The sequence below is a fragment of the Rathayibacter sp. AY1B4 genome (assembly GCF_002932815.1).
GTDB lineage: Bacteria > Actinomycetota > Actinomycetes > Actinomycetales > Microbacteriaceae > Rathayibacter.
This window is the reverse complement of the sequence record NZ_PSWN01000006.1, coordinates 1-185,629: the sequence shown is the minus strand read 5'-3', so window position 1 is coordinate 185,629 and position 185,629 is coordinate 1. Positions and strand designations below refer to the sequence as shown.

Here is a 185,629-nt window from a genome sequence, read left to right as displayed (position 1 = left end):
AGCGAGTTCGAGTTCCGGCTGCGGCTCTGGCAGCAGGTCTGGCGCTTCACGGACCTCGCTCCGATCGTCGGCTGGGGCTGGGTGGGCTACTGGCGGCCCGACCTCTACCCCTTCACCGCCATCGACTACCTCTCGGGCCGCCCGCACTCGTCGAGCCTCAACGCGCTCTTCGACGTGGCCCTGCAGGTCGGCGCGGTCGGGGTGGTCCTCTTCGTCGTGCTGATCGGCCTCGCGCTCTGGCGCTCCTGGCTGATCGCCTCCGAGCGCAAGGCGGTCGTGCACGTCTGGCCGGTGCTGGTGCTGACCGTGCTGATGGTCACCGCGCTGGCCGAGAGCTCGATCCTGCTCGACGCCGGCTGGCTGCTCGTGGTGCTCTGCGCGATGCGCGCGGCTCAGGGACTGAGCTGGCGCCGGCTCCTGCACCCGCGGGACTGACCGGACTCCTCAGCGCCCGCGCCGCCGCGCCACCTGGCGGAGCACGGCGAGGTGCTCCTCCCGGCAGCGCTCCCAGCTGAAGGACCGGGCGCGCTCGACGCCGAGCGGGCCGAGCTCGCCGGTCCGCTCGATCGCCTCGAGGATCCCGTCCGCGATCGAGCGCGGCTCGAGCGGATCGACGTAGACCGCGGCGTCCCCGCAGATCTCCGGGAGCGAGCCCGCGTCGGAGGCGGCCACCGGGCATCCGGACGCCATCGCCTCGATCGGCGGGAGGCCGAAGCCCTCGTAGAGGCTCGGGAACGCCAGCACCGCGGCTCGGCGGTAGAGGTCGGCGAGCTCCTCCGGAGTGACGTGGCCGCGCCACTCGACGAAGTCCGGCAGCGGGCCGAGGCGGTCCAGATCCCCTCCCGTCAGCACGAGGCGGAGGGCGTGCCCCTCCTCCCGCAGGAGGCGCACCGCCTCGAACAGGCGGGCGTGGTTCTTGTGCGGCCAGGCGCGCGCCGGGTAGAAGACGAAGTCCTCGCGTGTCCCCAGATTCGCGACGAAGCGCCGGGTGTCCACGCCGAGATGCGACACGTGGATCCGCTCCTCCGGGATGCCCAGCAGCTCGACGATCCGCCCCTTGGTGAAGGCGCTGATGGTGATGACCGCGTCGGCGCGGCGAGCGGTCGCCTCGTAGGCGAGCCGGCGGAAGACGCGCTCGACGCGGGGGAAGAGGTGCGGGAGGTCGCGGTGCTGCAGGTCGAACAGCATCTGCACGTGCCCCTGCCGCCGCGACGGCCACGGGAGCGGGACCGTGAACGGGAAGTAGAGCACCGCGTCCCGGCCGAGGCGCCGGCGCAGGCGCGGCGTGCGCAGGAGCGCCTGGAGCATCCCCACGGCCCGGCGGCGGTGGCCCGCCCCGCTGACGACCCCTTCGGCCACGACCTCGGGCACGCCCTCGCTGAAGCCGCGGGCGTTCTCGGGGACGAGCACCTGCACGGCGGGTCCCTCCTCCCCCGGCCGCGGCGCCAGGAGGCGCGTGAGCGCGCGCGCGTAGGTCTCGCCGCCGCCCATCCCGCCCGGGTCGACGGTGAGCACGGCGAGCGTGACGGGGCGGAGTTCCGGCATGGCGTCCAATCGGTCCGAAGCCCGGCCAGGATACCGGCGGGCCGCACCGCTCCCGGCGCCCGGCCGTGCCCGTGGGTAGTATGTGTCCCGCTGTCATCGACCCCGACGAATTGGACCACCACGTGCCCCGCGCTTTGATCACCGGAATCACCGGCCAGGACGGCCTCTACCTCGCCGAGCTCCTCCTCTCGAAGGGCTACGAGGTCTTCGGGCTCGTCCGCGGGCAGAACAACCCCAAGTACGAGCTGGTCCGCCGCACCGTGCCCGAGGTGACCCTGCTCACCGGCGACCTGACCGACGTGTCGAGCCTCGTGCGCGTGCTCGCCGCCGCCCAGCCCGATGAGGTCTACAACCTCGGTGCGATCTCGTTCGTCGCCTACTCGTGGGAGAACGCGTCGCTCACCACCGATGTGACCGGCAAGGGCGTGCTCAACATCCTCGAGGCGACCCGCCTCTACGCCGGCTCCGACATGTCGCGCGTGAAGTTCTACCAGGCCTCCTCCTCCGAGATGTTCGGCAAGGTCCAGCAGGTCCCGCAGAGCGAGGAGACGCTGCTCTGGCCGCGCTCGCCCTACGGCGTTGCCAAGGTCTTCGGCCACTACATGACCATCAACTACCGCGAGTCGTACGGCATGCACGCCTCCTCCGGCATCCTCTTCAACCACGAGTCGCCCCGCCGCGGCCCGGAGTTCGTCACCCGCAAGATCAGCCTCGCGGTCGCCCGCATCAAGCTCGGCCTCCAGGAGACGCTGGAGCTCGGCAACCTCGACGCGAAGCGCGACTGGGGCTTCGCCGGCGACTACGTCGACGCGATGTGGCGCATGCTGCAGCAGCCCGAGGGCGACGACTACGTGGTCGCGACCGGCGAGACCCACGAGATCCGCGAGTACCTCGACATCGCCTTCAACCACGTCGGCATCGAGGACTGGACCCCGTACGTCACTCAGAACCCCGCGTTCATGCGTCCCGCCGAGGTGGACCTGCTGATCGGCGACCCGGCGAAGGCGCGCGACGTCCTCGGCTGGGAGCCGAAGGTCTCGTTCCCCGAGCTCGTGGCGATGATGGTCGAGAACGACCTCGCCGAGCAGTCCGCGCTGATCAAGTAGTCATGCCTGCCGCTCTCGTCACCGGAGCGAGCGGTCAGGACGGGGGCTACCTCGTCGAGCGCCTGCTCGCCGACGGCTGGGAGGTCTCCGCGCTCGTGCGCGGGACCGACGACGCCGCTCTTCCCGCCGCCGTCCGCCCCTTCGAGGGCGATCTCCGCGACGCCTCCGGCCTCGGCCGCATCGTCGCGGAGGCGCGGCCGGACACGGTCTTCCACCTCGCCGGCCTCTCCTCCGTCGCGCTCTCGTGGAAGGAGCCCGTGCTCACGGCCGAGGTGACCGGCACCGCGGTCGCCGCGCTCCTGGAGGCCTCGCTGGCGCTCCAGGAGTCGGCGGGCCGGGAGGTCCGCTTCGTCCAGGCCTCCTCCTCCGAGATCTTCGGGGCCGCGACCGAGAACCCGCAGACCGAGCGGACCCCGATCCGCCCCGTCTCCCCTTACGGGGCCGCGAAGGCGTTCGCGCACCACCTCGTCGCGGTCTACCGCGGCCGAGGGCTCCACGCCTCGTCCGGCATCCTCTACAACCACGAGTCGCCGCGTCGGCCGCTCGGCTTTGTCACCCGCAAGATCACCGCCGGAGTCGCGGCGATCGCGACGGGCGCCGAGTCGGAGCTCTCGCTCGGCAATCTCGACGCGCGCCGCGACTGGGGCTGGGCTCCCGACTACGTGGACGCCCTCGTGCGCGCCTCGCGCGCCGAGGAGGCGGGCGACTACGTCGTGGCGACCGGAGTCGCGCACTCGGTCCGCGACTTCGTCCGTGCCGCCTTCACCGCGGCCGGCATCGACGACTGGGAGCAGCGGGTCACGATCGACCCGCGGTTCGCGCGCCCCGTGGACACCCCCGAGATGCGCGGGGACGCCTCCCGGGCCCGCGAGGTGCTCGGCTGGGCGCCGACCGTCGGCTTCGAGGAGATCGTCGCCCGCATGGTCGAGAACGACCTCGAGCTGGCGCGCCGCTCCGACTGAGCCGCGCCCACCGCGTGCAGAAGGCCCCCGCTCCTGGAGCGGGGGCCTTCTGCACGCGGTGGGTCGAGGACGCCTAGGCGGTCGCGTCCGACTGCTCGGCCCGGACCCGCTCGTCGACGCCCTCGCCCTCGACGAGGTACGACCAGACGCGGGCGGCGTACTCGTCCCAGGTGCCGCCGTCGATCGCGAGCGCCTCCGCCGAGAGCCGCGCGTGCAGCTCGTCGTCGGTCAGCAGCCGCTCGAGGGCCGCGGCGATGTCGTGGTCGTCGTGCGGATCGACGAACAGCGCGCCGCCCGAGGCGGAGACCTCGTGCATGCTGCCGAAGCCGGAGGTCACGACCGGGGTGCCGACCGAGATCGACTCCACGATCGGGAGACCGTAGCCCTCGTTGATCGAGGGGAACACCGTGCACCGGGCCAGGCGGTAGGCGCTCCAGAGCAGCGCGTCGGTGATCTTGGAGAGCGAGCGGACCGGACGGCCCTGGCCCTCGAGGACCTCGAGTCGGTACTCGAACTCGGCGCTGCTCCAGGCGTTGCCGCCGATGAAGACCAGGCTGAAGCGCACGCCCCGGCGCCAGAGCAGCTCGGCGGCCTGGAGCACCGCCAGGTGGTTCTTCCGCGGCTCGTGGCTGCCGACGCAGACGACGAGCGGGAGGTCACCGGTCACCAGCGAGCGCGCGGCGGTGGCCAGCTCCTCGTCCGAGACGCTCTCCGGCTGCGAGGGCAGCAGGATCGGCCGGATGTCCGGCCCCTGCATCCCGACGCTGCCGAGCATGTGGCGCCAGCCGGAGTACTCGGTCGCGGCCGCCTCGGAGATGGTCGCGATGCGGTCCATGTGCGACACGGCGACGAGCGTGCGCGAGAAGGCGGCGCTGATGCCGGTGCTCGCCGTCTCGGCGGTGGTGACCGGCACGCAGTCGAAGCCGATGGTGCCCGTGCGGTTGCCGCTGAACTCGGCCAGGGCGGAGACGCGCGACGTCCGCTCGTCCTCCACGGCGAGCTCGGGCAGGAGGTAGGTGCCCTGCCACGGGACGATCACGCGGGAGCGGTCCTCGGCGGCGTCGGGCACGTCGCCCGAGACGGCGTTCCGGCTCTGCTCCGGGGTGAGCATGACGAGCGACTCGTGGGTCGAGTCCCAGCCGGCGAGCAGGATCTCGTGGTCGCGCGTCCAGCGGACGAGGCTCTGGCGCACCACGCGCTGGATGCCCGTGGCCAGTCCCGTGCGCGCGGTGTGGTGCACGTCGACGACGACCGCGCCGACGACCACCTCGACCTCGGGGTGGTGGAAGCGGGCGAAGACCCGGTTCGAGGCGATGGTGGACGCGGCGTGGGTGAGCAGACCGGCGGTGCCGTCCAGCCGGGCCCGGCGGCGGCCGTCGACGACGTCCTCCCGGCGCGGGAGCGTGCCGCGGAGGACGGCGAGCACCAGCCAGACCTCGCGGTCGGTGGGGGCGGGCAGCAGAACGCTCAGCTGTCCCGTGAGGGCGTCGACGCTGCCCAGCGGCTCCACGGTGGGGGCCAGGGTGCGCACCAGGGTGGCGAGACGGTCGACCAGGTACTGCTTAGAGCGCACGGGGCGCCTCCTCGTGCTCGATGAGGGCCGAGGGGCCGATCAGGGCGGCCCACAGCTCCCGGGCGTAGTCGTCCCAGGTGCGCTCGGGCCGCTCGGCCGCCTCGAGGCGGAGCTCGTCGACGAGCTCCGGCGACGTCAGCAGGCGGCGCATGCCGTCGGTGATCTCCTCGTCGGACTCCGGGTCGATCAGGACGCATCCGCCGTGCTCGGCGATCTGCGCCGTGCTGCCGTAGCGCGAGGTCAGCACGGGGAGCCCGATCGACAGCGCCTCGGCGACCGGCAGGCCGTACCCCTCGTGCAGCGACGGGAACGCCAGGAACAGCGCCTCCCGGTAGCTCGCGATCAGGACGTCGTCGTCGGCTCCGCGGAGCACCTCGACCGGGCGTCCGGCGGCGACCAGCTCGCGCACGCGGGGATCGAAGACCTGGTGCGCCCACGGGTTGGCCCCGCCGATGAAGCGGACGCGGAAGCGCAGGCCCTCGCGCCAGAGGACCTCGGCGGCGTGCAGCACCGCGAGGTGGTTCTTGCGGGGCTCCTGGCTGCCGACGCAGAGCACGAGCGGCAGGCCGGACGCGCTCCGGCCCTCGGAGCGCAGGCCGTCCGGGAGCTCCACGGGCAGCGGGACCGGGACGACGGTCGGGCCGGTGAGGCCCTGAGCGGGGAGCGCTCGCACGAAGCCCTCGAACTCCAGCGCGGCCGCGGCGCTCACCGTGGCGACGCGCTCGGCGTGCTTGACCACGGAGAGGAAGTTGACGAAGCGCACCGTCTCCTCCGGCGGCACCGTGTCGGCGCTGACGACGGGGATGGCGTCGTGGCCGAGGACGACGACCTCGTTGCCGGAGTACTCGGCGAGGGCCGCGAGGGGCCCGCACTGGTTGTAATCGGGCACCGAGGGGATGACGACGACGCTGCGGTAGGGCACGACGAACTCGATGCGCTCCGGATCGCCGTGCTCCCAGTCGCGCCGCCCGGCGGAGGACCAGTCGACGACGCGCTCGTGCTCGATCGCGCTCAGGCGCCGGAAGGACATCGATCCGTGGACCCAGGCGACCGGCACGATCTCGTGCTCGGCGTCCCAGCGGGACACGGTCTGGCGCACGACCCGCTGGACGCCGGTGTTGTGCCCGTGGCGGGCGGGGAAGTCGACGTCGATCAGGACGGCCCCGGTGACGACCTCGACGCGGGCGTCCAGATCGGCGAACCCGGTCGCGGTGCGGGAGCCCGCCTCGAGGAAGATGCGCAGCGCCGCCTCCTCGGGGGCGAGCTCGAGGGCGCGGCGGAACCAGTCGAACAGCTCGCTCGTCGGGTACGCGGCCGTGAACGACACCAGCGCGACCCAGGTCAGCTCGTCGTCCTGGCGCGAGCGGATCTCGCGGGCCACCTCGTCGAGGTACGGGCCGGGCCCGCGGGTGCGCAGCGAGGCGCGGCGCTCCTCGTCGAAGAGGAGCGCGCCGATCTGCTCCAGGCGCTGCAGCATCGCCTCCGTGCGGTGGGCGCGCGCGGCGGCCGCGACGGCGGCCGAGACCTGCGACCGGTCGCTCATCGCGCCCGACCGGACAGGCGGCGCTTCACGAAGCGCGCGCTGTGGCCGACGGCGCCCGACAGCCCGAGCTGCTCGACGCGGATCTGGAAGGTGCGCACCAGGCGGAGCGGCTTCGTCACCCGCCAGGAGAGGGTGCGCTCGAAGCCGGAGGCGGTCACTCCGCCCACCTGGATCCGCTCGACCCACTCGTCGAAGGGGTCGTTGAGGAGGGAGTCGACCTGCGCGCGCAGGCGGGCGAGCTCCTCGTCCGGGGACTCGGGCTCGGCGAGACGGGGCTCCACCGGAACCCCGGACGTGCGCGCGGGCTCCGCCGGGACGGCTGCGGGAGCGGCGTCGCCGACGGCCGACTCGAGGCTCGGGTCGGGCGCGGGAGGAGCGTCCTCGCCCGTGCCGCCGAGGACGGGGGCGGGGTCCCCAGCGCTCTGCGGCGCCGGGTCCAGGGGGACGTCGGAAGGCTGCGTGGGCATGGCGAACACCTCGTTCGTGTCGTTCAGTCGGCGAGCGGGAGCAAGACTACCCGCCATGCGCCGCGCACCGGCACGCCAGCCAGGGGGCTCCAGGGTGGGCCGCACGTATAATGATGCGGTCCGTCGCCCGGCGGAGGCCGAGAGCTTGGAGTTCCATGCCCAGCAAAGCTGTGGATCGCGCGCGCGCGATCGCCGACGAGCCGTTCCAGATCGCCGGCACCACGTCGGCCGTCGGCGGCGGCTCGGGCGGCTTCGTCGCCTCCCTCGCCGAGATCCTGCGGCACCGCGAGCTGCTCCGCCTGCTCGTGGGGCGCGAGCTGAAGTCGCGCTACAAGGACAGCAGCCTGGGCTTCGTCTGGAGCCTCGTCCGGCCGCTGATCATGCTCCTCATCTACTACGTGGCGATCGGCCAGATCCTCGGGGCCTCTCGCGGCGTCCCGAACTTCGCGATCTTCGTCTTCTCGGGGCTCACCCTCTGGGGCCTGTTCAGCGAGATCGTGACCGCGGGCACCACGTCGATCCTCGGCAACGGCGGACTGATCAAGAAGGTGTACCTGCCGCGGGAGATCTTCCCGGTGGCGGCCATCGGCTCGGCCCTGTTCAACTTCGGCGTGCAGTTCGTCGTCCTGATCGCGGGAGCCGTCCTCACGGGCTCGCTGATCTTCGGCGTCCAGCTCCTCTACATCGTGCCCGCGCTGGCGATCGTGCTCGTGTACGGCCTCGCGCTGGCCCTAGCCCTCTCGGCCCTCAACGTCTACCTCCGCGACGTCCAGTTCCTCGTCGAGGTCGGGCTGCAGATCTTCTTCTGGCTCTCCCCCATCGTCTACGCGTGGAACTTCGTCGTCGCCGCCTCCACCGGAGCGGGCCACGGCTGGGCCGAGCAGCTCTACCTGATCAACCCGATCTCGAACGCGATCCTCGCCTTCCAGCGCGCGATCTGGGGAGACGGCTCGCGCGTCAGCATCATCGACGGCAACGAGATCGCCCCCCAGGTGTGGCCGCCGGACATGGAGCTGCGCCTTCTCATCGTCCTCGTCGTCGGGCTGGTGTTCGTGTGGATCGGCCACCGGATCTTCCGCCGCCTCGAGGGCAACTTCGCCCAGGAGATCTGATCGTGACCCTCACCAGCAAGCAGGAGTCCGTGGCCGCCTCCTCCGGCACCCCGACCGTCGTCCGGGTGCGCAACGCCTCCAAGCGCTTCGTCATCCGCAAGGACAAGTCGTTCAAGGAGCGGATCGTCAACTTCGGCCGCGGGCGCAAGCACCGCGACGAGTTCTGGGCACTCCGCGACGTCGACCTCGAGATCCCCCTGGGCTCGACCGTCGGCCTCATCGGCGCGAACGGATCGGGCAAGAGCACGCTCCTCAAGCTCATCGGCGGCATCGTGCAGCCGACGACCGGCACCGTGGAGCGCCGCGGGCGCCTCGCCGCGCTCCTCGAGCTCGGAGCGGGCTTCCACCCCGACCTCACCGGGCGCGAGAACGTCTACCTCAACGGCGCGATCCTCGGACTCTCGCGCAGCGAGCTGGACAGCAAGTTCGACTCGATCGTCGACTTCTCCGAGATCGCCGAGTTCATCGACACCCAGGTCAAGTTCTACTCGTCGGGCATGTACGTGCGGCTCGCCTTCGCGATCGCGATCCACACCGATCCCGACCTGCTGCTGGTCGACGAGGTGCTCGCCGTCGGCGACGAGCCGTTCCAGCGCAAGTGCATGGACCGCATCCGCGCCTTCCAGCGCGCGGGCAAGACCATCGTGCTGGTCACCCACTCGCTCGAGCAGGTCGGCGAGCTCTGCGACCGCACCATCGTCCTCGAGAAGGGCACCGTCGTCTTCGACGGCGAGACCTCCGAGGGACTCCAGGTCCTCCGCGAGAGCTTCGAGGACCGTCGGGCCGCCCGCCAGGAGCGCGAGGCCGAGGCCGCCGAGGCCGCGGACGAGCCCGCCCCCCAGCTCATCGAGATCCTGGGCTGCCGACTGCGCGGCGGATCGATCGAGCACGGCGGCACGGTCGTCCGCAGCGGCGAGACCCTCGAGTTCGACGTCACGGTGCGCACCAGCCGCCCGGTCGACGACTGGAACATCGGCATGGGCATCGACACCCCCCTCGGCCAGCGCGTCTTCGGGACGAACACCGAGCGCATCGGCACGCCGCTGAGCGCGGTCGACGGAGAGATGACGGTCACGTTCACCCTCCCCGACCTGCACCTCGGCGCCGGCAACTACGCCGTGCACGCCTCCTCGGCCACCTTCTCGCAGGGCGAGACCATGCGGATCCCGGTCGCCGCGACCTTCACGGTCGAGCGGGCCTCCGTGCACGACGGCGTCGTCGACATCGACTCCACCGTCCGCCTCAGCAGGCCGTGACCGCGCGGCGCCGCCGCCTCCTGGTCGACGCGACCGCCCTCGCGGCGCCTCGCCTGACCGGGGTCGGCCGCGTCCTGCTCGGCCTGCTGCACGCCCTGGACACCGATGCGACCGCCGCAGACGTCGAGGTGCTCCTCGTCGTGCCGGCGAGCGAGGCGGGCTCGCTCGAGCGCTTCGGCTTCCGTACGCTGCGCGTCCGACCGGTGCCGCTGCCCCGGCCGGTGTGGAGCGCACTGACCCGAGTGCCCGCGCCGGGGATCGACCTCCTGCTCGGCCGCGGCGCCTACTTCTTCCCGAACTTCCGGAGCTGGCCGCTCGCCCGCTCCCGCTCGATCACCTTCGTGCACGACGTCTGCTTCGCGGTGATGCCCGAGCTCGTTCCGCGCGAGCGCCGAGAGCTGCTGTCGCGGTCCGTGCCCCGGTGGATCCGGCGCAGCGACCTGGTCCTGACCGGCACCCCGTCCTCCGCGGCCGAGGTCGAGAGCGCTCTGGGCGTCGATCCGGCGCGCGTCCGCGTGCTGCCGACCACGATCGACGCCGACCTCTTCCATGCCCGCGGCGAGGAGGAGGTGGCGCGGGTCCGCACGCAGCACGGGCTCGGATCCTACCTGCTCTTCGTCGGATCGATCGAGCGCCGCAAGAACCTCGTCACCCTGGTGGACGCGTACCGGCAGGCCGAGCGGCCGGAGGACCACACCCTGCTCCTGGTCGGCGGGGACGGCTGGGACAACGAGGACGTCCACTCCGCCGTCGCCCGCGCGGTCGCCGCAGGAGCCGACGTGCGCTTCGCCTCCTCCTACGTCGCCGACGAGGATCTGCCGGCCCTGCTCACGGGCGCCGACGCCGTCGCCATGCCCTCCTGGCACGAGGGCTTCGGCCTGCCCGCCCTCGAGGCCGTCGCCTGTGGCACCCCGGTGCTCGCGGCAGACATCCCCGGCCTCCGCGACGCGCTCGCCGGGCGGGAGTCCGCCGCTGTCTTCATCGACCCGGCGGACCGCACCGGGTGGTCGGCCGCGATCGGAGAGGCGCTGCGCCGTCCCCGGCGACTCGCACCGGAGCCGATCCCGGGGTGGGACCGCACCGCCCGGCGCCTGCTCGAGCTGGCCTTCGACGAGCGCTGATCAGCGCCGGGTCGTGAACAGCAGCCAGCGCCCGGAGGCGGAGGCGACCTCGGGCTCGACGTCCCCCGTCGCCGCCTCGACGTAGGCCCGCCAGCCGTCGGGGTCGTCGGTGTAGCCGGCTGTGTCCACGTAGACGGCGCAGGCGCCGCTGCCCGCCACGGCGTCGGCGAACTCCGCGGGGTCGTCGACGTCGCCCCAGACGTCCCAGCCGTAGGTGCCCTCCACCGCCCCGTAGCTCCAGCGGAGGCGTCCCTCCTCGGTCGCGAGGTAGGGCAGCGCCTCGTCGTAGTCGGAGAGCGCTCCGATCCGCCCGCTGTCGGGGAAGCTCTTCAGGGGGAGCTCCACCACTCCGCAGCCGTCGTCCAGCTGCGCATCGGCCTCCGACACGAACGAGCGCATCTCGGAGTCGTCGGTCGGAGCGATCGGCACCGCGGCCGATACTCCGGCCAGCTGATCGACCACGGCGACGGCGGCGAGCAGCGCCGCCACGAGGATCCGGACACCGCCACGGGCCGTGATCCGATCGAGCAGGAGCGCGAGCACGCCGAGGACGAGGACCGCGGTGACGATCGACATCCGCGCCCACGCACGGATCGTCGGCCCCGCCACCAGCGAGACCACGACGCCCAGGCCCGTCACCGTGTAGAAGAGGAGCGCGGCCAGTGTCGCCACGGCGAGGACGCGCACGCGGGCGTCCGAGAAGAACCGGCCGACCGCCGTCGCACGGAGCGCCCGTCCGCCGCCGAGCGCGGTGATCGGGAGCGCCACGAGCGTGATCAGGAGCGCGACGCTGGCGAGGATCGAGAACCCGGGCGGCTCCGTCGTCGGCGCCACGCCGGACTGGCCCGCGTAGGTGTTCAGCAGGCCGTACCCCTGCGGCAGCCCGGTCCCCGACCAGGGCAGGCCCAGCAGCACGAGCTTGCCGGCGTAGGCCTCCGACTCCCCCACGGTCCGCGACGTGAAGTACGGGCTGTAGCGCTCCCCGAAGTCGAGCGAGAGCAGCAGCAGCGAGAGCCCGACGAACACGCCGAGCGCGAGGATCGGCACCGACGAGACCGCGAGCACGCGCAGCCGCTCGCGGGAGAGGAGCCCGGCGGCCGTGCTCACCGCCCAGGTCGCTCCGAGGACCAGGACCGCGAAGACGTAGTAGTAGCCGCCCGTGCTCGCCACCAGGAGCCCGAGCACGACTCCCGGGACGACGGAGCGCAGCACGCGGCTCCTCCGCGTCGCGCCCCGCTCGGACCAGGCTCGGAGAGGATCGGTGCGCGGTCCGCCGACCATCAGCACCATCACGCCCAGGAGCGGGATCGCCCAGTAGTTGGCGAGGAACGCGTGGCCGAATCCGATCCGGAGGAAGTGGTACGGCAGCAGCGACAGCAGGACCGCGGAGAACGCCGCGACCCAGGGCCGCGTGCGGAGGGCGCGGAAGAACACGTAGCCGGTGACGGCGACCGTCGCGAACGTGCCCAGGTAGAAGACGTTCAGGAGCGTCGTCCCGTCGCGCACCACGAGGGCCAGGACCGACACGGCGAGGGCGGAGGCGACGTCGAACTGCGCGCTGAAGAAGGCGTTGAAGCCGTCGGGGAAGCCGAGCGCCGCGTTGCCGTCGAACGGGAACGCCTGCGTGGCGCTGGTGAAGAGCGTGTAGTGCAGGATCTGGTCGTCGCCGCCCACGGTCCAGCGGGCCGTCAGGTCCTGCGGCCCGATCCCGAGCGCGAGCACGGCGGCGACGACCGAGACGAGGGCGGCGACGAGGGCCCATCCGAGCTCGACGAGCGTCCGGCGCCGCCGACTCGCCGTCCGCGAGCCGCGCACGTCAGTAGCCGCGCTCACGGCGCTGCTCCTCCACGCTGGTCTGGACGATCCGGTTCAGCTCGGTCTCGCCGTCGGTGCCCGCGTAGTCGTAGATGTCGAACCCCCCGCAGGCGACAATATCGGAGGGAGCGCCGAGCGTCCCGCGCGCGAGCCCCGCCCAGTCGGGCGAGCGGTCGGCCAGCACGAAGCTGTACTGCCGGTCGCGGTAGTCGCTCAGGTTGTTCATCCACAACTGCACCGTGAAGTCGAAGTTGACCTGCTGGACGTGCAGCGAGGCCGGCCCGTAGAGGTCCAGGGGCCGCGTGGACCAGAACGAGCCGACGCCCGCGAGCTCGCGGCCGTCGATCCAGCGCTCCAGGCAGTCGGCGTCCGGGTCCGATCGCGCCTCGGCCGCCGCGGAGGCGACCGCCGCCGTGGCCGGCACGGCGGCGACGACGAGGCCTGCGGCGGCCAGCGGGGCGACGACGCGGACGACCGGCGCCAGCCGCGCGCCCGCAGCACGCCGGTGCGCCGCCGCGGCGCCGATCAGGGCGATCACGACCACGGTCGCGGTCACCGGGATCGGCATCAGGTAGCGGCTGACCGAGCTGCCGGTGAAGACCTGCACCACCAGGAGCACCGCCGTCTGCGCCGGCAGGAACGCGCACACCGCGAAGCGCGCACGGGCCGCCTCGTCGAGGGCGGCTCCCCGCGCCAGTCGCGCGGCACCGGCCACGACGACGGCGAGGGCCGCCAGCAGCAGCAGACCCAGCAGCGCCACCTCGAGCTTGCCGATCAGCGGCGCCTTCAGCACCAGGAACTGCACGATCAGGTCGTCCAGTGCCGTCCCGGCGAGCGGCAGCCGGAGGTACCCGCCGGCGTCGGTCCCGATCAGGAAGCCGAGCGGGACCCGCAGCGCGGCTCCGAGCGCGGCGGCCCCGAGGACCGTGCCCGCGACGATCAGGACCGCTCGGGGAGCAGCGAGAGCGAGCACCAGCAGCACGACGAGGACCACCAGCAGGGGGCCGACGAACTGCACCAGGAGGAGCGGATCGGAGAGGGTCGTCGCGGCGACGGCCGCCCCGACCAGGAGCAGCGGACGCGCGGCCGGACGGCGCTCGCGCAGCGCGCCCAGGGCGACGGCGAGCCCGGCGAGGCCTGTGAGCACCGCGCCGTAGTAGTAGGTCGTGAGGAGGAAGGTGGTCGCCAGGGCCCCCTCGTTGTTGAGCGCGCGGCCCTCCGTCAAGCAGAGCACCAGCAGCACGGCGATGCCGGCGAGCGCGGCGGCGGGCCGCAGCCGGCGGTGCCGGTCCGCGACGAGCCGTCGCGCGAGCATCCGGAGCACGCCGTAGAGGAGGACGAGGTTGAGCACGGCGTTGACCGCGAGCGCCGCCGCGGGATCGCCACCGGTCAGCAGCCACGCGACGCCGAAGACGGGGAGCTCGGGGAAGAGGAAGAGCTGGCTCGTCATCACCCACGCCGCGGGGCGGCCCTCGGCGAAGGACTGCAGGATCAGCGGCAGCGCCAGCGAGTCGCCGTCACGGAAGAGCAGCGGCCGCCACGGCGTACCGACCATGAATCCGAGCACGAGCAGGGTCCCGCTGACGACGACGGCGAGGGCGGCGAGCTCGAGGAGGGCCCTCCGGGTCCGAGGGGATCCCGTCGGACCCGCCGTCACCGGTGCTTCCCGCCGAACCGGATGGCCAGGACGAGCAGGAGGTTCTTCAGGAGGGTGTCGCTCGGGATCTTGGAGTTGCCGACCGTGCGGTCGAGGAAGACGATCGGGATCTCCTTCACTCCGCGGGCCCGGCGCAGCGCCCGGTACTTGAGCACGATCTGGAAGCCGTAGCCGGCTGCGCGGATCGTCTCGAGGTGGAGGGTGCGCAGGAGGTCCGCGCTGAAGAGGTTGAAGCCGCCGGTCCAGTCGGTGATCTTCGAGCCGAGGAAGAGGCGCGTGTAGAGGTTGCCGCCACCGCTCAGCAGCTTGCGGTCGAGCGTCCAGTCGGGAGTGCCCCCGCCCGCGATGTAGCGGGAGGCGACCACGAAGTCGGCGCCCGCGCGCACCTCGCGGAGGAAGGCGTCGATGTAGTCCGGGTCGTGCGAGAGGTCGGCGTCCATCTGCAGCAGGTAGTCGTAGCGGCGCTCGGCCGCGAGGAGGTGCTGGAAGGCCCAGATGTACGCCGCGCCGAGCCCCTCCTTCTTCTCGCGCGAGAGCACGAGGACCTCGAAGGTGTCCGATCCGAGCTCGGCCGCGAGCTCGCGCGCGCGGTCCGCGGTGCCGTCGGGGGAGCTGTCGTCGATGACGGCGACGGTCACGTGGAAGTCGGGGTTGCGGGACGCCGCGAGCGCGACCCGCGGCAGCGCCGTCGCGATGTTCGCGACTTCGTTGTAGGTGGGGACGACGACGGCGAGGGAGCGCATGAGGCGGGGAGGATCCGTTCTTCCGGTGCACCGGCTGACCGGTGAGAGCCCTGCGAGTATAACGAGGCGGTGCTCGCGAGCCTCCGAGCGCGCCCCGCGGCCCGCCGCCCCGTCCGCGCACTCTCTCAGGAACATGGCACCGGCCGTTCGACCGCCCGGCAGGGGTCCGCGGTTACGATGGACGACAGTGCACGGCGGTTCACCCCTTGTTCGCCTGCCCCGATGGACGCCCGTCGGAGCCCGACGGTCGGGCATCGACGCCAGAGGGGGACGGGAAAGAGCACCGCAGATGAAGAGACTCCTCGAATCGCAGAAGGTCCGCTTCCTCATCGCGGGCTGCACCAACACGGCGATCGACTTCCTCATCCTCAACACGCTCGTGCTCCTGCTCGGTCTGCCGACCCTCGTCGCCAACGTCTTCTCCGTCCTGGTCGGCATCACGATCTCGTACGCGCTGAACCACTTCTTCGTCTTCCGCCACCCGGGCAGGGTCTCGGTCGCCACGTTCGCGAAGTTCTTCCTCGTCACCGGGTTCAGCTCGCTGGTCCTGCAGTCGGCGATCATCTACGGCTTCGAGGTCTTCTTCGACACCCGCTTCGGCAACTCGCTGCTCTTCCTCCCCAGCTCCGGCGAGAACGCCTTCCTCGCGATCAACATCGCCAAGGCCGTCGCCGTACTCGTGGGACTGGTGTGGAACTTCTGCATGTACAAGTTCGTCGTCTTCCGCCGTCCGGCGCACGATGCTCTGCCCGCGATCGAGACGGTCTCCCCCGCCGCCGTGGCCGTCAGCACCGAGCCCGTCGACATCGTCCGCTGAGGGCCGCAGGCTCCCGGGCACCGCTCGAGCCGCGTGCTAGCCTCGTCGAGTTCTTCCGACGGGGCACTCCTCCCGTCGACGCCGCACCACCCGGAGGCTCCCATCGCCCGCTCGACGTTGCCCATCGCGGTCGTCGTCGTCACCCACTTCTCGGGTGAGGTCCTCCGCGCGTGCCTCGAGTCCGTGCCGGAGGCGACGGAGCACGACGTGCGCATCGTGGTGGTCGACAACCTGACCACGGACGACTCCGTCCGCAGCGTCGTCGAGCGCCTGCCCCACGTCGAGTTCCACGAGACCGGGCAGAACCTCGGCTACGGCCGGGCCGTCAACTACGCGGTCGACCGCCTCGGGCCCGAAGTGGAGTGGATCCTGGTGACCAACCCGGACACGGTCTTCCTCCCCGGCTCGATCGACGCCCTCTACGCCGCCGCGACGGCGGACGACCGGATCGGCTCGATCGGGCCCCGGATCCTCGACTCCGACGGCACGATCTACCCCTCCGCCCGCGCTCTGCCCTCGCTCGGCACGGGCGTCGGGCACGCCGTCTTCGCCCACGTCTGGCCCGGCAACCCGTGGTCGGCGACCTACCGGCGCTCGCGCGCGGTCGAGACCCTCCGCCACGGCCGGATGGAGGCGGGCTGGCTCTCCGGCGCCTGCGTGATGGTGCGCCGCACGGCCTTCGAGGAGATCGGCGGGTTCGACGACCGCTACTTCATGTACTTCGAGGACGTCCAGCTGGGCGACTCGCTCGGACAGCGCGGGTGGACCAACGTCTACCTCGCCGACGCGGTCGTCTCCCACCTCGGCGGGCACTCCACCCGCCTGGCCTCGGCGCGGATGCTCGCGGTCCACCACCGCAGCGCCTACCTCTACCTCGCGCAGAAGTACGGGGCCTGGTACCAGGCGCCGATCCGTGCGGCGGTGCGCGCCGGGCTGGGCGCCCGGGTCGCGCTGATGCGCCTGCGCTCGAAGAGCTGATCCGGTCCGGTCGGGCGTGCCGCCTGGCCGGCGCCGGGCGGCCCGTCCGCCGGATCGGCGGTCAGGACGCGGAGTCGAGCTCCGTGTAGAAGGCCCGCGCCTCGTCCCAGGTCGGCAGCAGGCCCTGCGCCTCGGCCTCGGCCAGCGTCGGTGCGTCGGTGTCCTTCGGTGAGAGGAGCAGCTCGCCGGCCTCCTCCGGGAAGCGCAGGCCGATCTGCTCGTCGAGCGGGTCGATCCCCTTCTCCCGCACCGGGTCGAAGGTGGCGTTCACGAGGTACGAGACCACGGCGCCCTCGGTCAGCGCCACGAAGGCGTGCGCGACGCCCTCGGCGATGTAGACGGAGCGGCGGTCGACGTCGTCGAGCAGGATCGACTCCCAGCGCCCGAAGGTCGGCGACCCGACGCGCACGTCGATCACGTAGTCGAGGACCGCGCCGGAGAAGCACGAGACGTACTTGGCCTGCGACGGCGGGATCTGCGCGAAGTGGATGCCGCGGACGGTGCCGCGCCGCGAGACGGAGGTGTTGCCCTGCCGCAGCGAGAGCGGGTGCCCGACCTTCTCGGCCAGGCGGTCGAAGCGGTAGAACTCGTAGAAGACCCCGCGATCGTCGGGGAACTGGCGCGGAGTCACTTCGTAGACGTCGGGGATGTCGAGCTCTCGGATCTGCACGGTCGCCAGTGTAACGACGGCGTGTCACGGGCCCGCGACGCCCCTCTGCGCCACCCGGCGGCGTACCGGAGCGCCGACCGTCGGCCGACGGACCGCTCGGGCATGATGAGGAGGTGACCTTCCTCCTCACGGGCGCCTCCGGCATGCTCGGCACCGACCTGCGCGCGGCCCTCGGCTCCCGCCCCAGCACCGCCCTCGGCCGCTCCGACCTCGACGTGACCGACCTCGACGCCGTGCGCGCCGCCGTCGCGGGACACGACGCCGTGGTGAACTGCGCCGCGTACACCCGCGTCGACGACGCCGAGACCGACGAGGAGGAGGCGCACCGCGTCAACGCCGTCGGAGCGCGCAACCTCGCCCTCGCCACCGCCGAGACGGGAGCCGCGCTCGTGCAGGTCTCCACCGACTACGTCTTCGACGGCTCCGCGACGACCCCCTACTCCGAGGACCACCCCCGGAACCCGATCTCGGCCTACGGCCGCACGAAGGCCGAGGGCGAGCGCCTGGTGCTCGAGGCCAACCCGGAGCGCGGCTACGTCGTCCGCACGGCCTGGCTCTACGGCGAGCACGGCGGCAACTTCGCGAAGACGATGGTGCGACTGGCGGGCGCGCACGAGACGCTGACCGTGGTCGACGACCAGCACGGCCAGCCCACCTGGACCGCCGACCTCGCCGCGCGCCTGATCGAGCTGGTCGACGCGGAGGCCCCGGCCGGCGTCTACCACGGCACCAGCTCCGGCGAGACGACCTGGCTCGGCTTCGCCCGTGCCGTCTTCGCCAAGGCGGGCCTGGATCCCGAGCGCCTGCGCCCGACCGACAGCGGCTCGTTCGTCCGCCCCGCTCCGCGTCCGGCCTACTCGGTCCTCGGACACGACGGCTGGAGCCGGGCGGGCCTGCCGCCGCTGCGCTCCTGGCAGGACGCGCTCGCCGCCGCACCCCTCGAGGCGGTGACCCCGTGACCACCACTCTCCGCGTCGTCGTCGACCAGATGCTCGCCCGCGTGCCCGGCGGCATCGGCCGCTACACCGAGGAGCTCACCCGCGAGCTGATCGCGACGGCTCCCCGCGACTGCGAGGTGGAGGCCGTCGTCTCCGCCCACCCGCCCGAGAAGGAGGAGGAGCTGCGCCTGCGCCTGCCCGGCCTCGCGCGCATCCACCGGCTGCCGCTCGGGCGCCGCGAGCTCTCGCGCGCCTGGCAGTACGGGATCGCCATCCCGGCCGGTGGCGGCATGATCCACGCCCCGAGCCTCTTCGCACCGCTGCGCAGCCACGACGGGAGCGAGGGCGAGCAGATCGCCGTCACGATCCACGACACGGTGCCGTGGACGCATCCCGAGACCCTCACCCCCCACGGCGCGAAGTGGCACCGGGCGATGGCCAAGCGCGCCCGCAAGCACGCGGACGCCGTCGTCGTCCCCACCCACGCGGTCGCCCACCAGCTCTCCCAGCTGATGGACTTCGGCGATCGACTGCGCGTGATCGGCGGAGCCGTCGGCTCCGGCCTGGTCGCCCCGGAGGACGCCGACGAGCGCGCCACGGCGCTGGGCCTCCCCCCGGAGTACGTGCTGAGCGTCGGAACGCTGGAGCCGCGCAAGGGCCTGGTCTCGCTGATCGCGGCTTTCGGAGGAGCGTCCGCGCCGGCGATCCCGCTGCTCCTGGTCGGGCCGACCGGCTGGGGCGACCTCGACGTGGCCTCCGTCGCCGACGAGCAGGGCCTCGACGAGACGCGCGTGCGCGCCCTGGGAGTCCTCAGCGACGCCGACCTCGCCGTCGTCCTCTCCCGTGCCACGCTCTTCGTCTACCCGAGCATCGCCGAGGGCTTCGGCCTGCCCGTACTCGAGGCGATGCACTTCGGAGTGCCGGTGGTGCACTCCGACGACCCCGCGCTGATGGAGGTCGCCGCGGACGCCGGCGTCGCCGTCGAGCGCGGCGACGCGAAGGACTACCCGGACCGCCTCGCCCTCGCCATGAGCAGCGTTCTCGCCGACACCGGTCTGCGCGAGCGGATGTCGGTGGCCGGCCGCGACCGCTCCCGAGCCTTCAGCTGGCGCGACTCCGCCGAGCGCGTCTGGGCGCTGCACGCCGACCTCTGAGGCGTGCGGCACCCGGCCGTCTACGGCGCGGAGTCGCCCGACAGTCCGGCACTCACCAGCGAGTGCACGACGTCGTAGTCCGGGTCCTCCGGGTCGACGGCCGGCGGGACCAGCTCGATCGGATCCACCGGCTGCGACTTCGTCTTGAGCCCCAGCTGCACGAAGTAGCCGAGCATCCCCTGCGGGACGTCCGTCTTGATGACCTGGGACCCGGCGGACGCGACGTCCTGGAACTTGGCGAGGACGTTGCCCGGCTCGAACTGGGCGAGCAGCGCCTCCTGCACCTGCCGCTGGCGCGCCATCCGGTCGTAGTCGCTCGTGGTGTAGCGAGACCGGGCGTAGGCGAGGGCCTGCTCGCCGTTGAAGTGCCAGTGCCCGGGATCGATCCACTGATTGACGCCCTGCATCACGCCGTCGGAGTCGGGCAGTCCGCCCAGGGGCAGCGGCTCGTCGGCCACGTAGTCGATGTCGATGCCGCCGAGCGCATCGATCAGCTGGGCGAAGCCCTCCATGTCGATCAGCGCGTAGTACTGGATCCTCAGATCGAGGATGCCCTCGACCGCGTCGCGCATCGCCTCGATGCCGGGCTCGCTGCCGTGGTCGACGGCGTCGGGGTAGAGCTCCGGGTGCTTCAGCTCGACCTCGGTGTAGACCGAGTTGAGCTTGCAGACGTCGACGGCGCAGTTGTCGGTGTCGTAGCCGTCGGGGTAGAGCTCGTGCATCGGGCTGGTCTCGGGGAACGGGAAGTCGACGAACTCGCGCGAGACGCCGATGATCGAGGCCTTGCCGCTCGACGCGTCGATGCTGACCACCGAGATGCTGTCGGGGCGCAGACCGTCGCGGTCCTCTCCCGCGTCGCCGCCGAGGAGCATCACGTTGTAGCGGCCGTCGATCGGCTGCTCGATCGCTCCGCCGCCGAAGATCGACGACAGCGTCCCCCGTGTCACGCCGAGCAGGTAGGTGCCGTAGGCGGTGGTGCCGACCGAGATCGCCATCAGCGCGATCGTCGCGAACGCGAGCACGCCGCGCATCCGCGGGCGCACCCGGACGACGCGGATCAGGCGGAGGGTGTCGAGCGTCAGCACGGCCCAGACCACCCCGTAGACGACGAGCGCGGCCTGGAGCGCGAGCATCGAGAGGTCGAAGGTCGCGAGCGTGTAGAGGCCGGTCGGGAAGACGAAGTAGAGGAGCACCGCGACCAGGAGGGCGACCCAGAGCCCGAGGGTGAAGCCGAGCCCCAGGCGCCCGAGCCGGCGGTTGCCCGCGAGGACCTGAGCGGACCCGGGCACCAGCAGGTTGACGATCAGCAGCCACCACGCCCGCCGCGTCATGAAGGCGCGGGAGGCGACGTCCGGGTGCCGCAGCGGCAGGGCGACGGCCGTCACAGGCCCGCCACCAGGGCGTCGTTCTTCGCGGCGACCTGCACCTCGAGGTCGGCGGCGAAGGCGTCGAGCGCTGCGGAGAGGGCGTCGTCCGCGGTCGCGAGGATCTTCACCGCGAGCAGTCCGGCGTTCCGCGCTCCGCCGATGGAGACGGTGGCGACGGGGACGCCCGCCGGCATCTGCACGATCGAGAGGAGGGAGTCGAGCCCGTCGAGTCGGGCGAGCGGGACCGGCACTCCGACGACGGGGAGCGAGGTCACGGCGGCGAGCATGCCGGGGAGGTGGGCGGCTCCGCCCGCTCCGGCGATGACGACCTTCAGGCCGCGGCCGCGGGCCTCGCGGCCGTACGCGATCATCGCCTCCGGGGTGCGGTGCGCGGAGACGACCCGGACCTCGTGCGCCACGCCGAACTCGGCGAGGACGGTGGACGCCGCCTCCATGACGGACCAGTCCGAGTCCGAGCCCATCACGACGCCGACGAGCGGCGCGGGCCCGTTCACGAGCGCGTCCGCGCTCACGAGAGGGCTCCGGCAGGGGTCGGGGAGGTCGGCAGGCTCGTCACGGCGACCATCGTACGGGTCAGTCCGTGAGAACGGCCGCCGCCGCGCGAGCCTCGTAGACCACGAGGTCGAGGTCGTCGCCGGTGGCGTTCACGTGCCCGACCTTGCGGCCCGGTCGCGGCTCCTTGCCGTAGTTGTGCACCTTCACTCCCGGGTGATCGGCGAGCACCCGCGGATAGCGGTCGGTCAGCGACTCCCCCACCGGGCCGCCGAGCACGTTGACCATCACGGTCCACGGATCGCGGCAGCCCGTCGCGCCGAGCGGCAGGTCGAGGACCGCGCGCAGGTGCTGCTCGAACTGCGACGTGGTCGATCCGTCCATCGTCCAGTGGCCGCTGTTGTGCGGGCGCATGGCCAGCTCGTTGACCAGGATCCGGTCGTCCGTCGTCTCGAACAGCTCGACGGCCAGGACGCCGGTGACCCCGAGGCTGTCGGCGATCGTCTGCGCGATCTCGGCCGCGGCTGATGCGAGCCGGCCGGCGGACGCGGGGGCCGGAGCGATCACCTCGGCGCAGACGCCGTCGCGCTGCACCGACTCCACCACCGGCCAGAGGATGCTCTCGCCGGAGGGACGCCGGGCGACGAGCTGCGCGAGCTCGCGGCGGAAGCCCACCAGCTCCTCGACCAGGAGCGAGCCGCCCCGGCCGTCCTCGGCGAGGGCGGTGAACCAGTCGTCCGCCTCGTGGGCGCCGCGCACCACGCGCACGCCCTTGCCGTCGTAGCCGCCGCGCGCGGTCTTCACCACGGCGCTGCCGCCGTGCTCGGCCAGAAACTCCCCCAGCTCCTCGGCGGAGGAGACCTCGGCCCACTCGGGCACGGGCACGCCGAGCTCGGTCAGGCGGCGCCGCATCATCAGCTTGTCCTGGGCGAACAGCAGGGCGTCGGGGCCGGGGTGCACGGCGACGCCGCGGGCGACGAGCTCGCGGAGGATCGGCTGGGGAACGTGCTCGTGGTCGAACGTCACCACGTCCACGGTCTCGGCGAAGGCGAGCACGGTCGCCTCGTCGCGGTGGTCGCCGACCCGTGTCGCGGCGAGCCCCGCCGGGGCGCCCTCGCTCTCGGCGAGCACGGCGATCTCGATGCCGAGCTCCACCGCCGCGGGGATCATCATCCGGGCGAGCTGGCCGCCCCCGATCACGCCGACGCGCATGGCGCTCCTCCGTCTCCGCCCGCTGGCGCGGGGCGGCTCCATGCTACCGAGGCCCCGACGCTCTCACGCGGGCGGCGGCCACTCCGGCTCGAGAGCGGGAGCCGCGCCGATCGCCCCCCGCAGCAGGTCGGCCGTGAGCTCCGGATCCGGCAGGTCCCGCAGCACGAACACCTCGGCTCCCGCCTGCAGGATCCGGACGTCCCCGCACCGGGCGAGGCGCTGGCCGAGGGAGCGCTCGACCACGACCTCCATCCTCCGATCGAAGACCACCGCGGCCCGCCGGATCGACGCCACGCCCCGGCGCGCGCTGAGGCCGGAAGCGGTGACGCGGTAGCGCACGCTCGCCCAGCCCGCGATCCCGGGAGCGCAGAGGAGCAGCACCAGAAGTGCGGTGCCGAGCCCGATGATCCAGCGCTGCAGGGCGAGCTCGAACTGCGCGGCGAAGTAGAAGCCCGTCCAGGTGAGCAGGAGGAGGCCGACGACCGGTGCGACCGCCCGGCGGGCGCGCGGAGTCAGCCGCGCCAGCTCGCGGTCGGCGGGGTCGGTCCTGGCCATCAGGAGCGCAGATGCGTGACGTCGCCGGCCGTGAACGAGCGCAGCGCGCCGCCCTGCTCGAGCAGGAGCGAGCCGTCCGGGGCGAGTGCGGCGGCGGTCCCCTCCTCCTGCGTGCCGTCGGGCAGCTCGAGCCGGACGCGCGTGCCGAGGGTGCCGCAGGAGGCGCTGACGGCGGCGGCCGCTCCGGAGGCCTCGGGGTCGCCCTGGGCGAGCAGCGGAGCCAGCAGACCCTGGAATCCGGTCAGGAACGCGGCGAGCACCTCGTCGGCGCTCGTCGTCCGTGCTCCGGCGAGGGCGAGCGAGGTGGCGGTCGGGACCGGCAGCTCCGCCTCCGTCAGCAGCAGGTTCACGCCGGTGCCGACGACGACCCGCCCGTCCGGCAGGCGCTCGGCGAGGATCCCCGCGACCTTCCGGCCGTCGATCAGAACGTCGTTGGGCCACTTGACGGCGACGTCCCCGTCGACGAGGGGTGCGAGGGCCCGGGCGAGAGCGGCGCCGGCCACGAGCGGCAGCCAGCCGGAGGCCTCGGCGCCGAGGGCGGAGGCGTCGACCAGCGTCGAGGCCGCGAGCGTGCGGCCCGCGGGCGCCTGCCAGACGCGCCCCAGCCGGCCGCGCCCGGCGCGCTGGTCGCCGGTGGCGACGACGGAGAGGTGCGGCCACGCGGCGGGGTCGGCGGCCGCCCGCTCGCGGAGCTCGTCGTTCGTCGACCCCGCCGACTCGAGCGCGAGGACGCGGGGGGAGACGGCGGAGGAGAGCGGGAGGAGCATGCCGCCACGGTAGCGGCGGCTCCCGCGAGGCCGCTCCGAGCGCCGCTCGCGACGTCCCGCCCTTGTCCGGATCCTCCCGTTCGGAGCGGCCCTCCCTGTGCGAGTGCGACAAGAGGAGGCGTCCGCCCCGCCGGTAGGGTGAGCGGGTGACCGCGAACACCGAACGTCCCGCGCCCGATCTGTACACGACCGCGGGGAAGATCGCGGACCTCAGGAACCGCTACCACGAGGCCGTCACGGCCAGTGGCGAGGCGGCGATCGAGAAGCAGCACGCCAAGGGCAAGATGACCGCACGGGAGCGGATCGACACCCTCCTCGACCCGGGCTCGTTCGTCGAGCTGGACGAGTTCGTGCGCCACCGCACCCACGCCTTCGGCATGGAGAAGAAGCGCCCCTACGGCGACGCCGTCGTCACCGGGACCGGCACCATCCACGGCCGCCAGGTCGCCGTGTACTCGCAGGACTTCACGATCTTCGGCGGCTCGCTCGGCGAGGTGGCCGGCGAGAAGATCATCAAGGTGATGGACCTCGCCCTGAAGACCGGCGTCCCGATCATCGGCATCCTCGACTCCGGCGGAGCACGGATCCAGGAGGGCGTGGTCGCCCTCGGCAAGTACGGCGAGATCTTCCGCCGCAACACCGCGGCGAGCGGCGTGATCCCCCAGATCTCGATCATCTGCGGCCCGGCCGCGGGAGGCGCGGTCTACTCCCCCGCCCTGACCGACTTCGTGATCATGGTCGACAAGACCAGCCAGATGTTCGTCACCGGGCCCGACGTGATCAAGACCGTCACCGGCGAGGACGTCGGCATGGAGGAGCTCGGCGGTGCGCTGACCCACAACACGATCTCGGGCGTCTCGCACTACCTCGCGAGCGACGAGAACGACGCGCTCGACTACGCGCGGACGCTCCTCTCCTTCCTCCCGGACAACAACCTGTCGCCGGTACCCGTCTTCGAGACCGAGGTCGATCTCGAGACGACCGACGCGGACCGCTTCCTCGACACGGTCATCCCGGACAGCCCGAACCAGCCGTACGACATGCGCGCCGTCATCGAGCACATCGTCGACGAGGGCGACTTCCTCGAGGTGCAGCCGCTGTTCGCGCCGAACATCGTGATCGGCTTCGGCCGCGTCGAGGGCCGCTCCGTCGGCATCATCGCGAACCAGCCGAGCGCCATGGCGGGCACGCTGAACATCGAGGCGGGCGAGAAGGCGTCCCGCTTCGTCCGCTTCTGCGACGCGTTCTCGCTGCCGATCCTGACCCTGGTCGACGTCCCGGGCTATCTGCCCGGCACCGACCAGGAGTGGACCGGCGTCATCCGCCGCGGCGCGAAGCTGCTCTACGCCTACGCCGAGGCGACCGTGCCGCTGGTCACGGTCATCCTGCGCAAGGCCTACGGCGGCGCGTACATCGTGATGGGGTCCAAGCAGCTGGGAGCCGACATCAACCTCGCGTGGCCGACCGCCGAGATCGCCGTCATGGGCGGCCAGGGCGCGGTGAACATCCTCTACCGCAACGAGATCCGCAAGGCGGAGGAGGCCGGCGAGGACGTCGCAGCCGTCCGGACGCGCCTGGCGAACGAGTACACCTACAACGTCGCGAGCCCGTTCCTCGCGGCCGAGCGCGGCGAGCTCGACGGCGTGATCGAGCCCTCGGCGACGCGTGTCTCCGTCATCAAGGCGCTGCGGGCGCTGCGCACCAAGCGCGCCAACCTGCCCGCGAAGAAGCACGGCAACATCCCGCTCTGACCCGGCTCGCTCGGACGCCGCGGCAGGAGACGGGAGACCGTCCGTGCCGCGGCGTTCCGCTGCGACCGCCTCCTCACGGGGCGGAGGGGCGGAACGATCAGTCGGAGGAGCCGCGCCCGGTCCGTCGGGCAGCGGACTCCGCGGGAGCATCGGGCCGCACGACGGGAGCGTCCGGCTCCGCGGCCGGAGCACCCGGCTCCCCTGTCGCGGAATCGGGCTCCGCTTCCCGGGCATCCGCCTTCGCCGCCGGAGCACCCGCCTTCACCGCAGGACCGTCCGGCTCGGCTGCCGGAGCACCCGCCTTCACCGCCGGAGCGCCTGCCTTCGCGGCCGGAGGATCCGGCTTCGCCGCGGGCGCCTCGGACGGCTTCTCCTCCGGCTTCGCCCCGACCACCCGCGCGAACGCCAGCGCCTGCGCGGCGGAGAGGTCCGGCAGGTAGGCGCGACCCAGCGCGGCTCCGATCCGAGGCAGCTGCAGCGCGTCGGGGTAGGTCATCCAGAGGCCCGCGTAGCGCGGGTGGAACTTGGCCTTGAAGCGGAACAGCGACGTGAAGCCGTAGGCCGGCTCGAGCGTCCGCGAGAGGAACTCGAGCAGGCGCGAGAGGACCGTCGGCTCCGGAGGCACCTCCCCCTCCTCGACCGGTGCGGTGGCGAGCGGTGCGCCCGAGAGCGAGAGGAACTCGGCACCCTCCTCCTTGACGCGCAGCGCCGCGGAGGCGATGAGGAACTCCATGATGCCGGGCATCGAGTCGTCGGAGCGGCGCATGAAGTCGAGGGTCCAGCCGACCACGCGACCCTCCCTGTGCACGGGCAGCCAGCTCGTCACTCCCTGCAGCACGCCGTCCGGTCCGACCGCGAGCAGGAGGGCGACGTCGGGATCGCGGACCTCGTCGATGCCACCGAGGGTGAAGCCCATCTCGGGCAGCGCCTTCTCGGCGACCCAGCGCTCCGACAGGTCGACGATCTGGTTGGCCATGCCGAGGGAGAGCTCGGGCCAGCTGGTCCACTGCGCCTCGATGCCCAGCTTGATGCCGCGCGTGAGCGGGTAGCGCACCTTCTGCCACCGCTTGCCGGTGAGCTCGAAGGAGGAGAGCTCGATGATCGTCTCCTCGCCGACCGAGAGGCGCGACCAGCCGAGCCGGTCGAAGACGGGGAGCAGCTCGTCGTGGATGCTGTAGAACACGGGCGTCCAGCTGCGCTCGTCGCAGAACCGCACGAACTCGGCCACGACGTCCTCCCGCCGCTCGGGAGCGCAGGCGGGGTCGGAGAGGGTGATCGCCACGCCGCCGATCACCCGGTAGGCGACCCCGCCGGTCCCGTCGGCCGAGATCCAGTGCGCGTTGCCCTCCCAGGTCCCCTGGTGGCCGAGGCTGCCGGCGCCGTGCAGGGACAGGAGCGCGCGGTACCGCGCCTCGTCGCCGCGGTTCCGCTGCACGTCGGTGGCCCGGAGCAGAGCGACCACCGCCACGACGACCACGAGCCAGAACACCGGGCCGACCCACTCGAAGACGATCCGCGCCACCGGCTCCCGCGGCACGGCGAGCAGTCCGGCGCCGCCGAGGAAGCTCACCGGGACGAAGCGCAGCAGCCCGTCCAGGAGGAGCCTCCCGAGGCCCAGGAGCGGCTCGAAGCTCGTGCGCACGCCGGCCGAGAGCGCCAGATAGCCGCCGAGGGACACGACGAAGGCGATGGCGACGACCCGCGTCCAGAGCCTCGCAGCGGCACGGGGCGCGCGGATGCGGAAGTGCCTCCTCCCGATCACGAGCATCGCCACGACGGCCAGCGGCACCAGCACCGTCGTCGCCACCCAGAGCAGGTACTCGGCGTAGTACAGGAACTCGGGGTGACGGGCGGCGCGCTGGAGGGAGAAGACCTCCAGGATCGCGATCGCGATGTTCACCCCGACCGCCAGCAGCAGGCCCAGGCGGCGCCCGGAGCGCAGGCCGTAGGCGGCGACGAGCAGGAGGAGGAGCGGGACGAACGTCAGCAGGATCGGCCCGGGGGCGACCAGGCTCAGCTTCACGTGGTGCGCGCAGTGCCGGAGGGCGCGGCTGCACGGGTCCTCGAGGTCCGTCGTCCCCGTGAAGGCGCTCTGCAGCAGTCGGCCGAGGAACGAGAACGGACCGTAGCCCGAGTCCGAGAGGACGGCGACGAGCGGACCGATCGCGGTGACGACGACGACCGCCGCCAGCAGCCCCCGGGACTCGCGGTGCGAGCTCGGCGCCGGACGCTGCGGACGCAGCCCCGCCGCTCCCCGCGCGAGCACCGCGCCGAGCACGAGCCCCGCGCCGCCCGCGAGGAGCCGGTACGCGTCGGCGGAGTCGCCCGCGTAGAGAACGAACATCAGCACGACGGCGAAGACGGTCACCCGGAGCCGGCGACGCCACAGAGCGCCCATGAAGGCGGTCGAGGCGATGAGGGCGCCGACCGCGCCGATCAGCGGGTCGAAGGTGTGGTCGCCGACGGTGTCGCCCGCCCACCACTCCCCGACGAGAGCGCCGATCGACTGCACGGAGGACCCGACGACGATCCCGACGGCGCCGGTCACGAGGAAGGCGAGGAGGGTGCGGGCCGAGCCGAGGCGGCGCTCCGCGGCGAGGAGCATCGGGAGCACCAGCACGACGTCCAGGAGCAGCTGCAGCGGGTCCGCCGCGATCAGGAGGGCGGTCACCGCCGTCCACGGACGGCCGTCGAGGGTCGTCATCGGGCCCGCCGCCCACCAGGCCGTCGTCTCGGCTCCCGCGGGGGCGACGAGCGTCCCCGTGATCGCGCTCGCGGCCAGGAGTACCAGGACGACCGAGACGGCCGCGGGCGACCTCCGGACCAGCAGACGCAGGGGGCGCAGCGCCGCGGCACCGCTCCTCGGGAACCACGTCGGCATGCGGGGACGCTCCTGTTCGCAACGGACGGACGACGCTCCGGCGGCATCCGGCGTCAGCATAGCCATGCCCCGCCGACCGGCGCCGTGAACGGCATGCGATAGCGTCACGGGATGACCGCCTCCGACTCCGCACCCGCCGTCGTCATCTCCACCTCCGGCCTCGACGCCGCCGAGATCGCCGCCGTCACGGCCGTCGTCACCGCATTGACCTCGCGCACCGAGGCCGAGCCGGAGACCCCGCAGGAGCTCAGCGGGGGCTGGAACGACCGCGCCGCGGCGGTCCGCGGGCCGCTGCGGCCGGCACCGGGAGCGTGGCGCTCCTTCTCCGGCTGAGCGGACTCGCAGACGCAGCCCGTCGGGGAACGAGCGATCCGCGACGCGGAACGTGAAATTTGTCCCCCGATTAGTCCCCTAAAGTGCTGACTATGCGCCTCCTGGCGGAGAGAGCACACTAGTGGACGTACGGTGCTTCTCCTTCGGAAGGGGCACCGCCAATCACTCGCCGACCAGGGTAAGCAGGCGGGTGTGTTGGGGGCGAGTGAGGGTAATATTCGGGTTGTTACCCTCACTCGGGGTTTGACGGCGGGCCGGGCCCCCTCTTCGGAGGAGTGGACGGCCCGCCGCACTCCGTTAACGGGCTTTCGTCCTGACGCGCTCTGCGCTCAACGGGCTCTGCCCATGACGGCTCTGCTCACGCTCGTGCCGCGCCGACGATCGGTCCGCGCCGAGAGACCGGGTGCGCCAGGACCTGAGCCGTGCTGAGAGCCGGAGCGTCCCGACCGCGGCACCGATCCGACATCCGCACGCCCTTCGGGCCGGGTCGCCACCGGTCGCTGCGCATGGGGACGGCCGCGCCGTCCCGAGCGCGCTCCGCCGCTCAGACGTCCCGTCCGCCGACGCCGTCGCGCCGGATCTCGACCCAGGCGTCGACCTCGTCCCCCGCGTCGTCGGAGCCGAGGGCGCCCGCGCTGCCGTCGCCGGCCGTCCGCAGGCCCACCACTGTGACCGCCGAGGCCGAGTCGGCCGACGCGGTGCGCACCACCACGCGGTCGACCTCCTCGCGGATCCCGCTCAGAGCCCGGGCGAGCTCCCCCAGCACCCGTCGGCTCTCGCCCTCGGAGGTGCGGTCGAGGCCGCCGTCGTCGAGCACCGACACGGTCACGCCCCGCCGCCGCGCGTCGAGCACGAGACGCCGCACCTCGTCGTCCAGCAGCCGCCGGCCGCGGATCTCGTCGCGCACGGCCGCTTCGAGCAGCCGGCACTCGCGCCGCTCCTCGTCGGTGAGGCCCGGTCCCGGCTCGGCGATGCGCAGCAGCATGTCGGCGGCGAGGGCGCGGGTCTGCTCCAGCCGGACCTCGCGCTCCGTGAGGTGCGCCTCCTCCGCGGCCCGCCACGACGCGGCCGCGCGCTCGGCCGCCTCGAGCACGCGCGCCTCGGAGCCCGCGCGCCCGAGCTCGACGATGAGCAGCTGCGCGATCGCGACCCAGGCGATCCCCCCGACGACGCCGAGAGTGGCCAGCGCGGCCGGGCCGGCCCAGAACACGGTGTGCACGATCAGGAAGCCGACGCCGACCCAGGCGCAGGCCGCGCGCCGGCGGGCGCACACGATCGTCATGAGGGTGCCGACCGCGGCGATGTACCAGGTGGAGTAGCCGTTGGAGGCACCCGGATCGAGCGAGGGCGCGACCAGCAGCGGCAGAGCGACGGCGACCGCGGTCATCCCGACCGCGACGGGCAGGGCGAGCCGGGTCGTCGCTCCGGGCCAGAGGGCGACGACGGTCGCCGCGACGTACAGCGCGACCGCGACGAGGTCGGCCGGCGTGGCCGGGGAGATGCGGAAGGAGAAGAAGGCGAGCACCACGTGGTACAGCGAGAAGCCGGCGCCGAGCGCCTGGAGCAGGGGGCGCGGGTAGGCGATCACGGCCCTCCTCCCGCGTCCGCCCGCCAGGAGAGGACGACACGGGTGCCCTCGCCCGGAGTCGAGTCGACCCGCGCCGATCCCCGCGCGTTGTGCACCCGCTCGAGGATGGAGAGCCGGATGCCCAGCCGCTCGCGCGGGACGTCGGCGAGCCGGAAGCCGCGGCCGTCGTCCTCCACCACGACCTCCACCGCGCCGTCGCCCAGCAGCCCGTGCACGGCGCGGTGGACGCTGCCGCTCGGACCCGCGTGCTGAACGCTGTTGGCGAGCGCCTGCCAGACCGCGCCGAGCAGCGCCTCGGCCACCGGGCGCGGCAGCGTCGTCGCGCGCGGATCCACTCCGTCGGCCGTCGCGACTGCGATCTCGGTCCCGAAGGTGGACGCCGCGTGGGCGAGCTGGCGCTGCAGGAGCTCGAGCGGGACCAGCCCCTCGGGCGGCTCCGGCTCGTGGTCGGGCAGCAGCACGGCGAGGGTGCGCTGCGCCATTGAGGAGACCAGCGCACGCTCGGCCGGCGACTCGGCGGAGGCCGCGGAGAGCAGCGTCGCGAGCACGTTGTCGTGCACTAGGGCGTCGACCTCGACCCGCTCCACCTCGCCGGCGTGCTGGCGCATCGCCGCCTCGTACTGCTCCATGGCCGTCGTCTGCGCGCGATCGATCTGGTCGGCCGACTGCCGGAGCACGGTGATCAGCACCAGCATCACGAAGCCGACGATGCCCACGTAGGCGGCGTCGAGGATCGCGCGGGTCGGCTCCGCCCCGCCGCCGGAGGGGAGGACGCGCAGCAGCCCGAACAGCACGGTCGTCACCGACACGTACGCGATCGCGATCCGGAGGGGAGCCGCGATCGTGCAGAAGGCGGTGCCGATGGTCAGCAGGTACCAGATCCACGGGGTCTCGCGGTCCGCGCCCCCGGTGGCGACGGCGGCCGGCCAGGTCAGGAGGGCCACGAGGACACCGACCGCGACCAGGACCGCCGTGATCCGCGTGCCCCGCCGCAGCACGGCGGTGGCCACGGCGGCGGTGAGCGATCCGAAGACCAGCGCCAGCACCGGCCAGGCCACCTCGGGGCGCAGCAGGGGCAGCTGGGCGAGGATCGGCGGGACGGTCTGCACGCCGAAGCCGAAGCCGAAGAACGACACGACCGTGCTGATGATCCGGTCGATCCGCTCGCGCCCGGCGTTGCGGCGGGCGATCGGCGCCTCAGCGCCCGCCATCGCCGTCGTCCGGGTCGATGCCCGGCAGGATGCCGTCCTCCACCGCGCGCCGCAGCAGATCGACCTTCGTCGGGGCGGGACGGCCGATCTCGACGTACTTGTCGCGGATCCGGTCGAGGTACTCCTTCGCCGTCGACACCGAGATCTGCAGCCGCTCGGCCACCAGCTTCAGCGGCAGCCCCGAGGCGTAGAGGTGCAGGACGTCGCGCTCGCGACGACCGAGCACGGCCCGCGCGAAGTCGTCGTCGGCGTCGATGGCCGAGGCCCACTCCAGATTGTTGAGGACCTCGCCGCGGGCGACCGTGCGGATGGCGGCGACGACCGTCGACATGGGCGAGGACTTCGGGATGACGCCGGCCGCTCCCGCGGCGAGCGCCTCCCGCACGGCCACGACGCGGTCGGCGATGCTGTGGACGAGGACGGCGGAGCCGCGCACCTGCCCCCACTTGACGTTGCTGGTGATGCTGGAGCCGTCGTTCAGGGACAGGTCGAGGACGAGCACCTCGATCTCGGCGCCGCCGATCGTGCTCTCGAGGGCCTGGACGGTCTCGGCGGCGGCGACCACCTGCATCCCCGCGCTCTCGACGGCGGCGGCCACGCCCAGGCGCACCGACTCGTGGTCGTCCACGATCGCCACGCGCACGCGCGGGGCCTCGGCTGCGTCGACGTGGGGCTCCATCCCGCCCATGGTACGCAGGCGCGGGCCCGCGGTCAGTCCTCTCGGCGGACCAGTCGCGCAACGGCCTCCACGTGGGAGGTGTGCGGGAAGAGGTCGAAGCCCTCGAGGCGCTCCAGCTCGTAGCCGGCCCCGGTCAGGGCGCCCACGTCGCGGGCGAGCGCGACCGGGTCGCAGGCGACGTAGACGAGCTGCGCCGGCCGCAGCTCCGCCAGAGCGTCGGTGACCGCTCGGCCGGCGCCCGAGCGCGGCGGGTCGAGGACCACGGTCGCCGCGCGCCACCGCGCCCGCTCGCGCGCATCGGCCTGGGCGACGACGTCGCGGAGGTAGCGGTCGACGCGGGCGGTCACCGCGCGGGCGCCGACCTGGTCGGCCAGGTTCTCGAGCGCGTGCTCGGTGGCGCGGGAGTCGCTCTCGACGCTGGTCACGCGCACTCCGGCGCCGAGGCGGTCGGCCAGCGCCGCGGCGAGCAGGCCCACCCCGCCGTAGAGGTCGTGGTTGGCGGCCGACGGGTCCGCCGCATCCGCGTCGACGGCGGCCTGCACGGCCTCGAAGAGCGCGGCGGCGGCTCCGCGGTGCACCTGCCAGAAGCCGGTGCGGTCGACCCGGAAGGTGCGGTCGGCGACGAACTCGCTCTGCACCGTGCGGTCGCGGCGGGCGCGCTTGTCGGAGGGGTCGTGCACGAGCACCGCGGCCCCCTCGGACCCGGCCGCGTCGACGAGGTCGACCACCGAGCCGGGAGCGAGGCGCTCGCCGAGCGGTGCGGCCAGGGAGGAGTCGGCGGTCGCGAGGGGCAGCGACTCCACGGTGACGACGTGGTGGCTGCGTGCCGCGTAGGGGCCGACCCGTCCGTCGTCGTCGACGTGGAGGCGGTTCCGCGTGCGCCAGCCGAGGCCGCCGGACGCGTCGTCCCCGCCGATCGGCGAGACCTCCACCTCGACCTCGCGACGGGCGAAGCGGGAGAAGGAGTCGACGAGCACGAGGCGCTTCAGCTCGCGCTGGTAGGCCAGGTCGGCGTGGCCGAGCTCGGCGCCGCCGACGCGCTCCTCCGGGCGGCGGTCGAGGGCGGCCTCGGGCCAGACGTGCTCCACCCGGTGCTCGGACGCCTCGAGCACCTCGAGCGCCTCGGCACGCCAGAAGCTGTCGTGCCGGACCTCGCTGATCCGCGCCCGCACGCGCTCGCCGGGGAGGACGTCCGGGACGAAGACGACGCGGCCCTCGTGCCGGGCGACGAACACGCCGCCGTGGGCGACGTTGCTAATGTCGAGCTCGATCTCGGTCCCGAGTGCGTCGTCGGCCCCGTCGGGGCGGGCGGATGCTCGGGACGGGGTCTGTGCCATCCGTCGAGCATCCCACAGCGTGGGCCCGGCCGCAGGGAGCCCTCGTGCGCCTCTACCTCGCCTCCACCTCCCCCGCGCGCCTCGCGCTGCTGCGGGCCTCCGGGATCGAGCCCGTCGTCGTCCCCTCCGAGGTGGACGAGCCCGCGGCCGTCGCCCGGGCCGAGCAGGAGCGGGGCGCGGCACTGGACGCGGACGCCACCGTCTCGCTGCTCGCCCGCGCCAAGGCGCACGCCGTCCTGCGCCCGGACATCGACGGTCTGGTGCTCGGCGGCGACTCCGCGTTCGTCCTCGACGGGGTCGTCCACGGCAAGCCGCACGAGCCGGAGCGGGCCCGGGAGCGCTGGCGCGCCCAGCGCGGTCGCACCGGCCGCCTCTACTCCGGCCACTGGCTCGTCGACCACCGCGGCGGGAGGATCGTCGCCGAGGCCGGAGCGGTCACCTCCGCCGCCGTCACGTTCGCCGACGACATCGACGACGCCGAGATCGACGCCTACGTCGCCACCGGCGAGCCCCTCGAGGTGGCCGGCGCCTTCACCATCGACGGCCGCGGCGCCGGCTTCATCACCGCGATCGAGGGCGACCCCTCGACGGTGATCGGGATGTCGGTGCCGACCCTCCGCACTCTGGTGCGGAGCCTCGGCGTCGACTGGACCGCGCTCTGGAACCGCTGAGGCCCGTCCCGCCCTTGTGAGGAACCGACGAAGGCCCTCCGCTTCTTTGTGGTGAGCCGCGCCGGGCCGGGCGGAGCCGCCCCCTAGGGTTGGGGACCATGCCGAAGATTACGAAGGTGCTCGTCGCCAACCGGGGCGAGATCGCCGTCCGAGTCATCCGCGCCGCCCGCGACAGCGGGATCGCCTCCGTGGCCGTCTACGCCGACCAGGACCGCGACGCCGTGCACAGCCGCCTCGCCGACGAGGCCTACGCCCTCGGCGGGACGACCAGCGCCGAGACCTACCTCGTCATCGACAAGCTGCTCTCGGTGGCCCGCCGCTCCGGTGCCGACGCCGTGCACCCCGGCTACGGCTTCCTCGCCGAGAACGCCGACTTCGCCCGCGCCGTCATCGACGCCGGCCTGATCTGGATCGGCCCCGGCCCCGAGGCCATCGAGCGCCTCGGCGACAAGGTCTCGGCCCGCCATGTCGCCGAGAAGGTCGGCGCGCCGCTCGCCCCGGGAACCCTCAACCCCGTCTCCGGCGCCGCCGAGGTGCTCGAGTTCGTGGACCAGTACGGCCTCCCCGTCGCGATCAAGGCGGCCTTCGGCGGCGGCGGTCGCGGCCTCAAGGTCGCCCGCGAGCGCGACGAGGTCGAGGAGCTGTTCGCCTCCGCCACGCGCGAGGCCGTCGCCGCCTTCGGCCGCGGCGAGTGCTTCGTCGAGAAGTACCTCGACCAGCCGCGCCACGTCGAGACCCAGTGCCTGGCCGACGCGCACGGCAACGTCGTCGTGGTCTCCACCCGCGACTGCTCCCTCCAGCGCCGCCACCAGAAGCTCGTCGAGGAGGCGCCCGCGCCGTTCCTGACGGACGCGCAGAACACCGAGCTCTACCGCGCCTCGAAGGCGATCCTGCAGGAGGTCGGCTACCTCGGCGCCGGGACCTGCGAGTTCCTGATCGGCAAGGACGGCACGGTGTCCTTCCTCGAGGTGAACACCCGCCTCCAGGTCGAGCACCCCGTGTCGGAGGAGATCACCGGCATCGACCTCGTGCGCGAGCAGTTCCGCCTCGCCGAGGGCGGCGTGCTCGACTACGACGACCCGGCGCCCCGCGGCCACTCCTTCGAGTTCCGCATCAACGGCGAGGACGCGGGCCGCGGCTTCCTCCCCGCTCCGGGCCCGGTGCACGTCTTCAAGGCCCCCGGCGGACCCGGCGTCCGCGTCGACTCCGGCGTCGTCGCCGGGGACGTGATCTCCGGCTCCTTCGACTCGCTCCTCGCGAAGCTGATCGTCACCGGCGACAGCCGCGAGCAGGCGCTGGAGCGCTCGCGCCGCGCCCTCGCCGAGTTCGAGGTCACCGGGCTGCCGACCGTCCTCCCCTTCCACCGCGCGATCGTCGAGGACCCGGCCTTCGCCCCCGAGGGCGGCGCGCCCTTCACGATTTACACCCGCTGGATCGAGACCGAGTTCGAGAACACCATCCCGGCCTGGAGCGGCGAGCCCGGAGCGACCGACGAGCCGGCGGCCCGCCGGAACGTGGTCGTCGAGGTCGACGGGCGCCGCGTCGAGGTCACGCTCCCCGGCGACCTGGTCGGCTCGGGACCCGCCCGCGGGGCCGCTGCCGCCTCCCCGAAGCGCCGCGGCTCCTCCTCCGTCAGCACCGTCACGGGCGACTCCGTCGCCTCGCCCATGCAGGCCACCATCGTCAAGGTCGCCGTCGCCGAGGGCGACACGGTCGTCACCGGCGACCTGGTCGTCGTCCTCGAGGCGATGAAGATGGAGCAGCCGCTCACCGCCCACAAGGACGGCGTCGTGAAGGGCCTCGACGCGACGGCCGGAGCGACCGTCCCCGCGGGACACGTGCTCCTTCAGATCGTCTGAGCCCGTTCCGGGCCGCTCCCCGCGCGGTCCGGCGCGGTCGGCTCCTCGACGTGAGGGGTACCGCCGAGCGGGTCGCATCGCGCTGCCGTCAATCGCTTCGCACGCGATTCCCGGTCGCGCGCTCTGCCGATGAAAGGCCGCTCCCCGCGCGGCCCGGCGCGGTCGGCTCCTCGACGTGAGGGGCACCGCAGAGCGGGTCGCGTCGCGCTGCCGTGAATCGCTTCGCACGCGATTCCCGGTCACGCGCTCTGCCGATGAAGGGCCGCACCCCGCGCGGCCCGGCGGAGGGGCGCGTCAGGTGACGATGTGCATGGCGCGCGCGGCGTCCGAGATCGAGCCGGTGAGGCTCGGGTAGACGGTGAAGGCCCGCGCGACCTGGTCGACGGTCAGGCGGTGCTCCACGGCGAGGGCGAGCGGGAAGATCAGCTCGCTCGCCTTCGGAGCGACGATGACGCCTCCGATGACGGTGCCGGAGCCGGTGCGCGCGAACAGCTTCACGAAGCCGTCGCGGATGCCCATCATCTTCGCCCGCGGGTTCGCGGCGAGCGGGAGCTTGTAGATCTCGCCCTGCGCGATGCCCTCCTCGATCTCGCGCTGGCTCCACCCGACGGTCGCGATCTCGGGCTGCGTGAAGATGTTCGCCGCGACGTTGCGCACCTCGGTCGGGTTCACGGCGTCGCCCATGGCGTGGAACACTCCGGTGCGGCCCTGCATGGCGGCGACGGAGGCGAGCGGGAGGAACGTGGTGCAGTCCCCGGCCGCGTAGATCGAGGGGACGCTGGTGCGGGCGACGCGGTTGACGCGGATGTGCCCCGACTCCGTCAGCTGCACCCCCGCGTCCTCGAGGCCGATGCCCGCCGTGTTCGGCACGGAGCCGACGGCCATCAGGCAGTGCGAGCCCTCGACGACGCGTCCGTCCGAGAGCACGGCCTGCACGCCCTTCTCGGTCCGCTCGACGCGGTCGGCGCGCGACTTCGAGAGCACGACCATGCCGTTGCGCTTGAAGACGTTCTCGATCACCGCGGCCGCGTCGGCGTCCTCGCCGGGCAGCACCTGGTCGCGGGAGGAGATGAGGGTCACGCGGGCGCCGAGCGCACGGTAGGCGGAGGCGAACTCCGCGCCGGTCACGCCGGAGCCCACCACGATCAGGTGCTCGGGGACGGACTTGAGGTTGTAGAGCTGGGTCCAGCTGAGGATGCGCTCGCCGTCGGGAGCCGCGGTCGGGAGCACGCGCGGGCTGGCGCCCACCGAGACCACGATCGTGTCCGCCTCGATGCGGTCGAAGTCCATGCCCTCGCCGCCGGCAGCCGTCGAGACGATCAGGGCGTTCGAGCCGTCCAGGCGCCCGTCCCCCTGGACGATGCGCACGCCGTGGTGCACCAGGTTCGCGCGCATGTCCTCGGACTGCTGGCGCGCGAGGCCGAGCAGGCGCTTGTTCACCGTCGCCAGGTTGACCGCCACGTCCGGGCGCACCGGCTTGTTCTGCTCCGAGCGGGTGAAGAACTGCACGCCCAGGTCGGCGGCCTCGCCGATGGCGTTGGTGGCCTCCGCCGTCGCGATGAGCGACTTCGACGGGACGACGTCGGTGATGACGGCCGAGCCGCCCACTCCGACCCGCTCGACCAGGGTGACCTCGGCGCCGAGCTGCGCTCCCGCGATGGCGGCTTCGTAGCCGCCCGGCCCCCCTCCGAGTACAGCGATCCTCTGCGCGCGCTCGAACTCGTAAGCCATGCTTCCCATTGTCCTCTCTCACTGAGTGTTCGCCCAATCGCGGGGTGTCGGATCGGCCGCGGGAGTCGCCCTCCGCCGCCGTGCAGCCCGTCGGTAGGGTGGGAGGATGTCCGACCAGACCCTGCACCCCCTCGACGCCCCCGACGCCGATCCCTTCGAGATCGCGGCCCGCGCGGCCGCTCAGATCGCCGAGGCGACAGGGGTCGAGAAGCACGACATCGCCCTCACCCTCGGCAGCGGCTGGGGCAAGGCCGCCGACGCGATCGGCGAGACGACCGCGACGGTGGAGGCCACCGAGATCCTCGGCTTCTCCAAGCCGGCCGTGCACGGGCACGGCGGCACCCTGCGCTCCGTCCTGCTCCCCACCGGCAGGCGCGCGCTGATCATCGGCGCCCGCACCCACTACTACGAGGGCTACGGCGTGCGCCGCGTCGCGCACAGCGTCCGCACCGCCGCCGCGACGGGCGCGACGGTGATGATCCTCACCAACGGCGCGGGCGGCATCAAGGAGCACTGGACGCCCGGGACCCCCGTGCTGATCAGCGACCACATCAACCTCACCGCCGACTCGCCGCTCGAGGGCGCGACCTTCGTCGACCTCACCGACCTCTACTCCTCGCGCCTGCGCGACCTCGCCCGGGGGACGCGTCCTGAGCTGGACGAGGGCGTGTACGTGCAGTTCCGCGGGCCGCACTACGAGAGCCCGGCCGAGGTGCAGATGGCGAGGATCATCGGCGGCCACATCGTCGGCATGTCGACCGCCCTCGAGGCCATCGCCGCGCGCGAGGCGGGCATGGAGGTGCTGGGCATGTCGCTCATCACGAACCTCGCCGCCGGCATCCAGAAGACCCCCCTCAGCCACGAGGAGGTGCTCGAGGCCGGCCGCGACGCCGAGGACGACCTCGCCCGCCTGCTCGCCGGGATCACGGGCGCCCTGTGAGCGCCGACGTCCGGGAGCTCGCCGAGGCCTGGCTCGCCCAGGACCCCGACCCGGAGACGCGGGAGGAGCTGGTCGGCCTGCTGACCGCCTCCGACTCGGGCGACGCCTCCGCCCGCGCCGAGCTCGAGGACCGCTTCGGCGCCCGCCTGGCGTTCGGCACCGCGGGCCTGCGCGGCGCCATCGCGGCGGGATCCAACCGGATGAACCGCGTGCTGGTCTCGCAGGCCGCCGTCGGCCTGGCCGACTTCCTGCTGGCGCAGGGCGTCCAGCGGCCCGTGGTCGTGATCGGCTACGACGGCCGGAAGAACTCGCGCGTCTTCGCCGAGGACTCCGCCGCGCTGATGGCGGGCGTCGGCGTGGACGCGGTGCTGCTGCCCCGGCTCCTGCCCACCCCCGTGCTGGCCTTCGCCGTACGCCACCTCGGCGCCGACGCCGGAGTGATGGTCACGGCGAGCCACAACCCGCCGCAGGACAACGGCTACAAGGTGTACCTCGGCGGCGCCGACGAGGGCTCGCAGATCGTCCCGCCGGTCGACTCCGAGATCGCCGAGCGGATCCTCGCGGTCGCGCGAGACCGGCGCGTTCCGGAGCTGCCGCGCGGCGAGTACCGGCTCGCGGACGAGTCCGTGGTCGCCGCCTACATCGAGGCGACGGCCTCCGTCGGCCGCCAGTCCGCTCCGCTGCGCATCGTCTACACGGCGATGCACGGGGTCGGCTGGGAGACGGCGCACCGGGTGCTCTCCGCGGCGGGATTCGACGAGCCGGCCGTCGTGGTCGAGCAGATCGAGCCCGACGCGGCGTTCCCCACCGTCGCGTTCCCCAACCCGGAGGAGGCGGGCGCCCTCGACCTCGCTTTCTCGACCGCGCGCTCCGGTCGCGCGCAGCTGATCGTGGCCAACGACCCGGACGCCGACCGCTTCGCCGCCGCCGTGCCCGACGCCTCCGCCCCGGAGGGCTTCCGGCGCCTCACCGGCAACGAGGTCGGAGCGCTGCTCGGCTGGCGCGCCGCCGAGCAGGCCCGCCGCGAGGGCCGCACCGGAGGAGCGCTCGCCTGCTCGATCGTGTCCTCCCCCGCCCTCGGTGCCGTGGCGGCCGACTACGGCCTCGACTTCGCCGAGACGCTCACGGGCTTCAAGTGGATCTCGCGCGTCCCCGACCTCGTCTTCGGCTACGAGGAGGCGCTCGGCTACCTGGTGAACCCCGGGACGGTCCGCGACAAGGACGGCGTCTCGGCCGCGCTCGCCTTCCTCTCCCTCGCGAGCGCGCTCGCCGCCGAGGAGCGCACGATCGACGACGAGCTGGAGTCGTTCGCCGAGCGGTTCGGGCTCTTCGGATCGGAGCAGATCTCGCTCCGCGTCACCGACCTCTCCGAGATCGGCCGGATCATGGCCGGACTGCGCGCGACGCCTCCGACCGCGATCGGCGGGCTCGCCGTCGAGCGGAGCGAGGACCTGCTCGCCGAGGGCGGCGCGCTGCCCCCGACCGACGCGCTCCGCTTCTCCCTGGACGGTGCCCGTCTCATCGCGCGCCCGAGCGGCACGGAGCCGAAGGTCAAGCTCTACCTCGACGCCTGGTCGCACGACTCCGACGCCGACGCCCGCCGGTCGGCCGTCTCGTCCCGCCTCGCCGCCCTGCGCACCGGCGCCGCGGAGCTCCTCGCCTAGGTCCCCCTCCGGTCAGCGGGGCGCGCGGACACCGATCCGCTCGCCCCGCTTCCAGAGCCACTCCACCGGACCGAGCTCGAACCGGCGCAGCCACAGGTGCGCCGCGAGCACGACGACCGCCGCGATGAGCAGGAACGCTCCGACGGTCGCCGGGACGCGCCACTGTGCGGCGGTCACCGCCAGCCCGAGTCCCCAGCCGTAGAAGAGGGCGCCGCCGAGCAGGTTCTGCAGGAGGTAGGCGCTCAGGGCGACCCGGCCGACCTCCCGCGCCCGGCGTGCCGCCCAGCCCTCGGCGCCCCGGCGGAGGCAGGCCTCGGCGAGGGCCGCGAGCAGGCCGAGCCCGACCAGGGGCGCGACGAGGTAGCGCTCGGCGAGCAGACCGGCGGCGCTCCCCCCGACGCCCAGCGCGAGGTCGACGGGGAGGGCGAGGGCGCCGAGGACCATCAGGCGGCGGCGGAGTGGCGCGCCCTCGGCGGCGAGGACCCCCGCCCGATGGAGGCGCGCGCCGAGGAGGAACATCGCGAGGCTGAGGAGCCCGATGAGCACCGGCTCCGCACGGAAGACGCCCGCGTTCTGCAGCCGGAAGAGGGCGAGGCCGAGGAACGACGCGTCCGCGTAGGGGCTCCGGCCGGTCGGCCCCTGTCCGGCACCGTCCGGGCTCGCCGCCACGAGCGCCACGAGCGCCGAGATCAGGACGACGTGCAGAGCGCCGCAGACGAGGATCACGCGGCGCTGCGTCGTCGGCCGGGTGAGCAGCAGCCAGGCGACGACCGCTCCGGTGACGGCGTATCCCATGAGGACGTCGAACTCCGCGATCAGCACGTAGTTGACCGCGCCGTCCAGGAGGAGGAGCGTCGCGCGCCAGAGGTAGCGGCCCGGCCAGCGCGTCCCGCGCCGGACCGCGGACGCATGCTGGATCGCGAGGCCCACCCCGAAGGCGAGGGAGAGGAGGGCGAGGAACTTGCCCTGCGCCAGCGCCATCAGCAGGAGCTGCGCAGTCCCGGCGGAGGAGGAGGTCTCCGGCGTCACCGGGACGGAGAGCAGTCCGAGCATCCCCCAGGGGTGGGAGAAGATCCAGATGTTCGTGCCGAGGGTCCCGATGATCGCGACACCGCGGACGACGTCCAGGGTCGCGATGCGGCGGCCGGCTCCGGCACGGGGCGGCAATACGGTCGTATTGGTCATGTCCGAGAGCGTAGCCTGCTCGAGCAGTCGAACGAGAGGGACGCCATGCCGGATCGGCGCGAGAGCAGGAGCGACATCCTCTCGGCGGTCGTCGCCGTCCTCTCGACCCGCGGGGCGGAGCACCTCAGCATGCGCACCGTCGCGGCCGAGGCCGGCGTCTCAGTGGGGGCCGTCCAGCACCACTTCCCGACGAAGCAGGCGCTGCTGGCCGGCGCGATGGCCCGGGTCGAGGAGCGCTTCCGCGAGCGGATGCGGAGCCGCCTGGAGGCCGAATCCTCGGCCGAGGTGCGGCTGCGCGTCTTCTGCGACGAGATCGCGTGCGTCGCGGACGAGGACGTCCCCGACGCGATCGTGTGGACCGCCTTCGCCTCCCGCGCCGGCACCGATCCGGAGATCCGCGCGATCCACACCGCCGGCTGGTCGCGCACGGAGGACGTCGTCCTGGAGCTGCTGCGCGCCGCGCATCCCGCGGCGTCGTTCGGCGCCGACGACGCGGCGCTTCTCCTCGCAGTCCTCGACGGCATCGCGGTCTCCCGCGCGGCCGAGCGGCCCGCCCGCCTCGCCCCCGCCCGCGCCCGCCGCCTGATCGGCACCGTCCTCGAGCAGCTCGCCGCCCGCTGACCCCCCGAGGTCCGAGCAGCCGTCCGCGCGGGAACCCGGCTCCCGGCACGCCGCTCCGCGGCCACTCGACCAGCAGGGGCAGGGGCGCCCCCTCCCCGCAAGGTGGAGGGCGCGTCCGAGAATCGCGTGCCAGCGATTCGAGGCAGCCCGACGCGACCCGCTCTTGAGAACGCGCCCCGTCGGGAGGCCGACCGCGCTGAGCCGCGCAGGGAGCGGCTCAGAGTCGAGCACCGCGCGTGGCAGCGATTCGAGGCAGCCCGACGGAATACGCTCTGCGGAACGCACCCCGTCGGGAGGCCGACCGCGCTGAGCCGCGCAGGGAGGGGCTCAGAGTCGAGCTCAGCCCAGCGCCCGCTCGATCTTCTCCGTGATCTCGTTCTGGTCGAGGTAGTTGTCGATGACGACGACCTCGGCGAAGGTGCGGCCGATGCGGTCGACGAGCTCGCCGGAGGTGAGGATGACCTGCGCGTCGGCGGCGAGCGCGTCGACGGAGGCCAGGTCGGAGGCGATCACCTCGGCCTCGAGGTCGAGGGTCTCGAGGGCGCGCTCGGCGCCGAGCTTGAGGATGGCGGAGGTGCCGATTCCGGCGCCGCAGAGGGTGACGATCTTCATGCGCTTCTTCCGTGGTGCGGGTGGTGCGGGGTGCTGTCGGTGAGGACGGCGTTGATGCTGCGGACCGTGCGGGCGGCGGCGAGGGCGCCGACCGCGTCCGGACGGCTGAGCACGTCGGCGAGCCCGGAGACGAAGCCGACGTGTCCGTGCGCCTGGGTGGCGGCGATCCCGATGACGACCGAGACCGGGTCGTTGGTGCTGTGCCCGAAGGCGACGGGCTCGGCCAGCGTGACGACGGAGAGGCCGTCCGCGAGGACGTCGTTGCCGGGCCGGGCGTGCGCGAGGGCGAGCCCGGGCACGATGACGATGTACGGCCCGAGCACGTCGACCTGCTCGACCATGCGCCGGGAGTAGGCTGCGTCCACCGCACCGGTCCGCTCGAGCGCACGGCCCGCCTCGAGGACGGCCTCCCGCCAGGATCCGGCGGAGTGGCGGAGGGCCACCGCCTCCTCGGGGAGCGCGTCGAGCGGCACCGTCAGGCCGCCTCGAAGCCGGCGCTGATCGTCTCGACGAGCTCGCGGCGCTCGTCGAGCGGCAGGAAGGCGGCGTGAGCCGCGTTCAGCTGGAAGGCCTCGAAGTCGTCGAGGTCGTACCCGAACGCGTCGGACAGGAGGGCGAGCTCGCGGCTGAGGGTCGTCGCGCTCATCAGGCGGTTGTCGGTGTTCACCGTGACGCGGAAGCCCAGCTGGTAGAGCAGGTCGAAGGGGTGGTCGGCGAGCTCGGCACCCCACGCCGCGACGGCGCCGGTCTGCAGGTTGGAGGAGGGGCTGAGCTCGAGGGCGATCTCGCGGTCCTTCACCCACTCCGAGAGCTCGCCGAGGGTCACGTAGCTCGCGTCGTCGTCCTGGCGCTCGATGCGGATGTCCTCCGCGATCCGGACGCCGTGGCCCAGGCGCAGCGCGCGGCCGTCGAGCAGGGCCGAGCGGATGCTGTCGAGGCCGTCCGCCTCCCCCGCGTGGACCGTGGTCGGGAAGTGAGCCGCCGCGAGCAGCTCGAAGGCGTGACGGTGCCGCGAGGCGGGGAAGCCCGCCTCGGCTCCGGCGATGTCGAAGCCGATCGCACCGCGCTCGCGGTGGCGCAGCGCCAGCTCGGCGACCTCGAGCGAGCGGTCGGCGTGCCGCATCGCGGTGATCAGCTGGCCGACGCGGATTCTGTGTCCCTGCGCCGCCGCCTCCTGCACGCCCTGCTGCAGCCCCTCCTGGACCGCTTCGACAGCCGCGTCGAGCGAGAGCCCGGCGCGCTGGTGCTGCTCCGGCGCCCAGCGCACCTCGCCGTGCACGACTCCGTCGGCGGCGAGGTCGAGCACGAACTCGCGGGCCACGCGCTCGAGCGCCGGCGCGGTCTGCATCACGGCGACCGTCGTCTCGAAGGTGGCGATGTAGTCGGTGAGGGAGCCGGAGTCGGCCGTGGCACGGAACCACTCGGCGAGCGCGTCCGGCTCCTCGGCCGGGAGCGGTACGCCCGTCTCGCGGGCGATCTCGAGGACCGTCCCGGGCCGCAGTCCTCCGTCGAGGTGGTCGTGCAGCGACACCTTGGGGAGCTCGTCGATGAGGACGCCCTCGCCCGGGAGGAGGTACTCCTCGGTCTGATCGGTCACGGTGCTCCTCGCAGGTCGGCGGTGGTTCGCCGACCACCCTAGAGGGTCGGCGGAAGCGGCTCGCCGGGCGGCGCCTCCTCCGTGCCGGGCGGCGCGGGGCTAGGAGACGCGCTCCGCCACGAGGGGGCCGCCGTCGAGCACCTCGTCGCCCTCGTCGCCGATCCGGTAGGCACCGTCGAGCGCCTCGAGCGCCCGGGCGAAGCGCTCCGGCTCGTCGGCCGACAGCGTGAGCAGGGGCCGGCCCGCGCGGACGCGGTCGCCCGGCTTCGCGTGCAGGTCGATCCCCGCCGCGTGCTGCACCGCGTCGGACTGGCGGGCGCGTCCGGCGCCCAGGCGCCAGGCGGCGATGCCGAACGGCAGCGCCTGCTGCTCCACCAGGACGCCGTCGCGCTCGGCGACCACGACGTGGGTCTCGCGGGCCTCGGGGAGCGCCGCATCCGGATCCCCTCCCTGAGCGCGGATGACCGCGCGCCAGGTGTCCATCGCCGCGCCGCCGTCGAGGGCGCGCTCGACGTCCGCGTCCGGCTGCCCGGCGAGGGCCAGCATCTCGCGGGCCAGGGCCAGCGTCAGCTCCCGGACGTCCGAGGGGCCGCCGCCGGCGAGCACCTCGACCGACTCCCGCACCTCGTTCGCGTTGCCGATGGCCAGACCGAGCGGCACGTTCATGTTGGTCAGCAGCGCGGTGGTCCGCACCCCCGCGTCGTTGCCGAGGTCGACCATCGCCCGCGCCAGCTCCCGCGAGCGCTCGATGTCGACCATGAACGCGCCGGAGCCGAACTTCACGTCGAGCACCAGGGCGTCGGTCCCCTCGGCGATCTTCTTCGACATGATCGAGGACGCGATCAGCGGGATCGCCTCGACGGTCCCGGTGATGTCCCGGAGCGCGTAGAGCTTCTTGTCGGCGGGGGCCAGACCCGAGCCCGCGGCGCAGATCACGCCGCCGACCGTCCGCAGCTGCTCCAGCATCTCCTCGTTGCCGAGGTCGGCCCGCCAGCCCGGGATCGACTCCAGCTTGTCGAGCGTTCCGCCCGTGTGGCCGAGCCCGCGTCCCGAGAGCTGGGGCACCGCCACGCCGAAGGAGGCGACCAGCGGCATCAGCGGCAGCGTGATCTTGTCGCCGACCCCGCCCGTGGAGTGCTTGTCGACCGTGCGCTTGCCGAGTCCGTCGAAGCGCATGCGCTCGCCGCTGGCGATCATGGCCAGGGTGAGGTCGCGGATCTCGTCGCGCTCCATCCCGTTCAGCAGGACCGCCATCGCGAAGGCCGCCATCTGCTCGTCAGCGACGTAGCCGCGGGTGTAGGCGTCGATCAGCCAGTCGATCTGCGCGGTCGAGAGCGTGCCGCGGTCGCGCTTGGTGCGGATGATGTCGACGGCGTCGAAGTCCTCGACGGGGGTGGTGCGGGTCATGCGGAGTCCTCGGTTCGGGAGTGGGAGCGGTGACGGCGGCGCTAGGAGGCGGCGTAGGCCTCGAGGGTGCGCGGGCCGAAGGCGTCGGGGATGACCTCGTCGATCGTCTTCACGCCCGACACGGTCTGGAGGAGCATGCCCTCGGCCGAGTGCTCGAAGAGCAGCTGGCGGCAGCGCCCGCAGGGCATCAGGACGCCGCCCTTCCCGTCGACGCAGGTGAAGGCGACGAGCCGGCCGCCGCCCGTCATGTGCAGAGAGGACACCAGCGCGCACTCGGCGCAGAGCGTGAGCCCGTAGGAGGCGTTCTCGACGTTGCAGCCCGAGATCGTCCGGCCGTCGTCCACGAGCGCGGCGACCCCGACGGGGAACTTCGAGTACGGGACGTAGGCGTGGCTCATGGCCTCGAGGGCGGCCTCGCGCAGCGCCTCCCAGTCGATGTCGGTCACGACGGCTCCTCTCAGGACTTCAGGTACGGCTTGCCGGCGGCGGCCGGTCCGCGGGACTGGCCGACGAGACCGGCCACCGCGAAGATCGTCACGACGTACGGCAGCATCAGCATGAACTCGCTGGGCACGGGCGAGCCGATGACGCCGAGCACGTTCTGCAGGTTGGTCGCGAAGCCGAACAGCAGCGACGCGAGCGTCGCCTTGATCGGGTCCCAGCGGCCGAAGATGACGGCGGCCAGGGCGATGAAGCCCGCACCCGCGGTCATCTCCTTGCCGAACGCGCCGACCGCGTCGAGCGTGTAGTACGCGCCGCCGACTCCGGCGATCGCCCCGGCGAGGGAGACGTTCCAGAAGCGCGTGCGGGCGACATCGATGCCCACGGTGTCCGCGGCCTGAGGGTGCTCGCCGACGGCGCGCAGGCGGAGGCCCCACTTGGTCTTGAACAGGCCCCACCACACCGCGAAGATCGCGAAGTACATCAGGTAGACGATCACCGTCTGGTTGAACAGGACGGCGCCCACGATCGGCACCTGGCTGAGCACCGGGATCGGGAGGCGGTCGAACTTCACCGGCGAGTTGAACGTCGACGCGTCGGCGGAGAGGACCTGGGAGTAGAGGAAGCTCGTCAGGCCGGTCACCAGCACGTTCAGCACGACTCCGACGATCACCTGGTCGACCAGGTACTTGATCGCGAAGGCGGCCAGCACGAACGACACCAGGACGCTCGCGACCATCGCCGCGAGCAGGCCGAGCACCGGCTGGCGGGTGAGGGAGCCGACCATCGCCGCGGTGAAGGCGCCGGCGAGCAGCTGCCCCTCGATCGCGACATTGACGACTCCGACCCGCTCCGAGATGACGCCGCCGAGCGAGCCGAAGATCAGCGGAGTGGCCAGCCCGACGGTCCCGAGCAGCAGTCCCGAGACGGGCAGCGCGGCACCGGCCGACGCCCAGACGAGGAACCCGATCAGGAAGACCAGAGCGAAGACCGCCGAGAGCCAGAGCGGGATCCGGCGGCCGGCGCGGGTGAGCGCGGCCGAGGCGACGGCCAGGCCGACCAGGAGGATCGCGACGACCACTCCCGTCCCCCGCGTCGGGAACGGGATGTCCGGCAGCGCGAAGAAGTCGGTCCCCGCGGCGAGGCGGAACGAGCTCGTCCCGTCGCGGCCGAGTGCCACGAAGAGGACGACGGCGAGCAGCGCGAAGACGCCGAACGCGATCGGCGCCTTCCAGCTGCGGATCACGACGCGGTCGGGGGCGGTGGCGACGGCGGTGCTCATGCGGACACCTCCGAGGTGCGGCGGGTGCGGCGCTTCGGGGCGGCCCCGGGCGTCGGGAGGCGGAAGATCGCGCGCACCAGCGGCGGTGCGGCGATGAAGAGGACGATCAGCGACTGGACGACGAGGACCACGTCGATCGGCACGCCCTCGGCGGCCTGCATCGAGTAGCCGCCCGCCTTGAAGGCGCCGAAGAGGATGCCGGCGAAGAACACGCCCCAGGGTCGGGAGCGGCCCAGCAGCGCGACCGTGATCGCGTCGAAGCCGATCCCCGCGTCGATCCCGGAGGTGAAGCCGGTCGTGACCGTCCCCATCACCTGGGCGCTGCCGGCGAGGCCGAGCAGGCCGCCGGAGAGCAGCATCGCGTACACGTAGCTGTTCTTCACGTCGATGCCCGCGACCCGTGCCGCGTGCGGGTTCTCCCCCACCGCGCGGAACTTGAAGCCGATCGTCGAGCGGTTCAGGAGCCACCAGACGAACACGGTCGCGAGGACCGCGAAGACGAAGCCGAGCGTGAGCGAGTAGCCGGGGCTGAGGAGCGCCGGGAAGACCGCGCTCTCCTTCATCCCGGGCGACTTCGGGTTGTTCGACCCGGGCGCCTGCAGCGCGCCGGGCGTCCGCAGGAGGTAGGAGATCAGGTAGAACGCGACGTAGTTGAGCATGATCGTGAGGATCACCTCGTGCGCGCCGGTGCGGGCCTTGAGCAGTCCCACGAGTCCGCCCCAGAGCGCGCCGCCCAGGATGCCGGCGGCGAGCGCGACGATCAGGTGCACGCCCCACGGGAGGTCGAAGGAGAAGCCGACCCAGCCCGCGCAGGCGGCGGCGATCAGCATCTGGCCGCGGCCGCCGATGTTGAACAGGCCGACGCGGAAGGCCAGCGCCACTCCGAGCCCGCCGGCGATCAGCGGAGTTGCGAAGGCCAGGGTGTCCGTCAGCGGCTTGATGCCGTTGGCGAAGCCCTCGCGGCGGAAGTTGTAGACCGAGCCCTGGAAGAGCGAGGAGTAGGCACCGGAGACGGACTGCCAGATCGCCTGCAGGGTGTCGAGCGGCCGGGCGAAGAAGTAGCCCGACGCCGCCTGGACGTCCTTGTCGGTCGCGGCGATCAGCACGCCGCCCGCGATGAGGGAGAGCAGCACGGCGAGCACCGACATCAGCGCGGTGCCGGAGAGGATCTCGCGCAGGACGCGGGAGGCGCCGCTCTCGAGCGGGCCGGTGCGCACCTCCTGATCCGGCTTCTGGCCGGGCTCGAGCCCGGACGCCTTCTCGGTCTCCGCGTCGGGATCGACCGCGGGCAGTTGCGCGTCGCTCACGCCGCCGCTCCCTTCTCGGCGGGCGTCTGCCCGGCCATCATGAGCCCCAGGACCTCGCGGGGCGTGTCGGCGGGGACGATGCCGATGATCCCGCCCTTGTACATGACCGCGATGCGGTCGGCGAGCGCCGCGACCTCGTCGAGCTCGGTCGACACCACGATCACGGGGACCCCGGTGTCGCGCGTCTCGACGATGCGCTTGTGGACGAACTCGATGGAGCCGACGTCGATGCCGCGGGTGGGCTGCGCCGCGATGAACAGCCGCAGCTCCCGGCTGAGCTCGCGCGCGAGCACCACCTTCTGCTGGTTGCCTCCGGAGAGGCGGCCGACGTGGGTGCCGATCCCCTGGGCGCGCACGTCGAACTCGCGCACCCGCTCCTCGGCGAAGCGCTCGAGCTCCTTGAGCCGCAGGCCCAGTCCCTTCACGAACGGACCGCGGTCGCTGCGGTCGAGCATGAGGTTCTCGGCGATCGTGAACTCGGCGACCAGACCGTCCTCGGTGCGGTCCTCGGGGACGAAGCCGACCCCCGACTCGAGGACGCGGCGCACGGACAGCCCGTCGAGGCGGCGCCCGTCCAGGGTCACCGAGCCCTCGACCCGCTCCTGCAGGCCCATGATCGCCTCGGTGAGCTCGGTCTGGCCGTTGCCCTGCACGCCCGCGATCGCGAGGATCTCGCCGCGGCGGACCTCGAAGGAGACGTCGTCGACGACGGCCTGGCCGTTGGCGTCGCGCACGGTGAGGTTCGAGACGACGAGGGCCTCGTCGCCCGGCACCGCCTGCTCCTTCTGCACCGTCAGCTCGACGGCGCGTCCCACCATCAGCGAGGCGAGCTCGGCGTTGCTCGCCGTCGGCGACGCCTCCCCCACGACTCTGCCGAGGCGGATGACCGTGATGCGGTCCCCGACCTCGCGCACCTCGCGGAGCTTGTGCGTGATGAAGACGATGGCGGTCCCGGCCGCGCGCAGCTGGCGCATGATCGCGATCAGCTCGTCGGTCTCCTGCGGGGTCAGCACCGCGGTCGGCTCGTCGAACACGAGCACCCGGGCGTCGCGCGAGAGGGCCTTGATGATCTCGACCCGCTGCTGCACGCCGACGGGGAGGTCCTCGACCAGGGCGTCGGGATCCACGTCGAAGCCGAAGCGGTCCGAGATCTCGCGCACCCGGGTGCGCGCGGCGGCGAGGTCCAGGCGCCCGCCGGCCTTCGTCTCCTCGTGGCCCAGCATGACGTTCTCGGCGACGGTGAACACGGGGACGAGCATGAAGTGCTGGTGGACCATCCCGATGCCCGCCTTCATGGCGTCACCCGGACCGGAGAAGTGCTGGACCGCGTCGTCCAGCAGGATCTCTCCCTCCTCGGCCTGGTACAGGCCGTAGAGCACGTTCATGAGCGTCGACTTGCCCGCGCCGTTCTCGCCGAGGAGGCAGTGGATCTCGCCGGGTTCGACGGTGAGATCGATGTGGTCGTTGGCCACGAGCGCGCCGAAGCGCTTCGTGATGCCACGCAGTTCGAGCTTCATGGGACCAATCTAACTTTCGGTTCGCGCCACGATGCGCCGTCGGCCGGGATCGAGGGACGCAGCGGAGCCGATCCGCCCGCCGGACCGACGAAGAGGCCGGCGGGCCCGAGGTGTGCTCGGGCCCGCCGGCCTCTTCGAGGAGACGGCTAGGACGCCGCGGGAGCGGACGGGGAGGTGACGGTGATGGAGCCGTCGATGATGCCCGCCTTGATGGTGTCGAGCTCGCCCTGCAGGTCGCCCGAGACCTTCGACTCGAAGTCGTGGAACGGCGCGATGCCGACTCCGTCGTTCTCGAGGGTGCCCACGAAGGGAGTGGGGTCGAAGTCGTCGGCTCCGGCGGAGCTGGTGACGTCGGTCGTGCCGGCCTCGATGCCCTTGAGGATCGAGGTCAGGTACAGGTCGGCGCCGTCGGGGTAGGTCTCGTACAGGTCCGCGTCCACGCCGACCATCGCGATGTCCTTGCCGGAGTCGCGGATCGCCTCGATCGCCGACTGGAAGATCGGACCGCCGACGGGGAGGATGACGTCCGCGTTCTGGTCGATCAGCGACTGCGCGGCCGACTTGGCCTCGACGCCCGCCGCGAAGCCGCCGGTGAAGGAGCCGGTCTGCGCGTCGACGTCCCAGCCGACGACCTTGACGTCCTTCCCCTTCTGCTCGTTGTAGTACTTCACGCCGTCGGCGTAGCCGTCCATGAAGATCGTGACGGTCGGGAACTGCTGGCCGCCGTAGGTGCCGACGACGCCGGTCTTGGAGTACGACGCGGCCGTGTAGCCGGCGAGGAACGCCGCCTGCGAGGTGTCGAAGGTGATCGGCTTGACGTTCGGCAGGTCGATCGACGCGTCGTCGATGATCGCGAAGTCGATGTCCGTGTTCGCCTCGGCCGCGGCCGACGTGGCCTCGGCCAGCGCGAAGCCGACGGTGATGATCAGGTTGCAGCCCTGGTCGACGAGGCTGGTCAGGTTCGGGGCGTAGTCCGTCTCGGACTCCGAGGTGACGGTCTTCGGCGTGACGCCGAGGTCCTCCGAGGCCTTCACGAGGCCGTTGTAGCCGAGCTCGTTGAACGACTTGTCGTCGAACCCGCCCGCGTCGGAGACCATGCAGGGCAGGAAGTCGCCACCGGCGGCGGCGCTGGAGCCGCTCTCCTCGGGGGCGGAGGCGCAACCGGCGAGAAGCGCGGTGACGCCGAGGGCGGCGAGACCGCCGAACGCGGCCTTACGCGAGGTGATAGTCAAGATGTCGTCCTCCAGGAATGCGGCCCCGCGCGACGAGCGCAGCAGGGCGTCGATTCCCACACGTTACCCAATGTGACAAGCCGCTCAGCCGCCCGGACGGTAGACCTCAGGAAGCGTTACACAGTGTTGATCTTCGCGACACGCGGAGCGTGTCGCGGGGTGCGGGCGGCTGTGCTCGATTCCGAGCCGCGGAGCGGCTCGGCGCGGTCGGCTGGGCTCGATTCCGAGCCGCGGAGCGGCTCGGCGCGGTCGGCTTCGCGACGGGTGCGTTCCGCAGAGCGGGTCGCGTCGGGCTGGCCTGAATCGCTGGCACGCGATTCCGGCTCGCGGCCCTCTCCCCTGCTGCCGGATGTCGAAGGCGTTCGGAGGAACTCCGCGCTGCGCGCGATCGGGCTCGACGCGATGCTCCTCCATGGTGGTCGAGTTGCCGCGGAAGCGGCATATCGAGACCCAGCCACCAGCACCCAGGGCGACCGCCGAGGCCCTCATCGAGGGTGGTCGAGTGGCCGCGCGAACGGCGGATCGGGACCTCCGCACGCGCAAGAGGCGAGGGGCGGAACGGCGAAGCGCGGCGCCTCCGAGGGGAGGGCCGCGCTTCGCCGGGTGTGACGGAGGGCTAGAGGACGTCGGTGCGGCCGGAGAGGCGCAGGGCGTCGACGACGCCCTTGACCTTCTGGGCGTTCTCGGTCGTGGTCACCAGGAGCGCATCGGGGGTGTCCACGACGACGATGTCCTTCACTCCGATGAGGGCGATGGTGCGGTTGCCGCCGCTGACGACGATGCCCGTCGCGGAGTCGGCGAGCACACGCGCGTCCTCGCCGAGGATGGCGAGGTCCGAGCGGAGTCCGCTCGAGTGCAGCTTCGCGATCGAGGCGAAGTCGCCCACGTCGTCCCAGGAGAAGTGGCCGGGCACGACGGCCAGCTTGCCCGCGGCCGCGGCCGGCTCGGCGACGGAGTAGTCGATCGCGATCTTCTCCAGGCCCGGCCAGATGCGGTCGACGACCGCGCCGCGCTCCGGGGTGTCCCACGCGGCGGCGAGCTCGAGCAGTCCGGCGAGCAGCTTCGGCTTGGCGCGGCCGAGCTCCTCGAGGAGGCGGTCGGCGCGGGCGATGAACATGCCCGCGTTCCAGAGGTACTGACCACTGGAGAGATAGGCGCGCGCGGTGTCGGCGTCGGGCTTCTCGACGAAGGAGTCGACGGCGAGCGTGTGCGTCGCCCCGTCGATCCCGAGGTGCTTCCCCGTGCGGATGTAGCCGAAGCCCACGGCAGGCTCGGTCGGCGTGATGCCGATGGTCGCGATGTAGCCCGCGTCCGCCGCGACGACGGCCTCGGCGACCGCGTCGTGGAACAGCTGCTGACCGCTGATGACGTGGTCGGCGGCGAACGAGCCGATGATCACGCCCGGCTGGCGGCGCTCGAGGATGGCGGCGGCCAGGCCGATCGCGGCGGACGAGTCGCGCGGCTCGCTCTCGAGGACGACGTTGAGGTCCTCGAGGCTCTCGAGCTGCTCCTCGACGGCGGCGCGGTGCGCGCGCCCGGTCACGACCATGATCCGGTCGGCGCCCGAGATGGGCGCGAGGCGGTCCCAGGTGTCGCGGAGGAGGGTCTGTCCCGATCCCGTCAGATCGTGCAGGAACTTCGGGGCGTCGGCCCGGGAGAGCGGCCACAGCCTCGAGCCGATCCCGCCGGCGGGGATCACGCTGTAGAAGCGGTCGAGCGGGGCGCGGCCATCGGTCTCAGGTGATGTCATGTCCGCAGGATACAAGGGAGCCCGAGCGCGACCGTCCGTTCACCCGAGCGCGCGCCGCCGTTCATCCCGCCGCCGTAGCGTCCGGGGCGTGAGAGTCGCGGTCGTCACCGAGAGCTTCCTGCCGTCCTTGAACGGCGTGACCACGAGCGTCCTGCGGGTGCTCGACGAGTTCGCGGAGCGCGGGATCGAGGCGCTCGTCGTCTGCCCGGCCGCGGGGGCGCCGGGCCACTACGCGGGCCACCGCGTCGTGGAGCACCCGGCGATCGCCTACCGCGACTTCCCGGTCGGGATCCCCACGCTCGCCCTCACCCGGGAGCTGGCCGACTTCGAGCCCGACGTGGTGCACGTCGCCTCGCCCTTCCTCCTCGGCGCCCGCGCCATCGCCTCGGCCGGCCGGCTCGGGGTGCCGAGTGTCGCGATCTATCAGACGGACGTCGCGCGATTCGCGGCCCGCTACGGCATCCGCGGCGCCCGCGCCCTCGCCTGGCGGGTGATCCGCCAGATCCACGCCGGGGCGGACCTGACCCTCGCCCCCTCCACGAGCGCCCTCGACGACCTCGCCGCCGCCGGCATCGAGCGCACCGCGCTGTGGGGCCGCGGCGTGCAGAGCGAGCGCTTCCACCCGCGCCGCCGCTCTTCCCCCTACGCGCAGGCCGTCCGGGCCGGACTCGGGGCCGACGACGCGCTCGTCGGCTACATCGGGCGCCTCTCCCCCGAGAAGAGGGTGGAGCGGATGGCGGCGCTCGCCTCCCTCCCGCATGCGGAGCTGGTCGTGGGCGGCTACGGCCCCTCCTCCGCCCGGGTCGCCGCCGCCCTCGGCCCGGCGGCGCGGATGCTCGGCCGGCTCGACGGCGACCGGCTGCCGGCGGTCTTCGCCGCGCTCGACGTCTTCGTGCACACCGGCACGGAGGAGACGTTCGGCCAGACGGTCCAGGAGGCGCAGGCGTCCGGCACCGCGGTGGTCGCGCCGCACGCGGGCGGCCCCACCGACCTCATCGAGCACGGCGTGGACGGCCTGCTCTACGCGCCCGAGAGCGACTCCGACCTCCGCCGGCAGGTGGAGCGCCTGGTCCGAGATCCCGCACTGCGCGCCCGGCTCGGCGAGGCGGGCCGCCGCCGCGTGCTCCACCGCACCTGGAGCGCGCTCACCGACGAGCTCCTCGCGCACTACGCGACCGCGGGGGCGCCCGCCCTCGCCCTGCCCCGCAGCTAAGGCTCGCCTAAGCCGCGCCCGCCTGCGAGCGCGCTTAGAATCGGAGGGCGAGTTTCTCGTCGCTCCCCGCCCCGTCCCCGTCCACGCGACGTGGGAACAGGTCAGGCCGTCGGAGCACAACCAGGGAGGGTTGTTCGTGTCAGTTCAAGCTGCTCAAACCCTCGCACCCCGGAAGCAGGGGAAGATCCGGCGTCCGGCCGGCACCCTGTACCGCGGTCGCGAAGGCATGTGGTCGTGGGTGCTCCACCGGATCACCGGTGTCGCCATCTTCTTCTTCCTCCTCGTCCACGTCCTCGACTCCGCTCTCATCGCCGTGAGCCCCGAGGCGTACAACGCGGTCATCGGCACGTACAAGAACCCGATCATGGGACTCGGCGAGACCGGGCTCGTGGGCGCCATCGCGTTCCACGCGCTGAACGGCCTGCGGATCATCCTGGTCGACTTCTGGAGCTGGGCGACCCGCAACCAGCGCGTCCTCTTCTGGGTCGTCATGGGCCTCTGGGTCGTGCTGATGCTCGGCTTCGCGCCGCGCCACCTGATCAACGTCTTCAGCGAGGGGGGTGCGCATTGAGCACCGTCGCCGCACCGCGGACCCCGCACACCCCGACCCGCTCCTCCGGCACCAACTGGGAGAAGTGGGGCTGGATCTACATGCGCGCCTCCGGCGTCGTGCTGATCGTCCTGATCTTCGGGCACCTCATCTACAACCTGCTGCTGGGCGACGGCATCAAGGCCATCGACTTCGGCTTCGTCGGCGGCAAGCTGGCGAACCCGTTCTGGCAGTGGTGGGACGTCCTCATGCTGTGGCTCGCGCTGATCCACGGCGGCAACGGCATGCGCACGCTGGTCAACGACTACGCGACCTCGCCCCTGCTGGCCAAGGCCTTCAAGGGCGGCATCCTCGTCGCCGTCGTCGCGCTGATCGCGCTCGGCACCTGGGTCGTCTTCGCGTTCGACCCGTGCCCCGCCGGCACCGCCGCGGACCTGCTGCCCTCCTTCTGCGCAGCGTGACCACGGTGCCGCGGATCGGAGAGGGGCCCGCGCCCCTCCCGGTCCGCGGCACCGCGTCCCGGCACCTCCCCCTCCCATCCCCGTACGACGGAGCACCCACCCCGTGAGCACACCAGGCCACTCCCACACCGGCGCCGACCAGAGCGCCTTCGCGCAGACCGTCGGACCCGACGGCGTCCACTACCACCAGTTCGACGTCGTCATCGTCGGCGCCGGCGGTGCCGGGATGCGCGCGGCCATCGAGGCCGGCCCCAAGGCGAGGACGGCCGTGATCTCGAAGCTGTACCCGACCCGCTCCCACACCGGAGCGGCGCAGGGCGGCATGGCCGCCGCCCTCGCGAACGTCGAGGAGGACAGCTGGGAGTGGCACACCTTCGACACCGTCAAGGGCGGCGACTACCTCGTCGACCAGGACGCGGCCGAGATCCTCGCGAAGGAGGCCATCGACGCGGTCATCGACCTCGAGAACATGGGCCTGCCCTTCAACCGCACCGAGGAGGGCAAGATCGACCAGCGCCGCTTCGGCGGCCACACCCGCGACCACGGCAAGGCGCCCGTCCGCCGCGCCTGCTACGCGGCCGACCGCACCGGCCACATGATCCTGCAGACGCTGTTCCAGAACTGCGTCCGGCTCGGCATCAACTTCTACAACGAGTTCTACGTCCTCGACCTGGTGATGACCGAGGTCGACGGAGTGGCCAAGCCCTCCGGCGTCGTCGCCTACGAGCTGGCCACGGGCGAGCTGCACGTCTTCCAGGCGAAGGCGATCATCTTCGCGACCGGCGGCTTCGGCAAGATCTACAAGACCACCTCCAATGCGCACACCCTCACCGGCGACGGCGTCGGCATCATCTGGCGCAAGGGCCTCCCCCTGGAGGACATGGAGTTCTTCCAGTTCCACCCGACCGGCCTCGCCGGCCTCGGCATCCTCCTCACCGAGGGAGCGCGAGGAGAGGGTGCGATCCTCCGCAACGCCTCGGGCGAGCGCTTCATGGAGCGCTACGCCCCCACCATCAAGGACCTCGCGCCGCGCGACATCGTCGCCCGCTGCATGGTCCAGGAGGTGGCGGAGGGTCGCGGCGCCGGACCGCACAAGGACTACGTGCTGCTGGACTGCACCCACCTGGGCGCCGAGGTCCTCGAGACCAAGCTCCCCGACATCACCGAGTTCGCCCGCACCTACCTGGGCGTCGACCCCGTCGTCGAGCCGGTCCCCGTCATGCCGACCGCGCACTACGCGATGGGCGGCATCCCGACCAACGTCAAGGCCGAGGTGCTCTCGGACAACACGACCGTCGTCCCGGGCCTCTACGCCGCCGGCGAGTGCGCGTGCGTCTCGGTGCACGGCTCCAACCGCCTCGGCACCAACTCCCTCCTCGACATCAACGTCTTCGGCAAGCGCAGCGGCAACAACGCCGCCGACTACGCCAAGACGGTCGACTTCACCCCCCTGCCCGCCGACCCGGCCGGCGCGATCCGCGACATGCTCGCCTCGCTCCGCTCCGCCACCGGCACCGAGCGGATCGCCTCGATCCGCAAGGAGCTGCAGGACGAGATGGACAAGAACGCCCAGGTGTTCCGCACCGACGAGTCCCTCGAGGCCGTCACCGGGACCATCCAGCGCCTGCGCGACCGGTTCCGCAACATCTCGGTGCAGGACAAGGGCAAGCGCTTCAACACCGACCTCCTCGAGGCCGTCGAGCTGGGCTTCCTGCTCGACCTCGCCGAGGTCGTCGTCTACTCGGCGCGCAACCGCAAGGAGAGCCGCGGCGGCCACATGCGCGACGACTTCCCGAAGCGCGACGACGAGAACTACATGCAGCACACGATGGCGTACCTCTCCGGTGACGCCCACTCCTCCGACGCCGGTGACCACATCCGGCTCGACTGGAAGCCCGTCGTGATCACCCGGTACCAGCCGATGGAGAGGAAGTACTAGCCATGTCGACCGCTACCCTCGAGCAGCCGCCCGCCGCCCCCGCGGCCCCGGAGGCGTTCACCGTCACGTTCATCATCCGCCGCTTCGACCCCGAGGTGGACGCCGAGCCGCGCTGGCAGGACTTCGACGTCGAGATGTACTCGACCGACCGCGTCCTCGACGCCCTGCACCGCATCAAGTGGGACCAGGACGGATCGCTGACCTTCCGCCGCTCGTGCGCGCACGGCATCTGCGGATCCGATGCGATGCGGATCAACGGCCGCAACCGCCTGGCCTGCAAGACGCTGATCAAGGATCTCGACATCTCGCAGCCGATCTACATCGAGGCGATCAAGGGCCTGCCCCTCGAGAAGGACCTCGTCGTCGACATGGAGCCGTTCTTCGCCTCCTACCGCGAGGTGCAGCCGTTCCTGGTCGCCAACACCCCGGCGCCCAAGGGCAAGGAGCGCGTGCAGTCGGTCGCGGACCGCGCCCGCTTCGACGACACCACGAAGTGCATCCTCTGCGCCGCGTGCACGTCGTCCTGCCCCGTGTTCTGGACCGACGGGCAGTACTTCGGCCCTGCGGCGATCGTGAACGCCCACCGCTTCATCTTCGACTCGCGCGACGACGCCGGTGGAGCGCGCCTGGACATCCTCAACGACAAGGAGGGGGTGTGGCGCTGCCGCACGACCTTCAACTGCACGGAGGCGTGCCCGCGCGGCATCCAGATCACGCAGGCGATCGCCGAGGTGAAGCAGGCCGTCATCCGCGGCCGCGCCTGATCCTCCCCCTCGCGAACGCGTCCGGCCCGCCGGGATCCTCGGATCCCGCGGGCCGGACGCGTTCCTGCGTGCAGGCGGGCGCGTGCACGGGAGCGCCGCGAGGCCTCAGTACGCTGGAGGAATGACCGAGGCGGCCGACACTCCCCGCGGGATCCCGGGCCTGTTCGAGCGGGTCATGCGGACGCGGCCGGTGCGGGTGATGCTCCACTACTCCGAGACCGGCGGGCCCCTCTTCGCCTCCGGACTCGCCTTCCAGGCCCTGTTCGCGGTCTTCGCGGCGCTCTTCGTCTTCTTCGCCGTCTTCGGCTTCTGGGTGCGCGACGACTCGGTGCTGCGCGACTCCCTCCTCGACCTGGTGACCCGCTCCGTCCCCGGCCTGATCGGCGGGAAGAACGCCCTCGTGTCGGTCGACGACCTGCTCGACTCGTCGATCCTCGGCTGGACGGGTGCGATCGCGGCCGCCGGCCTGCTCTGGACGGCGCTGAACTTCCTGGGGAGCCTGCGCCAGGCGGTCCGGCTGCTCTTCTCGCTCCCCGGACCCACGACCCTCTTCGTCCTGCTCAAGCTCAAGGACGCGGGGCTCGCCCTGGTCTTCGGGGCGGTGCTGCTGGTCTCGGCGGGTCTCTCCGTGTTCTCGACCTCGCTGGTGGACGTGGCGTTCGGCTTCCTCGGGATCGGCAGCGAGTCGATGCCGGCCCGTCTCGCCGGCAGCGCGGTCGGCCTGCTGATCATGCTCGCCCTGGACACGGGCACGCTCGCCGGCTCCTTCCGCATCCTCTCGGGAATCTCGATCCCCTGGAAGAACCTCTGGGCGGGGTCGCTGCTCGGCGGGATCGCTCTCGGCGCTCTCAAGGTCCTCGGGACGCAGCTGCTGGGCGGTGCCTCCCGCAATCCGCTGCTCGCCTCGTTCGCGGTCCTCATCGGTCTGCTGATCTGGTTCAACCTCGTCTGCCAGGTGATCCTGATCGCTGCGTCGTGGATCTCCGTCGGGATGAGCGACGCCGGGATCTCGGCGCGCAAGCTCACGCCGGAGGAGCGCGAGAAGGAGCGGGAGGAGCAGCTGCGCACCGCCCGCCGCACCCTCGCCGAGGCCGAGCGCGAGCGGCTTCGCGCCGCGCTGCCGGAGGCGTCCCTCCTGAAACGACGGCGCCTGGAGCGCCAGCTCGCGCAGCTCGAGGAGGAGCTCGAGCAGCTCGCCGCCTGACCCGGCGGTCCGCTTCCCGGTCTTCCCGGCGTCGCCGCGCCCGATTCCGCCTGCCGATTCTGTCCGTTTCTGTTGACTTCCCTCCTGAACGGGTCTAAAAAGAGGTAAACGCAGATCCGAGGTCGGCAACGACACCGCGGATCCGGCGCACCACCCACGGCGAGACGACGGAGTCCACATGTACGCACCGGAGCGGCACCAGGCGATCCTGGACCGCGCCCGCACCGACGGGCGTGTCGAGGTCCGCGACCTCGCCCTCTCCCTCGCCGTGACGCCGGAGACGATCCGCCGCGATCTCACCAGCCTCGAGAAGCGGGGCCTGCTGCGCCGTGCGCACGGCGGAGCCATCCCCGTCGAGCGGCTGGGCATCGAGCCCGAGGTCGCCGCCCGCGAGGGACACCTCGCCGGCGAGAAGGACCGCATCGCCACCGCGGCCCTCGCCGAGGTGCCCGACGGCGGCTCGATCGCCATCGACGCCGGCACCACCACGGTGCGGCTGGCGGAGCTGCTCCCCCTGGACCGCCGGCTGACGGTCGTCACCCACTCCCTCCCCGTCGCGATGGCGCTCGTCGGCCGGCCCAACATCGACCTCCACCTCATCGGCGGGCACCTGCGCGGAGTCACGCAGGCCGCCGTCGGACCGTGGGCCGCCCAGGCCCTCTCCACGGTCTCGGTGGACGTCGCCTTCATCGGCACGAACGGCCTCAGCCTCGAGCGCGGGCTCACCACCCCCGATCTCGACGAGGCCGTCGTCAAGTCCGCGATCATCGCCTCCGCGCGCCGGGTCGTGGTCCTCGCCGACCACTCGAAGTTCGGCCGGCAGGACTTCGGGCACGTCGCTCCGCTGTCCGCGGTCGACACCGTCATCACCGACGCCGATGTCGACGACGAGCTCGCCGACGACATCGAGTCGGCCGGCCCGGAGGTCGTCCGCGCATGATCGTCACCGTCACCGCCAACCCGAGCATCGACGTCACCCTCTCCACGAGCGGCTTCGCCGTCGGCGAGGTCAACCGCGCGCACGACGTGCGGCGCGACCCGGCCGGCAAGGGCGTCAACGTCGCCCGTGCCCTCGCGCGCAACGGCGTCGAGGCGACCGCGGTCTACCCGGCCGACGCCTCCACCGGCGTCGACCTGTCCACGATGCTCCGGGCCGCCGGAGTCCGCTCGGCCAGTGCGGCGATCGCCCACCCGATCCGCACCAACATCACCGTGGTCGACGACCGGACGGGCCGCACCACCAAGATCAACGAGCCCGGCCCCGCCGTCACGGAGGAGGAGGCTCACGCCCTCTCCGAGCTGATCGGCGAGCACGTCTCGGCCTCGCCCCGCTGGCTCGTCGCCTGCGGCAGCGTCCCCCCGGGACTGGGAGCGGACTTCTACCCCGCCCTCGGCCGCCTCGCCCTGCACTTCGGCGTCCCCCTCGCCGTCGACACCTCGGGAGCCCCCCTGACCGCGATCATCGCGGCCGGCACCGCCACCCTGGTGAAGCCCAACCTCGAGGAGCTCGAGGAGCTCCTCGGCCGCTCCCTGACGACGGTCGGAGACGTCGTCGCCGGAGCCCGTGAACTCCTGCAGCTGCCCGACGCGCGAGCGCTCGTCAGCCTCGGAGAGCACGGCGCCCTCCTCGTCACGGCGCACGCGTCGTGGTGGGCGGGCGCCCCCGCCGTCGTGCCCCTCAGCACCGTCGGCGCCGGCGACAGCACGCTCGCCGGCTACCTCTCGGCCGTCGACGCCACGGAGGCGGAGCGCCTCGCGACAGCAGTCGCGTGGGGTACCGCCGCCGTCCAGCTCCCGGGCAGCGAAGCCCCGGGTCCCGACTCCCTCCGCCTCGACGACGTCTCCGTCGTCGAGAACCCCGACCCCACCCTCCCGATTGGAGAACTGAGCGCATGACTGCTCTCACCGAGGCGTCGACGGTCATCGTCGACCTCACCGCCGCCACGAAGGACGAGGCCACCGCGCAGCTCGCGAAGACGCTCGCCGACGCCGGCCGCGTCACCGACCTCGACGGCTTCCTCGCCGACGTCCGCGACCGCGAGTCGCAGATGGCGACCGGCATGCCCGGCGGCATCGGGATCCCCCACGCCCGCTCCTCCCACGTCGTCTCGCCCAGCGTGGCGGTCGGCATCGCGAAGCAGGGTGTCGACTTCGGCGCCCCCGACGGCCCGGCCGACCTGATCTTCCTGATCGCGGCTCCGGACGGCGCCGACCAGGCGCACCTCAAGATCCTCGCCCAGCTCGCCCGCAAGCTGATCCACGAGTCCTTCACCGGTTCCCTCCGCGCCGCCGCCAGCGGCCAGGAGGTCGCGGACATCATCGCCCGAGAGGTCGTCGTCTCATGAGGATCGTCGCCGTCACCAGCTGCATCGCCGGCATCGCGCACACCTACATGGCGGCCGAGGCCCTCGAGCAGGCCGCGAAGAAGAAGGGGTACGAGATCCAGGTCGAGACCCAGGGCGCCGCGGGCTCCGATCCCATGTCGGACCGGACCATCGCCGACGCCGACGTCGTGATCCTCGCCGCCGACCTCGAGGTCCGCGGCAAGGAGCGCTTCGCCGGGAAGCCCACCCTCGAGGTGGGCACGTCGGAGGCGCTTGCGAAGGCGGCCGACGTCATCGACCGCGCCGTCGCGAAGGTGCAGGACGCGCCCGCCGCGAGCCCCGCCTCCGGCCCGCGCTTCGTCGCCGTGACCAGCTGCATCGCGGGCATCGCCCACACGTACATGGCCGCGGAGGCGCTCGAGCAGGCCGCGAAGAAGCGCGGCTACCCGATCCACGTCGAGACCCAGGGCGCGGCCGGCTCGGACGAGATGACCGCGGCCGACATCGCCGCCGCGGACGTCGTCATCCTCGCCGCCGACCTCGAGGTCCGCGGCAAGGACCGCTTCGCCGGCAAGCCGATCCTCCAGGTGGGCGTCGCCGAGGCCCTGTCCAAGCCGGACGAGGTCCTCGACCGCGCTCTGGCCCTCCGCGGCTCCGCCGCGTCCGCCCCCGCCCGCTCGACTCCGGCCGCGGCCCCCGCCGCGCCGAAGAAGGTCGGCGTCGGCACACGCATCCGCCAGAACCTGATGACCGGCGTCTCCTACATGATCCCGTTCGTCGCGGCGGGCGGTCTGCTGATCGCCCTGTCGTTCCTGTTCGGCGGCTACCGGATCGTCGACTTCACGGCCCAGCAGATCATCGACGACGGCTTCAACGTCGCGAACATCACGGACTGGGCCGGAGTGATGTTCCTCATCGGAAGCGCGACCTTCGCCTTCCTGGTGCCGGTGCTCTCGGGCTTCATCGCCTTCGGCATCGCCGACCGTCCCGGCATCGCGCCGGGCTTCCTCGGCGGCGCGGTCGCGGTCACCGTCGGCGCGGGCTTCCTGGGCGGCCTCGCCTCCGGCTTCATCGCCGGCTACGCGGCCCTCTACATCTCGCGGATCAAGCTCCCCGCGGCGTTCAAGTCGCTGATGCCCGTCGTGATCATCCCCCTGATCGCCACCTTCATCACCGGCTTCCTGATGTTCGTGGTGCTCGGAGCGCCGCTCCGCGCACTGAGCGAGGGCCTGTCGTCCTGGCTCTCGGGCCTCTCGGGCGGCAACCTGATCATCCTGGGGATCATCCTCGGCCTGATGATGGCGTTCGACATGGGCGGTCCGGTCAACAAGGTGGCCTACGCCTTCGCGACCACCGGCCTCGCCTCCGTCCCCGCCGACGGCGACCCGAACTCCGTGCAGTTCAAGGTGATGGCGATCGTCATGGCCGCCGGCATGACCCCGCCGCTGGGTCTGGCCCTGGCCACGACGCTCCGCAAGCGCCTGTTCACCGACGCCGAGCGCCAGAACGGCAAGGCCGCCTACCTGCTGGGCGCGTCCTTCATCTCGGAGGGGGCCATCCCGTTCGCCGCGGTCGACCCGCTGCGCGTGATCCCGTCCGCCATGGTCGGCTCGGCCGTCACGGGTGCGCTCGTCGCGCTCTTCGGCTCCACCCTCCGCGCCCCGCACGGCGGCGTCTGGGTCACCGGGCTCGTCGGGCAGCCGATCCTCTACCTGGTCGCCATCCTGGTGGGCATGGTCGTCACGGCCGTCTGCGTGATCATCGCGAAGAGCATCAAGCGCGCCCCGGTGGTCGCCGAGGTGCCCGAGCCCGCCACCGCGCAGGCCGTCCCCGCCTGATCCCCTCCGACCGACCGTCCTGAGCGGTCCCGCCGGCGGTCGCCTCCGCGCTCCTCCCCCTCTCCGAGGGAGTCGCGCGAGGCGGCCGCCGGCTTCCGCGTTCCGGGGTGCGAGCGCTGCCGGGCGGCCCGCTCCGCGGCTCCGAATAGACTGCTCCGGTGACTCGCAGCACCCTCCGCATCGCCTCCGTCAACGTGAACGGCGTCCGCGCCGCATACCGCAAGGGGATGGGCGACTGGCTCGCCGCCCGCGACGTCGACGTCCTGGCCCTGCAGGAGGTCCGCGCCTCCACGGACGACCTCACGGGGCTCCTCGGGGAGGAGTGGGACGTGCTGCACGACGAGGCGACCGCCAAGGGGCGCGCCGGAGTCGCTCTCGCCTCGCGCAGGCGCGCCACGATCCACCGCGTGACGTTCGGCGCCGACGACTTCGACTCGGCCGGACGCTGGCTCGAGGCCGACTACGAGGTCGGCGGCCGCTCGCTCACCGTCGTCTCCACCTACGTCCACTCCGGCGAGGTCGGCACCCCCAAGCAGGTCGAGAAGTACCGCTTCCTCGACGCGATGGAGGCGCGCCTGCCCGAGATCCGGGCGCACAGCGAGCTCGCCGCGGTGATGGGCGACCTCAACGTCGGCCACCGCACGCTCGACATCAAGAACTGGAAGGGCAACGTCAAGAAGGCCGGCTTCCTCCCGGAGGAGCGCGCCTACGTCGACCGCTTCGTCGGCGCCGAGGGCGACCCGGACTACAACGCCGGTGCCGGACTGGGCTGGGTCGACCTCGGCCGCCGGTTCGCGGGCGAGGTGCCCGGACCGTACACGTGGTGGTCTCAGCGCGGCCAGGCCTTCGACACCGACACCGGCTGGCGCCTCGACTACCAGCTCGCCACGCCCGCGCTCGCCGACCTCGCCCGCAGCTACGAGGTCGACCGCGCCGCCTCCTACGACACCCGCTGGTCCGACCACTCCCCCGTGGTCGTCGACTACGAGCTCTGACCCTCTCCCCCGCGAACCGACCCCTCGAGGCCACCCATGACTCCCAGCACCCCGGGCGCCAAGCCCGTCATCTTCTCCGGCATGCAGCCCTCCTCCGGGTCGCTGCACCTCGGCAACTACATCGGCGCGCTGACCCAGTGGGTCGCGATGCAGGAGGACTTCGACGCCTACTTCTGCGTCGTCGACCTGCACGCGATCACGGTCCCGCAGGATCCGCAGCAGCTCCGCGAGCGCACCCGCGCGACCGCCGCGCAGTACATCGCCGCGGGCATCGACCCCGCGCGCTCGACCCTCTTCATCCAGTCCCACGTGCCCGCTCACGCCGAGCTCGCCTGGGTCCTCAACACCCTGACCGGCTTCGGCGAGGCCAGCCGGATGACGCAGTTCAAGGACAAGTCGGCGAAGCAGGGCGCCGAGGCCGCCTCGGTGGGCCTGTTCACCTACCCGATCCTGATGGCGGCCGACATCCTGCTGTACCAGACGGACGCGGTGCCGGTCGGCGAGGACCAGCGCCAGCACCTGGAGCTCACCCGCGATCTCGCCGCGCGCTTCAACTCGCGCTTCGGCGAGACCTTCGCCGTGCCGGAGCCCCACATCGTGCGCGAGACCGCGAAGATCTTCGACCTGCAGAACCCGGGCGCCAAGATGTCGAAGTCGGCGGAGTCGGATGCGGGCCTGCTCAGCGTGCTCGACGAGCCGAAGGCGACCGCGAAGAAGATCATGCGCGCCGTGACGGACACCGAGTCGGAGGTGCGCTTCGACCGGGCGGCGAAGCCCGGCGTCTCGAACCTGCTGACGATCTACTCGGTCCTCGCCGACCGCTCCGTCGAGTCGCTGGAGCAGGAGTACGCGGGCCGCGGCTACGGGGACCTCAAGAAGGGCCTCGTCGAGGTGGTCGCCGCCACCTTCGACCCGATCCGAGCGCGGACCGCGGAGCTGCTCGCCGACCCGGCCGAGCTCGACCGGGTCCTCTCCCTCGCCGCCGACCGCGCGTCCGAGACCGCGGAGCGCACGCTCGCCGCCGTCTACGACTCCGTCGGCCTCCTCCGCCGCGTCCGCTGAGGCGGCCGTGCTGCGGCTCGCGCTCTTCGACCTCGACGACACCCTCTTCGCCCATGCCCGCGCTGTGCGGGAGGGGATCGTCGCGTACGCCGCCTCGCTCGGCGCCGCCTACGCCGGCGAGCCGGCCGACGTGCAGCGCCGCTGGCACCTGCTCGAGGAGGAGCACTACCACCGCTACCTCGCGGGCGAGCTCGACTACGAGGGCCAGCGCCGGGCGCGCGCCACGGACTTCGCCGCGGAGGCCGGAGTCGGGCTGACTCCCGAGGAGGCGAGCTCCTGGTTCCGCGGGTACCTCGAGCACTACGTCGCCGCCTGGACCCTCCACGACGACGCGCTGCCCGTCCTCGACCGGCTCGACGCCGCCGGAGTCCGCCTCGGCGTCATCACCAACGGCGTGCTCGACTTCCAGCGGGGGAAGATCGAGGGCACGGGCCTCTCCGGTCGCTTCGAGCACGTGATCGCCTCCGGCGACGTCGGCGTCGCCAAGCCGGACGCGCGGATCTTCGCGATCGCCTGCGAGCGGTTCGGGGTCTCTCCGGAGGAGGCCCTCTACGTCGGCGACCGGCTCGGCACCGACGCCGTCGGAGCGGCCGCTGCGGGCCTGCGCGGCGTCTGGCTCGACCGCGTCGGCGGTCCCGAGCACGGCCGCGTGCTGCCGCCCGAGGCGGTCGAGCTGGGCGTGCACCGGATCGCTTCCCTGGACGAGCTGGACGCGCAGCTCGGGCTGTCGGCGGACTGAGGCCTCACCCGGTTCGGGTCTCGATATGCCGCCTGCAGCGACTACCCGACAAGCATGCAGGTCCGAATTGCCGGGTCTCGATGAGCCGTCTGCGGCGACCACTCGACCAGCATGGGTGTCCCCGAACCACCCCGTTGCGATACTCGTTGCGCCGTCGTCGGAACGACGAAGCGCCCCACCCGACCCGAGGGTCGGACAGGGCGCTTCACCGTGAACGGACGCACGTCATCCGCTCGCCGCACGAGGCGAACGGGGAGAACGCGTGTCAGCGTTGTCCCCTAACCGGACGGAACCCGCTCCCCGAGACGCGACCACCTCGATGAGCCGACCGCGCCGCGGCAGGCAGGGACTGCCGCGGAAGGAACTACTGCACGTCCTCGTCGATCCAGTCGAAGGTCTTGGTGACGGCCTTCTTCCAGAGGCGGTACTGGCGGGCGGCCTCGTCCTGGTCCATCTGCGGGGTCCAGCGCGAGTCCTCCTGCCAGTTCTGGCGCAGGTCGTCGAGGTTCTCCCAGAAGCCGACCGCGAGACCGGCCGCGTAGGCCGCTCCGAGCGCGGTGGTCTCCGCGACGACCGGTCGGACGACCGGGACGCCGAGGATGTCGGCCTGGAACTGCATGAGCAGGTTGTTGGCGATCATGCCGCCGTCGACCTTGAGCTCCTGCAGGGGGACGCCGGAGTCGGCGTTGACCGCGTCCAGGACCTCGCGGGTCTGGAAGGCGGTCGCCTCGAGCGCGGCGCGGGCGATGTGGCCCTTGTTGACGTAGCGGGTGAGGCCGACGAGGGCTCCGCGGGCGTCGGAGCGCCAGTAGGGGGCGAACAGACCCGAGAAGGCGGGGACGAAGTACGCGCCTCCGTTGTCCTCGACCGTGGCGGCCAGCGCCTCGACCTCGGGGGCCGAGCCGATGAGGCCCAGGTTGTCGCGCAGCCACTGGATCAGCGAGCCGGAGACCGCGATCGAGCCCTCGAGCGCGTAGTGCACCTCGCCGTCGCCGAGCTTGTAGCCGATGGTGGTGAGCAGACCGTTCTTCGAGTGGACGATCTCGGTGCCCGTGTTGAAGATCAGGAAGTTGCCGGTGCCGTAGGTGTTCTTCGCCTCGCCCGGGTCGAACGCCGCCTGACCGAAGGTCGCGGCCTGCTGGTCGCCGAGGATGCCGGCGATCGGGACCTCGCGCAGCAGCGACGACGACTCGACGTGGCCGTAGACCTCGGAGGAGGAGCAGACCTCGGGGAGCATCGACTTCGGGACCCCGAAGGCCTCGAGGATGTCGTCGCGCCACTCGAGGGTCTCGAGGTCGAGGAACAGGGTGCGGGAGGCGTTGGTGACGTCGGTCTTGTGGACGCCGCCGTCGATGCCGCCGGTCAGGTTCCAGAGGACCCAGGTGTCCGTCGTGCCGAAGATCAGGTCGCCCGCCTCGGCCTTCTCGCGCGCGCCCTCGACGTTCTCGAGGATCCAGACGATCTTGGTGCCGGAGAAGTAGGTCGCGAGCGGGAGGCCCACGATCGACTTGAAGCGGTCAGCGCCCTCGTCGCCGGCGAGGCGGTCGACGATCGACTGGGTGCGGGTGTCCTGCCAGACGATGGCGTTGTAGACGGGCTTGCCGGTCGTCCTGTCCCAGACGACAGCGGTCTCGCGCTGGTTGGTGATGCCGACGGAGGCGATGTCGTGGCGGGTCAGGTCGGCGCGGGAGAGAGCCTGGCCGATCACCTCGCGGACGTTGTTCCAGATCTCGATCGGGTCGTGCTCGACCCAGCCGGCGCGCGGGAAGATCTGCTCGTGCTCCTTCTGGCCGGTGGAGACGATCGATCCCTTCTTGTCGAAGATGATCGCGCGGGACGACGTGGTCCCCTGGTCGATAGCGATGACGTAGTCAGCCATGAATGATTACTCCTTCGTAACGGGGGTGAAAGGAAGCGCGGCGGTCTAGAGGACCGGGAGCAGCACGAGCGAGGCGAGGCCCGCGAGCACTCCACCGACGATCGGGCCGGCGACGGGCACCCAGGCGTAGCTCCAGTCGCTCGAGCCCTTGCCCTTGATCGGCAGCAGCGCGTGCGCGATGCGGGGGCCGAGGTCGCGGGCGGGGTTGATGGCGTAGCCGGTCGGGCCGCCGAGGGAGGCGCCGATCGCGATCACCAGGATGGCGACGGGCAGCGCGCCGAGCGCGGCCAGACCGCCGTCGCCCTGACGTCCGCCGCCGAAGCCGATGACGACGAAGACGAGGACGAAGGTGCCGATGACCTCGGTGACGAAGTTCCAGCCGTACGAGCGGATCGCCGGGCCGGTCGAGAAGACGCCGAGCTTGTTGGCCGCGTCGGGCTCCTCGTCGAAGTGCTGCTTGTAGGCGAGCCAGCAGAAGACGGCACCGAGGATCGCACCGATCATCTGGGCGAGGATGTAGACGAGGATCGAGACGATGTTGACGGGCACGCCGGAACCGAACTCGGTCGCTCCGCTCGCGACGAGGCCCAGGGTGACCGCGGGGTTGAGGTGCGCCCCCGAGTTGTACGAGACGATCACACCGGCGAAGACCGCGAAGCCCCAGCCGATGTTGACCATGAGGGTTCCGCCGTTGAGACCCTTGCTCTTCACGAGCGCGACGTTGGCGACGACACCGCAGCCGAGGAGCACGAGCATGGCCGTTCCCACGACTTCGGCGAGGAAGACCACTCCGAGATTGTCCACGTTGACCTTTTCCTTTTCGTAAGACGGACGCGCACAGGCATCCGCGGCGGGCTTCGATGCCCGACGGTGTGAAGTTATCGGCGCCCTGTCCTAGCGACAAGGAACGGCGCGTGCACGTTTGTGCGTTGTCACGACGGAAGCCCCGGTCGAGGTGATCCTCGGTCCGGGGCTTCCGTCGATCCGCGCCTGATCGCCGATCAGGAGGCGGGCACGGCCGTCGGGGTCTGCACCGAGGTGCCCCCGACGTCGACGCCGTTGTACTCCTTGAGGTGCGCGATGGTCGCGTCGACCTCCGACGCGCGGGCGGCGTCGTCCCAGCCCAGCACGGCGCCCGTGTGCTCGGCGAGCTCCTCGAGGAGCTCGCGGCTCAGGCCGCCCGTGAAGGCGTGGTTGGTGCGGCGCATCACCAGGTCGATGAGGTGCACCACGCTCTCGCGCTGGGCGAGGTAGCGGATCTCACCGGTGGTGAAGTCCTTGTCGAAGTCGAGCGCCTCGTCGTGTCCGTCGGCCAGGGCCTCGATGACCTCCTGCGCGCGGGTGCCGTAGCGCTCGAGCAGCTGGCCCGTGCGGGCCGAGGAGAGCCCGGAGCGGTGCTGGCTGATCCACTGCGCGCGGGACGCGTCGGTGCGCGGGAAGCCCTTGCCGCCTCCGATGGGGGTCTTCACGGTGGAGACGCGACGGGTCACGCCGATCCGCTTGAAGACCTCGTTCGAGAGGTGCTCCGACAGGGCGCGGAACGTCGTCCACTTGCCGCCGACCAGGCTGAGCACGGGCGAGCCGTTGCCGGGGAGCGTCGAGGGCTCGATGCGGTAGTCGCGGGAGACGAAGCCCGGGGCCTCGTCGTCGTGGCGGGGCAGCGGGCGGATGCCGGAGAACTTGAAGACGATCTGCGAACGGTCCACGCGGATGGCCGGGAAGACGTGGTTGACGAGCTCGAAGAAGTAGTCGATCTCCTCCTCCGTGCACACCGCCGGCTTCGTGGGGTCGGCGTCGATGTCGGTCGTGCCGACCATCACGCGGCCCTTGAGCGGGTAGATGAGGACGATGCGTCCGTCGCTGTGCTCGAAGAACATCTCGCGACCCTCGCAGGCCTCGACCAGCTCGGGGTTGTCGAGCACGATGTGCGAGCCCTTGGTGCCGCCCATGAATTTCGTGGACGTGCCGAGGGCCGTGTTGGTGAAGTCGGTCCACGGTCCGGAGACGTTGACGACGACGTCCGCCGCGAAGGTGAACTCCTCGCCGGACTCGCGGTCGCGGAGGACGACGCCCTTCTCGTCGGCGCCGACGGCCTCGACGTAGTTGGCCGCGCGGGCCTTCCTGCCGCCGATCAGCGCGTCGTGGAGCACGTCGAGCGCGAGGCGCTCGGGCTCGTGCACGGAGGCGTCGAAGTAGGTGGCGGTGTACTTGATCTTCGGGTCGAGCTTGGGGAGCTCGTTCAGCGAGCGCTTGCGCCCGTGGAACTGGTGGCGCGGGACCGTGCCGCCGTCGCGGGAGAAGAAGTCGTACATCGTGAGGCCGACCTTGATCAGCAGCGCACCGCGCTCCTGCGGCTTGCCCGACTTGTGGGTCAGGAAGCGCAGCGGAGCCGCGAGGATGCCCGAGAACGTCGAGTAGATCGGGATCGTCGTCTGCAGCGGCTTCACGTAATGGGGAGCGATCTTCAGCAGGCCGTTGCGCTCGTGCACGCCCTCGTTGACGAGTCGGAACTCGCCGTTCTCGAGGTAGCGGATGCCGCCGTGGATCATGTGGCTCGAGGCGCTCGAGGCACCGGAGACGTAGTCGCCGCGCTCGACGAGGGCGACGTCGACGCCGTTGAGCGCGAGCTCGCGGAAGGTCCCGATGCCGTTGATGCCACCGCCGATGACCAGGACCGTGGCGCGGGGGTTGTCGCGGAGAGCAGCGACGCTCTCGCGCAGAGCGGAGTTTCCGGGAGTTCCGTCGGACTGTGCCACTTCGTACTCGCCTTCGTGTCGTAGGGGTGTCGTCGAGGCCTCCGCACCAGCGTGCACCGGGGAGATGACCGATTGATTTCGCGGAGGAATACAGCCATCCTTGACCCGACAACACATCCGGTCAAGACGGGTGGAAATCCGTGCAGGGAGCGCTATGACCCCGGTGAGACCGGTCGTCGAACTCGACGAGACGACCCACGCGACCCATCCCGACAAGACGCGGGACGCGCTGCGTGCGGCCCAGCTGTACTACATGCAGGATCTGACGATGGACGCGATCGCGCACGAGCTGCACACGTCGCGCTCCTCCGTCTCGCGCCTGCTCTCGCACGCCCGCGCGACCGGCCTGGTCGACATCCAGATCCGCTCCCCCCTCGACCGGGCGAGCGCCCTCTCGGCCGAGGTGCGGTCCCACTTCGACATCACGGCGCACATCGTGCCGGTGCCGGACCACACCAGCGAGATCGACCGGCTCGAGCGGGTCGCCCTGTCCGCAGCGAGGATCCTCGGGCAGTTCATCGATTCGAACATGATCGTCGGCATCGCCTGGGGCTCCACGATGAGCGCGATCAGCCGCCACCTGATCGCCAAGGAGACGCACAACACGCAGATCGTGCAGCTGAACGGCGCCGGCAACACCGAGACCACGGGCATCAACTACTCGAGCGAGATCCTCCGCCGCTTCGGTGACGCCTACGCGGCGAAGGTCCAGCAGTTCCCGGTGCCGGCGTTCTTCGACGACCCGACCACCAAGCAGGCGGTGTGGCGCGAGCGCTCCACCCGACGGGTCCTGGAGCTGCAGCAGCGGATGGACGTGGCGCTGTTCGGGCTCGGGTCGCCGTTCGCGGCGGTCCCCTCGAAGGTCTACATCGGCGGCTACCTGGAGCCGAGCGACTTCACCTCGCTCAGCGGCTCCGGGGTCGTCGGCGATGTCGCGACGGTGTTCTACCGGTCCGACGGCAGCTGGGACGACATCCCCATGAACGAACGTGCAAGCGGTCCGGACCTCTCCACCGTGCGCCGCGCGTCGCGCCGGATCTGCGTCGTCTCGGGCGCCTCGAAGCTGCCGGGCCTGCGCGGCGCCCTGGCGGCCGGCCTCATCACCGACCTCATCCTCGATGAGGGAACGGCCCGCGCCCTCATCTCGGACTGACGACTCCCGCCCCCTCCGCGGGGACGCCGGTCGGGTACGCGGCACGCCGACGCGAGCGCACCGGAGCGGCGTCTCGCGGGAGCGGTCAGGACTCGCGGGCGTGCGCGTCGAGGAACTCGTAGACCTCGGCGTCGTCGATGCCGGGGAAGGTCCCCGACGGCAGCGGCGCGAGCACGTGCGCGTGCAGGCGCGCGCTCGGCCAGGCGTTGCCGTCCCAGCGCGCGGCGAGCTCCGACGGGGCGCGCCGGCAGCAGGACTCGTCGGGGCAGCGGGAGAGCTCGCGGCGGTCGGTGTCGCGGCCGCGGAAGAAGCGGGCCTCGGCGAACGGGACGCCCACGGTGATCGAGAACTCCTCGGTGGCGGTCGTGCCGGTCTGCGACGCCGACCAGAAGGTCCCCGCCGGGGTGTCGACGTACTGGTAGTACTCCGTCGTCCGGTTGGTCCGGGTGAACGCGGAGCGCGCCGACCAGTAGCGGCAGACCACCTGGCCCTCGACGGCCCCGGTGACGTCGGTCGGCAGCGGCAGCCCGTCGTTCTCGTAGGCCTTCTGGATCGAGCCGTCTCCCAGCACCCGCAGGAAGTGCATCCGGATGTCGAGGTGCGAGGTGAGCAGGTTCGTGAAGCGCAGGGCGGCGGCCTCGTGGGTGACGCCGAAGCCGTCGCGGAAGTCCTCCACCGAGATGTCCCGCTCGCGCTTCGCCTCCTGGAGGAACGCGACCGCCGGCTCCAGCGGCATCAGGCACGCTGCGGCGAAGTAGTTGATCTCGAGGCGCTGGCGGAGGAAGTCGGCGTAGGTCACCGGCCGCTCGTGCCCGAGGAGGCGGTGCGCCATCGCCTGCAGCGCCAGCGCCCGCAGGCCGTGGCCCCCGGGGATCGAGGCGGGCGGGAGGTAGATCCTGCCGTTCGCGAGGTCGATCACCGAGCGGGCGGAGTGCGGCAGGTCGCCGACGTGGATGATCTCGAAGCCGAGGTGCCGGGCCATCTTCGAGACGGAGCTGTGGGTCAGTGCTCCTCCGCGGTGCCCGACGGTCCGGAGCATCTCGCCCGCCACCTCCTCGATCTCGGGCAGGTAGGAGCTGCGCTCGCGCAGCTGGAGCCGCTGGGCGGTGTTGGCCCGGCGCGCCTCCTCCGGTGTGGCACTCGCCTCGCTCCGGCGACGGGCGAGCTCGCGGTAGACGCCGAGGAACGCCTCCAGCACGGGCGTGCTCAGCCCCTTGTTGACCTTGAACTCGGGCAGGCCGAGCGAGCGGTACAGCGACCCCTTCTGCACGCGCGCCAGCTCGATCTCCAGCGCGGCCCGCTCGCTCGGCGGCTCGTCCGAGAGCAGCGCCGCCAGCTCGACGCCGAGCGCGGCCGCGAGGCGCTGCAGGAGGGAGAGGCGCGGCTCGCGGCGGCCCGTCTCGATCAGCGAGAGCTGGCTCCCCGACACGTCGACGCGCTCGGCGAGCTGCCCGAGGGTCATACCGCGCCGGGTACGGAAGTGGCGCAGGCGCTGCCCGAGCAGCACGGCGTCGGAGCCCGGGGCGGGTGTCGAGGGATCGGTCACGGCGAGCTCCAGCGGTCGGTTGTGACGAAAGCGCAAAAAGACGGTTTCTTGACCGCCGGAGCGCCGGGAATACCTCCTGATCCTCCTCCATCCTGGCTTCAGGCGCCACTGAGCGCCCCTCCCGGCCCGGCCGGCCTCTTCCCGGCTGCGGCCGGCGACTCCCCACCCCCGTCGACGACGACCACCGAAAGCGGAGCCAGCATGAGCATCTACAGCAACACCGTCCGACTCGAGCCGAGCACCATGACCGCGCCGACGTCCGTCCCCGCGCCCGTCGTGCCGCCGGCGCCCCTCGCCCTCCGCCGCTGGGTGCGCGAGACCGCCGCGATCCTCCAGCCCGACGCGATCGAGTGGAGCGACGGCTCCCCCGCGGAGTGGTACCGCCTGACCGAGCGGCTCGTCGCCTCCGGCACGCTCCTCCCGCTCAATCCGGAGTGGCGGCCCGGCTCGTTCCTGGCCCGCACCGACCCGGACGACGTCGCCCGGGTCGAGGACCGCACCTTCATCTGCACGACCGACGAGGCCGACGCGGGACCGACCAACAACTGGCGCGAGCCCGCCGCGATGAGGGCCGAGCTCGCTCCCCTCCTCGACGGAGCGATGCGCGGACGGACGATGTACGTCGTCCCGTTCTCGATGGGGCCCGTCGGCGGTCCGCTCTCGCAGCTGGGCGTCCAGGTCACCGACTCGGCCTACGCGGTGCTGAACCTGCGGATCATGGCGCGCGTGGGCTCCGAGCCGCTCGCCGCCTTCACCGAGGAGACCCCGTTCGTCCGCGGCGTGCACACCGTGGGGCTGCCCCTCCGCGACGCGGACGGCGTCACCCGCGAGGACGTCGCCTGGCCGTGCAGCCCCGTGAAGTACATCACCCAGTTCCCGGAGACGCGCGAGATCGTCTCGTACGGCTCCGGCTACGGCGGCAACGCCCTGCTGGCGAAGAAGTGCTTCGCCCTGCGCATCGCCTCGGCGATGGGGCGCGAGGAGGGCTGGCTCGCCGAGCACATGCTGCTGATCCGCATCGTCTCGCCCGAGGGACGGCGCTACCACGTCGCCGCCGCCTTCCCGAGCGCGTGCGGCAAGACCAACCTCGCGATGATGCAGCCCGCGATCCCCGGCTGGCGGGTCGAGACGCTGGGCGACGACATCACCTGGATGCGTCGCGGCGAGGACGGACGCCTCTGGGCGATGAACCCCGAGACGGGCTTCTTCGGCGTCGCTCCCGGCACCGGGGAGACCTCGAACCCGAACGCCGTGCAGACGCTCTGGGGCAACACGATCTTCACCAACGTCGCGCTCCGCGAGGACGGCGACGTGTGGTGGGAGGGCCTGACCGACGAGGTCCCGGAGCGGCTGACCGACTGGCGCGGGCAGCCGTGGACGCCGTCGTCCGGCACGCCCGCCGCGCACCCCAACTCCCGCTTCACCGCGCCGGCCGCGCAGTGCCCGTCGCTCTCCGCCGACTGGGACGCCCACGAGGGCGTGCCGCTGGACGCGATCGTCTTCGGTGGCCGACGGGCGAGCAACGTCCCGCTGGTCACGCAGGCCACCTCGTGGCAGCACGGCGTCTTCCTGGGTGCGACCGTCGCCTCCGAGAAGACCGCGGCCGCGGAGGGCACGGTCGGGGAGCTGCGCCGCGATCCGTTCGCGATGCTCCCCTTCTGCGGCTACAACATGGCCGACTACTTCGCGCACTGGCTCGCGATCGGCGCCGAGCTCGGCGATGCGGCGCCGGCCGTGTTCCAGGTCAACTGGTTCCGGAAGGACGCGGACGGCGAGTTCCTCTGGCCCGGCTTCGGCGAGAACGCGCGGGTGCTGCAGTGGCTCGTCCGCCGCCTGGAGGGGCTGGCGGAGGCGCGGCGGAGCCCCCTCGGCGACCTGCCGCTCGCGATCGACACGCACGGGCTCCGGCTCTCCGCGGCCCAGAAGGAGGAGCTGTTCTCCGTCCCGGTCGAGGCGTGGCTGGAGGAGTGCGCGCTCACGGAGGAGTTCTTCACGCGGTTCGGCGACCGGCTGCCGCCCGAGCTGACCGCCGAGCTCCAGGCCCTGCGGCTCCGGCTCCTCGCCGAGAAGCTGCCGCTGGCGGCCTGATCCCCCTGACCGAGCCGGCTCCGGCCGGACACCCCTGTGGCCCGCGGGCGGATCATCCCCCTTTCCTCGCACCCCCGCGGGTCCACTCCCCCCTTCCGCTCCCACGACGACGGGCACCATGACCGACCGCATCACGCTCCGCTTCCTCGCCGCCCCGCAGGACGCCACCGCCGACGGCCGCAGCGCCCAGGCCGGGCGCGTCCTCGAGTGGATCGACAAGGCCGGCTACGCCTGCGCCGTGGGCTGGAGCGGCGGCTACTGCGTGACGGCGTACGTCGGCAACGTCCACTTCACCCGGCCCATCTCGGTCGGCAACCTGATCGAGGCGACCGCCCGCGTCATCCACACCGGGCGCACGAGCATGCACGTGCTGGTGCAGGTCGCGCAGGCGGATCCGCGGACCGGCCTCTACGAGGACGCCACGCACTGCCTCCTCGTGTTCGTGGCCGTCGACGACGAGAAGAGGCCGCGGTCGGTCCCGGAGTGGCGGCCCCGCTCGATCGAGGACCTGTCCCTCGCCGAGGGGGCCGCCGCGCGCATCGAGGGCCGCCGACGGCTGCACGACGTGATGCGCGCCCAGGAGTACACCGAGGAGGGCACCGGTCCGCGGATCGTGTTCCGCTTCCTCGCGGCACCGGGAGACGTCAACTGGGGCGGCAACGCCCACGGCGGGATCGTGATGCGCTGGATCGACGAGGCGGCCGACGCGGTCGCGCAGCGCTGGACCGGCCGCGACTCTGTGGCCGTCTACTCCGGGGGGATCCACTTCTACCGTCCGGTGCGCATCGGGCATCTCGTCGAGGTGGAGGCGCGCCTCATCCACACGAGCGCCCGGAGCATGCACCTGGCGGTGCATGTGCGCTCCGGGGACCCGCGGACCGGCGAGCTGGAGCTGACCACGCAGTGCCGGAGCGTCTTCGTGGTGCGGGGCGCCGACGGGGCGGCCGAGCCGGTCCCGCCTCTCGAGCCGCGGACCGAGGAGGACCGGCGTCTGGACGCCCATGCGCGCGAGCTGATCCTCCTGCGCGCGGCGCTGCCGCCGCTCCCGCTCGCGGGGACGGCCGGCGCTAGGGTCGGAGCGTGAAGCTGCCGATCCTCGTCCTCAACGGCCCGAACCTGAACCTGCTCGGCACCCGCGAGCCCGAGCTCTACGGCTCGGACACCCTCGCCGACGCCGAGGCGCTGGCGGCGGAGGCTGCCGAGCGGCACGGCTTCACGGTCGAGACCTTCCAGAGCAGCTCGGAGGGCGCGATCGTCGACCGGCTGCACGCGGCTCGCGGCTCCGTCTCGGGAGTGGTGCTCAACGCCGGGGCGTACACGCACACGTCGATCGCGATCCGCGACGCCGTCCTCGCGACCGAGCTGCCGATGGTCGAGGTGCACGTGAGCAACGTGCACCGGCGTGAGCCGTTCCGGCAGCACTCCTACCTCTCGGACGTCGCGATCGCCGTGATCGTCGGCGCGGGCATCGCCGGCTACGGCTACGCGGTGGACGTGCTCGCGCGAGCGGCGGAGAAGCGATGAGCGGGCTCGGACGCTCCTTCGGCAGCGCGGTCGACGCCTACGACCGCGGGCGGCCCGGCTACCCCGACGACGCCGTCGACTGGATCGTGGGGCACGCCCCCGCGCGGGTGGCGGGCGCCTTCGTCCCGGAGCGGGCCCGCGCGGCGGGAGCCGACGCCTCCGATCGGCTGCGCGCCGTGGACCTCGGCGCGGGAACGGGCAAGTTCACCGCGTCGCTCGCGTCCCGCGGCCTCGACGTGACCGCGGTCGAGCCCGACGCGGAGATGCTCGCGCGGCTCGCCTCGAATCTGCCGGCGGTCCGCCCCGAGGAGGGGACGGCCGAGGCGATCCCCGCCGCGGACGCCTCCGCGGAGCTCGTCACCGCCGCGCAGTCGTGGCACTGGGTCGACGCCGAGCGCGCGGGAGCCGAAGTCGCCCGCGTCCTGGTGCCGGAGGGCGTGCTCGCGCTGGTGTGGAACATCCGCGACGAGTCGGTCCCCTGGGTGCGCCGGCTCGGCGAGGTCGCCGGAGCCTCCACCGCCGAGCGCTTCGAGACGCTCCGGCCGCCGCTCGGCTCCGCTCTCGAGCGGGTGGCGTTCGCGGCCTTCGAGTGGTCCTTCGAGCTGGACCGAGCCGGGGTGCGGGACATGTTCGCGTCCCGCAGCTACATCATCGCGATGCCCGACGAGAAGCGCGCCGCGGTCCTCGCGGCGGTCGACGCCGTGGTGGACGAGGAGTCGGGCGGGAGCGGGACCGTCGCGATGCCGTACTCGACGCGCGTGACGATCGCGCGCCGCTCCTCCTCCGCCTGACTCCGCGCCGCGCGCCGCGGACCGCCCCGCCCGCCGACTACCCTCGGAGGGCGCCGCACCGGCGCGAGCACCGAGAGCACGAGGAGAGACGCACGTGAGCATCATCGCCGCCGCAGACGGGTCCGCACTGGGCAACCCCGGCCCCGCCGGCTGGGCCTGGTACGTCGACGACGAGCGCTGGGCCGCGGGCGGCTGGTCGCACGGCACGAACAACATCGGCGAGCTCACCGCGGTGCTCGAGCTGCTGCGCGCGACCGCGCAGGAGGAGGAGCCGCTGCACATCCTCTGCGACAGCCAGTACGCCATCAAGGCCTGCACCGAGTGGCTGCCGGGCTGGAAGCGGAAGGGCTGGCGCAAGGCCGACGGCAAGCCGGTGATGAACGTCGAGATCATCAAGGCGCTCGACGAGGAGCTGCAGGGCCGGGCGGTCACCTTCGAGTGGGTGAAGGGGCACGCCAACCACCGGATGAACGAGGCCGCCGATGTCCGTGCCCGGAGCGCCGCGACCGCCTACCAGCGCCGGCAGCCCGTCGACGCCGGACCCGGATGGCCGACGGCCGCCGCCGCGCCCGCCGCGGCCGCCGCGCCCCCCGTCGAGGACTCCGCCACCCTCTTCTAGCCGCGTTCCCCCTGGGGCAGCCGCAGCAGCCCCGTCGCCACCAGCTCGCGCACCCGCGGCAGCACCGAGTCGGACACCGCCTCCTCCTCGACCTGGAGGAGCGAGGCGACCGCCGCCGCGATCGCCGCCACCGAGAGCTCGCCGTCGCAGGCGCCGACCACGGCGGCGAGCGCCGTGTCGACCTCCTCGACCCGGGCGAAGCCGCCGCCCTGGCGCAGCCGCAGCACCGTCGGATCGTCGTTGCCCGGCCAGTAGTGCCGCTCCTCCGTGACGTCTCCGGCGACGACCAGGGCGAGACCCGCCAGAGCGCGGTCGTCGATCGACGCGAGGGCCTCGGCCGCGTCGAGGCAGGCGGCGAGGTGGCCGCCCAGGCCCGCGGTCGCGACCGGCGTGGTGATCCGCTCGAGGCGGCGGATCGGCGGGCGAGGATGCTCGGGCAGGCGGAGCGTGACGTAGCCGAAGCCGACGCCGGTCACCCCGCGCCGCTCGAAGTCGGTCAGCCAGGCGTCGACCAGCGCGTCGAACGCGGGGCCGCGAGTCGTGCCGCCGTCCCGGATCCAGGTCTCGGCGTAGACCGCCGGATCCTGACGCTCGCGCTCCACGACCCAGACGTCCAGCGGAGAGGCGGTCCCGCCCATCCAGGCGTCGAGCCCCTCGGGCCCCGCCTCGAGCGCCTGCTCCAGCGGGCTGCGGGCGTCGGCGAGCCAGTCCGCGATCCGGTCGAAGGCGTCCGCGCCCTCCCGGTACTCCCAGTTCCCCAGGAGCTGCGCGACACCGCCGGGCACCAGGTGCTCGGCTGCTCCGAGGATGACGCGGCGCACGATCTCGTCGCCCTCCAGCCCGCCGTCGCGGTACTCGTAGGAGGGGACGCCCTCGGCTCGCGGCGTGATGACGAACGGCGGGTTCGTGACGATGTGGTCGAAGCGCTCCCCCGCGACCGGCTCGTAGAGGCTGCCGAGGCGGAACTCGATGTTCTCGATCCCGTTGAGCGCCGCGGTGAAGGAGGCGAGCGCGAGCGCGCGCTCGGAGATGTCGGTGGCGACCACCTGCTCGGCGTGGCGGGAGGCGTGCAGCGCCTGGATCCCGCAGCCGGTCCCCAGGTCGAGCACGCGGCCGACGGGTCGCTGGATCATCAGGCCGGTCAGCGTGAGGCTCGCGCCGCCGACGCCGAGCACGTGGTCCTCGTCGAGCGCGCGGCCGAGGGCGAGCTCCCCGAGGTCGGAGGCGATCCACCAGGAGGCAGCGCCGCGCTGGTCGACCACGTCGTAGGGGCGCAGGTCGAGGGCCGCGGTGACGACGGCTCCGGCCTCGACGCGCACCAGGCCGAGCTCCACCGCCCCCTCCAGCGCGAGAGCGCCGAACGCCTCGTCCGCGTCGTCGGCCGAGACGGGATCGGCCAGGAGGAACAGGCGGGCGAGGGTGGCCAGCGCGTCGTGGTCGCCGCTGCGCTCGAGGGCGCGGCGGGCGGGGACCCGGTCGCCGCGGTGCAGCGCCTCGGCCGCTTCGTCGCCCCAGAGCCCCCGCACGGCGTCCACGCCGTAGCGGGCGCGGATCAGGTCGTCGCGCAGGAGGGCGATACGGGCTCGGTCGAACGGGTCTGCGGAGAACACCGCTCCATCCTCCTGCACACGGGTCGGCCACCGGGGCCGCCGCGGCCGTACGATCGGAGGCATGCCGCTGACCGGAGAGTACGAACCCAGCACGTCCGAGTGGGCCCGCGAGCAGGCGGAGCTCTACGAGCGGACCGGCGGAGCCGAGGGCAACCTCCTCCGCGGCCGCCCCATCATCGTCCTGACCACCGTCGGCTCGAAGAGCGGGAAGCTCCGGAAGACCGCGCTGATGCGCGTCGAGCACGAGGGCGAGTACGTGGTCGTCGCGTCCAAGGGCGGCGCGCCCGAGCACCCCGTCTGGTACGGCAACATGCTCAAGGAGCCGCACGTCGAGCTGCAGGACGGGCCCGTGAAGAAGGACTACGCCGCGAGCGTGCTCGAGGGCGATCTGCGCGCGGCCTGGTGGGAGCGCGCGGTCGCCGCGTGGCCGGACTACGCCGAGTACCAGACGAAGACCGAGCGGCAGATCCCGCTCGTGCTGCTCACTCCCTGGTCCTGAGCGCGGCGGGCGGCTCGGCTCGTCGCTGAGGCGGCCGTCCTCCGGTCGAGGACGCGCCGCACGGCAGGCGCCTCACGCGGGCGGCGAGCCCAGCGGATCCGGTCCGGCCTCAGACCCGGGCCGCGATGAGGTCGAGCACCTTCGGGCTCGAGAGCAGCGCGAAGTGGCCGACCACCGAGACCGCGATGTTCTCGCGCGCCCCGGCGAGGCGGCTCCCTCCGGGGATGTACTGGTCGCGCATCCCGTAGATCGACGTGATGCGCGCGTCGGCCTCGCGCTCGGCCAGCAGGGTGCGGATCAGCGGGCGGTGGGGCGCGAACTCCCGGAGCGCCCGCGCCGGGGCGATCCGTGCGAGCGACGAGCCGTTGAACGGGGTCGAGACGGCGATCATGCGCTCGATCCGCCCGTCCTCGCGGTCGTCGACGACCATCATGTGCTTGCCGATCAGGCCGCCCTTGCTGTGCGCGACGACGACGACTCCGCGCAGATCGTGCTCGCGCAGGTAGTCCTGGCCGAGTCCGGCCGACGCGACGATCGGCCGCGTGTTGTAGCCGAGCGCGGGCAGCACGTGGATCGGATGGCCCGCCGCGTGCAGCCTCTCGGCGATGGGCCGGAGGAACTGCCACGTCTCGTAGATCCCGGGGATGAGCAGCACCGGAGCGCCGTCGCCGGACGCGTACCGCGACACGTCCCAGCCCTCCCGCAGGTGCACGAAGCGCGAGCCGTAGGCGTAGCGGTAGTCGCGGAGGTACGCGCGCCGCAGCGAGGTCGAGCGGCGTGGGCGGGCGGAGTCACGCGCCGGCATGGGCCCGCTCCAGCTCCGCGATGTCGAGGCGGCTCATCGCGAGCATCGCCTGCAGAGCGCGCGCGGACGCCTCGGGGTCGGCGCCTCCGAGCAGACGCGGGAGGACCTCCGGCACGATCTGCCAGGACAGCCCCCAGCGGTCGCGGAGCCAGCCGCACCGGCTCTCCTCGCCGCCGTCCGCGATCAGGGCGTCCCACAGCCGGTCGAGCTCGGACTGGCCGCCGACGGTCACGACGATCGAGACGGCCTCGGTGAACGGGAACCGCGGCCCGGCGTTGATCGCCTGGAACCGCTGCCCGTCGAGCTCGAACGTCACCGACAGCACCTCGCCGGGCGACGGGGAGCCCTCCGGCAGCACCTGGCTTCCGGTGATCCGCGAGTTCGGCACCAGCTCCGTGTAGAAGCGCGCCGCCTCCCCCGCGCCGTCGTCGAACCAGAGGAAGGTGCTGACCGCGCCCATCGGAGTCTCCGTCCTGCGCGGGAGGGTCTCCGCGGCTCCCTCAGTGTGCCGCGGAGGCGCCCTCCCCGCGACGGATCACAGCGGGTTGACGCCGAACGCCGTGGCCAGCTTGTCGATCTTCTTGGCGCGGCCCAGCCGGGGCAGGTCGCTGCCGTCGCGGATGACGCGGCCGCGGGCCTCGAAGTCGTCGAGGAAGTCGCGGGCCCAGGCGACGTCGGACGGCGTCGGGCTGATGACCTCGTTGATCACGGCGAGCTGCTCGGTGTCGAGGCAGAGCTTCCCGGTGAGGCCGAGCGAGACCGTGAGCGCGGACTGCTCGCGCAGCACGGGGTGGCTGTTCGAGACGGTCGGTCCGTCGATCGGGCCGGGCAGGTCGCCGATGCGCGAGGCGACGACCAGGCGCGAGCGCGGGTAGGCCATCGCGAGGTCGTCGGCGCTGGTGCCCGTGTCGCGGCGGTAGTCGCCGCTGCCGAACGCGAGGCGGAAGGTGCCGCGGGCGCGGGCGATCGAGACCGCCTCCTCGATGCCGAGGGCGGACTCGACCAGGGCGAGCACCGGGGTGGAGCCGCCGAGGCGGTCGAAGGTCTCGGTGACGTGCTCAGCGGCCTCGGTCTTGGCGAGCATGACGCCGGCGAGGCCGGGCAGGCCCTTCAGCGCGTCGACGTCGTCGGACCAGAACGGGGTGGAGTGGTCGTTGATGCGGACCCAGGCGCGCTTCTCGCCGGTCAGCCACTCCGCGACGTCGGTCCGCGCGTCGGGCTTCGCCTTGGGGTCGACCGCGTCCTCGATGTCGAGGACGATCTGGTCGGCGCGGGACGCGTGCGCGGCGTCGAACGTCTCGGTGCGGGTGGCGTTCACCAGCAGCCAGGAGCGCGCGATCTCGGGGGCGACGTCGCGCCCCTTCCGCTTCGCGATGGCGGTGGTGGTGGTCTCGGGCAACGTCACGTTCGGGTCCTCTCGGTGGCGCGGTCCTCGCTCCGCGGACGCCACCGCTCTGCGACGGCGCCGGGGACAAGGGTAGCGGCTCCCCGTAGGCGGGGCTCCGGGCACTCCGGCGTCTCTCCACTCCGGGGCTGCGACGCCCCGAGCGCTCCGGATCAGCGGCCCTCCGGGCGCTCCCACAGCGTCAGCACCGTCGTCGGCACCCGGATCCGCTCGCGCGCGACGAACCCCGCCTCAGCGAGCACCGTGTCCGCCTCGCCCTCCGGCAGCGCCTGCCAGACCCGGTCCTCCCCGGCGAGCGCGGCGAGCAGGTCCTCGCCCTCCAGGAGCACGTCGGAGTACGTCCCCGTCGTCCCGTACGGAGCGGCGAGGGCGACGTCGTCCACGCCCGCGAACGCCTCCGGGTAGGCGGCGAGCGCCAGGCGGGGCCGGAGCGAGACCGTCCCGGAGGAGCCGAGGAGGACGGCGTCGCCCGGACGGGCCCGCTCCTCGACGGCGGCCGCCAGACCGCGGAGGTCCTGCCCGGCCGGCTTCCCGGTGACCGTGCGCATCTGCACCAGGACCGGCAGGGCGGCCACCGCGGTCAGGGCGAGGAGGGCGACGCCCGTCCGGGCCCTGAACGAGTCGAGCGCGAGGCCGAGGAGGACCGCGAGGGCGGGCGTGCTCGACGCGAGGTAGCGGGGGGTGAACATCGGCTCGACGAGGAGGGTCCCGAGCACCAGCACCGCCGTCGGCAGCACGATCCAGAGGACGAGGGCCGGCAGGAGCGGCCCGCGCAGGCCGCCCCGCACCGCGGCGACCGCGAGGAGCGCGACGGCGATCCCGGCCAGCCACCACGCGGATCCGAAGAACGGCTCGACCAGGACGGTGAACGCGGTCACCGGCTGCGAGCGGAGCCAGCCGACCTGGCCGCTCTGCCCGGCGGCGAGGAGCAGCACCGGCACGGCGCCCAGTGCAGAGAGGGCGCTCGCCGGGAGAGCCCGCACGGCACCCCGGGGCGCCGCGGCCGCGGCGAGCGCGACGAGAGCCGGCAGCACCAGCACGGAGTAGAGGAACACCGCGTCCGCCAGACCCGCGACGGCCGCGAACGCGATCCAGCGCAGGGCTCCTCCGGAGCGGGCCGCCCGCACGACGAGGACCGCCGCTCCCACCACGAGCGCGGTGGCCAGAGCGGAGGATCGCGCCTCGGTCCCCGAGAACGAGGACCGCGGGAGCAGCACGAGCACCGCGGCGGCGAGGAGTGCTGCCCGGGGCCGGTCGAACGATCGCAGCAGGACGACGACGCCCGCCGCCGCCGCTCCCGTGGCGAGAGCGGACGGCGCCCGCACCGCGAGCTCCGACTCCCCGGCGATCGCGATCCAGCCGTGCATCAGCAGGCCGTAGACCAGGTGCACCGCGTCCTTCTCCTGCACGAAGGCGAGGAGCTCCCCCACCGGGAGCCGCGCCAGGCGGAGGGTCGCGGCCTCGTCGTTCCAGTAGGAGGGGATCCAGGAGCCGACGAGGGTCAGCGCGGTGGCGAGGGCGAGGACCGCGCTCGCGGGCAGGGTCCGGAGCGCGCGCATCCCGCCAGCGTAGAGGCCGGGCTCAGCGCGCCGAGCGCTCGGCGAGACCCTTCGCGTACGCGGCCTGGCCGACGTGCTGCGTGTCGTCGTCGATCACCGAGACCAGCCGAACCCCGAGGGTCACCGGCGGATCCCACTGCTCGTCGACGACGCGCTCGAGGTCCTCGTCGCCGAGCGTGTCGAGGAGGGCGAGCGTCTGCCGGTGCACGGCGTCGGCGTATTCCGCGAGCAGCGCGGCCGGCACCGCGGCGAGCGCCGCCACCTCGGCCGGCTCCTGCCCGTAGCCGGTCTCGTCGGGCTCGAAGGGCAGGCCGGACCGGCCGTGGAAGCCGTCGGCCGTCCACACCTGCTCGTGGCCGGCGAGCGGGGCGAGGTGGTCGTCCTGCACCCGGACGAGATGCCAGACGAGCCAGGCGGGCGAGTTCGAGCGGGCGTCCGCGCGGAACGCGAGCTGATCGGGGGTGCTGTCGTCGAGGACGGCGTGCACGTTCTCGTGCACCCGGCCGAAGGCGTCGCGGAGGAGGTCGATGGCTGCGCTCATGCCGCCAGCCTGCCGCTCCCGCGCCCGGTGCGGCACCCCCTCCGCGCGCCTCGGAGGAAGTGCGGAGGCGGGTGCCCGATACTCGGCCCGTGACCTCCGGATCCTCGAACCTGGCGACGAAGCCGTGGCTGACCTCCTACGCGGAGGGCGTGCCCGCCGAGATCGACCCTCCCACCCAGACCCTCGTCGACCTGCTCGAGGACTCGGTCGCGCGGTACCGCCGCGGCACCGCGCTCGAGTTCTTCGGCGCCGAGACCAGCTACGCCGAGCTCGGCGAGCAGGTCGCGCGCGCGGCGGAGGGCCTGCGGCGCCTGGGCGTGCGCGCCGGCGACCGCGTCGCGTTGGTGCTCCCGAACTGCCCCGAGCACGTCGTCGCGTTCTACGCGGCTCTCCGCCTCGGAGCGATCGTGGTCGAGCACAACCCGCTCTACACGCCGCGCGAGCTGCGGCGGCAGTTCGAGGACCACGGCGCCCGGTTCGCGGTCGTCTGGGACAAGATCGCCGACGTCGTCGCGACCATGCCCGCCGACCTGGGCATCGAGCGCGTCGTCTCCGTCGACCTCACCCGCTCCTTCCCGCTCGGCAAGCGCCTGGCGCTGCGGCTCCCCCTGCCGTCGGTGCGCCGGTCGCGCGAGAAGCTGACCGCGACCCCCCGCAGCCGCTCCCTGGTGCCCTTCGCGTCGCTGCTGAAGAACCGCCGCATCGCGCGCTCGCACCCCCGCCCGGTCCTCGGCGACACGGCCCTGCTGCAGTACACGAGCGGCACCACCGGCACGCCCAAGGGCGCGATCCTCTCGCACGCGAACCTCCGCGCGAACGCCCTGCAGGGCCGCGCCTGGGTGCCGGGCCTGCGCGAGGGCGACGAGACGTTCTACGCGGTGCTCCCTCTGTTCCACGCCTACGGGCTGACGCTGTGCCTGACCTTCGCGATCAGCATCGGCGCGAAGGTCGTGCTGTTCCCGACCTTCGACGTCGGCCTCGTGAAGGCGGCCGCGAAGTCGTCGCCGCCCACCTTCCTCCCCGCGGTGCCGCCCGTGTACGACGCGCTGGCCCGCGCCTCCGAGCGCCACGAGCTCGACTTGCGCGGCATCCGCTTCGCGATCTCGGGAGCGATGAGCCTGCCGGTCGCGACGGTCGACCGCTGGGAGCGCGCGAGCCGGGGACTCCTGGTCGAGGGCTACGGAATGACCGAGAGCTCGCCGGTCGCCCTCGGCAACCCGGTCGGCCCGACCCGCCGGCCCGGCACGGTGGGCGTGCCGTTCCCCAGCACGACGATCCGCCTCGTCGACCCCGCCGATCCGTCGGTCGACCGCGGCCCGGGCGAGTCCGGCGAGCTCCTGCTCCGGGGGCCGCAGGTGTTCCAGGGGTACTGGAAGCGGCCGGAGGAGACGGCCGAGGCCCTCCTCCCCGGCGGCTGGCTGCGCACGGGCGACATCGCGACCGTCTCGGCCGACGGCTTCGTGACGATCGTCGACCGGGCCAAGGAGCTCATCATCACCGGCGGCTTCAACGTCTCCCCCTCCGAGGTCGAGGGAGTGCTGGAGTCGCACCCGGACGTGACGCGCGCGGCCGTCGTCGGGCTCCCCCGCGAGGACGGCGGCGAGAGCGTCGCGGCGGCCGTGGTCCTGCGGGCCGGGACGGCCGTGGATCCGGAGGCGTTGCGCGACTTCTGCCGGCTGCACCTGACGCCCTACAAGGTGCCCAGGCGGATCGTCCCGGTGGACGAGCTGCCGACCTCGCTGATCGGCAAGGTGCTGCGCCGCCAGGTGCGCGAGAGTCTGCTGGACTGAGGCGACCGGAGCGGGCGGTGGCCCGCGAGGAGGAGGACGACATGGCGAGGATCGTGCAGTACGAGCGGATCGGCGGGCCCGAGGTGCTCGAGACCGTCGAGGCGCCGGAGCCCGAGGCGGGGCCCGGAATCGTGGTGGTCGCCGTCCGCGCGGCCGGTGTGAACCCGATCGAGTGGAAGGTGCGCTCCGGCCTGCGCCCGAGCCCGCCGTTCGACGGTCCGCGGAGGCTCGGGTCGGACGGCTCCGGCGTGGTCTCCGCCGTCGGTCCGGGAGTGACCGGTTGGAGCGTCGGCGACCGGGTCATCGTCAGCGGCGCCACCGGCACCTACGCGACCGCCGTCGCGGTCTCCCCCGACTCCCTCGATCCGCTCCCCGACGGACTCGGCTTCGAGGAGGCGGCCGCGCTCGGCATCCCGGTCTCCACCGCCTACCAGGCGGTGGTCTCGCTCGGCGTCGCGGAGGGATCGACGTTCGTCGTCCACGCGGGCGCCGGCGCGGTAGGACGGGCGGCGATCCAGTTCGCCGTCGACCGCGGAGCCCGGGTGATCGCCACGGCGAGCCCGGCGAATCACGAGGCGCTGCGCGCGCTCGGAGCGGTGCCGGTCGCCTACGGGCCCGGACTGCTCGAGCGGCTGCGTGCCGCGGCGCCCGAGGGCGTCGACCGCGTGCTCGACGCGGCCGGGACGGACGAGGCGCTCGCCGCCTCGCTCGCGCTGGTGGAGGATCCGCAGCACGTCGGAACGGTGGTCGCCGGTCCTCGGGCGGCCGAGCTGGGCATCCGGGCCTGGAGCGGCGGCAGTCCCGTGCCGCTGACCGAGGAGGAGCAGCGCCTCCGCCGCGAGGGGGTGCCGCTGGCCGCCCGGCTGGCGAGCGAGGGGCGCTTCGCGGTCGCGACGGGTCCGCGCCTCCCGCTCGAGCGGGCCGCAGAGGCGCACCGGCTCAGCGAGGACGGCCACGTCCGCGGGAAGATCCTTCTCGTTCCCTGAGCCGGGCCGGCTCCCGGCATCCGTCTCCCCACCGCTTCCCCCGCTCTCACCGTCGAGAAGGAGTCCCCGTGTCCACTGACGACACCACCCCCGTGATCCTGGGGGGCGCCCGCACCCCGTTCGCCCGCTTCTCCGGAGCCTTCGCGCCGCTCTCGGGCGTCGAGCTCGGCGCCGCTGCCATCCGAGGGGCTCTCGAGCGCTCGGGCGCCTCCGCGGCCGACGTCGACGCGGTCGTGCTCGGCCAGGTGATCCAGGCCGGAGCCGGTCAGGGCCCCGCCCGGCAGGCCGCGGTCCTCGCGGGCCTGGGCTGGGACGTCCCGGCGGTCACGATCAACAAGCTCTGCCTGTCGGGTCTCACCGCGGTGATCGACGCGGCGCGGATGATCCGGCTCGGCGAGGCGCAGGTGGTCGTCGCCGGAGGGCAGGAGTCGATGACCAACGCGCCGCACCTCCTGCTCGGATCCCGCTCGGGCCTGGGTGTCGGTCCGCGTCCGCTCGAGGACGCACTCCTCCACGACGGCCTGCTCGATCCGTTCGACCGCCGCCTGATGGGGAGGGTGACCGACGACGGCAACGCCGCACGGGGCATCCGCCGCGAGCGCCAGGACGCCTTCGCCGCGCTCTCGCACCAGCGGGCCGCCGCGGCACGGTCCACCGGCGTGCTCGCCGAGGAGATCGTGCCGGTCGCGGTTCCGCAGCGGCGCGGACCGGACCTCGTCGTGTCCGCCGACGACGGGATCCGGGAGGACAGCACGGTCGAGACGCTCGCCCGGCTGGCCCCCGCGTTCTCGCCCGAGGGCACGATCACGGCGGGCAGCTCGTCCCCGATCACGGACGGCGCCGCCGCGCTGGTCGTCGTGTCCCGCGGCTGGGCCCGCGAGCGCGGACTGCCCTGGCTCGCGACCGTCGCCGAGCACGGGCAGGTCGCCGGACCGGACAACTCCCTGCATTCACAGCCGTCGGCGGCGATCCTCCGGGCGCTCGGCCGCCGCGGTGCAGCGGTGTCCGACCTGGACCTGATCGAGATCAACGAGGCGTTCGCCTCCGTCGTCCTCCAGTCGGCGGACGATCTCGGCGTCGAGCCCGAGGCGGTCAACCCCGACGGCGGGGCGATCGCGCTCGGCCACCCTGTGGGCGCCTCCGGAGCACGGCTGGCCCTGCACCTGGCGCTGGCCCTCCGGCGCCGGGGCGGCGGTCTGGGCGTCGCCGCGCTCTGCGGCGGAGGCGGCCAGGGCGAGGCGCTGATCCTCGAGGGCTGACCGGCGGTCCGCCCCCAGGAGCGCGTCGGCGCCTCCGGCTACGCTCGCGGGATGAGCATCCTGAGCGCCGACGGCCTCGCCTTCGTCACCGAGCGCCACCTGGCCACCCTCTCCACCCCCGGCCGCCAGGGCCGCCTGCACGTGGTCGCCGTGGGCTTCACCTACGAGGACGGCGTCGTCCGCGTCATCACCTCCCGCGAGAGCCAGAAGGTGCTCAACGTCCGGCGGGGCGGCACCGCGACGGTCGGGCAGGTCGACGGCATCCGGTGGCTGAGCCTGGGCGGTCCGGCGACGATCGAGGAGGAGCCGGACGCCGTGCAGCACGCCGTCGAGCTCTACTCCCAGCGCTACCGCACCCCGCGCCCGAACCCCCTCCGCGTCGCGATCCGCATCGACGTCGACTTCGCCCTCGCCTCCTCCGGCCTGCGCGCGGAGTAGCCGGGTGGCCCGCGGCGACGCGCTGGGCGGGGGCGGCGCCGTGTCCTCCCTCCGCACCTACCGCTACGTCCGCCTCTCCCTGGTGGCGGCCGTGGCGCTCCTCACGGCCGGCCTCGTCCACCAGCTCGTCGGCGGAGGCCCGCTGCGCTCGATCAGCGCCTCGTACTACACCCCGGTCCGCTCCCTCTTCACCGGGGCGCTCTTCGCGGTCGGCGTCGCGCTGGTCGTCCTCGCCGGCAGGAGCGTGCGGCGCTTCCTCCTGCTGCTGGCGGGCATGACGGCGCCGGTCATCGCGATCGTGCCGGTGCCCCTCGCCTCGGAGGAGCTGCAGCGCCTCCAGGGAGCGGTGTGCCCGGCGGGAGGGGCGTCGTGCCTTCCCGCGACGGCCGCGGGTGAGGTCGCCGCCTCCCTGCCCGCCTACCTGGTCACGGCCGCGGCCGTCCTCGTCGCCTCCGTGATCCTGCTCGCCCTCGACCGGGTCCTCGACCGCTGGGCGCTCGTCCGCACCGCGATCGCCGCCGCCCTCCTGATCGCTCTGGCGGCCTGGAGCACGCTCCCGTCGTTCCTGCGGCTCGGCCACTACGCCGCCGCCGGCGTCTTCTTCCTCCTCATCGCCGTCACCGCCGGTCTGCACGCCGTCGCGGTGCGCGAGGAGGGAGCGAGCGGGCCGGGGACGCCGCGCTTCTACTCCCGCTGCTACGCCGTTCTCGCGGTGCTGATCGCCGCGGTCGATGCGGCGCTGGTGCTCCTGCTTCTCACGGGGCGGGGAGCGGAACTTCTCGGCGAGCAGTGGCTCCTGCTCGGCGAGGCCGTCGCGCTCGCCCTCTTCGGGATCTTCTGGGTGCTGCAGACCGTCGAGAACTGGGATCGTCCCGACGTGCTGCTCGTCGCGCGGGGCTGAGGGGGCCGGTGACGGACGGCCCCCTCAGCCGCTCAGCGCTTGAGGGTGATCGAAGAGCTCCGCCCGAGGTTCCCTGCGGCGTCGTAGGCGTGCGCGACGATCGCGTACCGCCCGGCCGGGTAGGAGGAGGCCGAGACGGTCAGGCGCCACGTGCCGTCCGACGCCCTCGTCGCGTCGCCCAGCCGCGTGGCTCCGCTCCAGAAGCTCAGCTTCGTCGTGCCGACGTCGTCCTTGGCGGTGGCGACCAGGGTGACAGAGCCACGCACCGTCGATCCGCTCGTCGGCGCGGTGATGACGGTCTTCGGAGCCGTCGTGTCGCGCGACGGCGCGGGCGAGCCCGTGGGTGCCGGAGCAGGAGCCGCGGTGGGCGCCGACGTGGGAGTCGGGGTCGGAGCCGGAGCCGGTTCGTCGCCGAGGCCCCAGGCCGTCCACAGCTCGTCCGCGATCATCGCCTGGCCGGCGACGTTCGGGTGGAAGTAGTCGACGTCCGTCGAGAGCTGGTCGAGCGAGATCGGAGCCGCCGTGAGGGCACCGCCGTCCCAGACGCAGTCGTTCGCGGCGGACGCGCAGGCCGATTCCAGTGCCTCGTTGAAGGCGGCCTCCCGGTCCTCCGCCGCCGCGAGCGAGGCGGTGTAGGCCGAGCCGGTCAGCGGGGCTCCGGTCGTCGCGTCGACTCCGCGCTGGGTCCGGCAGACCCCGCCCCAGGCCCAGATCGCGGCGCCCGGCGTCGACTTCACGGCCTCCCACTCCGACTCGATGTCCGGGACCGAGCCGACGAGCACCGTCGCCTCCGGCCACTCCTCGCCGATGGAGCGCAGTATCCGGGTCGCCGACGCCGCGAAGGAGGCCGCGGGCGTCATCGCGTAGCCGTCGCGGGAGTCGGGCGAGAGGCTCAGCGAGCAGAGGTCGTTGCCGCCGATCAGCAGCGTGACCACGTCCGGCTCCTCCCCGGCCGCGACCGCGGCGTCGATCCGCGACTCGACTCCGCTGATGACCGCGCCCGACTTCGCGTAGTTCACCGCGCGGACCGCCGTCCGCGGATCCGCCGCCGCCAAACGGCTCGCGATCGAGTCGACCGCGGGCGCCGATCCCGTCGCCCAGGAGTTCTCGACGCAGTCGCGGTTCACCCCGCAGGTCGTCGCCGCGCGCGTGATCGAGTCGCCGAGCGCGAGCAGCGTCTGCGTCCCGGACGCCTGCGCCGGCGGTGCCGCCAGGAGCCCCGCCAGGAGCGCGATCGCCCCCGCGCCGACCCCTGCTGCTCTCCGCCGTGCCCTGTGTGCTGTGGTCCCCATGTCGTCCCGTCCCCTGGTCGTCCATCGTTCGAGTGCCTCGCGTGCTGCGAGAGCACGAGGGGCGAGCGTACGTCGCCGCGGATCCCCCGACGGACCGGAGGAGGGCGGCTCCCGTCCGGCGCGGCCCGGATGGGGGACACGGAGGACGCACGGACGCGGGCGGCCCACAGCTTGGGGCGCCCGATCGTCAGGACCTGCACGACCGGCCCGCGCGCTCTCCCGCCCGGAGAGCACGTGGACCGACGGCTCCTCCTCGATACTCTGAGGCGATGATCGGCCGTCGCCGTGGAGGGAAGAGGGATCAGCATGGACTACTCGAACGAGGACGATCTCAAGCAGAGGATCGGTATCGACTCCTGGAGGAATCTGTCGAAAGAGAAGTTCATCGCGTTCGCATCCGAGCTGCCGAACATGAGCGAGGAGCTCGCCCTGAAGGTCGTCGAGCAGTTCCCGGATTTCAAGAATCTCGTCCTCGACTCGTTCAGTGAAGTGGGAGATCAGGCGAGTTCAGCCGTTCGAGCCAACTGGAAGAGTCAGAAGAAGGTTCACAGGGCCTTCGCCGAGTACCGCGCCGTCCTGAACCGCGAACTGGATCGTGACACCCTGAGCGCGGCGGACCGCTACTCGGTCCTTCGGCTGTTCAAAGAAGCGATCGACGACGAAGCGCTGAAGGATTCGGAGCACAAGGCGTTCGTGCTCCGGGCACTGGGCATCGTCGCGATGGTCGCAGTCGCCGGAGTCTCGACGGGAGTCGCCGTCCTCGGCGGTCGAGCCAGGATCGGCGGAGACGCCTAGTACCGAGTGCCGATCGAACGGACCACTCCTCCGCCGACGAGCGCGTCGAGGCCGCGAGGCGGTCGACCCGCCGAACAGGCGAGGTTCCCGATCCGGCCGCCGGCACAAACCAGAAGGCCCGCTCTCTCGAGCGGGCCTTCCGTGGTGGTGGATCCGAGGGGATTCGAACCCCTGACCTCTTCATTGCGAACGAAGCGCGCTACCAACTGCGCCACGGACCCGTGCCTTCCGAGCCGTCACCGGCCCGAACAACTCGTCCACACTAGCACGGACGAGCAGGCGCCTCGCACTCGGGTCAGGCCCCGCGGCGGCGCTGCAGCGCCTGGTCGAGGTCGATCGCGTCGACGCCGTCCACGACGCCCATCGCGGCGAAGCGGGAGGAGGGACGCGGAGCCTCGGGAGCGGGAGCGGCGGCACGCGGGACGCGCAGCGGCGCCACCTCGGGAGCGGTCGCGGCGGCGCGCTGGGCGAGCTCCGCCTCCGCCGCGGCGGTGCGCAGGCGCTCCACGGCGTCGATCGACGCCATCGCGGAGGCGGCGACCGTGCCCCGGGAGAGGTACAGCGGCTTGGGGAGCGGCTGCGGCGTCCAGCTCGCACGGTCCTCGGCGAGCTCCTCGGAGGCGTCGTCCCCCGCCTCCTCGGCGAGCTCGGCCTCGAAGACCTCGGCGCGCCGGCGCTCGATCGCGGCGGCCGTCGTCGCTGTTGCGGCCGGAGCGGCGGCGCGGCGGCGACCCGGCGCCAGCAGGATCAGCGTGCCGAGCCCCGCGACGGCGAGGAGCAGGCCGACGAGCGGCACCGCGCCCGTGCCGCCGAAGGGCAGCATCACGAGCCCGACCAGCGCGGCGACCGCGCCGACCAGCACGGCCAGCGCGGCGCCCTGGCGCCAGCGCAGGACCGAGGGCCCTGACCGCGTGCTCCGCCGTGCGCTCGCGGTCGCCCGTCGCAGCGCGTCGCGCGCCGCCTTCTCCGCCTGTGCCAGCTCCATCGCCTGTGCCTTCTCTTCGGCTCGTCGTCGTGTCTCGGTCACCCGGAGCCGGCGCTGCTGCAGCGCCACCTCGCGGGCCGTCGCCTCCGCACGCACGTGCTCGGGCACTTCCGCGGTCTCGGCGAGGATCCGCAGCGTCTGCTGCAGCCTCACCGCGTTGCGCTCGGTCGCGTTGTACGACCGCCTGCGCATCCACGTGGGGATCAGGTAGGCGACCCACAGAACGGCGGCGAGCGCCCAGACGACGCCCCCGCCCAGCCAGTCGCTACTCATGCGGACAACGCTAGGAGCACCGGGCACTCCCGTCCGTCATTACGGGTAGGTGTGTCCGTGCGGATCGCGGATCAGCCGGGGCCCCGTCGGAGGGACACCGGCGCCGTCGGAGGGTCCGGAGAGACCCGAGCGGCGCGAGGCGCGGAGGTCCGCGTCGGTCGGCACGCCGACCTCCGACGGGACCTGCCCGTCGAGGTAGCGGCGGAGCACGCCGCGGGGCACCTCCTCCGCCACGAGGGCGAAGCAGAAGTGGTCCCGCCAGTCGCCGTTGATGTGGATGAAGCGCCGCCGCAGGCCCTCGTAGCGGAAGCCGAGCTTCTCGACCACGCGCAGGCTCGGCCGGTTCTCCGGGCGGATGCAGATCTCGATCCGGTGCAGCCCCAGGTCGAGGAAGGCGTGGTCGGCAGCTAGTGCCACGGCGATCGGAGTGATCCCCCGCCCGGCGTAGCGCTCGGACACCCAGTAGCCGATCGACCCGGAGGAGAGCGAGCCGTACCCGATGTTCGAGATGTTGAGCTGCCCGGCGAGCTCGCCGTCCCAGTCGATGAGGAACGGCACTCCCCCGCCGGCCCGCGCGTTCTGCTGCAGCGAGCGGATGCTGGCGCGCACGTCGAACGCGGCGCCTCCCCGGGGGTCGGACGCCTCCCACTGGCGCAGCCACGACCGGTTCGCGATCAGCTCCCGCTCGAGAGGGCGGGCGTCGCGCACGCGGATGGGGCGGACGGTGACACGACCCTCGGTGAGCGTCGGGATCGGGAGCGGCATGATGCGACCCTACTGCTCCGCCGCACTGCGGGAGGGGGACTGGACTCCGCGGCGTTCCGTGCTCTCGGGGAACGGACGAACGGACGGGATCCCGTGCCGCAGCAGGGGGTCCCGTCCGTTCCGGAGGAGCGCTCGCCGGGGCTCAGAGGCCGGCGACGAAGTCCTTCAGCCAGGGCTTGAGGTCCTTGCCGAGGTCGTCGCGGTCGGAGGCGAGCTGCACGATGGCCTTGATGTAGTCGAGCTTGTCGCCGGTGTCGTAGCGGCGGCCGCGGAACACGACGCCGTAGACGCCGCCGAACTCGGCCGGGTCCTGCGCCATGCGCTCCAGTGCGTCGGTCAGCTGGATCTCGCCGCCCTTGCCCGGAGCGGTGTGCTCGAGCACGCCGAACACGTCGGGCTTCAGCACGTAGCGGCCGATGATCGCGAGGTTCGAGGGGGCGTCCTCCTTGGAGGGCTTCTCGACCAGCCCGGTGATCCGCACCACGTCGTCCTCGTCGGTCGCCTCGACCGCCGCGCAGCCGTAGAGGTGGATCTGGTCGGGGTCGACCTCGAGCAGGGCGACCACCGTGGTGTCGCGCTGCTCGGCGACGTCGATCATGCGCGAGAGCAGCGGGTCGCGGGCGTCGATCAGGTCGTCGCCGAGGAGCACGGCGAAGGGCTCGTCGCCGACGTGGCGCTGCGCACGGGAGACCGCGTGGCCGAGGCCCTTCGGCTCGCCCTGACGGACGAAGTGCACGTCGGCGAGGTCGCTGGCGTACTTGACGTGCTCGAGCTTCTTGTCGTCCTTCTTCTGGGACAGGTTCTGCTCGAGCTCGGGCACCGAGTCGAAGTGGTTGGCGAGCGCGTTCTTGTTGCGCCCGATGATCACGAGCACGTCCTGGAGGCCGGCGTCCGCCGCCTCCTCGACCACGTACTGGATCGCCGGCTTGTCGACGACCGGCAGCATCTCCTTGGGGATGGCCTTCGTCGCCGGCAGGAAGCGGGTGCCGAGACCTGCGGCGGGGATGACTGCTTTGCGGATTCGAGTGCCCATGGGGCGCCATCCTAGCGGCGGGGGAAGTCGCGGGAGTTTCGCGCCAGGAGCGGCGACGGAAGGCGCCGGACCCCGTTCCGGGGCGGTCCGGGACGAGCGTCCCTCAGGGTCGTCCGCGCGGAGGCCGGCGCGGGGCCCGGTTCTAGACTGAGCGCATGCCAGCCGACATCACGCACGAGAAGCGGGCGCTGCGCGCCGAGCTGCGCGAGCGCCGCCGCACGCAGACCTCGACCGCTCGCGACCAGGCCGCGGAGCAGATCACCGCCCACCTGATCGAGCTCGCCACCCGCGTGGGGGCCCGCTCCCTCGCGTGCTACCTCTCCGCTCCGGAGGAGCCGAGCACCCGGCCGTTCCTGGGCTGGGCCGAGAGCCACGGCATCCGCGTCCTCTTCCCCGTCTCGCGCCAGGACGGCCTGCTCGACTGGGCGGTCGGCGACGGCCACACCGAGACCCAGGGCCTGTTCGGCATGCCCGAGCCCGTCGGGCAGCTGCTCGGCCCCATCGCGATCAACGACGTCGACCTCATCGTCGTCCCGGCCGCCACCGTCGACCGGCAGGGGATGCGGATGGGCTGGGGGCGCGGCTACTTCGACAAGACCCTCGGCTCGATGGAGAAGTGCCCGCCGGTCTACGCCGTCGTCTTCGACAGCGAGCTCGTCGACCGGGTGCCCAGCGAGGTCCACGACCAGGCCGTCGACGGAGTCGTCACTCCCTCCGGCATCGTCGACCTGCGCCACTGACCCCGTCCTCCTTCTCCCCCACCCGCCTCCGAGGAGCCCCCTGTGCCCACCTACTCCTACCGCTGCACGCAGTGCGGCAACGCCTTCGACATCCAGCAGAAGTTCACCGACGACACGCTCACCGAGTGCCCGAGCTGCCAGGGGGCGCTGCGCAAGGTGTTCAGCGCGGTCGGCGTGACCTTCAACGGCTCGGGCTTCTACCGCACCGACTCCCGCTCCGGCGGGAAGTCGAGCGAGGGCGGCTCCTCCTCCTCGGGTGCCGGCTCGTCCGGCTCGGGCGCATCCGGCTCCGGCTCATCCGACTCGTCGTCGGGCTCCTCGGGATCGGGCGGCTCCTCCTCCGGATCCTCGGGTTCATCGGGCTCGGGCGGCTCCTCGTCCGGCTCGGGGTCCTCGGGCTCCGGATCGTCCTCCTCCTCGTCGTCCTCGGGCTCCTCCGGGTCCTCCTCCTCGGGCTCCTCCTCCGGGAGCTGACCCGCCACCCACCGCTCACGGCAGAAACGGAACGATCATGATCAACGGCTTCAAGGAGTTCATCCTCCGCGGCAACGTCATCGACCTGGCTGTCGCCGTGGTCATCGGCGCCGCCTTCACGACCATCGTCAACGCGATCGTGACGGGGATCTTCAACCCGCTCATCGGCGTGATCTTCGACGCCTCCTCCCTCGAGGCCCTGGTCTGGCCCATCCGACCGGGAGAGAACGGCGAGGACCCGACCGTCATCGCCTACGGCTCGGTCGTCTCGGCCCTGATCCAGTTCGTGATCGTCGCCTTCGTCCTCTACTTCGCGTTCGTCCTGCCGATCAACCACCTCAAGAACGCTGCCTTCGCCAAGAAGGCCGCCGACGCCCCCGCCGCGGAGGACAAGGCCCCCACCGAGCTCGAGCTCCTCGCCGACATCCGCGACCTGCTCGCCAACAACGGCACCGCAACCACCGCGAACTCCGGCAAGCACGTCGACTGAGTTGTCCTGTCTTCTTCCGCCGGAGGCGGAAGAAGACCGCGGTCGGCTTCCCGATGGAGAGCGTTCCGTGGAGCGGTGTGCGAACAGTGCGTTCGAAACGCTGGCACGCGTTTCGGACGACACCTGCACCCTCGGCAGGTCGCCTATCGGGGCCTTCAGCGTCTCCGGCGGGGACTGATCGTTCCTGTGTCCACGCCTTCATCGGACATCGCTGGGCATGAGGCGGAAAGCGGTCGATCAGCTAGGCACCGGACGGACGCGATCGTCCGCAGGCACCGGACGGGAAGCAGCCGGTCACCGTCGCCGGGTCCGACGTGAGCGGTCGCCGGACAGCGGCGTGACGCGTTCGCTCGTCGAGGCGGGGCGCGGCGGGGTGAGGTCCGAGGTCGTCGACGGGTCGAGCGCCGACTCGCGGATCACCGACCGGTCCGGCTGACCTCAGTAGTGCGGGGGGACGTCCTGGCGCAGGCGCGCGTCGTTCGGGCCGGTGTCGGGGCGCGCGGGCGGCGCGGAGGGGTCGGCGATCGGAGCGTCGTGCGGGGACGGATCGGTGCCGGGCTTCGCGGGGAGCGTCGCCCGCCGACCGCCGCGGGTGCGCCGCAACGGGCGGTCGGCACCCGCGGGGGCGTCGGGATCCGGCGCCACGATCAGTCGCGCGGCAGCGGCTCGACGGGCTGCGTCTCCCCCGACGCCGGAGCGGCGGCGGCGGCAGGAGCGGCAGGAGCAGCAGGAGCCTCGCCGGCGGCGGGAGCAGCGGTCTGCTCCTCCCCCGCGGTCGCACCGATCAGCCCGGCCACCCGCGCGGCCACGGCCTCGGGGTCGGCGAACAGCTCGAAGTTGTGCACCCGCAGGTAGTGCCAGCCCAGCCGGCGCAGCAGCTCCGGACGCAGGCGCAGCGACACGCGCAGGCTCTGCGTGCTCACGTCGCGGTCGGTCTCGACCACCACGGCACGGGTCCCGTGCGCGGCGACGAGGGCCAGCTTGCCCTTGTGCCCGATGTTGACCCGGAGTCCGCGGCGCTCGAGGCGCGCGGCGAGATCCACCAGCATCGGCTCCGAGTAGTCGTCGCGGTCGCTCGGCTGGACGCGGTCCTCCGCCTCCTGCAGCACCTGCGCGAGCGCGACCATGCCGTAGCGCATGCGCGACTCGTCGATGTCGCCCGGGCGGAAGCACGAGACGATGTCCATCGAGCGGCGGGCACGGGTCATCCCGACCGCCAGCAGGCGCTCTCCGCCCGGCTCCGCGAGAGCGCCGAAGTTCGACAGCAGGCGGCCGTGGGGCGTCCGGCCGTAGCCGATCGAGAAGATGACGCGGTCGCGGCTCTGCGCGACCGACTGCTCCAGCGTCACGACGGCGAAGGGCTCGGGACGGTCGCCGAGGATGAAGTCGCTCAGATCGGTGCGCTTGGCGAAGGCCGTCAGCACCGCCTGCTGCACCCGCACGGCGTGGCGAGGACTCGCGGTGATGACCATCAGCGACTCGCGCGGACGGATAACCGCGTGCTCGAGCACCAGCTCGACCACCTTCGCGACCTCGGCGTCGACGGACTCGACGGCTCCGGAGTCGTTCTCGGGCATGCCGTGCCCGCTCGCGATGTAGTGGAAGCGGAGCGAGTCGTGTCCGAGGAACGAGCCGGCCCAGGGCAGCGAGTCGATGCGGCCGCCGTAGAAGCGGCGGTTGACCAGCTCGGCCAGGTCCTCGCCGCCCGCGCGGTAGCTGCGGGTGAGCGTGACGGTGTTGAGCAGCTCGCCGAGTCGGGCGAGCGCCGACTGGGCGTGCAGCGCCTCGACGTCGGTCCGCGAGGCGGTGGAGCCGAACTCCGGCGTCTCGTCGACGCGCAGGCCGAAGGGAGTGGGGGTCTGCGTGACCGGGTCGCCGAACGCGACGACCTGCTTGGCCCGGCGGATCGCTCCGACGTTCTCGGCCAGCGTGGTCGCCCCGGCGTCGACGAGGAACACCGCGTCGAAGGTCGTCTCGGTGCCGATGCGGTGCACCTCGTACGGCGAGGCGAGCCAGGCCGGAGCGAGCACGCGCGAGAGGTGCGGAGCGGCCTTCTGCAGCTCCTGAGGGGTCGTCGCCGCCTCGGTCCGCAGCAGCGCGCGCAGCGCGTCGCGCTCCTGCGGCCAGTCGACGAGCCCGATCTTCCAGGTCTCGGAGAGCTTCCAGGCCAGCAGCTCGGCGCTCGAGGCGGCGTGCGCCTCGTCGACGAGCTTGAAGTCGGCCTCGAGCCGGTCGAGCACGCTCGTGTTGCCGCCGAGCAGCGCACGCTCGTCGGTCAGCATGATCTCGAGCGCCGAGCGCCACCAGGCCAGGTCCAGCTCGCCCGCGACCAGCTCGGCCGGCACGTGGCGGCGCGAGAGATCGGTGAGCAGCGGGTCCAGGCCCCAGTCGCGGAGGGTGGCGAGGAGGGTCGTCCGCTCCTGGAGGTTGGCGAGCACCTCGCTGTCCTCGGCGAGGCCGGACACCATCGAGGCCAGCTCCGCGAGAGGGAGCGAGGCGAGCTGCAGGTTCGTCCCGCGGCGGCCGAGCGGCTCGTCGAGACGGCTCAGCTGGTCGGTCACCTGCTGGTAGGCAACCTGCACGTCGGCGACGCCGACCGGGACCTCGGGGATCGTGCCGGCGACCGCGTAGCGCTGCCACAGCGTCCGCTGCTGCTGCACCCGGCGGAGCGCCGCGTTCAAGTCGGTGACGTGCGCGCCGGGACGCAGGTACTCGCGGGCGAGCTTCTTCAGGCGCCGGCGGTTGGTGGACGACATCTCGGCGGCCTCGCGGCGCGGCGAGGTGGCGACGATGAGGTCCTGGATCGAGCGGTCGAAGACGGCCGGCTGGAACTTGTCCAGCGTCTCGCGGACGTCCTGCAGCAGACGCAGGTAGATGCCGAGCTCGGCGACCGACTCGAACGGGCGCATCCGCGTCTGGCCGATGACGTCCTGGGCGCGGTCGAGCAGGCGCGGCAGGTCGCGCAGGTGCAGGCGCTTGGCCAGCTCGTGGGCGATCTCGGCGTCGGCGGTGGAGTCGAACTGGGCCCCGTACCAGGGCGAGTCGCCCGGGCCGTAGCGGAATTCGCCCAGGCGCGCCGACTCGATCAGCATCCGGGTCGCCTCGGGGCGGCTGTGCGCGAGAGCGGTGACGGAGCGGCGGTCGAGGCGGGCGGCGGTCGACGGGGGCGTCCGCAGCTGCGAGAGGCGGGCGAGCTCCTCGAGCGCCTGCAGCGCCGAGACGCCGAAGCTCTCGTCGCGCCGGGAGAGCGCGCCGCGGTAGTCGAGCAGCACCTTCCGCAGCCGGAGCAGGGCGTCGTCGATCTCGCTGACGGAGGGGCGCGCGGCCTTCTCGTTGCGGCCGATCGACTGGATGAGGTCGCGGCGGAGCGTGCGGGGCCCGACCGCGATGCCGCCCAGGCCCGCCGAGAGCAGGCGCTGGTGGATGCTGTCGAGGCTCGACCGGCGAGCGCTGACGACCAGCACGCGCTTGTGCTGGGCGGCCAGGGCGCCGATCGCGTTGACGATGGTCTGGGTGCCGCCCGTGCCGGGGAGGGTCTTCACGACGAGCGAGTTGCCGGCCGCGATGTTCGCGATCACCTGCTCCTGCTCGGCGTCCGCGTCGAGGAGGAGGTTGTCGGTCGCCGGAGGACGCTCGTCCTGCGGGATGATCGACGCCACCTTCTGCGACTGCTGCAGCGCCCGCTTGGCGGCCGGGTTCCCGGCGACGGCGTCGAGGACCGGGTGCTCGAGCATCCGGGCGTCGCGGAGCATGTCGCCCGCCACGTCGGCGAAGCTCGAGACCACGAGGCGCGGGTGCACGGCGAACCACGGCAGGTGCGAGGTCAGGCCGCGCAGCTGGTCGATGACCGGCTGCGGCTTGAAGACGCCGTTCTGCACGGCCAGCTCGACGAACTGCTCGGGGTCGATCGTGATGCCGAACTGCTGCTTGAGGGCGCGCGCGAGCTGCGGGTTGAAGTAGGGCTGGCCCTTGAGCTTGAGCTCGAAGTCGCGGCCGTAGCGGCGGATGGCGAGCGGGCGCAGGAGCACGGGAGCGGTGAACTCCGTGTCGCCGGCGCGCCACTGGGCGAGGCCGATGGCGAGGTGGACGCCCTCGATGCCGCGGACCGAGCGCAGCTCGATCCCCTTGTCGGTGATCGCGCCCGCGGCGTTCTTCGCGGTGCGCAGGGCGAGCTCGTCGCGGATGAGCGAGGAGAGGAGCGTCGTCTTGCCCGAGATGAACGGGGGCAGCCCGCCGGGGTGCGTGGTCGAGAGCTCGATGCGCGTCCGGGGCGAGTCCACGAAGTGGAGCAGGGGCGACGGACCGCCGACCTTGGCGAGCTCGTCGCGCCACGACTGCCACACCGGATCGGCCACGTTGCCGCCCTGGTAGCCGGCCTCGCCGCTCGTCACCTGCACGGGAGAGGTCGCCGTCGGGGAGAGCCGATGCGCGGACGCCTCCCCCTGGTCACCGGATTCGGGTGAGGTCGCCACCGGTCCGGCTCCTGGGAAATCGTCGACTCGTTGCACACGGACACCCTAAACCGGGCACCTCCGAAAGGCCGTAGCGACGCGGGTCGGCGGCACGGCACCTCCGAACGGCTCACCGGGCCGGAGCATCGGAGGCACGCGGAGCGCCGGGTCGGATCGGCGAGCGCGCCCGCCCGATCGGGGCGGGCGGGGCTCAGGAGGGCCAGACGGCCAGGGGCGGCGCCGTCTCGACCCGGCGCTCGTCACCGACCACGCGGATCCGGCTGCTCACGCGGTCGTGCCCGGCGGCCGCGGCGACCGCGGTCATGACGAGCCGGGCGTGGTCGCGCGTGAGATGCCCGAAGGCGCTCCGCAGATCGACGGGGCGGCCGGTGGCGAGCGACACGGCGATGCGCGCGACCGCCTCCTCCGAGAGGTCGAGGAGGCACGCCTGCTCGGCGAGGACGGCGAAGTCGATCCGCGGCGCGGCCTCCGTGGCGGCACCGGCCGCCCACGAGTGCTCGGGGCGGAGGCATCCGGCGCGGACGAGGAGCTGCTCCGCGGCCTCGAGGCCGGGCCCGGCGAGGACGGGGATCATGCCGCGGTCCGCTCGGCGCGGCGCCCGGAGGCGCGGACCCCGACGGACACGACGGCCGACAGCAGGCAGGCGACGCCGGCGATCAGCGGCGCGAGCCAGCCGAGGACGCTCACCTCGTCGACGTCCGCGCCGAAGTACTGCCAGTGCGCGATGGCGTAGACGAAGAGGGAGAAGAAGCAGAGCGCGACGCCCGTGAGCGCCGACACCAGGTCCGCCGGACGGACGAGGGGCTCGTGCTCCGCCGAGGCGGCCTGCTCAATAGCGGGCTCGGTGAGGGCGGCGGGCGGGACCTGCGGGAGGGTCGCGGTGGCGGGGTGCTGCGTCATGTCTCCGAGGCAACCAGCCGCGCAGTGTCACGGTCGTCACTCGCTGGCATGACGTCCTGAGCCGAGCGGATGGTGGCGCGGTCGGCCGGTCAGGGAGCGACGGGGACGTCCGCTCGGGCCGGTCGGCGTCCGAGCGACGACTGGAACCGCAGCAGGTACCCGTCGGGATCGGCCACCACCAGCTGACGGACGCCCGCCTCCTCCGCTCCGACCCGGTACCAGCGGGTCTCGAGCGGCGAGAACAGCGGCGTCCCGGCCTCGGCGAGCGCCGCTGCCGTCCGGTCGGCGTCGTCGACGTGCAGCTGCAGGTTCATCCCCCGGCCGAACGGGCGCTCCAGCGGTGCCGCGATCCAGTTGCGGCCCCGCCCCGCCTCTTCGAGCATCACGTGCGCGGAGCCGAGGACCGGGTACGCGAAGCCCTCCTCGGGCCGGGCGTAGTGGATCCGGAACCCGCAGGGACCGCACCAGAACCCCAGGCTCCGGTCGAGGTCGGCGACGAGCAGCTCGGGGACGAGATCGGGATCGGCCATCCGCGCGGTCTACGCCTCGGCGCCCTCGGGGCGCTTCGTGCGGCCCGGGAGCAGGAGCAGGCCCGAGACGCCCACGACGATCAGCAGGATGGCCGCGACCGTGACGAAGGAGGCCAGCGCCAGCACGGGCATGATGATCGTCAGGACGCCCGCGATGACCGAGGCGATCCCTGCCGCGATCGGCAGCCACGCGGGGCCGGCGACGGTGCGGCCGCTGGTGATGCTCGAGACGCCGTCGAGGATCCAGCCCGCGCCGATCACGAGGCCCAGGACGCTCAGCGACTCGAACGGGTTCGACAGGCACAGGATGCCTGCGACCAGGATCAGGGCGCCGAGCAGGCCCGCGAGCCAGCGCACCCGGGCATCGAGCCGCGAGGCGGTGAAGGCCAGCAGAAGGCGGAAGACGCCCGCGGCGATCAGGTGGATGCCGAAGACGATGGCGACGGTCAGCAGCGTCGGACCGGGGATCAGGACGGCGATGACGCCGAGCACGATCGCGATCAGCGAGACGGCGATGATCCACCAGCGCTCGACGGAGGTGCGGGACATCGTGGGCGCGGCGGTCTCGGACATGGCGTTCCTTCGCGTCGGGGAGTGCGGACCCCTCGAACGTTAGGGCACCGGGGCGGGGTGGCGCGGGGCCTTGCGCCCGCCCGCCCGTGGACGCAGGTCAGTGGCGCGATCCGGTGCGCGCCGCGGCACGGTGCCGCCGCACGCGGCGCACCACGAGCGCGAGCAGCAGCACGCCGAACGCGCTGTAGATGATCGCGTCGAGCACGCCCGCATACTGGTCGACGAGCTCGTACTGCGTACCCAGGGCTGCGCCGAGGCCGATCAGCAGGCCGTTCCAGACGCCGGAGCCGAGGATCGTCAGTCCCGAGAACAGCAGCAGGTTCATCCGCTCGGCCCCCGCGGGGAGCGAGATGAGGCTGCGCACGCCCGGGATGAGGCGACCGAAGAGGACCGCCCAGGTGCCGTGCCGGCGGAACCAGCCGACCGCCTTCTCGAAGTCCTCGCGGTCGACCAGCGGGAGCTTGGAGAGCAGGCGGATCGAGCGCTCCGTGCCGATGCGGTGGCCGAGCGCGTAGAGGATCAGGCCGCCGAGGTAGGCGCCGAGGGTCGCCGTGATCACGACCAGCACCAGGTTCATCCGGCCCTGCTGGGCGAGGAAGCCGGCCAGCGGCAGCACGAGCTCGCTCGGGATCGGCGGGAACACCGTCTCGATCAGCGTCAGCAGGCCGACGCCCGCCTCTCCGAGCGCGGCGATCACCCGCGCGGCGACGCCGACGAGTCCGGAGAGCTCGTCGATGCTGTCGGAGGAGGAGGCGGTCGCCACGGAGGCGGGGGCGAGGGCGAGGGTCGCGATCGTCATGACTGAGAAGCTACTCAGTCCGCGGAGCGCGCACCTGGGAATCCGGCGGCCCGCTCAGGGGCGGCCGGTGAGCACGACGGTGTCCGATCCCTGCAGCCGCACCTCGACCGAGGCGATCTCGGAGAGCGGGAGCCCGGTGGCGAGGCTGGGCTCCATCGTCGTCCCCGGCGCGCTCGTCCACGATCCGACGGCCTCGGTGCCGCCCGAGGTGTCCGTGACGTAGAGGACGTATCCGGCCGAGCCCGCGTACTGCTCGGCCGTGTCGGCCCAGCTGCAGTCCATGTCGATCCGCGTGCCCCACTGCTGCGGCACGAATCGCACGGAGGCCTCGACGGGGACGCCCGGAGCCGCGGCGAGCGAGACGGTCGAGCCGACGGTCTCGACAGGGGCGAGGGACGGACCGATCGCGAGCGGCAGGGCGACGGCGGCGGCGGCCGAGACGCCCGCGGCGGCGAGCACCAGGCCCGCGATGCGCAGCCGGGTGCGGCGGCGGACGGAGTCGGTGGCCGCGGCGAGGCGGGTCAGCAGTGCCGCCGGAGCCGGATCGCCGGCCGCCTCCGGCTCCTCGACCAGGCGCATCGCCTCGTCCTGGGGCAGGTGGGCCAGCAGGCCCGGCAGCGGGACGAACTCGGCGAGGGACTCGCGGCAGCCGGGGCAGGCGCGCAGGTGCAGCTCGTACTCGCGGCGGTCGGCAGCGGTCAGGGATCCGAGGAGGTACGCGGCGTCCCAGTCGCGGAAGGGGTCGTCATGCCGGTCGTCGGAGGAGGGGTCGCGGCTCACAGCTCCGTCACCCCCCGCTCCTGCAGTGCGAGCTTGAGGGCCCGCATCCCGTAGTGCATCCGCGACTTGACGGTGCCCGGGGCGATCCCCAGCAGCGCGGCGATCTCGGTGACCGTGCGGCCGCCGTAGTAGGCGTGCACGATGACCGCGCGGTGGTCGTGGCTCAGTCCGCTGAGCGCGTCCGAGAGCAGCCAGGCGTCGAGCACCTGGTCGGTGCGGTCGGCGGTCGGGCGCTCGGGGACCTCGTCCGTGCCCAGCTCCCGGGCGTAGCGGGCGCTGCGGCGGTCGTCGATGACGAGGTTCCGGGCCACGGTGTAGAGCCAGGAGCGGGCGGCGGCCTCGCCCTGGGCGAGGATCTCGGGGTGCTTCCAGGCGCGCAGCAGCGCCTCCTGCACGACGTCCTCCGCCATCTGGCGGTCGCCGGTCAGGCGCAGCACGAACCGCCAGAGCGCGCTGGCGTGCTCGTCGTGCAGCGCACGCAGCATCTGGGCCTGATCCTCGGACATCTCCACCTCTTCCTGCACCAACGTAACGGGGGCCCGAACGGTTCAGCCGGTTCGCGCGAGCGGCCGCACTCTGGTACTCCGGAGTCGATGACCTTCCCCGATGCCGACGACGCCGCCCGCGTGCGCTCCTTCCTCCGCGACAACCGCTCGCGGATGCTCGACGACGTCCGGCACCTCGTGATGATCGAGAGCCCCAGCGACTCCCTCGAGGCGCTCGGCGAGCTGCACGCCTTCCTGGTGCACTGGGTGGGAGAGCGGCTCGGGCACGACGCCGACGTGCAGCACCAGCGTGCGCAGGACGCGCCGACCGCGACCAGCTGGACCGTCCCGGCGAGCGGCGGCGCGAGACCGCACCGCGGCACGCGTCCGTTCGTGGCGCTGCTCGGCCACTACGACACGGTGTGGCCCCTGGGCACGACCCGCTCCTGGCCCTTCGCCGTCGACGGCGACCGCCTGAGCGGACCGGGCAGCTACGACATGAAGGCCGGGCTGGTGCAGATGGTGTGGCTGGTGGCCGCGCTCCGCCACGCCGGCGTCCCGCATCCGGCCGTCCGCCTGGTGATGAGCGGGGACGAGGAGATCGGCAGCGCCGCCTCCCGCCCGTTCCTGGAGCGGCAGTGCGCGGGCGCCGACGCGGTCCTGGTGTTCGAGGGCGCGATCGGCGACGCGGTCAAGACGGCGCGCAAGGGCATCGGGCGCTTCGTGATCGACGTGGTCGGGGTCGAGGCGCACGCCGGGGTCGAGCCGGAGAAGGGGGCGAGCGCGATCCACGAGCTCGGCTCGCTGATCCCGCGGGTGCTGGCGATCGCGCGGGAGGAGGAGGGCACCTCGGTCAACATCGGAGTGGTCTCCGGCGGCTCGCGGGTCAACGTGACGACGGCCCGCGTGCGCCTGGAGCTGGAGGCGCGGATCCGCGGATCCGCCGAGGCCGCGCGCGTCGAGGCCGAGCTCGACGCGCTCGCCGCCGCCGACCCGCGCATCCGGCTGGAGGTGCGCGGCTCCTGGGAGCGGCCCGTCTTCGAGCGGACCGCCTCCGTCGCCGCGCTCTACCGCAGGGCCGAGCGGGTCGCGAAGCGGATCGACGTCCCCCTCCGCGAGATCGCGGTCGGCGGGGCGAGCGACGGCAACCTCGTCGCCGCGCTGGGCCTGCCGGTCCTCGACGGGCTCGGCGCCCCGGGCGAGGGGGCGCACGCGCGCAGCGAGGCGATCGGCATCGAGGGCATGCTGGAGCGGACGGCGCTCGCCGCGCTGCTGGTCGCCAGCTTCGGCGACGAGCACTGACCGGCTGCAGAGGAAGGACGAGCGGATGACCCTGTACGAATCGCGCCCCGTGGGCGTCGTGATCGAGGCTCCGGCCGCGGAGGTGTACGCCTTCGTCTCCGACCCGGCGAACCTCCCGCGGTGGGCCGCGGGCCTCGCCTCCTCCGCGCTCGAGCAGGTCGACGGACGCTGGTTCGCCGACTCGCCGATGGGCCGGGTCGAGGTGCGCTTCGCCCCGCAGAACCCGTTCGGCGTCGCGGACCACGAGGTCACGCTCCCCGACGGGACGGTGGTGGACAATCCGCTCCGGGTGCTCGTGAACGGGAACGGCGCCGAGGTGGCCTTCACCGTGCGGCGGCGCCCCGGGATGAGCCTCGACGACTGGGACGAGGACTGCGCGCGGGTCGCGGACGACCTCGAATCGCTCCGGCTGCTGTTCGAGCGCGGGGCGCTGTAGGTTCGTCACAGCTCCGGCGCAGGGCCGGCACCCGTGAGAACGAGGACGCGATGACCTCCCCCGATCGTCCGAGCACCCGCCCCGCAAGCGGCATCGAGCTCAACGGCCTCGACACGATCCAGGAGTCGGAGCGGCACGGCCGCCCTCGCGACCTGTTCTGGCCGTGGTTCGCCGCGAACGTGTCCGTGCTCGGGCTGAGCTACGGCTCCTTCCTCCTCGGCTTCGGCCTCTCCTTCGGGCAGGCGACGCTCGTCAGCGTGATCGGGATCGTCGTCTCGTTCCTCTTCTGCGGTCTGGTCGCCGTCGCCGGCAAGCGCGGCTCCGCCCCGACGATGGTGCTCAGCCGGGCGGCCTTCGGGGTCGACGGCAACCGCCTCGTCTCGGTGATCTCCTGGCTGCTCACGGTGGGCTGGGAGACGGTGCTGGCCTCCCTCGCGGTGCTCGCGACGGCGACGGTGTTCGAGGAGTTCGGCTGGGACGGGGGCGTGCTCACCAAGGTGGTCGCGCTGATCGTGGTCGCCGCGCTCATCGTGATCGCCGGGATCGCGGGCTTCCGCCTGATCATGCGGCTCCAGCTCGCGATCACCGTCGCGACCGCCGTGCTGACCGTGGTCTACGTCGTGCTCGTCCTCGACCGGATCGACCTCGCCGCCGTCGGCGCCCTGCCCGCGGGCTCGGCCGCCGCGGTCATCGGCGGGCTCGTGTTCATGATGACCGGCTTCGGGCTGGGCTGGGTGAACGCCGCGGCCGACTACTCCCGCTACCTCCCCCGCGGTGCCCGCACGAGCGGAGTGATCGCGTGGACGACGATCGGCGGAGCGGTCGCGCCCGTCGTGCTGGTGGTCGTCGGCCTGCTGCTGGCCGGCTCCTCGCAGGAGCTCTCGGACGCGATCGCCGCGGACCCGATCGGAGCGCTCGCCGGGATCCTGCCGACCTGGTTCCTGCTCCCCTTCATCGTCGTCGCGCTGCTCGGCCTGATCGGCGGGGCCGTGATGGACATCTACTCCTCGGGCCTGGCGCTGCTCAGCACGGGGCTCAAGGTCTCGCGGCCGGTGGCCGCCGGGATCGACGGCGTGCTGATGGTCCTCGGAGCGGTCTACGTCGTGTTCGTCGCGGGCGACTTCCTCGGCCCGTTCCAGGGCTTCCTGATCACCCTCGGCGTGCCGATCGCGGCCTGGCTCGGCGTCTTCCTCGCGGACCTCCTCCTCCGTCGGCGCGACTACGACCAGGAGGCTCTGTACGACTCCCGCGGCCGCTACGGCAGCGTCTCGGCGGTCCCCGTGGCCCTCGTGCTGATCGGCGCGGTCGTCGGCTGGGGCCTGGTGGTCAACTACTCCCCCGGGTTCGAGTGGGAGGGCTACCTCCTCGGCCCGCTCGGCGGCCGAGGAGGCGACTGGGCCGGCGCCAATCTCGGCGTCCTCGTGGCGCTCGTGATCGGCTTCGCAGGGACGCTCGCGCTCTCGCGCGGGGCCGTCCGCCGCCAGGAGGCCTCGGCGTGAGCCTGCTCGTCGCGATCGACCTGCAGCACGTCTTCGCCGACGCCGAGTCGCCGTGGGGATCCGGCGGATTCGAGCGCGCGGCCGAGGGGACCCGCCGGCTCCTCCCGGCGTTCGGCGAGCGGGTCGTGACCACCCGCTTCGTCGCCCCGGAGCGGCCCGCCGGCGCGTGGATCCCCTACTACCGCGAATGGCCGTTCGCGCTCGTCCCCGAGAGCGACCGGCTCTACGAGCTCGTGGCCGGGTTCGAGGGCCATCGCACGATCACCGCCACGACCTTCGGCAAGTGGGGGCCCGAGCTCGAGGCCGAGCTCGACGACTCCCGCGAGCTCGTGCTCACCGGCGTCTCGACCGACTGCTGCGTGCTCTCGACGGCGCTGGCGGCCGCGGACGCCGGAGTGCGGGTCAGGGTCGCCGCGGACGCCTGCGCGGGCGCCTCCGAGGCCGACCACCAGCGCGCGCTCGACGCCATGTCCCTGTACGCGCCGCTGATCGAGATCACGACCGTGGACGCGGTGCTGGCGGACCTGCGCGACCGGGGCTGAGACCGCGGGCGGGACGCGAGCCGCTTCCGCCGGTCGGCCCCGCGCGTCGCGGGGAGACCCCGTCACCCGGCATGATGTCGGCATGTCCTCCACCGACGAGCGCGTCAGCCCGGCTTCCCGCACCCTGGTCATCGGCGAGGCGCTGATCGACATCGTCGAGCGCGACGGCAGCGCCACGGAGCACGTCGGCGGCTCCCCGGCCAACGTCGCCCTCACGCTCGCCCGACTCGGGCGACCCGCGACCCTCGTCACCGACATCGCCGACGACGAGCGCGGCCGCCGCATCAGCGCCCACCTCGAGGCCTCCGGAGTGGAGGTCCGGCACGGCGACTCGGAGCGCACCAGCACCGCTCGGGCGGTCCTCGCCGCGGACGGGTCGGCCCGCTACGTCTTCGACCTCTCCTGGAACCCGCCGGCGGCGGACCCGGAGGGCGCCTCCCACGTCCACACCGGCTCCATCGCGATCTTCCTCGAGCCGGGCGGATCCGCCGTGCTCGGGCTCCTCGAGGCTCTGCCCGCCGGAGTGACGGCGAGCGTCGACGCGAACATCCGTCCGGCTCTGGTCGGCGCGCACGCCGAGGCGCTCGCGCGCTTCGAGCGGATCGCCGCCGCGTGCGAGGTCGTGAAGCTCAGCGACGAGGACGCGGAGTGGCTCTACCCGACGATGCAGCTCGACGAGGTCCTCAGCAGGCTGCTCTCCCTCGGGTCGCAGCTCGCGGTCGTCACCCGCGGCGCGGAGGGACTGCTGCTGGCCTCGGCCGTCACGCGGGTGACCGTGCCCGCCGCCCGGATCGTGGTGGCGGACACGATCGGCGCCGGCGACTCCGCGATGGGCGCGATCCTCGACGAGGCGTTCCGCCAGGGCCTCGGCGCCGCGAACGGGATGCTGCTCGACGGCCCCGCCCTGCACGCGATCGGCCGCCACGCCGCGCACGTCGCCGGCATCACGACCTCCCGCTCCGGCGCGAACCCGCCCACCCGCGACGAGCTCTGAGGACCGGGGGCGGACCTTCTGCAGGACGCCCCTGGTGCTCGCGTCGGGACGCGGAGATACTGGGCGCACCTCGACGGAAAGGCGTGCCGTGCCCACTTCACTGAGCCCCTACATCGGCTTCGACGGCTCCGCGCAGGAGGCGATGGAGTTCTACCGGGACGTCCTCGGCGGCGAGCTCAGCTCCAGCCGTTTCGGCGACTTCGGGATGAGCGCGGATCCGGCCGACCAGGACCGGATCATGCACGCCCAGCTCGTCACGCCGAGCGGGATGATCCTGATGGGCTCCGACTCCCCCTCCTCGAGCCCGGCCGAGAGCGGCGCCCGCATCACGATCGCGCTCTTCGGCGACGACGACGCCGAGCTGAGCGGCTACTGGGACGGCCTGGCCGAGGGCGGCACGGTCGTCGAGCCGCTGGTCGCCTCGCCCTGGGGCGACCGCTTCGGGATGCTGGTCGACCGCTACGGCGTCGGCTGGATGGTGAACATCGCCGCTCCGCCGGCCTGACGCTCCTCCCCAGCGCGGGATCGGGGCACGCCTCCCCCGGGTGCGTCCACCCGTCCCGCCGGGCGCCGCGGCAGGCGCAGAATGGAGGGGCCGCTCCCGCTCCGGGAGCCGTCCCACCTCTCACGAAGGCTGCAGATGACGATCACGCTCGGGTACAAGGCATCGGCGGAGCAGTTCGGCGCCCGGGAGCTCGTCGAGCTCGCGGTCGGCGCCGAGCGGCACGGCTTCGAGACCGCGGTCGTCTCGGACCACTTCCAGCCGTGGCGGCACACGGGCGGGCACGCGCCGTTCTCCCTCGCCTGGCTCGCCGCGGCCGGTGAGCGCACCGCCACCATCACCCTCGGCACCTCCGTGATGACCCCGCACTACCGCTACAACCCCGCCGTCATCGCCCAGGCGTTCGGCACGCTCGGCGTGCTCTACCCCGAGCGGATCATGCTCGGCGTCGGCACCGGCGAGGCGCTGAACGAGGTCGCCACCGGCTATCAGGGCGCGGGCGAGCAGACCTGGCCCGACTTCAAGGAGCGCTTCGCCCGCCTGCGCGAGGCCGTGCGGCTGATGCGCGCGCTGTGGGCGGGCGACCGCGTCACCTTCGACGGCGAGTACTACTCCACGCACGAGGCGTCGATCTACGACAAGCCCGAGAGCGGCGTGCCGGTCTACATCGCGGCGGGCGGCCCCGTCGTCGCCAAGTACGCCGGCCGGGCGGGCGACGGCTTCATCTGCACGTCGGGCAAGGGCATGGAGCTCTACACCGAGAAGCTGCTCCCCGCCGTCGAGGAGGGCGCCGCGGCGGCCGATCGCGACTCCTCGACCATCGACCGCATGATCGAGATCAAGCTCTCCTACGATCCCGATCCGGCGCTCGCGCTCGAGAACACGCGCTTCTGGGCGCCGCTCTCGCTGTCGCCGGAGCAGAAGCACTCGCTGACCGATCCGGTCGACATGGAGCGCGCCGCCGACGAGCTGCCGATCGAGCAGGTCGCGAAGCGCTGGATCGTCGGCTCCGACCCCGAGGAGACGGTCGCGCAGATCAAGCCCTACGTCGACGCGGGCTTCACCCACCTGGTCTTCCACGCCCCGGGCGACGACCAGCAGCGCTTCTTCGACGCCTTCGAGCGCGACCTCGCGCCGCGGCTGCGCGCGCTCTGACCTCCCGCCTCCGCCACGACCCCCTTCGGAAGGGCCGCTCCCGCATGACCACGGCCACCCTGCTCGCCCGGCTCGACCGCGGCGAGGCGCTGACGCGCGAGACCGCCGAGGAGCTCCTCGGCGCGCGCGGCGACGACCTCGACCTGCTGCTGGAGGCCGCCGGCCGCCTGCGCGACGACGGACTCGCCCGCCGCGGACGGCCCGGCGTCGTCACCTACTCGCGGAAGGTCTTCGTCCCGCTGACCAAGCTCTGCCGCGACCGGTGCCACTACTGCGTCTTCGTGGAGACACCGGGCGGGCTCGCGGCCAAGCGCGAGTCGACCTTCATGGAGCCGGAGGAGATCCTCGAGGTCGCCCGCGCCGGTGCCGCGCTCGGCTGCAAGGAGGCCCTGTTCACGCTCGGCGACCGCCCGGAGGACCGGTGGCCGATCGCCCGCGCCTGGCTCGCCGAGCACGGCTACGCCTCGACGCTCGAGTACGTGCGCGCGATGGCCGTCCTGGTGATGAGCGAGACGGGCATTGTCACGCACCTGAACCCCGGCGTGATGTCGTGGGCCGAGCTGCAGCGGCTCCGCCCGGTCGCGCCCTCGATGGGCATGATGCTCGAGACGACCGCCGAGCGCCTCTGGTCCGAGAAGGGCGGTGTGCACTACGGCTCCCCGGACAAGGACCCGGCGCTGCGCCTGCGCGTGCTCGAGGACGCGGGACGCAGCCGCATCCCCTTCACCACCGGCGTGCTGCTGGGCATCGGCGAGAACGCGGCGGAGCGGGCGGACGCCCTCTTCGCGATCCGCGAGTCCCACGAGCGGTGGGGCCACGTGCAGGAGTGCATCGTTCAGAACTTCCGCGCGAAGCCGCGGACGGCCATGCAGAACGAGGTCGACCTCGAGCTGCAGGAGTACGTGGCCAACGTCGCGGTCGCGCGCCTCGTGCTGGGCGCCGAGGCGACGATCCAAGCGCCGCCGAACCTCACCGACGAGCAGGAGCTCGGGCTGCTGCTGCGCGCCGGGGTCGACGACTGGGGCGGTGTCAGCCCGCTCACGGCGGATCACGTGAATCCGGAGCGCCCCTGGCCGAACATCGACGACCTCGCGCGGCTCACCGCGGCGGCCGGCTACCGGCTGCACGAGCGGCTGACCGCCCACCCGCAGTACCTCCGCGACTCGGCCACCTGGATCGATCCGCGTGTCGCTCCCTACGTCGAGGCGCTCGCCGACCGCGGGACCTGGCTCGCCGACGAGGCGGCAGCGGTCCTCCCCCGGCCCTACCGCGACTCGCTCGACGCCCTGCCCCGACCGGTCGCGCCCGCCCTCGGCGCCGTGCTCGCCCGGGCGGAGACCGACCCCGCCGGTCTCGAGGACGCCGACTACCTCGCCCTGCTCGCAGCCGACGGCGACGACCTCGACGCCCTCTCCGCTCTGGCGGACGACCTGCGGCACGACGCCGCCGGCGACGAGGTCTCGGTTGTCGTCAACCGCAACATCGACACCTCCCTCTGGGGAGCCGGCGGGCTGACCGTCGAGCGGCTGGAGGAGCTCGCCGACGAGGCGGTCGCGCTCGGCGCCACCGAGCTCTGCCTCCAGGGCGCGATCGGACCGGAGCACCCGGGCGACGATCTGCTGCTGATCGTCCGCACGCTGAAGCAGCGGCAGCCCTCGCTGCACCTGCACGCCTACCGGCCCGGCGAGATCCTCGAGGTCGCCCGGCGCACGGCCCGAACCCTGCCCGAGATGCTCGACGCTCTGCGCGAGGCCGGCGTGGACTCCGTCCCGGGGACCGCCGCCCGCATCCTCGACGACGACGTCCGCGCCGTCCTGAGCGAGGGGACGGACCCGACCGTGGCCGAGTGGCGGGAGGCGATCACGGCCGCGCACCGCAGCGGCCTCCGCTCCACCTCGACCATGGTCTACGGACACGTCGAGACCCCCGAGCAGCAGCTCGCGCACCTGCGCACGCTCGCGGCGATCCAGGACGAGACGGGCGGCTTCACCGAGTTCATCGCGATGCCCTTCGTCCCGGCGGAGGCGCCTCCCGCCGTGGTGCGCGCGAGCCGGGGCGGGCCGACCCTCCGCGAGACCCGCGCCGTGCACGCCGTCGCACGGCTCGTCCTCCACGGCCGGATCGCCCACGTGCAGACCGCCTGGACCAAGCTCGGACTGCACGCGGCGCAGGTCCTCCTCCGCGGCGGGGCGGACGACCTCGGCGGCCTGCTGCTCGACGGCGCCCTGCGGCCCGAGGCCGGAGCGGAGGCCTACCGCTCGCTCGACATCGCGACCGTCGCCCGGCTGAGCGGCGAGATCGGCCGCGGCTGGCGCCAGCGCACCACGACGTACGGCGTGGTCGCGCCGGAGAGGGCGCTGCGGGCGGAGCCCGTCGCAGCGGCGGGTCCGCAGCGGATGCGCCTCCCGGTCCACGGGACCCGCCGGGCGTCATGACCCGCTCCGAGTACCTGCGGCGCCAGGCCGATCTGGTCCGGGAGGAGCGGATCGAGTCGGACAGCGCCACCGTGCGGCTCCTGACCGCGGGCGCCGAGAGCCCGCGCGCGGTCCTGCTGCTGACCGGCGTCGGCCGGGGCGCGCGGAGCGACACCGGGCTGCTGCTGCCGATGCTGGCGCGGCGCCACCGCGTCGCCGCGCTCGAGCTCGCCGATCTCGGCGACCCCTGGCGCGACGGACCCGCCGCGGTCCGCGCCTCCCTGGACGCGCTCGGCGCCGAGGAGGCCGTCCTGATCGGCCACTCGCTCGGAGCCGCCGTGGCCCTCGCCGCGGGCGATCGGCGGGTGCGCGCCCTCGCCCTCGTGGCCGGATGGCTGCGCCCGACGGAGCGCCTCCTCCGCACGGCGCGCCTCTGGCCGATGCTGCCGCCCGACGCGCAGGAGGAGGCCGCTCGGCTCCTCGCCGTCCGCTCGGCCACCGCCTCCTCCCCGTGGGGCGCCGACGCCGCCAGGATGCTCGCCGCCTCCGCACGGGCCGACGTCGCTGCGGCCGCTATGGACTGCCGGGTTCCCGCCCTCGTGGTCGGCTGCTCCGCCGATGCCGTCGCAGGAGTCGAGGGCGCCGAGGCCCTGCTCGGCGCGATCGACGACGCCCGCTACGCCGTCCTCGACTCCGGTCACGCGGTGCTCGCCGAGCGGCCCGCCGAGCTCCTCGCCGTCCTCGAGCACTTCCTCGCCGATCCGCACCGCGACCCGGCGGGCAGCGTCCTGGCGAGGACGACGGTCTGATGGACGTCGACGTCGTCGTGATCGGCGCCGGGTTCGCCGGCCTCGGAGCCGCGGTCCGCCTGGAGCGCCGCGGCGGGACCTCGTTCGTCGTGCTGGAGCGCGCCGAGCGGATCGGCGGGACCTGGCGGGACAACGTCTACCCCGGGGTCTCCTGCGACATCCCCTCGCACCTCTACTCCTACTCCTTCGCCCCGGAGGCCGACTGGTCGGCGTTCTACGCCCCCGGGGCCGAGATCCAGGCCTACCTCGAGCGCGTCGTCGAGAAGGAGGGCCTGGCGCCGCGGCTCCGGCTGGGGACCGAGGTGCTCGAGGCGGTCTTCGACGAGGAGGCGCACCGCTGGCGGGTGCGCACCTCCCGGGGCGACTACTCCGCCGCGGTCCTCCTCGTCTGCGCGGGGCGCCTCTCCGAGCCCCGCCTCCCGGCCGTCCCGGGCCTGGATTCGTTCGCGGGTCCCGCCTTCCACTCCGCACGCTGGCGGGACGACGTCGATCTCGACGGGAAGCGCATCGGCATCGTCGGCTCGGGAGCCTCCGCCGTGCAGATCGTGCCGCACCTCGCCGAGCGCGCCGCCGAGGTGGTGCTCTTCCAGCGCTCGGCCCCGTACGTCGTCCCCCGCCGGAACCGCCCGTACCCGCCGGAGGAGCGCCGAGCCCTCTCCCGCGCGCCCGGGGCCCTAGCGAGGCTCCGCGAGGAGCTGTTCTGGCGCGCCGAGCTCGGCTTCGCCGGCCGCGTCGCCGTGCCCGAGGCCATCGACCGGCTGCGGGCGGAGGCGCTCGGCCACCTCGAGGCGCAGATCATCGATCCCGCGCTCCGCGCCGTGCTGACTCCGGACTACGAGATCGGCTGCAAGCGCGTGCTCCTCTCGGACGACTACTACCCCGCTCTCGCGCAGCCGCACGTCCGCGTCGTCCCCGGTCCGCTCCGGCGCCTCGAGGAGGGCGCCGCGCTCGGCGACGACGGCGTCCCGCACAGGGTCGACGTGCTCGTCTTCGCGACCGGCTTCCACTCCACGCGGCCGCCCTTCGCCCGGCGCATCCGCGGCCGCGGCGGCGTCCTCCTCGCCGACCGCTGGGCCGACGGCATGGTCGCGTACGAGTCGACCGCGGTCCACGGCTTCCCGAGCCTCTTCGTCGTCAACGGCCCCAACGCGAGCCTCGGCCACAACTCCGCGGTGCACATGATCGAGACGCAGATCGCCTACGTGCTCGCCGCGCTCGACCACCTCGCGGTCTCCGGCGCCGACCGGCTCGAGGTCACCGCCGAGGCCGAGGCCGCCTCCGTCGCCCGCCTCGACGCCCTCAGCGCCGACACCGTCTGGACCAACGGCGGCTGCGAGAGCTGGTACCTGGACGACAACCGGCGACTCACGCTGCTCTGGCCCGACTTCGCCTTCGCCTTCCGCGAGGAGCTCGGCCGGTTCGACCCCTCGGCCTACACGACCTGACCGCGGCTCGCTATCGTGACCGCATGACCGACCGCGTGCTCGCTCCCGAACCGCCCGCCGACGGCGCGAAGCCGAAGGGACCGGCCTCGTACTTCCCGAGCATCGAGAAGACCTACGGCCGTCCCGTCCAGGACTGGCTCGACCTCGCCGACGAGCGTCTGCGCTCCGAGCCGCACATGCAGGTCGTCACCTGGCTGAAGACCGAGCACGGCCTGGGCCACGGCCACGCCAACGCGATCGTCGCCTACGTCCGGGCCGCCCGCGCCTGACCGGCTCGCCCGTCGTCCGCACAGGCTAGGCCCGCCCGCCTCCCCGGACCACCCGTCGTCGGCGCCCGCGCCGTGCGGGGATAATCGGGGCATGCGCGAAGACGACGATGTCGATCTGGTGATCGACGCGTGGGCCGGGGCACTGCCCGACCTCGATTTCGCGCCTCTGGACGTCGTCTCCCGCCTCCGCCGGCTCAGCCCGCGCGTGCAGGAGGTGCGGCGGCAGTCCTTCGCCGTCAGCGATCTCGCCCCGTGGGAGTTCGAGCTCCTCTCGCTGCTGCGGCAGCGCGGGGAGGGCGGGATGACGCCCTCTGCCCTGGCCACGCACCTCGCGTTGTCCAGCGGCAACCTCGCCAGCCGCGTCGACCGCCTCGGGGCCCGCGGGCTCGTGGTCCGCGAGCAGAACGCCGCCGACTCGCGCAGCAAGATCGTCTCGCTCACCCCCCGGGGCACGAAGCGGGTCGACGAGGCGATGCGGAATCTCGTCGCCGCTGAGGGCGAGGTGCTCGCCGACCTGGACTCCGCGCAGGTGTCGGTCCTCATCGAGTGCCTGCGGCGGATCAGCGACACCCTCGACCGACTGCAGTGACCCGCTACGCCCGACGAGCCTGAGAGGTCAAGCCCGTTCGGAGAGACGGGCACCGGACGTAGCGTGAAGCGTGCACGGTCGAGGCGTCAGCCACCCGTGCGGATGATCGCGAAAGCGGAGAGCACCATGACACAGATTTCTTCTATCCAACCCGCGCGATGGAGCCGGAACGGAGTCAGGATCGTCGTCGTTCCCGGGGCGGAGCTGCCCCGGTTCCGACTCGAGATCGACGCCCGACTGACCACCGCGCCCTCCCTCGTCCCCACCGGACCCTTCTCGACCGTCGAGGAGGCCGAGCGGGCCGCCGAGGTCGCCGCCGGCCTGCTGGGGGCCAAGATCCCGGCCTGAGCGAACACCCGTCGGAACGGTTCGGATCAGCCCGCGAGCTCCGCGAGCGATCCGGTCGGGACCGCGATCCACCCCTCGGCCTCCGCCGCTTCCTGCAGTTCGGGAGGCACCGGCAGGGTCGCGCCCAGGGCGTGGGCGCGGGCGTTGAGAGCGGCGACGACGGCGTCGAACGCGTCGTCGGAGCGGCTCATCAGCGCGAGCGCGGGCGCCGGCACATCGAGCCAGGGTGCGGCCCGTCGCAACGACTCCGCGGCGAGCGCCACGGCCTCCGGTCGCGTCTTGTACCCCGTGGTGTCCACTCCCCAGAGCCGCAGCGCCGCCGCCGGGTACGCCTCGACGAGCCGTCCGCGCCCGGAGCGGTCGACGTCCTCCCCGCTCGCGGCGAAGGCGTCGAGCAGCTCCGCGCAGCGCATCGCGGTCATCCCGAGCCGGTCGGTCGAGACGCTGAGCGGCCAGCGGCCGGTGACCTCGCGCGCCACCCGGTCCGTCTCGCGGTACGCGAGGCGGCGGCGCCAGTCGCGTCCCGCGAGCGTCCGCGGCGAGACCTCCCGTCGCGTGTGCGCGGAGACGAACGCCGCGAACTCCACCGGCCAGCCGAACGCGCAGTCGATCCCGATGACCGCCGCGTCCCGTGACGCCTCGACGATCGTCGCGTCCTCGGCGCCGAGTACGAGCGAGCGGACGACGGCCCGGCCGCCGGAGAACTCGAGGGCGGCGAGAGCGGTGCGCACCGGCTCCGCAGCGAGGTCGACACCGATCGTGAGCACGGGGACAGGGTAGGCGCTCCGGCGCTACGCTCGAGCGATGACGCCGCCCGCTCCCTCCTCCCGGGCGGAGTCGGCCCGCGTGCCGGTCGCGCTCCTCCGCCTCCTCGTGGCCGCCGCCGTTCTGGTGGCCGTGATCGCGACGGCCGTCGACACCGCCTCTCGGACGCCGCTGAACCCGTTCAACTTCTTCGGCTTCTTCACCATCCAGAGCAACATCGTGCTGGCCGTCGTGCTCGGAGCCACCGCCGTGCTCGCGCTCCGCCGCCGTCCCGCGCCCGGCGGGCTCCTACTGGTGCGGGGTGCCTTCACCGGGTACATCATCGTCGTCGGCCTCGTCTACAACACCCTCCTCACCGATGTGGCGGGCGGAGTGGCGCTGCCGTGGGCCAACACCGTCATGCATGTGCTGTTCCCCGTCTACGGACTGCTCGACTGGCTGCTGCTCGCGGATCGCCCTCCGCTGCCGTGGCGCAGGCTCTGGCTGGTCGTGGTCTACCCGATCGTCTGGCTCGTCGTGGTGCTGATCCGCGGAGCGACGGACGGCTGGGTGCCCTATCCGTTCCTGGATCCCGCGACCGGGTACGGGCAGGTGTCGGTGTTCGTCGTCGTGATCGCGGTCGCGTTCCTCGCGTCGGGGGCGCTGGTCTGGGCGATGAGCCGGCTGCGGATCGTGCCGGTGGCAGGCGGCTGAGAGGACGCTCGCCTTCCAGACGGTTCCGCCCGCCGGACGACCGGATCCGCTGCCGTCGCGCACATCCGGCCCGTTCTGGGGTCACCCGTTCGGGGTCATCCGGGGCGCCGCTCCCCTAGCGTCAGCACCGACGGTTCCCCCACCGTCCTCCCCCTCGAGAACGGTCCCCCATGAGCCTCTCCCTCTCCCGCCCGCCGACCCCGAGCCGCCGCGTCCGCGCCCTCGCCGTCGGAGCCGCGCTCGCCCTCGCCGCCGCGCTGCTCCCGGCGCAGGCCGCCGCCGCCGCCACTCCCGCCACCCTCTCGGTGCTGAGCCTCGGCGACTCCATCACCCAGGCCTACGGGACCTGCGGCTCCTTCGCGGACTGCCCCCGCAACAACTGGTCCACCGGCACCAGCTCCTCGGTGAACTCCTTCGCCTCCCGCTTGCGGACCGCGCTCCCCGGCACCACCGTCACGACCGCGAACTTCGCCACCACCGGCGACGTCGTCGCGCAGGTCCCCTCGCGGATCGACGCCGCGGTCGCCGCCGGCGTGCGGCCGGACGTCGTCACCCTGCTCATCGGCGGCAACGACCTCTGCTCGCCCGACAACCGCGTCGCCTCCGACGGCTACACGATGACCCCGGCGAGCACGTTCCGCACCGGAGCCTCCGCCGCGATCACGAAGATCCGCACCACGTGGCCCTCCGCCCGCATCGTCCTCTCGTCGATGCCGAACGTGGCCTCCGAGTGGTCGGTCGTGAAGACCGGAGTCGGCGCGCTCGTCTGGGCGGGCGGCGACCTCTGCCGGACCACGCGCGGCGTCAGCTCCACCGGCCGCAGGCTCAGCAGCACCGCCGCGGCGGCCTCCGCCGCTGCCGCGAAGACGCGGACGACGCAGTACAACACCGCGCTGCAGACGGCGTGCAGCGCCGCCGGTCAGCTCTGCGACTGGGACGGAGGAGCGCTCACCGCGACCCCCGTCACCAAGGGCCTGATCGGGACCACCGACTACTTCCACCCGAGCGTCGCGGGCCAGGCGAAGATCGCCTCGATCCAGTGGACGGCGTCGACCTTCTCGAAGTAGCGGCCTCCGGAGCGGCCGCTCACGCGTCGAGCGGCCGCTCCCCCTCGCGGCGGCGACGCTGCTCCTCCGCGAGCCGCGCGTAGTGCGCCTCCTCGCGCTCGAGGTCGGCGAGCTGCTCCTCGGTGCTCTTCGGAGCGGGCCGCACCACCACCGTCGGCGGCGCCTGCTTCCGGCGGCGGGGCACTCGGCCGCCCGGCACGAAGGATCCGCCGTCGCCGCGCTTCCAGTCGTGCCCGAGCAGGAACCACAGCGAGACGCCGATGAGCGGGAGGAAGAAGATCAGCAGGATCCACACGATCTTGGGCAGGTTCTTGATGACGTTGTCCGGCTGCCGTACGACGTCGACCAGCGCGAGCACGGTCAGGACGATGATCACCAGCGAGAAGACGAACCCCATGCAGTCGAGGGTACGACGCCGAGGGCTCCCCGTCGCCGCTGTGTCGGCCGACGTCCGTGGCGCCTGCGGTCGAGGAGCGGCTCCGACGCATCCGCCCCGTGCCTCCGCGCTGTTCGGCGCCGATCCCGGGCACACGCCTGCTCCCCACGAACGCGTGCCACCATCGGACGATGACCGAGACGCCGCCCGCCCCCGCCTCGACGCCGGCGAGGAAGCGCCTGACCGCCGCGCGTCTCGCCCTGCTCGCCGGCCTCGTCCTCGCCGTCGCCGGACTCGCGGCCCTCGCGCTCGTGCCGCTGCAGTACGCGAACATCGACCGTCAGGGCTTCGACTACGTGTGCAGCGTCAGCCTGGGTGGCGTCCCGCCCGAGGCAGGCGACCTGGTCCGCGGCTTCTGGTCGTGGTGGCCGCTGGGCGCGGCCTGCGAATGGACGCTGCTCGACGGCACGACGGTGGTCGACCTCCCCGACTGGTCGACGACCGCCGTCGCGATCGTGGGGGCCGTGCTGCTCGTCGTCGGCGCGGCACTCGCGATCGCGTCGCCGCTCCTCCGCAGGCGCGCTCCGGTCCCGTCCGTCTAGCGGTCGAAGAGGTTCCCGAGGTCGCCGAGCCCCGGCAGCTGGAAGTCGGAGCCGAACTCCGACACCTGCTCCCCCAGCCCGGACACGTGCTCACCCGCACCGGAGACGAACTCTCCCGCGCCGCCCGTGATGTCGCCGAAGTCGCCCAGATCGCCGAACCCGCCGGCCAGGTTCTCGAAGTCCACGCCGAGGCCGGACGCCTGCGCGAGCAGCGGACCGGCGACGCTGCTGATCACGGCGCCGCCCGCGACCGCCGCGAGCAATCCGCCCGCCGCGCCGAGCCCGATGCCCGCCGCCGCTCCGACGCCAGCACCCGCGAGGGCGCCGCGGGTCCCCGGCTTCGAGAACATCTTCTTGAGGAACCCCGGGTCGTTCGCCTCGCCGCGCGTCGCCGCGCGCGCCAGGTCGTCCGGTGCGGAGGACCGAGGCTGCTCGTTCGCGGGCAGCTCGTCGCGGAGCCGCGCCTCGACCTGGGCGCGCTGCGCCGGCGACAGCTTCGCGAACGCGTCGCGGTGCACCTGCTCGAGCTGCTCCGGGTCGGCGGTGCGGAGGAGGTAGTCGTAGCGCGCGATCGCTGCGCGGTCCTCCTGCGTGACCACCGGCTGCTGCCCGGGCCGGGCGTCCTGGGGTCGCGCGGAGGGTCGCTGCGGCGACCCGTACTGCTGGGGCGGCTGGGCCTGCCCGCTCCGCGAGTCGCCCGTCACCTTGTCGGCGGCGGAGCGCACCATGTCGCGCCAATCGGTCGTCCCGCTCGAGGACGACCCCGAGCCGCTCTTCGAATCGAGCGCCTTCGACGCCATGCCGAGAACGCGCTTGAACATGCTCACAGAGAACCTTCCGTCGAGTACCAGCCTCGATCATGGCGGCGCCGCCTGAGCGAAGGCCCGCGAGACGCCCTCAGAAGGCCGTGAGCGGTCGGGCGGTGGGCGTCGCTCCAAGATGTTCTCTCCGCCCTCGCCTGATCGAGGAGCTCGCGCACGCACCGCGGGCGGAGGACGGCCCGCCACATCCAGCCGAGGAAGGGGTTCTCGAATTCCGACAGCGACCGCCTGCGGACGGCCGCCATGCGACCGGCTATCGCGAGCAGCGCGCTGAATCCCGCGAGTCGGCTTTTCGCGAACGCGTTCCGCTGAACGGAGAGACTCAGGACGAGGACGGCCGCGAACCCGCGAAGGAGCTCCTCGGTCGTGCCTCCCTGCCGCCGAGGAGTCCCCACCCGGGCAGGACCATCGAGGACTCGAACCGTCGGCGCCTCGACCAGCACAGCTCGGAGTGCTGAGCGGGCGGCAGACCGTGGCGTCAGACGGAGCGAAAGCGGCGGTCGTCCGATGGACTGATCCCGATTGCGGATCGTGGTGCCCCTGGAGGGACTCGAACCCCCAACCTGCTCCTTAGGACGGAGTCGCTCTTCCATTGAGCTACAGAGGCTGGCCGAGCCAGTGTACCCGCCGGGCCCCGCCGCCCGCGAAGCGCCGACCGGCCCCCATCACAGCGCCCGCGAAGCGCGCCTCGGCCCTCCCCGCGCCGACCGAGCGGCACCCGCCTCTTGACACAGCCTCGTCGAGGCTCCATGGTTAGTTACAACACCAACTAACCACCCAACCCAGCACCGAAGGAGCCCGCGTGGACGACTCCCGCCCGCTCTTCCTGCAGATCGCCGAGCAGATCGAGAACGACATCATCGACGGCGCACTGCCGGAGGAGTCGCAGGTCCCGTCGACCAACGAGTTCGCCGCGTTCCACCGCATCAACCCGGCCACCGCCGGCAAGGGCGTGAACCTGCTCGTCGACGACGGGGTGCTCTACAAGAAGAGGGGGATCGGCATGTTCGTCGCCGAGGGGGCGCGCGACCGGCTGGTCGAGAAGCGCCGCACGCAGTTCCGCGACCAGTTCGTCGCTCCGCTGCTCGCCGAGGCCGCCAAGCTCGGCCTCAGCACCGAGCAGCTCGCCGACATGATCACAGAAGGGGGATCGCGATGAGCGCGGTCATCGAGGTCCACGACCTCACCAAGAACTACGGACGCATGCGCGCCGTCGACGCCATCGGCTTCGCGCTGGAGGAGAACCGCATCCACGGCCTCCTCGGCCGCAACGGCGCGGGCAAGACGACGCTGATGTCGCTGCTCACCGGCCAGGAGTTCGCCAGCTCGGGCGAGATCCGCGTCTTCGGGCAGTCGCCGGTGGAGAACGCCGCCGTCCTCTCCCGCACCTGCTTCATCAAGGAGAGCCAGAAGTACCCCGACGACTTCAAGGTGAAGCACGTCCTGCGCAGCGCTCCCTGGTTCTTCGACGGCTGGGACGAGGCGTTCGCCCGCGAGCTCGTCGAGGACTTCCGCCTCCCGGTCGACCGCAAGATCAAGAAGCTCTCCCGCGGACAGCTCTCGGCGATCGGAGTGATCGTCGGTCTCGCCTCCCGCGCCCCGCTCACGTTCTTCGACGAGCCGTACCTGGGGCTGGACGCCGTCGCCCGGCAGCTGTTCTACGACCGCCTCCTCCAGGACTTCGCCGAGCACCCGCGCACGGTCGTCCTCTCCACCCACCTCATCGACGAGGTCAGCAGCCTGCTCGAGCACGTCCTCGTCATCGACCAGGGCCGCCTCGTCGTGGACAGCGACGCGGAGGAGCTGCGGGGTGCCGCGGCGACGGTCATCGGACCCCGGCAGGCCGTCGAGTCGTTCACCGCCGGCCGCGAGGTCATCGCCCGCTCCGCTCTCGGCAGCCGCGCCTCGGCCACGCTCCCCCGGCTCGACGACGCCGGCCGCGCCTCCGCCGCCCGCCACGGGCTCGAACTCGAGTCCGTCCCCCTCCAGCAGCTCGTCGTCCAGCTCACCACCGGGAAGGCCTCGGAATGACCGCCCTCACCGGCGCCCCCGCGCGCCACGACACCGCCGCCGGCCGCCTCGGCAGCATCGTCCGCCTGCACTTCGCGAACCCCGCCACCATCCTCTACACGCCGCTGATCATCACGGCCGTCATCCTGTCGGGCAACCTGGTCGTCTGGTGGCTGATCCTCCGCGGGCTCGACTCCGGCGAGCGCCTCGAGGCGCAGGAGGGGATGACCTACTCCGGCGCGTCCTTCTTCCTCTTCGTCTACATGATGGTCGTGGCCGTCCAGTCGGTGAACGTCACCTTCGGCCTCGCCCTCGGCTACGGCGCCACCCGCCGCGACTTCTCCCTCGGCACGGCCCTCACCTTCGTCGCCCTCTCGGTCTTCTACACCGGCGTCTTCGTGGTCCTGGGGATCGTGGAGCGGGCGACCGACGGCTGGGGCTTCGGCGGCAGCTTCTTCCGCTCGATCTACTTCGGCGGGGACTCCGTGGGCGAGCAGGCCGTCGCGGTGCTCTGCGCCCTGCTCTTCTTCTTCTTCATCGGAGCGGCGACGGCGGCGGTCTACGTGCGCTGGCGCCAGCGCGGGATGCTGCTCTTCTTCGGGATCCTCGGCGCCCTCCTGCTGGCCGTGATCACCCTCCTCACGCTCACCGAGAACTGGCCCGCCGTCGGCTCCTTCTTCGGCAGCGTCGGATACGCGGGCGGCTACTCCCTCTCGCTCATCCCGACCGCGATCGCCGGAGTCGCGGGCTGGGCGATCCTCCGCCGCGCCACCCCGCGCAGCAGCTGACACCACCGCCCCCGATCCGGAAGGACCGACCATGACCGCCGCCGCCCGCCGCTTTGCCTCCCCGCGGAGGATCCTCTCCGTTCTGAGGCTCCACCTCGCCCACCCCGGGACGGTCCTCGGCTGGCCGCTGCTCGTCCTGCTCGCCGTCCTCGCCGGCAACCTCGTGATCTGGTGGCTCGTCCTCCGCGGGATCGGGGCCGAGCGGGGCGGCGGCGACTCGGGCATCCTCCTCGTGGGGCCGGGGATGCTGATCGTCGTCTTCCTCTTCATCGGCTCCATCCAGGCCACGACAGCCACCTTCGGGCTGGCGCTGAGCTACGGAGCGACCCGACGCGACCACGTCCTCGGCAGCGCCCTCGCCTTCGCGGCACTGTCCGTGCTCTGGTCGGCGATCGTCGTGGTCCTCGGGGCGATCGAGGAGGCCACCGGGGGCTGGTGGCTGGGCGGCGCTCTCTTCCTCGCCTCCCCCCTCGACGGTCCGTGGCACGAGCGCTTCGTCGTCCTGCTCTGCTCGCTCCTCGCCGCCTTCGCCCTCGGGGGAGCAGCGGGAGCGGTCTTCCTCCGCTGGCGGGAGCGCGGAGTGACGGCCTTCCTCCTCGCCCTCGGAGCGGTGGCACTCGCGGTGGTCGTCGTCGTCGCTCTCGCCGGGGGCCGGCCGGTCGTGGCGGACGTCCTCGAGAGCGCGGGCACCGCCGGAGCCGCCGCTCTGCTCCTCGTCCCCGCCGCGCTCCTGACGGCGGTCGGGTCGCTGGTCCTCCGCCGGGCGACGCCGCGCGCCTGACCCCCTCCGGAGCCGGGCCTGCAAGGCCCTTCCGCCCCGGGCGTCCGGATGCCAGCGTGGGCACATGGCCGACTCCCCCGCTCCGTCCCTCCTGCCCGTCCCCGAGCACAGCTGGATCGCCCGACCCGCCGACGCCGAGCTGACCCAGGACACTCTCGACACCGTCGACGCCTGGTGGCGCGCCGCGAACTACCTCGCGGTCGGGCAGATCTACCTGCTCGCGAACCCGCTCCTGAAGACCCCGCTGAGCCGCGAGGACATCAAGCCCCGCCTGCTCGGCCACTGGGGCACCACCCCCGGCCTCAACCTGATCTACGCGCACCTGAACCGCGCGATCCGCGAGCGCCGCCAGCCGACCCTCTACATCACCGGCCCCGGCCACGGCGGACCGGGCATGGTCGCCAACGCCTACCTCGACGGCACCTACAGCGAGATCTACTCGCACATCGACGAGTCGGAGGAGGGGCTGCGCCGCCTCTTCCGCCAGTTCAGCTTCCCCGGGGGCATCCCCAGCCACGCCGCCCCCGAGACCCCGGGCAGCATCCACGAGGGCGGAGAGCTCGGGTACGCGCTGAGCCACGCGTACGGAGCGGCCTTCGACAACCCGGACCTCCTGGTCGCGGCGGTCGTCGGCGACGGCGAGGCCGAGACCGGCCCGCTCGCCACCAGCTGGCACTCCAACAAGTTCGTGAACCCGCTCACCGACGGCGTCGTCCTGCCGATCCTGCACCTCAACGGCTGGAAGATCGCGAACCCGACCGTCCTCGCCCGCATCCCGCAGGAGGAGCTCGACAGCCTCCTCCGCGGGTACGGCCACGAGCCGTTCCTCGTCGAGGGCGGCTTCGACGGCGAGGACCCGATGCGCGTGCACGAGCGGTTCGCCGACGTCCTGGACACGGTGCTCGACCGCATCGCGGCGATCAAGGAGCGCGCCGCAGCCGGCGACCTCTCACGCCCGGCCTGGCCGATGATCGTGCTGAAGACCCCGAAGGGCTGGACCTGCCCGACCGAGATCGACGGCGTCCAGGTGGAGGGCACCTACCGCTCGCACCAGGTCCCGCTGCCCAACGCCCGCGACACCGAGGCGCACACTCGGCTCCTCGAGGACTGGCTCCGCTCCTACCGGCCCGAGGAGCTCTTCACCGAGGAGGGCGGCGTGGTCGACCGAGTCCGCTCGCTGGCCCCCGAGGGCGAGCTGCGGATGAGCGCGACCCCGCACGCGAACGGCGGGCTGCTGCGGCAGACCCTCGACCTGCCCGACTTCCGCCGCTACGAGGTCGTCGTCGAGCAGCCGGGTGGCACCGTCGCGGAGGCGACGAAGGTGCTCGGCGAATGGCTCGCCGACGTCATCCGCGCCAACCCGACCAACTTCCGCCTCTTCGGGCCGGACGAGGTCGCGAGCAACCGGCTGCAGTCCGTCTACGCCGCCACCGACAAGCAGTGGGACGCCGAGCTCAGCCCCCTCGACGACCACCTGGCCCGCGCCGGGCGGGTCATGGAGGTGCTCTCGGAGCACCAGTGCCAGGGCTGGCTGGAGGGCTACCTGCTCACCGGCCGCCACGGGCTCTTCACCTGCTACGAGGCGTTCATCCACATCATCGACTCGATGTTCAACCAGCACGCGAAGTGGCTGGACGGCACCCGCGACATCGAGTGGCGCCGCCCGATCGCGAGCCTCAACTACCTGCTCTCGAGCCACGTCTGGCGCCAGGACCACAACGGCTTCAGCCACCAGGACCCGGGCTTCATCGACCACGTCGTCAACAAGAAGCCCGAGGTCGTGCGCGTCTACCTGCCCTTCGACGCGAACACGCTCCTCTCGACCTACGACCACTGCCTCCGCAGCGTCGACTACGTCAACGTGGTCGTCGCCGGAAAGCAGCCCTCGCCCCAGTGGCTCACGATGGCGGAGGCGGTCGCCCACTGCACGCGCGGACTCGGCATCCTGGAGTGGGCGAGCAGCGAGCGGCAGGGCGAGTCCCCGGACGTCGTGCTCGCCTGCGCGGGCGACGTGCCGACCCTCGAGACCCTCGCGGCGGTGAGCATCCTCCGCGAGACGCTGCCGGACCTCGCGATCCGCACGGTCAACGTGGTCGATCTGATGCGCCTGATGTCGGAGTCGGAGCACCCGCACGGCCTCTCCGACCGCGAGTTCGATGCGGTCTTCACCCCCGACCGCCCGATCGTGTTCGCCTACCACGGCTATCCGTGGCTCATCCACCGCCTGACCTACAAGCGGACCGGCCACGGCAACCTGCACGTGCGCGGGTACAAGGAGAACGGCACCACCACCACTCCGTTCGACATGGTGATGCTCAACGACCTCGACCGCTACTCGCTGGTGATCGACGTCATCGACCGGACCCCCGGCCTCGGCGCCCGCGCCGCCGGTCTCCGCCAGGAGATGCAGGACGCCCGCATCCGCGCCCGCGCCTACACCCGCGAGCACGGCGAGGACATCCCCGAGGTCGCGAACTGGACCTGGGCCGGCGAGCGCTCCGGCAACGCCAGCCAGAGCACCGGCAACGACAACGAATAGCGCCGGGTCGCGCACCACGCCCTCCACTGACGGGTCGCGGTCGTGTCGCTGGCAAGGCGGAGGAGGAAGCGATACCGGCGGTATCGCGCCCGACGACAACGCCGCCAGCGGCGCGACCGCGGCCCGTCAGGCGGCGGGAGCCAGGTAGTCGTCCCAGTCGGGCTGCGTCCGCTCCGCGCCGCGCACGAGCCAGGAGCCGGCGCGCGGCATCCGGGGGACGGTGCGCAGACGCCATCCCATCTCGTGCGGGGTGCGGTCGCTCTTGACGTTGTTGCAGCGCTGGCAGCAGGCGACGAGGTTCTCCCACGTGTCCCGGCCCCCGCGCGACTTGGGCTGGATGTGGTCGATCGTCGCCGCGTGCTGACCGCAGTAGCCGCAGCGGTGGTTGTCCCGGCGGAGCACGCCCCGGCGCGACACCGGCACGCTCCGGCCGCTCGGGATGCGCACGTAGCGGGTCAGCACGATCACCGAGGGCCGCACGTGGTCGCCGTGCGCGCTGTGCACCGGATTGCCCTCGTCCGCGGCGATCACGGTCGCCTTCTCCGTCATCAGCAGGACCAGGGCCCGCTTGAACGACACCACCGCGAGCGGCTCGTAGCCGGCGTTGAGAACCAGAGTGCGCATCAGTGACCTCCGTGCTGTCGCACGCCGTCGCGCGGAGGCGCCGTGACCACGAGCAAGGGCGCCGTCGTGATGACGGCGCCCTGCGAGGCCGCGGCGGGGTGCCGCGCGATGACGTGGAGTCGTATCCGCGTGTCGGAGGAGTGCACCGCCGCGGTGAGGACCCGCGCGCGTATCGAATCGGCCGGCCGCACGCGCGAGCGCAGCCCCACGCTGTGGCGCCCGCTCCGCTCGGCCATCCCGGCACTCCGTCCCTCGACGAATCGATCCGCTCGCCACGCGAGCGGACTGGGGTTCAGGTTAACCCTTCACGCCCGGAACACCAGGGGTCGGTCCGGATTCGTCACGCGGCGTTCACACGGCGGGACGACGAGAGCCCGCCCCCTCCAGGAGGGGACGGGCTCTCGAGCGGATCGACCGGGTCAGCCGTTGATGCGCACGATCCGGTAGTCGGAGGTCCACAGCGGCTGCACGCGGACGCTCGCGCCCTCGTACGGCGCGTGCAGGATGTTGCCGTTGCCCGCGTAGAAGCCGTCGTGGCCGTCCATGATGACGAGGTCGCCGGGCTGCGCGTCGGCGAGCGAGACGGGGGTGCCCATGGCGCCCTGGCCCGCGGCCGAGTGGGGCATCGAGATGCCGTACTGGGCGAAGACGTACATCACGAAGCCGGAGCAGTCGAAGCCGCTCGGGTCGGCTCCGCCGAAGACGTAGGGCACGCCCTGGTACTGCATCGCCGTGTCGAACACCGCCGAGAGGCTGTAGCTGGTGGTCGGGGCGGCGGCCGCGATCTCGCTGGCCGAGGCGCCGGAGTAGGAGTTGAACTCCTCGGCGGTCTCGGCGCGCGCCTCGGCGACGTCGCTCGTGTCGACGACGGGCTCGGCCACCACGACGGGCTCGGGCTCCGGTGCGGGCGGCGGGGGCGCCGCCTCGGCCGAGAAGCCGTCGCGGGCGATCGCGGCCTGCACCACTCCGCCGTCGACGGCGACGGTCTGCGCGGAGCCCTGGCGGAGGAGGTCGGCTCGCGACGCCGCGAACAGGCCGTCGTCCTGGCTGCCCGGAGTGAAGGCGTAGGCGGGGAGCGCCATCGTCGCGACCAGCGCGCCGGCGAAGCCGACCATCGCGACCTTGCCGACGACACGGCCCCGGCGCTTGCGCGGGGTCCCGGCCGGCGACGGCACGAAGTCGGTGATGTCCGCGCGGCGGGCAGGAGCTGCGGGAACGGCGCGACGGGAGACGGGTGCGTCCCCGTGGATCCGGGCGCGGATGACCGGGGGCCGGTTCTCGAAGGTCGCGTCGCCGGAGCGGTCGGGGTGGTTGGAGCGGAACCGGTCGGGTGAGCCGGCGTCCTCGTTCGGGGTGAGGGGGTTCTGGGGCAAGGGGGAGATCCTCCGACGTCCCCTCAGCCCAGGCAGCTGTCCCGTCTCATGCACGAAGCATCGGTGTGCACAGGATCCGAGACGGGTGTGGGGGCGTCGGATCCCGCGCCCTGGGACCGAGGCTCGGCCGCAGGGCTCCACAGAGCGTAAGCGACCGTTACCGATTTGTCACCTTCTCGGCGGGAAGAGACCGCTCTCCCGATCGCCTCCGGTCACCGGATGCGGTAGGGGCCCGTACGGGCCGCTCCCAGGGAGACGCGGGTCAGACGACGAGGAAGATGTGCGCCGCGACCTCGTTCGGCAGCTCGATGCCCGCCTCGGCGCCGTCTATGCGAGCGAGCACGTAGCCGTTGAGGGCCGAGAACTCGCCCTCGGCACCGGCGACGACCCCGGCCTGCTTGAGCTGGAGGAGGAGCTCCGGATCGACCTGCGCCGGCTCGCCGAGGCGCCGGACGACGCCGCGGCGGGGCTCGCTCGACCCTGCGACGAAGCGCGGCAGGCTGATGACGCCGTCGGCGAAGCGGGAGGCGGGGGTGTCGCCGAGCTCGTCCAGGCCCGGGATCGGGTTGCCGTAGGGCGACTCGGTCGGGTGGTCGAGCATCTCGAGGAGGCGGCGCTCGACCTGCTCGCTCATCACGTGCTCCCAGCGGCAGGCCTCCTCGTGCACGAACTCCCAGTCGAGCTTGATGACGTCGTGGAGGAGCCGCTCGGCGAGGCGGTGCTTGCGCATGACGTGGATCGCCTTGCGGCGGCCGTCGGAGGTGAGCTCGAGGTGGCGGTCGCCCGAGACCACGACGAGGCCGTCGCGCTCCATGCGACCGACGGTCTGCGACACGGTCGGCCCGGAGTGGCTGAGCCGCTCCGAGATGCGCGCGCGCAGCGGGATGATGTTCTCCTCCTCGAGCTCGAGGATGGTGCGCAGGTACATCTCGGTGGTGTCGATCAGATCCGTCATCTCAGCCTTCCCGTCTCGGCGCGCTCCACCCTAGTGGTCGCCACGACGCAGCATCGGCGCTGCGGCGCGACGCAGGCCTCCGTCGCTCGGAGGAGGGGTGCGGGCCGGGAACCCTAGTATTAACGCATGCCGGACCTCACCATTCCTCGCGAGCTGCTCCCCCACGACGGACGGTTCGGCTGCGGCCCGTCCAAGGTGCGGCACGACCAGCTCGCCCACCTCGCGACGCAGGGCGCGCACCTCCTCGGGACCTCGCACCGCCAGGCGCCCGTCAAGGACCTCGTCGGGCGCGTGCGCGAGCACCTCGCCACGCTGTTCCGCATCCCCGACGGCTACGAGGTCCTGCTGGGCAACGGCGGCTCGACCGCCTTCTGGGACGCCGCCGCCTTCTCCCTCATCGAGCGCCGCGCCGAGAACCTCACGTTCGGCGAGTTCGGCCAGAAGTTCGCGGCCGCCGCCTCCGCGCCGTTCCTCGAGCCGGCCCACGTCGTCTCCGCCCCCGCGGGGTCCCGGAGCGAGGTCGAGATCGTCGAGGGGATCGACGTGTACGCGTGGCCCCACAACGAGACGAGCACCGGAGTGATGGCCCCGGTCCGCCGGGTCCGCGGCGACGAGGGCGCGCTCACCGTCATCGACGCCACCAGCGCGGCGGGCGGCATCGACGTCGACATCGCCGAGGCCGACGTCTACTACTTCGCCCCGCAGAAGAACTTCGCCTCCGACGGCGGACTCTGGTTCGGCCTCTTCTCCCCCGCCGCGATCGAGCGGATCGAGCGCATCGCGGCGAGCGGCCGCTACATCCCCGAGTTCCTCAGCCTCAAGAACGCCGTCGACAACTCGCGCCTGAACCAGACGCTGAACACTCCGGCGCTCTCGACCCTCCTGCTGATGGAGTCGCAGCTCGAGTGGATGAACGCCTCGGGCGGCCTGGCCTGGGCGTCGGCGCGCACGGCCGAGTCCTCCTCCGCGATCTACGACTGGGCCGAGGCCTCGAGCCTCGCCACCCCGTTCGTCGAGGTGCCCGAGCACCGCTCCCAGGTCGTCGCGACCGTCGACTTCGACGCCTCCGTCGATGCCGCTCTCGTCGCGAAGATCCTCCGCGCGAACGGGATCGTCGACACGGAGCCGTACCGCAAGCTCGGCCGCAACCAGCTGCGCGTGGCGACGTTCGTCGCGATCGAGCCGGACGACGTCCGCTCGCTGCTCGGCTGCATCGACCACGTCCTCGAGCGCCTGGCGGTCTGAGGCACGCCATGCGGCTGTGGCTGCGCGAGGAGGAGCGGCGGCCCGCGCCGCCGCCCTACGCGAGCGACGACGCGACGGCTCTGCTGGTCGGGTGCGTCGTCTGGGCGGTCGCGCTCGTGGCCGTGCTCGTGGCGACGGCCGTCGGAGCCGTCATCGAGCCGGTCGTCCTGTCGACCGTCGTGATCGGACTGGTCCTCGGCACGATCGGGCTGTTCTACAGCCGCAACCGCCGCTAGACCGCGTCGGTCTCCATCCGGAGTCCGGTGCCGTCGGCCTCGGGCTCGAGACGGACGCGCAGGCCGGTGAACTCGCCGAGGCGCTCGACGTGGGTGCCGCCGCACGCGATCGCGGCGTCCCCCGCGGGGAGGGTGCAGCGCCAGGTCCGCCGCGTGCTGAGGAGGTCGTCGTCGCGCTCGATGCGCACCTCCGCGTCCGAGGCGATCCACTCGGCGAGGAGGGCGTTCACCCGCTCCTGCACCTCGAGGATCTCCGCCAGCAGGCGGGCGGTGTCCATCCCGCTGCGTCGGAGGGACTTGCCGAGGCGGTAGACGTCGGTGGAGCCGGACTCGCGGATCCGCGAGGTCTGGATCGCCGCCTGGTCGAAGTCCGGGTTCCCGAGAGCGTCGGTGCGCGCCGGCTTCGACCAGAACGAGGCCAGAGCGGCGTTCAGGGCGAGGGAGGCGAGGTGGCAGGCGGTGTGCCCACGGGAGAGCTCGTGCCGGTGCTCCGCGTCGACCTCGACGTCGACCTCGTCGTCCACGTGGAGTGAGGAGGCGTCGTCGACGATGTGGACGACGACGAAGCTCCACTCCGGAGTGCCGAGCCGCGCCGGGAGCCGCTCGCCGACGTGCAGCTCGCCGCCCTGCCACGCCCCGATGCGGCAGTCGATGAGGGGATGCCGCTCCCCCGCCACGACCAGCGCGCCGCGGTCGGGCCCCTGGTCGGGCCAGGTCGGGTCGACGGGGTGAGCGGAGGTCGCATCGAGGACGACCGCCCAGCGGCCGTCCTCCAGCCGGCCCACGTGCTGCACGCGCCCGGAGGAGCGCATGGCGCCGTCGGGATAAGCGACGCGGGTGTCGGAGTCGATGCTCATCGGGCGGCGCCGGACCGGATCAGCGGCGACGTCGACGGCGACGGGTCGTCGGGGCGGGGGCGGGCTCGGGCTCGACGTCGTCGGAGTCCTCGTCGTCGGAGTCGTCGTCCGGGTCGTCGTCGTCGTCGGAGTCGTCCTCGTCCGAGTCCTCGTCGTCCGAGTCTTCGTCGTCATCCGAGTCGTCGCCCGCGTCCTCGTCCTCGTCGGAGTCGTCGTCCGACTCGTCGTCGAGGTCGTCTTCCTCGGCGTCCTCGAGCTCGTCGTCGTCCGCGTCCTCGACCTCCTCGCCGAGCGCGTCCTGCGCGGTCTGGTAGTCGGCGAGACGCACGGACCACGGCACCCAGTCCGGAGCGAGGACCGCGCCCTCACCCGGCAGCAGCTCGACCTCCAGGACGTTCACGTCCTCGGTCTCGTCGATCCGGGACAGCGTCGCCGTCCACAGCCAACCCGGGTACCCGCGCATGAGGTTCGCGAACTGCAGCGACACGACGTGCTCGCCCTGCGCCAGAGTCGTGACCAGCTCGCCGATCGTCCCCTCGGGGGCGATCTCGGCGAGCGCGGCGCGCGCGACATCGAGAGACCCGGCAAGCACGGCGTCCGCCTCGTAGACGGGCTCGGGAGCCTCGTCCGCGGCGGCCTCGTCCGCCTCCCCCGGGGAAAAGTCGTCGTCGGCCTCGGAAGGTTCGTCGATGCCGGGACCGGAATCCTCTGCAGAAGTCGCATCCTCAGCAGAAGTCGCATCCTCAGCAGGAGCCGAGTCGTCAGCAGGAGCCATGTCCTGAGCAGGAGCCGAGTCCTCAGGTGTTCCCGCGTCGTCAGCAGGAACCGCATCGTCAGCAAGGGCCGCGTCCTCAGCAGGAGCCGGCACTGCAGCAGAAGCCGTGTCCGCGCCGGGAGCCCCCGCCTCAGCGGCGACATCGTCGGCCGGAGGAGTCTCCTCCGCAGAGGCGGAGTCCTCGCCAGGAGCCTCGGTCACCGGGAGGGCGGCGTCGCTCTCACCCTCGCCGGAGGGAGCCTCGTCGACAGGAGCCGCCTCGTCAGCGGCGATCTCCTCGTCGGCTCCGCTCGCGTCCTCGGCGGAGGAGTCCTCCTCGGCAGGAGCCGTGTCCGGCTCGCCGGAGTCGCCCTCTCCCGAGGACTGCTCCACGCGAGCGTCCTCCGGGGTCGGAGCGGCGACGGTCTCCTCGACCGGGCCCTGCTCGTCGGTCGTGCCGTCGGCGTCAGGCATCCAGCTCGTCCGCAACCCGGCGCAGGAGCGCCGCGATCGTGCGCCCGTGCGCCTTGTCGGGGTAGCGGCCGCGCTTGAGCCCGGCGCCGATCCCGTCGAGCAGCTTGACCGTGTCCTCCACGATCACGGACATGTCGTCCGCGGACTTCCGGTTGAGCTTCACCAGGCTCGGCGGAGCGTCGAGGACGCGCGCCGAGAGCGCCTGCGCCCCGCGCTTGCCGTCGGCGATGCCGAACTCGAGGCGGGTGCCGGCCTTGACCGCGGTCCCGGAGGGCAGCGCGGAAGCGTGCAGGAAGACCTCCTGGCCGTCATCAGTGCTGATGAAGCCGAAGCCCTTCTCCTCGTCGTAGAACTTGACCTTGCCGGTAGGCATGCAGACCCCTCCTGGAAATGAAGCAGCCATCAGTTTAGTCGACCGGGGCCGCCCTATCCTTGACGGGTGAAGCCACAGGAGCCGGCGGGCGTCGGACGCGCGGAGCGCACGCTCGCCTACATGTTCATCGCGATCATCGTCGTGACGGTCCTCGCGTTCCTCGCGATCCTGGTCGCCCCCGCGCTCGGGATCCGCGAGTACGCCGGCCCGTTCTGGCAGTTCGTCTTCGCTGTGCCGCTGGTGGGCCTGCCCATCGCGTTCCTCATGATGATCGCGATGCTCATCGTGGGTGTCCGGCGCCGCCGCGCGCAGCCCTGATCGGACGCGCTCTCCTCCTGCCGCACCGCCTCCGATCCGGCGTTCCCCGCCGCCGAGCCTGCACCGAGCGCCCGGACAACCGACTCCCAGACTCCGTACAGCCGACGGCCAGATACTGTCCTGCATGGACGGACCCCGCATTCTCATCGTCGACGACGAGCCCAACATCAGAGACCTGCTCACCACGAGCCTCCGCTTCGCCGGCTTCGCCGTGCGTGCGGTCGGCAACGGGGCCCAGGCGATCTCGGCGGTCCTCGAGGAGGAGCCGGACCTGATCATCCTCGACGTGATGCTCCCGGACATGAACGGATTCGGCGTGACCAAGCGCCTCCGCTCGGCCGGATACACCTCCCCCATCCTCTTCCTCACGGCGAAGGACGACACCGAGGACAAGATCACGGGCCTCACCGTCGGCGGTGACGACTACGTCACGAAGCCGTTCAGCCTCGACGAGATCGTCGCGCGCATCAAGGCGATCCTCCGCCGCACCATGCACGCCGAGGAGGACGCGGTCATCCGGGCCGGCGAGCTGACCATGGACCAGGACACGCACGAGGTCCTCGTCGGCGACGAGCCGGTGGAGCTCAGCCCCACCGAGTTCAAGCTGCTCCGCTACCTGATGCTCAACCCGAACCGGGTGCTCAGCAAGGCGCAGATCCTCGACCACGTCTGGGAGTACGACTTCAACGGCGATGCGGGCATCGTCGAGTCCTACATCTCGTACCTGCGACGTAAGCTCGACACGCATTCGGAGGAATCGCTCATCCAGACCAAGCGAGGATTCGGATACATGCTGAAGGTCGCGAAGGCCTAGCCTCCGCCACCTCGGCGCCACCTCCCGCCGGAGGCGCGGCGCCCGCCGATCCCGAGGGAGTTCCACCGCCATGCACCAGGGTCTGGCCGAGCGGTGGAACTCCATCTCGTTGCGCACCAAGATCACCGCGGTCACGGTCCTCCTGCTCACGCTGGGACTCCTCGTCTCCGGGATCGGGACGATGACGATGCTGAAGCCGCAGCTCGTCGCCCAGCTCGACGCGCAGCTGGCCGACCAGGTCCAGCGGACGGCGAGCGACCTCTCCGTCAACGACCTCGCCGCGATCGACGAGTCCAAGGCCGACTTCGGCGCCGTCTACGACCAGTACGGCACGCTCGACAACACCAACGCGTCCGGCGCCGCCGACCCCGCCTTCCCGCAGACCTTCACCCTCGAGCAGGCGCTGCAGGGCGGCGACAAGCCGATGGAGATCTGGAGCTCCAACGGCAAGGTCGAGTACCACGTCATGTCGACGGTGTTCACGAGGGGCACCGAGTACCAGACGCTCCTGCTCGCGGTGTCGACCCGCAGCGTCGACGTCATCATGACGACGTACCTCACGATCTTCCTCGGCTTCGGAGTCGCGATCGTCGTGATCGGCGCACTCCTCACCCGCCTGCTGGTCACCACCACCTTCGCCCCGCTGCGCGAGGTCGAGCAGACCGCCGCCGCCATCGCCGACGGCGACTTCAGCCAGCGCCTGGACGGTACGACGCCCAATACCGAGGTCGGACGCCTCAACCGCTCCCTGAACGCGATGCTCGGGCGGATCGACTCCGCCTTCCGCGACCGCGCCCGCACGATCGACCAGATGCGCCGCTTCGTCGGCGACGCCAGCCACGAGCTGCGCACGCCGCTGGTCTCGGTCCGCGGCTACGCCGAGCTGTACCGGATGGGCGCTCTGCAGACGCCCGAGGCCGTCGGCCAGGCGATGGAGCGCATCGAGAAGGAGGCGATCCGGATGGGCGGCCTGGTCGAGGACCTCCTCGAGCTCGCCCGCCTCGACGAGACGAAGCCTCTCGCACTCGCGCCCGTCGATCTGATGCCGCTCGCCCGCGACGCCGCGATGGACGCGATGGCCTCCTGGCCCGACCGCGACTTCGGCGTCGAGACCCGCGACGACACCCCCGTGGAGACGCCCGCGCTCGAGCCCGACGAGGCCGGCGCCTCCGCCACTCAGACCATGGAGCTGACGAACCCCGGGCTCACCGGCCCGATCGCCGCGGCAGGAGCGAGGCTCGCCCGATTCCGCCGGCGTCCGCGCCGGGTCAACGCCGAGGAGATCGCCGCCGGCACCGCCACCGCCCCCGAGGAGCCGGGCGTGCCCGCGATGGTGATGGCGGAGGAGAACAAGATCCGCCAGGTCCTGACGAACCTGATCGGCAACGCCGTCCGCTACACGCCCGAGGACACTCCGATCGAGATCGGCGTCGCCGTCGACCGCTCCCGCCGCCTCGCCCTGCTGGAGGTCATCGACCACGGCGAGGGCATCCCGCCGCAGATCCGCGAGAAGATCTTCCAGCGCTTCTGGCGCGCGGACACGTCGCGGACCCGCGAGACCGGCGGCAGCGGCCTCGGACTGGCGATCGTGTCCTCGATCGTCGCCGCGCACAAGGGCCGCGTGGACGTCGTCGAGACGCCGGGCGGAGGCGCGACCTTCCGCGTCGCGCTGCCGCTGCTCACGGTCGGCCAGAACGGCGAGACCTCCCCCGCCTCGGTCTGATCCGCACCGCGGTCCGTCCCTCCTCGGGGGCCCCTTCGGTCCGGGCTCTCCCGTCGACGTCCGCGAGCGGCACGGATCGATCCGCCCGGGGCGACCGTGACCTGGCGCACCCGGCGCTCACGGCCGCGCGCGGCTCACTCTCTCCTCTTGGGGACCACCGGGCGGCGACCCCGCCCGGACCGCTGGAGATGAGACCCGACGCTCGACGGATGCCGCGTCACCGGATCCTGCGGGATCGCCGTCCGCATCCGTTCGGCCGAAGACATCTCCGCCCTGACCCGGACGTCGCGACCCGCACCGGCGCCTTCCACGCGCTTCCGGTGCCGGTGTCCGCTGAGGAGACCGAGGCGGCGCGGAGGGCGGTGCCACCGCAGGAGGACCGCCGTTGTGGTCGCGGAGCGGATTCAGAACCACCTGCCGGTTCGGTCGCCTGCTGCTCGCTCAGATGCCTCCGGAAACGCCGAAGGCGGCTCCCCCCGGAGGGGAACCGCCTTCTGCGTGGTGGGGGGACGGACTAGAAGTCCATGCCTCCGGTGGGGTCGCCGCCCGCGGCGACCGGGTTCTTCTCGGGCTTGTCGGCGACGACGGCCTCCGTGGTGAGGAAGAGACCGGCGATCGACGCCGCGTTCTGCAGAGCGGAGCGCGTGACCTTGACCGGGTCGATGATGCCCGCGGCGATGAGGTCGACGTACTCGCCGGTCGCGGCGTTGAGGCCGTGTCCGGTGGGCAGCTCGCGGACCTTCGCAGCGACGACGCCGGGCTCCATGCCCGCGTTGAGGGCGATCTGCTTGAGCGGGGCGTCGATGGCGACCTTGACGATGTTCGCGCCGGTCGCCTCGTCTCCGACGAGCTCGAGCTTCTCGAAGGCGAGCTTGCCGGCCTGGATGAGGGCGACGCCACCACCGGCGACGATGCCCTCCTCGACGGCGGCCTTCGCGTTGCGGACGGCGTCCTCGATGCGATGCTTGCGCTCCTTGAGCTCGACCTCGGTCGCCGCTCCGGCCTTGATGACCGCGACGCCGCCGGCGAGCTTCGCGAGGCGCTCCTGGAGCTTCTCGCGGTCGTAGTCGCTGTCGGTGTTCTCGATCTCGCCGCGGATCTGCGCGACGCGACCGGCGATGGCCTCGGCGTCGCCGGCACCCTCGACGATCGTGGTCTCGTCCTTGGTGATGACGACCTTGCGGGCCGAGCCGAGCAGGTCGAGGGTGACGTTCTCGAGCTTGAGGCCGACCTCCTCGGAGATGACCTGGCCGCCGGTGAGGATCGCGATGTCCTGGAGCTGCGCCTTGCGACGGTCGCCGAAGCCGGGGGCCTTGACGGCGACCGACTTGAAGATGCCGCGGATCTTGTTGACGACCAGGGTCGCCAGCGCCTCGCCGTCGACGTCCTCGGCGATGATCAGCAGCTGCTTGCCCGCCTGGATCACCTTGTCGACGACCGGGAGCAGGTCCTTGATGTTCGAGACCTTGGAGTTGACGATGAGGATGTAGGGGTCCTCGAACACCGCCTCCTGGCGGTCGGGGTCGGTCACGAAGTACTGCGACAGGTAGCCCTTGTCGAAGCGCATGCCCTCGGTGAGCTCGAGCTCGGTGCCGAAGGTGTTCGACTCCTCGACGGTGACGACGCCCTCCTTGCCGACCTTGTCGATCGCCTCGGCGATGATCGCGCCGATCTCGGGGTCCGCGGCGGAGATGGAGGCGGTCGCCGCGATCTCCTCCTTGGTCTCGATCGCCTTCGCGCCGGCGATGAGCTCGGCGGTGACGGCCTTGACGGCCTTCTCGATGCCCTTCTTGAGGCTGATCGGGTCGGCGCCGGCCGCGACGTTGCGCAGGCCCTCGCGGACGAGCGCCTGAGCGAGGACGGTCGCTGTGGTGGTTCCGTCGCCGGCGACGTCGTCGGTCTTCTTGGCGACCTCCTTGACGAGCTCGGCGCCGATCTTCTCGTACGGCTCGTCGAGCTCGATCTCCTTGGCGATGGAGACGCCGTCGTTCGTGATGGTGGGAGCGCCCCACTTCTTCTCGAGGACGACGTTGCGGCCGCGCGGGCCGAGGGTCACCTTGACCGCGTCGGCCAGAGTGTTGAGTCCACGCTCGAGGCCGCGGCGGGCTTCTTCGTCAAAAGCAATGATCTTGGCCATGTGTGTTTCTCGTCCCTCCCGGACGTCGTGAAATGTCTGTGCTGGCACTCGACCGGAGCGAGTGCCAAGGTCGATTCTGGCACTCGCGGTGGACGAGTGCAAGCGATCGGCACGCGCTCCGACACGAAGGAGCCGCCGCCCGCACGAGGCGGACGACGGCTCCCGGGAGGCTCGGCGGTCAGGCCGGGCGGACCGATTCGGCCTGGGGGCCCTTCGACCCCGTGCCGACCTCGAACGCGACCTGCTGCCCCTCCTCGAGGACCTTGTACCCCGACATGTCGATCGCGGAGTAGTGGACGAAGACGTCCTGTCCGCCGCCGTCGACCGTGATGAAGCCGTAGCCCTTCTCAGCGTTGAACCACTTGACGGTTCCGTTCGCCATCTCTGTACTCCCCAGTGCTGTGATGCCCGCGGCACGAGCGATATGCTGGTGCCTGGTCAGGAATACTAATCCGGCTATCGGCCCCGGGAGGGGCTGGAAAGGGCGTCGCGGGGAAGAGTTGCCCGGGATTCAACACGGAGGAAACGTGCCCGTAACAGAGGGCCCCGATCAGCCCTGCTCGGAGGCGTAATCGGCCCCCAGGACCACGACGACGGAGCCCGTCTCGACGAAGTCCTGCGAGAGCAGGACGGTCCCCGTTCCGATCGAGTCGACGAGACCGAGGGCTGCTCCCTCGAGCGCCGGGTCGGTGTAGTAGACGGTCGTGGCGGCGATGTCCTCGGTGTTCGCGTTCGCGACGGTCGGGACGCTCCATCCGGCCGTCGTCAGGGCGTCGCCGGCGCTGGCGGCGAGTCCGACGGTGGCGGTGCCGTTGAGGACGGCGACGGCGAGATCGGGATCGAGCGTCGCGGCGGCGATCGGGGTCGCCTCCGCGGTCGCGGTGGGCGGAGTGAACACGTCCGTGAACTGCACCCGGTCGTCGATGACCAGCAGCCCGATGAAGCCGAGCAGGACGATGACTCCGGTGGCGAGCGCGGCCCAGGCGAGGGCGACCGCGCGGGCGTGAGGGGCCGGCGGCCGGCGGTGGGCGCCGACGCGCGCCTCCGTCGCCGGGACCTCGTCGAAGCGGTCTCTCGGGTGCGTGTTCGACATCGGGGGTACGGCCGGCCTTCCGTTGGTGGACTCGAGCAGCTCGTCTACTCGAGGCGCCCGAGGCGTCGCGAGGCGCGGGCGCCGGCGCGCTGGTCGCGGATGCGCTGCAGCCGCGTGACGAGCATCGGGTCGTGCGCGAGGGCGGCCGGAGAGGCGAGCACCGCGCTGAGCACCTGATAGTAGCGGGCGGCCGACAGTCCGAACTGGGAGCGGATCGCGTCGTCCTTGTCCCCGGAGCGGGCCGTCCACTCGCGCTCGAAGGCGAGCACCCGCAGCTCGCGCTCGGACAGACCGGTGCCCGGTCTCGGGTCCGTCGTCCTGCTCATCCCCCCAGGGTAGGCAGGCGCGACGCCACCGCAGGGGAGGCGCTCCGAACGGCTCGTGACCGCGTCGCGGCGTGCCGGCGGGGAGTCTCCTCCAGAGCCCGCGGAGGCGGAATGGAGCCGTCGTCCCGGGGGTTGGACCAGGTGGAGGGGCGCGACCGCCCCCGTACACTGACGAGGATTCCGAGGGAGACCCATGTCGTCGTATTCCGTGAACAAGTCCGACGCCGAGTGGCGCGAGGAGCTCGACCGCGACCAGTACGCGGTCCTGCGCGAAGCGGCCACCGAGCGCCCGTGGACCGGCGAGCTGCTCGACGAGCACCGCTCCGGCCTCTACACCTGTGCCGCCTGCAACGCTGAGCTCTTCAAGAGCGGCACCAAGTTCGACTCCGGCTGCGGCTGGCCGAGCTTCTACGAGTCCGTGAACCCGGACGCGGTCCAGCTGATCGAGGACAGCACCCTCGGCGTGGTCCGCACCGAGGTCCGCTGCGCGAACTGCGGATCCCACCTGGGACACGTCTTCCCCGACGGCTTCGGCACGCCCACCGGCGACCGCTACTGCATGAACTCGATCGCCCTGAACTTCCAGGCCGAGGGCGAGTGACCGTGTCCTCCTCCCCCGTGCTCGAGGCCGTCCTCGCGCGCCGATCGCGCTCGAAGGTGACGCCGGAGGCTCCGGGGCACGACGAGATCGCGGCGTTCGTCTCGGCGGCGTCGCGTCTCGCCGATCACAGCTCGCTGCGCCCGTGGCGGGTCATCGAGATCCGCGGCGCCGCCCGCGACCGGGTCGGCCGCAGCTTCGCGGTCGCCTCGGGGGCGAAGAAGGACCCGCGGAAGTACATCGAGAAGACGCACCGCGCCTCCCTGCTGCTGGCCGTCGTGGTCAGCGTCAAGAAGTCGAAGGTGCCGGCCTGGGAGCAGGAGGCCGTCGCCTCGGGCGTCGCCCACCTCCTGAGCCTGCTGCTCGACGAGGCGGGCTGGGGCGTCTTCTGGCGCACCGGCTCCTACACGCGCGACAAGGCCGTGCGGAAGGCGCATCGCCTCGAGAAGGGCGAGGAGCTGCTCGGCTGGCTCTACGTCGGCCGTCCCGACGGGAAGATCGGCGGCCCCAAGCGGCCCGCTCCCGCCGAGCGGCACCTCAGCATCCTCGAGCCGTGAGACGCGGCGGGCCCGGATCCGGCCGGATCCGGGCCCGCGATAGGGTGGCCGGGCGCGCGAGCGCACCTGCCGACGTGGCGCAATTGGTAGCGCACCCGACTTGTAATCGGGCGGTTACGGGTTCAAGTCCCGTCGTCGGCTCAGGAGAGAAGAAGGCCCCGACCGCTGCGTGCGGTCGGGGCCTTCTGCATGAGCGGGGCTCCTGCGCGTCCGCGGCTCAGCCCGCGGCGGCCGGAGTCGGCTCGGAGGAGGCCGGAGCCTCGGTGGAGACCGGGGAGTCGCCGGGAGCGGGGGTCTCGGTCGACGCGGGCGTCTCGGTCGAGGCGGGCGTGTCACTCGGCGCCGGGGTCTCGGAGGAGGTGGGCGCGGGAGTCGCCGACGAGTAGGAGTCGGCGGCGGCCGAGAGCACGAAGGAGCTGAAGGCGTCCGGGTCGGTCAGCGAGCCCGAGTACGCCTCGCCGTTGACCAGGACGGTCGGGGTGCCCGTGACAGCGGGCACGTCCGTGCCGGGCAGCGGACCCGAGGTGGCGCGCTCGGTCGCGGCGCGGACCCAGCTCACGAAGCTCTGGTCGTCGATGCAGGTGTTCACGGCCGCCGTGTCCTCGACGCCGGCCTGCGAGGCGTAGTCCTTCAACTGGTCGTCCGAGAGTCCGTCGGTCCCCTCCGCCGGCTGGTTGGCGAACAGCAGGGAGTTGAAGTCGAAGAACGAGTCGGGCGAGCGGTCCGCGACGCACGCGGCGGCGTTGGCCGAGCGCTCCGAGTACTTGGTTCCGTTGGAGCGGGTCGTGAGGATGGCGATCGGGTGGATCTCGACCGTCGCGGCACCGCTGGTCACCCACTCCTTGATCTGGTCGCCGTTGGTCTTCTCGAACTGGCCGCAGTAGGGGCAGAGGTAGTCGAGGTAGACCCGGATGTCGACCGTGCCGGCCGAGGTGTCGAGCGCGCTGGGGGTGGGCGTCCCGTCGGCGGCGACGGCGCCGCTCGTCTGCGCGACCATGTTCTCGCCGATGACGACACCGTCGCTCGCCATGTTCGCCGGGCCCGGGCCCGCGGGGCGGATGCTCGAGGTGACGGCGAAGACCACGATCACGACGACCGCGATCACGACGGCGGCGAGCCCGCCCTGCAGGGCGAAGCGGCTCACGCGGTCGCGGCGCTTCTGCTGCTCGCGCAGGCGGCGCGCCTTCTCTCGGGCGGCCTCTCGTCGCTGGTTCTTCGAGAGACGGTCGTTGGCTCCGCCGGTGGTCATGACAAGAACGCTCCGAATGAGAGAGGGGGAAGAAGGGGTCGCCGGGCGCGACTCGCCGGTATCCTACGCGCGAGCCCTGGGAAACCTCCAAACGGCGGATACGCGGTGCCCGACCGACGACTGTCGGCCCCGTGGCATACTGTGACGGTTGGTCGGAGTCGCCCACGCGATGATGACCATCACTTCCATTCACTCGGATCGTCCGGCACGTACCTGCCGGTGAAGGAGCAAGAACAATGGCGTCCGTAACTTTCGACCACGCGTCCCGCGTCTACCCCGGGGCCACTCGCGCCTCCGTCGACAAGCTCAACCTCGAGGTGGGCGACGGCGAGTTCCTCGTCCTCGTCGGCCCCTCCGGCTGCGGCAAGTCCACCTCCCTGCGCATGCTCGCCGGCCTCGAAGAGGTCAACGAGGGCCGCATCCTCATCGGCGACCGCAACGTCACGGACGTTCCGCCGAAGGACCGCGACATCGCGATGGTCTTCCAGAACTACGCGCTGTACCCGCACATGTCGGTCGCCGAGAACATGGGCTTCGCGCTCAAGATCGCCGGCGTCAACAAGGACGAGCGCGCCGCGCGGGTCCTCGAGGCCGCGAAGATGCTCGACCTCGAGCCCTACCTGAACCGCAAGCCGAAGGCGCTCTCCGGTGGCCAGCGCCAGCGCGTCGCGATGGGCCGCGCCATCGTCCGCAAGCCCCAGGTCTTCCTCATGGACGAGCCGCTGTCGAACCTCGACGCCAAGCTCCGCGTGTCCACCCGCACCCAGATCGGCACGCTGCAGCGCCGCCTGGGCATCACCACGGTCTACGTCACCCACGACCAGACCGAGGCGCTCACCATGGGCGACCGCATCGCGGTCCTCAAGGACGGCCTCCTCCAGCAGGTCGGCTCGCCCCGCGACCTGTACGAGAACCCGAACAACGTCTTCGTGGCCGGCTTCATCGGCTCGCCCGCGATGAACCTGTTCCACGCGGACGTCACCGACGGCGGCGTCAAGTTCGGCGACACCGTCCTCCCGATCGCCCGCGAGGCGCTCGCGAAGACGAGCCAGAAGGTCGTCACGCTCGGCGTGCGCCCCGAGGACGTCACCGTCTCGACCCAGCCCGGCGGACTGCCGATCGAGGTCGACCTCATCGAGGAGCTCGGCTCGGACGGCTACCTCTACGGCCACACCGAGGTCGAGGGCCGCCGCACCGACATCGTCGCGCGCGTCGACGGCCGCGTGCACCCGACCGCGGGCGACCGCGTGTACGTGACCGCGAACCACCGCGTGCACATCTTCGACGCGGAGTCGGGCGAGCGCCTCTCCTGAGCCTCCTCCTGCACCGCACGCTGCCGCCGTCCCCTCCAGGGCGGCGGCAGCGTCGTCTGCGGCTCCCCCACCGTCCGACACGCGACACGAACGGCGCACCATGTCCGGCTCCCTGAACATCACCTCGGCCACCGTCGACCCGGCCCTGCTCGACCTGCCGTGGAACCTGCGGCTCGACGACTGGCCCGACGAGTACATCGCCGCCCTGCCGAAGGGCATCTCGCGGCACACGGTCCGCTTCGCCCACCTCTCCGGACACGTCGTCGCCGTCAAGGAGACGACCGCCGAGATGTCGCGGCGCGAGTACGAGATGCTGAAGACGCTGCAGCGCCTCGACGTGCCGTGCGTGGTTCCGGGCGCGGTGATCACGAACCGCACCGACGACGAGGGCGAGGCCCTGCCCGCCGTGCTGGTCACCCGTCACCTCAAGTTCTCGCTCCCCTACCGGGCGCTCTTCTCGCAGACGCTGCGGCCGGACACGGCGACCCGCCTGGTCGACGCGCTGGCGCTCCTCCTGGTCCGCCTGCACGTGATCGGCTTCTTCTGGGGCGACGTCTCGCTCTCGAACACTCTCTTCCGGCGCGATGCCGGCGCCTTCGCCGCCTACCTGGTCGATGCGGAGACCGGGCAGCTCTACTCGGGCGGCCTCTCGAACGGCCAGCGCGAGAACGATCTGGAGATCGCCCGCGTCAACATCGCCGGCGAGCTGCTCGACCTCGAGGCCGGCGGTCGCGTCGACGACGACCTCGATCCGATCACGGTCTCCGACGGCATCGTCGCGGCGTACCGCAGCCTCTGGAAGGAGCTGACCGGTGCCGAGTCGTTCGCGACCTCGGAGCGCTGGCGGATCAACGACCGCGTGAACCGGCTGAACGAGCTGGGCTTCGACATCGAGGAGCTCGCGATCAAGACCGACGAGGCCGGGTCCACGGTGCGGATCCAGCCGAAGGTGGTCGACGCCGGCCACCACCAGCGGCGGCTGCTCCGTCTCACCGGGCTCGACGCGCAGGAGAACCAGGCGCGGCGCCTGCTCAACGACCTCGACTCGTACACGGCGACCTACGACAAGCAGGGCCTGGACGAGGAGATGGTGGCGCACGAGTGGCTGGCGCAGGTGTTCGAGCCGGTCATCCGCTCGATCCCCCGTGATCTCAAGGGCCGCCTGGAGCCGGCCGAGATGTTCCACCAGCTGCTCGAGCACCGCTGGTTCATGTCGCAGCAGCAGGCGCGCGACGTCCCCCTGGCGGAGGCGGTCACCGCCTACGTGAACGACATCCTGCGTCACCGCCGCGACGAGGCGACGGTCATCGCTCCTCCCACCGAGGCGCTGACCCTCCCGAACCTCGTCCTCGACGAGTCCGGCGACGCCGAGCTCACCGACGAGGACGCCGACGTCGACTGGACGAAGAACGTCTGACCCCACCACCGCAAGAGGGCCCGTGCTGTCAGCACGGGCCCTCTTCGCACCCCCCCGGCTCGCTCGCCGCAGGCGGCGCACTCGGTCCGCTCGCCGCAGGCGGCGCCCCTGTCCGCTCGCCGAAGGCGGCGCCCCTGACATCCAGACCTGGAGCGCGGGTGCCGGCGCGGTGAGCTGCAAGGCGGAGGAGGAAGCGATACCGGCGGTATCGCGCCCGACGACAACGCCGCAGATCGCCGTGCCGGCGCCCGCGCTACTCGGAGGCGGAGCGGAGTTTGGAGATCTCGTAGAGCGCGACCGACGCCGCGATCCCGGCGTTGAGGGATTCGGTGGCGGAGCTGATCGGGATGGAGACGACGGCGTCGCACTGCTCGGTGACGAGGCGGGAGAGGCCCTTGCCCTCGCTGCCGACGACGACGAGGAGCGGCCGGTCGGCGAGTTCGAGGCCGGGCAGCATCACGTCGCCGTCGCCGTCGAGTCCGATGACGAAGACGCCGGCGCGCTTGAAGTCCTTGATCATGGCGGTGAGGTTGGACGCCATCGCGACGGGGATGCGTGCGGCGGCTCCGGCGGAGGTCTTCCAGGCGGCGGAGTTGAGGCCCACGGAGCGGCGCTGCGGGACGATGACGCCCTGGCCGCCGAACGCGGCGACGGAGCGGATGATCGCTCCGAGGTTGCGCGGGTCGGTGATGCCGTCGAGGGCGACGAGGAGGGGGACCGCTCCGCGGGAGACGCTGCGCTCGAGCAGGTCGCTCGGGTGGGCGTACTCGTAGGGCGGCACCTTCAGCACGAGGCCCTGGTGCACGGAGTCGGGGCCGGCGAGGCGGTCGAGCTCCGGGCGCATGACCTCGAGCACGGGAAGGCCGCGGGCGGTGGCGATCTTGAGCGCCTCCTTGACCCGGTCGTCCATCTCGATGCGGGTCGCGAGGTAGAGGGTGGTGGCCGGGATGCTGGCGCGCAGCGCCTCGAGGACCGAGTTCCGGCCCGTCACCATCTCGAAGTCGTCGCCGCTCTTGGGCTTGCGCGACGGAGCGGGGCGCCCCTGTCCGCGGGCGGCCGCGGAGAGGGCTCCGCCGGGACGGCCCTTGCCGCCTGCGGCGACGAAGCGCTCGCGCGCGAGCTTCGCCTTGCCTGCGGGGTGGTAGGGCCGGTCCTCGGCCTTGGGCGTGGGCTTCTTGCCCTCGAGGGCCTGACGGCCCTGACCGCCGGAACCGACGGCCTTGCCCTTGCTCTTCTTTCGGACCGCTCCGGGGCGGCCGGGCTTATTCGCCATCGAGACTCCAATGCGCACCCGTCTGGGTGTCTTCGATCGTGATTCCCGCCGCGGCGAGATCGGTTCGGATGCGGTCGGCGCTCGCCCAGTCGCGCTGCTCGCGCGCGGTCTGGCGTTCGGCGACCAGGCGGTCGACCAGCACGCTGAGCGCGCGGTACGAGGGTTCGTCGTCGGAGCGCGCCCACTCGGGCGCCTCCGGGTCGATGCCGAGCACGGCCGCCATCGCGAGCACCTGGGTGCGCAGGGCCGAGACGGAGCCGAGGTCCTCGGCGTCGAGGGCGGCGTTGCCGGCGCGCACGGTCTCGTGCAGGACGCCGATGGCCTGCGGGACGGACAGGTCGTCGTCCATCGCCTCGGCGAACTCCTCCGGGACCACCGGCTCGCCGAGCGCGGCGAACCGCGTGCCGTCGAGGCGGCGGCGGGAGCGCTCGAGGAAGCCCTCGATCCGCTCCAGCGCCGCTTCGGCCTCCTCGAGGGCCCCGTCGTGGAACTCGAGGGTGGAGCGGTAGTGGGCCGAGCCGAGGTAGTAGCGGACGACGAGCGGGCGGGCCGCCTCGAGCAGCTCGGAGGCGAACACCGAGTTGCCGAGCGACTTGCTCATCTTCTGGCCGATGACGGACACGAGGCCGTTGTGCAGCCAGTAGCTGGCGAAGGCGTGGCCGGCGGCGCTGGACTGGGCGAGCTCGTTCTCGTGGTGGGGGAAGCGCAGGTCGAGCCCGCCGCCGTGGATGTCGAACTGGGTGCCGAGGTACTTCGTCGACATCGCGGAGCACTCGATGTGCCAGCCGGGGCGCCCGGCGCCCCACGGCGAGGCCCAGGCGGCCGACTCCGGCTCCTCCGGCTTGGCGCCCTTCCAGAGAGCGAAGTCGTGCGGGTCGCGCTTGCCGCGCGGGTCGGCGTCGGTCGCCGCCTCCATGCTCTCGAGGCGCTGGTGGGTGAGCGAGCCGTAGTCCGGCCAGGACCGCGTGTCGAAGTAGACGTCGCCGGAGTCGTCGGGCGCCGGGTAGGCGTGACCGCGCTCGATCAGGGTCCGGATGAGGGTGATCATCTCGGCGATGCTCGCGGTCGCGCGCGGCTCGTAGGTCGGCGGGAGGATGCCGAGGGCCGTGTACGCGGCGGTGAACTCGAGCTCGACGCGGTAGGCGAGCGCCCACCACTGCTCGACCGGCGCGCCCTCGGGCACCCGACGCCGCGCGTCCTCGGCGATGGCGAGGATCTTGTCGTCGATGTCGGTGACGTTGCGCACCAGGGTGACCTGGAAGCCGCGGTACGCCAGCCAGCGGCGCAGCTGGTCGTAGGCGAGGGCGGAGCGCAGGTGCCCGATGTGGGGGGAGGACTGAACGGTGGGTCCGCAGACGTACATCCCGACCTCGTTCTCGCGGAGGGGGACGAAATCGACGAGGGCCTGGGCCTTCGAGTCATGCAGTCGCAGAGTCACGCGGGCGAGTTTACCGGGCGGACCGCTCCCGGCCGGGTCGGCGGCTCCGCCCGGGGACTACCGGGCGACAGCGGGGGTGGGGAGGACGAGTGCCGTCGCGGTCGCGGCGACCCCTTCGCCCCGGCCGGTGAAGCCCAGCGCGTCCGAGGTGGTGGCGGCGACGCTGACCGGTGCGCCGAGCAGGTCCGAGAGCAGCCTCTGCGCCTCCTCGCGCCGCGGCGAGAACTTCGGGCGGTTGCCGATGAGCTGCACCGAGACGTTGCCGATGGCGAAGCCGGCGGCCTCCACCAGCTCGCGGGTCGCGCGGAGGAAGACCTCGCCGTGGGCGTCCGCGAAGCGCGGGTCGGCCGTGCCGAAGCGGGAGCCGATGTCGCCGAGACCCGCCGCCGCCAGGAGCGCGTCGCAGATCGCGTGGGCGACCGGATCGCCGTCGCTGTGCCCGGACAGGCCCCGCTCCCCCGGCCAGTGCAGCCCGGCGAGCCAGAGCGGCGACGCGTCGTCGAAGGCGTGCACGTCCGTGCCGATGCCGACGCGCGGCACGACGACGACGGGCGGCGGTGCGAGCACCTGCTCGGCGCGGGCCAGGTCCCAGGGGGTGGTGATCTTGAAGGCGAGCGGATCGCCGGCGACGACGATCGAGGGGCCGCCGCGCGAGGCGAGCAGCGCCGCGTCGTCGGTGAAGTCCTCCTCCGCCGAGGCGTAGGCCTCGTCGAGGAGCGCGCGCGGGAAGCCCTGCGGCGTCTGCACCGCGGCGAGCTCGGAGCGGTCCACCGTGCCGAGGATCCCGCCGTCGGCGCGGATGCGCTTGATCGTGTCGGTGACCGGCAGACCCGGGATCACTCCACCGCGCGTCTCCCGGACCGCCGCGATCACCCGCTCGAACTGGTCGACGGGCGTGAGGGCGCGGGCGGCGTCGTGCACGAGCACCGTCTCCACAGCCGGGCCGAGCGCCCGGAGCCCCCGAGCGACCGACTCCTGGCGGCTGGCGCCTCCGGCGACGACGCTGACGGAGCCGTCCGGGGCGCCGGCGGCGTGCGCGAGAGCGGCCGTCTCCTCGAGGAGGGCGGCGGGAGCCACGACGACGATCTGGACCGGCTCCGCGAGCAGCAGCACCGTGCGCAGGCTGCGCTCGAGGATCGTCCGCCCCGCGCAGTCGACGTAGGCCTTGGGGCGCTCGCGGCCGAGCCTCGTGCCGCTGCCGGCGGCGACGACGACGACGGCCGCGGTCGGCACGCCGGCCGGACCGTTCAGGATGCGAGGACCTCGTCGAGGAGCACGGAGGCGGCGTCCTCGTCGGTCTTCTCGGCCAGGGCGAGCTCGGAGACGAGGATCTGGCGGGCCTTGGCGAGCATGCTCTTCTCCCCCGCTGAGAGGCCGCGGTCGCGGTCGCGGCGGGTGAGGTCGCGGACGACCTCGGAGACCTTGACGACGTCGCCGGACCCGAGCTTCTCGAGGTTGGCCTTGTAGCGGCGCGACCAGTTGGTCGGCTCCTCGACGACCTCGGCGCGCAGAACCTCGAACACGCGCTCGACGCCCTCGCGGCCGATGACGTCGCGGACGCCGACCAGGTCGACGTTGTCGGCCGGCACCTCGATGACGAGGTCGCCCTGCGCGACGCGGAGCTTCAGGTACGTCTTCTCCTGGCCCTTGATCGTCCGGGTCTTCACCTCGGCGATCGTGGCGGCTCCGTGATGGGGGTAGACGACCGTCTCTCCGACCTCGAACTGCATGCGACGTCCTTTCAGCGGCGGACAGATTACCATGCGCGCCGAGCGGGACGGGAGTCCGGACGGGCGGAGCCGCGGTGCTCGCTACGCTAGCCTGGTGTCGGCTCGTGCACAGTGAAGTCGCCCTGTCCGGGGCGAGCGGGGCCGACGATCTGGAGGTTCCTGTGAAGGCGCGTATCGCTGCATCCGTCGTTCTCGCGGTCGGCGTCGCCCTCGCTACCGCCGGCTGCAACCTCGTCGCCCCGCAGGCGACGCGCAAGATCTACGACCCGAGCGACGGAGTCGGCGCGACGATCGGCGATCTCGCCATCCGCAACGCGATGATCGTCTCGGACGACGGCGAGGCCGGCACCCTGATCGTGACGCTCGTGAACTCCACCGATGAGGCGCTGAGCGTCGAGGTGCAGTACGAGGGCTCCGCGGGCCGCACCAGCGACACCGTCGACGCCGTCCCCGGCCGCACCGAGGTCCGCCCCGACAGCACCGAGGCCGTCCAGATGGACGACATCGACACCATTCCCGGCGGCCTGCTCCCCGTCTACTTCCAGTACGGCTCCGAGCAGGGCAAGGAGCTCCTCGTCCCCGTCCTGACGAACGCCCTCGAGGCCTACTCGACGCTGACCCCCGCGCCCTCCGCGACGCCGACCGTCACCCCGACGGCCGACCCCGCCCGGACCGCGCTCCCCACTCCGACCGCCGAGCCCGGCGTCGACGCTCCCACCGCGGAGTAGCCCCCTCCGCCCTCGAGGGCCGTCCACCCCGGTGGGCGGCCCTTCGTCGTCCCCGCAGTTCTCGACGCACCCGCTCCGCCGGCCACTCGACCACCATTCGCGCGACGTCCGGCGGCGCGCGTCTCGATACACCGACTCCGCCGACCACTCGAGCACCACGCCCTGAGCGACGCCCCCGCCCGGCTCGTCGCGCAGCGACGCCCCCACCCTCAACGGCTCGTCGCGCAGCGACGGCCCCACCCTCGACGGCTCGTCGCGCAGCGACGGCCCCGCACCTCACCCCTCCAGCACAGGGTTGATCGCGGGACCTGGCGGGGTGAGCTGCAAGGCGGAGGAGGGCGCGATACCAGCGGTATCGCAACCGACGACAACGCCGCAGATCGCCCCGCCAGGGCCCGCGATCAAGCGTCGAAGCGGTAGCCGAGGCCGCGGACAGTAACCAGGAGCACCGGCTCCTTCGGCGTCTTCTCGATCTTGGAGCGGATGCGCTTGACGTGGACGTCGAGGGTCTTCGTGTCGCCGAAGTAGTCGCTGCCCCAGACGCGGTCGATGAGCTGGCCGCGGGTGAGGACGCGGCCCGCGTTGCGGAGGAGCATCTCGAGGAGCTCGAACTCCTTGAGGGGCATCGGGGTCTCGACGCCGTCGACCTCGACCGTGTGGCGTTCGATGTCCATGCGGACGGGGCCGGCGACGACGATCCGCTCCTCGCCGGGCTCCTCGGTGCGTCGTCGGAGGACGGCGCGGATGCGGGCGAGAAGTTCGCGGGTGGAGTAGGGCTTGGTGACGTAGTCGTCGGCGCCGAGCTCCAGGCCGACGACGATGTCCACTTCGGAGTCCTTGGCGGTGACCATGATGATCGGGACGGAGGAGCGGGTGCGGATCTCGCGGCAGACCTCGGTGCCGGGCATGCCGGGCAGCATGAGGTCGAGGAGGATCAGGTCGTAGTCGCCCTCGTCGAAGGCGGCGACGGCGCGGTTGCCGTCCTCGGCGACGGTGACGTCGTAGCCCTCGCGTTCGAGCAGGTAGCTGAGGGGCTCGCTGAGGGCGCTCTCGTCCTCGACGAGCAGGATGCTGGTCACGCGTGTTCTCCTATCGGGGCGGTCGCCGCGAAGGGCGTCCGGGCGGGGTCGGCTTCGGGGAGCCGGATGGTGAAGGTGGAGCCGCGGCCGGGCTTGGACCAGACGCGGACGTCGCCGCCGTGGTTCTGCACGGCGTGCTTGACGATGCTGAGGCCGAGGCCGGTGCCGCCGGTGTGGCGGGAGCGGGCCTGGTCGACGCGGTAGAAGCGCTCGAACACCCGGTCGAGGTCCTCCTCCGGGATGCCGATGCCCTGGTCGGTGACGGCGATCTCGACGACTCCGCCGGTGGAGCGGACGCCGATGCCCACGCGGGAGCCTGCGGGCGAGTACTGGATGGCGTTGGCGAGGAGGTTGTGCAGCGCCGAGACGAGCATCTTCTCCTGCCCCACGACGTAGGCCTTCTTCATCCCGCCCTTGACCAGGGTGACGTCGTGCGACTCCGCCATGACGTGGGTGGTCTCGAGCGCCGCCGTGACGACGTCGTCGACGCGGATGATCTCGGCGGAGCCGGCGACGTCGGCGGCCTGGAGCCGGGAGAGCTCGATGATTTCGCGGGTGATCTTCGCGAGGCGGTGCGACTCCTGGGTCAGCCGGTGCGCGAAGCGGCGCACCTGCTGGGGGTCGTCGGCGGCGGAGTCGAGGGCCTCGGCGAGCAGGCCGACGGCGCCGATCGGGGTCTTCAGCTCGTGGGAGATGTTGGCGACGAAGTCCCGGCGGACGGCCTCGAGCCGGCGCGCCTCGGTGTGGTCCTCGGCGATGACGAGGACGTAGCGGGAGCCGAGGCGGGTCGCGTGGACGACGAGCGTCACGGCGGCGTCGGAGAGCGGGCTGGTCGCGAGCTCGAGGTCCTGGACGATGTCGTCGCCGAAGCGGCGGACGCGGTCGACGATGGCGGCGAGGTCGGGGTGGAGCAGCGTGTCCTGCGAGACCAGGCCGAGCGCGACGGCGCGGGTGGACGCCTTCAGCACGTTGTGCGACGGGTCGGTCACGAAGGCGGGCGAGCCGACGGCGTCGATGATCGCCTCGATCCCCTCGGGGAGCCCGACCGAGATCACGTCCTGCGCGATGCGGCCCTGGCGGGCGGCGAGCGTGAGCACGGTCGTCAGAAGGATCCCGATCGCGACACCGAGAACGAGCGACAGAACCACGATCAAGCCCGAATCCACGGACCCAGGCTAACCATCCACCGGGCGTCCCCCTACCGGACGCCCGTCGATCCTCCGGGGGTCGAGTACTGTTCAAACGCCCGGCACCGTCCGTTAACCTGCCGTGGTCATCATGACTGCGCCTGCGCCCACGGAGTGCAGTCGCAGCGGCGTGCGAGGTGCTCGCCGCAGATCCGGCGCCGTCGTCCGCGCGCGCCGTAGAGAGGGTCGAACACAGATGCGCGAAGTTTTCCAGCAGGAGCTGGCCGAGGTCCAGGAACGACTCGTCGAGATCTCCGGACTCGTCGAGATCGCCATCGAGAAGGCGACCCAGGCGTTCAACCACTCCGACGTCACCCTCGCGGAGGAGGTCATCGCGAGCGACGCGCGCATCGACGAGCTGGCCATCAGCCTCGACGAGCTCGCGATCGACATCCTCGCCCGCCAGAACCCGGTCGCCCGCGACCTGCGGATCGTCGTCTCGGCGCTGCGCATCAGCGCGTCGCTCGAGCGGATGGGCGACATCGCCGAGCACATCGCTCAGCTCTCGCGCTACCGCTTCCCCGACAAGGTGGTCCCCAAGAGCCTGCGTCCGACGTTCGTCGAGATGGGCCGCCTCGACGTGGTCGTCGCGCACAAGCTTACCGACCTGCTCCGCTCGCAGGACCCGCGCATCGCCGAGGAGATCCGCGACGAGGACGACAAGATCGACGAGCTGCACGTCAGCGTCTTCGACAAGGTGCTCAGCGAGGCGTGGAAGGGCCAGGCCGCCGACACCGTCGACGCGACCCTCGCCAGCCGCTACCACGAGCGCTTCGCCGACCACGCCGTGTCGATCGCCAAGAAGGTCCAGTACCTGATCTCGGGCGACTACTCCTAGTCGACACCTCGGGCTCCGGCCCGTCTCACCGTCCGGCCCGCAGGAACGATCGTCTCCTGCGGGCCGGACGTGTCCGTGCCGTCCCCGTCGGAGCTGCGGACGGGAACGGCCCGCCGGAGTCGAGGACTCGGGCGGGCCGTTCGCGTGTGCGGGGCGGTGCTACTTCTTGGCGCCCTGGGCGGCGACGGCGGCGGCACCGGCGGCCGCGGCCTCCGGGTCGAGGTAGCGCGCCTCCCCGATGGGCTCGAAGTCCTCGTTCAGCTCGTAGACGAGCGGGATCCCGGTCGGGATGTTGAGCTCCGCGATGTCCGAGTCCGAGATGCCGTCGAGCGTCTTCACCAGCGCGCGGAGGGAGTTGCCGTGCGCGGTGATCATGACGGTCTTGCCCGAGGCGAGGTCCGGCTTGATGTCGGACTCCCAGTACGGGAGCATCCGCTCGATCACGAGCTTCAGCGACTCGGTGCGGGGCAGGGCGTCGCCGAGGTCGGCGTAGCGCTCGTCGTGCGCCTGCGAGTACTGGTCGTCGTCGTCGAGCGGGGGCGGCGGCACGTCGAAGGAGCGGCGCCAGGTCTGGAACTGCTCGGGGCCGTACTCGGCGAGGGTCTGCGCCTTGTCCTTGCCCTGCAGGGCGCCGTAGTGGCGCTCGTTGAGGCGCCAGGAGCGCTTGACGTCGATCCACAGGCGGTCGGCGACCTCGAGGGCGATGTTGGCGGTCTGGATCGCCCGGGTCTGGCGCGACGTGTAGACGATGTCGGGGTGCAGGCCCGCCTCGGTCAGCAGCTCGCCGGCCCGAGTGGCCTCCGCGACTCCCTGCTCGGTCAGGCGCACGTCGACCCAGCCGGTGAACAGGTTCTTCTGGTTCCACTCGCTGTTGCCGTGGCGCACGAGGATGAGGGTGTAGGTCTCGGACATGCGTCCAGCTTAGAGGCGGCCCCCTCGCCCGCGGATACGCTGGAGAGCATGCCCATCGGAGCCGTCACCCGCGGAACGACGGGCACGAACCGCCTCCGCCGGGTCGACCGCCGGCTCGCCGAGCTGCCCGTCCTGTGCAGCACCGACTCCCCGCTCGTCGTCGATCTCGGCTTCGGGGCGAGCGCGGTCACCACGCTCGAGCTGCACCGCCGGCTCGTCCGGGCCGCGCCCGACGTCGAGGTGCTCGGCCTCGAGATCGAGCCCGCACGGGTCGACACCGCTCGGCGCCAGCTCGCCCGGGTGAGGGAGGGCGGCACGCCGTTCCCCGCGGACGCGCGCGTGCGCTTCGAGCGCGGCGGCTTCGAGGTTCCCCTGCCCGCGGGGCGGCGGGCGGGCGTCATCCGCGCCTTCAACGTGCTCCGCCAGTACGACGAGGACGCGGTGCAGGGAGCCTGGGCGACGATGACGGACCGCCTGCAGCCCGACGGCGTCCTGGTCGAGGGCACCTGCGACGAGATCGGCCGCATCTGCACCTGGATCGAGGTCGGCCGGGAGGGCCCGCGCTCGCTGACCCTCTCGCTCCGGCTCGCGGCGATCCCCTCGCCGATGACGGCGGCCGAGCGCCTGCCGAAGGCCCTCATCCACCGCAACGTGCCCGGCGAGGGCGTGCACGCCTTCCTCGCCGCCCTCGAGCGGGCGTGGACGCTGAACGCCCCTCTCGCCGTCTACAGTCCGGGTCAGCGCTGGATCGCGGCGGTCCGGGACCTCCGGCCGGAGTGGCCGGTCCTCGGCGGGCCGCGGCGCTGGCGCCTGGGCGAGGTGACGGTCGCGTGGGAGGCGGTCGCCCCCTCCTCCTGAGCGCCGGGCCTGAGCGCCGGGCCTGAGCACCGGACCTCCTGAGCCCTAGGCGAGCGGGGGCAGGGCGGCCCGAGCCTCGGCGGGAGCGGCGCCGGTCGCCGTGAGCAGGTCGACGACGAGCGGGCGGAGCAGGACGAGCACCGTCTTCTCGGCGAGGCGCGCCTCCGGGATCAGCCGCTGGGGGTCGAGCGTGGTCGCGAGCAGCACGAGGTCCTGACGCGCCAGGGCGAGCACCGACGGATCGGCGACCGCGCGGCCGAGCAGCGCGATGCCCGGGCCGAGGGCGGCGACCGCTCCGGCGAGCGCCGGCCGCGGGGCGCCGTCCCCGACGAGGAAGTCGGTGCGGCGCGCGACGATGCGCAGATTCCGGGTCGCGAGGTCCAGCGCGGACAGCATCACGGCCTGGCGGGAGAGCTCGCCGCGGTGCCGACGGACGAACGGCGAGATCCGGGCGACGCCGGTCGCGGAGTCGAGCGCCGCGGTCCAGCCGTCGATGACCGGCTGCGTCCCGCGGATCCGCTCGAGGGCTGCGGTGGACGCCGAGGAGTCGCCCCGGCGGAGCGCCTCGGCCAGCTCCTCCACGGTCCGGCTGAGCGCGGTGAGGAGCCGGTGCGCCTCGGCCCGCGCTGTGCGCAGCGGCGGGCGGGGCACGATCGCCGTGCAGAGCAGCGCCGCGAGCCCGCCGATCAGGCCGTCGACGCTCCGGGTGAAGACGCCTCCGTCCGGCGCAGGGAGGACCATCACCAGCATCGCCTGGGTCCCGGCGGCCACGGCGAACCCCGGCGAGGGCGAGAGGGCCCGGCCGAGCGTGAAGACGATCGCGAGGACGACGGCGAGCTGCCAGACGCTGCTCCCCCACAGCAGGAGCAGGACCTCGCTGGCCGTGATGCCGATGAGCATCCCCGTCGCTGTCTCGGCCACCTGCTTGGGGCGGGTGTCGCGCGCGATGCCGAGGCTCGAGATCGTGGCCGTCAGCGCCAGCACCGGCGCGGGGTGCCCGAGGAGGAAGTGCGCGACGGAGTAGGCGAGGGTCGCCGCGAGCACGATCTGCAGCACTGCGGGGAGCGACGCCCCCGCGCGGGCGAGGGCGCGCGCGGGACTCAGCTCGGGGGTCCGGACGAGACCGCGCAGCCGCTCGGCCGCCCGGCCCCGCTCGGCGGGACGTGCGGCCACCACGGCGTGGCCTACCTGGTCGTCGCCCCGAGGCGGGGCAGGCGGGGCACTCCCGCCTCCGCTCCGGCTCCGGGCGGGACCACGACCTCCTGGGCCGCGGCCACGCGCGAGTCGCCGGCCAGCACGGTCAGCTCGAGGTCCACCGGGACGCTCCGCTTGACGACCGCGAGAGCGACCGGTCCGTCCTCGTAGTGCCAGGCGCTCGAGGTGACCGTGCCGACCTCGACCGGCTCACCGCCCTTGAGCGCCGTGACGACGTCGCCGTGGGCGGGGAGGACCGAGTCGGAGCCGTCGAGCTGCAGCAGGACCAGGCGCCGCGGCGGGTGGCCGAGATTGTGCACCTTCGCCACCGTCTCCTGGCCCCGGTAGCAGCCCTTGGCGAGGTGCACGCTCGAGCGGAGGAGGTCGAGCTCGTGCGGGATGGACCGCTCGTCGACCTCGGTCGCGTGGCGCGGGCGCCAGGCGGCGATGCGGAGCGCCTCGAGGGCGTCGACCCCGGCGAGGGCCACTCCCCTCCCGACGGCCGTCTCCGCGAGGGCCTCGAGTGCCGCTCGCGGGACCAGGACCTCGCGGAGCTCCCAGGAGCCCCCGGGGTGCTCTGTGGTCAGCGCGTACTGCCAGCCGCCCGGCTGGACCTGCGACCACGGGTCGCTCCAGACGACGGGCTCCTCGGCCAGGGACAGGGCGAGCGTCAGGGCCGGCCCGTCGCCGAGGGCGGCGAGGGTCGCGAAGTCGTCGGTGCGGTCGGCGACCTCGACGCGGAGCATGAAGCGCATCCGGTCGAGCCAGGCGGCCAGGCCGGCCGTCTCGTCGCGGTCGAGCAGGAGCCAGGCGGTCTCGCCGTCGTCGACGAGGCGGATGACGTGCTCGATCCGGCCGGTCGGGTCGAGCAGGAGCGTCTCGGCGGACGCGCCGGGAGCGAGGCGCGAGACGGCCTGGCTGGTGAGCGAGTCGATCCAGGTGAGGCGGTCCGGCCCCGTGACGGTCACGACGCCGCGGCCGGAGAGGTCGACGAGCGCGGTGCCCGCGGCGAGAGCGCGCTGCTCGCGGAAGGGCTCGCCGTAGTGGGCGGCGACGCCGGGCTCGGCGGCGCTCGTCGTCGCGACGGCGCCCGGGGCGGCCAGGAGCGGGGAGGGCGCGTCAGTCGACACGGGCGAGCCGTCCGGAGGAGTGGGTCCGCAGGCCCTGGCCGAGCGCGGCGATGTCCCACGCCCAGAGCAGGTGGTCGTCGACCAGGCCGTAGAGGCGCGTGGCGGCGGCGTAGTCCTTCGCCGCGGCGGTGCGCATCACCGCGTCGGTCGCGAGGTCGATCCGAGGCCCCTTGACCTGACCGAGGTAGAGCTCGCTGACCCCGTCCGGGTGCACGAGCGAGACCTCGATGTCGAACCCGCCGGCGGCGTTGCGCAGCGTCTCGACGGACTCGGCGTCGGGGAAGGCGGGTGCGCCGCGGCCGGGCAGCATTCCCGGGCCGGCGTCGGAGTCGGTCAGCGCGCGGCTGAGGCGCCAGTAGCCCGTCTCGGTGACCAGGGGCCGGGGCGCCTCCTCGGCGCCCTCCTCGATCAGCCACGTGTAGGAGTTGTAGTTGAGGTACGGGAGGCCGTCGTAGCTGAAGCTGATGCGATGGCCGAACTCGGCCTGGACGGAGTCGTCGCCGATCGTGTAGTCGATGACGCCCGAGCCCTCCCAGACGCCGAGCAGCCAGGACAGGGGGACGAGCTCGGGCGGCAGGCCCGACGGAAGCGAGATCACTCGGGCTCCGGCGGCGGCTAGCGCTGGCCGCGGTAGAGCTTGTAGACGACCACGCCGGAGACCCACGCGATGGCGAGGGAGGCGAGCCCGAGCAGACCGAGGTAGAAGAGTTCCAGGGCGAGAAGCATGCGCTCATCCTACCCGCCGCCTCCGACGCCGGGGCGGGGCGGACGCGGCCGCTCAGGCGATGCGGATCCGGGTGCTCGGGACAGGACGGCGCGACCGCTCAGGCGGGGAGGAGGAGGGCGATCCCGCTCGCGACCGCGACCACGGCCATCGCTCCGACGATGCTCGTCATCGCGCGGAGGAGGTACCCCTCGGCGCGGGCCACGGCGAGCTGCACCGCGAAGGTCGCGAGCACGCAGCCGCCGAACGTCAGCGCGAGCCAGAGCTGCCGGGACTCCGGAGCGGCGATCGCCAGAGTCAGCACGGAGCCCGCGAGTGCGAGCGCCCAGACGACTCCGATGCCCACCCGATCCCTGCCCATCCGACAATTGTGCCCCAGGCGGACGCCCCTCCCGGCCCGCCGCTAGTATTGCGGGCAGACCAGTTCTGGAGGATCCGTGGCGCAGTTGTTGATACTGACCTCGGCGGGAGGCGCCGAGGTGCTCCCCGCACTGGGGCTCCTCAGCCACCGGACCCGGCAGATCCCCGCGGAGCCCGCCCAGCTCGTGAACGCCCCGAGCTGCGATCTGATCCTGGTCGACGCGCGGCAGGACCTCGCGAGCGCCAAGTCGCTCTGCAAGATCCTCACGACCACGGGCATCAACGTCCCCCTCATCCTGATCCTCACGGAGGGCGGGCTCACGGCCGTCTCGGCCGACTGGGGCGTCAACGACGTCATCCTCGACTCGGCCGGCCCCGCCGAGGTCGACGCCCGCATCCGACTGGTGATCGGCCGGCTCGCGCAGGAGCAGTCGACCTCGCGCATCCAGGCGTCGGGCGTCGTGATCGACGAGGCCAGCTACTCCGCCAAGGTGCACGGGCGCCCGCTCGACCTCACCTTCAAGGAGTTCGAGCTCCTCCGCTTCTTCGCCACGCACCCCTCGCGCGTCTTCACCCGCGAGCAGCTGCTGAGCGAGGTGTGGGGCTACGACTACTTCGGCGGCACCCGCACGGTCGACGTGCACGTGCGGCGCCTCCGCGCGAAGCTCGGCGACCTGGAGTCGCTGATCGGCACGGTCCGCAACGTCGGATACCGCTTCAACGTGTACGAAGAGGACAATGAGCGAGTCGCTCAACCTGTCCGTTGAGGACCTGGCCGATCCCGCGGTGGCGGCCGGCCTCGAGCACCTGATCGGGCGCGCCGCCTGGTTCGACCACCAGCCCCCCTTCAGCGACCAGACGCTCGTCGACGCCCGGGCCGGCTCGCGCACCCTCCTCGTGGGGCTGCGCGCGGACGTGGTCGTGGCGGCGGCGATCCTCGGGCAGGGCGAGCTGGAGTTCGTCGTCGATCCGGAGTGGCGCGGGGTCGGCTTCGGCACCGCGACCCTCGAGCAGGTCCTCGCGAGCGGCCGGACGGGCCTGCTCGCCTGGGCGCACGGCGACCACCCCGCCGCCCGGGCCCTCGCGGCCTCCCACGGCTTCGCCCCGGTGCGCACCCTCCTGCACCTCGAGCTCGAGCCGCTCGCCGCCCCCGAGGTCCGCGTCCCCGAGGGCGTCGTCCTCTCGGACGCCCGCGACCTCGCTCCGGCCGAGTGGATCGCCCTGAATGCGCGGATCTTCGCCGCGCACCCCGAGCAGGGGCGGATGACGGAGGAGGACCTGGCGGCCCGCCGCGCCGAGCCGTGGTTCGACGAGGGCGACTTCCTCCTGCTCCGCGACGCCGACGGCACGCTCCTCGGCTACGACTGGCTCAAGATCGAGCCCGGATCGACGACCGGCGAGATCTACGTCCTCGGGGTCGCCCCCGAGGCGGCCGGACGGGGACTCGGCCGCACCCTGCTGAACGCCGGGCTCGCGCGGATGCTCGAGCGCGGCTGCACCGCGGCCGACCTCTACGTCGAGGCCGAGAACCGGTCGGCGGTGGCGCTCTACCGCTCGCTCGGGTTCACGGACGCCTCCGTCGACGTGCAGTACCTGCAGCGCGCCGCGCCGCTGCGCTGAGCCGACACTCCTCCACAGGGCCTCCGCCGGCCCCGTTCATCCGGCATTCACGAGCGGCGGCGCGGAGCGGACGGACGCGGTGCCAGGATGGTCGCATGGACGGCGACAACCTGCTTCTCGAAGACGGTCTCAGCGATGACCTCGACGACGACTTCGACGACGAGGAGGAGCACTCGGACCCGCTCCTCCCCGACAACCGCTACCTCGACCGGGAGCTGAGCTGGCTCGCGTTCAACCAGCGCGTGCTCGAGCTCGCGGAGGATCCGCTGGTTCCGGCGCTCGAGCGGGCGAACTTCCTCGCGATCTTCTCGTCCAATCTCGACGAGTTCTTCATGGTCCGGGTCGCCGGCCTCAAGCGCCGCATCCTCACGGGGCTCGCCCTGCCGACGAACATCGGCCGCGTGCCGGTCGACGTGCTGACCGACATCTCGGAGAAGGCGCACCTGCTGCAGCAGCGCCACTCCCGAGCGTTCAAGGAGCTCGTCGAGCCCGCCCTGCGCGACGGCGGCATCGACCTCGTCCGCTGGGACGAGCTGAGCGACGCCGAGCGCACCGTGCTGGACGACTACTTCTCGGCCCAGGTGTTCCCGGTGCTGATGCCGCTCGCGGTCGACCCGGCGCACCCGTTCCCCTACATCTCCGGCCTCTCGCTCAACCTCTCGGTGCGGGTGCGGAACCCGAAGACGCAGAAGGTCGAGTTCGCGCGCCTCAAGGTGCCGCAGATGCTCCCCCGCTTCGTGCGGATCGCCGGCGTCGCGGCGCCGGGCGAGCCGATGCGGTTCATCTCGCTCGAGGACCTGATCGCCAACCAGCTGGACGACCTGTTCCCCGGCATGGAGATCCTCGACCACCACGTGTTCCGGGTGACGCGCAACGAGGACGTCGAAGTCGACGAGGACGAGACCGAGAACCTGATCAAGGCCCTCGAGAAGGAGCTGCTGCGCCGCCGGTTCGGCCCGCCCATCCGCCTCGAGGTCACCGACGACATGGACGACGAGACGCTGGGCCTGCTGGTCCGCGAGCTCGACATCACGACGCAGGAGGTCTACAAGCTCCCGGCCCCGCTCGACCTCAGCGGGCTCTTCAGCCTGCAGAAGATCGACCGCCCGGACCTGAAGTACCCCAACCACGTCCCGACGACGGCGGTGCAGCTCTCGCCCAGCGAGCCCAACCAACGGCAGGACGTCTTCAAGGCGGTCTCCCGTGGCGACGTGCTCCTGCACCACCCCTACGAGTCCTTCGCGACGAGCGTGCAGTCGTTCCTCGAGCAGGCGGCGGCCGATCCGGACGTGCTCGCGATCAAGCAGACGCTCTACCGCACCTCCGGCGACTCCCCCATCGTCGAGGCGCTCATCGACGCGGCCGAGTCGGGGAAGCAGGTGCTCGCCCTGGTCGAGATCAAGGCGCGCTTCGACGAGCAGGCGAACATCTCGTGGGCGCGCAAGCTCGAGAAGGCGGGCGTGCACGTGGTCTACGGGCTCGTCGGGCTGAAGACCCACTGCAAGCTCGCGCTCGTCATCCGTCAGGAGAAGGGCGGAGTGCTCCGCCACTACTCCCACATCGGCACCGGCAACTACAACCCGAAGACCTCGCGCATCTACGAGGACCTCGGACTCCTGACGGCCGACCCCGAGGTCGGCAAGGACCTCACGCGCCTGTTCAACGAGCTCTCGGGCTACGCGATCGAGAAGAAGTTCAAGCGCCTGCTCGTCGCGCCGCGCCACCTGCGGAAAGGCCTGCTCAAGCGGATCGCCGCCGAGACCGAGAACGCCCGCGCGGGGCGCCCCTCGGGCATCCGGATCAAGGTCAACTCGATCGTCGACGAGTCCGTGATCGACGCGCTCTACCGCGCCAGCCAGGCCGGCGTGCCGGTCGACGTGTGGGTGCGCGGCATCTGCGGGCTGAAGCCCGGCCAGGAGGGGCTCTCCGAGACCATCCGCGTGCGCTCGATCCTCGGCCGCTACCTCGAGCACTCCCGCATCTTCAGCTTCGTCAACGGCGGCGAGCCGGACGTCTTCATCGGCAGCGCCGACATGATGCACCGCAACCTCGACCGCCGCGTCGAGGCTCTGGTGCGGATCGTCGAGCCGGCGCACCTCAGCGAGATCGACGACATGTTCGAGCGGGCGATGGACGAGCGGACCGCCTCCTGGTGGCTCGGCCCGGACGGCGACTGGACGCGGCACCACCTCGATGAGGAGGGCGCTCCGCTCGCCGACCTGCAGAACCAGCTGATGCAGCACATCACCCATCGCAAGCGCGCGGCGACACGGTCCGCCAACCGGGCCTCCAGCCGCTGACGCCCGTGACGGGCACCGTCTACGCAGCAGGAGCGGTGTGCTGGCGGATCATCGAGGGCCGCCCGCACATCCTCGTGATCCACCGGCCGCACCGCCGGGACGTCAGCCTGCCCAAGGGCAAGGTCGACGCGGGCGAGTCCCTCCCGGAGACCGCGGTCCGCGAGATCCGCGAGGAGACCGGGCTCTCGGTGGCGCTCGGGGTGCCGCTGGGGTGCACCGAGTACACGCTGCCGAGCGGGCGCCCGAAGGCCGTCTACTACTGGGCGGCGCAGGTGACCGAGAAGGCCGTCCTGGCGTCCGACTTCCTCCCGAACGACGAGGTCGAGGCGCTCGAGTGGGTGACGCTCAAGCGGGCCCGGAGCTACCTGACCTATCCGCACGACGTGACGATCGTCGACGAGTTCGCCCGGATCGCCGCACGCGGTGCGCTCGAGACCTTCGCGATCGTGGTCCTGCGGCACGCGAAGGCGGTGCCCGCCTCCTCCTGGGACGGCCGCGACTCCACCCGCCGCCTCACCGGGCGCGGCCGGGTCGAGGCCGCGGCCGCCGCTCAGGCCGTGGCCGCCTGGCGCCCGCGCCGCCTCGTCTCGAGCACCGCCAAGCGCTGCCGGTCGACCATCGCCCCGCTGTCCGGTCTGGTCAGGAAGCCGGTCAAGCTGCGCGACGACCTCAGCCAGGAGGCGCACGAGCAGGGCACCGCCGACGTCCGCGCCCTCGTCGGCAAGCGGGTCCGCGCCCGCCGCACCGCCGTCCTCTGCAGTCACCGGCCGGTGATCCCCGAGATCCTGCGCGAGATCGCCCTCGCCACGGCGACTCCTCTCGGCGCCTACCTCGACGAGGCGGCAGCGCTCCCGACCGGGGGCTTCGCCGTGGTGCACCTCTCCACAAGCCACCCCGGTTCCGGCATCGTCGCGATCGAGACGCACACGCCGCTGGCCTGACCCGCCCGGGCCGCGCTGAGCGACCGGCTCGACGGGTCCGTCCGCACCGGGCCGGTCGCGCAGCCGGGACGCGCCCGACGCACCGCGCCTTCCCCGCCGCACCGTCGCTCCGCAATCCCCGAGGCGGACCCGTTCACCGCGCGTTCACCGAGCGGTCGGTGCCAGGACACGACCCCTCCGTACTCTCGCTCGCGGGCTGCACCAGGCCCTGTTCTGTTTTCCACGCTTTCCTACCCGAAAGGGATACTTGTGAGATTCTCGCGTCTCGGCCAGGCGGCCGTCGTCGCCGCCGTCGCAGCGATCACGCTGACCTCCTGCGCTGCCAACGAGGCACCGGCCGCAGGCGGCAGCTCCGGCTCCGCCACCACCTCCACGCTCTCCGGCACCATCACCGGGATCGGCTCGTCCGCTCAGGGCACCGCGCAGACCACCTGGGCCGCCGCGTTCCAGACCGCGAACCCCGAGGTCACGGTCAACTACGACCCGCAGGGCTCCGGCGCCGGCCGCACCAACTTCATCGACGGCGCCGCCGACTACGCCGGCTCCGACTCCGCGCTCAAGGACGAGGAGCTCGCGGGCACCTTCGCCGCCTGCGCCCCCGACACCAAGGCGATCGACCTCCCGGTCTACATCTCGCCGATCGCGGTCATCTTCAACGTGGAGGGCGTCGACGAGCTCAAGCTCGACGCGGCCACCATCGCGGGCATCTTCAAGGGCACCATCACCTCCTGGGACGCCCCGGAGATCAAGGCCCTGAACCCCGACGCGACCCTCCCGTCGGCGAACATCACCTCCGTGCACCGCTCGGACGACTCGGGCACCACGCAGAACTTCACCGACTACCTCGCGGCCACCGCGAGCGACGTCTGGGACGCTCCTGCCGCGCAGACCTTCCCGTACCAGAGCGGTGACGGCGCCAAGGGCACCTCGGGTGTCGTCGACGCGGTCAAGAACGGCACCAACACGATCGGCTACGCCGACGAGTCCGGCGCCCAGGGCATGGACATGGCCCAGCTGAAGGTCGGCGACGCGTTCTCGACCATCTCGGCCGACGGAGCCGCGGCGGTCGTCGCCGCCTCGCCCATCGCCGAGGGCCGCGAGGACAACGACCTCGCGATCAAGATCGACCGCACCGGCACCGAGGCGGACGCCTGGCCGATGGTCCTGGTCAGCTACCTCATCGTGTGCCAGGAGTACGCGGACGCCGACAAGGGCGAGGTCGTCAAGTCCTTCGCCTCCTACGTCGCGAGCGAGGAGGGCCAGGAGGCCGCCGCCGCTCAGGCCGGCTCCGCTCCCCTGAGCTCCGAGCTCGCCTCGACCGTCGCCACCGCGATCGAGTCGATCAAGTAGTCCCACCGGCAGGGCCCGTCTCGCAGCACGATCCGCGGGACGGGCCCCGCCTGTGCCGGGCTCGACCCACCGGACGCCCCCTCCGAGCCCTAGCATCTCCCTGTGCGCCCCGCCGAACCCCCTCGTCTGAAGAGAGTCCCCTGGAATGGCAACTGAGACCGTCGTCCGCCCGAAGGCGAAGGTGCGTGTCGGAGATCGGGTCTTCTCGATCTCGACCGTCGCCGCCGGTTCCCTCATCCTCCTCGTCCTCGCCGCCGTCGCGATCTTCCTCATCGCGCAGTCGATCCCCGCGTTCACCGCGCCGGCCGGCAGCCTCCCCGGCGACGCGACGAGCTTCTGGGCCTACGTCGGCCCTCTGGTCTTCGGCACGGTCTGGTCGGCGGTGATCGCCCTGGTGATCGCCCTGCCGCTCTCGATCGCGATCGCCCTCTTCATCTCGCACTACGCGCCGCGCCGCATCGCGATGGCCCTCGGCTACGTGGTCGACCTCCTCGCCGCCGTCCCCTCGGTGGTCTTCGGCCTCTGGGGCGCGACCGTGCTGGCGCCGATGGTGCAGCCCTTCTACCTCTTCCTCAACGTGAACATCGGCTGGTTCCCGCTCTTCGGCGGCCAGGCGTCGGGCACCGGCAAGACGATCCTCACCGCCTCGGTGGTGCTGGCCGTCATGGTCATCCCGATCATCACCGCGGTCTGCCGCGAGATCTTCCTCCAGGCCCCGCGCCTGCACGAGGAGGCGGCGCTCGCGCTCGGCGCGACCCGCTGGGAGATGATCCGCATGGCCGTCCTGCCCTTCGGCGCCCCGGGCATCGTCTCGGCCGCCATGCTCGGCCTCGGCCGGGCCCTCGGCGAGACGCTCGCCGTCGCGATGGTGCTCTCGCCCGCGACGGTCGTCTCCTTCCTCCTGCTCACCTCGCAGAACTCGAACACCATCGCCGCGAACATCGCGCTGCAGTTCCCGGAGGCGAGCGGAGTCGGCGTGAACGTCCTCGTCGCCTCGGGCCTCATCCTCTTCGTCATCACCCTCGTCGTGAACTCGGTCGCGCGGTTCATCGTCAACCGCCGCAAGGCCTTCTCGGGAGCCAACTGATGTCCGCCGCCACCTCGTCGATGCCCTTCTCGCTGCAGGCGGGCAAGCTGCCCAAGGGCACTCCCTGGATGCTGCTCGTCGGCAGCTGGGTCGTGTTCGCCGCCGTCTTCCTGATCCTCCAGGCGGCCGGCATGATGAACGACTTCAGCCTCGTCGGAGCGATCTTCTGGGGCACCGTCCTCTTCGACATCGCCATCTACGTGGTCTCGCGCCTGGTCGAGGGCGGCCGCAAGGCTGTCGACCGCCTCGTGACCTCGCTGGTCGCGACCGCGTTCATCATCGCGCTGCTCCCGCTGATCTCCCTGCTCTACACGGTCGTCTCCAACGGAGTCGCGCGGTTCGATCCGCTCTTCTTCTCCTCGTCGATGCGAAACGTCATCGACGCGGGCGGCGGCGCCCTCCACGCGATCATCGGCACGCTCGAGATCACGGCCATGGCCGCGCTGATCTCGGTGCCGATCGGCCTGCTCACCTCGATCTACCTCGTCGAGTACGGCCGCGGCCACCTCGCCCGGGCGATCACCTTCTTCGTCGACGTGATGACGGGCATCCCCTCCATCGTCGCGGGCCTGTTCGCCTACGCGCTCTTCGCGCTGCTCCTCGGCCCCGGCGTCCGGATGGGCTTCGCCGGCTCGATCGCCCTCGCCGTGCTGATGATCCCCGTGGTCGTCCGCTCGTCGGAGGAGATGCTGAAGCTGGTCCCGAACGAGCTCCGCGAGGCGTCTTACGCCCTCGGCGTGCCGAAGTGGCTGACCATCGTCAAGATCGTGCTGCCGACCTCCATCGCCGGCATCACGACGGGCATCACCCTCGCGATCGCCCGCGTCATCGGCGAGACCGCCCCGCTGCTCATCGTCGCCGGCTTCACCGCGTCGATGAACTACGACCTCTTCAGCGAGCGGATGATGACCCTCCCGGTCTTCGTCTACACGCAGTACGCGAACCAGGGCCCCGACGCCGAGGCGTTCCTCAACCGGGCCTGGACCGGCGCGCTGGCCCTCATCCTGATCGTCATGGCGCTGAACCTGGTCGCCCGCCTGATCGCGAAGATCTTCGCCCCCAAGCTCGGCCGCTGACACCCACCACTCGGCTCCGGCCGGAATCCCCGAAGGAAGCAATGTCCAAGCGCATCGAGGTCAACGACCTCAACGTCTACTACAGCCAGTTCCTCGCGGTGGAGGGCGTCTCGCTCGCCATCGAGCCCCGCACGGTCACCGCCTTCATCGGCCCGTCCGGCTGCGGCAAGTCGACCTTCCTCCGCACGCTCAACCGCATGCACGAGGTCATCCCCGGCGCGCACGTCGAGGGCGAGGTCCTGATCGACGGGAACAACCTGTACGGCCCGGGCGTCGACCCGGTGCAGGTCCGCCGGCAGGTGGGCATGGTCTTCCAGCGCCCCAACCCGTTCCCGACGATGTCCATCCGGGACAACGTGCTGGCCGGCGTGAAGCTCAACAACCGCCGCATCTCGAAGTCGGACGCGGACGCGCTCGTCGAGCGCTCGCTCCAGGGCGCGAACCTCTGGAACGAGGTGAAGGACCGCCTCGACAAGCCGGGCTCCGGTCTCTCCGGCGGCCAGCAGCAGCGTCTGTGCATCGCCCGCGCGATCGCCGTCTCCCCCGACGTCCTCCTGATGGACGAGCCCTGCTCCGCCCTCGACCCGATCTCGACCCTCGCGATCGAGGACCTCATCGAGGAGCTCAAGAACGACTACACGATCGTCATCGTGACCCACAACATGCAGCAGGCCTCGCGCGTCTCGGACCGCACCGCGTTCTTCAACATCGCGGGCACGGGCAAGCCGGGCAAGCTCATCGAGTACGACGACACCGCGACGATGTTCTCGCGCCCGTCCGTCCAGGCGACCGAGGACTACGTCTCGGGCCGCTTCGGCTGATCAGCCGCAGACGAGAGCGAGCCGCGTCCCTCCGGGGTCGCGGCTCGCTCTCGTTCCACCGCGTTCCCTCCGGGAACGAGAAGAGCCGCACTCCGTCATGGGAGTGCGGCTCTTCTCGTGCTCGGGCCGTCAGGCGATGTCGATCGCCAGTATCGGATCGGTGGTCGGAGTCGGCGAGCCGCCGGCGTCCTCGACCGTCACGGCGACGACTCCGCCCTCGGTCAGGCTCCCCTCGAGCGGGGCCACGGTGCTGCCCTCTCCCCCGTCGAACGTCCCTGCGGCGACCGGACCGGATGAGCCGATGTACCAGAGCTCGTAGGTCTTGTCCTCCGGCAGCGGCGCCAGGTCGTCCACCACGAGGGCGGAGCGGCCGAGCGAGCTCGACCAGACCAGCGTCGCCTGCTCGCCGGTGGCGACCGTGCCGGTCGTCTCCTGCGCGTCGGGGGCGCTGCGGATCTGCTCCAGAGCCGTCTGCTGCTGCGTCTGGCCGGGGCCGGACGAGAGCAGCGGCGGAAGGGTCACTCCGCCGACCACGATCACCGCGGCGGCCGCGGCAGCCGAGAGGTAGACCGCGGGGCGGGCGAACCAGCGGCTCCGGGCGCGGTTCGCGGCGCTGCCGCCACCGTCCCGGCGAGCCGTCGGACCGCTCCGCTCGCCCTCGGAGGCGACGGGGACCAGACGGGGCGCGGCGGGCGCCTCGTGGTCCTCGTCGGGCTCCTCCAGCGGCAGCTGCGGAGTGGTGGCGATGAGCGCCATCAGGTCGGCCTTGAAGCCCGGCGAGGGCTCCACGGCGGGTGCGTCGGCGACCAGCGCCTCCGCCACCTCGGCGAACGCGTCGGCCTCGCCGCGCGCCTCCGGGTGCTCGGAGAGGAAGCGCTCGTAGCGCTCCTGCTCCTCGGGCGTCAGGATGCCCAGTGCGTGACCCGCCGCGAGATCGCGCGGGTCGTCCATCCCGTCGGGGAGTCGCACATCGTTCACAGGGCCACCCCCATCTCTTCTCGAAGTCTGATCATTCCGTCACGCAGGCGTGTCTTGACGGTTCCCACGGGGCACTGCAGGATCCCCGCGATCTCGCTGTGCGAGTATCCGCCGTAGTAAGCGAGCTGCAGCGCCTGCCGCTGCAGTTCCGTCAGGCGGCCCATGGCGGCCGCGACCTTCTCGTGCTCGAGGGACACCTCCGCCTGCTCGGAGACCTGGTCGTAGTCGCGTCCGAGGTCTCGGATTCCGATGCGCATGTCCCGATCACGGCCGGCTTGAGCCGCGCGGACCCTGTCGATGGCCCTGCGGTGTGCCATCGTGAGGATCCAGGTCGTCGCGCTTCCTTTATTCGGAGCGAAACGCCCAGCGGTTTGCCAGATCTCGAGGAAGACCTCCTGGGCCACCTCCTCGGACTGGGAGCGGTCGACGAGGACGCGGATGATCAGGCCAAGGACCCGGCCGGCCATCTGGTCGTAGAGCGCGGCGAACGCGGCCTGCTCTCCCCCGGCGATGCGCTCGAGGAGGACAGCCGCCTCCGCAGTGGTGTCGTCCGTCATCAGCCCCGCCTCGCCCGCGCCCGGGCTGAAAGATTCCGCGTCATCCAGAAGGCTGTCACGGCCAGGCCTGCAACGACGACCGACACCTCGATCGGATGCGTCACGAATCGGACATCCAGCGCCAACGTGCCGATCGGCACGAGCGCGGGGTCGCCCAGCCGGGGGGCCAGCCAGAGCGAGATCACGGCCACCGCCGCAGCGGTGATGCCCGGATAGCTGCGCGGGCGGATGAGGACCCAGAGCCCGGCGAGCACGTCGAGGACCGCGAGGACGCGCATCACCGTGCCCTGCGAGAGCGAGACTCCCGCGGCGAACTGGGCGCCCTCCGCGTCGTCGACGCTCGGCGCGGCGAGGAGGTAGAGGGCGGCGACGACCAGCAGCCCCGCCCCCGCCCAGACGCGCGCGCCGATCCGGAGAGCTCTGCTGTTCTTCATTCCGCTGGCGCCTGTCTGTGGGGACTCGGGCGAGGATCGACTCCTCCTGGGCCCTCGCCTCGCGCACCGTGGCGGCGATGCGAGCAGAGAAGGGGCCGGACCGCAGGAACGCCTCTCGGCGCGAGGCCGCTCGAAGCGGCTATAAGTGGAGCCCGGGGTTACTGCGATCCGGCTTCCGCCAGTCTACCAAAGGCCTCCGCGGTGGCGGCGAGCGGCGTTCGCAGTGGGTGAACGCGGGTTGCGCGTCACTCCAGGGAGTCGCTCCGCCACAGCCGCGCGCAGCTCACGAGCTCGGCCGCGGTGGTCGAGAGGCGCAGGGCGCGGGTGGTCAGCTCGCTCGCCCGGGCGGGGTTCACCGGCTCCACGTCGTCGGCGACCGAGACGGCTCCGGAGGCGCTCACGCGGCAGAACGCCGCGGCGCGGTCCAGTGCCACCGCGAAGTCGCCGTCGAAGACACCGCGGAGGATCCGGTCGGCCAGCTCGGTGATCTCGGCCGGCCCCGTGGGAGTGCTGGCTCCGGCGACCACCGGGTCGATCGTGGCGGACAGCTCGACTCCGCGCTGGTAGAGGAAGCTCGTGCTCTCCGGGTCCTGCCGGATGACCAGCCGCAGCAGGTAGATCCGCCAGAGGGCGCCTGGCAGGCTCGCCGCGCTGGAGCGCGCCCAGAGCTCGGCGAGCGCGTCGATGCCGTTGTGGTCGGTGTACTCGACCAGGCGGTCGATGACCACCGGGTCGGGGTCGTTCCGGACACGGCTCAGCAGCGCGATCGCGGTCTCGTGGGCGACGCGGCTGATCTGCGCCGGGTCCTCTCCTCCCTGGAACGCCTCGAAGACGTGAGAGGGGAACTTGGTCGGCTTGTGGAAGCCGTCTGTCATGGGGCCGCCTTCCGCGGTCGTGCGCGCGGACGCTCTCGCGCTCGCGCTCCTTAGGGGGTTCGAGGAGGGTAACGCCCGCGGCTGGGCGGGTATGCCCGCGCCGAGGACGCGGTCCGCTCCGGGCCGCACCTGCTCCGGGCCGCACCTGCTCCGGGGGCGTCGACGGCCCGCTACCCTGGAGCGCGCGGGCCTCTAGCTCAGTTGGCAGAGCAGCGGACTTTTAATCCGCGGGTCGTCGGTTCGAGCCCGACGGGGCCCACCACTCGACCGCCTGGTCGCGCTTTCCGGACAGTGCCAGGGCGCAGCCAGGTCGCCGCACTACCGTGCAGAGGTGCTGACCGTCCTCCGCGTCCTCCTGCGCCGGCCTCGGCTGTGCGAGGCGTGCCGCGTCCGGCCGGCCCGCCGCCGTGACCCGTTCTGCTCGACGGACTGCGCGAAGACGTACTACCTCTACCTCTGACGCCTCGTCCGGGCCGCGGTGCTCCGCTACGGGGTCACTCGTGGCAGAGCGACCACACCTCGTCCGGGTAGTCGCGGACCTTCTCGCCGACGAGCAGGCGCCAGCGGCCGTCCTGGTGCTCGAGCAGGCGGCCGGTGACGACCTCCGAGAGCCAGTCGGAGTCGATCCGGTACCAGCGGACGAGGCGGACGGTCGTCGCGGTGTGCGAGACGCGGGTCGTCATCGCGGGAGTCCCTTCTCGAGGAGGGAGCGGGGTGCTGGAACCAGCGGGGCGTTCGACGCGCGAACGGGGGATGACCCGCGCCGGGACGACTCCGTTGTCGACCGGCCGGGAGACTGCGGCGGGCATCCGGCGGACCGGATGCCAGGAACTCTAGACGACCGCGCGGACGGTGTCTGTCCCGTCGCCGGTCACAGCGGAGCGACTCCGTTCAGCGGGCTCAGGGCTGGACGGTGCAGCCGGCCGGGCGCGTCTGCCGGAACGCGGCCGCCTCGCGGGTGCGGGAGCGGAGCCTCCTCGCGCGGCGGCGGAGGAGCCGCTCGCTCGGGCCGAAGGCTCCGGATTCGAGGAGCTGGCGGAGGGACAGGGTCACCTGCCGGGCCAGACGGGGATCGATGCGGCCGGGGATCCGGATCGCGTCGATGAGGTCGAGGGCGTTGCGCGTGGTGCGGGAGATCGCCATGACGGAACCCTAGGGACGCCGGGGCGCGGTGTGCGCGCCCCGGACGGGGGCGCCGACGGGGACTGATGCTCAGCCCCGGGGCGCCCCGACGGGATCAGTCGTGCCCGTTGCTGCCGTCGCCACGGCCCGTGGAGGACTGCAGGCGGTCGATGTGCTCGGAGGCCTGGGCCTTGGTGAGGTCGGCGGGCAGGGTCTCGCCCGCCTCGCGCGCGAGGGTGTCGAGGTAGCTGCGCTGCGGGCCGGTCATCGGCTCGTCGCCGGTGACCCAGTCGGACGGGTCCTTGCTGGCGCTGGTGTCGCTGCCGTCGTCGGCACGGGCCCCGAGGACGTCGCCCTCGGTCTTGACATCGGGATCGGTGGTGTTGTCATCGCTCATGGTGCGACCGTACGCCCGACCACCGACGTCGACGAGGGCTTGCGGAGCGGGCCCGGGCGCCCCGCTTCACGAGCCGAGCAGCGCGTGCGCGACGGTGAAGATGACCAGCCCGGCCAGGGAGCCCACGACGGTGCCGTTGATCCGGATGAACTGGAGGTCCTTCCCGACCTGCAGCTCGAGCTTCTCGGACGTCTCGCGCGGGTCCCAGCGGTGGATGGTGTCGCCGATGATGCTGGCGATGTCGGTGCGGTAGCGGTCGACCAGGTTGGCCGAGACCGATCCGATCCAGGAGTCGACGGTCGCCGCGAGACCTGCGTCGGTCGAGAGCCGGCGGCCCAGGTCGACCACGATCGACTCGATGCTGCCGCGGAGGGGGCTCGACGGGTCGTCCATCGCGCCGAGGAGGGAGGCCTTCGTCGCCTCCCAGGCGTCCCCGGCGAGCTCGCGGACGCGCGGGCTATCGAAGGCGCGGTTCTTGATCTCCTCGACCCGGGCGATCAGGTCCGGGTCGGTGCCCAGATCCTGCGCCAGCGTGGCGAGGTAGCCGTCGATCGCGATCCGGAACGGGTGAACCTGGTCCTCGCGCACCGCGGCGACGAAGACGAGAGCCTCGCGGTACAACCGCTCGTCCACCGCTCGGCTGACCGCGGAGGGCAGCCAGCTCGGCAGGCGGCCGCTGACCATGCGGGTGAAGCTCTGCGGGTTCGCGGTCAGCCACGCCTCCGCCTGCTCCACCAGCGTGTCCACGAGGCGCCGGTGGTGGCCGGCCTCGACCACGCTTCCCACCAGCGAGCCCAGCGGCGGGCCCCACTGCGGGTCGAGGAGGTGGCGCCGTGCCAGCGCCTCGATCACGCGCTGCACGTCGGAGTCGTCCAGCAGGGCGATCGCCGAGCGGACGGCCGCGGCGCTCTCGCCGCCGACCCGGTGCGCGTTCTCCGGCTCGGCGAGCCACAGCCCCGCCCGCCGGGCGATCCCGAAGGAGTCGAGCTTCTCGCGCACGATGGCGCCGCGGAGGAAGTTCTCCTCGACGAACTGCGCGAGGCTCGCGCCGATCTCGTCCTTCTTGGTCGGGATGATCGCGGTGTGCGGGATCGGCAGGCCCAGCGGCCGCCGGAACAGCGCGGTCACGGCGAACCAGTCGGCGAGCGCGCCGACCATCCCGCCCTCGCTCGCGGCCCGGACCCACTGCAGCCACGGGTAGCGCTCCTGCAGGGCGAACGACACGGCGAAGACGACGGCCATCACCACGAGCAGGCCCGTGGCGAGCCGCTTCATCCGGACGAGAGCGACGCGCTTGGCCTCGTCGTCGCGCCCGACCGCCGCGAGGGTGGTCATGACGCGGTGGGGAACCCCTCGTGGCGGATGCCCCACGCGACGGTCCACTCCTCGCCCGGCTCGAGCCAGCGCAGGCCCTGCCCGCTGTTGAACGCCTCGGCGGGAGCGGTCATCGGCTCCACGGCGATCGCGGTCTTCACGTCGTCGCCGTCGGGGAAGATCCGGGTGATGAAGACCTGGATGAAGTTGTGCGAGGCGTCGGCCCAGAGGAGCACGCGGCGGCCGTCCGCGGCGCGGAGGCCGTGCACGCTCTCGCCGTCGACCATCCGGACGTCGGCCCAGGCGTCGTCGAGCTCCAGGTCGCCGATGCGGCGGCCGGAGCGGAGGTCCCACTCGGTGCCCTCGACCGGGTTCTGCACGGTGGGGTTGAGGCGCTCGTCGACCTCGATGTGCACCGCCGCGTCGACGGTGATCTCGAGCTCGTCGGTCGGCACGTCGCCGATGGCGAGGAAGGGGTGCGTGCCGATGGCGACGGGTGCCTCGTCGGCTCCGACGTTGACGACGCGGTGGACGACCTTCAGTCCGTCGGCCTGCAGCTCGTAGCGGACCGAGGTCTCGAGGTGGAACGGGTAGCCCGCCTGCGGCACGACCGGCGCGGCCAGCTCGACGAAGGACGGACCCTGGTCGACGAGGCGGTACGGGGTGCTCACCAGGAGGCCGTGGATGGCGTTGTGGTACTTCGGCTCGGTGATCGCGAGCTGGAGCGTCTCGCCGCGGTGGTGCCAGCGCCCGTCCTTCACGCGGTTGGGCCAGGGCATCAGGACGATGCCCGAGCCGAACGGCGGGACGGTGCTCTCCGGGTAGGAGGCGGTGATCTCCACTCCGTCGACCGAGAGGTGGCGCAGCGCTGCGGCCACCTCCGTCACGACGGCGTGCAGGGCGCGTCCCTCGGCGGTGAGGTCGAGCGAGAACTGGCGCCCGGTGGCGGGGGCGGGGGTGAAGTCGGCCATTCCTCGATCCTACGGACTGACGCGCTCGCCGAGCGTCCGGCAGCGGGTGACCGCGAGCCCCGCCTCCTCCAGAGCGGCGACGAGTCCGTCGGCGGCCCCCGCCCCCGTGAGCAGACGGTCGAACTCGTCGGGAGCGGCGACCCGGCCGAGGTCGACCACTCCGAGCTTCGAGGAGTCCGCGACCACGACCCGGCGGGTCGCCGCCTGCAGCATCCGGCGCTTCAGGGTCGCCTCGGGGAGGTTGACGTTGGTGACGCCGGCCTCGGGGTGCACGCCGGTGCAGCCGATGAAGGCGATGTCGGCGCGGATCCGCTCGAGCAGCTCGGACGCCAGCGGCTCGACCAGCGAGTGCTGCAGCGGCCGCAGAGTGCCCCCGGTGACGACGACCGTGAAGCGCGGGATGGCCGGCTCGAGCGCCAGCGCCGTGGAGAGGCCGTTCGTGATCACCGTGACGTCGCGCAGCTCCTCCCGCGCCACGAGCGCGTGCGCGATGGCGAGCGGGGTCGTGCCCACGTCGAGCACGATGCTCTGCCCGGAGGAGACGGAGGCGGCGGCCTCCTCGCCGATCGCGGCCTTCTCGTCGGAGGCGGCGCTCAGGCCCTCCTCGAGCGAGCGCTCGCCGGTGGGTCTCGGCGCCGGGATCGCCCCGCCGCGCACCCGCTGGAGGACGCCCTCGCTCGCGAGCAGGGCGAGATCGGAGCGGACGGTGACGACCGAGACCCCGAGCATGTCGGCCATCGGGGCGACCCCGACGAAGCCCGAGCTCTCGGCGGCCAGACGCAGCCGCAGCCGGCGCTCGATCGCCGACGTGGACTCCTGCTCGCCGTCCGTCCTCATCCGCCCATCGTGCCCGCGGGCCGGTGGACTTGTCAAAGGGAAAACGAGCTTTCCTTTTCGAAGGTGCGGCCCTAGTCTGACTCCTGCCATGAACGAAGCGATCACACTCTCCGCCGGCGTCGTCAAGCGCCCGCACACGCTGGCCGACGGCCGCGAGCTCCTCTACTTCGACGACGCCGACACGACGCTCCCCCCGGAGCGCGCCGCCGACGCACGCCACCTCGACCCCCGCCCGGCCACCGCGCGGATGCGCCAGGACGTGCTGACCGGCGAGTGGGTCTCCATCGCCGCGTCGCGCCAGAACCGCGTGTTCCTGCCGCCGGCCGAGCTCGATCCGCTCGCCCCGGCGTCGCCGACGAACCCGTCGGAGGTGCCCAGCCGCTACGACGTCGCCGTCTTCGAGAACCGCTCCCCCTCCTTCGGCCCGCTCCTCGAGGACGCGGACGCGCCCGCCTCCCTGGAGGACCTGCGCACCCTCGGGCTCGGCCGGACGCTGACCAGCGTCGGCCGCTGCGAGGTCGTCTGCTTCAGCCCCGAGCACGAGGGCTCGTTCGCCACGCTCAGCGCCTCCCGCGCCCGGACCGTGGTCGAGGCCTGGGCCGACCGCGTGGGCGCCCTCTCGGCCCTTCCCGGCGTGCAGCAGGTCTTCCCGTTCGAGAACCGCGGCGAGGCGATCGGCGTCACGCTGCACCACCCCCACGGGCAGATCTACTCCTACCCCTACGTCACGCCGCGCACGACCCGTCTGCTCGCCTCGCTCGACAGCTACGGGCCGTCGATGTTCGCCGACGTCCTCGCCTTCGAGCAGGCCGGCGAGCGCGTCCTCCTCCGCGGCGAGCACTTCACCGCGTTCGTGCCGTTCGCCGCGCGCTGGCCCGTCGAGGTGCACCTCCTGCCGCACCGCCACGTCCCCGACCTGGCGGCGACCACCCCGGAGGAGCGCGACGAGCTGGCTGCGATGTACCAGCGCCTGCTCCGCGGCATCGACGCCCTGTACGACACCCCGACGCCCTACATCGCCGCCTGGCACCAGGCCCCGGTGCACGAGCGCCGCGACGAGGTGCGCCTGATGCTCCAGATCACCTCGCCCCGCCGCGCCGAGACGAAGCTCAAGTACCTCGCGGGGAGCGAGGCCGCGATGGGCGCCTGGATCGGCGACATCGCTCCGGAGACGAGCGCCGCGGCCCTGCGCGCGGCCATCGAGCGGGCCGACGCGGCCGTGCTCGAGGCCGGGATCGCACAGCGCCCCGACGCGGCGCTGCCGGTCGCCGCGCACAGCGACGACTCGCTTCCCGGCGGCGCCGCCACTCCCGCCACCACCGCCGCCGACATCGCCGAGGAGAACCGATGACCGCCGCTCCCGCCTCCCTGACCGCCGTCGCCGAGAGCGCGGCCGCCGCCTTCGAGCGCACCTTCGGCCGCCCCGCCGCGGGCGTCTGGGCCGGCCCCGGCCGCGTGAACCTGATCGGCGAGCACACCGACTACAACGACGGCTTCGTCTTCCCCTTCGCGATCGACCGCGCCACGGCGATGGCCGTCGCTCCGAGGGAGGACCGCCTGATCCGGATCAGCAGCGCCTTCTCCCCCGAGGTGGTCGAGGTCGCTCTCGACGAGCTCGGCCCCGGCGCCGTGACCGGCTGGTCGGCCTACCCGCTCGGCGTGGTCTGGGCGCTCACCGAGTACGGCGTCGACCTGGGCTCCCGCTCGGGCTTCGACGCGTACGTCGACTCCGACGTGCCGGTCGGCGCGGGGCTCTCGAGCTCGGCGGCGCTGATGTGCGCGATGGCCGTCGCCCTCGACGAGCTCTGGCACCTCGGCTTCGACCGCGCGACGATGGCCCGCGTCGGTCGTCGCGCCGAGAACGTCGCGGTCGGCGCCCCCACCGGGATCATGGACGAGTCCGCCTCCCTCTTCGGGAAGCGCGACGCCGCGGTGTTCCTGGACTGCCGCAGCCTCGACACCGAGGTCGTCCCCCTCGGCTTCGAGGAGGCCGGGCTCGTCCTGCTCGTCGTCGACACGCGCGTCGAGCACGCGCACGCCACCGGCGGCTACGCCGAGCGGCGCGCCTCCTGCGAGCTCGGCGCCGCGACCCTCGGCGTGCCGTCGCTCCGCGAGCTGACGGTCGACGACCTGCCGCGCGCCCAGGAGCTCCTCGACGACGTCACCTACCGACGCGTGAAGCACGTCGTGACCGAGGACGCCCGCGTGCTCGAGACCGTCCGCACCCTGCGCGAGCACGGTCCCCGGGCGATCGGCGATCTGCTCGACGCCGGCCACGTCTCCCTCCGCGACGACTTCGAGATCTCGGTGCCCGAGCTCGACACCGCCGTCGAGGCGGCGCGCGGCGCCGGAGCGATCGGCGCCCGGATGACCGGTGGCGGCTTCGGCGGCTCCGCGATCGCCCTCACTCCGGTGGAGAAGGAGGAGGAGGTCCGCGCCGCGGTCCTCGCCGCCTTCGCCGAGAAGGGCTTCACGACTCCGGAGCTCTTCCTGGTCACGGCCGCCGACGGCGCGGGTCGCGTGCTCTGACCTCTGCTTCCGTCGACGCCCCCTGCGACCTCGTGTCGCAGGGGGCGTTCCTCGTCCAGCCGCTACGGCGCCGGATCCGGCGGAACGACGGCGCGCGCTTCTCCCCCGGTGACCCGGACCAGCTCGGCGAAGCTCGTCGGGTAGACGGTGTGCGCGTGCCCGGCCGCAGCCCAGACCACGTCGTAGGCGGCGAGGGCCGTGTCGACCACGGTGCGCAGCGGCGCGGGATGGCCCACCGGCGCGATCCCGCCGATCGTCTGGCCCGTCGCGGACTTCACCTCCGCGGCCGGCGCCCGGGTGATCGATCCGCCCAGCTGCACGCCCAGCCAGGCGGTGTCGACGCGGTGGCCGCCGCTGGTCAGGACCAGCAGCGGCGCACCGTCGAGCAGGAACACGAGCGAATTGGCGATCTGGCCGGCGTCGACGCCCAGCGCCTCGGCCGCCAGTGCGGCCGTCGACGCGGCCGAGTCGAGCCAGCGCACGGTCGGGCGCACGCCGTGCCGGTCGAGGTCGGCGAGGACGCGGTCGACGGCCGGGTGGCTCCGTTCGCTCATGCCGCCGAGGCTAGCGCCCCGGCCGCGCTCACTTCTCGAACGTGGAGGCGTCGATCACGAAGCGGTAGCGGACGTCCGAGGCGAGGACGCGCTCGTAGGCCTCGTTGATCTGCGACGCCGAGACGACCTCGACCTCGCTCGCGATGCCCTTCTCGGCGCAGAAGTCGAGCATCTCCTGGGTCTCGCGGATGCCGCCGATGCCCGAGCCCGCGAAGGAGCGACGGGCGCCGAAGAGCGTGAAGACGTGCAGCGGCAGCGCCTCGGCCGGAGCGCCCACGTTCACCATCGTGCCGTTGCGGCGCAGGAGCCCCAGGTAGGCGTCGAGGTCGAGGGGCGCGCTGACCGTGTTGACGATCAGGTCGAAGGTGTTCGCGAGATCGGTGAAGGTCGCCTCGTCGCGCGTCGCGTAGTAGTGGTCGGCGCCCAGGCGGAGGCCGTCCTCCTTCTTGCTGAGGGTCTGCGAGAGCACGGTGACCTCGGCGCCCATCGCGTGCGCGAACTTGACGGCCATGTGGCCGAGCCCGCCGAGGCCGACGACGGCCACGCGCTTGCCGGGGCCCGCCTCCCAGTGCGAGAGCGGCGAGTAGGTCGTGATGCCCGCGCACAGCAGCGGAGCGGCGGCCTCGTAGGGGATCGACTCCGGCACGCGGAGCACGAAGTCCTCGACGACGACGACGTGCGTGGAGTAGCCGCCCTGGGTGATGGTGCCGTCGCGGTCGACGGAGGCGTAGGTGCCGGTGTTGCCCTTCAGGCAGTACTGCTCCTCGCCCGCGAGGCAGTTCTCGCACTCGCGGCAGGAGTTCACCATGCAGCCGACGCCGACGCGGTCGCCGACGGAGTGCTTGGTGACCTCGGAGCCGACCTCGGCGACGACGCCGACGATCTCGTGGCCGACGGTCAGCGGGTACGCCACCGGTCCCCAGTCGCCGCGGACGGTGTGGATGTCGGAGTGGCAGATGCCGGAGTAGGCGATCTCGATGAGCACGTCGTGCGGTCCGACGTCGCGGCGCTCGATGGTGGTGGGGACGAGCGGCTCGGTCGCGGAGGGGGCGGCGTAGGCGGTGACGGTGAGCATGGGTTCTCCTCGTGGGGCGGGGCGCGCTCCGAGGACGTGTCCGACGGGGTGGGGGACGCGAGAGCGCCGGGCCACGCTACCGGCAGGCGACTGGACGTCGCCCCCGAGCGCGGTCCGGCGCGGGTCCCGTGGCGCGGGGCCGGTCAGCGCAGGGCGCGCTCGGCCGCCGTCACCACGTTGTGGATGAGCATCGCGCGCGTCATCGGGCCGACTCCGCCGGGCACGGGCGAGAGCCAGCCCGCGACCTCCGCCACCTCCGGTGCGACGTCGCCGGTCAGCTTCGCGCGGCCCGTCTCCGGGTTCTCGACCCGCGTGATTCCCACGTCGAGCACGGCGGCGCCGGGCTTCACCCAGTCGGCGCGGATGAGCCCGGGCACGCCCACGGCGGCCACCACGATGTCGGCGCGGCGCACCTCCGCGGCGAGATCGGCCGTGCGGGAGTGGGTGAGGGTCACGGTGGCGTCGAGGCCCTTCCGCGTGAGCAGGAGCCCGAGCGGTCGGCCGACGGTGAGCCCGCGGCCCACGACGACGACGTGCCGGCCCGAGGTCGGGATGCCGTGGCGCTGCAGCATCTCGACGATCCCGTTCGGCGTGCAGGGCAGCGGGCTGTCCAGCTCGCCCTCGACGCCGAGAACCAGGCGGCCGAGGTTGGTGGGGTGCAGGCCGTCGGCGTCCTTGTCCGGATCCATGAGCTCGAGCATCGCGTTCTCGTCGATGCCCTTCGGCAGCGGGAGCTGGATGATGTACCCGGTCACGGCCTCCGAGTCGTTGAGCTGCCGGATGGCGGCGCGGATGTCGTCCGCCGACGCGGTCGCGGGGAGGTCCACGCGGATCGACTCGATCCCGACCTCCGCGCAGTCGCGGTGCTTGCCCGCGACGTACGAGCGGGAGGCGGGATCGTCCCCCACCAGCAGCGTGCCGAGCCCGGGCACGACGCCCCGCTCGCGCAGAGCGGCGACCCGCTCCGCGATCTCCGTCTTGACCGCCGTCGCCGTCGCGACGCCGTCGAGTACCTGTGCCGTCATCTCGGGCTCCTCGGTCGTGGCGCGGCGGAGGGGGGCGGTGCCCCGGCCTCCGCCGCGCGGGTGGTGCAGCGGATCGACTACAGCCCGGGGTAGAGCGGGAAGTCGTCGGTGAGGCGGGCGACGCGGCCGCGCAGCGCCTCGAGGTCGGCTGAGGGCTTGAGCGCCTCGGCGATGACGTCGGCGACCTCGGTGAACTCCGTGTCGCCGAAGCCGCGGGTCGCGAGCGCCGGCGTGCCGATGCGCAGGCCCGAGGTGACCATCGGCGGGCGGGGGTCGAACGGCACGGCGTTGCGGTTGACCGTGATGCCGACCTCGTGGAGGCGGTCCTCGGCCTGCTTGCCGTCCAGCGGCGAGTCGCGCAGGTCGGCGAGGACGAGGTGGACGTCCGTGCCGCCGGTCAGGACGTCGATGCCCTCGGCCTTCGAGTCGGCCGCCGTGAGGCGCTCGGCGAGGATCTGCGCGCCGCGGATGGTGCGTGCCTGGCGATCGGCGAACTCGGGCTCGCCGGCGAGCTTGAACGCGGTCGCCTTCGCGGCGATCACGTGCATGAGCGGGCCGCCCTGCTGGCCGGGGAAGACGGCCGAGTTCAGCTTCTTGGCGTACTCCTGCTTCGCGAGGATGAGCCCCGAGCGCGGGCCGGCCAGCGTCTTGTGGACGGTGGTGGTCACGACGTCGGCGTAGGGCACCGGCGACGGGTGCAGCCCCGCCGCCACGAGGCCGGCGAAGTGGGCCATGTCGACCCAGAGCTTCGCGCCGACCTCGTCGGCGATGGCGCGGAATGCCTCGAAGTCGAGCTGACGGGGGTAGGCGGACCAGCCGGCGATGAGCACCTGCGGGCGGACCTCGAGGGCCTTCTCGCGGACCGCGTCCATGTCGATGCGGAAGGTCTGCGGGTCGACGCCGTACGCGGTCGCGTTGTAGAGCTTGCCCGAGAAGTTCAGCTTCATGCCGTGGGTCAGGTGGCCGCCGTGCGCGAGCTCGAGGCCGAGGATGGTGTCTCCGGGCTGCACGAGCGCGGCGAGCGCCGCGGCGTTGGCGGAGGCTCCGGAGTGCGGCTGGACGTTGGCGAACTCGGCGCCGAAGAGGGCCTTGGCGCGGTCGATCGCGAGCTGCTCGGCGATGTCGACGTACTCGCAGCCGCCGTAGTAGCGGCGGCCGGGGTAGCCCTCGGCGTACTTGTTGGTCAGGACGGAGCCCTGCGACTCGAGGATCGCGCGCGGCACGAAGTTCTCGCTCGCGATCATCTCGAGGTAGCCGCGCTGGCGGTCGAGCTCCTGCTGGAGCACGGCGGCGATCTCGGGGTCGACCACCGACACGGGCTGGTCGAACGAGGCGGCGACGCCGGGGCTGGCGGGGGAAGAGGACACGGACGCTCCTTGGCTGGGAAACGGAAGGGGCCCGGCAGGTCGCGGCGGCGCGACACGGCTCGTTCGGGCGACCCGATCTACGGTATCCGTTCCAGCCCAGGCGTGCGGCGGGAAAAGTGTCCGGGGCACTGCCCCGGAGGAGGTGCCGCTCCCTGATGGTCACCCATCCGAACGCCAGTCGCGGCGGGCTCACTCTAGCAAGCGGGCCGGGTGGCGCGGGAGTCGCGCCAGTCGGGGGCGGGCACGCGCGATCGTGCGACGATCCCTCGGGCGGTCCCGGCGCGGGACCGGGAGGGAGGGCGTCGCCGTGGGTCCTCGACGCCGCTCCGAGCGCGTCGACGGCCGCAGCGACGAGGAGCTCGTCGCGCTGGTCCGGGAGGGCCGCACCGACGCCGTCTCCGAGCTCTGGCGCCGCCACTCCTCGGCCGGGCGAACCGTGGCCCGTGCGTGGGCGAGCAGCTCCGACCCCGACGACCTGGTCTCGGAGGCGTTCCTCCGCGTCCTGCGGGCGATCGAGCGCGGCGGCGGACCCGAGGGCGCCTTCCGCCCCTACTTCTTCACCGCCGTCCGCAACGTCGCGGGGTCCTGGGCCCGGCGGGACCGGCACGAGCGGCCGTTCGACGAGGCCGACCGCGCCCTCCCCTCTGCCGGCCCCGATCCCGAGGCGCACGCCCTCGCCGCCCTCGAGCGCGACCTGGGCGCGCGCGCGTTCCGGGCGCTGCCGCCGCGCTGGCAGGAGGTGCTCTGGTACACGGAGGTGGAGGGCCTGTCCCCCGCCGCCGCCGCGCCGCTGATGGGCCTGCGGCCCAATGCGGTCGCAGCGCTCGGGGTGCGGGCGCGGGAGGGGCTGCGATCCGCGTGGATCCGGGAGCACGTGACGGACGCCTCGGCGACGGGCGAGTGCGAGTGGGTGCTCGAGCGAGCGGGGACGTACGCGCGAGGACGCGTCCCCGTCCGGGACAGGCACCGCATCGACCGGCACCTGGACGGGTGCCTCTCCTGCCGGGAGGCGCTGGCGGAGGCCGAGAGCACTGCGCGCCGCCTCGCGTCGGTGCTGCTGCCGCTGACCGCCGGGGTGAGCGGCGCAGCCGCCTGGGCGGCGGGCGGGGGCTCCGGCGCGGCCTCCGGTCCGCTGCCGAGCGCGGTCCGGGCGTCGAGCGCGGTCCGCGCATCGGCGGTCCGAGCGTCGAGAGCGGGCAGCGGAACAGGAGTGGTCGTCGCCGCGTCCGCTGCGGCGGCACTCGCGATCGCGGGAGTCGTCGGGGCGGCGGTATTGCTGTCCGGGAACGGGGGCGGCGCGCTCGTGGCGGCGGAGGACGCCTCCGCGCGGGTGGACGAGCGCGCAACGGCCGAGGCGGCTGCGCCGGCGTCGAGCGGAGGAGCGGCGGCGAGCGCCGACCGGCCGGAGACGGACCCGGAGGCCGCGGACCGGACGAGTGCAGCGGACGGCGATCCGGCGGGGCGGTCCAGCGGTTCCGGCGCCGCTCCGAGGAGCACGGTGCCGGCCGTGGCCGGAGGGGATGCGTCGGACGATGCCGGAGCGACGCGCGCAACCCACGGGAGGACGGGACGCCCGCCGCAGCGGGAGCCGTCCCACGATCCCGTCGGCGCACCGGCGTCGAGAGGGATCGAGGCGACCGCCTCCCCGACTCCTGCCGCCGAGCCCGCCCCGTCC

Annotated in this window: 182 protein-coding genes, 4 tRNA genes and 1 pseudogene; 93 read left to right on the top strand and 94 right to left on the bottom strand. The window is 72.5% G+C overall.

Going from position 1 to position 185,629, the window contains the following annotated elements; translation table 11 throughout:
* A pseudogene (locus tag C5D66_RS17070) lies at positions 1-435 on the top strand (exopolysaccharide production protein); the annotation flags it as partial.
* Positions 436-444: 9 nt separating this feature from the next.
* On the opposite strand, the gene C5D66_RS06275 reads toward C5D66_RS17070, so the two are convergent.
* Positions 445-1,545: a glycosyltransferase family 1 protein gene (locus C5D66_RS06275; protein WP_104246673.1), complete on the bottom strand. Its 1,101-nt coding sequence runs from the start codon at positions 1,543-1,545 to the stop codon at positions 445-447.
* 122 nt (positions 1,546-1,667) lie between these two features.
* Between C5D66_RS06275 and C5D66_RS06270 the strand changes: the two genes are divergently transcribed.
* Both C5D66_RS06270 and C5D66_RS06265 read left to right on the top strand, forming a co-directional pair.
* Positions 1,668-2,651, top strand: coding sequence for a GDP-mannose 4,6-dehydratase (locus C5D66_RS06270; protein WP_104275317.1), 984 nt, complete (start codon positions 1,668-1,670; stop codon positions 2,649-2,651).
* Positions 2,652-2,653: 2 nt separating this feature from the next.
* Positions 2,654-3,613, top strand: a complete 960-nt coding sequence (locus tag C5D66_RS06265; protein ID WP_104256333.1) for a GDP-mannose 4,6-dehydratase — start codon at positions 2,654-2,656, stop codon at positions 3,611-3,613.
* A 73-nt stretch (positions 3,614-3,686) separates the two neighbouring features.
* Here the strand turns inward: C5D66_RS06265 and C5D66_RS06260 are convergent, their stop codons facing one another.
* From C5D66_RS06260 to C5D66_RS06250, 3 genes are read right to left on the bottom strand one after another with little or no spacing between them, the layout of a single operon-like run.
* On the bottom strand, positions 3,687-5,186 hold the full coding sequence (locus C5D66_RS06260) for a glycosyltransferase family 1 protein (RefSeq protein WP_104256332.1): 1,500 nt from the start codon (positions 5,184-5,186) through the stop codon (positions 3,687-3,689).
* Positions 5,176-6,729 (bottom strand): glycosyltransferase, encoded by a 1,554-nt coding sequence (locus C5D66_RS06255; RefSeq protein ID WP_104256331.1) that lies wholly within the window; start codon positions 6,727-6,729, stop codon positions 5,176-5,178. The genes C5D66_RS06260 and C5D66_RS06255 overlap by 11 nt, the downstream gene beginning before the upstream one ends.
* The gene (locus tag C5D66_RS06250; protein ID WP_104283350.1) at positions 6,726-7,196 is read right to left on the bottom strand and encodes a hypothetical protein; all 471 of its coding nucleotides are present in this window, start codon (positions 7,194-7,196) and stop codon (positions 6,726-6,728) included. The genes C5D66_RS06255 and C5D66_RS06250 overlap by 4 nt, the downstream gene beginning before the upstream one ends.
* 155 nt (positions 7,197-7,351) lie before the next feature.
* Here C5D66_RS06250 and C5D66_RS06245 point away from each other — a divergent pair, with 155 nt between their 5' ends.
* The 3 genes from C5D66_RS06245 to C5D66_RS06235 are packed head-to-tail and all read left to right on the top strand — an operon-like array spanning position 7,352 to position 10,685.
* Entirely contained in the window at positions 7,352-8,308 is a 957-nt protein-coding gene (locus C5D66_RS06245; protein ID WP_104223153.1) for an ABC transporter permease, read from the top strand.
* A gap of 2 nt (positions 8,309-8,310) precedes the next feature.
* A complete protein-coding gene (locus C5D66_RS06240; protein ID WP_258061236.1) occupies positions 8,311-9,564 on the top strand; it encodes an ABC transporter ATP-binding protein in 1,254 nt (417 codons plus the stop codon).
* The gene (locus tag C5D66_RS06235) at positions 9,561-10,685 is read left to right on the top strand and encodes a glycosyltransferase family 1 protein (RefSeq protein WP_104256330.1); all 1,125 of its coding nucleotides are present in this window, start codon (positions 9,561-9,563) and stop codon (positions 10,683-10,685) included. The genes C5D66_RS06240 and C5D66_RS06235 overlap by 4 nt, the downstream gene beginning before the upstream one ends.
* On the opposite strand, the gene C5D66_RS06230 is transcribed toward C5D66_RS06235, so the two are convergent.
* The 3 genes from C5D66_RS06230 to C5D66_RS06220 are packed head-to-tail and all read right to left on the bottom strand — an operon-like array spanning position 10,686 to position 14,900.
* Entirely contained in the window at positions 10,686-12,518 is a 1,833-nt protein-coding gene (locus C5D66_RS06230; RefSeq protein ID WP_146079248.1) for a hypothetical protein, read from the bottom strand. It abuts the gene before it with no gap.
* Positions 12,502-14,157 (bottom strand): hypothetical protein, encoded by a 1,656-nt coding sequence (locus tag C5D66_RS06225; protein WP_104256328.1) that lies wholly within the window; start codon positions 14,155-14,157, stop codon positions 12,502-12,504. Before C5D66_RS06225 ends, C5D66_RS06230 begins: the two co-directional genes overlap by 17 nt.
* The gene (locus tag C5D66_RS06220) at positions 14,154-14,900 is read right to left on the bottom strand and encodes a polyprenol monophosphomannose synthase (RefSeq protein WP_104223157.1); all 747 of its coding nucleotides are present in this window, start codon (positions 14,898-14,900) and stop codon (positions 14,154-14,156) included. The genes C5D66_RS06225 and C5D66_RS06220 overlap by 4 nt, the downstream gene beginning before the upstream one ends.
* 289 nt (positions 14,901-15,189) lie before the next feature.
* On the opposite strand from C5D66_RS06220, the gene C5D66_RS06215 reads away from it, so the two are divergent.
* Both C5D66_RS06215 and C5D66_RS06210 read left to right on the top strand, forming a co-directional pair.
* Positions 15,190-15,717 carry a GtrA family protein gene (locus tag C5D66_RS06215; protein WP_104223158.1) on the top strand — a complete coding sequence of 176 codons (528 nt, stop codon included), beginning with the start codon at positions 15,190-15,192 and terminating at the stop codon, positions 15,715-15,717.
* A 117-nt stretch (positions 15,718-15,834) separates the two neighbouring features.
* Positions 15,835-16,695, top strand: a complete 861-nt coding sequence (locus C5D66_RS06210) for a glycosyltransferase family 2 protein (protein ID WP_258061235.1) — start codon at positions 15,835-15,837, stop codon at positions 16,693-16,695.
* Between the two features lie 61 nt (positions 16,696-16,756).
* Here C5D66_RS06210 and C5D66_RS06205 read toward each other — a convergent pair whose 3' ends face one another.
* A complete protein-coding gene (locus C5D66_RS06205; RefSeq protein ID WP_104232821.1) occupies positions 16,757-17,365 on the bottom strand; it encodes a dTDP-4-dehydrorhamnose 3,5-epimerase family protein in 609 nt (202 codons plus the stop codon).
* A gap of 113 nt (positions 17,366-17,478) precedes the next feature.
* Between C5D66_RS06205 and rfbD the strand changes: the two genes are divergently transcribed.
* Together rfbD and C5D66_RS06195 are read left to right on the top strand one after the other, a co-directional pair.
* Positions 17,479-18,324: a dTDP-4-dehydrorhamnose reductase gene (gene rfbD, locus C5D66_RS06200; protein ID WP_104256326.1), complete on the top strand. Its 846-nt coding sequence runs from the start codon at positions 17,479-17,481 to the stop codon at positions 18,322-18,324.
* A complete protein-coding gene (locus tag C5D66_RS06195; protein ID WP_258061234.1) occupies positions 18,321-19,457 on the top strand; it encodes a glycosyltransferase family 1 protein in 1,137 nt (378 codons plus the stop codon). Before rfbD ends, C5D66_RS06195 begins: the two co-directional genes overlap by 4 nt.
* Positions 19,458-19,477: 20 nt before the next feature.
* On the opposite strand, the gene C5D66_RS06190 is transcribed toward C5D66_RS06195, so the two are convergent.
* From C5D66_RS06190 to C5D66_RS06170, 5 genes are all read right to left on the bottom strand, one after another.
* Positions 19,478-20,842 (bottom strand): LCP family protein, encoded by a 1,365-nt coding sequence (locus tag C5D66_RS06190; protein WP_258061233.1) that lies wholly within the window; start codon positions 20,840-20,842, stop codon positions 19,478-19,480.
* Positions 20,839-21,306 carry a 5-(carboxyamino)imidazole ribonucleotide mutase gene (purE, locus tag C5D66_RS06185; protein WP_104274227.1) on the bottom strand — a complete coding sequence of 156 codons (468 nt, stop codon included), beginning with the start codon at positions 21,304-21,306 and terminating at the stop codon, positions 20,839-20,841. The genes C5D66_RS06190 and purE overlap by 4 nt, the downstream gene beginning before the upstream one ends.
* Positions 21,307-21,418: 112 nt before the next feature.
* Entirely contained in the window at positions 21,419-22,549 is a 1,131-nt protein-coding gene (locus tag C5D66_RS06180; RefSeq protein WP_104246679.1) for a 5-(carboxyamino)imidazole ribonucleotide synthase, read from the bottom strand.
* A 63-nt stretch (positions 22,550-22,612) separates the two neighbouring features.
* Positions 22,613-23,104: a PH domain-containing protein gene (locus C5D66_RS06175; protein WP_104274224.1), complete on the bottom strand. Its 492-nt coding sequence runs from the start codon at positions 23,102-23,104 to the stop codon at positions 22,613-22,615.
* Positions 23,104-23,871, bottom strand: a complete 768-nt coding sequence (locus C5D66_RS06170) for a biotin--[acetyl-CoA-carboxylase] ligase (protein ID WP_104274223.1) — start codon at positions 23,869-23,871, stop codon at positions 23,104-23,106. The genes C5D66_RS06175 and C5D66_RS06170 overlap by 1 nt, the downstream gene beginning before the upstream one ends.
* 146 nt (positions 23,872-24,017) lie before the next feature.
* On the opposite strand from C5D66_RS06170, the gene C5D66_RS06165 reads away from it, so the two are divergent.
* Positions 24,018-25,622 carry an acyl-CoA carboxylase subunit beta gene (locus C5D66_RS06165; protein WP_104274222.1) on the top strand — a complete coding sequence of 535 codons (1,605 nt, stop codon included), beginning with the start codon at positions 24,018-24,020 and terminating at the stop codon, positions 25,620-25,622.
* 97 nt (positions 25,623-25,719) lie between these two features.
* Here C5D66_RS06165 and C5D66_RS06160 read toward each other — a convergent pair whose 3' ends face one another.
* Positions 25,720-28,503 carry a DUF2156 domain-containing protein gene (locus C5D66_RS06160; RefSeq protein ID WP_181028718.1) on the bottom strand — a complete coding sequence of 928 codons (2,784 nt, stop codon included), beginning with the start codon at positions 28,501-28,503 and terminating at the stop codon, positions 25,720-25,722.
* 111 nt (positions 28,504-28,614) lie between these two features.
* Between C5D66_RS06160 and C5D66_RS06155 the strand changes: the two genes are divergently transcribed.
* Positions 28,615-28,836 carry an acyl-CoA carboxylase subunit epsilon gene (locus C5D66_RS06155; protein ID WP_104256322.1) on the top strand — a complete coding sequence of 74 codons (222 nt, stop codon included), beginning with the start codon at positions 28,615-28,617 and terminating at the stop codon, positions 28,834-28,836.
* A gap of 544 nt (positions 28,837-29,380) precedes the next feature.
* On the opposite strand, the gene C5D66_RS06150 is transcribed toward C5D66_RS06155, so the two are convergent.
* Genes C5D66_RS06150 through C5D66_RS06135 form a run of 4 tightly spaced genes read right to left on the bottom strand, consistent with a single transcriptional unit; the run spans position 29,381 to position 33,651 of the window.
* Positions 29,381-30,424 (bottom strand): hypothetical protein, encoded by a 1,044-nt coding sequence (locus C5D66_RS06150; RefSeq protein ID WP_104274220.1) that lies wholly within the window; start codon positions 30,422-30,424, stop codon positions 29,381-29,383.
* A complete protein-coding gene (locus C5D66_RS06145; protein ID WP_104274219.1) occupies positions 30,421-31,635 on the bottom strand; it encodes a sensor histidine kinase in 1,215 nt (404 codons plus the stop codon). Before C5D66_RS06145 ends, C5D66_RS06150 begins: the two co-directional genes overlap by 4 nt.
* Entirely contained in the window at positions 31,622-32,323 is a 702-nt protein-coding gene (locus tag C5D66_RS06140; RefSeq protein WP_104223169.1) for a response regulator transcription factor, read from the bottom strand. Before C5D66_RS06140 ends, C5D66_RS06145 begins: the two co-directional genes overlap by 14 nt.
* 23 nt (positions 32,324-32,346) lie before the next feature.
* Positions 32,347-33,651 (bottom strand): class I SAM-dependent RNA methyltransferase, encoded by a 1,305-nt coding sequence (locus C5D66_RS06135; protein WP_146086956.1) that lies wholly within the window; start codon positions 33,649-33,651, stop codon positions 32,347-32,349.
* Positions 33,652-33,695: 44 nt separating this feature from the next.
* Here C5D66_RS06135 and C5D66_RS06130 point away from each other — a divergent pair, with 44 nt between their 5' ends.
* Together C5D66_RS06130 and C5D66_RS06125 are read left to right on the top strand one after the other, a co-directional pair.
* Complete coding sequence (locus C5D66_RS06130; protein WP_181028717.1) at positions 33,696-34,322, top strand: nucleoside triphosphate pyrophosphatase; 627 nt, start codon at positions 33,696-33,698, stop codon at positions 34,320-34,322.
* Positions 34,323-34,420: 98 nt separating this feature from the next.
* Complete coding sequence (locus tag C5D66_RS06125) at positions 34,421-36,181, top strand: biotin carboxylase N-terminal domain-containing protein (RefSeq protein WP_104223170.1); 1,761 nt, start codon at positions 34,421-34,423, stop codon at positions 36,179-36,181.
* A gap of 294 nt (positions 36,182-36,475) precedes the next feature.
* Here C5D66_RS06125 and C5D66_RS06120 read toward each other — a convergent pair whose 3' ends face one another.
* Complete coding sequence (locus C5D66_RS06120) at positions 36,476-37,912, bottom strand: NAD(P)H-quinone dehydrogenase (protein ID WP_104223171.1); 1,437 nt, start codon at positions 37,910-37,912, stop codon at positions 36,476-36,478.
* A gap of 106 nt (positions 37,913-38,018) precedes the next feature.
* On the opposite strand from C5D66_RS06120, the gene C5D66_RS06115 reads away from it, so the two are divergent.
* Together C5D66_RS06115 and C5D66_RS06110 are read left to right on the top strand one after the other, a co-directional pair.
* Positions 38,019-38,852 carry a purine-nucleoside phosphorylase gene (locus tag C5D66_RS06115; RefSeq protein ID WP_104232831.1) on the top strand — a complete coding sequence of 278 codons (834 nt, stop codon included), beginning with the start codon at positions 38,019-38,021 and terminating at the stop codon, positions 38,850-38,852.
* On the top strand, positions 38,849-40,516 hold the full coding sequence (locus C5D66_RS06110) for a phospho-sugar mutase (protein ID WP_104274217.1): 1,668 nt from the start codon (positions 38,849-38,851) through the stop codon (positions 40,514-40,516). The genes C5D66_RS06115 and C5D66_RS06110 overlap by 4 nt, the downstream gene beginning before the upstream one ends.
* A 12-nt stretch (positions 40,517-40,528) precedes the next feature.
* Here the strand turns inward: C5D66_RS06110 and C5D66_RS06105 are convergent, their stop codons facing one another.
* Positions 40,529-41,701 carry a DUF418 domain-containing protein gene (locus C5D66_RS06105; protein WP_104256318.1) on the bottom strand — a complete coding sequence of 391 codons (1,173 nt, stop codon included), beginning with the start codon at positions 41,699-41,701 and terminating at the stop codon, positions 40,529-40,531.
* Between the two features lie 45 nt (positions 41,702-41,746).
* Here C5D66_RS06105 and C5D66_RS06100 point away from each other — a divergent pair, with 45 nt between their 5' ends.
* Positions 41,747-42,322, top strand: coding sequence for a TetR/AcrR family transcriptional regulator (locus C5D66_RS06100; protein ID WP_104326817.1), 576 nt, complete (start codon positions 41,747-41,749; stop codon positions 42,320-42,322).
* Between the two features lie 339 nt (positions 42,323-42,661).
* Here the strand turns inward: C5D66_RS06100 and C5D66_RS06095 are convergent, their stop codons facing one another.
* The 10 genes from C5D66_RS06095 to C5D66_RS06050 all read right to left on the bottom strand — a co-directional run bounded on the left by C5D66_RS06095 (position 42,662) and on the right by C5D66_RS06050 (position 53,467).
* Complete coding sequence (locus tag C5D66_RS06095; RefSeq protein WP_104226416.1) at positions 42,662-42,934, bottom strand: PTS sugar transporter subunit IIB; 273 nt, start codon at positions 42,932-42,934, stop codon at positions 42,662-42,664.
* Positions 42,931-43,407, bottom strand: a complete 477-nt coding sequence (locus tag C5D66_RS06090) for a PTS sugar transporter subunit IIA (protein ID WP_104326816.1) — start codon at positions 43,405-43,407, stop codon at positions 42,931-42,933. The genes C5D66_RS06095 and C5D66_RS06090 overlap by 4 nt, the downstream gene beginning before the upstream one ends.
* 2 nt (positions 43,408-43,409) lie before the next feature.
* Entirely contained in the window at positions 43,410-44,531 is a 1,122-nt protein-coding gene (locus tag C5D66_RS06085) for an adenosine deaminase (RefSeq protein WP_104255399.1), read from the bottom strand.
* A gap of 99 nt (positions 44,532-44,630) precedes the next feature.
* Positions 44,631-45,938, bottom strand: coding sequence for a thymidine phosphorylase (locus tag C5D66_RS06080; RefSeq protein WP_104255400.1), 1,308 nt, complete (start codon positions 45,936-45,938; stop codon positions 44,631-44,633).
* Positions 45,939-45,979: 41 nt separating this feature from the next.
* Entirely contained in the window at positions 45,980-46,384 is a 405-nt protein-coding gene (locus C5D66_RS06075; RefSeq protein ID WP_104223180.1) for a cytidine deaminase, read from the bottom strand.
* Positions 46,385-46,395: 11 nt separating this feature from the next.
* On the bottom strand, positions 46,396-47,661 hold the full coding sequence (locus tag C5D66_RS06070) for an ABC transporter permease (RefSeq protein ID WP_104255401.1): 1,266 nt from the start codon (positions 47,659-47,661) through the stop codon (positions 46,396-46,398).
* Positions 47,658-48,968, bottom strand: a complete 1,311-nt coding sequence (locus C5D66_RS06065) for an ABC transporter permease (RefSeq protein WP_219814268.1) — start codon at positions 48,966-48,968, stop codon at positions 47,658-47,660. The genes C5D66_RS06070 and C5D66_RS06065 overlap by 4 nt, the downstream gene beginning before the upstream one ends.
* Complete coding sequence (locus C5D66_RS06060) at positions 48,965-50,485, bottom strand: ABC transporter ATP-binding protein (RefSeq protein WP_104255402.1); 1,521 nt, start codon at positions 50,483-50,485, stop codon at positions 48,965-48,967. Before C5D66_RS06060 ends, C5D66_RS06065 begins: the two co-directional genes overlap by 4 nt.
* A 146-nt stretch (positions 50,486-50,631) precedes the next feature.
* On the bottom strand, positions 50,632-51,717 hold the full coding sequence (locus C5D66_RS06055; protein ID WP_104232890.1) for a BMP family protein: 1,086 nt from the start codon (positions 51,715-51,717) through the stop codon (positions 50,632-50,634).
* A 616-nt stretch (positions 51,718-52,333) separates the two neighbouring features.
* A complete protein-coding gene (locus C5D66_RS06050) occupies positions 52,334-53,467 on the bottom strand; it encodes a mannose-1-phosphate guanylyltransferase (protein WP_104223184.1) in 1,134 nt (377 codons plus the stop codon).
* Positions 53,468-53,555: 88 nt separating this feature from the next.
* Between C5D66_RS06050 and C5D66_RS06045 the strand changes: the two genes are divergently transcribed.
* The 13 genes from C5D66_RS06045 to C5D66_RS05985 all read left to right on the top strand — a co-directional run bounded on the left by C5D66_RS06045 (position 53,556) and on the right by C5D66_RS05985 (position 66,556).
* Positions 53,556-54,680, top strand: coding sequence for a glycosyltransferase family 1 protein (locus tag C5D66_RS06045; RefSeq protein ID WP_181065415.1), 1,125 nt, complete (start codon positions 53,556-53,558; stop codon positions 54,678-54,680).
* A 136-nt stretch (positions 54,681-54,816) separates the two neighbouring features.
* Positions 54,817-55,251, top strand: a complete 435-nt coding sequence (gene sdhC, locus C5D66_RS06040) for a succinate dehydrogenase, cytochrome b556 subunit (RefSeq protein ID WP_374952907.1) — start codon at positions 54,817-54,819, stop codon at positions 55,249-55,251.
* Positions 55,248-55,691 (top strand): succinate dehydrogenase hydrophobic membrane anchor subunit, encoded by a 444-nt coding sequence (locus tag C5D66_RS06035; RefSeq protein ID WP_104223187.1) that lies wholly within the window; start codon positions 55,248-55,250, stop codon positions 55,689-55,691. Before sdhC ends, C5D66_RS06035 begins: the two co-directional genes overlap by 4 nt.
* A 202-nt stretch (positions 55,692-55,893) precedes the next feature.
* Complete coding sequence (gene sdhA, locus C5D66_RS06030) at positions 55,894-57,630, top strand: succinate dehydrogenase flavoprotein subunit (RefSeq protein WP_244230709.1); 1,737 nt, start codon at positions 55,894-55,896, stop codon at positions 57,628-57,630.
* Between the two features lie 2 nt (positions 57,631-57,632).
* The gene (locus C5D66_RS06025; protein ID WP_068254543.1) at positions 57,633-58,394 is read left to right on the top strand and encodes a succinate dehydrogenase iron-sulfur subunit; all 762 of its coding nucleotides are present in this window, start codon (positions 57,633-57,635) and stop codon (positions 58,392-58,394) included.
* Between the two features lie 121 nt (positions 58,395-58,515).
* A complete protein-coding gene (locus C5D66_RS06020) occupies positions 58,516-59,598 on the top strand; it encodes a YhjD/YihY/BrkB family envelope integrity protein (protein WP_104223189.1) in 1,083 nt (360 codons plus the stop codon).
* A gap of 178 nt (positions 59,599-59,776) precedes the next feature.
* Positions 59,777-60,538, top strand: a complete 762-nt coding sequence (locus C5D66_RS06015) for a DeoR/GlpR family DNA-binding transcription regulator (RefSeq protein WP_104226423.1) — start codon at positions 59,777-59,779, stop codon at positions 60,536-60,538.
* Positions 60,535-61,494: a 1-phosphofructokinase family hexose kinase gene (locus C5D66_RS06010; protein WP_104226424.1), complete on the top strand. Its 960-nt coding sequence runs from the start codon at positions 60,535-60,537 to the stop codon at positions 61,492-61,494. The genes C5D66_RS06015 and C5D66_RS06010 overlap by 4 nt, the downstream gene beginning before the upstream one ends.
* Positions 61,491-61,943, top strand: a complete 453-nt coding sequence (locus C5D66_RS06005; protein WP_097166616.1) for a PTS sugar transporter subunit IIA — start codon at positions 61,491-61,493, stop codon at positions 61,941-61,943. The genes C5D66_RS06010 and C5D66_RS06005 overlap by 4 nt, the downstream gene beginning before the upstream one ends.
* A complete protein-coding gene (locus tag C5D66_RS06000) occupies positions 61,940-63,760 on the top strand; it encodes a PTS fructose-like transporter subunit IIB (RefSeq protein ID WP_104255404.1) in 1,821 nt (606 codons plus the stop codon). The genes C5D66_RS06005 and C5D66_RS06000 overlap by 4 nt, the downstream gene beginning before the upstream one ends.
* A gap of 158 nt (positions 63,761-63,918) precedes the next feature.
* The gene (locus C5D66_RS05995; RefSeq protein WP_104255405.1) at positions 63,919-64,755 is read left to right on the top strand and encodes an exodeoxyribonuclease III; all 837 of its coding nucleotides are present in this window, start codon (positions 63,919-63,921) and stop codon (positions 64,753-64,755) included.
* Between the two features lie 36 nt (positions 64,756-64,791).
* The gene (gene trpS / locus C5D66_RS05990; RefSeq protein ID WP_104232840.1) at positions 64,792-65,817 is read left to right on the top strand and encodes a tryptophan--tRNA ligase; all 1,026 of its coding nucleotides are present in this window, start codon (positions 64,792-64,794) and stop codon (positions 65,815-65,817) included.
* 7 nt (positions 65,818-65,824) lie between these two features.
* Positions 65,825-66,556 (top strand): HAD family hydrolase, encoded by a 732-nt coding sequence (locus C5D66_RS05985; RefSeq protein WP_104255406.1) that lies wholly within the window; start codon positions 65,825-65,827, stop codon positions 66,554-66,556.
* A 364-nt stretch (positions 66,557-66,920) separates the two neighbouring features.
* Here the strand turns inward: C5D66_RS05985 and glpK are convergent, their stop codons facing one another.
* The 3 genes from glpK to C5D66_RS05970 all read right to left on the bottom strand — a co-directional run bounded on the left by glpK (position 66,921) and on the right by C5D66_RS05970 (position 71,191).
* Positions 66,921-68,435 (bottom strand): glycerol kinase GlpK, encoded by a 1,515-nt coding sequence (glpK, locus tag C5D66_RS05980; protein ID WP_104226427.1) that lies wholly within the window; start codon positions 68,433-68,435, stop codon positions 66,921-66,923.
* A 45-nt stretch (positions 68,436-68,480) separates the two neighbouring features.
* Positions 68,481-69,191, bottom strand: a complete 711-nt coding sequence (locus C5D66_RS05975) for an MIP/aquaporin family protein (protein WP_374952909.1) — start codon at positions 69,189-69,191, stop codon at positions 68,481-68,483.
* A 245-nt stretch (positions 69,192-69,436) separates the two neighbouring features.
* The gene (locus tag C5D66_RS05970; RefSeq protein ID WP_258061232.1) at positions 69,437-71,191 is read right to left on the bottom strand and encodes a glycerol-3-phosphate dehydrogenase/oxidase; all 1,755 of its coding nucleotides are present in this window, start codon (positions 71,189-71,191) and stop codon (positions 69,437-69,439) included.
* A 253-nt stretch (positions 71,192-71,444) separates the two neighbouring features.
* Here C5D66_RS05970 and C5D66_RS05965 point away from each other — a divergent pair, with 253 nt between their 5' ends.
* Positions 71,445-72,344, top strand: a complete 900-nt coding sequence (locus C5D66_RS05965; protein ID WP_374952908.1) for a sugar-binding transcriptional regulator — start codon at positions 71,445-71,447, stop codon at positions 72,342-72,344.
* A gap of 85 nt (positions 72,345-72,429) precedes the next feature.
* Here C5D66_RS05965 and C5D66_RS05960 read toward each other — a convergent pair whose 3' ends face one another.
* Positions 72,430-73,890, bottom strand: coding sequence for a helix-turn-helix domain-containing protein (locus C5D66_RS05960; protein WP_258063887.1), 1,461 nt, complete (start codon positions 73,888-73,890; stop codon positions 72,430-72,432).
* A 243-nt stretch (positions 73,891-74,133) separates the two neighbouring features.
* On the opposite strand from C5D66_RS05960, the gene C5D66_RS05955 reads away from it, so the two are divergent.
* The 5 genes from C5D66_RS05955 (at position 74,134) to C5D66_RS05935 (ending at position 78,912) form a co-directional block, all read left to right on the top strand.
* Positions 74,134-75,978, top strand: coding sequence for a phosphoenolpyruvate carboxykinase (GTP) (locus C5D66_RS05955; protein WP_104255443.1), 1,845 nt, complete (start codon positions 74,134-74,136; stop codon positions 75,976-75,978).
* Between the two features lie 118 nt (positions 75,979-76,096).
* Positions 76,097-77,062 (top strand): acyl-CoA thioesterase, encoded by a 966-nt coding sequence (locus C5D66_RS05950; protein ID WP_104255407.1) that lies wholly within the window; start codon positions 76,097-76,099, stop codon positions 77,060-77,062.
* Positions 77,059-77,502 (top strand): type II 3-dehydroquinate dehydratase, encoded by a 444-nt coding sequence (gene aroQ, locus C5D66_RS05945; RefSeq protein ID WP_104238317.1) that lies wholly within the window; start codon positions 77,059-77,061, stop codon positions 77,500-77,502. Before C5D66_RS05950 ends, aroQ begins: the two co-directional genes overlap by 4 nt.
* On the top strand, positions 77,499-78,293 hold the full coding sequence (locus tag C5D66_RS05940; RefSeq protein WP_104255408.1) for a class I SAM-dependent methyltransferase: 795 nt from the start codon (positions 77,499-77,501) through the stop codon (positions 78,291-78,293). The genes aroQ and C5D66_RS05940 overlap by 4 nt, the downstream gene beginning before the upstream one ends.
* Before the next feature lie 94 nt (positions 78,294-78,387).
* Complete coding sequence (locus C5D66_RS05935; RefSeq protein ID WP_104223203.1) at positions 78,388-78,912, top strand: ribonuclease H; 525 nt, start codon at positions 78,388-78,390, stop codon at positions 78,910-78,912.
* On the opposite strand, the gene C5D66_RS05930 is transcribed toward C5D66_RS05935, so the two are convergent.
* Positions 78,909-80,522, bottom strand: a complete 1,614-nt coding sequence (locus C5D66_RS05930) for a methyltransferase (RefSeq protein WP_258061230.1) — start codon at positions 80,520-80,522, stop codon at positions 78,909-78,911. The genes C5D66_RS05935 and C5D66_RS05930 overlap by 4 nt on opposite strands.
* 61 nt (positions 80,523-80,583) lie before the next feature.
* On the opposite strand from C5D66_RS05930, the gene C5D66_RS05925 reads away from it, so the two are divergent.
* The gene (locus C5D66_RS05925; RefSeq protein WP_104223205.1) at positions 80,584-81,021 is read left to right on the top strand and encodes a nitroreductase family deazaflavin-dependent oxidoreductase; all 438 of its coding nucleotides are present in this window, start codon (positions 80,584-80,586) and stop codon (positions 81,019-81,021) included.
* Between the two features lie 109 nt (positions 81,022-81,130).
* Here the strand turns inward: C5D66_RS05925 and C5D66_RS05920 are convergent, their stop codons facing one another.
* The 5 genes from C5D66_RS05920 to C5D66_RS05900 form a co-directional block, all read right to left on the bottom strand.
* A complete protein-coding gene (locus C5D66_RS05920) occupies positions 81,131-81,826 on the bottom strand; it encodes a triacylglycerol lipase (RefSeq protein ID WP_104223206.1) in 696 nt (231 codons plus the stop codon).
* Positions 81,813-82,286 (bottom strand): VOC family protein, encoded by a 474-nt coding sequence (locus C5D66_RS05915; protein WP_104223207.1) that lies wholly within the window; start codon positions 82,284-82,286, stop codon positions 81,813-81,815. Before C5D66_RS05915 ends, C5D66_RS05920 begins: the two co-directional genes overlap by 14 nt.
* A gap of 75 nt (positions 82,287-82,361) precedes the next feature.
* A complete protein-coding gene (locus C5D66_RS05910; RefSeq protein ID WP_208543400.1) occupies positions 82,362-83,225 on the bottom strand; it encodes a CoA ester lyase in 864 nt (287 codons plus the stop codon).
* 158 nt (positions 83,226-83,383) lie between these two features.
* Positions 83,384-84,790 (bottom strand): glycosyltransferase family 39 protein, encoded by a 1,407-nt coding sequence (locus tag C5D66_RS05905; protein WP_104255410.1) that lies wholly within the window; start codon positions 84,788-84,790, stop codon positions 83,384-83,386.
* Between the two features lie 22 nt (positions 84,791-84,812).
* A complete protein-coding gene (locus C5D66_RS05900; RefSeq protein WP_104255411.1) occupies positions 84,813-85,331 on the bottom strand; it encodes a DinB family protein in 519 nt (172 codons plus the stop codon).
* A gap of 89 nt (positions 85,332-85,420) precedes the next feature.
* On the opposite strand from C5D66_RS05900, the gene C5D66_RS05895 reads away from it, so the two are divergent.
* The 5 genes from C5D66_RS05895 to C5D66_RS05875 all read left to right on the top strand — a co-directional run bounded on the left by C5D66_RS05895 (position 85,421) and on the right by C5D66_RS05875 (position 90,705).
* Positions 85,421-87,121, top strand: coding sequence for a long-chain-fatty-acid--CoA ligase (locus C5D66_RS05895; RefSeq protein ID WP_104223210.1), 1,701 nt, complete (start codon positions 85,421-85,423; stop codon positions 87,119-87,121).
* A gap of 41 nt (positions 87,122-87,162) precedes the next feature.
* Complete coding sequence (locus tag C5D66_RS05890) at positions 87,163-88,107, top strand: NADP-dependent oxidoreductase (RefSeq protein ID WP_104255444.1); 945 nt, start codon at positions 87,163-87,165, stop codon at positions 88,105-88,107.
* Positions 88,108-88,175: 68 nt separating this feature from the next.
* Complete coding sequence (locus C5D66_RS05885) at positions 88,176-89,366, top strand: acetyl-CoA C-acyltransferase (RefSeq protein ID WP_104232853.1); 1,191 nt, start codon at positions 88,176-88,178, stop codon at positions 89,364-89,366.
* Between the two features lie 51 nt (positions 89,367-89,417).
* Positions 89,418-89,804 (top strand): pyridoxamine 5'-phosphate oxidase family protein, encoded by a 387-nt coding sequence (locus tag C5D66_RS05880; protein WP_104223212.1) that lies wholly within the window; start codon positions 89,418-89,420, stop codon positions 89,802-89,804.
* 4 nt (positions 89,805-89,808) lie between these two features.
* Positions 89,809-90,705, top strand: coding sequence for a hypothetical protein (locus tag C5D66_RS05875; RefSeq protein WP_104255412.1), 897 nt, complete (start codon positions 89,809-89,811; stop codon positions 90,703-90,705).
* Positions 90,706-90,737: 32 nt separating this feature from the next.
* Here C5D66_RS05875 and C5D66_RS05870 read toward each other — a convergent pair whose 3' ends face one another.
* Positions 90,738-91,997: a GDSL-type esterase/lipase family protein gene (locus C5D66_RS05870; protein ID WP_104255413.1), complete on the bottom strand. Its 1,260-nt coding sequence runs from the start codon at positions 91,995-91,997 to the stop codon at positions 90,738-90,740.
* 306 nt (positions 91,998-92,303) lie between these two features.
* Between C5D66_RS05870 and C5D66_RS05865 the strand changes: the two genes are divergently transcribed.
* Positions 92,304-92,792, top strand: a complete 489-nt coding sequence (locus C5D66_RS05865; RefSeq protein WP_104274204.1) for a hypothetical protein — start codon at positions 92,304-92,306, stop codon at positions 92,790-92,792.
* 145 nt (positions 92,793-92,937) lie between these two features.
* Here C5D66_RS05865 and C5D66_RS05860 read toward each other — a convergent pair.
* The 4 genes from C5D66_RS05860 to galU all read right to left on the bottom strand — a co-directional run bounded on the left by C5D66_RS05860 (position 92,938) and on the right by galU (position 95,848).
* Positions 92,938-93,013, bottom strand: a tRNA-Ala gene (locus tag C5D66_RS05860).
* 74 nt (positions 93,014-93,087) lie between these two features.
* A complete protein-coding gene (locus tag C5D66_RS05855; RefSeq protein ID WP_104255415.1) occupies positions 93,088-94,050 on the bottom strand; it encodes a hypothetical protein in 963 nt (320 codons plus the stop codon).
* A gap of 39 nt (positions 94,051-94,089) precedes the next feature.
* Positions 94,090-94,815 carry a GNAT family N-acetyltransferase gene (locus C5D66_RS05850; protein ID WP_104223217.1) on the bottom strand — a complete coding sequence of 242 codons (726 nt, stop codon included), beginning with the start codon at positions 94,813-94,815 and terminating at the stop codon, positions 94,090-94,092.
* Between the two features lie 142 nt (positions 94,816-94,957).
* Complete coding sequence (gene galU / locus C5D66_RS05845; RefSeq protein ID WP_104223218.1) at positions 94,958-95,848, bottom strand: UTP--glucose-1-phosphate uridylyltransferase GalU; 891 nt, start codon at positions 95,846-95,848, stop codon at positions 94,958-94,960.
* 155 nt (positions 95,849-96,003) lie between these two features.
* On the opposite strand from galU, the gene C5D66_RS05840 reads away from it, so the two are divergent.
* The 3 genes from C5D66_RS05840 to mscL are packed head-to-tail and all read left to right on the top strand — an operon-like array spanning position 96,004 to position 97,552.
* A complete protein-coding gene (locus tag C5D66_RS05840; protein ID WP_104255416.1) occupies positions 96,004-96,588 on the top strand; it encodes a 5-formyltetrahydrofolate cyclo-ligase in 585 nt (194 codons plus the stop codon).
* Positions 96,589-96,630: 42 nt separating this feature from the next.
* Positions 96,631-97,062, top strand: a complete 432-nt coding sequence (locus C5D66_RS05835; protein ID WP_104223220.1) for an FmdB family zinc ribbon protein — start codon at positions 96,631-96,633, stop codon at positions 97,060-97,062.
* Positions 97,063-97,099: 37 nt separating this feature from the next.
* Entirely contained in the window at positions 97,100-97,552 is a 453-nt protein-coding gene (mscL, locus tag C5D66_RS05830) for a large conductance mechanosensitive channel protein MscL (RefSeq protein WP_181027096.1), read from the top strand.
* Between the two features lie 438 nt (positions 97,553-97,990).
* Here mscL and C5D66_RS05825 read toward each other — a convergent pair whose 3' ends face one another.
* From C5D66_RS05825 to C5D66_RS05785, 9 genes are all read right to left on the bottom strand, one after another.
* Complete coding sequence (locus tag C5D66_RS05825) at positions 97,991-98,197, bottom strand: hypothetical protein (RefSeq protein ID WP_104223221.1); 207 nt, start codon at positions 98,195-98,197, stop codon at positions 97,991-97,993.
* Between the two features lie 2 nt (positions 98,198-98,199).
* Entirely contained in the window at positions 98,200-102,024 is a 3,825-nt protein-coding gene (locus tag C5D66_RS05820; RefSeq protein WP_374952906.1) for a DEAD/DEAH box helicase, read from the bottom strand.
* A 190-nt stretch (positions 102,025-102,214) separates the two neighbouring features.
* A complete protein-coding gene (locus C5D66_RS05815) occupies positions 102,215-102,598 on the bottom strand; it encodes a hypothetical protein (RefSeq protein WP_104255417.1) in 384 nt (127 codons plus the stop codon).
* Complete coding sequence (locus C5D66_RS05810; RefSeq protein WP_104255418.1) at positions 102,595-102,924, bottom strand: hypothetical protein; 330 nt, start codon at positions 102,922-102,924, stop codon at positions 102,595-102,597. Before C5D66_RS05810 ends, C5D66_RS05815 begins: the two co-directional genes overlap by 4 nt.
* 89 nt (positions 102,925-103,013) lie before the next feature.
* Positions 103,014-103,454, bottom strand: coding sequence for a VOC family protein (locus tag C5D66_RS05805; RefSeq protein WP_104255419.1), 441 nt, complete (start codon positions 103,452-103,454; stop codon positions 103,014-103,016).
* 9 nt (positions 103,455-103,463) lie between these two features.
* On the bottom strand, positions 103,464-104,027 hold the full coding sequence (locus C5D66_RS05800) for an HdeD family acid-resistance protein (RefSeq protein ID WP_104232862.1): 564 nt from the start codon (positions 104,025-104,027) through the stop codon (positions 103,464-103,466).
* 97 nt (positions 104,028-104,124) lie between these two features.
* Positions 104,125-104,826, bottom strand: a complete 702-nt coding sequence (locus C5D66_RS05795; RefSeq protein WP_104225072.1) for a DedA family protein — start codon at positions 104,824-104,826, stop codon at positions 104,125-104,127.
* 54 nt (positions 104,827-104,880) lie between these two features.
* Positions 104,881-105,606 (bottom strand): anti-sigma factor, encoded by a 726-nt coding sequence (locus tag C5D66_RS05790; protein ID WP_104225071.1) that lies wholly within the window; start codon positions 105,604-105,606, stop codon positions 104,881-104,883.
* Positions 105,603-106,112, bottom strand: coding sequence for a sigma-70 family RNA polymerase sigma factor (locus tag C5D66_RS05785; protein ID WP_104225070.1), 510 nt, complete (start codon positions 106,110-106,112; stop codon positions 105,603-105,605). Before C5D66_RS05785 ends, C5D66_RS05790 begins: the two co-directional genes overlap by 4 nt.
* Positions 106,113-106,199: 87 nt before the next feature.
* Between C5D66_RS05785 and C5D66_RS05780 the strand changes: the two genes are divergently transcribed.
* The 13 genes from C5D66_RS05780 (at position 106,200) to C5D66_RS05720 (ending at position 118,395) form a co-directional block, all read left to right on the top strand.
* Positions 106,200-107,393: a M20/M25/M40 family metallo-hydrolase gene (locus C5D66_RS05780; protein ID WP_104238334.1), complete on the top strand. Its 1,194-nt coding sequence runs from the start codon at positions 106,200-106,202 to the stop codon at positions 107,391-107,393.
* 25 nt (positions 107,394-107,418) lie between these two features.
* A complete protein-coding gene (locus tag C5D66_RS05775) occupies positions 107,419-107,829 on the top strand; it encodes an SRPBCC family protein (RefSeq protein ID WP_104225068.1) in 411 nt (136 codons plus the stop codon).
* A gap of 50 nt (positions 107,830-107,879) precedes the next feature.
* Entirely contained in the window at positions 107,880-109,328 is a 1,449-nt protein-coding gene (locus C5D66_RS05770) for a cytosine permease (RefSeq protein WP_104255420.1), read from the top strand.
* Positions 109,325-109,870 (top strand): cysteine hydrolase family protein, encoded by a 546-nt coding sequence (locus tag C5D66_RS05765; RefSeq protein WP_104255421.1) that lies wholly within the window; start codon positions 109,325-109,327, stop codon positions 109,868-109,870. The genes C5D66_RS05770 and C5D66_RS05765 overlap by 4 nt, the downstream gene beginning before the upstream one ends.
* A gap of 82 nt (positions 109,871-109,952) precedes the next feature.
* Complete coding sequence (locus C5D66_RS05760; protein ID WP_104225065.1) at positions 109,953-110,864, top strand: carbohydrate kinase; 912 nt, start codon at positions 109,953-109,955, stop codon at positions 110,862-110,864.
* Between the two features lie 88 nt (positions 110,865-110,952).
* A complete protein-coding gene (locus tag C5D66_RS05755; RefSeq protein WP_104246718.1) occupies positions 110,953-111,369 on the top strand; it encodes a VOC family protein in 417 nt (138 codons plus the stop codon).
* A 135-nt stretch (positions 111,370-111,504) separates the two neighbouring features.
* Complete coding sequence (gene fgd, locus C5D66_RS05750; RefSeq protein ID WP_181028715.1) at positions 111,505-112,521, top strand: glucose-6-phosphate dehydrogenase (coenzyme-F420); 1,017 nt, start codon at positions 111,505-111,507, stop codon at positions 112,519-112,521.
* A 44-nt stretch (positions 112,522-112,565) separates the two neighbouring features.
* Positions 112,566-114,956, top strand: coding sequence for a 7,8-didemethyl-8-hydroxy-5-deazariboflavin synthase CofG (gene cofG, locus C5D66_RS05745; protein ID WP_104255422.1), 2,391 nt, complete (start codon positions 112,566-112,568; stop codon positions 114,954-114,956).
* A complete protein-coding gene (locus C5D66_RS05740; protein WP_104255423.1) occupies positions 114,953-115,744 on the top strand; it encodes an alpha/beta fold hydrolase in 792 nt (263 codons plus the stop codon). The genes cofG and C5D66_RS05740 overlap by 4 nt, the downstream gene beginning before the upstream one ends.
* Positions 115,744-117,189, top strand: coding sequence for an NAD(P)/FAD-dependent oxidoreductase (locus C5D66_RS05735; RefSeq protein ID WP_104225061.1), 1,446 nt, complete (start codon positions 115,744-115,746; stop codon positions 117,187-117,189). The genes C5D66_RS05740 and C5D66_RS05735 overlap by 1 nt, the downstream gene beginning before the upstream one ends.
* A 23-nt stretch (positions 117,190-117,212) precedes the next feature.
* Positions 117,213-117,458 carry a DUF4287 domain-containing protein gene (locus C5D66_RS05730; protein WP_104225060.1) on the top strand — a complete coding sequence of 82 codons (246 nt, stop codon included), beginning with the start codon at positions 117,213-117,215 and terminating at the stop codon, positions 117,456-117,458.
* Positions 117,459-117,549: 91 nt separating this feature from the next.
* Positions 117,550-118,047: a MarR family winged helix-turn-helix transcriptional regulator gene (locus C5D66_RS05725; protein ID WP_104255424.1), complete on the top strand. Its 498-nt coding sequence runs from the start codon at positions 117,550-117,552 to the stop codon at positions 118,045-118,047.
* Positions 118,048-118,173: 126 nt separating this feature from the next.
* On the top strand, positions 118,174-118,395 hold the full coding sequence (locus C5D66_RS05720; RefSeq protein WP_146076606.1) for a hypothetical protein: 222 nt from the start codon (positions 118,174-118,176) through the stop codon (positions 118,393-118,395).
* 26 nt (positions 118,396-118,421) lie between these two features.
* Here the strand turns inward: C5D66_RS05720 and C5D66_RS05715 are convergent, their stop codons facing one another.
* Positions 118,422-119,162 (bottom strand): DUF429 domain-containing protein, encoded by a 741-nt coding sequence (locus tag C5D66_RS05715; RefSeq protein ID WP_104246722.1) that lies wholly within the window; start codon positions 119,160-119,162, stop codon positions 118,422-118,424.
* A gap of 37 nt (positions 119,163-119,199) precedes the next feature.
* Between C5D66_RS05715 and C5D66_RS05710 the strand changes: the two genes are divergently transcribed.
* The gene (locus tag C5D66_RS05710) at positions 119,200-119,853 is read left to right on the top strand and encodes a Pr6Pr family membrane protein (protein WP_104246723.1); all 654 of its coding nucleotides are present in this window, start codon (positions 119,200-119,202) and stop codon (positions 119,851-119,853) included.
* 170 nt (positions 119,854-120,023) lie between these two features.
* Positions 120,024-120,920: a GDSL-type esterase/lipase family protein gene (locus C5D66_RS05705; protein ID WP_104255425.1), complete on the top strand. Its 897-nt coding sequence runs from the start codon at positions 120,024-120,026 to the stop codon at positions 120,918-120,920.
* A gap of 19 nt (positions 120,921-120,939) precedes the next feature.
* On the opposite strand, the gene C5D66_RS05700 is transcribed toward C5D66_RS05705, so the two are convergent.
* Positions 120,940-121,317 (bottom strand): PLD nuclease N-terminal domain-containing protein, encoded by a 378-nt coding sequence (locus tag C5D66_RS05700; RefSeq protein ID WP_104255426.1) that lies wholly within the window; start codon positions 121,315-121,317, stop codon positions 120,940-120,942.
* Between the two features lie 170 nt (positions 121,318-121,487).
* Between C5D66_RS05700 and C5D66_RS05695 the strand changes: the two genes are divergently transcribed.
* Positions 121,488-121,898 carry a hypothetical protein gene (locus tag C5D66_RS05695; RefSeq protein ID WP_104255427.1) on the top strand — a complete coding sequence of 137 codons (411 nt, stop codon included), beginning with the start codon at positions 121,488-121,490 and terminating at the stop codon, positions 121,896-121,898.
* Here C5D66_RS05695 and C5D66_RS05690 read toward each other — a convergent pair.
* A complete protein-coding gene (locus C5D66_RS05690) occupies positions 121,895-122,719 on the bottom strand; it encodes a hypothetical protein (RefSeq protein ID WP_258061223.1) in 825 nt (274 codons plus the stop codon). The genes C5D66_RS05695 and C5D66_RS05690 overlap by 4 nt on opposite strands.
* Before the next feature lie 532 nt (positions 122,720-123,251).
* Positions 123,252-123,326, bottom strand: a tRNA-Arg gene (locus C5D66_RS05680).
* A 195-nt stretch (positions 123,327-123,521) separates the two neighbouring features.
* On the opposite strand from C5D66_RS05680, the gene C5D66_RS05675 reads away from it, so the two are divergent.
* The 5 genes from C5D66_RS05675 to C5D66_RS05655 all read left to right on the top strand — a co-directional run bounded on the left by C5D66_RS05675 (position 123,522) and on the right by C5D66_RS05655 (position 128,837).
* A complete protein-coding gene (locus tag C5D66_RS05675; RefSeq protein WP_104224613.1) occupies positions 123,522-123,878 on the top strand; it encodes a GntR family transcriptional regulator in 357 nt (118 codons plus the stop codon).
* Positions 123,875-124,750 carry an ABC transporter ATP-binding protein gene (locus C5D66_RS05670; protein ID WP_104255430.1) on the top strand — a complete coding sequence of 292 codons (876 nt, stop codon included), beginning with the start codon at positions 123,875-123,877 and terminating at the stop codon, positions 124,748-124,750. The genes C5D66_RS05675 and C5D66_RS05670 overlap by 4 nt, the downstream gene beginning before the upstream one ends.
* Positions 124,747-125,517: an ABC transporter permease gene (locus tag C5D66_RS05665; protein WP_104255431.1), complete on the top strand. Its 771-nt coding sequence runs from the start codon at positions 124,747-124,749 to the stop codon at positions 125,515-125,517. Before C5D66_RS05670 ends, C5D66_RS05665 begins: the two co-directional genes overlap by 4 nt.
* A 31-nt stretch (positions 125,518-125,548) precedes the next feature.
* Positions 125,549-126,298, top strand: coding sequence for a hypothetical protein (locus tag C5D66_RS05660; protein WP_104255432.1), 750 nt, complete (start codon positions 125,549-125,551; stop codon positions 126,296-126,298).
* A 64-nt stretch (positions 126,299-126,362) separates the two neighbouring features.
* Positions 126,363-128,837, top strand: a complete 2,475-nt coding sequence (locus C5D66_RS05655; protein WP_104255433.1) for a phosphoketolase — start codon at positions 126,363-126,365, stop codon at positions 128,835-128,837.
* Positions 128,838-128,963: 126 nt separating this feature from the next.
* Here C5D66_RS05655 and C5D66_RS05650 read toward each other — a convergent pair whose 3' ends face one another.
* The 3 genes from C5D66_RS05650 to C5D66_RS05635 form a co-directional block, all read right to left on the bottom strand.
* The gene (locus C5D66_RS05650) at positions 128,964-129,461 is read right to left on the bottom strand and encodes an HNH endonuclease (protein WP_104224608.1); all 498 of its coding nucleotides are present in this window, start codon (positions 129,459-129,461) and stop codon (positions 128,964-128,966) included.
* A 419-nt stretch (positions 129,462-129,880) separates the two neighbouring features.
* Positions 129,881-130,834, bottom strand: a complete 954-nt coding sequence (locus C5D66_RS05640; protein ID WP_258060437.1) for a C40 family peptidase — start codon at positions 130,832-130,834, stop codon at positions 129,881-129,883.
* A 262-nt stretch (positions 130,835-131,096) separates the two neighbouring features.
* Positions 131,097-131,789: a metal-dependent transcriptional regulator gene (locus C5D66_RS05635; protein WP_104326815.1), complete on the bottom strand. Its 693-nt coding sequence runs from the start codon at positions 131,787-131,789 to the stop codon at positions 131,097-131,099.
* 126 nt (positions 131,790-131,915) lie between these two features.
* Here C5D66_RS05635 and serC point away from each other — a divergent pair, with 126 nt between their 5' ends.
* On the top strand, positions 131,916-133,034 hold the full coding sequence (serC, locus tag C5D66_RS05630; RefSeq protein WP_104224605.1) for a phosphoserine transaminase: 1,119 nt from the start codon (positions 131,916-131,918) through the stop codon (positions 133,032-133,034).
* Between the two features lie 8 nt (positions 133,035-133,042).
* Entirely contained in the window at positions 133,043-133,270 is a 228-nt protein-coding gene (locus C5D66_RS05625) for a DUF2530 domain-containing protein (protein ID WP_104224604.1), read from the top strand.
* On the opposite strand, the gene C5D66_RS05620 is transcribed toward C5D66_RS05625, so the two are convergent.
* From C5D66_RS05620 to C5D66_RS05610, 3 genes are read right to left on the bottom strand one after another with little or no spacing between them, the layout of a single operon-like run.
* A complete protein-coding gene (locus tag C5D66_RS05620) occupies positions 133,267-134,127 on the bottom strand; it encodes a metal-dependent hydrolase (RefSeq protein WP_104274206.1) in 861 nt (286 codons plus the stop codon). The genes C5D66_RS05625 and C5D66_RS05620 overlap by 4 nt on opposite strands.
* A 19-nt stretch (positions 134,128-134,146) precedes the next feature.
* Positions 134,147-135,355: a DUF3027 domain-containing protein gene (locus C5D66_RS17440; protein WP_258061221.1), complete on the bottom strand. Its 1,209-nt coding sequence runs from the start codon at positions 135,353-135,355 to the stop codon at positions 134,147-134,149.
* The gene (locus C5D66_RS05610) at positions 135,348-135,728 is read right to left on the bottom strand and encodes a cold-shock protein (protein WP_104224602.1); all 381 of its coding nucleotides are present in this window, start codon (positions 135,726-135,728) and stop codon (positions 135,348-135,350) included. Before C5D66_RS05610 ends, C5D66_RS17440 begins: the two co-directional genes overlap by 8 nt.
* A 66-nt stretch (positions 135,729-135,794) precedes the next feature.
* Between C5D66_RS05610 and C5D66_RS05605 the strand changes: the two genes are divergently transcribed.
* The 3 genes from C5D66_RS05605 (at position 135,795) to C5D66_RS05595 (ending at position 138,583) form a co-directional block, all read left to right on the top strand.
* Positions 135,795-136,046 carry a hypothetical protein gene (locus C5D66_RS05605; protein ID WP_258061220.1) on the top strand — a complete coding sequence of 84 codons (252 nt, stop codon included), beginning with the start codon at positions 135,795-135,797 and terminating at the stop codon, positions 136,044-136,046.
* A gap of 124 nt (positions 136,047-136,170) precedes the next feature.
* Positions 136,171-136,860 (top strand): response regulator transcription factor, encoded by a 690-nt coding sequence (locus C5D66_RS05600; protein WP_055787731.1) that lies wholly within the window; start codon positions 136,171-136,173, stop codon positions 136,858-136,860.
* 70 nt (positions 136,861-136,930) lie between these two features.
* Positions 136,931-138,583, top strand: coding sequence for a HAMP domain-containing sensor histidine kinase (locus C5D66_RS05595; RefSeq protein ID WP_104224601.1), 1,653 nt, complete (start codon positions 136,931-136,933; stop codon positions 138,581-138,583).
* Positions 138,584-139,097: 514 nt separating this feature from the next.
* Here C5D66_RS05595 and groL read toward each other — a convergent pair.
* From groL to C5D66_RS05575, 4 genes are all read right to left on the bottom strand, one after another.
* A complete protein-coding gene (groL, locus tag C5D66_RS05590) occupies positions 139,098-140,720 on the bottom strand; it encodes a chaperonin GroEL (RefSeq protein ID WP_104224600.1) in 1,623 nt (540 codons plus the stop codon).
* A 178-nt stretch (positions 140,721-140,898) separates the two neighbouring features.
* Positions 140,899-141,102 carry a cold-shock protein gene (locus C5D66_RS05585; protein WP_104224599.1) on the bottom strand — a complete coding sequence of 68 codons (204 nt, stop codon included), beginning with the start codon at positions 141,100-141,102 and terminating at the stop codon, positions 140,899-140,901.
* Between the two features lie 168 nt (positions 141,103-141,270).
* Positions 141,271-141,813 carry a LytR C-terminal domain-containing protein gene (locus C5D66_RS05580; protein ID WP_104274291.1) on the bottom strand — a complete coding sequence of 181 codons (543 nt, stop codon included), beginning with the start codon at positions 141,811-141,813 and terminating at the stop codon, positions 141,271-141,273.
* Positions 141,814-141,857: 44 nt separating this feature from the next.
* On the bottom strand, positions 141,858-142,139 hold the full coding sequence (locus C5D66_RS05575) for a DUF3263 domain-containing protein (protein WP_104224597.1): 282 nt from the start codon (positions 142,137-142,139) through the stop codon (positions 141,858-141,860).
* A 193-nt stretch (positions 142,140-142,332) separates the two neighbouring features.
* On the opposite strand from C5D66_RS05575, the gene msrB reads away from it, so the two are divergent.
* From msrB to C5D66_RS05560, 3 genes are all read left to right on the top strand, one after another.
* Positions 142,333-142,740: a peptide-methionine (R)-S-oxide reductase MsrB gene (gene msrB, locus C5D66_RS05570; protein WP_104274290.1), complete on the top strand. Its 408-nt coding sequence runs from the start codon at positions 142,333-142,335 to the stop codon at positions 142,738-142,740.
* Positions 142,737-143,294 carry a nitroreductase family protein gene (locus tag C5D66_RS05565; protein ID WP_104226480.1) on the top strand — a complete coding sequence of 186 codons (558 nt, stop codon included), beginning with the start codon at positions 142,737-142,739 and terminating at the stop codon, positions 143,292-143,294. Before msrB ends, C5D66_RS05565 begins: the two co-directional genes overlap by 4 nt.
* 68 nt (positions 143,295-143,362) lie before the next feature.
* Positions 143,363-143,435 (top strand) — tRNA-Thr (locus C5D66_RS05560).
* A 76-nt stretch (positions 143,436-143,511) separates the two neighbouring features.
* Here the strand turns inward: C5D66_RS05560 and C5D66_RS05555 are convergent.
* The gene (locus tag C5D66_RS05555) at positions 143,512-144,543 is read right to left on the bottom strand and encodes a thioredoxin domain-containing protein (RefSeq protein ID WP_104255438.1); all 1,032 of its coding nucleotides are present in this window, start codon (positions 144,541-144,543) and stop codon (positions 143,512-143,514) included.
* A gap of 236 nt (positions 144,544-144,779) precedes the next feature.
* Between C5D66_RS05555 and C5D66_RS05550 the strand changes: the two genes are divergently transcribed.
* On the top strand, positions 144,780-145,856 hold the full coding sequence (locus tag C5D66_RS05550) for an ABC transporter ATP-binding protein (protein ID WP_104224593.1): 1,077 nt from the start codon (positions 144,780-144,782) through the stop codon (positions 145,854-145,856).
* A gap of 100 nt (positions 145,857-145,956) precedes the next feature.
* Entirely contained in the window at positions 145,957-147,273 is a 1,317-nt protein-coding gene (locus C5D66_RS05545) for a DUF4032 domain-containing protein (protein WP_104226481.1), read from the top strand.
* 253 nt (positions 147,274-147,526) lie between these two features.
* Here C5D66_RS05545 and rlmB read toward each other — a convergent pair whose 3' ends face one another.
* Genes rlmB through C5D66_RS05525 form a run of 4 tightly spaced genes read right to left on the bottom strand, consistent with a single transcriptional unit; the run spans position 147,527 to position 151,714 of the window.
* Positions 147,527-148,546, bottom strand: a complete 1,020-nt coding sequence (rlmB, locus tag C5D66_RS05540) for a 23S rRNA (guanosine(2251)-2'-O)-methyltransferase RlmB (protein WP_104224591.1) — start codon at positions 148,544-148,546, stop codon at positions 147,527-147,529.
* Positions 148,536-149,984 carry a cysteine--tRNA ligase gene (cysS, locus tag C5D66_RS05535; protein ID WP_104255439.1) on the bottom strand — a complete coding sequence of 483 codons (1,449 nt, stop codon included), beginning with the start codon at positions 149,982-149,984 and terminating at the stop codon, positions 148,536-148,538. The genes rlmB and cysS overlap by 11 nt, the downstream gene beginning before the upstream one ends.
* Positions 149,985-150,041: 57 nt before the next feature.
* Positions 150,042-151,217, bottom strand: a complete 1,176-nt coding sequence (gene ispD, locus C5D66_RS05530) for a 2-C-methyl-D-erythritol 4-phosphate cytidylyltransferase (protein ID WP_258061218.1) — start codon at positions 151,215-151,217, stop codon at positions 150,042-150,044.
* Positions 151,218-151,231: 14 nt separating this feature from the next.
* Positions 151,232-151,714, bottom strand: a complete 483-nt coding sequence (locus C5D66_RS05525) for a CarD family transcriptional regulator (protein ID WP_104224589.1) — start codon at positions 151,712-151,714, stop codon at positions 151,232-151,234.
* A 161-nt stretch (positions 151,715-151,875) separates the two neighbouring features.
* Between C5D66_RS05525 and C5D66_RS05520 the strand changes: the two genes are divergently transcribed.
* Entirely contained in the window at positions 151,876-152,442 is a 567-nt protein-coding gene (locus C5D66_RS05520; protein WP_104224588.1) for a hypothetical protein, read from the top strand.
* A gap of 401 nt (positions 152,443-152,843) precedes the next feature.
* Here C5D66_RS05520 and C5D66_RS05515 read toward each other — a convergent pair whose 3' ends face one another.
* Entirely contained in the window at positions 152,844-153,521 is a 678-nt protein-coding gene (locus tag C5D66_RS05515) for a response regulator transcription factor (protein WP_104227263.1), read from the bottom strand.
* Positions 153,518-154,687: a cell wall metabolism sensor histidine kinase WalK gene (locus tag C5D66_RS05510; protein WP_104224692.1), complete on the bottom strand. Its 1,170-nt coding sequence runs from the start codon at positions 154,685-154,687 to the stop codon at positions 153,518-153,520. Before C5D66_RS05510 ends, C5D66_RS05515 begins: the two co-directional genes overlap by 4 nt.
* Before the next feature lie 217 nt (positions 154,688-154,904).
* Between C5D66_RS05510 and phoU the strand changes: the two genes are divergently transcribed.
* A complete protein-coding gene (gene phoU / locus C5D66_RS05505; protein ID WP_104224693.1) occupies positions 154,905-155,546 on the top strand; it encodes a phosphate signaling complex protein PhoU in 642 nt (213 codons plus the stop codon).
* A 159-nt stretch (positions 155,547-155,705) separates the two neighbouring features.
* Here the strand turns inward: phoU and C5D66_RS05500 are convergent, their stop codons facing one another.
* Entirely contained in the window at positions 155,706-156,458 is a 753-nt protein-coding gene (locus C5D66_RS05500) for a phosphoglyceromutase (RefSeq protein ID WP_104224694.1), read from the bottom strand.
* A 48-nt stretch (positions 156,459-156,506) separates the two neighbouring features.
* On the opposite strand from C5D66_RS05500, the gene C5D66_RS05495 reads away from it, so the two are divergent.
* Entirely contained in the window at positions 156,507-157,316 is an 810-nt protein-coding gene (locus tag C5D66_RS05495; protein ID WP_104256422.1) for a class I SAM-dependent methyltransferase, read from the top strand.
* Positions 157,317-157,361: 45 nt separating this feature from the next.
* Here the strand turns inward: C5D66_RS05495 and C5D66_RS05490 are convergent, their stop codons facing one another.
* The 4 genes from C5D66_RS05490 to C5D66_RS05475 all read right to left on the bottom strand — a co-directional run bounded on the left by C5D66_RS05490 (position 157,362) and on the right by C5D66_RS05475 (position 160,725).
* Complete coding sequence (locus tag C5D66_RS05490) at positions 157,362-158,492, bottom strand: aromatic acid exporter family protein (protein WP_104256421.1); 1,131 nt, start codon at positions 158,490-158,492, stop codon at positions 157,362-157,364.
* Positions 158,493-158,500: 8 nt separating this feature from the next.
* A complete protein-coding gene (locus C5D66_RS05485; protein WP_104256420.1) occupies positions 158,501-159,640 on the bottom strand; it encodes a folate-binding protein YgfZ in 1,140 nt (379 codons plus the stop codon).
* Positions 159,630-160,238: an FABP family protein gene (locus C5D66_RS05480; protein WP_104224698.1), complete on the bottom strand. Its 609-nt coding sequence runs from the start codon at positions 160,236-160,238 to the stop codon at positions 159,630-159,632. Before C5D66_RS05480 ends, C5D66_RS05485 begins: the two co-directional genes overlap by 11 nt.
* 226 nt (positions 160,239-160,464) lie before the next feature.
* Entirely contained in the window at positions 160,465-160,725 is a 261-nt protein-coding gene (locus C5D66_RS05475; protein ID WP_146076503.1) for a hypothetical protein, read from the bottom strand.
* Between the two features lie 76 nt (positions 160,726-160,801).
* Between C5D66_RS05475 and C5D66_RS05470 the strand changes: the two genes are divergently transcribed.
* From C5D66_RS05470 to pstB, 8 genes are all read left to right on the top strand, one after another.
* Positions 160,802-161,491, top strand: coding sequence for a winged helix-turn-helix domain-containing protein (locus C5D66_RS05470; protein WP_104224700.1), 690 nt, complete (start codon positions 160,802-160,804; stop codon positions 161,489-161,491).
* Positions 161,463-162,344: a mycothiol synthase gene (gene mshD, locus C5D66_RS05465; RefSeq protein ID WP_104256419.1), complete on the top strand. Its 882-nt coding sequence runs from the start codon at positions 161,463-161,465 to the stop codon at positions 162,342-162,344. Before C5D66_RS05470 ends, mshD begins: the two co-directional genes overlap by 29 nt.
* A gap of 95 nt (positions 162,345-162,439) precedes the next feature.
* A complete protein-coding gene (locus C5D66_RS05460; protein ID WP_104224702.1) occupies positions 162,440-164,644 on the top strand; it encodes an RNA degradosome polyphosphate kinase in 2,205 nt (734 codons plus the stop codon).
* Positions 164,645-164,649: 5 nt separating this feature from the next.
* On the top strand, positions 164,650-165,585 hold the full coding sequence (locus C5D66_RS05455; protein ID WP_104256418.1) for an NUDIX domain-containing protein: 936 nt from the start codon (positions 164,650-164,652) through the stop codon (positions 165,583-165,585).
* A gap of 249 nt (positions 165,586-165,834) precedes the next feature.
* Positions 165,835-166,935 carry a phosphate ABC transporter substrate-binding protein PstS gene (gene pstS, locus C5D66_RS05450; protein WP_104233897.1) on the top strand — a complete coding sequence of 367 codons (1,101 nt, stop codon included), beginning with the start codon at positions 165,835-165,837 and terminating at the stop codon, positions 166,933-166,935.
* A gap of 145 nt (positions 166,936-167,080) precedes the next feature.
* Entirely contained in the window at positions 167,081-168,022 is a 942-nt protein-coding gene (gene pstC / locus C5D66_RS05445; RefSeq protein WP_104227270.1) for a phosphate ABC transporter permease subunit PstC, read from the top strand.
* Positions 168,022-169,098, top strand: a complete 1,077-nt coding sequence (pstA, locus tag C5D66_RS05440; RefSeq protein ID WP_104256417.1) for a phosphate ABC transporter permease PstA — start codon at positions 168,022-168,024, stop codon at positions 169,096-169,098. Before pstC ends, pstA begins: the two co-directional genes overlap by 1 nt.
* A gap of 41 nt (positions 169,099-169,139) precedes the next feature.
* Positions 169,140-169,919 (top strand): phosphate ABC transporter ATP-binding protein PstB, encoded by a 780-nt coding sequence (gene pstB, locus C5D66_RS05435; RefSeq protein WP_104224707.1) that lies wholly within the window; start codon positions 169,140-169,142, stop codon positions 169,917-169,919.
* A 129-nt stretch (positions 169,920-170,048) separates the two neighbouring features.
* On the opposite strand, the gene C5D66_RS05430 is transcribed toward pstB, so the two are convergent.
* The 4 genes from C5D66_RS05430 to C5D66_RS05420 form a co-directional block, all read right to left on the bottom strand.
* Complete coding sequence (locus C5D66_RS05430) at positions 170,049-170,897, bottom strand: anti-sigma factor domain-containing protein (protein WP_146076502.1); 849 nt, start codon at positions 170,895-170,897, stop codon at positions 170,049-170,051.
* Positions 170,894-171,454 (bottom strand): ECF RNA polymerase sigma factor SigK, encoded by a 561-nt coding sequence (gene sigK / locus C5D66_RS05425; RefSeq protein ID WP_104224709.1) that lies wholly within the window; start codon positions 171,452-171,454, stop codon positions 170,894-170,896. The genes C5D66_RS05430 and sigK overlap by 4 nt, the downstream gene beginning before the upstream one ends.
* Positions 171,454-171,888, bottom strand: a complete 435-nt coding sequence (locus C5D66_RS16745; RefSeq protein WP_104224710.1) for a hypothetical protein — start codon at positions 171,886-171,888, stop codon at positions 171,454-171,456. Before C5D66_RS16745 ends, sigK begins: the two co-directional genes overlap by 1 nt.
* Positions 171,889-172,133: 245 nt before the next feature.
* Positions 172,134-172,763 (bottom strand): DNA-directed RNA polymerase subunit beta, encoded by a 630-nt coding sequence (locus C5D66_RS05420; protein ID WP_104227273.1) that lies wholly within the window; start codon positions 172,761-172,763, stop codon positions 172,134-172,136.
* 186 nt (positions 172,764-172,949) lie between these two features.
* On the opposite strand from C5D66_RS05420, the gene C5D66_RS05415 reads away from it, so the two are divergent.
* Both C5D66_RS05415 and C5D66_RS17435 read left to right on the top strand, forming a co-directional pair.
* Positions 172,950-173,025: transfer RNA gene (locus tag C5D66_RS05415), tRNA-Lys, on the top strand.
* A gap of 69 nt (positions 173,026-173,094) precedes the next feature.
* Positions 173,095-173,223, top strand: a complete 129-nt coding sequence (locus C5D66_RS17435; RefSeq protein WP_258059535.1) for a hypothetical protein — start codon at positions 173,095-173,097, stop codon at positions 173,221-173,223.
* 34 nt (positions 173,224-173,257) lie between these two features.
* Here C5D66_RS17435 and C5D66_RS05410 read toward each other — a convergent pair whose 3' ends face one another.
* From C5D66_RS05410 to C5D66_RS05385, 6 genes are all read right to left on the bottom strand, one after another.
* Positions 173,258-173,446 carry a hypothetical protein gene (locus C5D66_RS05410; RefSeq protein ID WP_104224712.1) on the bottom strand — a complete coding sequence of 63 codons (189 nt, stop codon included), beginning with the start codon at positions 173,444-173,446 and terminating at the stop codon, positions 173,258-173,260.
* A 217-nt stretch (positions 173,447-173,663) separates the two neighbouring features.
* Positions 173,664-173,906: a hypothetical protein gene (locus tag C5D66_RS05405; protein ID WP_104256416.1), complete on the bottom strand. Its 243-nt coding sequence runs from the start codon at positions 173,904-173,906 to the stop codon at positions 173,664-173,666.
* 94 nt (positions 173,907-174,000) lie between these two features.
* Complete coding sequence (locus C5D66_RS05400; protein WP_104224714.1) at positions 174,001-174,282, bottom strand: DUF3072 domain-containing protein; 282 nt, start codon at positions 174,280-174,282, stop codon at positions 174,001-174,003.
* A gap of 66 nt (positions 174,283-174,348) precedes the next feature.
* The gene (locus C5D66_RS05395; RefSeq protein WP_104256415.1) at positions 174,349-175,617 is read right to left on the bottom strand and encodes a DUF445 domain-containing protein; all 1,269 of its coding nucleotides are present in this window, start codon (positions 175,615-175,617) and stop codon (positions 174,349-174,351) included.
* Positions 175,614-176,567 (bottom strand): aldose 1-epimerase family protein, encoded by a 954-nt coding sequence (locus tag C5D66_RS05390; RefSeq protein ID WP_104256414.1) that lies wholly within the window; start codon positions 176,565-176,567, stop codon positions 175,614-175,616. Before C5D66_RS05390 ends, C5D66_RS05395 begins: the two co-directional genes overlap by 4 nt.
* Before the next feature lie 9 nt (positions 176,568-176,576).
* Positions 176,577-177,404: a DeoR/GlpR family DNA-binding transcription regulator gene (locus tag C5D66_RS05385; protein ID WP_104256413.1), complete on the bottom strand. Its 828-nt coding sequence runs from the start codon at positions 177,402-177,404 to the stop codon at positions 176,577-176,579.
* A gap of 88 nt (positions 177,405-177,492) precedes the next feature.
* Between C5D66_RS05385 and galT the strand changes: the two genes are divergently transcribed.
* Positions 177,493-178,755 (top strand): galactose-1-phosphate uridylyltransferase, encoded by a 1,263-nt coding sequence (gene galT, locus C5D66_RS05380; protein ID WP_104256412.1) that lies wholly within the window; start codon positions 177,493-177,495, stop codon positions 178,753-178,755.
* Positions 178,752-179,933: a galactokinase gene (gene galK, locus C5D66_RS05375; RefSeq protein WP_104256411.1), complete on the top strand. Its 1,182-nt coding sequence runs from the start codon at positions 178,752-178,754 to the stop codon at positions 179,931-179,933. The genes galT and galK overlap by 4 nt, the downstream gene beginning before the upstream one ends.
* A gap of 62 nt (positions 179,934-179,995) precedes the next feature.
* Here galK and C5D66_RS05370 read toward each other — a convergent pair whose 3' ends face one another.
* The 4 genes from C5D66_RS05370 to glyA form a co-directional block, all read right to left on the bottom strand.
* Positions 179,996-180,487, bottom strand: a complete 492-nt coding sequence (locus C5D66_RS05370; RefSeq protein WP_104256410.1) for a YbaK/EbsC family protein — start codon at positions 180,485-180,487, stop codon at positions 179,996-179,998.
* Positions 180,488-180,515: 28 nt separating this feature from the next.
* Positions 180,516-181,562, bottom strand: a complete 1,047-nt coding sequence (locus C5D66_RS05365; protein ID WP_104233905.1) for an NAD(P)-dependent alcohol dehydrogenase — start codon at positions 181,560-181,562, stop codon at positions 180,516-180,518.
* A gap of 143 nt (positions 181,563-181,705) precedes the next feature.
* Positions 181,706-182,587, bottom strand: a complete 882-nt coding sequence (locus C5D66_RS05360) for a bifunctional methylenetetrahydrofolate dehydrogenase/methenyltetrahydrofolate cyclohydrolase (RefSeq protein WP_104227279.1) — start codon at positions 182,585-182,587, stop codon at positions 181,706-181,708.
* Positions 182,588-182,664: 77 nt separating this feature from the next.
* Complete coding sequence (glyA, locus tag C5D66_RS05355) at positions 182,665-183,954, bottom strand: serine hydroxymethyltransferase (protein ID WP_104224723.1); 1,290 nt, start codon at positions 183,952-183,954, stop codon at positions 182,665-182,667.
* 307 nt (positions 183,955-184,261) lie between these two features.
* Between glyA and C5D66_RS05350 the strand changes: the two genes are divergently transcribed.
* Positions 184,262-185,629 (top strand): sigma-70 family RNA polymerase sigma factor (locus C5D66_RS05350; RefSeq protein WP_104326814.1); only part of this gene is annotated, 1,368 nt, incomplete at its 3' end.

Excerpts from the sequence above, each read along its gene's own strand:
- C5D66_RS05950 (WP_104255407.1), top strand. The coding sequence starts at position 76,097 with ATGACCGACCGCATCACGCTCCGCTTCCTCGCCGCCCCGCAGGACGCC.
- C5D66_RS05795 (WP_104225072.1), bottom strand. The coding sequence starts at position 104,826 with ATGACGATCGCGACCCTCGCCCTCGCCCCCGCCTCCGTGGCGACCGCC.
- C5D66_RS05390 (WP_104256414.1), bottom strand. The coding sequence starts at position 176,567 with ATGGCCGACTTCACCCCCGCCCCCGCCACCGGGCGCCAGTTCTCGCTC.
- fgd (WP_181028715.1), top strand. The coding sequence starts at position 111,505 with ATGACGATCACGCTCGGGTACAAGGCATCGGCGGAGCAGTTCGGCGCC.
- pstA (WP_104256417.1), top strand. The coding sequence starts at position 168,022 with ATGTCCGCCGCCACCTCGTCGATGCCCTTCTCGCTGCAGGCGGGCAAG.
- C5D66_RS05805 (WP_104255419.1), bottom strand. The coding sequence starts at position 103,454 with ATGGCCGATCCCGATCTCGTCCCCGAGCTGCTCGTCGCCGACCTCGAC.
- C5D66_RS06015 (WP_104226423.1), top strand. The coding sequence starts at position 59,777 with ATGTACGCACCGGAGCGGCACCAGGCGATCCTGGACCGCGCCCGCACC.
- C5D66_RS05655 (WP_104255433.1), top strand. The coding sequence starts at position 126,363 with ATGGCCGACTCCCCCGCTCCGTCCCTCCTGCCCGTCCCCGAGCACAGC.
- trpS (WP_104232840.1), top strand. The coding sequence starts at position 64,792 with ATGACTCCCAGCACCCCGGGCGCCAAGCCCGTCATCTTCTCCGGCATG.
- C5D66_RS06250 (WP_104283350.1), bottom strand. The coding sequence starts at position 7,196 with ATGCCCACGCAGCCTTCCGACGTCCCCCTGGACCCGGCGCCGCAGAGC.
- C5D66_RS06145 (WP_104274219.1), bottom strand. The coding sequence starts at position 31,635 with ATGGCGGGCGCTGAGGCGCCGATCGCCCGCCGCAACGCCGGGCGCGAG.
- mshD (WP_104256419.1), top strand. The coding sequence starts at position 161,463 with ATGAGCGAGTCGCTCAACCTGTCCGTTGAGGACCTGGCCGATCCCGCG.
- C5D66_RS05580 (WP_104274291.1), bottom strand. The coding sequence starts at position 141,813 with ATGTCGAACACGCACCCGAGAGACCGCTTCGACGAGGTCCCGGCGACG.
- sigK (WP_104224709.1), bottom strand. The coding sequence starts at position 171,454 with ATGACGGACGACACCACTGCGGAGGCGGCTGTCCTCCTCGAGCGCATC.
- C5D66_RS06005 (WP_097166616.1), top strand. The coding sequence starts at position 61,491 with ATGACTGCTCTCACCGAGGCGTCGACGGTCATCGTCGACCTCACCGCC.
- glpK (WP_104226427.1), bottom strand. The coding sequence starts at position 68,435 with ATGGCTGACTACGTCATCGCTATCGACCAGGGGACCACGTCGTCCCGC.
- C5D66_RS05400 (WP_104224714.1), bottom strand. The coding sequence starts at position 174,282 with ATGAGCGATGACAACACCACCGATCCCGATGTCAAGACCGAGGGCGAC.
- C5D66_RS06255 (WP_104256331.1), bottom strand. The coding sequence starts at position 6,729 with ATGAGCGACCGGTCGCAGGTCTCGGCCGCCGTCGCGGCCGCCGCGCGC.
- C5D66_RS06170 (WP_104274223.1), bottom strand. The coding sequence starts at position 23,871 with ATGCTCCTCCCGCTCTCCTCCGCCGTCTCCCCCCGCGTCCTCGCGCTC.
- groL (WP_104224600.1), bottom strand. The coding sequence starts at position 140,720 with ATGGCCAAGATCATTGCTTTTGACGAAGAAGCCCGCCGCGGCCTCGAG.
- cofG (WP_104255422.1), top strand. The coding sequence starts at position 112,566 with ATGACCACGGCCACCCTGCTCGCCCGGCTCGACCGCGGCGAGGCGCTG.
- C5D66_RS17440 (WP_258061221.1), bottom strand. The coding sequence starts at position 135,355 with ATGCCTGACGCCGACGGCACGACCGACGAGCAGGGCCCGGTCGAGGAG.
- C5D66_RS05900 (WP_104255411.1), bottom strand. The coding sequence starts at position 85,331 with ATGAGCGCAGCCATCGACCTCCTCCGCGACGCCTTCGGCCGGGTGCAC.
- C5D66_RS06025 (WP_068254543.1), top strand. The coding sequence starts at position 57,633 with ATGTCGACCGCTACCCTCGAGCAGCCGCCCGCCGCCCCCGCGGCCCCG.
- C5D66_RS05840 (WP_104255416.1), top strand. The coding sequence starts at position 96,004 with ATGCCAGCCGACATCACGCACGAGAAGCGGGCGCTGCGCGCCGAGCTG.
- C5D66_RS06265 (WP_104256333.1), top strand. The coding sequence starts at position 2,654 with ATGCCTGCCGCTCTCGTCACCGGAGCGAGCGGTCAGGACGGGGGCTAC.
- C5D66_RS06175 (WP_104274224.1), bottom strand. The coding sequence starts at position 23,104 with ATGGCCAGGACCGACCCCGCCGACCGCGAGCTGGCGCGGCTGACTCCG.
- C5D66_RS06105 (WP_104256318.1), bottom strand. The coding sequence starts at position 41,701 with ATGACCAATACGACCGTATTGCCGCCCCGTGCCGGAGCCGGCCGCCGC.
- C5D66_RS06100 (WP_104326817.1), top strand. The coding sequence starts at position 41,747 with ATGCCGGATCGGCGCGAGAGCAGGAGCGACATCCTCTCGGCGGTCGTC.
- purE (WP_104274227.1), bottom strand. The coding sequence starts at position 21,306 with ATGGGCTCGGACTCGGACTGGTCCGTCATGGAGGCGGCGTCCACCGTC.
- C5D66_RS05740 (WP_104255423.1), top strand. The coding sequence starts at position 114,953 with ATGACCCGCTCCGAGTACCTGCGGCGCCAGGCCGATCTGGTCCGGGAG.
- C5D66_RS05775 (WP_104225068.1), top strand. The coding sequence starts at position 107,419 with ATGACCCTGTACGAATCGCGCCCCGTGGGCGTCGTGATCGAGGCTCCG.
- C5D66_RS05555 (WP_104255438.1), bottom strand. The coding sequence starts at position 144,543 with ATGACCACCGGCGGAGCCAACGACCGTCTCTCGAAGAACCAGCGACGA.
- C5D66_RS05600 (WP_055787731.1), top strand. The coding sequence starts at position 136,171 with ATGGACGGACCCCGCATTCTCATCGTCGACGACGAGCCCAACATCAGA.
- C5D66_RS05620 (WP_104274206.1), bottom strand. The coding sequence starts at position 134,127 with ATGAGCATCGACTCCGACACCCGCGTCGCTTATCCCGACGGCGCCATG.
- C5D66_RS06275 (WP_104246673.1), bottom strand. The coding sequence starts at position 1,545 with ATGCCGGAACTCCGCCCCGTCACGCTCGCCGTGCTCACCGTCGACCCG.
- C5D66_RS06215 (WP_104223158.1), top strand. The coding sequence starts at position 15,190 with ATGAAGAGACTCCTCGAATCGCAGAAGGTCCGCTTCCTCATCGCGGGC.
- C5D66_RS05385 (WP_104256413.1), bottom strand. The coding sequence starts at position 177,404 with ATGAGGACGGACGGCGAGCAGGAGTCCACGTCGGCGATCGAGCGCCGG.
- C5D66_RS05710 (WP_104246723.1), top strand. The coding sequence starts at position 119,200 with ATGACGCCGCCCGCTCCCTCCTCCCGGGCGGAGTCGGCCCGCGTGCCG.
- rlmB (WP_104224591.1), bottom strand. The coding sequence starts at position 148,546 with ATGGCGAATAAGCCCGGCCGCCCCGGAGCGGTCCGAAAGAAGAGCAAG.
- C5D66_RS05550 (WP_104224593.1), top strand. The coding sequence starts at position 144,780 with ATGGCGTCCGTAACTTTCGACCACGCGTCCCGCGTCTACCCCGGGGCC.
- C5D66_RS05920 (WP_104223206.1), bottom strand. The coding sequence starts at position 81,826 with ATGCCGGCGCGTGACTCCGCCCGCCCACGCCGCTCGACCTCGCTGCGG.
- C5D66_RS05815 (WP_104255417.1), bottom strand. The coding sequence starts at position 102,598 with ATGATCCCCGTCCTCGCCGGGCCCGGCCTCGAGGCCGCGGAGCAGCTC.
- C5D66_RS05735 (WP_104225061.1), top strand. The coding sequence starts at position 115,744 with ATGGACGTCGACGTCGTCGTGATCGGCGCCGGGTTCGCCGGCCTCGGA.
- C5D66_RS05725 (WP_104255424.1), top strand. The coding sequence starts at position 117,550 with ATGCGCGAAGACGACGATGTCGATCTGGTGATCGACGCGTGGGCCGGG.
- C5D66_RS06135 (WP_146086956.1), bottom strand. The coding sequence starts at position 33,651 with ATGGCACAGACCCCGTCCCGAGCATCCGCCCGCCCCGACGGGGCCGAC.
- C5D66_RS05780 (WP_104238334.1), top strand. The coding sequence starts at position 106,200 with ATGACCTTCCCCGATGCCGACGACGCCGCCCGCGTGCGCTCCTTCCTC.
- C5D66_RS05610 (WP_104224602.1), bottom strand. The coding sequence starts at position 135,728 with ATGCCTACCGGCAAGGTCAAGTTCTACGACGAGGAGAAGGGCTTCGGC.
- C5D66_RS05915 (WP_104223207.1), bottom strand. The coding sequence starts at position 82,286 with ATGGGCGCGGTCAGCACCTTCCTCTGGTTCGACGACGGCGCGGGGGAG.
- C5D66_RS05690 (WP_258061223.1), bottom strand. The coding sequence starts at position 122,719 with ATGTTCAAGCGCGTTCTCGGCATGGCGTCGAAGGCGCTCGATTCGAAG.
- C5D66_RS05965 (WP_374952908.1), top strand. The coding sequence starts at position 71,445 with ATGCAGGATCTGACGATGGACGCGATCGCGCACGAGCTGCACACGTCG.
- galK (WP_104256411.1), top strand. The coding sequence starts at position 178,752 with ATGACCGCCGCTCCCGCCTCCCTGACCGCCGTCGCCGAGAGCGCGGCC.
- C5D66_RS05865 (WP_104274204.1), top strand. The coding sequence starts at position 92,304 with ATGGACTACTCGAACGAGGACGATCTCAAGCAGAGGATCGGTATCGAC.
- C5D66_RS05460 (WP_104224702.1), top strand. The coding sequence starts at position 162,440 with ATGGACGGCGACAACCTGCTTCTCGAAGACGGTCTCAGCGATGACCTC.
- C5D66_RS05880 (WP_104223212.1), top strand. The coding sequence starts at position 89,418 with ATGAGCATCCTGAGCGCCGACGGCCTCGCCTTCGTCACCGAGCGCCAC.
- C5D66_RS05890 (WP_104255444.1), top strand. The coding sequence starts at position 87,163 with ATGGCGAGGATCGTGCAGTACGAGCGGATCGGCGGGCCCGAGGTGCTC.
- C5D66_RS05500 (WP_104224694.1), bottom strand. The coding sequence starts at position 156,458 with ATGTCCGAGACCTACACCCTCATCCTCGTGCGCCACGGCAACAGCGAG.
- galT (WP_104256412.1), top strand. The coding sequence starts at position 177,493 with ATGAACGAAGCGATCACACTCTCCGCCGGCGTCGTCAAGCGCCCGCAC.
- C5D66_RS05720 (WP_146076606.1), top strand. The coding sequence starts at position 118,174 with ATGACACAGATTTCTTCTATCCAACCCGCGCGATGGAGCCGGAACGGA.
- C5D66_RS05360 (WP_104227279.1), bottom strand. The coding sequence starts at position 182,587 with ATGACGGCACAGGTACTCGACGGCGTCGCGACGGCGACGGCGGTCAAG.
- C5D66_RS05695 (WP_104255427.1), top strand. The coding sequence starts at position 121,488 with ATGACCGAGACGCCGCCCGCCCCCGCCTCGACGCCGGCGAGGAAGCGC.
- C5D66_RS05730 (WP_104225060.1), top strand. The coding sequence starts at position 117,213 with ATGACCGACCGCGTGCTCGCTCCCGAACCGCCCGCCGACGGCGCGAAG.
- C5D66_RS05870 (WP_104255413.1), bottom strand. The coding sequence starts at position 91,997 with ATGGGGACCACAGCACACAGGGCACGGCGGAGAGCAGCAGGGGTCGGC.
- C5D66_RS06155 (WP_104256322.1), top strand. The coding sequence starts at position 28,615 with ATGACCGCCTCCGACTCCGCACCCGCCGTCGTCATCTCCACCTCCGGC.
- C5D66_RS05410 (WP_104224712.1), bottom strand. The coding sequence starts at position 173,446 with ATGACGACCCGCGTCTCGCACACCGCGACGACCGTCCGCCTCGTCCGC.
- C5D66_RS05405 (WP_104256416.1), bottom strand. The coding sequence starts at position 173,906 with ATGGCGATCTCCCGCACCACGCGCAACGCCCTCGACCTCATCGACGCG.
- phoU (WP_104224693.1), top strand. The coding sequence starts at position 154,905 with ATGCGCGAAGTTTTCCAGCAGGAGCTGGCCGAGGTCCAGGAACGACTC.
- C5D66_RS05395 (WP_104256415.1), bottom strand. The coding sequence starts at position 175,617 with ATGACCACCCTCGCGGCGGTCGGGCGCGACGACGAGGCCAAGCGCGTC.
- C5D66_RS06070 (WP_104255401.1), bottom strand. The coding sequence starts at position 47,661 with ATGAGCACCGCCGTCGCCACCGCCCCCGACCGCGTCGTGATCCGCAGC.
- C5D66_RS06060 (WP_104255402.1), bottom strand. The coding sequence starts at position 50,485 with ATGAAGCTCGAACTGCGTGGCATCACGAAGCGCTTCGGCGCGCTCGTG.
- C5D66_RS06080 (WP_104255400.1), bottom strand. The coding sequence starts at position 45,938 with ATGACCCGCACCACCCCCGTCGAGGACTTCGACGCCGTCGACATCATC.
- C5D66_RS05670 (WP_104255430.1), top strand. The coding sequence starts at position 123,875 with ATGAGCGCGGTCATCGAGGTCCACGACCTCACCAAGAACTACGGACGC.
- C5D66_RS06125 (WP_104223170.1), top strand. The coding sequence starts at position 34,421 with ATGCCGAAGATTACGAAGGTGCTCGTCGCCAACCGGGGCGAGATCGCC.
- C5D66_RS05810 (WP_104255418.1), bottom strand. The coding sequence starts at position 102,924 with ATGACGCAGCACCCCGCCACCGCGACCCTCCCGCAGGTCCCGCCCGCC.
- C5D66_RS05365 (WP_104233905.1), bottom strand. The coding sequence starts at position 181,562 with ATGCTCACCGTCACCGCCTACGCCGCCCCCTCCGCGACCGAGCCGCTC.
- serC (WP_104224605.1), top strand. The coding sequence starts at position 131,916 with ATGCCGGACCTCACCATTCCTCGCGAGCTGCTCCCCCACGACGGACGG.
- C5D66_RS05855 (WP_104255415.1), bottom strand. The coding sequence starts at position 94,050 with ATGAGTAGCGACTGGCTGGGCGGGGGCGTCGTCTGGGCGCTCGCCGCC.
- C5D66_RS05760 (WP_104225065.1), top strand. The coding sequence starts at position 109,953 with ATGTCCTCCACCGACGAGCGCGTCAGCCCGGCTTCCCGCACCCTGGTC.
- galU (WP_104223218.1), bottom strand. The coding sequence starts at position 95,848 with ATGGGCACTCGAATCCGCAAAGCAGTCATCCCCGCCGCAGGTCTCGGC.
- C5D66_RS05925 (WP_104223205.1), top strand. The coding sequence starts at position 80,584 with ATGCCGCTGACCGGAGAGTACGAACCCAGCACGTCCGAGTGGGCCCGC.
- C5D66_RS05665 (WP_104255431.1), top strand. The coding sequence starts at position 124,747 with ATGACCGCCCTCACCGGCGCCCCCGCGCGCCACGACACCGCCGCCGGC.
- C5D66_RS05975 (WP_374952909.1), bottom strand. The coding sequence starts at position 69,191 with ATGCTCGTGCTCCTCGGCTGCGGTGTCGTCGCCAACGTCGCGCTCGTG.
- C5D66_RS06140 (WP_104223169.1), bottom strand. The coding sequence starts at position 32,323 with ATGGGCGGGATGGAGCCCCACGTCGACGCAGCCGAGGCCCCGCGCGTG.
- C5D66_RS05595 (WP_104224601.1), top strand. The coding sequence starts at position 136,931 with ATGCACCAGGGTCTGGCCGAGCGGTGGAACTCCATCTCGTTGCGCACC.
- C5D66_RS05650 (WP_104224608.1), bottom strand. The coding sequence starts at position 129,461 with ATGCGCACTCTGGTTCTCAACGCCGGCTACGAGCCGCTCGCGGTGGTG.
- C5D66_RS06000 (WP_104255404.1), top strand. The coding sequence starts at position 61,940 with ATGAGGATCGTCGCCGTCACCAGCTGCATCGCCGGCATCGCGCACACC.
- C5D66_RS05905 (WP_104255410.1), bottom strand. The coding sequence starts at position 84,790 with ATGCGCGCGCTCCGGACCCTGCCCGCGAGCGCGGTCCTCGCCCTCGCC.
- C5D66_RS05545 (WP_104226481.1), top strand. The coding sequence starts at position 145,957 with ATGTCCGGCTCCCTGAACATCACCTCGGCCACCGTCGACCCGGCCCTG.
- C5D66_RS05625 (WP_104224604.1), top strand. The coding sequence starts at position 133,043 with ATGCGGCTGTGGCTGCGCGAGGAGGAGCGGCGGCCCGCGCCGCCGCCC.
- C5D66_RS05660 (WP_104255432.1), top strand. The coding sequence starts at position 125,549 with ATGACCGCCGCCGCCCGCCGCTTTGCCTCCCCGCGGAGGATCCTCTCC.
- C5D66_RS06050 (WP_104223184.1), bottom strand. The coding sequence starts at position 53,467 with ATGACATCACCTGAGACCGATGGCCGCGCCCCGCTCGACCGCTTCTAC.
- C5D66_RS16745 (WP_104224710.1), bottom strand. The coding sequence starts at position 171,888 with ATGAAGAACAGCAGAGCTCTCCGGATCGGCGCGCGCGTCTGGGCGGGG.
- C5D66_RS05575 (WP_104224597.1), bottom strand. The coding sequence starts at position 142,139 with ATGAGCAGGACGACGGACCCGAGACCGGGCACCGGTCTGTCCGAGCGC.
- pstC (WP_104227270.1), top strand. The coding sequence starts at position 167,081 with ATGGCAACTGAGACCGTCGTCCGCCCGAAGGCGAAGGTGCGTGTCGGA.
- C5D66_RS05850 (WP_104223217.1), bottom strand. The coding sequence starts at position 94,815 with ATGCCGCTCCCGATCCCGACGCTCACCGAGGGTCGTGTCACCGTCCGC.
- C5D66_RS05525 (WP_104224589.1), bottom strand. The coding sequence starts at position 151,714 with ATGCAGTTCGAGGTCGGAGAGACGGTCGTCTACCCCCATCACGGAGCC.
- C5D66_RS06245 (WP_104223153.1), top strand. The coding sequence starts at position 7,352 with ATGCCCAGCAAAGCTGTGGATCGCGCGCGCGCGATCGCCGACGAGCCG.
- C5D66_RS05940 (WP_104255408.1), top strand. The coding sequence starts at position 77,499 with ATGAGCGGGCTCGGACGCTCCTTCGGCAGCGCGGTCGACGCCTACGAC.
- msrB (WP_104274290.1), top strand. The coding sequence starts at position 142,333 with ATGTCGTCGTATTCCGTGAACAAGTCCGACGCCGAGTGGCGCGAGGAG.
- C5D66_RS05785 (WP_104225070.1), bottom strand. The coding sequence starts at position 106,112 with ATGTCCGAGGATCAGGCCCAGATGCTGCGTGCGCTGCACGACGAGCAC.
- C5D66_RS05700 (WP_104255426.1), bottom strand. The coding sequence starts at position 121,317 with ATGGGGTTCGTCTTCTCGCTGGTGATCATCGTCCTGACCGTGCTCGCG.
- C5D66_RS05420 (WP_104227273.1), bottom strand. The coding sequence starts at position 172,763 with ATGACAGACGGCTTCCACAAGCCGACCAAGTTCCCCTCTCACGTCTTC.
- C5D66_RS06115 (WP_104232831.1), top strand. The coding sequence starts at position 38,019 with ATGTCCGACCAGACCCTGCACCCCCTCGACGCCCCCGACGCCGATCCC.
- C5D66_RS05370 (WP_104256410.1), bottom strand. The coding sequence starts at position 180,487 with ATGAGCGAACGGAGCCACCCGGCCGTCGACCGCGTCCTCGCCGACCTC.
- C5D66_RS05495 (WP_104256422.1), top strand. The coding sequence starts at position 156,507 with ATGCCCATCGGAGCCGTCACCCGCGGAACGACGGGCACGAACCGCCTC.
- C5D66_RS06160 (WP_181028718.1), bottom strand. The coding sequence starts at position 28,503 with ATGCCGACGTGGTTCCCGAGGAGCGGTGCCGCGGCGCTGCGCCCCCTG.
- C5D66_RS06180 (WP_104246679.1), bottom strand. The coding sequence starts at position 22,549 with ATGCGCGTCGGCGTGATCGGGGGCGGCCAGCTCGCCCGGATGATGATC.
- C5D66_RS05705 (WP_104255425.1), top strand. The coding sequence starts at position 120,024 with ATGAGCCTCTCCCTCTCCCGCCCGCCGACCCCGAGCCGCCGCGTCCGC.
- C5D66_RS06220 (WP_104223157.1), bottom strand. The coding sequence starts at position 14,900 with ATGCGCTCCCTCGCCGTCGTCGTCCCCACCTACAACGAAGTCGCGAAC.
- mscL (WP_181027096.1), top strand. The coding sequence starts at position 97,100 with ATGATCAACGGCTTCAAGGAGTTCATCCTCCGCGGCAACGTCATCGAC.
- C5D66_RS06120 (WP_104223171.1), bottom strand. The coding sequence starts at position 37,912 with ATGGCTTACGAGTTCGAGCGCGCGCAGAGGATCGCTGTACTCGGAGGG.
- C5D66_RS06010 (WP_104226424.1), top strand. The coding sequence starts at position 60,535 with ATGATCGTCACCGTCACCGCCAACCCGAGCATCGACGTCACCCTCTCC.
- C5D66_RS05955 (WP_104255443.1), top strand. The coding sequence starts at position 74,134 with ATGACCGCGCCGACGTCCGTCCCCGCGCCCGTCGTGCCGCCGGCGCCC.
- C5D66_RS06095 (WP_104226416.1), bottom strand. The coding sequence starts at position 42,934 with ATGAAGATCGTCACCCTCTGCGGCGCCGGAATCGGCACCTCCGCCATC.
- pstB (WP_104224707.1), top strand. The coding sequence starts at position 169,140 with ATGTCCAAGCGCATCGAGGTCAACGACCTCAACGTCTACTACAGCCAG.
- C5D66_RS05475 (WP_146076503.1), bottom strand. The coding sequence starts at position 160,725 with ATGGGCAGGGATCGGGTGGGCATCGGAGTCGTCTGGGCGCTCGCACTC.
- C5D66_RS05800 (WP_104232862.1), bottom strand. The coding sequence starts at position 104,027 with ATGTCCGAGACCGCCGCGCCCACGATGTCCCGCACCTCCGTCGAGCGC.
- C5D66_RS05770 (WP_104255420.1), top strand. The coding sequence starts at position 107,880 with ATGACCTCCCCCGATCGTCCGAGCACCCGCCCCGCAAGCGGCATCGAG.
- C5D66_RS06020 (WP_104223189.1), top strand. The coding sequence starts at position 58,516 with ATGACCGAGGCGGCCGACACTCCCCGCGGGATCCCGGGCCTGTTCGAG.
- C5D66_RS05635 (WP_104326815.1), bottom strand. The coding sequence starts at position 131,789 with ATGACGGATCTGATCGACACCACCGAGATGTACCTGCGCACCATCCTC.
- C5D66_RS05585 (WP_104224599.1), bottom strand. The coding sequence starts at position 141,102 with ATGGCGAACGGAACCGTCAAGTGGTTCAACGCTGAGAAGGGCTACGGC.